The 230,686-nt window shown below is 25.0% G+C and carries 312 protein-coding genes, 7 tRNA genes and 9 pseudogenes (2 of these 328 running past the window's edge); 220 read left to right on the top strand and 108 right to left on the bottom strand.

The genetic code is table 4. The features are described 5' to 3' along the window. The 25 genes from ACZ91P_RS14145 to ACZ91P_RS14025 form a co-directional block, all read left to right on the top strand. Nucleotides 1-239, top strand: the 3' portion of a protein-coding gene (locus tag ACZ91P_RS14145) for a hypothetical protein (RefSeq protein ID WP_465156989.1). It extends 46 nt beyond the left edge of the window; 239 of the gene's 285 nt are visible here — the last part of the coding sequence; the start codon falls outside the window, past its left edge; it ends in the stop codon at nt 237-239. A 115-nt stretch (nt 240-354) separates the two neighbouring features. Continuing rightward, nucleotides 355-558 (top strand): hypothetical protein, encoded by a 204-nt coding sequence (locus tag ACZ91P_RS14140; protein ID WP_465156988.1) that lies wholly within the window; start codon nt 355-357, stop codon nt 556-558. Nucleotides 559-685: 127 nt separating this feature from the next. Then, nucleotides 686-865, top strand: a complete 180-nt coding sequence (locus tag ACZ91P_RS14135) for a hypothetical protein (RefSeq protein ID WP_465156987.1) — start codon at nt 686-688, stop codon at nt 863-865. A 139-nt stretch (nt 866-1,004) separates the two neighbouring features. Continuing rightward, nucleotides 1,005-1,349: a hypothetical protein gene (locus tag ACZ91P_RS14130; RefSeq protein ID WP_465156986.1), complete on the top strand. Its 345-nt coding sequence runs from the start codon at nt 1,005-1,007 to the stop codon at nt 1,347-1,349. A 198-nt stretch (nt 1,350-1,547) separates the two neighbouring features. After that, nucleotides 1,548-2,210, top strand: coding sequence for a hypothetical protein (locus ACZ91P_RS14125; RefSeq protein ID WP_465156985.1), 663 nt, complete (start codon nt 1,548-1,550; stop codon nt 2,208-2,210). A gap of 45 nt (nt 2,211-2,255) precedes the next feature. Beyond that, nucleotides 2,256-2,591: a hypothetical protein gene (locus tag ACZ91P_RS14120; protein ID WP_465156984.1), complete on the top strand. Its 336-nt coding sequence runs from the start codon at nt 2,256-2,258 to the stop codon at nt 2,589-2,591. Further along, on the top strand, nt 2,585-2,821 hold the full coding sequence (locus tag ACZ91P_RS14115; protein WP_465156983.1) for a hypothetical protein: 237 nt from the start codon (nt 2,585-2,587) through the stop codon (nt 2,819-2,821). Before ACZ91P_RS14120 ends, ACZ91P_RS14115 begins: the two co-directional genes overlap by 7 nt. An 851-nt stretch (nt 2,822-3,672) precedes the next feature. Continuing rightward, nucleotides 3,673-3,957, top strand: a complete 285-nt coding sequence (locus ACZ91P_RS14110) for a hypothetical protein (RefSeq protein WP_465156982.1) — start codon at nt 3,673-3,675, stop codon at nt 3,955-3,957. After that, nucleotides 3,912-4,331, top strand: a complete 420-nt coding sequence (locus tag ACZ91P_RS14105) for a hypothetical protein (protein WP_465156981.1) — start codon at nt 3,912-3,914, stop codon at nt 4,329-4,331. The genes ACZ91P_RS14110 and ACZ91P_RS14105 overlap by 46 nt, the downstream gene beginning before the upstream one ends. Nucleotides 4,332-4,379: 48 nt before the next feature. Further along, complete coding sequence (locus tag ACZ91P_RS14100) at nt 4,380-4,640, top strand: hypothetical protein (RefSeq protein ID WP_465156980.1); 261 nt, start codon at nt 4,380-4,382, stop codon at nt 4,638-4,640. Beyond that, complete coding sequence (locus tag ACZ91P_RS14095) at nt 4,640-4,900, top strand: hypothetical protein (RefSeq protein WP_465156979.1); 261 nt, start codon at nt 4,640-4,642, stop codon at nt 4,898-4,900. The genes ACZ91P_RS14100 and ACZ91P_RS14095 overlap by 1 nt, the downstream gene beginning before the upstream one ends. A 142-nt stretch (nt 4,901-5,042) precedes the next feature. After that, a complete protein-coding gene (locus tag ACZ91P_RS14090) occupies nt 5,043-5,453 on the top strand; it encodes a hypothetical protein (protein ID WP_465156978.1) in 411 nt (136 codons plus the stop codon). Between the two features lie 262 nt (nt 5,454-5,715). Beyond that, nucleotides 5,716-6,747 carry a hypothetical protein gene (locus ACZ91P_RS14085; RefSeq protein ID WP_465156977.1) on the top strand — a complete coding sequence of 344 codons (1,032 nt, stop codon included), beginning with the start codon at nt 5,716-5,718 and terminating at the stop codon, nt 6,745-6,747. A gap of 39 nt (nt 6,748-6,786) precedes the next feature. Next, on the top strand, nt 6,787-7,014 hold the full coding sequence (locus ACZ91P_RS14080) for a hypothetical protein (protein ID WP_465156976.1): 228 nt from the start codon (nt 6,787-6,789) through the stop codon (nt 7,012-7,014). Beyond that, entirely contained in the window at nt 7,002-7,493 is a 492-nt protein-coding gene (locus tag ACZ91P_RS14075; RefSeq protein ID WP_465156975.1) for a hypothetical protein, read from the top strand. Before ACZ91P_RS14080 ends, ACZ91P_RS14075 begins: the two co-directional genes overlap by 13 nt. 30 nt (nt 7,494-7,523) lie before the next feature. Beyond that, nucleotides 7,524-7,751, top strand: a complete 228-nt coding sequence (locus tag ACZ91P_RS14070; RefSeq protein WP_465156974.1) for a hypothetical protein — start codon at nt 7,524-7,526, stop codon at nt 7,749-7,751. A 215-nt stretch (nt 7,752-7,966) separates the two neighbouring features. Further along, nucleotides 7,967-8,383, top strand: coding sequence for a hypothetical protein (locus tag ACZ91P_RS14065; protein ID WP_465156973.1), 417 nt, complete (start codon nt 7,967-7,969; stop codon nt 8,381-8,383). Between the two features lie 12 nt (nt 8,384-8,395). Further along, nucleotides 8,396-9,037: a hypothetical protein gene (locus ACZ91P_RS14060; protein ID WP_465156972.1), complete on the top strand. Its 642-nt coding sequence runs from the start codon at nt 8,396-8,398 to the stop codon at nt 9,035-9,037. Between the two features lie 54 nt (nt 9,038-9,091). Then, entirely contained in the window at nt 9,092-9,646 is a 555-nt protein-coding gene (locus tag ACZ91P_RS14055) for a hypothetical protein (protein ID WP_465156971.1), read from the top strand. Nucleotides 9,647-9,661: 15 nt separating this feature from the next. Next, nucleotides 9,662-9,931, top strand: coding sequence for a hypothetical protein (locus tag ACZ91P_RS14050; protein ID WP_465156970.1), 270 nt, complete (start codon nt 9,662-9,664; stop codon nt 9,929-9,931). A gap of 13 nt (nt 9,932-9,944) precedes the next feature. Further along, nucleotides 9,945-10,331, top strand: coding sequence for a hypothetical protein (locus ACZ91P_RS14045; protein WP_465156969.1), 387 nt, complete (start codon nt 9,945-9,947; stop codon nt 10,329-10,331). A 209-nt stretch (nt 10,332-10,540) separates the two neighbouring features. Continuing rightward, nucleotides 10,541-10,843, top strand: coding sequence for a hypothetical protein (locus ACZ91P_RS14040; protein WP_465156968.1), 303 nt, complete (start codon nt 10,541-10,543; stop codon nt 10,841-10,843). A gap of 141 nt (nt 10,844-10,984) precedes the next feature. Then, nucleotides 10,985-11,197, top strand: coding sequence for a hypothetical protein (locus tag ACZ91P_RS14035; RefSeq protein ID WP_465156967.1), 213 nt, complete (start codon nt 10,985-10,987; stop codon nt 11,195-11,197). After that, nucleotides 11,197-11,406, top strand: coding sequence for a hypothetical protein (locus tag ACZ91P_RS14030; protein WP_465156966.1), 210 nt, complete (start codon nt 11,197-11,199; stop codon nt 11,404-11,406). The genes ACZ91P_RS14035 and ACZ91P_RS14030 overlap by 1 nt, the downstream gene beginning before the upstream one ends. A gap of 143 nt (nt 11,407-11,549) precedes the next feature. Continuing rightward, nucleotides 11,550-12,626, top strand: coding sequence for a hypothetical protein (locus tag ACZ91P_RS14025; RefSeq protein WP_465156965.1), 1,077 nt, complete (start codon nt 11,550-11,552; stop codon nt 12,624-12,626). Between the two features lie 785 nt (nt 12,627-13,411). On the opposite strand, the gene ACZ91P_RS14020 is transcribed toward ACZ91P_RS14025, so the two are convergent. The 4 genes from ACZ91P_RS14020 to ACZ91P_RS14005 form a co-directional block, all read right to left on the bottom strand. Beyond that, nucleotides 13,412-13,714: a hypothetical protein gene (locus ACZ91P_RS14020; RefSeq protein WP_465156964.1), complete on the bottom strand. Its 303-nt coding sequence runs from the start codon at nt 13,712-13,714 to the stop codon at nt 13,412-13,414. After that, nucleotides 13,690-13,926: a lipoprotein gene (locus ACZ91P_RS14015; protein WP_465156962.1), complete on the bottom strand. Its 237-nt coding sequence runs from the start codon at nt 13,924-13,926 to the stop codon at nt 13,690-13,692. The genes ACZ91P_RS14020 and ACZ91P_RS14015 overlap by 25 nt, the downstream gene beginning before the upstream one ends. 76 nt (nt 13,927-14,002) lie before the next feature. Further along, on the bottom strand, nt 14,003-15,115 hold the full coding sequence (locus ACZ91P_RS14010) for an ETX/MTX2 family pore-forming toxin (protein ID WP_465156961.1): 1,113 nt from the start codon (nt 15,113-15,115) through the stop codon (nt 14,003-14,005). Nucleotides 15,116-15,212: 97 nt separating this feature from the next. After that, a complete protein-coding gene (locus tag ACZ91P_RS14005) occupies nt 15,213-15,341 on the bottom strand; it encodes a hypothetical protein (RefSeq protein ID WP_465156960.1) in 129 nt (42 codons plus the stop codon). A 423-nt stretch (nt 15,342-15,764) separates the two neighbouring features. On the opposite strand from ACZ91P_RS14005, the pseudogene ACZ91P_RS14000 reads away from it, so the two are divergent. The 27 genes and pseudogenes from ACZ91P_RS14000 to ACZ91P_RS13870 all read left to right on the top strand — a co-directional run. After that, nucleotides 15,765-16,689, top strand: a pseudogene (locus ACZ91P_RS14000) (IS30 family transposase); the annotation flags it as partial. A gap of 438 nt (nt 16,690-17,127) precedes the next feature. Continuing rightward, nucleotides 17,128-17,820, top strand: a complete 693-nt coding sequence (locus ACZ91P_RS13995; protein ID WP_465159010.1) for a BMP family ABC transporter substrate-binding protein — start codon at nt 17,128-17,130, stop codon at nt 17,818-17,820. Between the two features lie 22 nt (nt 17,821-17,842). Then, nucleotides 17,843-18,151 (top strand): hypothetical protein, encoded by a 309-nt coding sequence (locus ACZ91P_RS13990; protein WP_465156959.1) that lies wholly within the window; start codon nt 17,843-17,845, stop codon nt 18,149-18,151. Between the two features lie 168 nt (nt 18,152-18,319). Continuing rightward, nucleotides 18,320-18,784 carry an ATP-binding cassette domain-containing protein gene (locus ACZ91P_RS13985; RefSeq protein WP_465156958.1) on the top strand — a complete coding sequence of 155 codons (465 nt, stop codon included), beginning with the start codon at nt 18,320-18,322 and terminating at the stop codon, nt 18,782-18,784. A gap of 218 nt (nt 18,785-19,002) precedes the next feature. Beyond that, nucleotides 19,003-19,212, top strand: coding sequence for a hypothetical protein (locus ACZ91P_RS13980; protein WP_465156957.1), 210 nt, complete (start codon nt 19,003-19,005; stop codon nt 19,210-19,212). 200 nt (nt 19,213-19,412) lie between these two features. Next, nucleotides 19,413-21,146, top strand: a complete 1,734-nt coding sequence (locus tag ACZ91P_RS13975; RefSeq protein ID WP_465159009.1) for an ABC transporter permease — start codon at nt 19,413-19,415, stop codon at nt 21,144-21,146. Nucleotides 21,147-21,220: 74 nt separating this feature from the next. Further along, nucleotides 21,221-21,358 carry a hypothetical protein gene (locus ACZ91P_RS13970; protein WP_465156956.1) on the top strand — a complete coding sequence of 46 codons (138 nt, stop codon included), beginning with the start codon at nt 21,221-21,223 and terminating at the stop codon, nt 21,356-21,358. Further along, nucleotides 21,358-22,353: an ABC transporter permease gene (locus tag ACZ91P_RS13965; protein ID WP_465156955.1), complete on the top strand. Its 996-nt coding sequence runs from the start codon at nt 21,358-21,360 to the stop codon at nt 22,351-22,353. Before ACZ91P_RS13970 ends, ACZ91P_RS13965 begins: the two co-directional genes overlap by 1 nt. 22 nt (nt 22,354-22,375) lie before the next feature. Beyond that, a complete protein-coding gene (locus ACZ91P_RS13960) occupies nt 22,376-24,046 on the top strand; it encodes a hypothetical protein (protein ID WP_465156954.1) in 1,671 nt (556 codons plus the stop codon). A gap of 64 nt (nt 24,047-24,110) precedes the next feature. Continuing rightward, complete coding sequence (locus ACZ91P_RS13955) at nt 24,111-24,260, top strand: hypothetical protein (RefSeq protein ID WP_465156953.1); 150 nt, start codon at nt 24,111-24,113, stop codon at nt 24,258-24,260. Between the two features lie 127 nt (nt 24,261-24,387). Beyond that, nucleotides 24,388-28,308, top strand: a complete 3,921-nt coding sequence (rpoB, locus tag ACZ91P_RS13950) for a DNA-directed RNA polymerase subunit beta (protein ID WP_465156952.1) — start codon at nt 24,388-24,390, stop codon at nt 28,306-28,308. 13 nt (nt 28,309-28,321) lie between these two features. Continuing rightward, on the top strand, nt 28,322-32,074 hold the full coding sequence (gene rpoC, locus ACZ91P_RS13945) for a DNA-directed RNA polymerase subunit beta' (protein ID WP_465156951.1): 3,753 nt from the start codon (nt 28,322-28,324) through the stop codon (nt 32,072-32,074). A gap of 130 nt (nt 32,075-32,204) precedes the next feature. After that, nucleotides 32,205-32,627 (top strand): 30S ribosomal protein S12, encoded by a 423-nt coding sequence (rpsL, locus tag ACZ91P_RS13940; RefSeq protein WP_126820749.1) that lies wholly within the window; start codon nt 32,205-32,207, stop codon nt 32,625-32,627. A 25-nt stretch (nt 32,628-32,652) separates the two neighbouring features. After that, nucleotides 32,653-33,120 carry a 30S ribosomal protein S7 gene (rpsG, locus tag ACZ91P_RS13935; RefSeq protein ID WP_465156950.1) on the top strand — a complete coding sequence of 156 codons (468 nt, stop codon included), beginning with the start codon at nt 32,653-32,655 and terminating at the stop codon, nt 33,118-33,120. Nucleotides 33,121-33,141: 21 nt separating this feature from the next. After that, on the top strand, nt 33,142-35,220 hold the full coding sequence (gene fusA / locus ACZ91P_RS13930; protein WP_465156949.1) for an elongation factor G: 2,079 nt from the start codon (nt 33,142-33,144) through the stop codon (nt 35,218-35,220). A 118-nt stretch (nt 35,221-35,338) separates the two neighbouring features. Next, nucleotides 35,339-36,529: an elongation factor Tu gene (gene tuf, locus ACZ91P_RS13925; protein ID WP_465156948.1), complete on the top strand. Its 1,191-nt coding sequence runs from the start codon at nt 35,339-35,341 to the stop codon at nt 36,527-36,529. A gap of 150 nt (nt 36,530-36,679) precedes the next feature. Further along, nucleotides 36,680-36,862, top strand: coding sequence for a LemA family protein (locus tag ACZ91P_RS13920; protein ID WP_465156947.1), 183 nt, complete (start codon nt 36,680-36,682; stop codon nt 36,860-36,862). Nucleotides 36,863-37,046: 184 nt separating this feature from the next. Then, nucleotides 37,047-37,550 (top strand): hypothetical protein, encoded by a 504-nt coding sequence (locus ACZ91P_RS13915; protein ID WP_465156946.1) that lies wholly within the window; start codon nt 37,047-37,049, stop codon nt 37,548-37,550. Nucleotides 37,551-37,565: 15 nt separating this feature from the next. Then, nucleotides 37,566-37,880: pseudogene (locus ACZ91P_RS13910) on the top strand (DUF3137 domain-containing protein); the annotation flags it as partial. A gap of 17 nt (nt 37,881-37,897) precedes the next feature. After that, nucleotides 37,898-38,032, top strand: a complete 135-nt coding sequence (locus tag ACZ91P_RS13905) for a hypothetical protein (protein WP_465156945.1) — start codon at nt 37,898-37,900, stop codon at nt 38,030-38,032. Nucleotides 38,033-38,496: 464 nt separating this feature from the next. Continuing rightward, nucleotides 38,497-39,405 carry a type I phosphomannose isomerase catalytic subunit gene (locus ACZ91P_RS13900; RefSeq protein WP_465156944.1) on the top strand — a complete coding sequence of 303 codons (909 nt, stop codon included), beginning with the start codon at nt 38,497-38,499 and terminating at the stop codon, nt 39,403-39,405. 181 nt (nt 39,406-39,586) lie between these two features. After that, entirely contained in the window at nt 39,587-40,246 is a 660-nt protein-coding gene (locus ACZ91P_RS13895; protein WP_465156943.1) for a fructose PTS transporter subunit IIA, read from the top strand. A 68-nt stretch (nt 40,247-40,314) separates the two neighbouring features. After that, nucleotides 40,315-40,821, top strand: coding sequence for a hypothetical protein (locus ACZ91P_RS13890; protein WP_465156942.1), 507 nt, complete (start codon nt 40,315-40,317; stop codon nt 40,819-40,821). A gap of 249 nt (nt 40,822-41,070) precedes the next feature. Beyond that, the gene (locus ACZ91P_RS13885; protein WP_465156941.1) at nt 41,071-41,544 is read left to right on the top strand and encodes a hypothetical protein; all 474 of its coding nucleotides are present in this window, start codon (nt 41,071-41,073) and stop codon (nt 41,542-41,544) included. 554 nt (nt 41,545-42,098) lie between these two features. Further along, the gene (locus ACZ91P_RS13880) at nt 42,099-43,007 is read left to right on the top strand and encodes an MATE family efflux transporter (protein ID WP_465156940.1); all 909 of its coding nucleotides are present in this window, start codon (nt 42,099-42,101) and stop codon (nt 43,005-43,007) included. 72 nt (nt 43,008-43,079) lie between these two features. Next, entirely contained in the window at nt 43,080-43,451 is a 372-nt protein-coding gene (locus ACZ91P_RS13875) for a hypothetical protein (protein WP_465156939.1), read from the top strand. A gap of 248 nt (nt 43,452-43,699) precedes the next feature. After that, on the top strand, nt 43,700-46,660 hold the full coding sequence (locus ACZ91P_RS13870) for a 2-oxo acid dehydrogenase subunit E2 (RefSeq protein WP_465156938.1): 2,961 nt from the start codon (nt 43,700-43,702) through the stop codon (nt 46,658-46,660). A 17-nt stretch (nt 46,661-46,677) separates the two neighbouring features. On the opposite strand, the gene ACZ91P_RS13865 is transcribed toward ACZ91P_RS13870, so the two are convergent. Beyond that, nucleotides 46,678-47,292: a YigZ family protein gene (locus ACZ91P_RS13865; protein ID WP_465156937.1), complete on the bottom strand. Its 615-nt coding sequence runs from the start codon at nt 47,290-47,292 to the stop codon at nt 46,678-46,680. A gap of 231 nt (nt 47,293-47,523) precedes the next feature. On the opposite strand from ACZ91P_RS13865, the gene ACZ91P_RS13860 reads away from it, so the two are divergent. The 11 genes and pseudogenes from ACZ91P_RS13860 (at nt 47,524) to ACZ91P_RS13810 (ending at nt 54,176) form a co-directional block, all read left to right on the top strand. Further along, nucleotides 47,524-47,599 (top strand) — tRNA-His (locus ACZ91P_RS13860). A gap of 403 nt (nt 47,600-48,002) precedes the next feature. Beyond that, the gene (locus ACZ91P_RS13855; RefSeq protein WP_465156936.1) at nt 48,003-48,545 is read left to right on the top strand and encodes a DUF402 domain-containing protein; all 543 of its coding nucleotides are present in this window, start codon (nt 48,003-48,005) and stop codon (nt 48,543-48,545) included. Between the two features lie 93 nt (nt 48,546-48,638). Next, complete coding sequence (locus ACZ91P_RS13850) at nt 48,639-50,015, top strand: glycoside hydrolase family 1 protein (protein WP_465159007.1); 1,377 nt, start codon at nt 48,639-48,641, stop codon at nt 50,013-50,015. 9 nt (nt 50,016-50,024) lie between these two features. After that, nucleotides 50,025-50,426 (top strand): hypothetical protein, encoded by a 402-nt coding sequence (locus ACZ91P_RS13845; protein WP_465156935.1) that lies wholly within the window; start codon nt 50,025-50,027, stop codon nt 50,424-50,426. Between the two features lie 47 nt (nt 50,427-50,473). Continuing rightward, nucleotides 50,474-50,638, top strand: coding sequence for a hypothetical protein (locus ACZ91P_RS13840; protein ID WP_465156934.1), 165 nt, complete (start codon nt 50,474-50,476; stop codon nt 50,636-50,638). A gap of 201 nt (nt 50,639-50,839) precedes the next feature. After that, nucleotides 50,840-51,049, top strand: a complete 210-nt coding sequence (locus ACZ91P_RS13835) for a hypothetical protein (protein WP_465156933.1) — start codon at nt 50,840-50,842, stop codon at nt 51,047-51,049. 89 nt (nt 51,050-51,138) lie between these two features. Further along, a complete protein-coding gene (locus tag ACZ91P_RS13830; RefSeq protein ID WP_465156932.1) occupies nt 51,139-51,408 on the top strand; it encodes a hypothetical protein in 270 nt (89 codons plus the stop codon). A gap of 272 nt (nt 51,409-51,680) precedes the next feature. Further along, nucleotides 51,681-51,978, top strand: a pseudogene (locus tag ACZ91P_RS13825) (PTS sugar transporter subunit IIB). Nucleotides 51,979-52,023: 45 nt separating this feature from the next. Then, the gene (locus tag ACZ91P_RS13820; protein ID WP_465156931.1) at nt 52,024-52,569 is read left to right on the top strand and encodes a hypothetical protein; all 546 of its coding nucleotides are present in this window, start codon (nt 52,024-52,026) and stop codon (nt 52,567-52,569) included. Continuing rightward, nucleotides 52,539-53,171, top strand: coding sequence for a hypothetical protein (locus ACZ91P_RS13815; protein WP_465156930.1), 633 nt, complete (start codon nt 52,539-52,541; stop codon nt 53,169-53,171). Before ACZ91P_RS13820 ends, ACZ91P_RS13815 begins: the two co-directional genes overlap by 31 nt. A gap of 6 nt (nt 53,172-53,177) precedes the next feature. Beyond that, nucleotides 53,178-54,176, top strand: coding sequence for a PTS transporter subunit EIIC (locus tag ACZ91P_RS13810; RefSeq protein WP_465156929.1), 999 nt, complete (start codon nt 53,178-53,180; stop codon nt 54,174-54,176). Nucleotides 54,177-54,579: 403 nt separating this feature from the next. On the opposite strand, the gene ACZ91P_RS13805 is transcribed toward ACZ91P_RS13810, so the two are convergent. The 4 genes from ACZ91P_RS13805 to ACZ91P_RS13790 all read right to left on the bottom strand — a co-directional run bounded on the left by ACZ91P_RS13805 (nt 54,580) and on the right by ACZ91P_RS13790 (nt 56,156). Beyond that, the gene (locus tag ACZ91P_RS13805; protein WP_465156928.1) at nt 54,580-55,038 is read right to left on the bottom strand and encodes a hypothetical protein; all 459 of its coding nucleotides are present in this window, start codon (nt 55,036-55,038) and stop codon (nt 54,580-54,582) included. Between the two features lie 11 nt (nt 55,039-55,049). After that, nucleotides 55,050-55,448: a hypothetical protein gene (locus ACZ91P_RS13800; RefSeq protein WP_465156927.1), complete on the bottom strand. Its 399-nt coding sequence runs from the start codon at nt 55,446-55,448 to the stop codon at nt 55,050-55,052. Next, nucleotides 55,429-55,809, bottom strand: coding sequence for a hypothetical protein (locus tag ACZ91P_RS13795; protein WP_465156926.1), 381 nt, complete (start codon nt 55,807-55,809; stop codon nt 55,429-55,431). Before ACZ91P_RS13795 ends, ACZ91P_RS13800 begins: the two co-directional genes overlap by 20 nt. Before the next feature lie 62 nt (nt 55,810-55,871). Continuing rightward, nucleotides 55,872-56,156: a hypothetical protein gene (locus tag ACZ91P_RS13790; RefSeq protein ID WP_465156925.1), complete on the bottom strand. Its 285-nt coding sequence runs from the start codon at nt 56,154-56,156 to the stop codon at nt 55,872-55,874. Between the two features lie 1,013 nt (nt 56,157-57,169). Here ACZ91P_RS13790 and ACZ91P_RS13785 point away from each other — a divergent pair. Further along, a complete protein-coding gene (locus ACZ91P_RS13785; protein WP_465156924.1) occupies nt 57,170-58,723 on the top strand; it encodes a hypothetical protein in 1,554 nt (517 codons plus the stop codon). Between the two features lie 521 nt (nt 58,724-59,244). Here the strand turns inward: ACZ91P_RS13785 and ACZ91P_RS13780 are convergent. Continuing rightward, complete coding sequence (locus ACZ91P_RS13780; protein ID WP_465156923.1) at nt 59,245-60,246, bottom strand: Mbov_0401 family ICE element transposase-like protein; 1,002 nt, start codon at nt 60,244-60,246, stop codon at nt 59,245-59,247. A gap of 4 nt (nt 60,247-60,250) precedes the next feature. Continuing rightward, nucleotides 60,251-60,568: a hypothetical protein gene (locus tag ACZ91P_RS13775; RefSeq protein ID WP_465156922.1), complete on the bottom strand. Its 318-nt coding sequence runs from the start codon at nt 60,566-60,568 to the stop codon at nt 60,251-60,253. Between the two features lie 110 nt (nt 60,569-60,678). Here ACZ91P_RS13775 and ACZ91P_RS13770 point away from each other — a divergent pair, with 110 nt between their 5' ends. Together ACZ91P_RS13770 and ACZ91P_RS13765 are read left to right on the top strand one after the other, a co-directional pair. Next, nucleotides 60,679-61,200 (top strand): hypothetical protein, encoded by a 522-nt coding sequence (locus tag ACZ91P_RS13770; RefSeq protein ID WP_465156921.1) that lies wholly within the window; start codon nt 60,679-60,681, stop codon nt 61,198-61,200. Between the two features lie 9 nt (nt 61,201-61,209). Next, on the top strand, nt 61,210-62,415 hold the full coding sequence (locus ACZ91P_RS13765; RefSeq protein ID WP_465156920.1) for a hypothetical protein: 1,206 nt from the start codon (nt 61,210-61,212) through the stop codon (nt 62,413-62,415). Nucleotides 62,416-62,453: 38 nt separating this feature from the next. Here the strand turns inward: ACZ91P_RS13765 and ACZ91P_RS13760 are convergent, their stop codons facing one another. After that, complete coding sequence (locus ACZ91P_RS13760; protein ID WP_465156919.1) at nt 62,454-62,780, bottom strand: S1 RNA-binding domain-containing protein; 327 nt, start codon at nt 62,778-62,780, stop codon at nt 62,454-62,456. A gap of 330 nt (nt 62,781-63,110) precedes the next feature. Between ACZ91P_RS13760 and ACZ91P_RS13755 the strand changes: the two genes are divergently transcribed. Continuing rightward, nucleotides 63,111-63,443 (top strand): hypothetical protein, encoded by a 333-nt coding sequence (locus ACZ91P_RS13755; protein WP_465156918.1) that lies wholly within the window; start codon nt 63,111-63,113, stop codon nt 63,441-63,443. 36 nt (nt 63,444-63,479) lie between these two features. On the opposite strand, the gene ACZ91P_RS13750 is transcribed toward ACZ91P_RS13755, so the two are convergent. The 12 genes from ACZ91P_RS13750 to ACZ91P_RS13695 all read right to left on the bottom strand — a co-directional run bounded on the left by ACZ91P_RS13750 (nt 63,480) and on the right by ACZ91P_RS13695 (nt 73,879). Continuing rightward, complete coding sequence (locus tag ACZ91P_RS13750; protein ID WP_465156917.1) at nt 63,480-64,385, bottom strand: hypothetical protein; 906 nt, start codon at nt 64,383-64,385, stop codon at nt 63,480-63,482. Nucleotides 64,386-64,505: 120 nt separating this feature from the next. Continuing rightward, a complete protein-coding gene (locus ACZ91P_RS13745) occupies nt 64,506-65,522 on the bottom strand; it encodes a hypothetical protein (RefSeq protein WP_465156916.1) in 1,017 nt (338 codons plus the stop codon). A gap of 8 nt (nt 65,523-65,530) precedes the next feature. Then, nucleotides 65,531-66,745 (bottom strand): hypothetical protein, encoded by a 1,215-nt coding sequence (locus ACZ91P_RS13740; protein WP_465156915.1) that lies wholly within the window; start codon nt 66,743-66,745, stop codon nt 65,531-65,533. A gap of 168 nt (nt 66,746-66,913) precedes the next feature. After that, nucleotides 66,914-67,036, bottom strand: a complete 123-nt coding sequence (locus ACZ91P_RS13735) for a hypothetical protein (protein ID WP_465156914.1) — start codon at nt 67,034-67,036, stop codon at nt 66,914-66,916. Between the two features lie 121 nt (nt 67,037-67,157). Further along, nucleotides 67,158-68,339: a hypothetical protein gene (locus ACZ91P_RS13730; protein ID WP_465156913.1), complete on the bottom strand. Its 1,182-nt coding sequence runs from the start codon at nt 68,337-68,339 to the stop codon at nt 67,158-67,160. Nucleotides 68,340-68,351: 12 nt separating this feature from the next. Further along, a complete protein-coding gene (locus ACZ91P_RS13725) occupies nt 68,352-68,828 on the bottom strand; it encodes a hypothetical protein (protein WP_465156912.1) in 477 nt (158 codons plus the stop codon). Next, nucleotides 68,797-69,948: a hypothetical protein gene (locus ACZ91P_RS13720; protein WP_465156911.1), complete on the bottom strand. Its 1,152-nt coding sequence runs from the start codon at nt 69,946-69,948 to the stop codon at nt 68,797-68,799. The genes ACZ91P_RS13725 and ACZ91P_RS13720 overlap by 32 nt, the downstream gene beginning before the upstream one ends. Before the next feature lie 36 nt (nt 69,949-69,984). Beyond that, a complete protein-coding gene (locus tag ACZ91P_RS13715; RefSeq protein ID WP_465156910.1) occupies nt 69,985-71,211 on the bottom strand; it encodes a hypothetical protein in 1,227 nt (408 codons plus the stop codon). A gap of 17 nt (nt 71,212-71,228) precedes the next feature. After that, entirely contained in the window at nt 71,229-71,753 is a 525-nt protein-coding gene (locus tag ACZ91P_RS13710) for a hypothetical protein (protein ID WP_465156909.1), read from the bottom strand. After that, nucleotides 71,734-72,225: a hypothetical protein gene (locus tag ACZ91P_RS13705; RefSeq protein WP_465156908.1), complete on the bottom strand. Its 492-nt coding sequence runs from the start codon at nt 72,223-72,225 to the stop codon at nt 71,734-71,736. The genes ACZ91P_RS13710 and ACZ91P_RS13705 overlap by 20 nt, the downstream gene beginning before the upstream one ends. Then, a complete protein-coding gene (locus ACZ91P_RS13700) occupies nt 72,180-72,464 on the bottom strand; it encodes a hypothetical protein (RefSeq protein WP_465156907.1) in 285 nt (94 codons plus the stop codon). Before ACZ91P_RS13700 ends, ACZ91P_RS13705 begins: the two co-directional genes overlap by 46 nt. A gap of 1,139 nt (nt 72,465-73,603) precedes the next feature. Further along, nucleotides 73,604-73,879 carry a hypothetical protein gene (locus ACZ91P_RS13695; protein ID WP_465156906.1) on the bottom strand — a complete coding sequence of 92 codons (276 nt, stop codon included), beginning with the start codon at nt 73,877-73,879 and terminating at the stop codon, nt 73,604-73,606. 370 nt (nt 73,880-74,249) lie between these two features. Between ACZ91P_RS13695 and ACZ91P_RS13690 the strand changes: the two genes are divergently transcribed. The 11 genes and pseudogenes from ACZ91P_RS13690 (at nt 74,250) to trxA (ending at nt 77,506) form a co-directional block, all read left to right on the top strand. Beyond that, nucleotides 74,250-74,325: transfer RNA gene (locus ACZ91P_RS13690), tRNA-Asn, on the top strand. 33 nt (nt 74,326-74,358) lie between these two features. After that, nucleotides 74,359-74,434, top strand: a tRNA-Glu gene (locus ACZ91P_RS13685). Between the two features lie 4 nt (nt 74,435-74,438). Beyond that, nucleotides 74,439-74,514, top strand: a tRNA-Val gene (locus ACZ91P_RS13680). Between the two features lie 16 nt (nt 74,515-74,530). Further along, a tRNA-Thr gene (locus tag ACZ91P_RS13675) sits at nt 74,531-74,606 on the top strand. An 8-nt stretch (nt 74,607-74,614) separates the two neighbouring features. After that, nucleotides 74,615-74,690 (top strand) — tRNA-Lys (locus ACZ91P_RS13670). A 17-nt stretch (nt 74,691-74,707) separates the two neighbouring features. Next, nucleotides 74,708-74,792 (top strand) — tRNA-Leu (locus tag ACZ91P_RS13665). A 184-nt stretch (nt 74,793-74,976) separates the two neighbouring features. Continuing rightward, nucleotides 74,977-75,180, top strand: coding sequence for a hypothetical protein (locus ACZ91P_RS13660; RefSeq protein WP_465156905.1), 204 nt, complete (start codon nt 74,977-74,979; stop codon nt 75,178-75,180). A 261-nt stretch (nt 75,181-75,441) separates the two neighbouring features. Then, nucleotides 75,442-76,164, top strand: a complete 723-nt coding sequence (locus tag ACZ91P_RS13655) for a hypothetical protein (RefSeq protein ID WP_465156904.1) — start codon at nt 75,442-75,444, stop codon at nt 76,162-76,164. Between the two features lie 32 nt (nt 76,165-76,196). After that, nucleotides 76,197-76,382 carry a hypothetical protein gene (locus tag ACZ91P_RS13650; protein WP_465156903.1) on the top strand — a complete coding sequence of 62 codons (186 nt, stop codon included), beginning with the start codon at nt 76,197-76,199 and terminating at the stop codon, nt 76,380-76,382. A 53-nt stretch (nt 76,383-76,435) separates the two neighbouring features. Next, nucleotides 76,436-77,140, top strand: a pseudogene (locus ACZ91P_RS13645) (HAD-IIB family hydrolase). 54 nt (nt 77,141-77,194) lie between these two features. After that, nucleotides 77,195-77,506, top strand: coding sequence for a thioredoxin (gene trxA, locus ACZ91P_RS13640; protein WP_465156902.1), 312 nt, complete (start codon nt 77,195-77,197; stop codon nt 77,504-77,506). A gap of 421 nt (nt 77,507-77,927) precedes the next feature. Here the strand turns inward: trxA and ACZ91P_RS13635 are convergent, their stop codons facing one another. Continuing rightward, on the bottom strand, nt 77,928-78,266 hold the full coding sequence (locus tag ACZ91P_RS13635; RefSeq protein WP_338991463.1) for a hypothetical protein: 339 nt from the start codon (nt 78,264-78,266) through the stop codon (nt 77,928-77,930). Nucleotides 78,267-78,384: 118 nt separating this feature from the next. Next, nucleotides 78,385-79,023 (bottom strand): nitroreductase family protein, encoded by a 639-nt coding sequence (locus tag ACZ91P_RS13630; protein ID WP_465156901.1) that lies wholly within the window; start codon nt 79,021-79,023, stop codon nt 78,385-78,387. A 137-nt stretch (nt 79,024-79,160) separates the two neighbouring features. Between ACZ91P_RS13630 and leuS the strand changes: the two genes are divergently transcribed. The 27 genes from leuS (at nt 79,161) to ACZ91P_RS13495 (ending at nt 95,824) form a co-directional block, all read left to right on the top strand. Next, entirely contained in the window at nt 79,161-81,578 is a 2,418-nt protein-coding gene (gene leuS, locus ACZ91P_RS13625) for a leucine--tRNA ligase (RefSeq protein ID WP_465156900.1), read from the top strand. A 69-nt stretch (nt 81,579-81,647) separates the two neighbouring features. Continuing rightward, complete coding sequence (locus ACZ91P_RS13620) at nt 81,648-82,502, top strand: TMEM164 family acyltransferase (protein WP_465156899.1); 855 nt, start codon at nt 81,648-81,650, stop codon at nt 82,500-82,502. Between the two features lie 913 nt (nt 82,503-83,415). Then, nucleotides 83,416-83,700 carry a hypothetical protein gene (locus ACZ91P_RS13615; RefSeq protein WP_465156897.1) on the top strand — a complete coding sequence of 95 codons (285 nt, stop codon included), beginning with the start codon at nt 83,416-83,418 and terminating at the stop codon, nt 83,698-83,700. Next, complete coding sequence (locus ACZ91P_RS13610; RefSeq protein ID WP_465156895.1) at nt 83,655-84,149, top strand: hypothetical protein; 495 nt, start codon at nt 83,655-83,657, stop codon at nt 84,147-84,149. The genes ACZ91P_RS13615 and ACZ91P_RS13610 overlap by 46 nt, the downstream gene beginning before the upstream one ends. Beyond that, nucleotides 84,127-84,300 (top strand): hypothetical protein, encoded by a 174-nt coding sequence (locus ACZ91P_RS13605; protein ID WP_465156893.1) that lies wholly within the window; start codon nt 84,127-84,129, stop codon nt 84,298-84,300. Before ACZ91P_RS13610 ends, ACZ91P_RS13605 begins: the two co-directional genes overlap by 23 nt. 107 nt (nt 84,301-84,407) lie before the next feature. Beyond that, complete coding sequence (locus ACZ91P_RS13600; RefSeq protein WP_465156891.1) at nt 84,408-84,560, top strand: hypothetical protein; 153 nt, start codon at nt 84,408-84,410, stop codon at nt 84,558-84,560. 87 nt (nt 84,561-84,647) lie between these two features. Then, nucleotides 84,648-84,806, top strand: a complete 159-nt coding sequence (locus ACZ91P_RS13595; RefSeq protein WP_465156889.1) for a hypothetical protein — start codon at nt 84,648-84,650, stop codon at nt 84,804-84,806. A gap of 15 nt (nt 84,807-84,821) precedes the next feature. Next, on the top strand, nt 84,822-85,280 hold the full coding sequence (locus tag ACZ91P_RS13590; protein WP_338990294.1) for a hypothetical protein: 459 nt from the start codon (nt 84,822-84,824) through the stop codon (nt 85,278-85,280). A 17-nt stretch (nt 85,281-85,297) separates the two neighbouring features. Further along, nucleotides 85,298-86,524 carry a hypothetical protein gene (locus ACZ91P_RS13585; protein WP_465156887.1) on the top strand — a complete coding sequence of 409 codons (1,227 nt, stop codon included), beginning with the start codon at nt 85,298-85,300 and terminating at the stop codon, nt 86,522-86,524. Nucleotides 86,525-86,560: 36 nt separating this feature from the next. Then, on the top strand, nt 86,561-87,502 hold the full coding sequence (locus ACZ91P_RS13580; RefSeq protein ID WP_465156885.1) for a hypothetical protein: 942 nt from the start codon (nt 86,561-86,563) through the stop codon (nt 87,500-87,502). Nucleotides 87,503-87,844: 342 nt separating this feature from the next. After that, complete coding sequence (locus tag ACZ91P_RS13575) at nt 87,845-88,174, top strand: hypothetical protein (protein ID WP_465156883.1); 330 nt, start codon at nt 87,845-87,847, stop codon at nt 88,172-88,174. Next, on the top strand, nt 88,168-88,563 hold the full coding sequence (locus ACZ91P_RS13570) for a hypothetical protein (RefSeq protein WP_465156880.1): 396 nt from the start codon (nt 88,168-88,170) through the stop codon (nt 88,561-88,563). Before ACZ91P_RS13575 ends, ACZ91P_RS13570 begins: the two co-directional genes overlap by 7 nt. After that, nucleotides 88,564-88,863 (top strand): hypothetical protein, encoded by a 300-nt coding sequence (locus ACZ91P_RS13565; RefSeq protein ID WP_465156878.1) that lies wholly within the window; start codon nt 88,564-88,566, stop codon nt 88,861-88,863. Continuing rightward, nucleotides 88,863-89,417 (top strand): hypothetical protein, encoded by a 555-nt coding sequence (locus tag ACZ91P_RS13560; protein WP_465156876.1) that lies wholly within the window; start codon nt 88,863-88,865, stop codon nt 89,415-89,417. The genes ACZ91P_RS13565 and ACZ91P_RS13560 overlap by 1 nt, the downstream gene beginning before the upstream one ends. Before the next feature lie 15 nt (nt 89,418-89,432). Then, entirely contained in the window at nt 89,433-89,702 is a 270-nt protein-coding gene (locus tag ACZ91P_RS13555) for a hypothetical protein (protein WP_465156874.1), read from the top strand. A 13-nt stretch (nt 89,703-89,715) separates the two neighbouring features. After that, nucleotides 89,716-90,972 (top strand): hypothetical protein, encoded by a 1,257-nt coding sequence (locus ACZ91P_RS13550; protein ID WP_465156872.1) that lies wholly within the window; start codon nt 89,716-89,718, stop codon nt 90,970-90,972. Next, complete coding sequence (locus tag ACZ91P_RS13545; RefSeq protein ID WP_465156870.1) at nt 90,972-91,487, top strand: hypothetical protein; 516 nt, start codon at nt 90,972-90,974, stop codon at nt 91,485-91,487. Before ACZ91P_RS13550 ends, ACZ91P_RS13545 begins: the two co-directional genes overlap by 1 nt. Nucleotides 91,488-91,797: 310 nt before the next feature. Then, nucleotides 91,798-92,037, top strand: coding sequence for a hypothetical protein (locus ACZ91P_RS13540; protein ID WP_338988931.1), 240 nt, complete (start codon nt 91,798-91,800; stop codon nt 92,035-92,037). Between the two features lie 519 nt (nt 92,038-92,556). Beyond that, nucleotides 92,557-92,841, top strand: a complete 285-nt coding sequence (locus ACZ91P_RS13535) for a hypothetical protein (RefSeq protein ID WP_338991147.1) — start codon at nt 92,557-92,559, stop codon at nt 92,839-92,841. Between the two features lie 9 nt (nt 92,842-92,850). Continuing rightward, nucleotides 92,851-93,009 (top strand): hypothetical protein, encoded by a 159-nt coding sequence (locus ACZ91P_RS13530; protein ID WP_465155746.1) that lies wholly within the window; start codon nt 92,851-92,853, stop codon nt 93,007-93,009. A 13-nt stretch (nt 93,010-93,022) separates the two neighbouring features. Next, the gene (locus tag ACZ91P_RS13525; RefSeq protein WP_465155631.1) at nt 93,023-93,277 is read left to right on the top strand and encodes a hypothetical protein; all 255 of its coding nucleotides are present in this window, start codon (nt 93,023-93,025) and stop codon (nt 93,275-93,277) included. Continuing rightward, nucleotides 93,270-93,434: a hypothetical protein gene (locus tag ACZ91P_RS13520; RefSeq protein ID WP_465155633.1), complete on the top strand. Its 165-nt coding sequence runs from the start codon at nt 93,270-93,272 to the stop codon at nt 93,432-93,434. The genes ACZ91P_RS13525 and ACZ91P_RS13520 overlap by 8 nt, the downstream gene beginning before the upstream one ends. A 2-nt stretch (nt 93,435-93,436) precedes the next feature. Then, nucleotides 93,437-93,574 (top strand): hypothetical protein, encoded by a 138-nt coding sequence (locus tag ACZ91P_RS13515; RefSeq protein ID WP_465156867.1) that lies wholly within the window; start codon nt 93,437-93,439, stop codon nt 93,572-93,574. Between the two features lie 2 nt (nt 93,575-93,576). Further along, the gene (locus ACZ91P_RS13510; protein WP_465155637.1) at nt 93,577-94,278 is read left to right on the top strand and encodes a hypothetical protein; all 702 of its coding nucleotides are present in this window, start codon (nt 93,577-93,579) and stop codon (nt 94,276-94,278) included. Nucleotide 94,279: 1 nt separating this feature from the next. Continuing rightward, nucleotides 94,280-95,188, top strand: coding sequence for a recombinase RecT (locus ACZ91P_RS13505; RefSeq protein WP_465155639.1), 909 nt, complete (start codon nt 94,280-94,282; stop codon nt 95,186-95,188). Then, entirely contained in the window at nt 95,173-95,643 is a 471-nt protein-coding gene (locus ACZ91P_RS13500; protein WP_465155641.1) for a hypothetical protein, read from the top strand. The genes ACZ91P_RS13505 and ACZ91P_RS13500 overlap by 16 nt, the downstream gene beginning before the upstream one ends. A gap of 4 nt (nt 95,644-95,647) precedes the next feature. Beyond that, nucleotides 95,648-95,824: a hypothetical protein gene (locus ACZ91P_RS13495; protein ID WP_465155643.1), complete on the top strand. Its 177-nt coding sequence runs from the start codon at nt 95,648-95,650 to the stop codon at nt 95,822-95,824. A gap of 24 nt (nt 95,825-95,848) precedes the next feature. Here ACZ91P_RS13495 and ACZ91P_RS13490 read toward each other — a convergent pair whose 3' ends face one another. From ACZ91P_RS13490 to ACZ91P_RS13465, 6 genes are read right to left on the bottom strand one after another with little or no spacing between them, the layout of a single operon-like run. Further along, a complete protein-coding gene (locus tag ACZ91P_RS13490; RefSeq protein ID WP_465155645.1) occupies nt 95,849-96,247 on the bottom strand; it encodes a hypothetical protein in 399 nt (132 codons plus the stop codon). A 44-nt stretch (nt 96,248-96,291) separates the two neighbouring features. Next, nucleotides 96,292-96,843 (bottom strand): hypothetical protein, encoded by a 552-nt coding sequence (locus ACZ91P_RS13485; protein WP_465155647.1) that lies wholly within the window; start codon nt 96,841-96,843, stop codon nt 96,292-96,294. Between the two features lie 23 nt (nt 96,844-96,866). After that, nucleotides 96,867-98,318, bottom strand: coding sequence for a hypothetical protein (locus ACZ91P_RS13480; RefSeq protein ID WP_465155649.1), 1,452 nt, complete (start codon nt 98,316-98,318; stop codon nt 96,867-96,869). Next, a complete protein-coding gene (locus ACZ91P_RS13475) occupies nt 98,308-99,246 on the bottom strand; it encodes a hypothetical protein (protein ID WP_465155651.1) in 939 nt (312 codons plus the stop codon). The genes ACZ91P_RS13480 and ACZ91P_RS13475 overlap by 11 nt, the downstream gene beginning before the upstream one ends. A 6-nt stretch (nt 99,247-99,252) precedes the next feature. Further along, a complete protein-coding gene (locus ACZ91P_RS13470) occupies nt 99,253-100,353 on the bottom strand; it encodes a hypothetical protein (protein WP_465156865.1) in 1,101 nt (366 codons plus the stop codon). 17 nt (nt 100,354-100,370) lie between these two features. After that, nucleotides 100,371-100,832 (bottom strand): hypothetical protein, encoded by a 462-nt coding sequence (locus tag ACZ91P_RS13465; RefSeq protein WP_465155655.1) that lies wholly within the window; start codon nt 100,830-100,832, stop codon nt 100,371-100,373. 345 nt (nt 100,833-101,177) lie between these two features. On the opposite strand from ACZ91P_RS13465, the gene ACZ91P_RS13460 reads away from it, so the two are divergent. Further along, complete coding sequence (locus ACZ91P_RS13460; RefSeq protein WP_465155657.1) at nt 101,178-101,345, top strand: hypothetical protein; 168 nt, start codon at nt 101,178-101,180, stop codon at nt 101,343-101,345. Between the two features lie 89 nt (nt 101,346-101,434). Here ACZ91P_RS13460 and ACZ91P_RS13455 read toward each other — a convergent pair whose 3' ends face one another. Continuing rightward, a complete protein-coding gene (locus ACZ91P_RS13455; protein ID WP_465156863.1) occupies nt 101,435-101,575 on the bottom strand; it encodes a lipoprotein in 141 nt (46 codons plus the stop codon). A gap of 12 nt (nt 101,576-101,587) precedes the next feature. Continuing rightward, complete coding sequence (locus tag ACZ91P_RS13450; RefSeq protein WP_465156861.1) at nt 101,588-102,289, bottom strand: hypothetical protein; 702 nt, start codon at nt 102,287-102,289, stop codon at nt 101,588-101,590. 96 nt (nt 102,290-102,385) lie between these two features. On the opposite strand from ACZ91P_RS13450, the pseudogene ACZ91P_RS13445 reads away from it, so the two are divergent. From ACZ91P_RS13445 to ACZ91P_RS13435, 3 genes and pseudogenes are all read left to right on the top strand, one after another. Further along, nucleotides 102,386-103,321, top strand: a pseudogene (locus ACZ91P_RS13445) (IS30 family transposase). A 460-nt stretch (nt 103,322-103,781) separates the two neighbouring features. Then, complete coding sequence (locus ACZ91P_RS13440) at nt 103,782-104,588, top strand: NAD(+)/NADH kinase (RefSeq protein ID WP_465156859.1); 807 nt, start codon at nt 103,782-103,784, stop codon at nt 104,586-104,588. A gap of 2 nt (nt 104,589-104,590) precedes the next feature. Further along, complete coding sequence (locus tag ACZ91P_RS13435) at nt 104,591-104,956, top strand: PTS sugar transporter subunit IIB (RefSeq protein ID WP_338991474.1); 366 nt, start codon at nt 104,591-104,593, stop codon at nt 104,954-104,956. Nucleotides 104,957-105,266: 310 nt separating this feature from the next. Here the strand turns inward: ACZ91P_RS13435 and ACZ91P_RS13430 are convergent, their stop codons facing one another. After that, nucleotides 105,267-106,607 (bottom strand): Mbov_0401 family ICE element transposase-like protein, encoded by a 1,341-nt coding sequence (locus tag ACZ91P_RS13430; protein WP_465156857.1) that lies wholly within the window; start codon nt 106,605-106,607, stop codon nt 105,267-105,269. A 252-nt stretch (nt 106,608-106,859) separates the two neighbouring features. Between ACZ91P_RS13430 and ACZ91P_RS13425 the strand changes: the two genes are divergently transcribed. The 5 genes from ACZ91P_RS13425 to ACZ91P_RS13405 are packed head-to-tail and all read left to right on the top strand — an operon-like array spanning nt 106,860 to nt 113,622. After that, nucleotides 106,860-107,258 (top strand): hypothetical protein, encoded by a 399-nt coding sequence (locus tag ACZ91P_RS13425; RefSeq protein ID WP_465156855.1) that lies wholly within the window; start codon nt 106,860-106,862, stop codon nt 107,256-107,258. Next, a complete protein-coding gene (locus tag ACZ91P_RS13420; protein WP_465155762.1) occupies nt 107,251-108,711 on the top strand; it encodes a PBSX family phage terminase large subunit in 1,461 nt (486 codons plus the stop codon). Before ACZ91P_RS13425 ends, ACZ91P_RS13420 begins: the two co-directional genes overlap by 8 nt. Next, nucleotides 108,684-108,989, top strand: coding sequence for a hypothetical protein (locus tag ACZ91P_RS13415; RefSeq protein ID WP_465155665.1), 306 nt, complete (start codon nt 108,684-108,686; stop codon nt 108,987-108,989). The genes ACZ91P_RS13420 and ACZ91P_RS13415 overlap by 28 nt, the downstream gene beginning before the upstream one ends. Continuing rightward, nucleotides 108,982-110,373, top strand: a complete 1,392-nt coding sequence (locus ACZ91P_RS13410; protein ID WP_465156852.1) for a hypothetical protein — start codon at nt 108,982-108,984, stop codon at nt 110,371-110,373. The genes ACZ91P_RS13415 and ACZ91P_RS13410 overlap by 8 nt, the downstream gene beginning before the upstream one ends. A 3-nt stretch (nt 110,374-110,376) precedes the next feature. Beyond that, entirely contained in the window at nt 110,377-113,622 is a 3,246-nt protein-coding gene (locus ACZ91P_RS13405; RefSeq protein ID WP_465156849.1) for a hypothetical protein, read from the top strand. A gap of 29 nt (nt 113,623-113,651) precedes the next feature. Here the strand turns inward: ACZ91P_RS13405 and ACZ91P_RS13400 are convergent, their stop codons facing one another. Beyond that, nucleotides 113,652-114,161 (bottom strand): lipoprotein, encoded by a 510-nt coding sequence (locus tag ACZ91P_RS13400; RefSeq protein WP_465155756.1) that lies wholly within the window; start codon nt 114,159-114,161, stop codon nt 113,652-113,654. A gap of 118 nt (nt 114,162-114,279) precedes the next feature. Continuing rightward, complete coding sequence (locus tag ACZ91P_RS13395) at nt 114,280-114,960, bottom strand: hypothetical protein (protein WP_465155754.1); 681 nt, start codon at nt 114,958-114,960, stop codon at nt 114,280-114,282. 486 nt (nt 114,961-115,446) lie between these two features. On the opposite strand from ACZ91P_RS13395, the gene ACZ91P_RS13390 reads away from it, so the two are divergent. The 7 genes from ACZ91P_RS13390 to ACZ91P_RS13360 are packed head-to-tail and all read left to right on the top strand — an operon-like array spanning nt 115,447 to nt 120,597. Next, the gene (locus ACZ91P_RS13390; RefSeq protein ID WP_465155752.1) at nt 115,447-115,908 is read left to right on the top strand and encodes a hypothetical protein; all 462 of its coding nucleotides are present in this window, start codon (nt 115,447-115,449) and stop codon (nt 115,906-115,908) included. A 17-nt stretch (nt 115,909-115,925) separates the two neighbouring features. Next, the gene (locus tag ACZ91P_RS13385; RefSeq protein WP_465155750.1) at nt 115,926-117,026 is read left to right on the top strand and encodes a hypothetical protein; all 1,101 of its coding nucleotides are present in this window, start codon (nt 115,926-115,928) and stop codon (nt 117,024-117,026) included. 6 nt (nt 117,027-117,032) lie between these two features. Further along, nucleotides 117,033-117,971 carry a hypothetical protein gene (locus ACZ91P_RS13380; protein ID WP_465155651.1) on the top strand — a complete coding sequence of 313 codons (939 nt, stop codon included), beginning with the start codon at nt 117,033-117,035 and terminating at the stop codon, nt 117,969-117,971. Further along, entirely contained in the window at nt 117,961-119,328 is a 1,368-nt protein-coding gene (locus ACZ91P_RS13375) for a hypothetical protein (RefSeq protein ID WP_465156847.1), read from the top strand. The genes ACZ91P_RS13380 and ACZ91P_RS13375 overlap by 11 nt, the downstream gene beginning before the upstream one ends. Before the next feature lie 23 nt (nt 119,329-119,351). Next, entirely contained in the window at nt 119,352-119,579 is a 228-nt protein-coding gene (locus ACZ91P_RS13370; protein ID WP_465156845.1) for a hypothetical protein, read from the top strand. Between the two features lie 23 nt (nt 119,580-119,602). Continuing rightward, nucleotides 119,603-120,154 (top strand): hypothetical protein, encoded by a 552-nt coding sequence (locus ACZ91P_RS13365; protein WP_465156843.1) that lies wholly within the window; start codon nt 119,603-119,605, stop codon nt 120,152-120,154. A 44-nt stretch (nt 120,155-120,198) separates the two neighbouring features. Then, nucleotides 120,199-120,597 (top strand): hypothetical protein, encoded by a 399-nt coding sequence (locus tag ACZ91P_RS13360; protein ID WP_465155645.1) that lies wholly within the window; start codon nt 120,199-120,201, stop codon nt 120,595-120,597. 24 nt (nt 120,598-120,621) lie between these two features. On the opposite strand, the gene ACZ91P_RS13355 is transcribed toward ACZ91P_RS13360, so the two are convergent. The 11 genes from ACZ91P_RS13355 to ACZ91P_RS13305 form a co-directional block, all read right to left on the bottom strand. Further along, a complete protein-coding gene (locus tag ACZ91P_RS13355) occupies nt 120,622-120,798 on the bottom strand; it encodes a hypothetical protein (RefSeq protein ID WP_465155643.1) in 177 nt (58 codons plus the stop codon). A 4-nt stretch (nt 120,799-120,802) separates the two neighbouring features. Further along, on the bottom strand, nt 120,803-121,273 hold the full coding sequence (locus tag ACZ91P_RS13350; protein WP_465155641.1) for a hypothetical protein: 471 nt from the start codon (nt 121,271-121,273) through the stop codon (nt 120,803-120,805). After that, nucleotides 121,258-122,166 (bottom strand): recombinase RecT, encoded by a 909-nt coding sequence (locus tag ACZ91P_RS13345; protein ID WP_465155639.1) that lies wholly within the window; start codon nt 122,164-122,166, stop codon nt 121,258-121,260. Before ACZ91P_RS13345 ends, ACZ91P_RS13350 begins: the two co-directional genes overlap by 16 nt. 1 nt (nt 122,167) lies before the next feature. Continuing rightward, nucleotides 122,168-122,869, bottom strand: coding sequence for a hypothetical protein (locus ACZ91P_RS13340; protein ID WP_465155637.1), 702 nt, complete (start codon nt 122,867-122,869; stop codon nt 122,168-122,170). A gap of 2 nt (nt 122,870-122,871) precedes the next feature. After that, entirely contained in the window at nt 122,872-123,009 is a 138-nt protein-coding gene (locus ACZ91P_RS13335) for a hypothetical protein (RefSeq protein ID WP_465155635.1), read from the bottom strand. A 2-nt stretch (nt 123,010-123,011) separates the two neighbouring features. Further along, nucleotides 123,012-123,176 (bottom strand): hypothetical protein, encoded by a 165-nt coding sequence (locus ACZ91P_RS13330; RefSeq protein ID WP_465155633.1) that lies wholly within the window; start codon nt 123,174-123,176, stop codon nt 123,012-123,014. Further along, entirely contained in the window at nt 123,169-123,423 is a 255-nt protein-coding gene (locus ACZ91P_RS13325; RefSeq protein ID WP_465155631.1) for a hypothetical protein, read from the bottom strand. The genes ACZ91P_RS13330 and ACZ91P_RS13325 overlap by 8 nt, the downstream gene beginning before the upstream one ends. Nucleotides 123,424-123,436: 13 nt before the next feature. Then, a complete protein-coding gene (locus ACZ91P_RS13320) occupies nt 123,437-123,595 on the bottom strand; it encodes a hypothetical protein (protein ID WP_465155746.1) in 159 nt (52 codons plus the stop codon). A 9-nt stretch (nt 123,596-123,604) separates the two neighbouring features. Continuing rightward, nucleotides 123,605-123,889, bottom strand: coding sequence for a hypothetical protein (locus ACZ91P_RS13315; RefSeq protein WP_338991147.1), 285 nt, complete (start codon nt 123,887-123,889; stop codon nt 123,605-123,607). 519 nt (nt 123,890-124,408) lie between these two features. Next, nucleotides 124,409-124,648 (bottom strand): hypothetical protein, encoded by a 240-nt coding sequence (locus ACZ91P_RS13310; protein ID WP_338988931.1) that lies wholly within the window; start codon nt 124,646-124,648, stop codon nt 124,409-124,411. Nucleotides 124,649-125,156: 508 nt separating this feature from the next. After that, entirely contained in the window at nt 125,157-126,497 is a 1,341-nt protein-coding gene (locus ACZ91P_RS13305) for an Mbov_0401 family ICE element transposase-like protein (protein WP_465156857.1), read from the bottom strand. Nucleotides 126,498-126,749: 252 nt separating this feature from the next. On the opposite strand from ACZ91P_RS13305, the gene ACZ91P_RS13300 reads away from it, so the two are divergent. From ACZ91P_RS13300 to ACZ91P_RS13280, 5 genes are read left to right on the top strand one after another with little or no spacing between them, the layout of a single operon-like run. After that, nucleotides 126,750-127,148: a hypothetical protein gene (locus ACZ91P_RS13300; RefSeq protein ID WP_465156855.1), complete on the top strand. Its 399-nt coding sequence runs from the start codon at nt 126,750-126,752 to the stop codon at nt 127,146-127,148. Continuing rightward, nucleotides 127,141-128,601: a PBSX family phage terminase large subunit gene (locus ACZ91P_RS13295; protein ID WP_465155762.1), complete on the top strand. Its 1,461-nt coding sequence runs from the start codon at nt 127,141-127,143 to the stop codon at nt 128,599-128,601. Before ACZ91P_RS13300 ends, ACZ91P_RS13295 begins: the two co-directional genes overlap by 8 nt. Further along, complete coding sequence (locus ACZ91P_RS13290; RefSeq protein WP_465155665.1) at nt 128,574-128,879, top strand: hypothetical protein; 306 nt, start codon at nt 128,574-128,576, stop codon at nt 128,877-128,879. Before ACZ91P_RS13295 ends, ACZ91P_RS13290 begins: the two co-directional genes overlap by 28 nt. After that, complete coding sequence (locus tag ACZ91P_RS13285; RefSeq protein ID WP_465156852.1) at nt 128,872-130,263, top strand: hypothetical protein; 1,392 nt, start codon at nt 128,872-128,874, stop codon at nt 130,261-130,263. The genes ACZ91P_RS13290 and ACZ91P_RS13285 overlap by 8 nt, the downstream gene beginning before the upstream one ends. Nucleotides 130,264-130,266: 3 nt before the next feature. Next, nucleotides 130,267-133,512, top strand: a complete 3,246-nt coding sequence (locus tag ACZ91P_RS13280; RefSeq protein WP_465156849.1) for a hypothetical protein — start codon at nt 130,267-130,269, stop codon at nt 133,510-133,512. Nucleotides 133,513-133,541: 29 nt separating this feature from the next. On the opposite strand, the gene ACZ91P_RS13275 is transcribed toward ACZ91P_RS13280, so the two are convergent. Next, nucleotides 133,542-134,051, bottom strand: coding sequence for a lipoprotein (locus ACZ91P_RS13275; RefSeq protein WP_465155756.1), 510 nt, complete (start codon nt 134,049-134,051; stop codon nt 133,542-133,544). Between the two features lie 118 nt (nt 134,052-134,169). Further along, the gene (locus ACZ91P_RS13270; protein WP_465155754.1) at nt 134,170-134,850 is read right to left on the bottom strand and encodes a hypothetical protein; all 681 of its coding nucleotides are present in this window, start codon (nt 134,848-134,850) and stop codon (nt 134,170-134,172) included. Nucleotides 134,851-135,336: 486 nt separating this feature from the next. Between ACZ91P_RS13270 and ACZ91P_RS13265 the strand changes: the two genes are divergently transcribed. The 7 genes from ACZ91P_RS13265 to ACZ91P_RS13235 are packed head-to-tail and all read left to right on the top strand — an operon-like array spanning nt 135,337 to nt 140,487. Then, entirely contained in the window at nt 135,337-135,798 is a 462-nt protein-coding gene (locus ACZ91P_RS13265) for a hypothetical protein (RefSeq protein WP_465155752.1), read from the top strand. A gap of 17 nt (nt 135,799-135,815) precedes the next feature. Continuing rightward, nucleotides 135,816-136,916, top strand: a complete 1,101-nt coding sequence (locus tag ACZ91P_RS13260; RefSeq protein ID WP_465155750.1) for a hypothetical protein — start codon at nt 135,816-135,818, stop codon at nt 136,914-136,916. Between the two features lie 6 nt (nt 136,917-136,922). Further along, nucleotides 136,923-137,861: a hypothetical protein gene (locus tag ACZ91P_RS13255; protein WP_465155651.1), complete on the top strand. Its 939-nt coding sequence runs from the start codon at nt 136,923-136,925 to the stop codon at nt 137,859-137,861. Then, entirely contained in the window at nt 137,851-139,218 is a 1,368-nt protein-coding gene (locus tag ACZ91P_RS13250; RefSeq protein WP_465156847.1) for a hypothetical protein, read from the top strand. Before ACZ91P_RS13255 ends, ACZ91P_RS13250 begins: the two co-directional genes overlap by 11 nt. Before the next feature lie 23 nt (nt 139,219-139,241). Then, complete coding sequence (locus ACZ91P_RS13245; protein WP_465156845.1) at nt 139,242-139,469, top strand: hypothetical protein; 228 nt, start codon at nt 139,242-139,244, stop codon at nt 139,467-139,469. A 23-nt stretch (nt 139,470-139,492) separates the two neighbouring features. Next, nucleotides 139,493-140,044: a hypothetical protein gene (locus ACZ91P_RS13240; RefSeq protein WP_465156843.1), complete on the top strand. Its 552-nt coding sequence runs from the start codon at nt 139,493-139,495 to the stop codon at nt 140,042-140,044. Nucleotides 140,045-140,088: 44 nt separating this feature from the next. Next, nucleotides 140,089-140,487 (top strand): hypothetical protein, encoded by a 399-nt coding sequence (locus ACZ91P_RS13235; RefSeq protein ID WP_465155645.1) that lies wholly within the window; start codon nt 140,089-140,091, stop codon nt 140,485-140,487. A gap of 24 nt (nt 140,488-140,511) precedes the next feature. On the opposite strand, the gene ACZ91P_RS13230 is transcribed toward ACZ91P_RS13235, so the two are convergent. From ACZ91P_RS13230 to ACZ91P_RS13185, 10 genes are all read right to left on the bottom strand, one after another. Next, nucleotides 140,512-140,688 (bottom strand): hypothetical protein, encoded by a 177-nt coding sequence (locus tag ACZ91P_RS13230; RefSeq protein ID WP_465155643.1) that lies wholly within the window; start codon nt 140,686-140,688, stop codon nt 140,512-140,514. 4 nt (nt 140,689-140,692) lie between these two features. After that, the gene (locus ACZ91P_RS13225; RefSeq protein WP_465155641.1) at nt 140,693-141,163 is read right to left on the bottom strand and encodes a hypothetical protein; all 471 of its coding nucleotides are present in this window, start codon (nt 141,161-141,163) and stop codon (nt 140,693-140,695) included. After that, nucleotides 141,148-142,056 carry a recombinase RecT gene (locus ACZ91P_RS13220; protein ID WP_465155639.1) on the bottom strand — a complete coding sequence of 303 codons (909 nt, stop codon included), beginning with the start codon at nt 142,054-142,056 and terminating at the stop codon, nt 141,148-141,150. Before ACZ91P_RS13220 ends, ACZ91P_RS13225 begins: the two co-directional genes overlap by 16 nt. Nucleotide 142,057: 1 nt before the next feature. Further along, nucleotides 142,058-142,759, bottom strand: coding sequence for a hypothetical protein (locus tag ACZ91P_RS13215; RefSeq protein ID WP_465155637.1), 702 nt, complete (start codon nt 142,757-142,759; stop codon nt 142,058-142,060). A 2-nt stretch (nt 142,760-142,761) separates the two neighbouring features. Continuing rightward, on the bottom strand, nt 142,762-142,899 hold the full coding sequence (locus ACZ91P_RS13210; protein ID WP_465155635.1) for a hypothetical protein: 138 nt from the start codon (nt 142,897-142,899) through the stop codon (nt 142,762-142,764). Between the two features lie 2 nt (nt 142,900-142,901). Beyond that, on the bottom strand, nt 142,902-143,066 hold the full coding sequence (locus ACZ91P_RS13205; RefSeq protein ID WP_465155633.1) for a hypothetical protein: 165 nt from the start codon (nt 143,064-143,066) through the stop codon (nt 142,902-142,904). After that, entirely contained in the window at nt 143,059-143,313 is a 255-nt protein-coding gene (locus tag ACZ91P_RS13200; RefSeq protein ID WP_465155631.1) for a hypothetical protein, read from the bottom strand. Before ACZ91P_RS13200 ends, ACZ91P_RS13205 begins: the two co-directional genes overlap by 8 nt. Before the next feature lie 13 nt (nt 143,314-143,326). Beyond that, nucleotides 143,327-143,485, bottom strand: a complete 159-nt coding sequence (locus tag ACZ91P_RS13195; protein ID WP_465155746.1) for a hypothetical protein — start codon at nt 143,483-143,485, stop codon at nt 143,327-143,329. 9 nt (nt 143,486-143,494) lie between these two features. Further along, nucleotides 143,495-143,779 carry a hypothetical protein gene (locus ACZ91P_RS13190; protein ID WP_338991147.1) on the bottom strand — a complete coding sequence of 95 codons (285 nt, stop codon included), beginning with the start codon at nt 143,777-143,779 and terminating at the stop codon, nt 143,495-143,497. A 519-nt stretch (nt 143,780-144,298) separates the two neighbouring features. Continuing rightward, on the bottom strand, nt 144,299-144,538 hold the full coding sequence (locus tag ACZ91P_RS13185) for a hypothetical protein (protein ID WP_338988931.1): 240 nt from the start codon (nt 144,536-144,538) through the stop codon (nt 144,299-144,301). 423 nt (nt 144,539-144,961) lie between these two features. On the opposite strand from ACZ91P_RS13185, the gene ACZ91P_RS13180 reads away from it, so the two are divergent. From ACZ91P_RS13180 to ACZ91P_RS13080, 21 genes are all read left to right on the top strand, one after another. Beyond that, nucleotides 144,962-145,534 (top strand): ADP-ribosyltransferase, encoded by a 573-nt coding sequence (locus ACZ91P_RS13180; protein WP_465156841.1) that lies wholly within the window; start codon nt 144,962-144,964, stop codon nt 145,532-145,534. After that, nucleotides 145,528-145,647 carry a hypothetical protein gene (locus ACZ91P_RS13175; protein ID WP_465156839.1) on the top strand — a complete coding sequence of 40 codons (120 nt, stop codon included), beginning with the start codon at nt 145,528-145,530 and terminating at the stop codon, nt 145,645-145,647. The genes ACZ91P_RS13180 and ACZ91P_RS13175 overlap by 7 nt, the downstream gene beginning before the upstream one ends. Before the next feature lie 37 nt (nt 145,648-145,684). Then, nucleotides 145,685-146,191 carry a binary toxin-like calcium binding domain-containing protein gene (locus ACZ91P_RS13170; protein WP_465156837.1) on the top strand — a complete coding sequence of 169 codons (507 nt, stop codon included), beginning with the start codon at nt 145,685-145,687 and terminating at the stop codon, nt 146,189-146,191. Next, a complete protein-coding gene (locus ACZ91P_RS13165; RefSeq protein ID WP_465156835.1) occupies nt 146,139-146,498 on the top strand; it encodes a hypothetical protein in 360 nt (119 codons plus the stop codon). The genes ACZ91P_RS13170 and ACZ91P_RS13165 overlap by 53 nt, the downstream gene beginning before the upstream one ends. A 51-nt stretch (nt 146,499-146,549) precedes the next feature. After that, nucleotides 146,550-147,320, top strand: a complete 771-nt coding sequence (locus tag ACZ91P_RS13160) for a hypothetical protein (protein ID WP_465156833.1) — start codon at nt 146,550-146,552, stop codon at nt 147,318-147,320. Nucleotides 147,321-147,724: 404 nt separating this feature from the next. Next, the gene (locus tag ACZ91P_RS13155) at nt 147,725-147,865 is read left to right on the top strand and encodes a hypothetical protein (protein ID WP_465156831.1); all 141 of its coding nucleotides are present in this window, start codon (nt 147,725-147,727) and stop codon (nt 147,863-147,865) included. Nucleotides 147,866-147,871: 6 nt separating this feature from the next. After that, nucleotides 147,872-148,120, top strand: coding sequence for a hypothetical protein (locus ACZ91P_RS13150; protein ID WP_465156829.1), 249 nt, complete (start codon nt 147,872-147,874; stop codon nt 148,118-148,120). Between the two features lie 219 nt (nt 148,121-148,339). Beyond that, on the top strand, nt 148,340-148,675 hold the full coding sequence (locus ACZ91P_RS13145; RefSeq protein ID WP_465156827.1) for a DNA adenine methylase: 336 nt from the start codon (nt 148,340-148,342) through the stop codon (nt 148,673-148,675). Between the two features lie 698 nt (nt 148,676-149,373). After that, nucleotides 149,374-149,595, top strand: coding sequence for a hypothetical protein (locus tag ACZ91P_RS13140; RefSeq protein WP_465156825.1), 222 nt, complete (start codon nt 149,374-149,376; stop codon nt 149,593-149,595). A gap of 43 nt (nt 149,596-149,638) precedes the next feature. Beyond that, complete coding sequence (locus ACZ91P_RS13135; RefSeq protein WP_465156823.1) at nt 149,639-150,859, top strand: hypothetical protein; 1,221 nt, start codon at nt 149,639-149,641, stop codon at nt 150,857-150,859. 98 nt (nt 150,860-150,957) lie between these two features. After that, complete coding sequence (locus ACZ91P_RS13130; RefSeq protein WP_465156821.1) at nt 150,958-151,548, top strand: hypothetical protein; 591 nt, start codon at nt 150,958-150,960, stop codon at nt 151,546-151,548. A gap of 12 nt (nt 151,549-151,560) precedes the next feature. After that, nucleotides 151,561-152,493: a hypothetical protein gene (locus tag ACZ91P_RS13125; RefSeq protein WP_465156819.1), complete on the top strand. Its 933-nt coding sequence runs from the start codon at nt 151,561-151,563 to the stop codon at nt 152,491-152,493. A gap of 383 nt (nt 152,494-152,876) precedes the next feature. Then, on the top strand, nt 152,877-153,026 hold the full coding sequence (locus ACZ91P_RS13120) for a hypothetical protein (protein ID WP_465156817.1): 150 nt from the start codon (nt 152,877-152,879) through the stop codon (nt 153,024-153,026). After that, nucleotides 153,026-153,253 (top strand): hypothetical protein, encoded by a 228-nt coding sequence (locus ACZ91P_RS13115; RefSeq protein ID WP_465156815.1) that lies wholly within the window; start codon nt 153,026-153,028, stop codon nt 153,251-153,253. Before ACZ91P_RS13120 ends, ACZ91P_RS13115 begins: the two co-directional genes overlap by 1 nt. A gap of 255 nt (nt 153,254-153,508) precedes the next feature. Further along, complete coding sequence (locus ACZ91P_RS13110) at nt 153,509-153,946, top strand: DUF3627 domain-containing protein (RefSeq protein WP_465156813.1); 438 nt, start codon at nt 153,509-153,511, stop codon at nt 153,944-153,946. A gap of 152 nt (nt 153,947-154,098) precedes the next feature. Then, entirely contained in the window at nt 154,099-154,302 is a 204-nt protein-coding gene (locus ACZ91P_RS13105; protein WP_465159005.1) for a DUF2649 family protein, read from the top strand. After that, a complete protein-coding gene (locus tag ACZ91P_RS13100; RefSeq protein WP_465156811.1) occupies nt 154,302-155,315 on the top strand; it encodes a hypothetical protein in 1,014 nt (337 codons plus the stop codon). The genes ACZ91P_RS13105 and ACZ91P_RS13100 overlap by 1 nt, the downstream gene beginning before the upstream one ends. Further along, nucleotides 155,308-155,742, top strand: a complete 435-nt coding sequence (locus tag ACZ91P_RS13095) for a hypothetical protein (RefSeq protein ID WP_465155607.1) — start codon at nt 155,308-155,310, stop codon at nt 155,740-155,742. The genes ACZ91P_RS13100 and ACZ91P_RS13095 overlap by 8 nt, the downstream gene beginning before the upstream one ends. A gap of 18 nt (nt 155,743-155,760) precedes the next feature. Beyond that, the gene (locus ACZ91P_RS13090) at nt 155,761-155,997 is read left to right on the top strand and encodes a hypothetical protein (RefSeq protein ID WP_465155605.1); all 237 of its coding nucleotides are present in this window, start codon (nt 155,761-155,763) and stop codon (nt 155,995-155,997) included. Between the two features lie 11 nt (nt 155,998-156,008). Continuing rightward, the gene (locus tag ACZ91P_RS13085) at nt 156,009-156,317 is read left to right on the top strand and encodes a hypothetical protein (protein ID WP_465156743.1); all 309 of its coding nucleotides are present in this window, start codon (nt 156,009-156,011) and stop codon (nt 156,315-156,317) included. Further along, nucleotides 156,310-158,529, top strand: coding sequence for a spiroplasma phage ORF1-like family protein (locus ACZ91P_RS13080; protein WP_465156809.1), 2,220 nt, complete (start codon nt 156,310-156,312; stop codon nt 158,527-158,529). The genes ACZ91P_RS13085 and ACZ91P_RS13080 overlap by 8 nt, the downstream gene beginning before the upstream one ends. Before the next feature lie 46 nt (nt 158,530-158,575). On the opposite strand, the gene ACZ91P_RS13075 is transcribed toward ACZ91P_RS13080, so the two are convergent. The 3 genes from ACZ91P_RS13075 to ACZ91P_RS13065 form a co-directional block, all read right to left on the bottom strand. Then, nucleotides 158,576-158,995, bottom strand: coding sequence for a spiroplasma phage ORF1-like family protein (locus ACZ91P_RS13075; protein WP_465156807.1), 420 nt, complete (start codon nt 158,993-158,995; stop codon nt 158,576-158,578). Nucleotides 158,996-159,015: 20 nt separating this feature from the next. Then, nucleotides 159,016-160,110, bottom strand: a complete 1,095-nt coding sequence (locus ACZ91P_RS13070) for a hypothetical protein (RefSeq protein ID WP_465156805.1) — start codon at nt 160,108-160,110, stop codon at nt 159,016-159,018. A gap of 261 nt (nt 160,111-160,371) precedes the next feature. Continuing rightward, nucleotides 160,372-161,295: a ribosome-inactivating family protein gene (locus tag ACZ91P_RS13065; protein WP_465156803.1), complete on the bottom strand. Its 924-nt coding sequence runs from the start codon at nt 161,293-161,295 to the stop codon at nt 160,372-160,374. A 199-nt stretch (nt 161,296-161,494) separates the two neighbouring features. Between ACZ91P_RS13065 and ACZ91P_RS13060 the strand changes: the two genes are divergently transcribed. The 23 genes and pseudogenes from ACZ91P_RS13060 to ACZ91P_RS12950 all read left to right on the top strand — a co-directional run bounded on the left by ACZ91P_RS13060 (nt 161,495) and on the right by ACZ91P_RS12950 (nt 178,272). Continuing rightward, on the top strand, nt 161,495-161,920 hold the full coding sequence (locus ACZ91P_RS13060) for a hypothetical protein (protein WP_465156801.1): 426 nt from the start codon (nt 161,495-161,497) through the stop codon (nt 161,918-161,920). A gap of 140 nt (nt 161,921-162,060) precedes the next feature. Next, nucleotides 162,061-162,579: a DDE-type integrase/transposase/recombinase gene (locus ACZ91P_RS13055; protein ID WP_465156757.1), complete on the top strand. Its 519-nt coding sequence runs from the start codon at nt 162,061-162,063 to the stop codon at nt 162,577-162,579. A 148-nt stretch (nt 162,580-162,727) separates the two neighbouring features. Further along, nucleotides 162,728-163,480, top strand: coding sequence for a hypothetical protein (locus tag ACZ91P_RS13050; RefSeq protein WP_465156799.1), 753 nt, complete (start codon nt 162,728-162,730; stop codon nt 163,478-163,480). A 189-nt stretch (nt 163,481-163,669) separates the two neighbouring features. Then, the gene (locus ACZ91P_RS13045; protein WP_465156797.1) at nt 163,670-163,939 is read left to right on the top strand and encodes a hypothetical protein; all 270 of its coding nucleotides are present in this window, start codon (nt 163,670-163,672) and stop codon (nt 163,937-163,939) included. A gap of 13 nt (nt 163,940-163,952) precedes the next feature. Next, nucleotides 163,953-164,129, top strand: a complete 177-nt coding sequence (locus ACZ91P_RS13040) for a hypothetical protein (protein ID WP_465156795.1) — start codon at nt 163,953-163,955, stop codon at nt 164,127-164,129. A gap of 52 nt (nt 164,130-164,181) precedes the next feature. Continuing rightward, nucleotides 164,182-164,376 (top strand): hypothetical protein, encoded by a 195-nt coding sequence (locus ACZ91P_RS13035; protein WP_465156793.1) that lies wholly within the window; start codon nt 164,182-164,184, stop codon nt 164,374-164,376. 270 nt (nt 164,377-164,646) lie between these two features. Then, a complete protein-coding gene (locus ACZ91P_RS13030; protein WP_465156791.1) occupies nt 164,647-165,189 on the top strand; it encodes a hypothetical protein in 543 nt (180 codons plus the stop codon). After that, the gene (locus tag ACZ91P_RS13025) at nt 165,189-165,377 is read left to right on the top strand and encodes a hypothetical protein (protein ID WP_465156789.1); all 189 of its coding nucleotides are present in this window, start codon (nt 165,189-165,191) and stop codon (nt 165,375-165,377) included. The genes ACZ91P_RS13030 and ACZ91P_RS13025 overlap by 1 nt, the downstream gene beginning before the upstream one ends. Continuing rightward, nucleotides 165,334-165,990, top strand: coding sequence for a hypothetical protein (locus ACZ91P_RS13020; RefSeq protein WP_465156787.1), 657 nt, complete (start codon nt 165,334-165,336; stop codon nt 165,988-165,990). The genes ACZ91P_RS13025 and ACZ91P_RS13020 overlap by 44 nt, the downstream gene beginning before the upstream one ends. Nucleotides 165,991-166,267: 277 nt before the next feature. Then, a pseudogene (locus tag ACZ91P_RS13015) lies at nt 166,268-167,245 on the top strand (IS30 family transposase). A gap of 789 nt (nt 167,246-168,034) precedes the next feature. Beyond that, the gene (locus ACZ91P_RS13010) at nt 168,035-169,693 is read left to right on the top strand and encodes a hypothetical protein (protein ID WP_465156785.1); all 1,659 of its coding nucleotides are present in this window, start codon (nt 168,035-168,037) and stop codon (nt 169,691-169,693) included. 904 nt (nt 169,694-170,597) lie between these two features. Continuing rightward, nucleotides 170,598-170,882 (top strand): hypothetical protein, encoded by a 285-nt coding sequence (locus ACZ91P_RS13005; protein ID WP_465156783.1) that lies wholly within the window; start codon nt 170,598-170,600, stop codon nt 170,880-170,882. Next, complete coding sequence (locus ACZ91P_RS13000) at nt 170,837-171,670, top strand: hypothetical protein (protein WP_465156781.1); 834 nt, start codon at nt 170,837-170,839, stop codon at nt 171,668-171,670. The genes ACZ91P_RS13005 and ACZ91P_RS13000 overlap by 46 nt, the downstream gene beginning before the upstream one ends. A gap of 95 nt (nt 171,671-171,765) precedes the next feature. Beyond that, on the top strand, nt 171,766-171,969 hold the full coding sequence (locus ACZ91P_RS12995) for a hypothetical protein (RefSeq protein ID WP_465156779.1): 204 nt from the start codon (nt 171,766-171,768) through the stop codon (nt 171,967-171,969). A 45-nt stretch (nt 171,970-172,014) separates the two neighbouring features. Then, complete coding sequence (locus ACZ91P_RS12990) at nt 172,015-172,500, top strand: hypothetical protein (RefSeq protein ID WP_465156777.1); 486 nt, start codon at nt 172,015-172,017, stop codon at nt 172,498-172,500. A 17-nt stretch (nt 172,501-172,517) separates the two neighbouring features. Then, the gene (locus tag ACZ91P_RS12985; RefSeq protein ID WP_465156775.1) at nt 172,518-173,030 is read left to right on the top strand and encodes a hypothetical protein; all 513 of its coding nucleotides are present in this window, start codon (nt 172,518-172,520) and stop codon (nt 173,028-173,030) included. 90 nt (nt 173,031-173,120) lie between these two features. Further along, entirely contained in the window at nt 173,121-173,318 is a 198-nt protein-coding gene (locus ACZ91P_RS12980) for a hypothetical protein (RefSeq protein WP_465156773.1), read from the top strand. A 148-nt stretch (nt 173,319-173,466) separates the two neighbouring features. Next, complete coding sequence (locus tag ACZ91P_RS12975) at nt 173,467-173,751, top strand: hypothetical protein (RefSeq protein ID WP_465156771.1); 285 nt, start codon at nt 173,467-173,469, stop codon at nt 173,749-173,751. 254 nt (nt 173,752-174,005) lie between these two features. Then, the gene (locus ACZ91P_RS12970; RefSeq protein WP_465156769.1) at nt 174,006-174,488 is read left to right on the top strand and encodes a hypothetical protein; all 483 of its coding nucleotides are present in this window, start codon (nt 174,006-174,008) and stop codon (nt 174,486-174,488) included. Nucleotides 174,489-174,575: 87 nt separating this feature from the next. Then, nucleotides 174,576-174,845: a hypothetical protein gene (locus ACZ91P_RS12965; RefSeq protein WP_126821249.1), complete on the top strand. Its 270-nt coding sequence runs from the start codon at nt 174,576-174,578 to the stop codon at nt 174,843-174,845. 13 nt (nt 174,846-174,858) lie between these two features. Then, nucleotides 174,859-176,106 carry a hypothetical protein gene (locus ACZ91P_RS12960; RefSeq protein WP_465156767.1) on the top strand — a complete coding sequence of 416 codons (1,248 nt, stop codon included), beginning with the start codon at nt 174,859-174,861 and terminating at the stop codon, nt 176,104-176,106. A 26-nt stretch (nt 176,107-176,132) separates the two neighbouring features. Then, entirely contained in the window at nt 176,133-176,300 is a 168-nt protein-coding gene (locus ACZ91P_RS12955) for a hypothetical protein (protein ID WP_465156765.1), read from the top strand. Then, nucleotides 176,293-178,272 carry a hypothetical protein gene (locus ACZ91P_RS12950; protein WP_465156763.1) on the top strand — a complete coding sequence of 660 codons (1,980 nt, stop codon included), beginning with the start codon at nt 176,293-176,295 and terminating at the stop codon, nt 178,270-178,272. The genes ACZ91P_RS12955 and ACZ91P_RS12950 overlap by 8 nt, the downstream gene beginning before the upstream one ends. Here ACZ91P_RS12950 and ACZ91P_RS12945 read toward each other — a convergent pair. The 3 genes from ACZ91P_RS12945 to ACZ91P_RS12935 form a co-directional block, all read right to left on the bottom strand. Beyond that, nucleotides 178,261-178,542 carry a hypothetical protein gene (locus ACZ91P_RS12945; RefSeq protein WP_465156761.1) on the bottom strand — a complete coding sequence of 94 codons (282 nt, stop codon included), beginning with the start codon at nt 178,540-178,542 and terminating at the stop codon, nt 178,261-178,263. The two genes, ACZ91P_RS12950 and ACZ91P_RS12945, sit on opposite strands and share 12 nt — an antisense overlap. 148 nt (nt 178,543-178,690) lie before the next feature. Then, nucleotides 178,691-179,209: a DDE-type integrase/transposase/recombinase gene (locus ACZ91P_RS12940; RefSeq protein WP_465156757.1), complete on the bottom strand. Its 519-nt coding sequence runs from the start codon at nt 179,207-179,209 to the stop codon at nt 178,691-178,693. Between the two features lie 140 nt (nt 179,210-179,349). Next, complete coding sequence (locus ACZ91P_RS12935) at nt 179,350-179,775, bottom strand: hypothetical protein (RefSeq protein WP_465156755.1); 426 nt, start codon at nt 179,773-179,775, stop codon at nt 179,350-179,352. Nucleotides 179,776-179,976: 201 nt separating this feature from the next. On the opposite strand from ACZ91P_RS12935, the gene ACZ91P_RS12930 reads away from it, so the two are divergent. From ACZ91P_RS12930 to ACZ91P_RS12915, 4 genes are all read left to right on the top strand, one after another. Further along, the gene (locus ACZ91P_RS12930) at nt 179,977-180,900 is read left to right on the top strand and encodes a ribosome-inactivating family protein (RefSeq protein ID WP_465156753.1); all 924 of its coding nucleotides are present in this window, start codon (nt 179,977-179,979) and stop codon (nt 180,898-180,900) included. A gap of 261 nt (nt 180,901-181,161) precedes the next feature. Then, the gene (locus tag ACZ91P_RS12925) at nt 181,162-181,686 is read left to right on the top strand and encodes a hypothetical protein (protein WP_465156751.1); all 525 of its coding nucleotides are present in this window, start codon (nt 181,162-181,164) and stop codon (nt 181,684-181,686) included. Nucleotides 181,687-182,040: 354 nt separating this feature from the next. Further along, a complete protein-coding gene (locus ACZ91P_RS12920) occupies nt 182,041-182,256 on the top strand; it encodes a hypothetical protein (RefSeq protein WP_465156749.1) in 216 nt (71 codons plus the stop codon). Between the two features lie 20 nt (nt 182,257-182,276). Further along, a complete protein-coding gene (locus ACZ91P_RS12915; RefSeq protein WP_465156747.1) occupies nt 182,277-182,696 on the top strand; it encodes a spiroplasma phage ORF1-like family protein in 420 nt (139 codons plus the stop codon). Nucleotides 182,697-182,742: 46 nt separating this feature from the next. On the opposite strand, the gene ACZ91P_RS12910 is transcribed toward ACZ91P_RS12915, so the two are convergent. From ACZ91P_RS12910 to ACZ91P_RS12860, 11 genes are all read right to left on the bottom strand, one after another. Beyond that, on the bottom strand, nt 182,743-184,962 hold the full coding sequence (locus ACZ91P_RS12910) for a spiroplasma phage ORF1-like family protein (RefSeq protein ID WP_465156745.1): 2,220 nt from the start codon (nt 184,960-184,962) through the stop codon (nt 182,743-182,745). Beyond that, nucleotides 184,955-185,263, bottom strand: coding sequence for a hypothetical protein (locus ACZ91P_RS12905; protein WP_465156743.1), 309 nt, complete (start codon nt 185,261-185,263; stop codon nt 184,955-184,957). Before ACZ91P_RS12905 ends, ACZ91P_RS12910 begins: the two co-directional genes overlap by 8 nt. Nucleotides 185,264-185,274: 11 nt before the next feature. Beyond that, complete coding sequence (locus ACZ91P_RS12900; RefSeq protein ID WP_465159004.1) at nt 185,275-185,502, bottom strand: hypothetical protein; 228 nt, start codon at nt 185,500-185,502, stop codon at nt 185,275-185,277. A gap of 27 nt (nt 185,503-185,529) precedes the next feature. Beyond that, nucleotides 185,530-185,964, bottom strand: a complete 435-nt coding sequence (locus ACZ91P_RS12895) for a hypothetical protein (RefSeq protein WP_465156741.1) — start codon at nt 185,962-185,964, stop codon at nt 185,530-185,532. Further along, entirely contained in the window at nt 185,957-186,970 is a 1,014-nt protein-coding gene (locus ACZ91P_RS12890) for a hypothetical protein (RefSeq protein ID WP_465156739.1), read from the bottom strand. The genes ACZ91P_RS12895 and ACZ91P_RS12890 overlap by 8 nt, the downstream gene beginning before the upstream one ends. Beyond that, complete coding sequence (locus ACZ91P_RS12885; protein WP_465159003.1) at nt 186,970-187,173, bottom strand: DUF2649 family protein; 204 nt, start codon at nt 187,171-187,173, stop codon at nt 186,970-186,972. The genes ACZ91P_RS12890 and ACZ91P_RS12885 overlap by 1 nt, the downstream gene beginning before the upstream one ends. A gap of 152 nt (nt 187,174-187,325) precedes the next feature. Then, nucleotides 187,326-187,763 (bottom strand): DUF3627 domain-containing protein, encoded by a 438-nt coding sequence (locus tag ACZ91P_RS12880; protein WP_465156737.1) that lies wholly within the window; start codon nt 187,761-187,763, stop codon nt 187,326-187,328. Between the two features lie 255 nt (nt 187,764-188,018). Next, complete coding sequence (locus ACZ91P_RS12875; protein WP_004028563.1) at nt 188,019-188,246, bottom strand: hypothetical protein; 228 nt, start codon at nt 188,244-188,246, stop codon at nt 188,019-188,021. Continuing rightward, nucleotides 188,246-188,395, bottom strand: a complete 150-nt coding sequence (locus ACZ91P_RS12870; RefSeq protein ID WP_465156735.1) for a hypothetical protein — start codon at nt 188,393-188,395, stop codon at nt 188,246-188,248. Before ACZ91P_RS12870 ends, ACZ91P_RS12875 begins: the two co-directional genes overlap by 1 nt. Nucleotides 188,396-188,783: 388 nt before the next feature. Next, on the bottom strand, nt 188,784-189,035 hold the full coding sequence (locus ACZ91P_RS12865) for a hypothetical protein (RefSeq protein WP_465156733.1): 252 nt from the start codon (nt 189,033-189,035) through the stop codon (nt 188,784-188,786). A 38-nt stretch (nt 189,036-189,073) separates the two neighbouring features. Further along, nucleotides 189,074-189,274 carry a hypothetical protein gene (locus ACZ91P_RS12860; protein ID WP_465156731.1) on the bottom strand — a complete coding sequence of 67 codons (201 nt, stop codon included), beginning with the start codon at nt 189,272-189,274 and terminating at the stop codon, nt 189,074-189,076. Nucleotides 189,275-189,731: 457 nt separating this feature from the next. Here ACZ91P_RS12860 and ACZ91P_RS12855 point away from each other — a divergent pair. The 12 genes and pseudogenes from ACZ91P_RS12855 (at nt 189,732) to ACZ91P_RS12800 (ending at nt 196,883) form a co-directional block, all read left to right on the top strand. Then, nucleotides 189,732-190,710 (top strand): annotated as a pseudogene (locus ACZ91P_RS12855) (IS30 family transposase). Between the two features lie 228 nt (nt 190,711-190,938). After that, nucleotides 190,939-192,486 (top strand): sodium-dependent transporter, encoded by a 1,548-nt coding sequence (locus ACZ91P_RS12850; RefSeq protein WP_465156729.1) that lies wholly within the window; start codon nt 190,939-190,941, stop codon nt 192,484-192,486. After that, on the top strand, nt 192,480-192,701 hold the full coding sequence (locus ACZ91P_RS12845) for a hypothetical protein (RefSeq protein WP_465156727.1): 222 nt from the start codon (nt 192,480-192,482) through the stop codon (nt 192,699-192,701). The genes ACZ91P_RS12850 and ACZ91P_RS12845 overlap by 7 nt, the downstream gene beginning before the upstream one ends. Nucleotides 192,702-192,996: 295 nt before the next feature. After that, nucleotides 192,997-193,236: a hypothetical protein gene (locus tag ACZ91P_RS12840; RefSeq protein WP_465156725.1), complete on the top strand. Its 240-nt coding sequence runs from the start codon at nt 192,997-192,999 to the stop codon at nt 193,234-193,236. A gap of 519 nt (nt 193,237-193,755) precedes the next feature. After that, entirely contained in the window at nt 193,756-194,040 is a 285-nt protein-coding gene (locus tag ACZ91P_RS12835; protein ID WP_338989655.1) for a hypothetical protein, read from the top strand. A 190-nt stretch (nt 194,041-194,230) separates the two neighbouring features. Further along, nucleotides 194,231-194,404, top strand: coding sequence for a hypothetical protein (locus ACZ91P_RS12830; protein WP_465156723.1), 174 nt, complete (start codon nt 194,231-194,233; stop codon nt 194,402-194,404). Nucleotide 194,405: 1 nt separating this feature from the next. Beyond that, a complete protein-coding gene (locus ACZ91P_RS12825) occupies nt 194,406-194,543 on the top strand; it encodes a hypothetical protein (RefSeq protein ID WP_465156721.1) in 138 nt (45 codons plus the stop codon). A 2-nt stretch (nt 194,544-194,545) separates the two neighbouring features. Further along, nucleotides 194,546-194,962 carry a single-stranded DNA-binding protein gene (locus ACZ91P_RS12820; protein WP_465156719.1) on the top strand — a complete coding sequence of 139 codons (417 nt, stop codon included), beginning with the start codon at nt 194,546-194,548 and terminating at the stop codon, nt 194,960-194,962. Continuing rightward, on the top strand, nt 194,953-195,606 hold the full coding sequence (locus ACZ91P_RS12815; RefSeq protein ID WP_465156717.1) for a hypothetical protein: 654 nt from the start codon (nt 194,953-194,955) through the stop codon (nt 195,604-195,606). Before ACZ91P_RS12820 ends, ACZ91P_RS12815 begins: the two co-directional genes overlap by 10 nt. Further along, a complete protein-coding gene (locus ACZ91P_RS12810; RefSeq protein ID WP_465156715.1) occupies nt 195,590-196,252 on the top strand; it encodes an ERF family protein in 663 nt (220 codons plus the stop codon). The genes ACZ91P_RS12815 and ACZ91P_RS12810 overlap by 17 nt, the downstream gene beginning before the upstream one ends. A gap of 4 nt (nt 196,253-196,256) precedes the next feature. After that, nucleotides 196,257-196,655 (top strand): hypothetical protein, encoded by a 399-nt coding sequence (locus ACZ91P_RS12805; RefSeq protein ID WP_465156713.1) that lies wholly within the window; start codon nt 196,257-196,259, stop codon nt 196,653-196,655. A 51-nt stretch (nt 196,656-196,706) separates the two neighbouring features. After that, the gene (locus ACZ91P_RS12800) at nt 196,707-196,883 is read left to right on the top strand and encodes a hypothetical protein (RefSeq protein ID WP_465156711.1); all 177 of its coding nucleotides are present in this window, start codon (nt 196,707-196,709) and stop codon (nt 196,881-196,883) included. Nucleotides 196,884-196,908: 25 nt separating this feature from the next. On the opposite strand, the gene ACZ91P_RS12795 is transcribed toward ACZ91P_RS12800, so the two are convergent. The 9 genes from ACZ91P_RS12795 to ACZ91P_RS12755 form a co-directional block, all read right to left on the bottom strand. After that, nucleotides 196,909-197,043, bottom strand: coding sequence for a hypothetical protein (locus ACZ91P_RS12795; protein WP_465156709.1), 135 nt, complete (start codon nt 197,041-197,043; stop codon nt 196,909-196,911). Between the two features lie 28 nt (nt 197,044-197,071). Next, nucleotides 197,072-197,194, bottom strand: coding sequence for a hypothetical protein (locus tag ACZ91P_RS12790; protein ID WP_465156707.1), 123 nt, complete (start codon nt 197,192-197,194; stop codon nt 197,072-197,074). Between the two features lie 134 nt (nt 197,195-197,328). Further along, nucleotides 197,329-197,637 (bottom strand): hypothetical protein, encoded by a 309-nt coding sequence (locus tag ACZ91P_RS12785; RefSeq protein ID WP_465156705.1) that lies wholly within the window; start codon nt 197,635-197,637, stop codon nt 197,329-197,331. A gap of 460 nt (nt 197,638-198,097) precedes the next feature. Beyond that, nucleotides 198,098-198,220, bottom strand: coding sequence for a hypothetical protein (locus ACZ91P_RS12780; RefSeq protein ID WP_465156703.1), 123 nt, complete (start codon nt 198,218-198,220; stop codon nt 198,098-198,100). Nucleotides 198,221-198,283: 63 nt separating this feature from the next. Then, the gene (locus ACZ91P_RS12775; protein ID WP_465156701.1) at nt 198,284-199,483 is read right to left on the bottom strand and encodes a hypothetical protein; all 1,200 of its coding nucleotides are present in this window, start codon (nt 199,481-199,483) and stop codon (nt 198,284-198,286) included. A 385-nt stretch (nt 199,484-199,868) separates the two neighbouring features. After that, the gene (locus tag ACZ91P_RS12770) at nt 199,869-200,411 is read right to left on the bottom strand and encodes a hypothetical protein (RefSeq protein WP_465156699.1); all 543 of its coding nucleotides are present in this window, start codon (nt 200,409-200,411) and stop codon (nt 199,869-199,871) included. Between the two features lie 6 nt (nt 200,412-200,417). Beyond that, complete coding sequence (locus ACZ91P_RS12765) at nt 200,418-201,311, bottom strand: hypothetical protein (protein WP_465156697.1); 894 nt, start codon at nt 201,309-201,311, stop codon at nt 200,418-200,420. Between the two features lie 51 nt (nt 201,312-201,362). Continuing rightward, nucleotides 201,363-201,518, bottom strand: coding sequence for a hypothetical protein (locus tag ACZ91P_RS12760; protein WP_465156695.1), 156 nt, complete (start codon nt 201,516-201,518; stop codon nt 201,363-201,365). A 17-nt stretch (nt 201,519-201,535) separates the two neighbouring features. After that, nucleotides 201,536-201,892 carry a hypothetical protein gene (locus tag ACZ91P_RS12755; protein WP_465156693.1) on the bottom strand — a complete coding sequence of 119 codons (357 nt, stop codon included), beginning with the start codon at nt 201,890-201,892 and terminating at the stop codon, nt 201,536-201,538. A gap of 566 nt (nt 201,893-202,458) precedes the next feature. On the opposite strand from ACZ91P_RS12755, the gene ACZ91P_RS12750 reads away from it, so the two are divergent. From ACZ91P_RS12750 to ACZ91P_RS12735, 4 genes are all read left to right on the top strand, one after another. Then, a complete protein-coding gene (locus ACZ91P_RS12750) occupies nt 202,459-202,791 on the top strand; it encodes a hypothetical protein (RefSeq protein ID WP_465156691.1) in 333 nt (110 codons plus the stop codon). 68 nt (nt 202,792-202,859) lie between these two features. Beyond that, nucleotides 202,860-203,039, top strand: coding sequence for a hypothetical protein (locus ACZ91P_RS12745; RefSeq protein ID WP_465156689.1), 180 nt, complete (start codon nt 202,860-202,862; stop codon nt 203,037-203,039). Between the two features lie 82 nt (nt 203,040-203,121). Next, nucleotides 203,122-203,364, top strand: coding sequence for a hypothetical protein (locus tag ACZ91P_RS12740; protein ID WP_465156687.1), 243 nt, complete (start codon nt 203,122-203,124; stop codon nt 203,362-203,364). Between the two features lie 12 nt (nt 203,365-203,376). Continuing rightward, nucleotides 203,377-203,868, top strand: a complete 492-nt coding sequence (locus ACZ91P_RS12735) for a lipoprotein (protein ID WP_465156685.1) — start codon at nt 203,377-203,379, stop codon at nt 203,866-203,868. A gap of 29 nt (nt 203,869-203,897) precedes the next feature. On the opposite strand, the gene ACZ91P_RS12730 is transcribed toward ACZ91P_RS12735, so the two are convergent. From ACZ91P_RS12730 to ACZ91P_RS12685, 10 genes are all read right to left on the bottom strand, one after another. Next, nucleotides 203,898-204,842, bottom strand: a complete 945-nt coding sequence (locus tag ACZ91P_RS12730) for a hypothetical protein (RefSeq protein WP_465156683.1) — start codon at nt 204,840-204,842, stop codon at nt 203,898-203,900. Continuing rightward, the gene (locus ACZ91P_RS12725; RefSeq protein ID WP_465156681.1) at nt 204,814-205,230 is read right to left on the bottom strand and encodes a hypothetical protein; all 417 of its coding nucleotides are present in this window, start codon (nt 205,228-205,230) and stop codon (nt 204,814-204,816) included. The genes ACZ91P_RS12730 and ACZ91P_RS12725 overlap by 29 nt, the downstream gene beginning before the upstream one ends. Then, entirely contained in the window at nt 205,185-205,547 is a 363-nt protein-coding gene (locus ACZ91P_RS12720; protein WP_465156679.1) for a hypothetical protein, read from the bottom strand. The genes ACZ91P_RS12725 and ACZ91P_RS12720 overlap by 46 nt, the downstream gene beginning before the upstream one ends. 12 nt (nt 205,548-205,559) lie before the next feature. Then, nucleotides 205,560-206,105, bottom strand: a complete 546-nt coding sequence (locus ACZ91P_RS12715) for a hypothetical protein (protein ID WP_465156677.1) — start codon at nt 206,103-206,105, stop codon at nt 205,560-205,562. A 333-nt stretch (nt 206,106-206,438) separates the two neighbouring features. Beyond that, a complete protein-coding gene (locus tag ACZ91P_RS12710) occupies nt 206,439-207,065 on the bottom strand; it encodes a hypothetical protein (RefSeq protein WP_465156675.1) in 627 nt (208 codons plus the stop codon). Between the two features lie 3 nt (nt 207,066-207,068). Continuing rightward, nucleotides 207,069-207,407 (bottom strand): hypothetical protein, encoded by a 339-nt coding sequence (locus ACZ91P_RS12705; protein WP_465156673.1) that lies wholly within the window; start codon nt 207,405-207,407, stop codon nt 207,069-207,071. A 232-nt stretch (nt 207,408-207,639) separates the two neighbouring features. Continuing rightward, the gene (locus ACZ91P_RS12700; RefSeq protein ID WP_465156671.1) at nt 207,640-208,347 is read right to left on the bottom strand and encodes a hypothetical protein; all 708 of its coding nucleotides are present in this window, start codon (nt 208,345-208,347) and stop codon (nt 207,640-207,642) included. 23 nt (nt 208,348-208,370) lie between these two features. Continuing rightward, entirely contained in the window at nt 208,371-208,613 is a 243-nt protein-coding gene (locus tag ACZ91P_RS12695) for a hypothetical protein (protein WP_465156669.1), read from the bottom strand. After that, on the bottom strand, nt 208,586-208,714 hold the full coding sequence (locus tag ACZ91P_RS12690) for a hypothetical protein (RefSeq protein ID WP_465156667.1): 129 nt from the start codon (nt 208,712-208,714) through the stop codon (nt 208,586-208,588). The genes ACZ91P_RS12695 and ACZ91P_RS12690 overlap by 28 nt, the downstream gene beginning before the upstream one ends. Nucleotides 208,715-208,747: 33 nt before the next feature. Then, nucleotides 208,748-209,038 carry a hypothetical protein gene (locus ACZ91P_RS12685; RefSeq protein WP_465156665.1) on the bottom strand — a complete coding sequence of 97 codons (291 nt, stop codon included), beginning with the start codon at nt 209,036-209,038 and terminating at the stop codon, nt 208,748-208,750. Nucleotides 209,039-209,120: 82 nt separating this feature from the next. Here ACZ91P_RS12685 and ACZ91P_RS12680 point away from each other — a divergent pair, with 82 nt between their 5' ends. From ACZ91P_RS12680 to ACZ91P_RS12670, 3 genes are all read left to right on the top strand, one after another. Continuing rightward, nucleotides 209,121-209,609 carry a UPF0236 family transposase-like protein gene (locus tag ACZ91P_RS12680; protein WP_465159001.1) on the top strand — a complete coding sequence of 163 codons (489 nt, stop codon included), beginning with the start codon at nt 209,121-209,123 and terminating at the stop codon, nt 209,607-209,609. A gap of 188 nt (nt 209,610-209,797) precedes the next feature. Further along, nucleotides 209,798-210,376, top strand: a complete 579-nt coding sequence (locus ACZ91P_RS12675) for a UPF0236 family transposase-like protein (RefSeq protein ID WP_465156663.1) — start codon at nt 209,798-209,800, stop codon at nt 210,374-210,376. A gap of 96 nt (nt 210,377-210,472) precedes the next feature. Next, complete coding sequence (locus ACZ91P_RS12670) at nt 210,473-210,814, top strand: phosphoheptose isomerase family protein (RefSeq protein ID WP_465156661.1); 342 nt, start codon at nt 210,473-210,475, stop codon at nt 210,812-210,814. 529 nt (nt 210,815-211,343) lie between these two features. On the opposite strand, the gene ACZ91P_RS12665 is transcribed toward ACZ91P_RS12670, so the two are convergent. Next, complete coding sequence (locus ACZ91P_RS12665) at nt 211,344-211,757, bottom strand: SIS domain-containing protein (RefSeq protein WP_465156659.1); 414 nt, start codon at nt 211,755-211,757, stop codon at nt 211,344-211,346. Nucleotides 211,758-212,090: 333 nt separating this feature from the next. Here ACZ91P_RS12665 and ACZ91P_RS12660 point away from each other — a divergent pair, with 333 nt between their 5' ends. Then, nucleotides 212,091-212,537 (top strand): PTS sugar transporter subunit IIA, encoded by a 447-nt coding sequence (locus tag ACZ91P_RS12660; RefSeq protein WP_465156656.1) that lies wholly within the window; start codon nt 212,091-212,093, stop codon nt 212,535-212,537. Nucleotides 212,538-212,585: 48 nt separating this feature from the next. Here the strand turns inward: ACZ91P_RS12660 and ACZ91P_RS12655 are convergent, their stop codons facing one another. From ACZ91P_RS12655 to ACZ91P_RS12615, 9 genes and pseudogenes are all read right to left on the bottom strand, one after another. Next, nucleotides 212,586-212,744: a hypothetical protein gene (locus ACZ91P_RS12655; protein WP_465156654.1), complete on the bottom strand. Its 159-nt coding sequence runs from the start codon at nt 212,742-212,744 to the stop codon at nt 212,586-212,588. Beyond that, entirely contained in the window at nt 212,738-213,565 is an 828-nt protein-coding gene (locus ACZ91P_RS12650) for an SLC5/6 family protein (protein ID WP_465156652.1), read from the bottom strand. The genes ACZ91P_RS12655 and ACZ91P_RS12650 overlap by 7 nt, the downstream gene beginning before the upstream one ends. Then, nucleotides 213,534-214,265 carry an SLC5/6 family protein gene (locus tag ACZ91P_RS12645; protein WP_465156650.1) on the bottom strand — a complete coding sequence of 244 codons (732 nt, stop codon included), beginning with the start codon at nt 214,263-214,265 and terminating at the stop codon, nt 213,534-213,536. The genes ACZ91P_RS12650 and ACZ91P_RS12645 overlap by 32 nt, the downstream gene beginning before the upstream one ends. 55 nt (nt 214,266-214,320) lie before the next feature. Next, the gene (locus ACZ91P_RS12640) at nt 214,321-215,976 is read right to left on the bottom strand and encodes a hypothetical protein (RefSeq protein ID WP_465156648.1); all 1,656 of its coding nucleotides are present in this window, start codon (nt 215,974-215,976) and stop codon (nt 214,321-214,323) included. A gap of 124 nt (nt 215,977-216,100) precedes the next feature. Then, complete coding sequence (locus ACZ91P_RS12635) at nt 216,101-216,484, bottom strand: methylated-DNA--[protein]-cysteine S-methyltransferase (protein WP_465156646.1); 384 nt, start codon at nt 216,482-216,484, stop codon at nt 216,101-216,103. 397 nt (nt 216,485-216,881) lie between these two features. Next, nucleotides 216,882-217,022 (bottom strand): annotated as a pseudogene (locus tag ACZ91P_RS12630) (hypothetical protein); the annotation flags it as partial. A 15-nt stretch (nt 217,023-217,037) separates the two neighbouring features. Then, nucleotides 217,038-217,259, bottom strand: coding sequence for a hypothetical protein (locus ACZ91P_RS12625; protein ID WP_465156644.1), 222 nt, complete (start codon nt 217,257-217,259; stop codon nt 217,038-217,040). 170 nt (nt 217,260-217,429) lie between these two features. Further along, nucleotides 217,430-217,639, bottom strand: a complete 210-nt coding sequence (locus tag ACZ91P_RS12620) for a lipoprotein (RefSeq protein WP_465156642.1) — start codon at nt 217,637-217,639, stop codon at nt 217,430-217,432. 280 nt (nt 217,640-217,919) lie between these two features. Next, nucleotides 217,920-218,913: pseudogene (locus ACZ91P_RS12615) on the bottom strand (IS30 family transposase). Nucleotides 218,914-219,148: 235 nt separating this feature from the next. On the opposite strand from ACZ91P_RS12615, the gene ACZ91P_RS12610 reads away from it, so the two are divergent. From ACZ91P_RS12610 to ACZ91P_RS12565, 10 genes are all read left to right on the top strand, one after another. Further along, on the top strand, nt 219,149-219,376 hold the full coding sequence (locus ACZ91P_RS12610; protein WP_465156640.1) for a hypothetical protein: 228 nt from the start codon (nt 219,149-219,151) through the stop codon (nt 219,374-219,376). Between the two features lie 132 nt (nt 219,377-219,508). After that, nucleotides 219,509-219,679: a hypothetical protein gene (locus tag ACZ91P_RS12605; RefSeq protein ID WP_465156638.1), complete on the top strand. Its 171-nt coding sequence runs from the start codon at nt 219,509-219,511 to the stop codon at nt 219,677-219,679. A gap of 55 nt (nt 219,680-219,734) precedes the next feature. Beyond that, on the top strand, nt 219,735-220,040 hold the full coding sequence (locus ACZ91P_RS12600) for a hypothetical protein (RefSeq protein ID WP_465156636.1): 306 nt from the start codon (nt 219,735-219,737) through the stop codon (nt 220,038-220,040). Beyond that, nucleotides 219,950-220,354: a hypothetical protein gene (locus ACZ91P_RS12595; RefSeq protein ID WP_465159000.1), complete on the top strand. Its 405-nt coding sequence runs from the start codon at nt 219,950-219,952 to the stop codon at nt 220,352-220,354. The genes ACZ91P_RS12600 and ACZ91P_RS12595 overlap by 91 nt, the downstream gene beginning before the upstream one ends. Further along, a complete protein-coding gene (locus tag ACZ91P_RS12590; RefSeq protein WP_465156634.1) occupies nt 220,332-220,724 on the top strand; it encodes a hypothetical protein in 393 nt (130 codons plus the stop codon). The genes ACZ91P_RS12595 and ACZ91P_RS12590 overlap by 23 nt, the downstream gene beginning before the upstream one ends. Before the next feature lie 131 nt (nt 220,725-220,855). Further along, nucleotides 220,856-221,029 carry a hypothetical protein gene (locus ACZ91P_RS12585; RefSeq protein ID WP_465156632.1) on the top strand — a complete coding sequence of 58 codons (174 nt, stop codon included), beginning with the start codon at nt 220,856-220,858 and terminating at the stop codon, nt 221,027-221,029. A gap of 95 nt (nt 221,030-221,124) precedes the next feature. Then, nucleotides 221,125-221,604 (top strand): hypothetical protein, encoded by a 480-nt coding sequence (locus ACZ91P_RS12580; protein ID WP_465156631.1) that lies wholly within the window; start codon nt 221,125-221,127, stop codon nt 221,602-221,604. A gap of 167 nt (nt 221,605-221,771) precedes the next feature. Further along, nucleotides 221,772-221,906, top strand: a complete 135-nt coding sequence (locus tag ACZ91P_RS12575) for a hypothetical protein (RefSeq protein WP_465156629.1) — start codon at nt 221,772-221,774, stop codon at nt 221,904-221,906. A 320-nt stretch (nt 221,907-222,226) separates the two neighbouring features. Then, a complete protein-coding gene (locus ACZ91P_RS12570) occupies nt 222,227-222,445 on the top strand; it encodes a hypothetical protein (protein WP_465156627.1) in 219 nt (72 codons plus the stop codon). A gap of 3 nt (nt 222,446-222,448) precedes the next feature. Continuing rightward, nucleotides 222,449-223,450, top strand: a complete 1,002-nt coding sequence (locus ACZ91P_RS12565; RefSeq protein WP_465156625.1) for a hypothetical protein — start codon at nt 222,449-222,451, stop codon at nt 223,448-223,450. A 164-nt stretch (nt 223,451-223,614) separates the two neighbouring features. Here ACZ91P_RS12565 and ACZ91P_RS12560 read toward each other — a convergent pair whose 3' ends face one another. Together ACZ91P_RS12560 and ACZ91P_RS12555 are read right to left on the bottom strand one after the other, a co-directional pair. After that, on the bottom strand, nt 223,615-223,857 hold the full coding sequence (locus ACZ91P_RS12560; RefSeq protein ID WP_465156623.1) for a hypothetical protein: 243 nt from the start codon (nt 223,855-223,857) through the stop codon (nt 223,615-223,617). A 96-nt stretch (nt 223,858-223,953) separates the two neighbouring features. Continuing rightward, a complete protein-coding gene (locus ACZ91P_RS12555; protein ID WP_465156621.1) occupies nt 223,954-224,253 on the bottom strand; it encodes a UPF0236 family transposase-like protein in 300 nt (99 codons plus the stop codon). Between the two features lie 251 nt (nt 224,254-224,504). Here ACZ91P_RS12555 and ACZ91P_RS12550 point away from each other — a divergent pair, with 251 nt between their 5' ends. The 9 genes from ACZ91P_RS12550 to ACZ91P_RS12510 form a co-directional block, all read left to right on the top strand. Next, nucleotides 224,505-224,903, top strand: a complete 399-nt coding sequence (locus ACZ91P_RS12550; protein ID WP_465156619.1) for a hypothetical protein — start codon at nt 224,505-224,507, stop codon at nt 224,901-224,903. Further along, complete coding sequence (locus ACZ91P_RS12545) at nt 224,896-226,356, top strand: PBSX family phage terminase large subunit (RefSeq protein ID WP_465156617.1); 1,461 nt, start codon at nt 224,896-224,898, stop codon at nt 226,354-226,356. Before ACZ91P_RS12550 ends, ACZ91P_RS12545 begins: the two co-directional genes overlap by 8 nt. After that, entirely contained in the window at nt 226,329-226,583 is a 255-nt protein-coding gene (locus ACZ91P_RS12540) for a hypothetical protein (RefSeq protein WP_465156615.1), read from the top strand. Before ACZ91P_RS12545 ends, ACZ91P_RS12540 begins: the two co-directional genes overlap by 28 nt. 56 nt (nt 226,584-226,639) lie before the next feature. Continuing rightward, the gene (locus tag ACZ91P_RS12535) at nt 226,640-227,356 is read left to right on the top strand and encodes a hypothetical protein (RefSeq protein ID WP_465156613.1); all 717 of its coding nucleotides are present in this window, start codon (nt 226,640-226,642) and stop codon (nt 227,354-227,356) included. Nucleotides 227,357-227,581: 225 nt separating this feature from the next. Further along, nucleotides 227,582-227,920 carry a hypothetical protein gene (locus ACZ91P_RS12530; protein WP_465156611.1) on the top strand — a complete coding sequence of 113 codons (339 nt, stop codon included), beginning with the start codon at nt 227,582-227,584 and terminating at the stop codon, nt 227,918-227,920. A 3-nt stretch (nt 227,921-227,923) separates the two neighbouring features. Continuing rightward, complete coding sequence (locus ACZ91P_RS12525) at nt 227,924-228,499, top strand: hypothetical protein (protein WP_465156609.1); 576 nt, start codon at nt 227,924-227,926, stop codon at nt 228,497-228,499. Next, complete coding sequence (locus tag ACZ91P_RS12520) at nt 228,457-229,380, top strand: hypothetical protein (protein ID WP_465156607.1); 924 nt, start codon at nt 228,457-228,459, stop codon at nt 229,378-229,380. The genes ACZ91P_RS12525 and ACZ91P_RS12520 overlap by 43 nt, the downstream gene beginning before the upstream one ends. Further along, a complete protein-coding gene (locus ACZ91P_RS12515; protein ID WP_465156605.1) occupies nt 229,340-229,588 on the top strand; it encodes a hypothetical protein in 249 nt (82 codons plus the stop codon). The genes ACZ91P_RS12520 and ACZ91P_RS12515 overlap by 41 nt, the downstream gene beginning before the upstream one ends. 135 nt (nt 229,589-229,723) lie before the next feature. After that, nucleotides 229,724-230,686, top strand: the 5' portion of a protein-coding gene (locus ACZ91P_RS12510; RefSeq protein WP_465156603.1) for a hypothetical protein. The gene runs 93 nt beyond the window's last position; 963 of the gene's 1,056 nt are visible here — the first part of the coding sequence; its start codon is at nt 229,724-229,726; the stop codon falls past the right edge of the window.

The following is a 230,686-nucleotide window of genomic DNA, read 5'->3' as shown; positions in this document are numbered from 1 at the left end:
AATATACTATTGATTTCTTAATTACAATCTTATTTTTAGGTGTATGAGTTATTGGTTACTTTATGGGGAATTTCTTTTTTATGAATAAAGATAATCTTCAAATTGGGACAAGAAAAATAATGAGGGACTATCGTAAAAAAGATGATGATGGTAGCAATCCACCCTTAGGAAACAAGGAAGAAAGAATTAAACAATTAGAACAAGAACTTGCGGATTTAAAGAAAGAGCACAATGGTTAATTTTAGAAAAGAATAATATCATACCAAATTGCATTTCATAATGCAATTTTTTTATATTTTTTTTAGAAATATGATATAATTTAAATATAAATAAACGAAGCAGGAGGACTACGCGATGTATATCAATCCATTCGAAAGAATGAAAAATATGAAATTAAATACTGATGAAACAAATACAATAAATATGAAAAGTAATGGCCGAAATATAAATTTATTACAAGGTAACAATGAAGATGAGGAACTGACAGGAGACTTTTTAAAGAATAGTAATCATAATATTAAAACTGATGAACTTAAGATTGATGGAATTACATTATAAAGTTTTGAAATTATTCGTGATTTAATGAAAATTTTTAAAGAAAAAAATAACGAAATGCAATTTTTCTTAGCAGTTATGGATAAAGAAAATTGTGATTCAATGTCTGAAATTGCTACTTCTTTTTTCAATGCCGCTTGTTAATATTGATTTATTACGTATTGAATTATATGCTTCACCATTTTTATTTTTACTTAAAAAAAATATTAAGGGACTACCAAAAGTTAGTTTAGAGGATAAAAAAGTTTTATGAGATCGTGTTAAATTATTTGCACGAACTTTAACAAAGTGAATCATTAGAACAAGTTAATGATTCTAATTCAATTGTAATTCTTAATAAGTTAGAATTTGATGATCCATTAGAGTATATTAGAAGAGAATTTGAAGAAATTTTACGTGCTTATGACATCAAAGAAAATATTGTAGTAATTTTTAATAATATTGATTTAGTGGGATATGTTAAATTTAAACAAATATTTAGCTTAGTACAAGCTATTTTTAAAGGAATTTTACAGTTTAAATTTATTGCTGGATTAAATCCACTTTTAATTGAAACTTATGTTAAACAGATGTATGGCAATTATGCAACAGACCAATTGGTTGCGCATCAAGTTAGTGCTTATAACAAACGATATATTATTAAAAATGAAAATGATAATGTCGTTACTAAAGAACCAACAAAAGAAGCAGTTGATTCTTATCATCCAATGTCAGATTTTGCTTCTGTTTCAACAGAAGATGAGAATGATGAAAAAATTGGCTTTGATTATTGAGCTATGCGCGGTGGAAAGTAGATAGAGGAGGATAATTAAAATGTTTGTGTTTTTAGTAACATTAGGTGAAGTTTAATTATAATTGGAGCGATAGTTCAAATTTTTACTGCTATTTTAAACTTTTTGGTAATACAATCTGTTGCGCTTTCATCAATTTTAAATTCAATGAATCATATTTTTTAAACATCAATTTTAAAACAAGAACAAATTTTAAGTTATTTGACAGGAGATATTTGAGGATACACAATTATTGCTTTAACAATTTTTGTTGCATTATTAGTTATTACACTAGTATCAGTTCAACTGCATCGTGTTAAAAAAGGACAATTAATTGCAAAACCATATATTAAAATGATATTTGTTACATTAATTATTGCAGTATTAATTTATGAAAAAGTAGCAGTATTAATATTAGCAGCATTAATGTTTATTGGTTTATTATTTATTGAATCATCATTATTTGATGTTGAGTCTTTACAAAATTTTGTTGAAAAACGAAATATGATTGTTATTTACCACCAAGATAAAAAACTTGAAAGAGAGGTAAAAAAAGAGGGAAAGTATCATGGAAGCGCAACTTTGGGAGTTGACGCGACTATCGCAGGGATTGGAGAAACCGAAAGAGATTTCAAAAACAATGATTACGCAAAAGAGGATGATAGTAAAAAGTTATCTTATCAAAAATCAAATTCGATTTTTTCATCAAATGAATTAAATAATTTATTTAATTCTAATAAAAATGATGTTGATGAACATGAATTAACAAATTTAATTAATGATATGACACAAACTATGACAAATCCGCAAAAACCAGCGGTTTTTGAAACAAAATCAAATACAACGGAAACTGATTTAAAACAAAGTAAATCAAAAGAATTATAAAAACCACCAGTTGTTAATAAAGTCAAGCAACAAAAAAAATCAAACTTGGAATCAGACCAATTAGAAGATCAAAATTCAGCAAATGATGCTCCACAAAATGAATGAGTTGAGGAAATTCCTGCTCCATTCTTGGATGTAAAACCAAATGCTGATTATAAGTTTAATGCTGATATTAAAAGTTTTGCTGATAAAACAAGCGCTGTAAACGAAAATGATGTTTTTAATGCAGCAGAAGATGAAAAACCAAATTTTTCTTTTTTAGATGATGAATTCAAAAATTCATCATGAACATCAGAGAAACCAATGACAAGAAAACAAAAAAACTTTATAATAAATGAAGTGAAATGTATCAACAAGCACTTAATATTAAACAAATGGTAGAAGAAGTAGAAATAGCAGAAGTAAAAACTAAATTCATTAAAAAGAAAGCTAAAATTTATAATGTTCTTGCTAAACAAGCAAATGGATTAGTAAGAAAATTAAAGTTAGAACCAGAGCATGAATTAAAATTAATGCGTATTGCTGAAATATTTACTAATAATTCACAAGCCATGGTTGATTTTCTTAATGATCAAATTTTAGGTAGTCGGAAAAAAGTTGAGGTTTTATAAAAATTATAAATAAAGTAATTAAATACAAATTAAAGTAATCGCTTATTAGAGCGATTTTTTTATTTGCATTATTCATCAGATAGTATCTTTAAAATTAAAAATTAACCTATTTTTTCCCTACAAATTAGTTAATTTTTATAATTTCCTTTCTGTGATTTATTATATTTTTTCGGTTTAACAACTAATAATATCATTTTTAATAAAGATACTATCTGATGAATAATGCAATCTAAAACTTAATATTTTTTGATGCTTAAAGATGGATAACTCATCTATAGCACGAAGCATTAAAGAAAGTGTGAAAGCGATTGGATTTACTACTCCTATTTATTTCTTTAATTCTCGGCAAGATTAATCACTTGCGAAATGTCAGAGCATGTGTTTTTTGGCTTGTTTTCATAAAAAAAGTGCTGTTAAATCGAAAAAAACAATATCGGACACTAAAAAACAAGAGGGTTGGAACTCCAAAAGGTTATTTTCTTTATATAAAGTTGTGTAGGGATGGATGAAGCGTAATTAATAACTGGGTAAACTGTTTTGTTTATTTCCGTATGGGGGATAAACTCTATCAAAATATCCTATCCGCCCCCTCCCCCTCTCACTCCCCAAAGTGAAGCGGGCGGCGAAGTAATTAAATACTAAAATAAATTATTTACTAAATATCAAAATATTAACAAATAAAGGAATATTATGTTCTTCTTACAGAAGGAAAAATATTTGATGAAAAAATAAAATAAAAAAATTAAAAATAAATTACAAGAATTAATGATACGAGCTTATCCAGTAACGGTAAATGATATTAATGATGAAATTTGAGCAACAAATAAAAAGAATTAAGGAGTATAGATAAAATGACAGAATATAAAAGCAAATATATTAATAAAACTTGAAATGAAATAACAACATCATTTGATTGAGTTAATTGTCAACCTATTAATTGTCGTATTTTACATCATAAAAAGCATTATGATTTGCAATGTTTAGAATGAGCCAAAATGTACTTAAATTTATTTAAAAACAAGTGAGATGTTATTGTTTCATATATGCAATATTATAAAATTAACGATATTTTAGATTTAACATCTGATGGATGAAAAATATTACAAATTGACAAAAAAATAAAACAAATAAATTAAAATATATTATTGCAATTGACCCTGCTGGAGTTGGTCAAACTGGTATTATTATTTATAATGTTTTGCAAAAGAAAATAATTAATAATATTACTTTTAATTCCAAAAATGAAGAAGCAATAAATAATATATATTTAATATTAAATCAATTTAAAAATAAAATTTGTTCTTATTTAAATAAAGTTGTTGTAATAATTGAAGATTATCAACTTCATAAAGGTTTAAAAATAAAAAATCCATTATCTACTCCTAAATTCATTGGTGGTTTAAAAGTTTTATGTAAATATCTATTTAATTTAAATTATGTTTTACAATCGCCAGTTGTTAAAAAAATTATATTTATAAAGGAAATATTAAAATGTCAGAGCACGAATTAGATGCTTGAAAACATTTACAATATTTTTTAAAAAAGGAAGTGATAAATAATGACTATAACAGAATCAATTAAATTTAACAAAATTAAAGAAGAAAATGAAACACTTAAAAAAGAACTTGCTGAAAAAGATAAAGAAATATCTAAATTAAAACAAGATGTGGCAGATTTAGAATGTAATCAATATACTTTAGAAGCAAAACAATTATATAAAGAAGATTTTTACAAAAATCCATATTCAACAGGTTCTATCGATTGAATATTAGTTGACAGTTCAAAATATTACAAATTATCTAATAAGGATGTTAAATAATGTCTCAAACAAAAAGTAATTTACCTAAAAATTCTAATAACTGTAAACCTAAAATAAAAAAAGTTAATAAGTTAGAATTAACTGTTAGATTACATGAAAATTCTATTAAAACAAAAATTAAGACTCTTGTTGCTGGTGGTGTTGAAGTTGATGCTTGTTCGGCTAAATGTCAGTGAGAAGGATTAAATTACTCAACATTATCAATATATAACCCATCTGTTTTAACTGAGTTTTTGAAATTAAAAAAAATGATGAGATAAAAATTAAAGGCTCAGTATTTAATCAGTTAAATATAAAAACTAAGCGCTATTTTTTGTCTTTTAGAGTAGATAGTTTTGAAATTATACAAAAAGCGATTAGAAAAAGAATAAATACAAATATTAAAAAATAGGAGGAAAAACAATGGCATTAAAAAATGTAAAATATGTTCTTATTGATGAAAATAGTGAACCTATTAAAAATGAAGATGGTAGTTTAGATATTAAAACTGCTGAAATTATTTTAGAAAATACTGCTGAAGTTCAAGAATTTAATGCAAGTAATTTAGAAAATAATAATCAGCAAATCAACGAACTACAAACAAAAAATACTGAATTAACTTCACAAATTGAACAACAAACAATTCAATTAAAACAAATTGAAATAATTGACTTTATTAATTCTTTAACTGATAATGAAGAATTTAAAAATGTTTTATTAAAGTCTTATGATATTACTGATGATATTGAAATCATTAAAGCACAATTGCAAAGTGTTTATGATGAATTAATTAAGGTACAAACAGTTAATACTGGTGGGGCGTACCAAAAGTAGAAAACAAAGAAAACAATATTTTAGATACAGACAATGTATTTAATAAATAGAAAGAAGGAAGTAAATTATAACACAAAACCCACAAAAAATTTTCGGAGATATTGCTAATCAAGCAACAAAACGAGACCGAGAAACATTTGAACAATGATATTTACAAACTTATCAACAAAAATTTAGTTGAGAAGCTTTATTTGCGTGAAAAGAATCAAATAAATTTGGTTTAACATATAAAAGAAAGAAAAATATTAAATATAATGAAGGTTTGGGAGCAAACGGTCAAGTATTTAATACTGATGATAACCTACTAAAATATTCAACAGTGGAATTTGAAGATGGAATTGTTGAATTAGATACAATTTTAACTTTTGCTCGTAAATTAGATCCCATAAAAAGTGATTTTAATCCTAATCTTTGAGCAGATGATATTGAACAAGCAATGGATACTGAAGTTGCTTATAAACGTAATAAAATTTTAGAAATTATTAATAAAGGAACAGTTACAACTATTCAAGGCAAAAAAGCAGATGATACAAATGCTTTACAAATTCATGATGAAATTATGGATAAAATATATGAAAACGGCTTTACTCCATCAGAAACAATTGTTTTAGGTTCGGCTGATTTTATTCGTGGAATTCGTAATAAATTACAGTTACAACTTGGAGCAAACGACCAAATAAATAGTGTAATCACAACAAGTGGAGCAATGAAAACTGTTGAAGGAACAACATACTATATGGTTCCTAAAAAATTACCAATTATTAATAAAGATGGTTCAGAAGGAACAATTGAATTATTACCAAATGGAGTTAATGCAATTGCCTTTAAGTTTAGCAAAAAATATGACCCTCTTATTTTACGCAAAAAAGACCATACTCCGTTAAGAGTTGGTGCTGCTGCGTTAGGTACTGGTATGGGTAATACTTTGATTATGGAAAGAGTTTTATATTTAGGTGGAGCAGTAGTTGAACCTAAGGGAATTATTAAACATATTGTTGCAAAAATTGATATTAGTAAAATTAATAAAATAGATAAACCAACTATACATGTTACAGACCCAACAAAAGCAACAGCCGAACAGTTAAAACCACAATTTAAAGATGTTGTTTTAAAAGCAGTAAAAGCAGTAAATAGTTCTTTAACTGAAAGTGATTTTGATTACTTTATTGAAAGTAAAGGTGAAGACTGACCAATTAATATTACAAATGATAAAACAGTTGCAGTTCAAATTGAAGGTAAAAACAACGCTACTGGTCAAACAAATCCGATTGATGTTAAAATTAAAAATTCTTAATAGTACTAAAAAATAGTACTTTTTTGTTTGATAAATGATATGCCAATTGGAACATCTAAAACAACCCTTATTTATACTGTTAAAAAAAATCCAACTAGATTGTCAATCCAACAACAAGAAAAAAGTTTTGGTTTACAGTTATTAGAATTTTTAGGAATTCAAGTTTTAGCTCTTGGTTTATCAGTTTTAACTGGTGGTATTGCTTCGGCTGTTGGCTTGGTGCGGGATTATCTAATTTTGCCGCAGCATTTATCTTGTTTGGAGTAGAAACAGCAACCGATTTTGCCGTAAATCAAATATATGATAAATTAACATCAGAAGTAACAGCAAAAAGTACCGCCTTAAATTTGTTACCAGCAATTGGCGGAATTTGTAAATTAACGCCTGCTGTTAGAACAACTAGAATTTTAAAATTAGCAAAAGAAACTAAACTACTTGAAAAATTAGGTGTAATAACTGCTAATAATTTAGAAGATGTTGTAAGGCAAGTTACAGATAAAAAGATTTTATCTTCTAAATTAATATTTTATTTTACAAAGCAGGCTAATAATGAAACTTTATTATATACAATTGGAAAATTAGCCAGAAATGATTTTTATAAAGGTTTTAAAGTTTCTAATTTAGAAACAATTAATAATTTATTAAAAATTGAGAAAAATATTCAAAAAATAAGTCCTAAATTAGTTCAAAAAATACCACGCGTGAATAAAAAAATGCTAATAAATGATTGTCTGAATATGGATTAAATATTGATAAAATAAGTAAAATTAATACTAATGAGTGATATAACATTATGACTAAATCTTCATAAAAAAGGTGTTGGTAAAAATCTACTATTAAATGCTAATTTAATGCGGGGCAGTAAAATATATAATAATAAATTATTAAATATTTTTCATCAAACACCAATTAAATTAAATAAAATTTTAAATCATTTAAACCCAAATTTTTATATTCAAAAAGTAACTAAAAAATTATTAGCACCTATGGAAAAAAACAAATAATTACTATTAAACAAAAAATAATTAGTAAAATTACTGATAAAACTAAAAAAATATTATCTAAATTTGAAACTAAGGCTATTAAAAAAGGTCAATTATTACCTTTTGCTTATGGTTCTGATGTTTTTTTAGCAGTTAAAATTGTTCCTTTATCAGTTGCGGGTGAAGTTGCTTTAACAATATATTATAAAAATCCTAAATATGTCCCTATTGTCGTTATGACAACTTTAATCAAAGCAGAACAGTTTGTTTTGGCTCCTGAACCGTTTAAATTCTATATGAACAGTGAGTGGTTTATTGGTTGGGGATTTAAAAAAACAAGTTTGTTTAATTTAGTTTCTTTTGCCCCACTTGCTTATCAGCAAGTAGTAAAAGATAGTTTTAAAATATATAGGACAATTGCTAAGATATTAAAAATGCAAGAACAATTTAAAAATAACTTTAATAAAGATAAATTATTAAATACGCTAGAAGATAGTGCAATTACTAGTTTATTGGGTAATGGACTAGTATTTCAAGCATATAAACAACTCAGAACAAAACAAGATTTAAACAAAACAATTAAAACAAAAACACTATCAAGTAGTAAAAAGTTTATCTTAAATAAAATCAAATCAAAAAGAAATAAATGATAAGGAGATGATTAAATGTTAAATGAATTATGACAAAATGTTACTTTGGAAAATTATAATAATTTTATTCCAATGACAGGTAAAATTACAAAAGTTCCAGTTCGTTATAATAAGTTCTTTAAAGGTGATGTAGAATTATGATTTAAAATATTTGCTTTAAGAGCCAAAAATATGATTAATTCTTACTTAAACTATCCATTTTCAAAGCTAAAATTTGAAACATTTAAAGACCCATTATTAAAGAAAATTTGTATTAATATGGTGTTTATTACGATTGAACATTGAACATTTAATCGCATTCCAATTGAATTTTTTACTTCGGCAAATATGAGTGTTGGTGATATTAATTATTCTTCACAAAATGCCCCTATGGCAACATGACAAGGTCTATTGCCTAGCTATGCAAAATCATTGGCTAATTTAACAACTTTAAAGAAAATGTTTCTTACTTTTCAAGAAGAAGGTATTGATTTAACAATGATTGATTTAGAAGAATATTATACTCAATTAGAAGTAGATGCTTTAATAGAAAAAGAAAAAACTAAGATTGACAATAAAACTATTGTTAAAAATAACAATAATGAAATAAATGTTCCCTTTGATAATGATACTATTTATAAAAAATGGTGTATGAAAAGCAAAACAAAGTGGCGGTAGAGTGATATTAAAATTGATAATAAAACAATTATTAAAAATACTGTTGATGAATTAATGGTTTCAGATTTAAAGCAAAATAAAATAACTTTATTACCTAATAGTAGTGGTCGTGTTAATGTTGATTTTAATGCTGAAAACGGGGAATTAAGAATTTGAGACCCTAGTTTTGAAGGTGGTAAAAATACTGCTGATTATATGATTATTGATAATACAGTTGCGGGAATTGAAAGTACTGATGATACATTTAGTACTACTAAATATTTAGATAAATTTTATTTACAGAAAAAAGATTTACCTAAAATATCAAATGATTGAAAAGTTGTTGATACTAGTGATTTTGTTCAAGATTCTAAAGGATATAAAATTAAAAATTTTAATAAGTCAGAATATTATTATCGTTTATGGTGTTATACAACGCTTGAGATAGAACTATATATAATTACGCATATAAACTTTAAAGGTCAATTAGCAAGTGGAATATCATATGGAAATAATCCAAGTCGTTGAATTACCATTCAATTATTTTCCAACGGTAAGTTTAAATTATCATCAATATCAAATAGTGTTGAAATTAAAGGATTGTATATTGAAAGAAAAAAAGTAAGTTAGGAAGGAGATGGTATTATGTCAAAAGTAACTATTAAAGATATGATTATGTTTTTGAAAATCTTTGGAGTTTCATCATTGTTTTTTATTGCCGGAATTATTATTTGTTTTATCGGAGAAAAAACATTAGGTATTTCTTGACCAGCATATGTTATTGTTTCAGCAATGCTTATTGGAGCAGGAATTATAGTTTTAATTATTGAAACTATTAGATTTATCAAAACTCATAACAAACAACAAAAAGAAGATAGTATTGAAGATGTTATTAAAAAAGAAGATACGAAATAAAGAGGTGATATAAATGGGATTGTTACCAGCAAAAAAGAAATTAAAAAAAGAATATGATATTGATAGTTATTATCTTAATTTAGCATCAACGATTACTAATCGTAAAAATGTTATTGTTCAAAAACATAATGAGATTTTAGAAAAAAGAATTTGTGAAGATAATGCTAATTTTTTAAATCCACGAGATTTAGAAATTAGCATTTATAATCCTATTACTAATCAACAAATAAACTCTAAATTAATTAATATCTTTTTAAAAATGCAAGACTTTACTAATAAGAATTGATATAACGAATATAAAATTAATAAAAATGGTAGGGTGCATATTTTATTTTTGCTAATAATTCAAAACTTAATTTTATTACTATTGATTTTTACAATGACCAGTATGATGAATTAGGTAATTTAGTATCTTGCACTTTTGATTATGACCCTTATATTAAAAATGACCAGAGTATTTTTATTACTGAAAAATTAGAGATTGATTCTGTAACTAAATAAGTAAAAGTTATTAGAAAGTTAAAAACACGATTATATAGTACTATTACCGACTTATATATTGATGATGTTAAATCAAATAACTATACAACTTTACAAAGAGAAGAAATATTGCCACTTAATTTTATACCAATTGAAATTATTCCTAATAACCCTAATTTTGAGCCTTTTGCTCGTTATGGTAAACAATTTGCTAGTATTTTAGATATTATTGCTGAAAAGATAATGTTAGATCCATTATTAAATAGTGGTAAATTTACCATTAATACTAATGGAGTTACTGGTGTGGTTGACCAAGAAATTAGTAAAATGCTGGCATCATTTATTGAAAATGACTTGTTATTAGTTGAAGGAGACCCTGATAGTAATTTTCAACCAGTAGACTATATTGCTGGTAATTTTAAAGGTGAATAATTAACCAAAATATATGATTGATTATTAACTAATTACTATAAAATAAATCGCCATCATGTTCCCGCAATCACCAAGGGAGCCCAACAAACGCAAGCAGAAGTTGCTGGTGTAAATATTCAAACAAATGCATCATACGAACAAATGATATACATTAGAGAGATTAAATTAACTGAATTTATTATTAAGTTAATTAAATATGATAATGCTGTTTTAAATAGTAGAACATTCAATATTAAAAATATTGATGAGTTAATTGTTGATGTTCGCTTACCAGTAAATGCTACTTTAAACAGACAATTAAAAAACAACGAAACTATTATCAATATTCCTAATGAAGAAGGAGAACAAGAATAATGTTAAAACCATCTGAAAAAATGTTAGCAAAATTAACAGAAAATGATGAACCAATTGATTATTCAATTGATAGTATTCCGTTAGATTTTGCTATTCAATCACAGTATAGCGACCCCGATTTAGAACAATTATTTAGTGAAGACCGTGCTAGAACCCTTTATATTTATAAAATTAATAATCTTGTTAAGACAAACAAAAACCAATCTTAAACTACTCTCAAAATAGCGTTAAAATAGGTTTTATTGACAAAGATGAATATATTAAAATAACTGGTTATGAAATTAGTGATTTTAATTTTAAATTACAAATTCAACAAAATACCACAGTCCAAGATAATAGCACAAGTTATGTAATGATTGATGAAAAAGATATTTTAATTAATAATATTTCAAAACAAGACAAAGAATTTTTAGAAGCATTAGACTTAAAAATAGTATCTATTAATGAACCAATTAGTGAAGAAAATAAAAATGAATACTATATTATCGAAGAATATAAACGACCTTATACACCCGATGGTGTTAATATTATTAAATCTATGCATTTAGTTAAAATAACTGATTTTAAGTGAAAAAACCAAAATAGTATTCATTTAGTATTACAAAAATCATTACCCGAAGACACAGTATTTACTGGGATTGAAATTAAATACCCTAAATCAATGTTATTTGGAAATATTAAGTGTTGAGGCAATGTTAATGGTGTTTATTCTTATCCATCATCAATAGTTGAAAACGCTAGTTTAATAACTTTACTATCAATGCCCATTGAAAGAAACCCTAATGTAAGAATATTTCAGTATTGATTTACTGAAAGTTTTTTACCATGAAGTATAGCCAAAAACTATATTCAAGGAAAAGATATTTTAGATTTGATAAATAAAAATGGTTTAGAAAAAGTTTTATTAAATTATTTAACATATCGTTATAATTATGACCGTAAATTTCAAGGAGCAAAATACGATGAAAAAGGTAATCCTACCAATAAAGCGGCTGAACTGTGCCAAAAATTTGAAGGACAAAAACCAGAAGATGTAATTGATGGTTTATTTGAAAATTGAAAATTAGATAATCCGACATCTCTTAATGAAAATGTTGTCAAAAGATTTAAACAAATTATTTATATGTTATCAAATTATACATATAGTAAATATGCAATTAATAAAGGTTATAATGATAATATTAAATTATTTTCTTCGTATTATTTTGAATTAATTTCTTCACCTAAACCTAATTCAAAAGAAAATGGATACTGGGAATTTGAATATTGTAAAGTTCAATTAAATTCCTCATATTTTAATTTTGGCGGTGAACCGATTCTTCCAGAACCAATAAATTATTGAAAAGAAGTTTATCCAAATGAAAAACCATTTGATACAGCAGATAATAAATATTATTTTATAGTTTGAAAAAAGATGAATGAGAAATAATTAAGATTTTAAAAAATTATCCTGTTGAGGTAGGCAAAGAATATATTATATATAAAGATAGTAATTATGAATTAAAGTTTTTTAAAGGTATTATTTGTTTTTAGAAGATGAGGCGAAAAAAATTCTGATTATATAAATTATATTAAATCAGTTTATCGTTGAGAATCAATAAATATACCATAAAATATACCTAAAATTAATCAAAAAACAGGACAAATTACATGAAATTCAGAAAATCAAAGTAATAGAAATAAAAATGTTGATTTTAAAATAAATATTAAAAACAAAAATATTTCAGAAAACCCTGTTTATCAATTAGAAGTAAATTTTTTTAATTGATTATTAATAACAAATGAATTAGAAACAAATAATATTCCTTCTCTTATTCCTGCTGAAATTAGATTATCCGATGGCGAATATGGCAAATACTTAATTAATTTGATTATTTCTAACGATAAAATATAAAAATATTTTAAATATTTTTCGCAATAATATCGTTTAATTTATTCAAAAGCAGTTTGAATGAATATGACTAAAGATTTAGTTGAAGGTAGTATTAAAATAACTTATGACAAAAAACTATTTGCTTTAAATCAAATTGAAATATCTGGAATATGAGGATATGGAAAACTATGATATTACAATTTTTACAGAAAAAGAACAAATTAATATTAATAATTTACAATTATTTAATAAGAACAATGAAAAATTATCATTAATTAATTTAAAAATATAAAAAATTCATTTTAAATAAAATGAATTTTTTATATTTATTTATATTCTTCTTAAAGTTTTATTTCACCAGTTTTAGAATCAACAACTAAATTAGGAATATTTTTATCTAAATTTCAACGATAAACTGATTTAATATAATTTATATAATCAGAATTTTTTTCGCCTCATCTTCTAAAAACAAAAGGATTATTACTAGCATAAAATAAAGATGTATCTTTTATTTTATTTGTATTACTAATACCTTTAAAAAACTTTAATTTATAATTACTATCTTTATATATAATATATTCTTTGCCTACCTCAACAGGACAATTTTTTAAAATCTTAATTATTTCTCATTCATCTTTTTTCAAACTATAAAATAATATTTATTATCTGCTGTATCAAATGGTTTTTCTTGTGGTGCTATTCATTCTAAAACACCATCTTTTGTATTTATCTGATTTTTTTCTTTTAGTTTTTTTAAATCTTCTGGTGTATATGATACATTATCACAAGCAACTAAACTGGTTGTGTTTGTTCCAATTAAAGTGATTGTTCCTAAAAGACTTAATATATTTTTCATATTTTTATCTCTTTCTATTTTTGATAATTTAATTAAAAATGGAAATAAATTAATAATTTATTTCCATAAATATTTTTTAATTTTTAACTTCATTAAATTCAATATTACCATCAAATCCTTGTTTTAATGATCTATTTGCTTTTCCGTTAAAAGTTATACTACTATCATTAATAGTAATTTCTTGTGGTAAAAAATTATATTGTTGTAATTTTTGCATTAATTCTTTAATTGATACTGTAATATTTTCTTCATTATTTAATAAAGTTATTATTTTTGCATTAATAAATCCGTAAACATCTTGTTTTAAATTTAATGTTACTTGTGCTATAACTTCTTCTAATGAAGCTGTAACTTTAATTTTTTGATTTGGATTTACTGATATTTCTTGAGATGGCAATTCTACTTCTAAACTTTCTTTATATTCATTTGTTTTGCTATCTGAAAAATTAAATGTATTACTTAAAGTTTTTGTTTCTGAAGATCCATATTCTCCGCCAGCCCCAACCTTTGTATTAATATCTGTTGAAACTTTAGAAAATGGTCATACACCAGCTTCTCCATGTACATTAACACCTAATTCAAAACTTCAATTATTTTTTATATCTGTTGTTTGTGAATTTGTTTCTTCTTTACCTAAACCTTTTGTAATTTGATTACTTATAACTGTTTCTTTTGTATACTTACAGTTTGGAGTTTTCATATTTTGTTTTTCAGATAAATTATGAAATAATGTTGTTGTTCCTAAACAAATACTTTTGTTATTTTTATTATAAATTGGCTCAATGCTTTTTGTTGCTGTTACATTTGAATATATTAAATTACTTGTATTAACATTTTTTATTTCTTTAAAAATTAAACTAGGATTATCATCACGAAATTTAAAAAAGATTGCTTTTTTAATTAGTTCTTTTAAGTTGATAATTTTATTTTGTTGATTTTCTATTTTATAAAATTTCTTTTCACCAAAATATTTGATACTATTTTCTTTTGCTTTGATTGTAGCTGATGTGTTAGTTTTGTTAATTACATATAGTTGCGAAATATCTAAGCTAGGATTTAAATAATTTAATTCATTTAAAATAGAATTATCAGAAAAATTATTTATTTTTAAAATATTTTCTTTAAAAAAGTTACTTAAATTAGTTTTTGTAATTAAATAAATGTGATCTCCACCAGCGTCAAAAATCATTTTAATAACTGGTTCATTTATTCCTGAAATTTTAGTTGTATTTCACCCAACACGAGGAATATAATAAACCCCATTATTTGTTGCAATATAAGTTTCATTAATAAATCTTTTTTACACGATTTAATACTTTAGTTTCTTCTTTTTGATAAGGGCTGGCAGCAATTGTTGTTGGTACAACAGTTCCACTAATAGTTAATACACTTAATAAACTTAACAGTTTTTTCATTTTATTTAATTTCTCTTCTTTAATCTTGAAACTTTTTATCAAGATCTATTGACATTATATATATATATATATATATGCAAGTCAAGTATTTTTAAATCTATTTAGAAAGGAGATTATTTGATATGATTATTATTCTGATTATATTGTATTAATCTAATCTGGGCTCGCGGTGATTTTCATAAGTTTGTGAAAAATGCCTTACAAGTTAAAAAAGTTTTGCCGCGCTTTTCAAAATACTTGGGAAAAATTCTAAGCGTAAAGCGAAGAATTTTATAAAGGTTCCCAAATTTGTTTAAAAGAACCTCAAAACTTTTTTAACTTGTAAGGAATTTTATCACAAAAATTTAAGAAAATCAACCGCTCGCCCAAAACCTCAAAAAACTATATAATTAGCTTTCTATATAAAAGAAAGGATTTTTTAAAATGGATAAAACAAAGTATCATTTTACTTTTAAAGAAAGAGTAATGTTAAAAGATTTATTAGAACTTGATTCTTTAAAAAGAAAAAATGGTAAATCCAATATATCTAAAATAGCAAAAATATTGCATAAAAATCGCAATACAATTAGACGAGAAATAAAAAGGTTAAAAGATAATGAATATGACGCTAAATTAGCACACGAAGATTATTTACAAAAACGATAAAAATGTTTTAAAAAATAATTATTATTGCTAAATATTTTAGAATGACTAGATGAAAAATATAACAAATTTCATGATTCACCAGAACAAATCTGTAAAAAATATGAAAAAGAGTTTGGTATTAAATTTCCGGTATGTTTTAAAACTTTATATAAATATATTCATTTGGGATTTTTAAATTTCAAGAAAGATAATTTGTATTTTTATGGTAGAAAATATAAAACAAAAAGAAGAAGCAAAACATGATAAAAATGAATTTGGTTGATTTCAAATGGATACTATGGTTGGTAAAAATAATAGTGTTTGTTTAGTTTTAATCGAAGAATTAACCCAATTTAAAATTATTGAACCATTTAAAAAAAAAAAAAAAACAACAAAAGAAGTTACAAACGAATTAAAACGAATTTTTTCTAACAGATTTTTTAAAGATAGATGCAAAGGAATAATAACAGATCAAGGCAAAGAATTTGCTGATTGAGAAAAAAATGAAAAAATAACAACAAATGCTAAAGTATATTTTTGTGATGCTGGAACTCCAACTCAAAAACCCAAAGTTGAAAGAGCAATTCGTGATTTTAGACATTGATTTTCCAAAGGAATTGATTTAAGTATTTATTCAAGAAATTATTATCAAGAAGTTGCTAATATAATAAACTCTAAACTTAAAAAATTTTTACATTGACTATCTTCAAAAGAAGTTTTTTTATACAAATGTTTAATTTTTAATATAATTACCTATAAAAATTTTAATCATTTTATTTTTCAGTGTGCTAAAATTCATAAATTTAAAACAAAAATACTAAATTTTTTTAAAATAAATTATATTGAACATTTATTTTATTGATGTTATAATAATAAATAAACTGCTACACTTCATAGTACAATTTACAATTTAAAAAGTAGTTTTTTTCTTTTCATTTGTTTAAAAATATGTTAAAAATAAATTGGCAATGAAATATTACATTGTTAGGGCATTAAACATAGTAATTTAATTATGAAAGGAAATATTCAATTGCCGAATAATAATTAATTAAAAAATATAATTTATTAGTAATAAAAGGTAGGAAATAAACAATGAGAAAATTGCTCAGTGTTTTTGTAGCATCAACTTTGATAAATGGTTCGAGTCTTTTTCTTGTTGCATGTGTTAAAAATATTATATGGAAGTAGCCAAAATATTCATTTAGGAATGGATCCCCAAAAACCATTAGCAACAAATGTTGTTGGAATAAGTTATGAAGCTGAATTATCGGGATTTTTTGCAGGAATTGCAACAGCATTATGATTAAATGCTAATCAAAGCAAATATCCTTCAGGTTTAAAAATATCTACATATGGTGGAATGGATAATCCTGGTGCTGTTTCAAATTATATGTGAGGATTTTTAGTGGCTGCTGATATTTTTAATGCAATCATTAGCAACAGCAATTTGCCAAACTTATTTAACATTAGAACAGATCTTTTAGCACAAATTAAAAAAATGAATCCAGCAGTAACTGCTTTACAAAAAATTGAAAAAGTACAAAATGTTATAAAAAATAATGAATCATGATTTTCACAATCATTTGAAATTGGACATGGGAAAGATATTTCAGATGAATTACTTTCTCGTGGAGCAAGTATTATTTTCCCTGTTGCAGGTCCGCAAACCCAAGATACTATTGGCCGAATTAAATATAATAAATCACCAGCTAAAGTTATTGGTGTTGATACCGAACAATCTAAAATTTATGGAGAAGACATAATCGTAACAAGTGCCTTAAAAGAAATTGCAACTTCAACTCAAGAAGCTCTCAAGAATATTTATTCAGATAAATGTGGTTATTCATCTATATAGTAATACTTGAGACAATAATCATGTGACACCGGAATGTTGAATTAATACTGATCAATCATCAATTCAGCATCCAACTTGGACAGGGATTGAAACAACAAAGTCAATTAATGAAGATACTGTTAATTTTATTCATAATAAAACTGATGATTTAACAAAGGATACAGCATTTGATAAAATTATTAAAGTATTACAAGATGTTTATTCCCGAGGAATTGATGATGTCCCTCCTGTAGCAGCAAAGGTATTTACAACAACATTAGCAAATACTTATCAAAATAGTGATACATTGAAAACTTATATTTTAAATGCAATTGAAACCGCTTTGCAATAGAAGGAAAGGACATAATATGAAAAACAATAATGAATATGCAATAGAAATGAATAATATTACCAAGGTCTTTGGTGATTTAATTGCTATTTCCCATAAATTAGATGAAGTGAAAAAAATGCTGATCGGGCAACAGTTATTCGACGTGGAAAAGTTGTCGAAACTTTTAATGTGCAAGATAAAAATGAGAAAGAAATTGCTGAAGCAATGGTTGGCCGTAATTTAGTTGAAATTAAAAATTCATGGCAAGCACCACGAGAAGAAGTTTTATTAAGAATTGAAAACTTATCAGTAAAGAAAAGAGGCCTAACGCGTTTAATGGCTTTAGATGATTTTAATTTAACCGTTCATGCAGGAGAAATTGTTGCAATTGCTGGAGTAGAAGGAAATGGGCAGACTGAATTAGTAAATGTTCTAACCGGATTAGAAAAAGGAGCCTTTGGAGAAATAATTTTTAATAATATTAATGTGACCAAAAAAAGTATTTATAAACGCTATCAAAATGGAATGTCTCATATTCCTGAAGATCGTCATAAATATGGTTTAATCTTAGAATTCAATGCAATTGATAATGTTGTTTTACAAAATATTAATCAAAAACCATTTTCAAATTATGGTTTAATTATGGTTTATTAGATAAAGGAGCAATTCAATTATATGCTCAACAAATTGTTAATAAATATGATGTACGAGGTGCAAATTCTGGTTTTGCTGTTACACGCAGCTTATCAGGAGGTAATCAGCAAAAATTAGTTATTGGGCGAGAACTATCACGACAACATAATATTTTAGTTGTTGTTCAACCAACAAGGGGTTTAGATGTTGGAGCAATTAAATATATTCATAATAAAATTTTGGAAGAAAAAGCACAAGGGAAAGCAGTCTTATTAGTTTCATATGAATTAGAAGAAATTATGAGTTTAGCTGACCGTATTGTTGTTTTACATAATGAACGCATTACTGGTGAAGTTACTGGCAATAAAATTAAACGTGAAGAAATTGGTTTAATGATGGCAGGAAGATATCAAAAGAAAGGAATAAAAATTAATGCAAACACAAATTAAAAATTATGGATGATTATTAAAACAGAAAACAAGAATTTTCTTTCGTTCAAATGAATTTAAAACTAAAATGAACTATTTTAAGGCATCTATTTGTGCAATTATTGCAGGAGTTCTGCTTAGTTTTATTATTATCGGTGCAAATGCATCAGATCCATTATTATTTTTTAGTTATGTTTTTCGACTAGCTTTTCACCCATTATTTAAAAGATTCGACATTAACTTATTGAGCAATTTATATTGTTGCGGGATTAGCTGTTGCGGTTGGTTTTAAAGCTGGATTATTTAATATTGGTGTTCCTGGACAAATGTTATTAGCAGGTAGTATGACAATTGTTTTAGGTTTAAAGAATCCCACAATTAGTCAAGGAGCTGGCGTAATTGGAGCTTTATTTATTTCAATTCTTGTTGGTGCAATGTTAGCAGCAATTGCTGAAGCATTAAAAGCTTATTTTAATATTCATGAAGTTGTTTCAACAATTATGTTAAATTGAATTGTTTGGTATGTTATGAAATGAATGTTTATGAATCCAGCGCATGGGATGTGAAATTCAAATCAAAATTCAACAATTGATATTGTTACAACAGTCCCAAATTTTAATTTAGTATTGAATGGGCAATTATGAATTATTCCATTTATTATTGCAATCTTATTATTAGGAATAATTATTTTTATTATGAATTATACTGTTTTAGGTTTTCAAATTAAAGCGGTTGGAAAATCAAAAAATGCTTCTTTATACGCTGGAACAAATGTTAAAGCATATACTATTGTTTCAATGGCATTATCAGGTGCTTTAGCAGGCGTGTTAGGAATGTTATATTATATGACACAATCAACAGTATTACAATTTACAACTGATGCATTACCAGTTGTCGGTTTTGATGCAATTGCTGTTGCATTAGTTGCTTTTACAAATGTGTTTGCTATTTTACCAATTGCTTTATTATGAGGAATTATTAAAACAGCTGCTTTGCAAGCAACGCAATTACCTGATTTTCAAATGTCAAAACAAATGGGACAATTGATTTTCGGAATCATTATTTATATGTCTGCAATTTCTACATTATTTATTTACTTTAAACCGATCTTTTGATTGCGTCGTTGATGAAATATTCAACACAATGTAGAATGAAAGCAAGAATATAATAAATATCAAAAACAAATTAAGGACTATCAAAAACAAATTAAAAATACGAATAAAATATATCGAATTAAAATGCAAGAATTAAAAAAAGAAGGAACTAAAGAAGAAATTAAAGCATATCGGAATGAAATTAATGATCAATTAACGTTATATGCTGGGAAAATTACCACTTTAAAAACAGAAATTTGTTTTTTTGAAAATTTAAAATATAAGAAAGCAACAAAAATTGGGCAACGTGGTCTTAAAACAAAATATAAATTAGCAACATTTATTGCCCTTGGTTCCGCATTAGACCATTTTGTACAAGTAAAAAATGAATATTTATTAAAAAAACAAGAAATTAGTTTTTTAAAAAATAATTATTATCAAGTCGTATGAAAAGTAAAAGGGCAAGCAAAACAAGAATTATCACAGTTTTATAATAATTTGCCGAAAAAAGAATTATATGCTAAATTATCACATTTACAGTCGCAATATGGTGATTTAGTTTTAAAGCAAGAGGAAGCTATTAAAAAATTACGTGAAAGTTATTATCTTATTTTTAATCAAATTCAACAAAAATATGGAAATGATTTTAAAAGATTGCAAAAAGAAGAAGCACTGATTACTAAAAAATTAAATCAAGAAATTAAAGCATTAAAACGCCAACAAGGTCGTGAAATGTATCAATTTAAAATAGCAAATTATCAAAGCAAGAAAAAAATTAAACGGGAATTAAGAATAATTAATCGTCAAGTAAAAGCAGATGTTAAGATTCAACAAGAAGTGACTGTGTTAAAAAAAATTTAAAACTGCAATTAAAAGAGATGAAACAACAATTTAATCTTGAATATCAAGCTATGCGAAAAAAACATAAAAGAGAGATGCCACAGTGGAAAAAGGAATTAAATCAAAAATTAAAACATATTCAAAAAGTTGTTTCAGAAGATAATAAAATTTTAAAAGCAGAATATCATCGTCAAAATGCCACTTATCAAATGCAAAAAGGAGGAAAAAAATAATGGAAGCAGTTTCACAATTATTTGCTAATGGTTCAATTCTTTTTGCAGTATTGTTAATTGCGGCAATGGCTGGTTTGTATTCAGAACGCGCAGGAGTTGTTAATATTGCTATTGATGGAATGATGATCATTGGTGCGTTAGTTTATGCGTTACTTGGTAAAGTATTATCACAATATGGTAATGGAATGCAAATTATTGCTTTATTAATTTCCACAATTTGTGGTGGGACTTTTGCCTTATTACATGGTTTTGCTTCAATTACTTTAAAAGCACAACAAGTAATTTCTGGAACAGCGCTAAATTTATTAGCAACTGGAATCGGATTATTTTTTGTAAGCATTCCATCCTTAGCGGCTGGAAATATGATTCAAACAGGTTTTAGTACAATTGGGGTTGATTCATATCAAATTATTAATATTTTCTTAATTATTGCAATTGTTTTAGCAGGTTTTACCTTTATTTTCTTTAGATTTACAAAAACAGGACTACGCTATGTTGGGTGCGGTGAGAATCCTAATGCAGTTGATGCAGCTGGAATTAATGTAATTAAAACAAGATATAAGGCAGTTATTATTTCTGGATGCTTAGCAGGCCTAGCAGGGGCAATGTTCACTCATTATGTTTCTGGGCAATTTCGTGGTGACGTCCAAGGACAAGGATATATTGCATTGGCAATTATGATTTTTGGGCAATGACGAATTCAATATATTACATTGGGAGCAGTCTTATTCAGCTTTTTAATTGCTTTAGCAGGAACATTATGACGTTTTGCGGGTTGAAATATTGCTGATCCATCAAATCAGTTATTAAAAATTTTACCATTTGTCTTTGCATTAATAACAATGGTTATTTTCTCAAAAAATTCAAAAGTACCAAAAGCATCAGAATTCCATTTGATAAGTCATTATGATAAAAACAACCAATATCGGTTGTTTTTATTTACATTTTCTTATTTTTTTTCTATAATTAATGTATTCTGAGGATATATTCTGTAAAAAATAAGGGAAAAAACTATTTATGAAAAAACTATTCATTATTTTTAGTGTTGTCGGATTATTTACTACTGGCATAACTAGTAAAATTACAAGTTGTCGAATGATAAAATATCGTGATACTAATTATACTAATTCAAATTTACAAAATGAGATGTTAATTTGAATGAAAATTGCCAGTGATGTTAGTAATGAGATAACAAATTATGATAGCAATGGAAATATTAAAAATTCAAACGAATTTCCAGAATTAAATCAATTTTATGATTTAGTTAATCAACGTAACCAGTTGGTTGTTCTTGACCGTTCAAATACGCAGATTAATTTAGGATTAAAAAAATTTCAAAATGAATGTAAAGAAATATTTAAGAAATTAAATGTTAAAATTAGTGAAACATATCCAAATTATTTTAATACTTTAAAGAAAAAACCATTGTATCACCTTGAAGAAGCAGATAAATTTACTTTAACTTATGTTGATTTAGATAAAATTAATAAATTAACTAATACCACAACGACTGGTGTTCGGGCAGTTCAAATTCAGTATGAATTTATGTTAGATTTAAGTTTTAAATCCTTAAGACAAATGCGCCCATTTACAGTTACTTATGTTATTACAAATGAACCAGATGAAATTAAAAAAATTTTAGAAAAATCAATTGCAAAAATCAAAAAATATTTAATTAACTTTTTTAATAATTATGAAAATGTCATAATTGATCAAAACAATGAATTCAAATCAATTTATGATGATTTTGAAATTAATTATAATACTAATCTTAAACCATTAGATAAAATTTTTATTCAACAATTTAATGAAAAAATTAAGAAAAATAATGCAATTAACCAAGAAATTCGTGTGGGAATTGCTTTTGATAAAACTGGTAATAAATCTTTAATGCGCCTAATTTTAGGAACGGTAACAGCTGAAAATTCAGGACAATTACCTGAAACAGCTGACATTGGTAATTATCAACCAGCCTTATGGGCAGGAGAGGGAATAAATCCATCGGGCTTAACAGCTGAAAATTTTGTTACAGCTTATAAAAAAAGTTTACCTATTTTTAATGTCAATGATAATCATATGATGATAGCTAGATTATGTGTTAATTTAAATTTTATTTCACTATATGGTTTTCCATTAGCTGGAACATTAAAAATCGATGGTAAAAATTTTGAAAGTAATATTTTAATTAGTCGTCAAGGTTTAGATACTAAATTAATAAATTTTGGAAAAATAATTGTTGCGTTTCATAAATATTATCAAGTTGAAATTAAAAAACGAGTTTCAACTGATTTTAAAGATGAAAATAATTTTAAGCATACTAGTGTATTTCATGTTGGTGAAAAGTTATTTAATAAATTTAAAAGAAATACACATAGTGCTAATGCAATTTTTAAAGAATTATTAAGTAATTTTAAAAAAAGTTCAAATGTAGAGAATTTACCTGATCTTAAGTTATTTAATGCTTATAATTTGGTCAAAGATAAAGCCGTTTGAGTTGGAAATAATAATAATAATTATGAAACCATTCGAAATCGAATTGTATTCAATTATTGTTGAGGTTCATTTTGTTTAGCATTTACATTTGGTTTAAATCGAACAAATTCAATTTTCTATGCAGCCTACGGTTCAAATGGTGGCGATATTGATATTGCCCATGGATGATGAGCATGAATTTTAATTGATAAGTAATTTAGTTTTACAACTTTATTATTTTTTAGTAAAATTAAAATAATATATAAGGAGGTCTTAAGCAATGACGAATTTTAATTCAAAATGTTTTAAATGTATTGCCGAACAAGAAAAACAAGGTGTTGGTGGCGGAACTGCTGGAGTCTTATTTGAAAAAATGAAAAAAGCAATGGTTGGTAGTTGATGATGAAATTTTTATTTGTGATCGTCATAAGTAAGAATTAATATAAGGAAAAAAGCAGTTGATGCTTTTTTTAATTTTTAATAAAAAGAATTGACTTTTGTGTCAAACCAATATAAAATTTACAAGCGTATATTGTGAAAAGTGAGGTTAATAATTAATGGCATTAAAAGAAAAAGAATTTGGGCATTACGCTAAAAGAATTGATTACACAAAAGTAAGTGGGAATTTAGATTTACCAAACTTAATTGAAATTCAAACTGAAACATATGATTGATTCAAGAAAACAGGGATTAGCGAAGTGTTCGGGGAGGTATTTCCGATTGTTGGACATGAAGGGAATATCGTTTTAGAGATGTTAGATTGAGAATTTAGAGAGCCACGAAGAACAATTTCTCAAGCAAAAGATGAGTCAAAAATCTTTGAAGCACCAATTTATTCAAATTTAAAATTAACAATTAATTCAAAAGATTTAGAAGTTGAAAAAGCAATTGTTAAGGGAGAACCCGAATTAATTAAAGCGTGAATTGAAGAATGTGTTGGGCATATGATTACAATTTTAAAAAAATCAACTGATGTTATTTATTATGATATTCATTTTGGCGATGAAACAGCAACATGTACAGTAACAATTAAAGAAAGATTAGATGATAAACTAATTATTGATATTACAATTGAAAAAGAAGGCGAAGTCTTTTTTGGTGATTTTCCACTAATGACAGGAAAAGGAACTTTTATTGTTAATGGTTCAGAAAAAGTCGTTGTTTCACAATTAGTTCGTTCACCAGGAGCATATTATAAAATTGATTTAAATCGTAAAAATGGAGAAAATGTTTACTATGTTGATTTAATTCCATCACGAGGGACATGGTTAGAGTTTGAATCAGATCATAAAAAAATTAAAGTTGGAAAAGAAGAAAAATTTGAGAATGTTTTTTATGTAAAAATAGATAAATCTAGAAAAGTATCGGTTGCTAATTTCTTAACAGCGTTAGGAATTATTAAAGAAGATGCTCTAGAAATTTTTGGCGATAATAAATTAGTAAAAAGCACCTATGAATTAGATCCATACACAGATGATATTTCATATGACCAAAGTATTGCTGTTCAAGAAATTTATAAAAAAATTCGTTCAGGAGAAACAGCAACTCCAGATGGTGCGACAAAATATTTATATGGATTATTATTTGATAAACGTAAGTATGATTTAACCAAAGCAGGACGTTTTAAATTAATTCAAAAATTATCAGTTGAAAATCGAATTTATAACAAAATATTAGCTGAAGACATTAAAGATGTAAATGGTAAAGTTGTTTTTACCGAGGGAACGTTAATGAATAAAGAAGCTATTAACAAGTTAAAAGGAATTTTAAAAGCAGGAGCTTGTTTACAAGAAGTTAAATTTAGTGATGAAATTATTTGTTATAATAAAATCCAAAAAATTAAAGTGTATGTTGATAATGAAGTTCTTTCACGTGTAGCGAATATTATTGGAATTGATCCTAATGCAACTGATGAATATATAACAGTGCCTGATGTTTTGGCGACATTTTCATATTTATTAAATTTAACAGATGGAATTGGGGAAGTTGATGATATTGACCACTTAGGAAATCGTCGTGTTCGAACAATTGGGGAATTATTGCAAAATCAATTTCGAATTGGTTTACTAAGAATTGAAAAAAATGTTAAAGAAAAAATGTCAACTTCAAATTTATTTAAAATAAAACCTTCAAATATTATTAATAATAAGCCATTATCAGCAATTATTGGTGAATTTTTCAATTTATCACAATTATCACAATTTATGGATCAGACAAATCCTTTAGCTGAATTAACAAATAAACGTCGATTAACAGCCCTAGGACCAGGAGGATTATCAAGAGAACGTGCTGGGTTAGAGGTCCGAGATGTTCACTACTCACATTATGGTCGTATTTGTCCAATTGAGACCCCAGAAGGGCCTAATATTGGGTTAATTAATAACTTAGCAACATATGCCAAAATTAATTCATATGGTTTTATTGAAACACCATATCGTCGTGTTATTGGTTGCAAAGTTACAATGGAAAATGATTATTTAACAGCTGATGAAGAAAAAAATTATGTTGTTGCACAAGCTAATATTCGTTTAAGTGATAAGGGTGAAATTTTAGATGAACAAGTGGTTGCACGTTTCCAAGGAGAAAATATTATTGCTGGACGAAACGATGTTGACTATGTTGATGTTTCACCAAAACAAATTGTTTCAATTGCAACAAGTTGTATTCCATTTTTAGAAAATGATGATGCCAATCGTGCTTTAATGGGTGCTAATATGCAACGACAAGCAATTCCTTTAATTGCGCCAAATTCACCATATGTAGGAACAGGAGTTGAATATGCTGCTGCTCGTGACTCGGGATTAGCAATTGTTTCACAATATGATGGAACTGTTGATTTTGTTGATGCAACAAGAATTGTTTTAAAAACAAAAGAAGGATTAAAAAATTATAATTTAGACACTTTTGTTCGTAGTAACCAAGGAACATCATTAACTCATGTCCCATTAGTACGTCAAGGACAAAAAATTGAAAAAGGACAAGTTTTAGCTGATGGACCATCAATTGATAAAGGAGAACTAGCATTAGGACAAAATGTAATAGTTGCTTTTACAACATGAAATGGTTACAACTATGAAGATGCAATTATTGTTTCAGAACGGTTAGTATCCGAAGATGTTTTTACATCAATTCATATTGAAGAATATACAATTGAACGTCGTCAAACAAAACAGGGTCCAGAAGAGATTACTCGTGAGATTCCGAATATTTCTGAAAATGCACGAAAATTTTTAGATGATGATGGATTAGTTATTATTGGGACAGAAGTTAAACCCGGTGATATTTTAGTTGGAAAAGTAACACCAAAAGGACAAACCCAATTATCACCAGAAGATAAATTATTACAAGCAATTTTTGGTGAAAAATCAAAAAATGTTAAAGATAATTCATTACGAGTTCCAAATGGTGGTGAAGGAATTATCCAAGCAATTAAACGCTTTTCACGAGAAAAATATGAATTATCAGCTGATGTTTTAGAAGTTATTAAAGTTTATATTGTTCAAAAACGAAAAATCCAAGAAGGAGATAAAATGGCTGGTCGTCACGGTAACAAAGGGGTTATTTCGAAAATTTTACCGTTGGAAGATATGCCACATATGGAAGATGGAACACCAATTGATATTATGTTAAATCCATTAGGGGTACCATCACGGATGAATATTGGACAAGTGTTAGAAATTCATTTGGGAATGGCAGCGAAAAAGTTGGGACAAAAAATTTCAACTCCTGTTTTTGATGGAATGACAAATGAAGAATTAATTGAAATTATGGATAAAGCAGGAATGAAAAACTTTGGGAAAGAAATTTTAATTGACGGTCGAACAGGTGAAAAATTTGATAATCCAGTTTCGGTAGGAGTAATGTATATGTTGAAATTATCACACATGGTTGATGATAAATTACATGCAAGAAATGTTGGACCATATTCATTAATTACACAACAACCATTAGGAGGAAAAGCCCAAAATGGGGGACAACGTTTTGGAGAAATGGAAGTATGAGCGTTAGAAGCTTATGGTGCAGCTCATACATTACGTGAAATTTTAACAATTAAGTCTGATGATATTAAAGGAAGAACACGTGCTTATGAATCAATTGTGAAAGATAAAAAGATTCCAGAACCAGGAATTCCAGAATCATTTAATGTGCTAACTCGTGAAATTCAAGGGTTAGGATTTAATATTCATATGATTGACGAAAAAGGAAACATTAAGAATATTAAGAGTTATGATGAGACAGATTATGTTGATGAAGACTTATTAACAGATAGTGATGAATTTGAAAATGAATTTGATATTGATAACTTTATTTTAAGTACTAATCGTGAGCCACAAAAAAATGATAATTTAGATGAATTTGTTAAAGTTGAAGATAGTTTTGACTTGGTAGATAATTTAGACGATGATGAGTTAGATGACATTGATGATGAACTTGATGATGAACTTGATGAAATTAATGATCAAGATGAATTAGATTAAGGGGAAAGAAAAAATGATTGAAAATAATGAAAAAAATAATCGTATGATTAAAATCGGCTTAGCAAACCCTGATGATATTCGTAGTTGATCATATGGGGAAGTAAAAAAACCAGAAACAATTAATTATAAAACATTAAAACCAGAACGCGATGGATTATTTGATGAAAAGATTTTTGGTCCAACCAAAAATTTTGAATGTGCTTGTGGGAAGTACAAAAAATCAAAAAATAAGGGAAAAATTTGTGAACGTTGTGGAGTAGAAATTACTGAAGCGATTGTTCGTCGTGAACGAATGGGACATATTGAATTAGAAGAACCAGTAACACATATTTGAATGTTAAAAGCAGCACCTAGTCGAATTGCTTTAATTTTAGATATGAAAACAAAAGAACTTGAAGAAGTTGTTTACTTTGTTTCATATATTGTATTAGATGCTGGTGATGCAAAATCATTGAAACAAAAAATGGTATTAGATTTAGGAAATTCTAAAACATCAGCACAAACACGTCAACGATTAACAAAGACATTGTGTGAAATTTTAGATACACTAGAACCTAACACAATTGCTTATGAAGTGGGAGAAACAATGATTGAAGATTTAAAAAATACTTCATTGCCATTTTCAATGGATGAATGTGCTCAGTTCATTAATCGTCATACTAATGCACGATTTGGAATTGGAGCAGAAGCTGTTGAAGTATTATTAAAAAATCTAAACATTGATGATGAAATTGAAAAAATTAAGCAAGATTTAAAAGAAAAAAAAACACAATTAGATCAAAATAAATTAATGAAACGTTTAGAAGTTTTAGATTCATTAAAAAAATCAGGTTCACGACCAGAATGAATGATTTTACGAGCAGTGCCAGTCATTCCACCAGATATTCGTCCAATTATTCAATTAGATGGTGGTCGTTTTACAACATCAGAAATTAATGATTTATATCGTCGAATTATTATTCGAAATGAACGATTAAAAAAAGTTAAAGCAATGGGAGCACCAAGTGTTATTGTTAATAATGAAAAAAGGATGCTACAAGAAGCTGTTGATGCTTTATTAGATAATGAACGTAAGGCACGACCAGTAACGGGAAAAGATAAGCGACCATTAAAATCATTAACAAGTATTTTAAAAGGAAAACAAGGTCGTTTCCGTCAAAACTTATTAGGAAAACGAGTTGACTATTCAGGACGGTCAGTTATTGCAATTGGACCCGACTTAAAAATGTATCAATGTGGGTTGCCACGTGATATGGCCATTACATTATTTAAACCGTTTGTTATTAGCAAATTAGTTAAAGATGGTTTAGCAGCAAATATTAAAGTTGCGGAAAAATTAATTTTAAATCAAGATGATAAAGTATGAGAAGTTTTAGAAGAAGTTATTAAGACTCGTCCAGTGTTATTAAACCGTGCGCCAACGTTACATCGATTAGGAATTCAAGCATTTGAACCAAAATTAGTCAAAGGAAAAGCAATTAGATTACATCCATTAGTAACAACTGCTTTTAATGCTGACTTTGATGGTGACCAAATGGCGGTTCATGTCCCAATTACAGAAGAATCAGTTGCTGAAGCACGAAGTTTAATGTTAGGAAGTCGAAATATTTTAGGACCAAAAGATGGTAAACCAATTGTTACACCAACCCAAGATATGGTGTTAGGGAATTATTATTTAACATATGAAGAAAAAGGACAATTAGGGGAAGGAACAATATTTAAAGATTTAAATGAAGCTGTTATTGCATATGAAACTGGAGCTGTTGCTTTACATGCTTTAGTTGCTATTCCTGTTGTTGGTTTTGTAAATAAAAAATTCAAGCCAGAACAAATGAAAGATTATATTATTACAACCCCAGGAAAAATTATTTTTAATCAGATTTTTAAAGAAGAGTTTCCATACTTAAATGAACCGAATGTTGAAAATTTAACAGCATTACCTGCTCCCTCATTAATTAAAGACAATGTTAATTTAGTCGAATATTTAGCGAGTTGAAAAGTTAATCCACCATTTAAGAAAAAAGATTTATCAAATATTATTGACCGCTACTTTAAACAATATGGAGCTAATAAGACTGCTGAAATGTTAGATAACATGAAAAATCTTGGTTTCAAATATTCAGGGAAATCAGGAGTAACAGTATCAGCAGGCGATGTTAAAGTTTACGATAAAAAACAAGAAGAATTTAAAGCGGCAGATCAAAAGGTAAAAGAAATTAATGATTACTTTAAAATGGGAATGTTGACCAGCCGTGAAAAACAACACCGCATTATTAGTGTATGATCAAAAGTTAAAGATAATATTCAAACTAAATTAGAACATGTTTTACGTGAAGACCCAAAAAATCCAATCTTTATGATGGCGGATTCAGGAGCACGGGGAAATGTTTCAAACTTTACCCAATTAGTTGGGATGCGGGGGTTAATGAATAATCCAAAAGGAGACATTATTGAATTACCAATTAAGTCTTCGTTCCGTGAAGGTTTAACAGTGTCAGAATTCTTTATTTCAACCCATGGGGCACGAAAAGGGATGGCTGATGTTGCTTTAAAAACAGCTGACTCGGGATATTTAACAAGACGATTAGTTGATGTTTCACAAGAAATTATTATTACAATGAAAGATTGTAATGCTCGTCGTGGTTTTGTTGTATCAGATATTATTGAGCAAAAACATGCTAACATTATTGTGCCATTATTTGACCGTTTAGTTGGTCGCTATAATTTAAAAGATATTAAATTAAAAAATGGTGAAGTTATTGCTGCTAATACATTATTGACTGAAGAAGATAGTCGAAAAATTGTTGATAATGATATTAAGGAAGTTATTATCCGTTCTGTTTTAACTTGTGAAGCAGAAAAAGGTGTTTGCCAACGTTGTTATGGGAAAAACCTTGCTACAGGAATGGAAGTTGAAATTGGTGAGGCAGTTGGAACAATTGCTGCGCAATCAATTGGAGAACCAGGAACACAGTTAACAATGCGAACATTCCATACTGGTGGTGTTGCTGGGGGAGCTGATATTACCCAAGGGCTACCACGGATTAAAGAATTATTAGATGTAACCACACCAAAAGGATCAATTGCTGTTATTTCTGAAATTGATGGAAAAATTAGTGATATTCGTGATGAAGGTGGAATTCATACCATTTATGTTAAATCAGATAGTGATGAACGAAAATATAAAACGCAATATAATGCTGTTTTAAGAGTTAAAATTGGTGACAAAGTTGCTCGTGGTCAAAAATTGACGGAAGGTTCAATTAATATTAAAGAATTATTAGAAGTTGCCAAAATTGAAGATGTTCATAATTATATTTTAAAAGAAGTACAACGAGTTTATCGTTTACAAGGAATTGAAATTTCTGATAAATATATTGAAATTATTATTAAACAAATGTTAAATAAAGTTAAAATTATTGATGCTGGTGATACTGAATTATTACCAGGAGAAATTGTAACAATTAAACGCTATCGTAATGAAACAATTAACGCTGTTCGTTCAATGAAAAAACCGCCGACAGCAAAACATGTTATTTTTGGAATTAAAAAAGCACCATTAGAATCTGAGTCATTCTTATCATCAGCGTCATTCCAAGATACAACACGAGTATTGGTTAAAGCGATTATTAAAGGTAAAGTTGATTGTTTAGAAGGTTTAAAAGAAAACATTATGTTAGGACATTTAATTCCGGCGGGAACAGGATTAAAAAATACCAAAGATATTATTACGGCTGGAATTACAGCAAAAGCTGAAGAATACTAAAAAGACCATTAGGTCTTTTTTGGGAATATTTAGAATAAATCTTGACTTAATTTTTTGTTTTATGTAATATTACATATGGATTGTATTCTTTGATACACTCGGATATGTGAAACAGAAAGGAGAAAGCTTAATGCCAACAATTAATCAATTAGTGCGTAAACCACGTAAAGATAAAGTGTGAAAAACAAAAGCTCCTGCTTTAAACAGAGGGCTAAACTCTTTACAAAAAAAACCTACTAATGTTACAGCACCACAAAAAAGAGGTGTTTGTACAAGGGTTGCAACAATGACACCAAAAAAACCGAACTCAGCGTTACGAAAATATGCTCGTGTTCGTTTAACAAACGGAATGGAAGTAACAGCATATATTCCTGGTGAAGGACATAACTTACAAGAACATAGTGTTGTATTAATCCGTGGTGGAAGGGTTAAAGACTTACCAGGGGTTCGTTACCATATTATTCGTGGTACTTTAGATACTGCTGGAGTTAATAACCGCCAACAAGGAAGATCACTATATGGAACAAAAAGACCAAAAGCTGCAAAAGCTTAATTAAACAGAAAGGAGGATTATTACGATGCGTAAACGCCAAGCAGAGAAAAGAGATGTTTTATCAGATCCAATTTATAGTTCAAAATTAGTAACACGTGCAATTAATAAAATTATGATTGATGGGAAAAGAGGAGTTGCTCAAACAATTTTATATGGAGCATTTGAGATTGTTAAAGAAAAAACAAAGACTGAACCGTTAGAAATTTTTAATAAAGCAATTGAAAATATTACGCCACATTTAGAATTAAAAGTTCGCCGAATTGGGGGAGCTAATTACCAAGTTCCAATTGAAGTAAATGAAGATCGTAAAGTTACGTTAGGATTAAGATGATTAATTAATTATGCAAGATTACGTAATGAAAAAAGTATGATTGATCGTTTAGCAAATGAAATTATTGATGCTTCAAATGGAATTGGGGGAGCAGTTAAGAAAAAAGATGATACTCATAAAATGGCGGAAGCTAATAAGGCTTTTGCTCATTATCGTTGATAAAAAATAGAAAGGAAAAGAAAAATGGCAAGAGAATATTCTCTAGAAAATACGAGAAATATTGGAATTATGGCACATATTGATGCTGGAAAAACTACAACAACAGAACGCATTTTGTTCCATACTGGGAAAATTCATAAAATTGGTGAAACCCATGATGGAGCTAGCCAAATGGATTGAATGGCTCAAGAACAAGAACGTGGAATTACAATTACTTCTGCGGCAACAACGGCGTTTTGGGAAAATATGCGCTTAAATATTATTGATACTCCAGGACACGTTGATTTTACTGTTGAAGTAGAAAGATCATTACGTGTCTTAGATGGAGCAGTAGCTGTTCTTGATGGACAATCAGGAGTTGAACCCCAAACAGAAACGGTTTGACGTCAAGCAACCACATATGGTGTACCACGTATTGTCTTTGTTAATAAAATGGATAAAATTGGAGCTGACTTTTTATACTCAGTAAAAACAATTCATGACCGTTTACAAGCAAATGCTCATCCAGTTCAAATTCCAATTGGAGCTGAAGACCAGTTTACAGGAATTATTGATATCGTTGAACGAAAAGCTTATCATTATGATGGAGCAGCAAACGAAGAAGCAAAAGAAATTCCAATCCCAGATGATTTAAAAGACTTAGTTGAAGAATACCGAATGAAATTAATTGAAGCAGCGGTTAACTTTGATGAAGAGTTAATGATGAAATACTTGGATGGTAATGATATTTCAATTTCAGAAATTAAAAGTGCAATTCGTACTGCAACATTAACTGATGATTTTTTCCCAGTTTTTTGTGGAAGTGCTTTTAAAAACAAAGGAGTTAAATTAATGTTGGATGGGGTAATTGATTATTTACCTTCACCACTTGATATTCCATCAATTAAAGGTGTTCTAGAAGATGGGACTGAAGTTGAACGTCATGCTGCTGATAGTGAACCATTTTCAGCATTAGCATTTAAAATTATGACAGACCCATTTGTTGGGAAATTAACATTCTTCCGGGTTTACTCTGGAGTGTTAAAAAAAGGAAGTTCTGTATTAAACTCAACAAAAGATAAAACAGAACGTATTGGTCGTTTGTTAAAAATGCATGCTAATAATCGTGAAGAAATTGAAGCAGTGTATGCTGGTGATATTGCAGCAGCAGTTGGTTTGAAATTAACAACAACAGGAGATACGCTTTGTGATGAAAAAAATGAAGTAATCTTAGAATCAATGGTTTTCCCAGAACCAGTTATTAACTTAGCTTTAGAACCAAAAACAAAAGCTGACCAAGAAAAAATGAGTTTAGCATTACAAAAATTAGCAGAAGAAGATCCAACTTTCCGAACATGAACAGATGAAGAAACAGGACAAACAATTATTGCTGGAATGGGAGAACTCCACTTGGATATTTTAGTTGATCGAATGAAACGTGAATTTAAAGTGGAAACTAATGTTGGAGCACCACAAGTTTCATATCGTGAAACATTTAAAGATAGTGCTGAAGTAGAAGGAAAATACATTAAACAATCAGGAGGACGTGGACAATATGGACACGTATGAATTAAGTTTGAACCAAATCATGATAAAGGATTTGAGTTTGTTGACGCAATTGTTGGTGGAAAAATTCCAAAAGAATTCATTGGTTCAGTTAAAAAAGGTTTAGAAGAGTCAATGCAAACAGGAAAATTAGCAGGATATCCAATGATTGATATTAAAGCAACATTATATGATGGGTCATACCATGATGTCGATTCATCACAAATGGCTTATGAGTTTGCCGCTAGTTTAGCTTTAAAAGAAGCCGCTAAAAAATGTAAACCAGTTATTTTAGAACCAATTATGGCTGTTGAAGTTACTGTTCCAGAAGAATACTATGGGGATGTAATGGGAAACTTATCTTCACGTCGTGGTCAAATTGAAGGAAATGATCAACGTGGGAATGCCCAAGTTGTAAAGGTAAAAGTTCCATTATCAGAAATGTTTGGATATGCAACTGACTTACGAAGCTTTACCCAAGGACGGGGAACTTATACAATGTTGTTTTCACATTACCAAGAAGCACCAAAATCAATTACCGAAGAAATTATTAAAAAAGCAGGAAAATCAACAGATTAATTATTACACAATGGTTTAATCTACCATTACTAAAAAAAGATTGCAAAGTAAAAAGAATTAATTTATAATAGTTATGACATTTGTCTATTAATTAAAAATATAGGAGGAAAAGATTAAAATGGCAAAACAAAAATTTGATAGAAGTTTACCACACGTAAATGTTGGAACAATTGGCCACGTTGACCATGGTAAAACTACTTTAACAGCAGCTATTACAACTGTATTAGCTAAAAAAGGATTTGCAGAAGCCCAAAAATATGACAATATTGATAAAGCTCCTGAAGAAAAAGAACGTGGGATTACAATTAATACTTCACATGTTGAATATCGTACTGATAAAAGACACTATGCGCACGTAGACTGTCCTGGACATGCCGATTATGTTAAAAACATGATTACAGGTGCTGCACAAATGGATGGTGCGATTTTAGTTGTTGCAGCAACAGATGGGCCAATGCCTCAAACAAGAGAACATATCTTATTATCAAGACAAGTTGGTGTACCAAAAATGGTTGTTTTCTTAAACAAATGTGATATGATGGATGGAGATACTGAAATGATGGATTTAATCGAAATGGAAGTTAGAGATCTATTAAGCGAATATGGTTTTGATGGTGAAAAAACACCAGTTATTAGAGGATCAGCTTTAAAAGCTCTTGAAGGTGATACTCAATGAGAAGAAAAAATTATGGAATTAATGAACGCAATTGATGAATGAATTCCAGAACCAGAAAGAGATACTGCTAAACCATTTATGATGCCAGTTGAAGATGTTTTCACAATTACAGGTCGTGGAACAGTGGCAACAGGTCGTGTTGAACGTGGAATTATTAAAGTTAATGAAGAAGTTGAAATCGTTGGATTAAAAAATGAAACTAAAAAAGTTGTTGCAACAGGTTTAGAAATGTTTAGAAAATTATTAGATGATGCTAAAGCTGGAGATAATGTTGGGGTTTTATTACGTGGAGTTGATCGTAGTGATGTTGAACGTGGGCAAGTTATTGCTAAACCAGGTTCAGTTAAACCACATAAAGAATTTAAAGCACAAGTTTATGTTTTAACAAAAGAAGAAGGTGGACGTCATACACCATTCTTCGGAAACTACCGTCCACAATTTTACTTCCGTACAACGGATGTTACAGGTTCAATTAAATTACCAAGCGGTGTTGAAATGGTTATGCCAGGGGATAATATTGAAATGACAGTTGAATTAATTGCCCCAGTTGCGATTGAAGAAGGAACAAAATTCTCAATTCGTGAAGGTGGACGTACAATTGGTGCCGGAACAGTTGTTTCAATTAGTAAATAATAACATTAAAAAATAATTCAAAGAGAGTTATTTTTTAATTAATTATAATTAATCTTGTTTTTATATTTTTTTCTTATATAATATTAGATAAGTTTTGAAAGGAGTAGTAACAATTAACAGTGTAATTGAATTACAAGCAGGAATTAGAGATTGTGAAGAGATAATATTGCCGCTGCACGACGTTTTTATAATTCAACAGTTTGTGACTTTAATGCGAGTTTAAAAACATGGCGATCAAATGTTGCAGCAAGTTCATTAAAATTGAGTACATTCTTATATTTTGAAGTTAATGCTGCTGATCGTCAAGATGTTAAGATAGATTTAGGCCAATAATTATTTTGGTTTAATTCTATTTTTTAATTAATTAAAAAAATATAATTTTCAAATGTTAATGCAAAAACATAAACTAAAAAATCTTAATTTTAAATATTTTTAAAAACGGTATATCTTTTTGAATTTTATCTTAGTTGTTATTACTTTTTTCTTGTGGTTTTTATTATTAGCAATAATTATGGGAATGCCACTTAGTTTTTTAAAAGGATTATTAGAATTAGGTATTGCTGGCAAAATTATTTTAGTTTTTAGTAGTTTAGTTACTTTAAGTTTAGGGATTTGATTATTTACAAAGTATTATCAAGCAGCAAAATTACAAAAAATTATTATGCAAGAACTACCGTTTGAGAAATTTTATCAAATTGGTCTTAATGCTTTGGCAAAAAAACAATATCAAATTGCTACTATTACTCAAAAATTTAATCTTTTTTCACACATGGGAGTACATAATACGAAAGATCTTAAAGAAGACTATGTTATTAATTTTTATGAAAATGATATTAATTACTCATTTGTAACATTGACACGACGCGAAGTGAATGGTTGAGGTAAAGATGAAGAAGTTACTTATACGCGATATCCATATTTGACGTTTGATGTTAAGCAAATGCCAGAATTAGTTGCTACAATTAAAGCATTGTATACATTCTTAAAAATTTTTAAAACAAGGGATAATACAACATTATAATCAACAGAATTTGAAAAAATGTTTGCTGTTAATGCAAATGACCAAATTTTAATACGAAAATTATTAACACCAAAAGTAATAGTCAATTTAATTGAGTTAGCAAAAGAAGAAACAAAAATCCCAATAATGCACTTTGATGATGGGAGCTTGACAATTGTTTTTGATAATTATTTTGTTAATAGTTTTGATAACCCAAAAGGACGACTACTCGGATTCTATTTTATTGGAACTTATCAAGATATTTTGACAAATATTATTGATGTTATTCATCAAGACATTAAATGATTATTGACTGTTTTGCAATGAGTTTTAGTGTATGATTTTAGGTAGTAGATTTTTGTGGTGGAATGGGTTTATTTAAAATAATTAAATTAATGGTATTAAATCCACCAATAATACTACAACTTCATAAAGCATATACTAAGCCAACATATCATAATCGCTTAATTACAAAACTAAAAATTGTTTTTAAAATTAGTTAGATGGAAATTAAAGTTAAAAAGAAGAAAACAATTCTAATGATTAAAACAAAAAAATAAAAATATAAACTTAAACGTAATCGATTTTTGTTGTTGTCATAATAATAAATTTTTGAAAAAATAAAGGGGTTTTTAATAATTAAATAATTAATAAATAATATAATTAAATTAATCACAAGAAAAATTGAACAATAAATTAATTTATCTTGTCATGGCATGTTTTTTAATGCTAGGAAAATAATTATAAAAATAATTGTTACAATACCTAATGCAGCAAAAAGTCATAATAAATGCCATTTAATTTTTTTAAAATAACTTCGAATACGAATAATTTCCATTGTTGACTCAAATCATTTTATTAGTTAAATATATCTTACTATAAATTTTAATGATAATATTATTTAATGATAATATTATTTTTTCAGTTTTTGTGGTTTAATATAATAGAAAAACTGAGGAGGACATTTATGTATAAAGTAATTAAAGTGACACCATATTTTTCAGAACGTTTATGAGGGGGGCAAAAATTAGCGGATTTTGGTTTTCAATTGCCAACAGATGACTTATATGGTAAAGCATGAGTGATTAGTGCATTAGATAATGGAATGAGTTATATTGCGAATGGTTCTGAGACGGGAGTATCATTAAAAACATTTTTTGCAAATCATCCAGAATATTTTGGAACTACTGATAAAGAATTTCCTTTATTATCCAAAATTATTACAGCAAATGATTATTTATCAGTTCAAGTTCATCCTGATGATGAATATAGCTTAAAACATAACAAAATGTTAGGTAAACCCGAATGTTGATATATCCTTGATTGCCCTATTGATGCTAAAATGATTTATGGACATTATGCTCAAACAAAAGCAGAATTAATTCAATTGGTTGAAAAAAAGGCATGAGCACAATTATTTACAGAAGTAAAAATACAAAAAGGGGATTTTTTATATGTTCCTCCAGGTAAAGTTCATGCCATTACCCCAGGTGTAACAGTTTTTGAATTACAACGTTCATCAGATATAACATATCGTTTTTTTGACTTTGATCGTGCTGATAAAGAAGGAAACTTTCATCCGCTTCATTTACAAGAATGTTTTGATGTAACAACAGTTCCTGATTCAACTAATCAAATTGTTTATCGTAATGAAGGAATTTTAATTGATAATGAATATTTTACATTATATTTGTTAACAAAAACACGAGAACTTGATTTAAATACTATAAAATGAGCACAAGTAACAGTTGTTGAAGGAAAAATAACCATCGGAACAACAGAACTTTTAGCAGGTGAATCAGCAATAATTGTGGAATTAGCACAAAAATTAACAATAAATGTTAAGGGTAAAGTATTATTAAGTTATAAAAGATAAATTTAAAAAGAGCAAAAATTCAAATTTTTGCTCTTTTTTTAACTAAAAAAAATGACACCTATTAAATTTTAATTTTATAGAAAAAAATTCCATTTTATATTTAAAAATAGATTTTTTTAAATAAAATTATTGAGTTTTAATTTTAAAATAGTAAACTATAAATGGAAGGATGAAAAACTATATGTATAATAACATTTTTAATGAAAAACATATTATTTTAGATTCAACAGCTAAAACTAAAGAAGAAGCTTTTTTAGAACTTGCTCAATTAGCTGAAAATCTTGGATATGTTTCTGATCGCAATGAACTTGTTAAAGGTTTTGAGACTCGAGAAAAAGAATCTTCAACAGGTTTTGAAGATGGCTTTGCAATTCCTCATGCATCAATTAGTGCTGTTACAAATGCAGCGGTTTTATTTATTCGTTTCAAAAATGATGTTGATTGAAATGCAATGGATGGAAAACCAACGAAAGTTGCCATTGCTTTAATTATTCCTGAAGCTAAATTAGGAGAAATTCATTTAGGAATTTTAAGTGAAGTAGCACAAAAATTAATGGATGAAGATTTTAAAAAAGCAATGAAAGTTGAAACAGACAAAGCAAAAATTTCAACAGCATTATTAACTGGGATTGGAAAAGAAGAGGTTCCAACCAAAACGACTCCAACTGGTCAAAAGCCGTTGCTTTTAGCAATGACAGCTTGTGCAACAGGAGTAGCGCATACTTTTTTAGCTGCGGATAAGTTAAACCAAACTGCTCCTAAAATGGGATACGACATTAAAGTTGAAACACATGGAGCTGGCTGAAGGTGTTCGCAATGATTTTACAGAGAGAGAAATTAAAGAAGCCGAAGTAATCATTGCTGCAACGGATATTGGACTTGATATGGAAAGATTTAAAAGAAGGAAAAGTGCAACCAACTGGAGAATTTATTACTAAGGGTGCTAATGGTAGCAACCAAAAAGTTGGAGTAATGAAACACTTAATGGCTTGGGTTTCATATATGGTTCCAATTGTTATTTTAGGAGGAATTTTTATTGCTATTTCATTAGGATTAGCAAAAGCAATTTATGGTCCCAACTATGAGAATTTTCATGGTTCATTAAAAGGAATGGGTTGAATTCCTAATGCTAGCGGAACAACAGCACATTGAGGAGAAATATTTTATACTGACCCATTAACTGACCCAAAAAACTTTTTCTATTATCTTAATGTTATAGGGGTATTAGCCTTTACATTAATGATTCCAATTTTGGGAGCATTTATTGCTAATTCAATTGCTGGTCGTTCAGCAATTGCTCCAGCTTTAGTTGTTTCATTTATTGGAAATAATTCTGCTAACTTTTATCCTTTACCAGGAAATGAAGCAGTTAATACTCCAACTTTGGATTCGTTGGAGCAATTGCAGCCGGATTAGCGGTTGGATATACTGTTAAATGAATTAATACTTAAAATGTTCCAAAAGGATTAAAACCAGTAATGCCAATCTTCTTTATTTCAATTGTTGTCGGCTTTATCTATGGAATGATTATGATGTTTGTGATTGGTTCAACTGTTGGTTGAGTAATGGGTAAATTCTAAGATTGAATTTCACGAACATGAGGTAATACTTCCAATGCTGCTAATGTAGCAATTGGATTAGGCTTTGGACTATTGATTCGGAGCAATGGCTGGTTTTGATATGGGTGGACCAATTAATAAAGTTGCATTCTTAGCATGTACAGGTTTAATTGGTTCAAAAATTTATACACCAATGGGGGCAATGGCAGCTGCAATTCCAGTTGCACCAATAAGAATGGGAATTGCAACATGAATTTTTAAACCATTCTATAATAAAGAACAACGCACAATGGGTTCAACAGCATTCTTTATGGGATGTATTGGAATCTCAGAAGGAGCAATTCCATTTGCAGTTAATGATCCAAAACGTGTTATTCGAAGTAACATTGTTGGTTCAGCAATTACGGGTGCTTTAGCTGGTGCTGTAGGAATTGCTGATTTGGCTGGTCATGGTGGACCAATTGTTGGATTCCTATCAGCGTTAGGTCGTGGTAATGGTGATGCTGGAGTTTATGGATGAGCTAGTGCTTGAGGATGGACATTACTAGAGCATTCTTATTTATGATTATTGGGGCTTTAATTACTGCCTTTATGTATGGTTTCTGACAAGTTGTAGATAAAAAATATACTGGTGAAACAATTTCAATGAAACAATTTGTGGTAAAAAAACATACTAATAAAAAAAGAACATAATCACCGCCATATAACAAAAAAGTAATCATCAAACCCAAATTAAAAAAAGATTAATAATAAGGATTATTAATCTTTTTATTTTTTGTGTATAATAGAAAATATTAATATAAAAGGAGGACAAGACAATGCATTTGTTAGTAAAATCATTATTCGATGTTCTTCCATGATGAGTTGCTTTATTAATTTCAATAATAATTTTGATGCTTATAATTGGATTAGTTATTTTTTCAAACGAAGAACTGATCAAGTTGCAAATCATAGTGAAAATAAAAAATTAGAAAGTTTATGGCAAAAAATTGGTAAGTCAAGAAAAAAACACAAAAAATAATTTTTTTGCAAGTTCAATTCAAAAAATGTCCATGGTTATCAAGAACTATTTAATGAGATTAAATATATTTTTGGAGCAGATAATGTTTATCATGTAAAAGCAGTTTGAGATAGTTGGGGTTTAGGAAATTATGTTGGATATCACATTATACAGCAGGACAATTAGCAATTAATGGAGTTGCTGCCTCTAACCAACTTTATTTTATTATGTTTGCAATTCTAAGCGGAGTTTGTTATGGTTTTGGAGTTTTTAATGCACAATATTATGGTGCTGAAAAGTATAAAGAATTACAACAAGTAACATTATTAAAAATTTATATTTGTTTAATCATTTGCCTTATTGTATTAATTTTATCGCAGGTTTGTGGTTATGAAATGATTAGTTTTACTACAACACCAAAATATGCTCCTCGCCCTGAGATAGTTTCACAATTAAAATCTGAGGATAAAGATTTAGCAATTCAGTGGTTTAAATATTTTGAATATAGAGCAGCGTCAATTTCAACATTAGAAGGAGCAGAGTATTTTAAAATAGTTGCTTTATCATATCCATTGTTAGCAATTAACATTGCTTTCATTACGACTTTACTTGAAACTGGTCGAGCAGGTTTGGCAGTATGAATTTCAGTTATTGCTTTAAGTACGAATTGTTTTATGAATCCATTTTTAATTGAACCAAATTTTATTGCAAATTTTAATGGAATTGGTGCACAAGTAGCCGCAATTGCTACGTCAGCTTCACGTATTTTGCAACTTGTTTTCATAATAGTTTTATTTTCATATAAACGGTATAAATTTATTATTCGAAATTGATGACACTTTGATGGTTATGTTACAAAACGAGCGTTTCAAAAAGCTTGACCAATTGTTTTAAATGAAATTTTTTGATCAGTCGGAATGGTAGTACAAGTTAAATTACGAGCATATTATAGTTTAGATGCTTTAACAGCAAATGCGATTTTTTCAACAATTATTGCTGCTTTATATACGCCGCTGTATCATGGATTTGCTGCGGGAACTTAAGTTTTAGTTGGCAGCCGGTTAGGGGATAATAATTTAGAAGAGGCAGAATATAATGGTAAACATTTAGTTATTTTGTCTTTTCTAGTTGGAATTATTGCGGGATTAATTTTAGTTGCCGGAGGATGATTTTTACCAGAATTATTGTTTGTAAATAATACGCCAGAAACATTTAGAATTGCACATTGGATGCTTTTTGCTTATGGATTATGATATCCTTGTTTAATGATTGCTGCAACAAGTTATGCCATTATTAGAACAGGTGGTGCTGTGATGAATGCCTTTGTTTTAGATGCTTTATTCACATGATTAGTGTCAGTACCATTATTCGCAATTTTAATTTTTACTTCAAATTTAGATATTATTTATATTGTATTAATTATGCAATCAGTTGACAGTTTAAAAGCAATTTGAGCATTGATGATTTTAAAACGAAAAAATGGGTAAAAAATTTAACAGAAACTAAGCATATTACAGAATTTGATAATAAAGTAAAAAGGATAAAAAGAAATGCGAAAGAAATGTAAAAATTTTTCATTTTTTTTTTTTTTTTGTGTATAATGTTATTTCTCATTTTAATACTAAAAAACAGTGAATGTATGATATAATTACTTTGTAATAAAATGGGTATAAAAGTGGCTAAACTAAATTTAATAAAACATATTAAGTTTTTTTGAATGGGGTAATCAGAAACAATGAAAAAAATTAGAGTATTAACGTTAGAAAAAAAAAGAATTTTAAAAAAATTCTTATATCAGAATGAAGAAGTTAAATTAGGTGATAAAATTGCTTTAATTGAAACTGAAAATGGTGAATCTATTATTACAGCCCCAATGGATGGAATTATTGTTAAGCCAATTAAAGAAGGCACTAAAATTAAACCCAATGCTGTTATTGCTAATTTGCTAACAACTGAAGATGAAATTGAAAAGTATTATTTTAAACGTCTTGAAGATAACGAATTTACTCGTTTAAATAAAAAAGGGGCAAAATTTTCGACAACAAAAAATGGTCAATTTGGAACAAAATGAAATGATATTGAAGAAGATGATTATTGAGGAATTAGTATTGGGAATGAAAATACTTTACATCCAACTTTTACGCCACCTTTATTGAATCAGCAACAAGTTTACAATAATGAAAACATTATTAATTCAAGAGCTGTATTAATTAATGAACAACATCCATATGATACTTCGATATTATCACAAAATTTTAACCAAAATGGTGGAACTCCCTTTTCTAAAGATAATACTATTAATAATAGTTCTTATTTTTCAACAAATATTGAACAAAATCAATCTATTAATTTTCAGCAACAAAACAATTCATCATCACAAAAACAACTTTTTGAACAACCCACTAAAATAACACAAGAAGAACAGAAACGATGGGATGAAACAGCATTATCTTTTGGTCCTAAGAAAACACGAAGATTATCATTTAAAAATTTAAAAATTAATGATAATGATATTATTAATAATCGAGAAAAAATTCCTTCAATTGATACAATTAAAAACCCAATGAATAAAGAAATAAAAAGTGAGGCGAAGACAACAATGGTTAATATTCCTGATTTGAATAGTAATATGTTTCAAGATGGTAACTTTGAATCACAAACAAATAGTTTGAATCAACCACCTTCTATTCCCAACCAAAATATTATAATGAATGCTATTCCAATTGGACAAAGAAAATTAACAGAAGAAAATCAAGCAAAAGAATATGCAAAATATTTAGTTAATAAAACAAAGCATCAAGATGAAGCACCAATTAATGCAGCAGCATTTTTTGGTGGTCAAAATGAAAATACTAGTTTTCGTAATCTTGTAAATCAACGTCGTGAGCAATTACATAATAATAATGATTTTCATGAGTTATCATTAGAAAGTGATAATTCCAAAAATTCAATAGATTTTTTAGATGAAGATGGACGTCCTAAAATTTTACGTAATATTGTCCAAGAAAGAATGAATGATTTAATTAAAAGAAATGTATCATCAGAAGTACAAACTGGGTATAGTAGTTCTGCTTCTAATTATAATGATAATGTTAATACTTTTAAAACAAATGACAAAAAATTATCTGATAAAGCTTATATTTCTGCTGATGGTTACACAATTGATCCAAATGAGTCAAATGAAGCGAAAGAAAAAAAACAAGGACATTTTTCTCCATTAAAATCTTATCGTGATCGTTTATATGAAAAATTAAATGATAATGGGCAACGAGAAAAAATTTTAAAAACAAGAAATCAACGAGAGTTAATTAAGAAAAGAATGGAACAAATTGCAAAAGGAAATGTTGAAGTTGATTCTGTTTTAGGAGGAATTAGTAATTATCAGCGTCCTTCTTTTGAGGAAGTTGAATCACAATATAAAATATTAGATAATGAATATTATGATAATAATTCGCAGCAGAAAAAAACAAATGATGATATAGTTAAACCATCTTTATCATATGAAAAACAACAATCATCTAAGCAACTAACTCAACTTGAAAACAGTGATGAAAGTAACTGTAGTTTAAAAGGTACAATTGATAATAATGTAATGATTGAATTGGCAATTTTAAAAGAACGCTTAGCTAATCAAGAACAAAATAATCGTCAAAATGAATTATTACGAGAAATTCAAAGTTTACGTCAAGTAAATAATAATAATAATACAGATGGAACAAACATTGAAAAAATGATGCAATATATGTTAATGCAACAAATGTTAAAAACAATGAATGACTCAGATCCTGTTTTAAAAGAGATGTTAAAAGAATTTAAATTTAATAATAAACAAGAGCCTGAATTAAAAACTGAACATAATTGTGAAACACATAATTTACAAGTTAAAAAATTTAATTCCACAGAAACTACAATTCCTAATACTTATGGAAACTTGGTACAACCATTAAATAACAATTTAAATATTATTAATAGTAATAGTCAAGTTGAACCACAGGGATTAGAAACAAGAGAAGAAATTAAATCAATAAGATATCCTGCGATTCAATCAATGATTATGTCTCAAGCACATGTACCACCATTAACAATTAATACTGAAATTGATATGTCAGCAATTATTGATCAACAACGAAAATTAAAAAATGCTAATGCTGAGCATGGTGTTCGATTTTCGACAATGAGTTTTTTAGTAAAAGCAGTTTCGTTAGCTTTAAGTGAATATCCAAAATTAAATTCATATTATGATTCAAAAACAAATCAAATTGTAATTAAAAATTCACAACACATTGGGTTAGCAACAGAAACTAGTGAGGGATTAGTTATTCCAGTTATTAAATTTGCTGAACGAATGAGTTTAAAACAAATTGCAATTAACATTCAAGAAACAATTGAACGTTTACGTCAAGGTGAATTATATGATTATGAATTAAAAGGAAGTACTATTACTATTGCCAACTATGGAATGGTTGGAGCAGTTAATGCAACACCAACAATTTTTTATCCTAATTCAGCAGTAATTGGTGTTGGGCGTATTGTTCGTAAACCAATTGTCATAAAAGGGGATAAACTAGTAATTCGTTCAATAATGAATCTTGCTTTAACAATTGATCAACGAATTATTGATGCTGCAGAAGCAGGAATTTTCTTAACACGGTTAAAAGAAATTTTAGAATCACCAGAATTAATTACGTTGTCATAAAAAAATCTTATTAATTTTTAATTAATAAGATTTTTTAAAATTTTATAACTATAGATTTTTCCTTTAATAATTAAATTATCTAATTCAATTAGTACACTGTTGTTACGATCAATAATTATAGTAAAAATTAAGTCACCACGATAAATTAACCTAGATATAATATTAATTTTATTTTTGTCTAAAAGTTCTCGTAAAAATACTTCATTTAATGGGAGTAATAAAATTCCAATTTTAATTTGTTCATTAATTTTTTCTAACTGAGCAGAATTTAAAATAATACACGTAATTGTTGCATATCCATTTTTAATTCAATCTTCGAGTAAACTGTAAATTGGATTAAAATACCGAAGAACTAGAACAATAATATTTGCTATATTTTTTTCAAGAATATTTTCTAAGATAGTTTTTCCTGCAATATGTCGTGTTTCACCATTATCGGTTTTGTAAATATTTTCACGACGATTCCCAATGAGATATGCATATACATTATGGTTTGCTTTTTTATCTTTATACTTTTTTAAAAAGTTAATAACATCTGTTTCAGTTTGAACGTAACTAGCAAAACAAAGAAATTTAACATTACGAATTATTAATTCTTTAGTTAAAATTTTATTTTTCTTAATTATATACATTTTGTTATTCTTTTTCTATTTTTACTCCCTTGGGTACTACATAGCTGTACCTAATATATTATATAATATAAAATTAATGATAAGATTTATTAACATAATAATCCTTTTTAAAGTAATATCTTATTTATTTTAATGTTATAAAAAATATGTTTTTAAGATGTAGGAATAATTCTATTTACATTTTTTTGTTTTAAGTTATAATAAATAGGGTTATTTATATAATCAGATATGGCGGTTGTGGCGAAGAGGTTAACGCTCCGGATTGTGGCTCCGGCATTCGTGGGTTCAAGTCCCATCAGCCGCCCCATTTTTAACTACAAAAGTAGTTTTTTTATTTTTAAAAAGAAAAAATATCAAATCTAACATAATATCTCCCCTATTAAAATTATCAAACAAATAGGGGACATTTTTACTTAACTATAAGGTCTTGTAAAAAGCAATATATAAATTTATAATTTCCAAAATAATTTATTTCCAATAAAAAAATTTCTAATTAGTTAAAGCCTGTCTATTTACTTAATAAATACAACTGATATAATGAAAATGTTGACGTATTTAAAATAGCATTTTATTTTAAAGTAATTAATATCAAAATAAAATTAAATATTATGGCAATTTAAATTTAATAATTTTACATAATTTTTAATTGTATTATTTTTAGTTGTTTTTTTGCTGTAATTTTAAAAAAGTAAATTATGGGAGGTAACATTATGGACTCGTTACAAGTTGGAGATAGTGTCTTAGTACATGCTTATAAACATAATGGTTCAGTTTACCGTAGTTGAGAATTAGCAGTTATTTTATTACTAGAAGAAGAATATATTGTTTTAGTAAATGAAAATGTTACTGTTACAGAATTGAATGGTAGAAAATGAAAAACAAATGAACCAGCAATCTGGATTTTTAATCGGAAAAATTGAAGTAATATTATTTGTATGCTTAAAGATACCGGGATAAATTATTATTGTAATATTGCATCACCATTTATTATGGAGCAAAAAACAATTAAGTATATTGATTATGATTTAGACATTAAAGTTTTTGCCGATGGTAGTTATAAAATTTTAGATTTAAAAGAGTTTAATCGAAATCGCATTGCTTGAAAATATAGTCGTGATATTGTTAATGCAATTTGAACAGAAATTGATAATTTAAAGCATTTAATTAAAAATAAACTTTTTATTTTTGAACATAGTCGTGTAGAAACATTATGGAAACAATATTTAGTATTAAAATCCAAATTACTTAAATAATGTTTTATTGTTTATTCTCTAAATAATAGATATAATAAAAGTGTTTTAGAGAGAATATTTCTAATGGGGCAGTATAATTTTTAAAAAAATTTTTTATGAGGTAGTGCTTTTTCTGGTCCGCAAACAGAAGGGGCATCTTTGAAAGATGGGAAATCTGCATCAAATTGAGATCATTGATTTAAGTTAGAAAAATACCGTTTTTTTAATCAACAACCTTGTTTGAATGATTTTTACCATCGTTATCAAGAAGATATTAAAATTGCAAGGGAGTTAAATTTTAATTCATTACTAACATCAATTCAATGAACTAGATTAATTCCTGATGGAAAAACAGTTAATCCAAAAGGAATTGAATTTTACAATAATGTAATTAATGAAATGTTAAAAAATAATATTAAACCAATTATTAATTTATTTCATTTTGATATGCCATATTGAGCACAACAAAAAGGTGGTTGACTTTGACGAGAAGTCGTTGATGCTTTTGTTTTTTATGCAAAAACTTGTTTTGAATTATTTGGTGATCGAGTTGAAATGTTTATTACTTTTAATGAACCAATTGTTGTAATTGAAGGTAGTTATTGATATGATTGACATTTTCCAAATGAAGTTAATATGCAACATGGTATGCAAGCTCAATGGAATACTTTAATTGCTGATTTAAAAGCAATTAAAGTATTTCGACAATTAAAATTAAAAGGAAAAATTGGGTGCATTTTAAGCATTTTACCATCAATTCCTCGTAGTAAAAATAAAGCTGATTTAGAAGCAGCAAAATGACATGATTTGTTTACAATTAATTGTTTTTTAGATCCAATGGTTAAAAATGTTTATCTACAAGAATTAAAAGAAGTTGCTAAAAAATATAACTTTATGTGACAAATTGTTGATGGAGATGAAGAATTAATTCAAGATGAGAACTTAAAAATTGATTTCTTAGGAGTTAATTTTTATCAACCAGCTCGAGTAAAAGGCGTTGATTTTATTCCAGATTTTATTAATGGAGCAATTACACCACACTATTTTTACCAACCTTATGAAATACCGGGGCGTCGTATTAATCCATACCGAGGATGAGAAATTTTTCCTAAGGCAATTTATATCACATTAATGAATTTAAAAGAACATTATAATAACATTCCAGTTTATATTTCAAAAAACGGAATGGGAGTTGAGAATGAAGAGCGTTTTTTAGAACATGGTATTATTAATGATCAATATCGCATTGATTTTACTAAAGAACATTTAGTTTGAGTTCATCAAGCAATTAAAGAAAGTTCTAATTGTTTTGGTTATCATTCTTGAGCTTATATTGACAATTGATCATGAATGAATGCGTATAAAAATTGTTATGGATTTGTTCAATTAGATTTAACTAATAACGGTAAAAGGGTTTTAAAAAAATCAGCTAATTTTATTGCTGAAACTGCTAAAACAGGTATATTTGAATATGAAACAGAAGTAATTTAAGGATTTAAAATGAAAATTATAGATTCAGAGCGTCTAATTGTTTTACAAAAAGAATATGATGATAATCATAGCAAATTTAATCAACAAGTGTATGTTTCACGGTATAGTGAAGCATCACGAATTTTAAAGTTAATTCAGGTAATTAAAGTTAAAAAACCATTGGGTCAAACTTTTCATATGTTATTAACAATGTTGGCGCATGATATGAATGCTAACCTAACATATGATGATTTAGAAAATGATGCTTTTTACCGAGCAGGAACAAAGGATAAGAAACGAGAAATGCATTTAGCTTGTTTAAATGAAAATGAGGAAGTAACACTAGAATGATTCACATCCGAAGCTTGGATTAGTAAAAATTTTCGTTTTCTTAGTAAAAAAATGGACAAGAAACAAAGATTATTTATTTAGAAATTGTTAAAAGTTTAAAAGCAAAAACAGGTTATTTAGAACAAATTATGCGGAATAATTATCTTAAAGCTGAGGTTATTCTCTTTGATATGCAAATGTATGAGTTAAAACGAAATTTAGACTTATTATCACCAAAACAATTAGCTAATTATGAGATTAAAATGAGTAAATATAAAAAAGGATTGGCAACAATTCGGTTATTTTCTAAATAAAAGATTAAAAGAAGATATATTGTAATATATCTTCTTTTTTAATAAAATTCTATTACTAAATCATATTGTTGTGGTTTAGGTTTTTATTAATTAAAGAACTATTAATTTTAAAATATGGAACATTTAATCAGTATTAACCATTCCGCTTTTACTTACAAAAATATTATTATTTTTAAATAATCAAAAGAAAGGAAAATAATGATGAAAAAAATTTTATATTTATTAACAATGCTAACATTTACAATCGAAATTGTGCAGGGAACTACTGCTATTACAAGTTTTGAAAAACAAAAGGCTCGGAAATTATTTAATATTATTGATAATAATGAGTTAACTGTTATTTTATATGAAAATGAAGAATTAACATTACAAAAAATTAAAAATAGTCTTCAATTTTTTTTTTTTTTTTAGATATTAGTAAAATTAATGTTGAAGAATGTGAAAATAAAAATATTAAAATTATTACTAATGATACAAGTGTTTATACTGGTGAAGCAATTATGAGAGTTAATGTTTTTAGACCAACTAAGTTGAATAAGATAGTACCAAATAATGTTGATTTAGGAGTATTAAACTTTAACAATAGGGTTTCTAGTACAAAAGATTATATTATTATGATAAAAAATGTTTTGGCAATTCAATATCCGCAATTAAATCTTGATAAAATAGGAATTGCTTTATCACCTAATTTTAGTTCTGGATCACTTTTTTTATTATCAGAGATAGTTTATACTGGGATAGTAAATTTTACTTTCAGTGTTAATAATTAAACAATGATAAAAAATAATATTAGACAATAAAAGCAACAATAATAAATATAAATAACGATGAAAACTTTTCTCAATAATACGAATTCTCATTCAAAATAATAAAGAATATTGTAGCTGGAATAAAAGCAAAATAAATTATAAAAGATGGTACCATATTATTTTTACCTTTCTCTTGGAAAATTATATCAGAAAAATAAAATAATTTTTTTATTTTTTAAAGGACATAATATATAATTGAGGCAAAGGTAATTTGATTAGAAAGGTGGCATGTTATGAAAAAAATTTTACTAGTATGTTCAGCTGGAATGAGTACTTCAATTTTAGTTAAAAAAAATGGAAGAAGCAGCTAAAATAATGAATGTTGATGTTCATGTTGAAGCAAAAGCAATGGCTGAGGCACAATCTGTATTAGAAAATTATGATGTAATTTTACTTGGTCCACAAGTAAAATATATTGAAAATAATATTAAAAGTATGACAGAAAATCCTATTTCAGTTATTCCAGCGAATCTTTATGCGCTAGGAAAGGGAAAAGAAGTTCTTGAATTAGTTTTACAATTAATTGGGTAATTTTAGGAAGATAAGTATTATTTTTAGAAAGGAATTTTCAAGATAATGGAAAAGAGTAATGATAAATTTAATCCAGAAAAGGGTAAAAAAAGCAAGAGTATGGATTTTAAAAGTTGATGAAATAATAAGTCATTGCCAACAATGTCTAAATTAGGAAATCAACGTCATTTATCAGCAATTCGTGATGCATTTGGAACAATGATTCCATTAATTATTGCAGGAGGAATTGGTTTATTAATTGATGCAATTATCTTGGGAGGAGCTGGTTCAGGAAAAGTATCATTATTAGGACTTTTTGCCAGGGCAGCCGGATATAGTTGGGATTTAATAGGAGGTTTATTTGCTGATACATCAACTAGTTGAGGAAAAGCCTCATCAATTGGAGCATTAGCTTTTGGGCAAATTCAAATTGCAACAATTGGAGCAATGTCATTGTATTTTGCATTTTTATTAGGTTATTTCTTAGTCTTATCAAGAAATTATAAATCACCGGTTATTGCTGGTTTATCATCATTTGCCGGATTCATTATTGCAAGTATGGGACAAGAGTTTCCTTCTTTATGGATTCGAAGGGGTTATTTACCGCTTTAATTATTGGGATAGCAACAACTGAACTATTTGTTTGGTTTGGAAATATGAAAAAATTAGAAATTCAATTACCTGCTGGTGGTACACCAGCGGTGGAAAAATCATTTGCAGTATTTTTACCAATGGTTTTCACATTAAGTATTATTGGTGTTTTTAATATTTTATTTTTAGCACCAGCAATTGCATTACCAAATATTGGTTTTGAAGTTGAAGAATGAAATACTCTTGTTTCATCAGGAAACTTATGAGATCCAACATTAGGTGCAAATGTAACACTTAATAGTTTTGCAGATTTCTTATCTTCTACTTATGGTATTGAAATTTTTGCTAAACTTCCTAATGGTAGTTGAGACTTAGCAACAAAAGGAGCTGGATGGGCTTTGATTTTTGGTCAAGCTGATTTAAAAGCAGTTGAAACTGCAATTAGTAATTTTGGACTTGGAGATCAAAGCGCAATGGAAGCGTGATTTGCAAGTTTTGATCCAAGAAATGCTGATGGTTTAATGACCCAAACAGGCTGAAATTCGTTAGGTCAATTTATTTTGGCCAAAGGTGGCAATTTTGGTGGAACTATTTTAGGAAATAAAGGAATTGAATATTTATAAGCAAATATGTTTTTTTCAACTAATGCTGCTGGTGAAGCATTTTTAACAGTTTCTTTACGTTATGTAACAGTTCCAATTGCATCTAATGCATTTGGATTTGGGGCAGCCATTTACCGATTCTTTACTTCATCATTTATTGGTTTTGCCAGAGGGAATGGTGGTATAGAATTAGCAGTTCTTTATGTATTCTTTATTTCATTCTTCTGATTCTTTGGAGTTCATGGTTCAAACATTATGGCGGCTATTTTTGAACCAATTTGATGAATGATTATTGGAGTTAATACAGCATTAATTTCGGCGGGATTATCAGCAAGAACAAATTTAAATGATCAAGTTGGAATCTTTGGAAAACCATTCTTTGATATTTATATGAATATTGGAGGATCAGGAGCTACATTAGGATTATTAATTATGGTCTTAATTTTATCTCGTCGTCGTGAATTAAAAGAAGTTTTAAAATATGCACTACCGGCAGGATGTTTTAATATTAATGAACCAGTTATTTTTGGATTTCCATTAGTATTAAATCCAACTTATCTTGTGCCATTTATTTTATCACCAATGACTGCAATAATAATTGGTTGAGTGGCAACAGGACTTTTACATATTGTTAATGTTGTCTATGTAACGGTTCCTTGAACAACACCTTGATTTTTAAGAGCACTTTTAGCAACTGTTGACCCAATGGCGATTCTGATTGCACTAATTTGTTTTGCTGTTTCAACAACAATTTGGATTCCATTTATTTTATTAGATAATTATACTTATTATCGTAAATTGAAAAAAACAGATCCTGTTGCATATGAAGAAGAAATGAAATATTTGCATGATAAAGAATATCGTAATCAGGTTAAAGCAGAAGCAAAAGCTGAAAAACAAAAAGCAAAAGAAGAATTAAAAAAAGCTCGGGAAGCAAAAAAAGCATTAGTATCATCTGCTTTTTGGCCTTGAATGGTTGTAACTACTCCTTTATTAATAATTTCTAAAATTTTATTACGTTTATAAGCAACCTCAGTATTCATTGCTTGTTCAATATCAGCAGCCCAAAGATTAGGGTTAAAATCACTTTCTACAGGGTCTAATTTACGAGCAAAAGTTAAAATTGTATTTAATTGAACAATTCCATCATCAAATTCTACTTCTGAATAATTTAATAATTTATCATCAGTATTAAATACTTTCCCATCTTTACCAGAACCTTCATTATATTTAATATTTTTCTTTCTTTTATATGCTAAACTAAATTTACTTGCATCTTTTCATGCAAATAATGCTTCTCAACTAAATTTTTGTTGATAAGTTTGTAAATATCATTGTTCAAATGTTTCTCGATCTCGTTTTCTTGCTTGATTAGTAATATCTCCGAAAATTCTTTGTGGGTTTTGTGCCATAATTTACTTCCTTCTTTCTATTTATTAAATACATTGTCTGTATCTAAAATATTGTTTTCTTTGTTTTCTACTTTTGGTACGCCCCCAGTATTAACTGTTTGTACCTTAATTAATTCATCATAAACACTTTGCAATTGTGTTTTAATGATTTCAATATCATCAGTAATATCATAAGACTTTAATAAAACATTTTTAAATTCTTCATTATCAGTTAAAGAATTAATAAAGTCAATTACTTCAATTTGTTTTAATTGAATTGTTTGTTCTTCAATTTGTGAAGTTAATTCAGTATTTTTTGTTTGTAGTTCGTTGATTTGCTGATTATTATTTTCTAAATTACTTGCATTAAATTCTTCAACTTCAGCAGTATTTTCTAAAATAATTTCAGCAGTTTTAATATCTAAACTACCATCTTCATTTTTAATAGGTTCACTATTTTCATTAATAAGAACATATTTTACATTTTTTAATGCCATTGTTTTTCCTCCTATTTTTTAATATTTGTATTTGTTCTTTTTCTAATCAATTTTTGTATAATTTCAAAACTGTTTGCTCTAAAAGACAAAAAATAGCGTTTAGTTTTTATATTTAACTGATTAAATACTGAGCCTTTAATTTTTATCTCATCATCTTTTTTTAATTTCAAAAACTCAGTTAAAATAGATGGGTTATATATTGATGATGTTGAGTAATTTAATCCTTCTCACTGACATTTAGCCGAACAAGCATCAACTTCAACACCACCAGCAACCAGTGCCTTAATCTTAGTTTTAATCGGATTTTCATGTAATATAACAGTTAATTCTAACTTATTAACTTTTTTATTTTTTATTTTAGGTTTATTAGTTATTGATTTTTTAGGTAAATTACTTTTTGTTTGTGCCATTTTTATCAACTCCTTTTGCTAAAAAATACTGTAAATGTTTTCAAGCATCGTGTTCGTGCTCTGACATTTTAATATTTCCTTTATAAATATAATTTTTCTTAATTACTGGTGATTGTAAAATATATTTTAAATTAAATAGATATTTGCATAAAACTTTTAAACCACCAATAAATTTAGGAGTAGATAATGGATTTTTTATTTTTAAACCCTTATGAAGTTGATAATCTTCAATTATTACAATAACTTTATTTAAATAAGAACAAATTTTATTTTTAAACTCATTTAATATTAAATACATATTATTTATTGCTTCTTCATTTTTGAAATTAAAAGTAATATTATTAATTATTTTCTTTTGCAAAACATTATAAATAATAATACCAGTTTGTCCAATTCCAGCAGGGTCAATTGCAATAATATATTTTAATTTATTTGTTTTATTTTTTTATCAATTTGTAATATTTTTCATCCATCGGATGCTAAATCTAAAATATCGTTAATTTTATAATATTGCATATATGAAACAATAATATCTCACTTGTCTTTAAATAAATTTAAGTACATTTTGGCTCATTCTAAACATTGCAAATCATAATTCTTTTTATAATCTGAAATACGACAATTAATAGGTTGACAATTAACTCAATCAAATCATGTTGTTATTTCATTTCAAGTTTTATTAATATATTTACTTTTATATTCTGTCATTTATCTATACTCCTTAATTCTTTTTATTTGTTGCTCAAATTTCATAATTAAATATCATTTACTGTTACCAGATAAGCTTCTATCATTAATTCTTGTAATTTATTTTTAATTTTTTTATTTCATTTTTTCATCAAATATTTTCCTTTCTGTAAAAAAACATAATATTCCTTTATTGGTTAATATTTTGATATTTAGTAAATAATTTATTTTAATATTTAATTACTTCGCCGTCCGCTCCACTTTGAAGGTAAGCGGGGGCGGATAGGATATTTTGATAGAGTTTACCCCCATACGGAAATAAACAAAAAACAGTTTACCCAGTTATTAATTACGCTTCATCCATCCCTACACAACTTTATATAAAGAAAATAACCTTTTGGAGTTCCAATCTTCTTGTTTTTTTAGTGTCCGATATTGTTTTTTCGGTTTAACAACACTCTTTTTATGAAAACAAGCCAAAAAACACATGCTCTGACATTTCGCAAGTGATTAATCTTGCCGAAAATTAAAGAAATAAATAGGAGTAGTAAATCCAATCGCTTTCACACTTTCTTTAAGGTTTCGTGCCATAGATGAGTTATCCATCTTTAAGCATCAAAAAATATTAAGTTTTAAAGATTGAATTTTGGATTAATCGTTAGATAGTATCTTTATTTTTTTTATCTCATTATCTTTTTTAATTCTTTGTTTATTAAATATATTTTTTAGTAATTATATTTAACAATTAACTAACAACTAAATAAAACAATTATTCAAAATTTTTTAAGAAAAGAAAGGATGGATTTTTCTGAAAAACATATTTTATTAAGTGTAAAAGATACTATCTAACGATTAATCCAATAAATATAAGTATTTTTTACAAAATAAAAAGCACTTTATTCTTTTTCAATAAAGTGCTACATTTGCATTTACAATTTACAAATAAGCGCTGTAAACGAAAATGCTGATTTTAATACAGCAGAAGATGAAAAACTAAATTTTTCTTTTTTAGATGATGAATTTTTGAATTCATCATGAACATCAGAGAAACCAATGACAAGAAAACAAAAAAACTTTATAATAAATGAAGTGAAATGCATCAACAAGCACTTAATATTAAACAAATGGTAGAAGAAGAAGTAGAAATAGCAGAAGTAAAACCTAAATTCATTAAAAAGAAAGAAAAAATTTATAATGTTCTTGCTAAACAAGCAAATGGATTAGTAAGAAAATTAAAGTTAGAACCAGAGCATGAATTAAAATTAATGCGTATTGATGAAATATTTAGTAATAATTCACAAGCCACAGTTGATTTTCTTAATGATCAAATTTTAGCAACAGATAATAATGTAATTGATAATGTCTTGAATGACAACATTAATGAATCATCAGAAAATATTAGTTTAGAAATTAATACTTTTAATAATGTTGTAGATAATGGTAAAACAAAAAAAGAGATAGAAATTATGAATAACAATATTAAGCTAGCAAACCAAGAATCACAAGGGACAGTAATTATATTTATTCCATCTGATCATAATATTGATAAATTAAAAGGAGAATTATTACCTGATATTAAAACATCAGATGATGAAGAAACAAAAACAGATAATGTATCAGATAATTATGATTACCCTTTTGCTGAACTAGCCGGGTTAGATGATTCACAAGTTGGGCATCTTGATAAAATTGATTCAGTTGCAAATGAAGATAATTATGATGATGAAATACAATCTTCTGAAAACAATGAGCTTTCAGACCTATCAGTTGAACAACAAACAGTAGAACAAATAGAAAATAATATGGCAACGCTAGTTGAAGATGAAATCTTAAGAACTAATGAAGTAAAACCCGAGCATGAGATAAAAAATGATGCAATTAATTTAGAATTAACTCCTGAACCACTAGATACAACAGAACCAAACAATGTGGAAGCAGATATGTTTAATATCTCAATGAATGAAAAACAAAATACTATTTTAACAGAAACAGAAGATAGTGTACCTGCAGAAATATTTACAACAGATGTTAAAAGAACAAATCAATTAGAAGTTAACGCAGATGAATTAAATAAGAATAAAATAGAAGATCATCAAAGTCATTTATTACATGATGTTGTTACAAATGAAACAAATAAATCGTTGCAACCAGAAATTCGACCAATTTTAAAAGACGAAGTATCGTATAGTTTAGATGAATTAGATGATAAAATTATGAATGGTGATTTTTCAAATTTAGATGATGAAGTAATTGAATACTTTAATCAGGAAAAGCCAGAACCAATTAAGGAAACACCATTTGTAGAAGAACCACCATTACAACAAGTTATTTCAAATGATTTTGAATATCGTTTTGAAAAAATTGAAGAATTAATTAAGGATTCAATTAACTTATATACAACATACACAAAAACATTAGGAGAAGTGCAAAATCACTTAAAAAATTTAACTTTAAAAGTTGAATCGTTAGAGGCAAAATCAGCAGATTTTGCAAAAAAATTAACGATGTTGAAACTAAAAAATATATTAAGCATCACGGTGTTGTACCAATTGATCAGTTTTATCCTCAAATTAGTGATATTAACTTAGTATCAACACGTTATAATTTATATAATAAAAAAGGTTATTCTAACACATATGGTGTTGCTAACTCAAGTGAAAGTTCATATGGTTTAGGCAATTATTATCGAACTAAAAATAGTAATTTATCTCAAGAAGAAATAAGGGAAAATAATAATCAATTTGCTGATTATAATCATCTTAATTTACATAATATTTCTAAATATACTAAACAAGATATTCCATTTGAAACAAATTGTTCATTTTGTAAAAAGAATAACAAATAAAAATTATTATTTTATTGGTTAATATTATAAATAAATTTATTAAAAAAGGGTAGTATTCATTATTCTTAGGTTTTTAATAAAATTAAGTAATTAGAAACAAATTAAGTTTCGCTTATGAGTAAATGATAACAAAATTTATAAAAAATTCAACTTTTTTTAAAAATATAATTTTTAGTTGAAAAAATAATTTATAAAATTATGAATTTTGACATACTAAAAAATACTTTTTAAAGTTATTGCTAATTTTAAAAGGTTTTTTATTTTTTATAAAGATAAAAATTGATTTTGAGATTGATTTAAATTAAATATATTAAATTCAATCTTTTCTTTATTTTTATTAGTTTTATCAACTTTCTCATCATTAATTTGATTATTAAGTCTTAACATAGAAGCAATTAACATATTGATAAATGTTTCTTTACAATATATTTTTGCGCCTCGCCCTTTAACAGCCTTAATATAATGCGATACATCACCTTCAACATGACAACCAATATTATATTCTAATGCTTGATTTTCAATTCCTTCTTTATTATTTTTAATTAGTTCAATAGTTTCTAATAAAAATTTCTTTTTATTATCAATAACATAAGGTAAGTGACACATTAAAAAATCTAATAATACTTTATAATTTCCAGTAAAAAAATATATTTTTGATAATTTATATTTTAATCTATGAATTCGGTTTTTCTTACGATTTGGGAATAATTCTTTAAATCTTTTTACTAAATGAAATCTATCTAAACTATATGATACAGTGTTATTTTTATATTTTGCTTTTATTGCTTTATAAATTTTTTTAATTTGTTTTTCACCATCACTTAATATTAATATTTTAGTATCTTCATTAATATCATAAGTATCCATTGATTTAAAAATTTTATCAATAAAATTATCAATATTAGATTTATTATTTTTATTCTTATGATTTTTATTCATCATTTGGAAAACGCCTTTTTTCTTTTTCATTTTTATTTTGGTTTTTGTTGACTTTTCTTCATCAACACCAACATGCATAGTTGAAAAAAACATTTTATTTTCAACTCTTTTTTTATTTTCTCGCATTGGTTCAAAAGCACCGTCAATTTGAATATATAAAACATTATTTGGAATTTTAATTTTATTGTTATTTTTATTACTAATGTAATCGGTTTCTTCTAAATCGGCATTTTTAAAAATATTATATATTGTTCTTTCACTAATATTTGCATTCTCTGTTGTATGTAAAATATCTTTATATCTTTTTCCATCACCCAAAAAAGACATATATTTATTTTTTAAATTTTTTTCAATTCTTTCGTATTTTTTTTAAACCTAATTCTTCGTCTAAAGGATAACGATTTATATTTTCTTTTTTTTCTTCATCATATTTAACATATAATCTTCTTTTTAAAGGGATATCCCCATCTTCTGTTTTAATTGTTTTTGGTAATTTTGATACAACTTTATATCTTTGTAATATTTTTCCTTGTTGATATAATTTAAATATCTCATTATCTCTTTCAATCAAGAAATTTTTAGTTTCATTGTTTGTTTCTATTATTTTATCCTTTTTATAATCTTCTAATAAATTTTGTTTTAATTCCATTTTATAATTTCCTTTCTTCATTAAATAAATTATTTTAAATTATGCTAGTTAATAAATTATGATATTTAATACTTAATATTATTTTATCAAAAATGGGGGGTGCATTAAAAATGCAGGATTTTACCAAAATTAATAACAAAAAACGAATTACTAGTTATGAACATTTAAATAAAAAATATGATTTAAATTTTAGTGACTATAATTTTGGTTTTGATTGAGAAATATTTAAAGATTTTGTTGGTGATAGTTATGCAAGATATTTTACTTCGCCAAGTTTTTTTAAATTTGTTTCAGCTGGTTGGGGCACTAATAAAACATGAAATCATTTAGCCGAAAAATTATTTTTTGCCTGTAATTTTACCGATTCTTCATCTAACATTTTACGAAGATATGCCAACACACACGAAGATACTACATTTGGCGATACAATTAATGTATGTAATTATCTATACGATAAATATGGCATCAATATAGGACCTGAAAATGAAAATGGCATTGTTTGACCTAAAAATGTTAAAGAAGGTGGAGAGATTGTTTTTCCTAGTGGTGTTCGCATTGCTTTTGCGGGTTATGCTAATGGTAATAAAATTATGGGAAAAGTTGGTAAAGGTAGTGGTATTATATCGGCGTAAACAGATGAAATGATACATGCTGAAGAAAAAGAAATTTTAACTGATAAAGAACTAGATAAAAGATATAATAATTTAAGAATTTCAATGTTTCGTTCTAAAAGTTTAAAAGTATCTTATGAAAAATACACGGATGAAAATGATAATGAACAATATAATTTAGATAATCCTATTCCAGTAAAAGAATTATCTTGGACATTTCAAGAATGAGACAACATAGCAAAACAATACATAACAGTAACAACATATTTTCATAAAACATATTCTAATCAATTTACTTTTAATCCTTTTGATAAATACCATGTCTTTTATGAAAAATTTGTAACTCCACATTTACCCTTAAATGAAAGAATTAAAAATATTTTAAAAGAACACAATCAAGTATATTTAGAAAACAAACAAGCATTTAATGGTTTGGGTATTTTTAATTTACGATTAACAATGGGTGCTGTTTGAAATAAAATACCTAATATTACTAAAAAACTTGTTTTAACAAACAAAGAAGAACGACCTGATTTATTTGAACTTGAATACTACGGATTTGAATATAACGATAATGACCCCAGTATTTATGTTTTACGAAATTATCGTAAATATATTAAAGAGTATAATTTACAAGATTTTTATAATTCCAATACAAAACAGTATCAATTTGATAGTTATTCAATTGGTGTTGATTATGCTAACGGTAGTGAAGACCATACGGTATTTTTATTTAGTGGTTATAAAATTAATAAAAATAATGAATATGATAAGTATTTAATTGAAGAAAATGTTGTTACACCAAAAAACGCAATGAATTTAAATGAAATAGTTGAACATTACGGACAATGAATAATTAATACATTTGATAAATTTGATGGTTTTGAATATGCAACATTTCATTATGATATTAATGCCCACGACTTTATGCAAAAATTACAAGAAGATATTTTCCCTTATTTAGGCTATAAAATTAAAATGTTTAAAGCCAAAAAACATCAGACATCTCTTAATAAAGAAGCAGGTATAATCAATCGCGTAACATGAATAAGAAAAATGTTTGTTCAAGGCAAAATATATGGTATGTTAGATAACTTCCCATTTTTAGATAAGTGCATTAGTGAACTAAGATTTAGTGATACCAAAACAAACACACCCGATAGTAAAATGTACCATGACCCATATGATGCTTTGTTTTATGGTTCTTATCCATATCGTTTTAAAATGGGAATATAAAAAGGTTTTAAAAACCTTCTAAAATTTATAAATTTTATTTACTTTTTATTTATTAAATAATTGGTATTTAATGTTTTTTCTAAATTAGGTGATTTTTCTTGTTTTTCATTAATATCATCATTTTTTAATAGTTCAGAATGACAATTTTTATAACTTAATTTAAGATGTTTTCTAACTGTATTAAAATCAAGTATCTCAACTTCTATTTCATTACCAACAGTGAAAAAATCTCTAATATCTCTAACAAAGAAATCTGAAATCTCACTAATATGAATTAAACCATCAGCCTTTTCTGCTCTACAAAAAGCACCATAAGGTGTAATGTTAGTTATTTTAACATTAACTTTATTTCCTTTTTTATACATAAAATTAAATATACTTCTTTTCTTTAAATGCATTAATTATATCATTAAGACTATAAAAATCATTTGCAGGAATTGGGCGAGCGGTTGATTTTCTTAAATTTTTGTGATAAAATGACTTACAAGTTAAAAAAGTTTTGAGATTTTTTCAAACAAATTTGGGAACCTTTATAAAATTCTTCGCTTAACGCTTAGAATTTTTCCCAAGTATTTTGAAAAGCGCGGCAAAAGTTTTTTTAAACTTTAAGTAATTTTTCGCAAAACTTATGGAAATCACCGCGAGCCCAGATTATATCAATATCAAATAATAAATTTGAGTAAAGGAATGATGGTATGAGATATTTAATTTTATCAATAAGGTGTTTTCCCCTAAAAATAGGTCAAGCAATAATTGATTATAAAACAGAAAGTGATGAAAATAATTCCAATGATATATTTAAAAATAATAATAAATACACTATATTTTTATGGTGTACAGACGAAACTAATTTAAATTTTGATAAAGTATATAATGTTGTTTACTCATTATTTTATTTGAAATATAAAAATATGATGAATTTAAAAAAATTTTCAATCAAAAGAATTGAATGAGAAATTTATTCAAAAGAATGAGATAAAAAATATATTTTAGATAATAAAAAATATGATAGTTATTTTATAAATTAAAAAGTTATTTTTAGAATGTAGTCTAAAAATAACTTTTTATATTTCTAATGTAATTAATGATAATTTTCCATTGTTTTTATTAAATAATTCTAAATTATTAATAGTAATTTGTTTATTTTGTGTAAAAATTATAATATCATAATTTCCATATCCTCATATTCCCGATATTTCAATTTTATTTAAAACATTAATATTTTGTGAAAAAAGTATTTTCATATTATTTTCAACAAAATTATTAATTAAATTTAATCATTCTGATTTTGAATATACTGTTCCTTTTTTATGATAGGCATATAATTCATTTAAAACTTGTTGTACTTTATCATTAGAAATTATTAAATTAGTTAAATATTTACCATATTCGCCATCTGATAATTTAATTTTAGCAGGAATAAGAGAAGGAATGTTATTTGTTTCTAGTTCATTTGTTACGGATAATCAATTAAAATAATTTGCTTCTAATTGATAAATAGGATTTTCTGAAATATCATTATTTATAACTTTTATATTACTTGTTTCCATTTCATAATAATTCTTATTTTTTAAATCAGAAAAATCAAAATATGATGATTTTAACTGTACTATACAATCTTTAAACTCGTAGTATGCTTCTTTTCCTTTGCCTTCTTTAATTTTTGGCTCAGAAAGTAACTCAAAATAATAAGGAGAAACTAATTTAATATCATCATTATAACCTTTCATATTACTATATACATAATTTGACAACATATATACAACTTGCTTAAATCTTTTTACTGCAATATCAGATAAATAAGTTGGATTATTAAACTTTCAGTTTTCAAATAAACCATCAATAACATTTTCGGGTTTTTGTCCTTCGAATAATTGTTTTACTATTGCACTTTCATTTGTGGGATTACCTTTTTCATCATATTTTGCACCGCGAAATTTTCTATCATAATTATAACGATATGTTAACATATCTCTTAATACTTCTTCTAAATCTCCGTTTAGAGGAGAAGATTGTATTTCGATTAATAAATCACCATATTGAGGAAAATTATTTTGTCATATTGGTGGAAGTAATGAAATAGATGGTGTTTATGGCATTTTATCAGGTATTTTAACATCATATGAATATTTGCCAGGAGGATTATAATATGCAACAATATTACCTTCTAAAATTCTTGCATTTTTAATCACTTGTTTTCTTGGTTCTTCATCATGGTCACCAATACTAACTAAAATTAAACAATCATTTGGAGTAGAAAAATGTCTTGCTATTTCAAATGGTAAAAAACTATATCCTAATCAATATTGAAATATTCGTACATTAGGATTTGTTTCAATTGGCATTGATAATAATGGTACTAAACTAGCATTTTGAATAATAGATTGTGGATAAGAATAAACATCATTGATATTACCTCAACACTTAATATTTCCAAACAACATTGATTTAGGGTATTTAATTTCAATCCCAGTAAATACTGTATCTTTGGGTAATGATTTTTGTAATACTAAATGAATACTATTTTGGTTTTTTCATTTAAAATCAGTCACCTTAACTAAATGAGTAGATTTAATAATATCAACACCATCAGGTGAATAAGGGCGTTTGTATTCTTCAATGATATAGCATTCATTTTTGTTATCTTCACTAATTGGTTCATTAATAGATACTATTTTTAAGTCTAATGTTTCTAAAAATTCTTTGTCTTGTTTTGAAATATTATTAATTAAAATATCTTTTTCATCAATCATTACATAACTAGTGCTATTATCTTGAACTGTAGTATTTTGTTGAATTTGTAATTTAAAATTAAAGTCGCTAATTTCATAACCCGTTATTTTAATATATTCATCTTTGTCAATAAAACCTATTTTAACGCTATTTTGAGAATAGTTTAAGGTTGGTTTTTGTTTTGTCTTAACAAGATTATTAATTTTATAAATATATAAGGTTTTTGCACGGGCTTCTGTAAATAATTGTTCTAAATCAGGGTCGCTGTACTGCGATTGACTAGCAAAATCTAACGGAATACTATCAATTGAATAGTCAATTGGTTCATCATTTTCTGCTAATTGTGCTAACATTTTTTCAGATGGTTTTAACATTATTCTTGTTATCCTTCTTCATTAGGCATATTGATAATAGTTTCGTTGTTTTTTAATTGTCTGTTTAAAGTAGCATTTACTGGTAAGCGAACATCAACAATTAACTCGTCAATATTTTTAATAGTGAATGTTCTACTATTTAAAATAGCATTATCATATTTAATTAACTTAATAATAAATTCAGTTAATTTAATTTCTCTAATATATATCATTTGTTCGTATAATGCGTTTGTTTGAATATTTACACCAGCAACTTCTGCCTGAGTTTGTTGTGCTCCCTTAGCAATGGCGGGAACATGATGTCGATTTATTTTATAGTAATTTGTTAATAATCAATCATATATTTTAGTTAATTGCTCACCTTTAAAATTACCAGCAATATAGTCTACTGGTTGAAAATTACTATCAGGGTCTCCTTCAACTAATAACAAGTCATTTTCAATAAATGAAGCCAACATTTTACTAATTTCTTGGTCAACTACACCAGTCACGCCGTTAGTATTAATGGTAAATTTACCACTATTTAATAATGGGTCTAACATAATCTTTTCCGTAATAATATCTAAAATACTAGCAAATTGTTTACCATAACGAGCAGAAGGTTCAAAATTAGGATTATTAGGAATAATTTCAATTGGAATAAAATTAAGTGGTAATATTTCTTCTCTTTGTAATGTTGTATAGTTATTTCATTTAGCATCATCAATATATAAGTCGGTAATAGTACTGTATAATCGTGTTTTTAACTTTCTAATAACTTTTATTTGTTTAGTTACATAATCAATTTCTAATTTTTCAGTAATAAAAACACTCTGGTCATTTTTAATATAAGGGTCATAATCAAAAGTACAAGATACTAAATTACCTAATTCATCATACTGGTCATTATAAAAATCAATAGTAATAAAATTAAGTTTTGAATTATTAGCAAAAATAAAATATGCACCTTTACCATTCTTATTAGTAAAGTCTTGCATTTTTAAAAAGTTATTAATTAATTTAGTATCTATCTGTTTATTATTAATTGGATTATAAATGCTAATTTCTAAATCACGTGGATTTAAAAAATTAGCATTATCTTCACAAATTCTTTTTTCTAAAATCTCATTATGTTTTTGAACAGTAACATTTTTACGATTAGTAATCGTTGATGCTAAATTAAAATAATAACTATCAATATCATATCGTTTTTTTAATTTCTTTTTTGCTGGTAACATTCCCATTTATAACACCTTTTTATTTTGTGTCTTCTTTTTTAATAACATCTTCAATACTATCTTGTTTTTTATCTTTTTTAAAAAATTCAAAAATTTTATCAATTAAATATACTAAAACACCGCTAATAAGTAATGATAAGCCAATATAAAAATATTTTGGTCATGAAATTTCAATTACTTTAAATGCTTTACAAAAAATAACACAATTGCACTTATTATTAAAATTGCTCCTAATCCCCAAATAAATATTTTGCGAATTAATAATAAAATTTCTGATTTATACTCTTTTAAATTCATTTATAACACTCCACTTTCTTTCTAAATTATTTTTTTCTTTTAATAAATTAGCATTCATTTGTAATTAATTATTATTTTTAATTGTAATATTTTTATTAACCATAATTTTATCTTCGTTAATTTATTGTAACTCTTCTAATTTTAGAATTGTTGGTGAATATTCATCACCTGTCATTGAAATTATTACTCTATGATTATTAGGAGAATTATCTGCACTTAAAAAACCAATTCTTGTTGCCCCACCTTTTCCCAAGGCCAAACTAGTTGAAATAGTTTGCAAACCACCACCATTATTTTTACATTCAAAACAAGTTGTTATAACAAAATCTGCGGTTGGTCGTTCTCAAATAAAATGAACTTTATATTTTTTCCCTAAAATAAATTTATATTTAATTACTTTTTCGTTTACTCTTTCTCCAACTTCTTTTCACTGCTCAATATTTTCTTTTAAAGCATAATGTTCATTAATATATTTAGTAGTTGGTAATGTGTCATCTGTTGCTTCTAGTCCGGTCGTTTTGTTTGTTTTAATAACACTAAAATCTGCAACTTGGTTATTATTTTGAAAGCTTGGGTTTCATATTCTTAATTCACCAGTTTCAGTATTAAAATCAGCATTATTACGCTTACTAGCATTTGACATTAAAGTAATTTTATTTTGTTTTAAATCTGAAACCACAATTTCTCCATCATTATTTTTAATAATACTTTTATTATCAAATGGAACACTTATTTCATTTTTGTTATTTTTAATAATACTTTTATTATCAATCTTAGTTTTTTCTTTTTCTAATAAAGCATCAACTTCTAATTGAGTATAATATGCTTTTAAATCTATCATCGTTAAATCAATACTTTCTTCTTGAAAAGTACGAAACACTTTCTTTAAAGTTGTTAAATTAGCCAATGATTTTGCATAGCTAGGCAATAGACCTTGTCATGTTGCCATAGGGTCATTTTGTGAAGAATAATTAATATCACCAACACTCATATTTGCCGAAGTAAAAAACTCAATCGGAATCCGGTTAAATGTTCAATGCTCAATCGTAATAAACACCATATTAATACAAATTTTCTTTAATAATGGGTCTTTAAATGTTTCAAATTTTAATTTTGAAAATGGATAGTTTAAGTAAGAATTAATCATATTTTGGGCTCTTAAAGCAAATGTTTTAAATCATAATTCTACATCACCTTTAAAGAACTTATTATAACGAACTGGAACTTGTGTAATTTTACCTGTCATTGGATTAAAATTATTATAATTTTCCAAAGTAACATTTTGTCATAATTCATTTAACATTTAATCATCTCTTTATCATTTACTTTTTTTAGAATATATTTTATTTAAAATAAACTTTTTACTATTTAATAGTGTTTTTGTTTTAATTGTTTTGTTTAAATATTGTTTTGTTCTGAGTTGTTTATATGCTTGAAATACTAGTCCATTACCCAATAAACTAGTAACCGCACTATCTTCTAGCGTATTTAACAATTTATCTTTATTAAAGTTATTTTTAAATTGTTCTTGCATTTTTAATATCTTAGCAATTGTCCGATATATTTTAAAACTATCTTTTACTACTTGCTGATAAGCAAGTGGGGCAAAAGAAACTAAATTAAACAAACTTGTTTTTTTAAATCCCCAACCAATAAACCACTCACTGTTCATATAGAATTTAAACGGTTCGGGAGCCAAAACAAACTGTTCTGCTTTGATTAAAGTTGTCATAACAACAATAGGGCCATATTTAGGGTTTTTATAATATATTGTTAAAGCAACTTCGCCCACAACTGATAATGGAACAATTTTTACTGCTAAAAAAAACATCAGAACCATAAGCAAAAGGTAATAATTGACCTTTTTGAATGGCCTTTGTTTCAAATTTAGACAATATTTTTTTAGTTTTATCAGTAATTTTATTAATTACTTTTTGTTTAATAGTAATTATTTGTTTTTCAATTGGGGCTAATAATTTTTTAGTTACTTTTTGAATATAAAAATTTGGGTTTAAATGATTTAAAATTTTATTTAATTTAATTGGTGTTTGATGCAAAATATTTAATAATTTATTATTATATATTTTACTGCCGCGCATTAAATTAGCATTTAATAGTAGATTTTTACCAACACCTTTTTTATGAAGATTAGTCATAATGTTATATCATTCATTAGTACTAATTTTGCTTATTTTATCAATATTTAATCCATATTCTGATAATCATTTATTGGCATTTTTTTCATTTACGCGTGGTATTTTTTGAACCAATGTAGGGCTTATTTTTTGTATATTTTTTTCAATTTTTAATAAATTATTAATTGTTTCTAAATCAGAAACTTTAAAACCTTTATAAAAATCATTTCGTGCTAATTTTCTAATTGTATATAACAAAGTCTCATTATTAGCTTGTTTTGTAAAATCAAATATTAATTTATCAGATAAAATCTTTTTACCTGTAACTTGTCTGACAGCATCCTCTAAGTTATTAGCATTTATTATACCTAATTTTTCAAGTAGTTTAGTTTCTTTTGCTAATTTTAAAATTCTAGTTGTTCGAGCAGCACGCGTTAATTTACCAACACCGCCAATTGCTGGTAACAAATTTAAGACAGTACTTTTTGCAGTTACTTCTGATGTTAAACTATCATATATTTGATTTACGGCAAAATCGGTTGCTGTTTCTACTCCAAATGAGATAAAGGCTGCGGCAAAATTAGATAATCCCGCACCAAGACCAACAGCCGAAGCAATACCACCAGTTAAAACTGATAAACCAAGGGCTAAAACTTGAATTCCTAAAAATTCTAATAACTGTAAACCAAAAATTTTTTCTTGTTGTTGGATTGACAATCTAGTTGGATTTTTTTTAACAACATAAATAAAGGCTGTTTTAGATGTTCCAATTGGCATATCTATCAAACGAAAAAGTACTATTTTTTAGTACTATTAAGAATTTTTAATTTTAACATCAATTGGTTTTGTTTGACCAGTAGCGTTATTTTTACCTTCAATTTGAACAGAAACGGTTTTATCATTTGTAATATCAATAGGTCAATCTTCACCTTTGCTTTCAATAAAGTAATCAAAATCACTTTCATTTAAAGAACTATTTATGACTTTTACTGCTTTTAAAACAACATTTTTAAATTGTGGTTTTAACTGTTCTGCTGTTGTTTGTGTTGGATTTGCAACATGAATAGTTGGTTTATCTAATTTATTAATTTTACTAATATCAGTTTTTGTAACAATGTGTTTAATAATTCCTTTGGGTTCAACTACTGCTTCACCTAAATATAAAACTCTTTCCATAATCAAAGTATTACCCATACCAGTACCTAACGCAGCAGCACCAACTCTTAACGGAGTATGATCTTTTTTACGTAAAATAAGCGGGTCATATTTTTTGCTAAATTTAAAGGCAATTGCATTAACACCTTCTGGTAATAGTTTAATTGTTCCTTCTGAACCATCTTTATTAATAATTGGTAATTTTTTAGGAACCATATAGTATGTTGTTCCTTCAACAGTTTTCATTGCTCCGCTTGTTTCAATTACATTGTTTATTTGGTCGTTTGCTCCAAGTTGTAACTGTAATTTATTACGAATTCCACGAATAAAATCAGCCGAACCTAATACAACTGTTTCTGATGGAGTAAAGCCATTTTCATATATTTTATCCATAATTTCATCATGAATTTGTAAAGCATTTGTATCATCTGCTTTTTGGCCTTGAATAGTTGTAACTGTTTCTTTATTAATAATTTCTAAAATTTTATTGCGTTTATAAGCAACCTCAGTATCCATTGCTTGCTCAATATCAGCAGCCCAAAGATTAGGATTAAAATCACTTTCTACAGGGTCTAATTTACGAGCAAAAGTTAAAATTGTATCTAATTCAACAACTCCATCTTCAAATTCCACTGTTGAATATTTTAGTAGATTATCATCAGTATTAAATACTTGACCGTTTGCTCCCAAACCTTCATTATATTTAATATTTTTCTTTCTTTTATATGTTAAACCAAACTTTTTGGCTTCTTTTCACGCAAATAATGCTTCTCAGCCTAATTTTTGTTGATAAGTTTGTAAATATCATTGATCAAATGTTTCTCGGTCTCGTTTTGTTGCTTGATTAGCAATATCTCCGAAAATTCTTTGTGGGTTTTGTGCCATAATTTACTTCCTTCTTTCTATTTATTAAATACATTGTCTATATCTAAAATATTGTTTTCTTTGTTTTCTACTTTTGGTACGCCCCCAGTATTAACTGTTTGTACCTTAATTAATTCATCATAAACACTTTGCAATTGTGCTTTAATGATTTCAATATCATCGCTAATATCATAAGACTTTAATAAAACATTTTTAAATTCTTCATTATCAGTTAAAGAATTAATAAAGTCAATTACATCAATTTGTTTTAATTGAATTGTTTGTTGTTCAACTTGTGAAGTTAATTCAGTATTTTTTGTTTGTAGTTCGTTGATTTGTTGATTACTATTTTCTAAATTACTTGCATTAAATTCTTCAACTTCAGCAGTATTTTCTAAAATAATTTCAGCAGTTTTAATATCTAAACTACCATCTTCATTTTTAATAGGTTCACTATTTTCATTAATAAGAACATATAATTCTAATTTATTAACTTTTTTATTTTTTATTTTAGGTTTATTGGTTATTGATTTTTTAGGTAAATTACTTTTTGTTTGTGCCATTTTTATCAACTTCTTTTGCTAAAAAATACTGTAAATGTTTTCAAGCATCGTGTTCGTGCTCTGACATTTTAATATTTCCTTTATAAATATAATTTTTCTTAACAACTGGCGATTGTAAAACATAATTTAAATTAAATAGATATTTGCATAAAACTTTTAAACCACCAATAAATTTAGGAGTAGATAATGGATTTTTTATTTTTAAACCCTTATGAAGTTGATAATCTTCAATTATTACAATAATTTTATTTAAATAAGAACAAATTTTATTTTTAAACTCATTTAATATTAAATACATATTATTTATTGCTTCTTCTTCATTTTTGGAATTAAAAGTAATATTATTAATTATTTTCTTTTGCAAAACATTATAAATAATATTACCAGTTTGTCCAATTCCAGCAGGGTCAATTGCAATAATATATTTTAATTTATTTGTTTTATTTTTTTGTCAATTTGTAATATTTTTCATCCATCTGATGCTAAATCTAAAATATCGTTAATTTTATAATATTGCATATAAGAAGCAATAACATCTCACTTGTCTTTAAATAAATTTAAGTACATTTTGGCTCATTCTAAACATTGCAAATCATAATGCTTTTTATGATGTGAAATACGACAATTAACAGGCTGACAATTAGCTCATTCAAAAGATGTTGTTATTTCATTTCAAGTTTTATTAATATACAAACTTTTATATTCTGTCATTATTCAATACTCCTTAATTCTTTTTATTTGTTGCTCAAATTTCATCATTAATATCATTTACCGTTACTGGATAAGCTCGTATCATTAATTCTTGTAATTTATTTTTAATTTTTTTATTTCATTTTTTCATCAAATATTTTCCTTTCTGTAAAAAAACATAATATTCCTTTATTGGTTAATATTTTGATATTTAGTAAATAATTTATTTTAGTATTTAATTACTTCGCCGCCCCCTTCACTTTGAAGGTGAGCGGGGGCGGATAGGATATTTTGATAGAGTTTACCCCCATACGGAAATAAACAAAAAACAGTTTACCGAGTTATTAATTACGCTTCATCCATCCCTAGACAACTTTATATAAAGAAAATAACCTTTTGGAGTTCCAACTCTCTTGTTTTTTTAGTGTCCGATATTGTTTTTTTCGGTTTAACAGCACTTTTTTTATGAAAACAAGCCAAAAAACACATGCTCTGACATTTCGCAAGTGATTAATCTTGCCGAGAATTAAAGAAATAAATAGGAATAGTAAATCCAATCGCTTTCACACTTTCTTTAAAACTTCGTGCCATAGATGAGTTATCCATCTTTAAGCATCAAAATATTAAGTTTTAGATTGCATTGCATTATTCATCAGATAGTACCTTTATTTAAAAATGATATTATTAGTTGTTAAACCGAAAAAATATAATAAATCACAGAAAGGAAATTATAAAAATTAACTAATTTGTAGGGTAAAATAGGTTAATTTTTAATTTTAAAGATACTATCTGATGAATAATGCAAATAAAAAAATCGCTCTAATAAGCGATTAATTTAATTTGTATTTAATTACTTTATTTATAATTTTTATAAAACCTAAGATTTTTTCCGACTACCAAAACATTAAAATTGAAGCAATAATTGCGATGCTATTGATTGTACTGTCAAAAATATGAGCAATAGGTTGGTTTAAATAAACATAATCTGTTTTTACTAATGCATAATGAAAAACTGGAATTTCATAATATCAAGCAATCGCAAGAATAGCACAAATACCTAAAGAAATTGGTAAAATTATTCCTCATTTTGAGTTTCAAATGTTTAATGAGGAATCTTGTTCAAAAATAAAAGTTTTTTGTCATGTATATCAACCAATAAATTAAAATGGTAAATAAAAAAAATTTAATTGAGCATAACCAGTATAACCAAAACCAAATGAAAAAAGACCAAATGTAGTCACACTAATTAATCCTCAAAAATAATTGCTCATTTTACCAAAACTAATTAAAACAACATTTAAAATACTTGTAAAACTGACTAAACCACTTAATGAATAAAGTGTAGCGTCAATTCATTTAGGAATATTTCCTAAATAAGGTTTGGGAGTATTTAAGATATTAACAATACTAAAAAAAAGAAGGATTGTGGTTAGCATCAATAAAATGATTAAAATCAAAAAAAGATAAAAAAGTAACAATAATCCCAATGCAAATTAAAAGAATTTTAAAAGTTTTTGGTAACTCTTTGATATATTTACCAATTGTTTTGATTCCTAAAAAGTTAATTGGTTTTGTAATAATAAATTATTTTTGCTGTTCATTTTTCATTTTTTGTATAAGTATCTTGTTTCTTTCTTTCATTATTTATCAAGTCTATAACTATATCTTAACAAAAAATAATATGTTTTATTCTTTTAAATAATATCTTTTTGAAGATATAACTCATAAAAAATAAAAAATCCTAAAAATAGTTGCTTGTTTTTTTATTTTTAGTATATAATGAGTAAGGCTAAAAAGATATGCCATGCCTAGTTAGCTCAGTAGGTAGAGCACTCGGCTGTTAACCGATCGGTCGCAGGTTCGAGTCCTGCACTAGGCGCCATTATTTTTTTGAAAATTTTTATTGATATTTACCGGCCTGTTGGTGAAGCGGTTAACACACATGCCTTTCACGCATGCATTCACGGGTTCAAACCCCGTACAGGTCACCATTTTCGGGTGTTAGCTCAGTTGGGAGAGCGCCTGCCTTACAAGCAGGTGGTCAGCGGTTCAAGTCCGTTACACCCGACCATTTTTTATATTAATAAGCTGGCTTAGCTCAATAGGAAGAGCAACTGACTTGTAATCAGTAGGTTGGGAGTTCAATTCTTCTAGCCAGCACCATTGCCTGTCTCCTGTTAGCTCAGTAGGTAGAGCAACTGGCTTTTAACCAGTGGGTCAAAGGTTCAAGTCCTTTACAGGAGACCATTTTTAAAACAGAGTAACCGGGTGTGGCGGAATTGGCAGACGCACCAGACTTAGGATCTGGCGGGGTAACTCGTGGGGGTTCAAGTCCCTTCACCCGGACCATAATTAAAAAACAAATTAGCACTTTCAGAGTGTTTTTTATTTGTAAAATTATGAATATAAATATAATACTTAAAAAATAATTTAGATCATTATTTTAATTTAAATACATATAACAATTATAGCCTTTTGAACAATTAATATTTTATTAAATAATAATAATTTTAACGAAAGGGAATATCTAAAAATGAAAAAAATAGTGAATTTATTAATCGGTATTAGTTTAATAGGAAGTAGTTGACCAATGGCCAATGCTAATAGTAGTTATAATCCACAAGTACAAATATTAAACCGAAGTAAACGACAAGGAAATTTTAAAGCATTAAATGAAGAAATTAAAAATTGAATCTTAGGTGAGTTAGTTGATAATTTGCCAGAAACAATTTTTTAAAAAATATATAAATTAAATAAAAAAATTTAAAAAAATAGTTTAAGAATAATTAATGTTAGGGAAAACGTAGCTAGAATAATTTGAGATGAAGATGTTGATAGCACAACAAATTTTACTGATGTTTATTTTACAGTTTATGATTCAAGTAATTCAGTATTTTATAATGATAATCCAAGTTTAGAAACTTGTCAGTCTTTAGCGTCTACTTCACATGAAGAAACTAACAAAAATCAAATTGGAGAACCAATTTATGCAACAGTTTTGCCAAAAAGTCAAAGAAATAAGCAAGATAATGTTGCGTCACTGGTTCCACCTCGAAAATTAAATAATCTTTTATTAAATACAGAATTAGGTGATTTACCGGATAATTTACCAGAAACAATTTTTGAAAGAGTAATACTTTTAAATACGGATATTGATTTATATGAGGTTGTTATTCATGACATTACACATGATTTAACAATAATTAGTAGTAATTCAAATAGCACTAGATATTATGGCAGAGTTATTGTTCATTTTACTTTAAATAATAAGGAAGTAAAAACAATTAAAGAAAATAAAAATAAACAAGATCCAAATTCGGATGCTAATGATAGTGTTAATAAATTAATTAGTAAATTTAATAAATTATGTTCAAATAATGAAATTAATAATTTAAATTCTAAAAAAGTTCTAACGGGAAATACTAGTGGTGGTCGTTTACATGCAGGAGATACATATCTTGGGACAAACAATGGTATTTATTTAAAACATGGTCATAATAAAATTGACAAGTTTGATGACTTAGAGTTTCCTATAATTGCAATTGAATTAGATAATAAAAGAAGCGCTTATGTTTTAAACAATACTGGTAAAATTTATCATTTGGATTTATATGGTTGAGGACATTACCAAGTGTCAAAAATAATCACAAACAATATAAACTTAAATTGAAAAATAATGGGGCCAATAACAGATGATACAAAGTATGAGAAAAAACAATAAATTTAATTAAATGGCCAGACTATGCTAATAGTTTGCAAGAATTTAAAGAAAAATATAAGTATATTGAAATTAATAATGTTAATTCTTCTGCAGGTGGTCAGGGGACAACAATTTCTAATATTAAAACAAATATTAAGTTTAATACAGAAAATATTAAGGAAAATTGAAATTCTAATCAAAATCATGTTTCTCTTTTAAAGTACAATATTAAATGATAATCATCGGTTTAGTCGGTTAACAAAAAAACAGTTAATTCAATTCAAAAAAAGGAATCCCTTTTGTTGTTACAACAGGGCACCTAGCTAATGATGCAATTCGTCAAGCGCGAAAACTAAAAGTTCATAAGTATGATGGTTATTTTTTGGCAAATAATGGAGCAAGTGCTTATTTTTTAAAAACTAATAGTTTTTTATGAATGATGATTTTTACAACAGCAGAAATTAAAACCATTTTTGATTTTACTTATCGCAAATATAAAGTTCATTTTTTTAGTAATAATAGTACTTATGTTTACGAATATGGTGAGAATTCTTATTATTGATCAAAAATAATGCGAACAAAATATAAAATTATCACCAAGGTCGCTTATATTACAGAGGATATTACACATTCTAGTGTTATTGCCCATCAGTCCTTAGATGATAAGGGTGCTAGTGAATTAATGACAAAGTTACGACAATTATTACCGCAATTAGATATTACTCAATATAATAATCGTGTTTTTGAAATTGCTTGCAAGGGGATTTCAAAAGGTAGTGCCTTGCAATTTTTATCCCATCATATTGGAATTAATATTAGTTAAACTTATTCATTTGGTGATTCTTATAATGATCTTGAATTAATTCGCCAAGCTGGAGTTGGGATTGCGGTTAGCAATACGATTGATGAGTTAAAAACAATGGCAAATGAAGTAACATTATCAAATCGCGAAAATGGGACAGCAAAATATTTGCAACAGTTTTTCTTAAAAAAATAGTACTTTTATGATATGATAAAAAAGCAAGAGAATTCAGTAAAGGAGAGAATTAAAATGGCTGTAAATGAAGTAAAAAATATTGATGAATTCGAAAAAACAATTAGTGATGCAAAGTTAACTTTAGTTGATTTTTATGCTGATTGATGTGGACCATGTAAAATGATTGCTCCAATTATTAATGAATTAGCAAAAACGCGTAGTGATGTTAATTTTATTAAAGTTAATGTTGATGTTTTACAAGATCTTGCTCAGCATTATGGAATTTTATCAATCCCAGCATTAATTACCTTTCAAAATGGAAATGAATTAAAACGTAAAACAGGATTTGTAACTGCTAACGAAATTGAACAAGATTTATTAAGTTAACAAAGTTTTTACTAATAATTTAAAAAAGAGAAGGTGAATAAAAAATGGCAATGTCAATGAAGAAACGTCGTCGTTTAATGGCAGAAAAAAAGCGGCGAAAATCTTGACTCGTAAAGAAGCTGCAAAAAAACAAAAAGAAGAAACAAAAGTTTCAAAGTAGGATATTTAATCTTTAATGGATAATGTTTAATTTAATGAAGATATAGTAATGAACTTTTTAAATCAAAAATTTATTAAATCATTAATTGTAACCCTAATTTATCTAAGGATTTTTATAAAATTAAAAAATATTTTACAATAAAAAACACTTAATTATGTTAAATTTTTTAAATATAATTAAGTGTTTTTTTATTTAAAAACAGTTTATAAAATAGTAATAATTTAAAATAATAAATTTAGAAATAAAAAAGTAGTTTTTATTTTATCCTAAAATAGAAAACACAACAGCAGAAATTAAAGCAAAACCAAAGTTAATTCCAAGCGTAGCAAGCAGAATAAAACCTTTTTTCTTTAAATATCAGACATAACCATTATATTCCGTTTTCAAATGTGAATATTTTGTAATAATATGAAAACCAAGGTCTGCTTGTCAGGGTGCTAATTCTTTTGTTGTATTTAGTTTTCGGAGTGGATTTTTAACTAAAATTCAGTTAGTAATAAACATTACTAAAATAATAATAATTAGAATACCAAAGAAAATTTGCGATAAGTCACTATTACTTAACTGTAATTGTTTTTTACATAATATTAGTGGCGTCATGATGCTAACTTGGATTAATAAAAAAATAATATTAGTAATTAAACTAATAATTCAAAAATTTTTAAGAGATTTTTTCATTAGTTAATTAAATTTTTTAGGAAAATTTTTATTAAGTAAGTTAAAAAATGCTAACAAATTCATCCTCAGCAATTCGTAAGCGAGGGAAACTTGTTCCTTTGACATTATCATCATAATATCCAAATAACATTCCTAACGATAAATGTCATTTTGTTGGGTCTACAATATTATGTTCTGTAAAAAATGAGGTTGCTTGCAGTGGCGTAATTCCGCCCATAATACTTGATCCAATTTTTAATTCAGCAGCTTGTAATGCCATAAAACTAGCGACAAGATGTGTTTGTTCATCCGAAAACATATCTGGACTTGGATAACTTTTTAAGTAATTATTCATTCCTCGCACATTTGTTTTTAATGTTTCACCACTAAAAATTCGTTCTAAGCGATTGGTTAAAAATTCTTCAGATGTTAAATAATCATCATTTGCTCCTAATAGTAATGCTAAAATTGGGGCATCCTTTACTTTTTGCTGATTGCCAGACATAAAACAGTTTAATGCTGCTTGTTCTTTTAATTTCTGATCTTTGATAATAATAACTTTTACTGGTTCTAAGCCATTAGAACTAGGTGCTAAGGCTCCAGTTGTTAAAATTGTTTTTAAATCACTTTCACTAACTGCTTTTGTTTTATCATAGATTTTAATTGCTTTTCGAAACTTTGCTGCTTCTTGTACGCTCATAATTTTCTCCCATTCTGTAATTTATTTATAAATTTATTATACGCTAATAAAAATGTAATTAAAAGTGCTTAAATTACTAACAAATTTTGGAACAATGTTATAATTAAAAAGATAAAAATTTAGAAAGGGTAATAAAGATGGAATTTTCGCATAAAGCAATTGAACAAAAATGACAACAATATTGAGAAGAACATCAAACTTTTAAAACAACAAATAATTCAGAGCAGAAAGCTTATATTTTAGATATGTTTCCATACCCATCAGGAGCAGGTTTACATGTTGGACATCCAAAAGGATATGTTGCAACTGATGTAATTAGTCGTATGCGAAAATTGCAAGGTTATGATGTTTTGCATCCAATTGGTTGAGATGCATTTGGTTTACCAGCTGAACAATATGCTTTACAAACAGGGAATGATCCAGCAGAATTTACTTTGCAAAACATTGCTAATTTTCATAACCAATTAAAAGCACTTGGCTTTAGTTATGACTATGAAAAAGAAGTTAATACTTCTTCACCAGAGTTTTTTAAAACAACACAATTAATTTTTGAATTATTATATCAAAATGGATTAGCTGAGATGCGTGATATTGATGTTAATTGATGTCCTGAATTAGGCACAGTCTTAGCTAATGAAGAAGTCTTAAATATTAATGGAAAAATGGTTTCTGAACGTGGACATTTTCCAGTTTTTAAAAAACCAATGCGACAATGGGTTTTAAAAATTACTGCCTATGCAGAAAAATTATTAGCAGGATTAGATGAAGTTGATTGGCCAGAATCAGTTAAAGAGTTACAACGAAATTGAATTGGAAAATCAGTTGGTGCTGAAATTAAGTTTGCGGTTCAAAATAATCCAGAAATTATTAATGTTTTTACAACCCGTGCTGATACAATTTTTGGTGTTGAGTATCTTGTTTTAGCACCTGAGCATCCATTAGTCTCAAAATTAACAACATTTGAATATGAAGCTGCTGTTACAAAATTTTTAGCAGCAACAAAAGCAAAAACTGACTTAGATCGGCAAGATATTAGTAAAGAAAAAAATGGAATGTTTATTGGTAGTTATGCTATTAACCCAATTAATGAAAAACTTATTCCAATTTGAATTGCTGATTATGTGTTACCATTTTATGCAACTGGTGCTGTGATGGCTGTGCCAGGTCATAATGAACGGGATTATTTATTTGCTTTAAAATATCATTTACCAATTAGTTATGTTATTGAAGGAGAACATCATAATAAATTACATAATAAAGATGGTAAACATATTAATTCTGATTTTTTGAATGGTTTAATGACAGAAGAAGCAACAAAAAAAGCAATTGATATTTTAACAGCAGCTGGAAAAGCAAAAGTTAAAACTACTTATAAACTTCGTGATTGGTTATTTTCTCGTCAACGATATTGAGGAGAACCTTTTCCAATTATTCATTGAGAAGACGGTTCAATTAGTTTAGTTCATGAAACAGAATTACCGTTAGAATTACCAAAAATGACAAATATTAAACCATCACAAACGGGAGAATCACCATTAGCTAATGCCACAGAATGATTAACTGTTATTGAAAGTACTGGAAAAAAAGGACGCCGAGAAACTAATACGATGCCGCAATGAGCGGGTAGTTGTTGATATTATTTAGCTTATATTTTAATGGAAGATAAGCAACTGTTAGACTTACGTAGTGCTAAAGCACAAGCTTTGTTTAAAAAATGATTACCAGTTGATTTATATGTTGGTGGCCAAGAACATGCTGTTTTGCATTTATTATATTCACGTTTTTGACATAAATTTTTATATGACCAAAAATTAGTTCCAACTTCTGAACCATTTTATAAATTAGTTAATCAAGGGATGATTTTAGGGACAGATGGTTCAAAAATGAGTAAATCAAAAGGAAATGTGATTAATCCTGATGATATTATTAAATCACATGGGGCTGATACATTACGTTTATATGAAATGTTTATGGGACCAATTGAAGCATCATTGCCTTGAAATCCAAATGGGTTAGATTCAGCACGAAAATGATTAGATCGCGTTTATCGTCTTATTAAAAATAATAATTTTTCGCATGATAATAATCATGAGTTAGATTTTGTTTATCATAGAATGGTTAAAAACAGCACAGAAATGTTAGAAAAATTAAGTTTTAATACAGCAATTTCACAACTAATGGTCTTTATTAATGCTTGTTATAAAATAAAAGGTCCAATTTATCAACCGTATTTTGAAGGGTTTACTAAAATGTTAAGTTTGTTTGCTCCACATTTAGCAGAAGAAATTTGAACAAAATTAAATCAACCATCATCAGTTGCATTGTCAACATGACCAACATATGATGAAAAATATTTACAAAAAAATGAGGTTATAATTGCAGTTCAAGTTAATGGTAAATTACGTGCTAAATTAGAAGTACCACTTGATACATCAGAAGAAGAATTATCAGCTTTGGCTAAAGCTAATAGCAATGTTCAAATCTTTTTAGATAAGCATGAGATTATTAAAGAAATTATTATTAAAAATAAAATTGTTAATTTTGTTATAAAATAAATAGAAAAGATATTAATTATTTAATCAAAGGAGAAAAGTAATGCAATTTGTTCGTTCTAGCAATGGACCATGAGGTTTTTTGATCCAGCAGGTTCATATTATCTGCCAGGGGCTGATTGAACTGACCAGTGATTTTTTAAAGGTGATAATTATGTTTTTCAATTAGTTGGCATTAGTATTTTTGTTTTAATTATTGGTTCATTTTTTGTTTGCAGAAAGTATTATGCAAAAACTGTTAATTGACAATGGTTTCGGATTTCAATCGGGATTTATCAAATTATAACTTATTTCTTAACATATGCGATTTGAGTAACTTATTTAGCAGTTGTTTTAAAAACAGAGTGAATTTGAGGACCGGTGGGACCTTCGCAAATTCGTGGTTTAAGTGAAGTTATGCCATTACACTTATGTAGTTTACACCAGTTATTATCGGGCTTTATTTTAATTTTTCCTAGTCGAAAATTTTTTGAAGTTGTTGCTCCTTCAGCAATTGTTTTACCAATTTTACCAATTATAACGTCGGTTAATGGTTATTGAAGTTTAGATAATTTCTTTTACTATAATTACTTTATTCTTCATACATTAATTATTTTTGCTTATTTATATGTTTATAAATATGGTTTAGTGGGAAAGCCTTATAGTGGTTTATTATTTAAATGACAGTTATTATGATTAACATTATTTTCTGTTATTGCAGTAATTTGAGACTGAATTTTTAAAACAAACCAATTATTTGTGGAGCCAAGTAGCGGTGAACCATGGAACAATGGTGGTTTTAATGTTGGTGGTTGAAATACAAACTTTATTGGTGCAAAATATATGTGGCCATTTGCTTGATTACCAATGTTTTTCTTAGGGATTGTAATTGTTTCATTAACCCATATTTTATTATTTTATCTACCACAAAGTTTTTTATATGTGTAAATTGTAAATGCAAATGTAGCACTTTATTGAAAAAGAATAAAGTGCTTTTTATTTTGTAAAAAATACTTATATTTATTGGATTAATCGTTAGATAGTATCTTTTACACTTAATAAAATATGTTTTTTCAGAAAAATCCATCCTTTCTTTTCTTAAAAAATTTTGAATAATTGTTTTATTTAGTTGTTAGTTAATTGTTAAATATAATTACTAAAAAAATATATTTAATAAACAAAGAATTAAAAAAGATAATGAGATAAAAAAATAAAGATACTATCTAACGATTAATCCAAAATTCAATCTTTAAAACTTAATATTTTTTGATGCTTAAAGATGGATAACTCATATGGCACGAAGCCTTAAAGAAAGTGTGAAAGCGATTGGATTTACTACTCCTATTTATTTCTTTAATTCTCGGCAAGATTAATCACTTGCGAAATGTCAGAGCATGTGTTTTTTGGTTTGTTTTCATAAAAAGAGTGCTGTTAAACCGAAAAAAACAATATCGGACACTAAAAAAACAAGAGGGTTGGAACTCCAAAAGGTTATTTTCTTTATATAAAGTTGTGTAGGGATGGATGAAGCGTAATTAATAACTGGGTAAACTGTTTTTTTTATTTCCGTATGGGGGTAAACTCTATCAAAATATCCTATCCGCCCCCGCTCACCTTCAAAGTGGAGCGGGCGGCGAAGTAATTAAATATTAAAATAAATTATTTACTAAATATCAAAATATTAACCAATAAAGGAATGTTATGTTTTTTGCAGAAAGGAAAATATTTGATGAAAAAATGAAATAAAAAAATTAAAAATAAATTACAAGAATTAAAATGATACAAGCTTATCTGGTAACAGTAAATGATATTAATGATGAAATTTGAGCAACAAATAAAAAGAATTAAGGAGTATAGATAAATGACAGAATATAAAAGTAAATATATTAATAAAACTTGAAATGAAATAACAACATCATTTGATTGAGTTAATTGTCAACCTATTAATTGTCGTATTTCACATCATAAAAATCATTATGATTTACAATGTTTAGAATGAGCCAAAATGTACTTAAATTTATTTAAAGACAAGTGAGATGTTATTGTTTCATATATGCAATATTATAAAATTAACGATATTTTAGATTTAGCATCCGATGGATGAAAAATATTACAAATTGACAAAAAAATAAAACAAATAAATTAAAATATATTATTGCAATTGATCCTGCTGGAATTGGACAAACTGGTATTATTATTTATAATGTTTTGCAAAAGAAAATAATTAATAATATTACTTTTAATTCCAAAAATGAAGAAGAAGCAATAAATAATATGTATTTAATATTAAATGAGTTTAAAAATAAAATTTGTTCTTATTTAAATAAAGTTATTGTAATAATTGAAGATTATCAACCTCATAAGGGTTTAAAAATAAAAAATCCATTATCTACTCCTAAATTTATTGGTGGTTTAAAAGTTTTATGCAAATATTTATTTAATTTAAATTATGTTTTACAATCACCAGTTGTTAAGAAAAATTATATTTATAAAGGAAATATTAAAATGACAGAGCACGAATTAGATGCTTGAAAACATTTACAATATTTTTTAAAAAAGAAAGTGATAAATAATGACAATAACAGAATCAATTAAATTTAACAAACTTAAAGAAGAAAATGAAACACTTAAAAAAGAACTTGCTGAAAAAGAGCAAGAAATAAATAGTTTTAAACAACAAATAGATATGGCACATAATTTTAATCAAAATTTAGGTAGTGAAATTGAAGAATTAAAACAACAATAATTATATAAAGAAGATTTTTACAAAAATCCATATTCAACAGGTTCTATCGATTGAATATTAGTTGACAGTTCAAAATATGACAAATTATCTAATAAGGATGTTAAATAATGTCTCAAACAAAAAGTAATTTACCTAAAAAATCAATAACTAATAAACCTAAAATAAAAAATAAAAAAGTTAATAAGTTAGAATTAACTGTTAGATTACATGAAAATCCTATTAAAACAAAAATTAAGGCTCTTGTTGCTGGTGGGGTTTAGGTTGATGCTTGTTCGGCTAAATGTCAGTGAGAAGGATTAAATTACTCAACATTATCAATATATAACCCATCTGTTTTAACTGAGTTTTTGAAATTAAAAAAAGATGATGAGATAAAAATTAAAGGCTCAGTATTTAATCAGTTAAATATAAAAACTAAACGCTATTTTTTGTCTTTTAGAGTAGAAAGTTTTGAAATTATACAAAAAGCGATTAGAAAAAGAACAAATACAAATATTAAAAAATAGGAGGAAAAGATTAAAATGGCATTAAAAAATGTAAAATATGTTCTTATTAATGAAAATAGTGAACCTATTAAAAATGAAGATGGTAGTTTAGATATTAAAACTGCTGAAATTATTTTAGAAAATACTGCTGAAGTTGAAGAATTTAATGCAATTAATTTAGAAAATAGTAATCAGCAAATCAACGAACTACAAACAAAAAATACTGAATTAACTTCACAAATTGAACAACAAACAATTCAATTAAAACAAATTGAAGTAATTGACTTTATTAATTCTTTAACTGATAATGAAGAATTTAAAAATGTTTTATTAAAGTCTTATGATATTACTGATGATATTGAAATCATTAAAACACAATTGCAAAGTGTTTATGATGAATTAATTAAGGTACAAACAGTTAATACTGGGGGCGTACCAAAAGTAGAAAACAAAGAAAACAATATTTTAGATACAGACAATGTATTTAATAAATAGAAAGAAGGAAGTAAATTATGGCACAAGACCCACAAAAAATTTTCGGAGATATTGCTAATCAAGCAACAAAACGAGATCGAGAAACATTTGAACAATGATATTTACAAACTTATCAACAAAAATTTAGTTGAGAAGCATTATTTGCATTAAAAGATGCAAGTAAATTTAGTTTAGCATATAAAAGAAAGAAAAATATTAAATATAATGAAGGTTCTGGTAAAGATGGGAAAGTATTTAATGCTGATGATAAATTATTAAATTATTCAGAAGTAGAATTTGATGATAAAATTGTTGAATTAGATACAATTTTAACTTTTGCTCGTAAATTAGACCCTGTAGAAAATGATTTTAATCCTAATCTTTGGGCTGCCGATATTGAGCAAGCAATGGATACTGAGGTTGCTTATAAACGTAATAAAATTTTAGAAATTATTAATAAAAGAGTAGTTACAACCATTCAAGACCAAAAAGCAGATAATACTAATGCTTTACAAATTCACGATAAAATTATGGATAAAATATATGAAAATGGATTTACCCCATCAGAAACAGTTGTCTTGGGTTCGGCTGATTTTATTCGTGGAATTCGTAATAAATTACAGTTACAACTTGGAGCAAATGACCAAATAAACAATGTAATTGAAACAAGCGGAGCAATGAAAACTGTTGAAGGAACAACATATTATATGGTTCCTAAAAAATTACCAATTATTAATAAAGATGGTTCAGAAGGAACAATTACTCTATTACCAGATGGTGTTAATGCAATTGCCTTTAAATTTAGTAAAAAATATGACCCTCTTATCTTACGCAAAAAAGACCATACTCCATTAAGAGTTGGTGCAGCTGCATTGGGTACTGGAATGGGTAATACTTTGATTATGGAAAGAGTTTTATATTTAGGTGGGGCAGTAGTTGAACCTAAGGGAATTATTAAACATATTGTTTCAAAAATTGATATTAGTAAAATTAATAAAATAGATAAACCAAATATTCATGTTACAGACCCAACAAAAGCAACAGCCGAACAGTTAAAATCACAATTTAAAGATGTTGTTTTAAAAGCAGTAAAAGCAGTAAATAGTTCTTTAACTGAAAGTGATTTTGATTACTTTATTGAAAGTAAAGGTGAAGACTGACCAATTAATATTACAAATGATAAAACTGTTGAAGTTCAAATTGAAGGTAAAAACAACGCTACTGGTCAAACAAATCCGATTGATGTTAAAATTAAAAATTCTTAATAGTACTAAAAAATAGTACTTTTTCGTTTGATATATATGCCAATTGGAACATCTAAAACAGCCCTTATTTATGCTGTTAAAAAAAATACAACTAGATTGTCAATCCAACAACAAGAAAAAAATTTTGGTTTACAGTTATTAGAATTTTTAGGAATTCAAGTTTTAGCACTTGGTTTATCAGTTTTAACTGGTGGTATTGCTTCGGCTGTTGGTTTTGGTGCGGGATTATCTAATTTTGCCGCAGCATTTATCTCATTTGGAGTAGAAACAGCAACCGATTTTGCCGTAAATCAAATATACGATAAATTAACATCAGAAGTGACAGTAAAAAGTACTGCCTTAAATTTGCTACCTGCAATTGGTGGTATTGGAAAATTAACGCGTGCTGCTCGAACAACTAAAATTTTAAAATTAGCGAAAGAAACTAAACTACTTGAAAAATTAGGTGTAATAACTGATAATAATTTAGAAGATGTTGTAAGACAAGTTAGAGGTAAAAAGATTTTATCTGATAAATTAATATTTGATTTTACAAAACAAGCTAATAATGAAACTTTATTATATACAATTGGAAAATTAGCCCGAAATAATTTTTATAAGGGTTTTAAAGTTTCTAAATTAGAAACAATTAATAATTTATTAAAAATTGAAAAAAATATTCAAAAAATAAGTCCTACATTAGTTCAAAAAATACCACGCATAAATGAAATAAATGCTAATAAATGATTGTCTGAATATGGATTAAATATTGATAAAATAAGCAAAATTAATACTAATGAGTGATATAACATAATGACTAATCTTCATAAAAAAGGTGTTGGTAAAAACCTGATATTAAATGCTAATTTAATGCGGGGCAGTAAAATATATAATAATAAATTATTAAATATTTTTCATCAAACACCAATTAAATTAAATAAAATTTTAAATCATTTAAACCCAAATTTTTATATTCAAAAAGTAACTAAAAATTATTAGCCCCAATTGAAAAACAAATAATTACTATTAAACAAAAAGTAATTAGTAAAATTACTGATAAAACTAAAAAAATATTATCTAAATTTGAAACTAAGGCTATTAAAAAAGGTCAATTATTACCTCTTGCTTATGGTTCTGATGTTTTTTTAGCAGTTAAAATTGTTCCTTTATCAGTTGCGGGTGAAGTTGCTTTAACAATATATTATAAAAATCCTAAATATGCCCCTATTGTCGTTATGACAACTTTAATCAAAGCAGAACAGTTTGCTTTGGCTCCTGAACCGTTTAAATTCTATATGAACAGTGAGTGGTTTATTGGTTGGGGATTTTAAAAAAACAAGTTTGTTTAATTTAGTTTCTTTTGCCCCACTTGTTTATCAGCAAGTAGTAAAAGATAGTTTTAAAATATATCGGACAATTGCTAAGATATTAAAAATGCAAGAACAATTTAAAAATAACTTTAATAAATATAAATTGTTAAATACGCTAGAAGATAGTGCGGTTACTAGTTTGTTAGGTAATGGACTAGTATTTCAAGCATATAAACAACTCAGAACAAAACAAGATTTAAACAAAACAATTAAAACAAAAACATTACTAAATAGTAAAAAATTTATATTAAAGAAAATATATTCTAAAAAAGTAAATGATAAGGAGATGATTAAATGTTAAATGAATTATGACAAAATGTTACTTTGGAAAATTATAATAATTTTATTCCAATGACAGGTAAAATTACACAAGTTCCAGTTCGTTATAATAAGTTTTTTAAAGATGATGTAGAATTATGATTTAAAACATTTGCTTTAAGAGCCCAAAATATGATTAATTCTTACTTAAACTATCCATTTTCAAAACTAAAGTTTGAAACATTTAAAGATCCATTATTAAAGAAAATTTGTATTAATATGGTGTTTATTACGATTGAGCATTGAACATTTAATCGCATTCCAATTGAATTTTTTACTTCGGCAAATATGAGTGTTGGTGATATTAATTATTCATCGCAAAATGACCCTATGATTACTTGACAAGGTATATTGCCTACCTATGCAAAATAATTGGCTAATTTAACAACTTTAAAGAAAATGTTTCGTACTTTTCAAGAAGAAGGTATTGATTTAACAATGATTGATTTAGAAGCATATTATACTCAATTAGAAGTTGATGCTTTAATAGAAAAAGAAAAAACTAAGATTGACAATAAAACTATTGTTAAAAATAACAATAATGAAATAAATGTTCCCTTTGATAATGATACTATTTATGAAAAAATGGTGTCTGAAAAGCAAAACAAAGTGGCGGTAGTGATATTAAAATTGATAATAAAACAATTATTAAAAATACTGCTGATGAATTAATGGTTTCAGATTTAAAACAAAATAAAATAACTTTATTACCTAATAGTAGTGGTCGTGTTAATGCTGATTTTAATGTTGAAAACGGGGAATTAAGAATTTGAGACCCTAGTTTTGAAGGTGGTAAAAATACTGCTGATTATATGATTATTGATAGTACAGTTGCGGGAATTGAAAGTACTGATGATACATTTGGTACTACTAAATATTTAGATAAATTTTATTTACAGAAAAAAGATTTACCTAAAATATCAAATGATTGAAAAGTTGTTGATACTAGTGATTTTGTTCAAGATTCTAAAGGATATAAAATTAAAAATTTTAATAAGTCAGAATATTATTATCGTTTATGGTGTTATACAACGCTTGAGATAGAACTATATATAATTACGAATATAAACTTTAAAGGTCAATTAGCAAGTGGAATATCATATGGAAATAATCCAAGTCGTTGAATTACCATTCAATTATTTTCCAACGGTGAGTTTAAATTATCATCAATATCAAATAGTGTTGAAATTAAAGGATTGTATATTGAAAGAAAAAAAGTAAGTTAGGAAGGAGATGGTATTATGCCAAAAGTAACTATTAAAGATATGATTATGTTTTTGAAAATCTTTGGAGTTTCATCATTGTTTTTTATTGCCGGAATTATTATTTGTTTTATCGGAGAAAAAACATTAGGTATTTCTTGACCAGCATATGTTATTGTTTCAGCAATGCTTATTGGAGCAGGAATTATAGTTTTAATTATTGAAACTATTAGATTTATCAAAACTCAAAACAAACAACAAAAACAAGATAGTATTGAAGATGTTATTAAAAAAGAAGATACGAAATAAAGAGGTGATATAAATGGGATTGTTACCAGTAAAAAAGAAATTAAAAAAAGAATATGATATTGATAGTTATTATCTTAATTTAGCATCAACGATTACTAATCGTAAAAATGTTACTGTTCAAAAACATAATGAAATTTTAGAAAAAAGAATTTGTGAAGATAATGCTAATTTTTTAAATCCACGTGATTTAGAAATTAGCATTTATAATCCAATTAATAATAAACAGATAGATACTAAATTAATTAATAACTTTTTAAAAATACAAGACTTTACTAATAAGAATTGATATAACGAATATAAAATTAATAAGAATGGTAAAGGTGCATATTTTATTTTTGCTAATAATTCAAAACTTAATTTTATTACGATTGATTTTTACAATGACCAATATGACGAATTAGGTAATTTAGTTTCGTGTACTTTTGATTATGACCCTTATATTAAAAATGACCAGAGTGTTTTTATTACTGAAAAATTAGAAATTAATTATGTAACTAAACAAGTAAAAGTTATTAGAAAGTTAAAAACACGATTATACAGTACTATTACCGACTTATATATTGATGATACTAAATGAAATAACTATACAACATTACAAAGAGAGGAAATATTGCCACTTAATTTTATTCCGATTGAAATTATTCCTAATAACCCTAATTTTGAACCTTCTGCTCGTTATGGTAAACAATTTGCTAGTATTTTAGATATTATTGCGGAAAAGATTATGTTAGACCCATTATTAAATAGTGGTAAATTTACCATTAATACTAATGGAGTTACTGGTGTTGTTGACCAAGAAATTAGTAAAATGTTAGCTTCGTTTATTGAAAATGACTTGTTATTAGTTGAAGGAGACCCCGATAGTAATTTTCAACCAGTAGACTATATTGCTGGTAATTTTAAAGGTGAACAATTAACCAAAATATATGATTGATTATTAACTAATTACTATAAAATAAATCGCCACCATGTTCCCGCAATCGCTAAGGGGGCTCAACAAACACAAGCGGAAGTTGCTGGTGTTAATATTCAAACAAACGCTTCGTATGAACAAATGATATATATCAGAGAAATTAAATTAACTGAATTCATTATTAAGTTAATTAAATATGATAATGCTATTTTAAATAGTAGAACATTTAATATTAAAAATATTGATGATTTAATTGTTGATGTTCGCTTACCAGTAAATGCAACTTTAAACAGACAATTAAATAACAATGAAACTATTATAAATATACCTAATGAAGAACAAGGAGAACAAAAATAATGTTAAAACCATCAGAAAAAATGTTAGCACAATTAGCGGAAAATGATGAACCAATTGACTATTCAATCGATAGTATTTCGTTAGATTTTGCTGCTCAATCGCAGTACAGCAACCCTGACTTAGAACAATTATTTACTGAAGACCGTGCAAGAACCTTATATATTTATAAAATTAATAATCTTGTTAAGACAAAGCAAAAACCAATCTTAAATTACTCTCAAAATAGCGTTAAAATAGGTTTTATTGACAAAGATGAATATATTAAAATAACTGGTTATGAAATTAGTGATTTTAACTTTAAATTACAAATTCAACAAAATACCACAGTCCAAGATAATAGCACAAGTTATGTAATGATTGATGAAAAAGATATTTTAATTAATGATATTTCAAAACAAGACAAAGAATTTTTAGAAACATTAGACTTAAAAATAGTATTTATTAATGAACAAATTACAGAAGACAACAAAAATGAATGTTACATCATTGAAGAATACAAACGTGGTCGCATGTAAAAAAGAAGGGTTTTAACAAATACATAGAAATTGAATAAAAATAATAAACCATTTACTAAAATGGTTTTTTTATTTGTAAAACCAAAATTATTAATTGATTCAGAGAAAGGACAGCATCTTAAATTCTTAAAATAGAAACTTTTTATTACAACTTTTTGATACCCTCTTTAAGTTGTTTACACATTTATTAAATATCTTAGAAATCTTTATAAAGTGTACCTGTTTTTTCTCCAATTTTAAGGTGTTGTCCTTTCTCTGTTTCAGTTAATTAATTTGCTAATAAAAAACTTAATAAAGGAAGGAGTAGGTAATGAAAATTAATAAGCAACAAACAATATGTGATGTTGATAATTGCTATAAAGCAATATCATTCATTACCGAAGAATTTTTATCAAATAAAGTTTTATGAACTTGTGAAAAACATAAAGATTTATTGAATAAAGTAAAAGATAAAACACAAAAGCGGTTTTATAAACGCCTAGAAAATTCAAAAATTATCTTTGATTATGAAACTGGTTTATTAAAACTTAAATTTTATAAAACAACTTAATGCAGAGCGAAACGGTTATTTTAAATAACTAAGTGTTTTTATTCCACAGCCGGCCGAGGCAAGTACTGAAATAGTGTATGAGGAAAAATGTAAATCGGCGCTGGTTCATTAGAACTAAGCGATAGTCGTGATAAGTCCAAGGTTAATATCAAACGACAATAAAAATAGAGATAGTGACTTTACAATTAAATTTGCGAAAAGTGTGGTTGGTTGGAGTTTTATAGCATTTGGTCCTTTAAAATGCGAGTGAATTTTTAATTTAAAAACTGAACGTCAAATCCCAGAGCAAAAGCACAAATGGGCACGGATAAAGGAAGACATATATATGTCTGGCGTCAATATTAAAAAAACAACTGTGGATTATTAAACATTCAAACAATTAACATATCGCCACCGCTCACCCCCAGTGAGGCGGATGGCGTAGTAAGTAAATAGATAAATACTTATATAACTAATTCTCGCTTGGCACTTTCACTTGGGAGTGAGTGCCAGCGAGTTAAAACTAGGAGGAAAAAATAAATGACAGAATATAAAAGTAAATATATTAATAAAACTTGAAATGAAATAACAACATCATTTTATTGAGTTAATTGTCAACCTATTAATTGTCGTATTTCACATCATAAAAAACATTATGATTTGCAATGTTTAGAATGAGCCAAAATGTACTTAAATTTATTTAAAGATAAATGAGATGTTATTGCTTCTTATATGCAATATTACAAAATTAACGATATTTTAGATTTAGCTTCTGATGGTTGAAAAATATTACAAATTGACCAAAAAATCAAAGGAATAATTTAGGAGGTTTATATGAAAAAGTTAAATAAAATTTGTCTTAAAAAAAGATATTGAGGTTATTGCTTTAAATGTAATCAAGAAAATAAATTAAATGAATTAATGCTTAAAAGTTATTCAGTATCATTTGAAGATATGACTGATGAACATTGAGCATTAGGAAAACAAAATTAGGAGGAAATAAAAAATGATATGTAATAAAGCATTAAAAATTACCAATAAAGATATTATTTATGCACAAATTGATAGTGATTATTCAGATAATTTAGAGTTAAATTTATATCTTAAATTTGGTGATGAGGAACGACATGTGGGTAATATTTCATTGCCAACAAATTTTGACTTAAATTGCAAATGATATGAAATTGATGAAGTTAAAAGTTTAATTAGTGATTATTTAGCAGATGAAGAAGCAGATTATGAGGTGATAAATTATGAATAAAAGATACTTATTAGTAACAAAAGATAAATATAGCTTAAATACTACATATTTTTATACATTTGATGAGGCAAGAATTTATTCTGAAAATTTAAATTATTGTAAAACTACAATTATTGATTTAGAAAACAAAAATATTAAATGACAAGGATGTGAGTAAATATGTGAAAAGATGAAGATGGTAAGGTTTATACCGAAGAAGACTTATTTAATATAGCATTAGAAAAATGTCACTCAGAAGACGGTGCTTATGAGTATATTGATAATTTAATTATGAATATGAATTTGGAGGAAATTTAATTATGGAAGACTTAAAATTAAATAATGAAGTTAAAAATATTACTTATCCATTTTATTTAAAAGGAAATGATTTTAAAGAATTAAGTTTAAAAGCATTAACAATTAAAAAATGAATTGATGAAAATGGGCAAGAATTAGCAGAATTTATATATCGACAACAAGCTTGATTAATAAATGGAGAATATAAATCACAATCACTAAAAGATTTAAAACTAGTAGTTTCAAAAATTGATTATATTTTTAGAGAACCATTAGAATTAATAAAAAATTTTAAAGATGAATTAAATTTTATTAGAAAAGATATTTTGAATTTAGAAAATAATATTAAAAGTAATCATGATTCTTTTAAAAATAGTGTTATTAATATTCAATTTCAAAAACAAAATGAAATTATTGAAAATCACAAAAAAGAACAATTTTTAGAAATTAAAAGTGTAGCAAAACAAATGCAAGAATTAAAAATTATTACTAGTAATTTTCGTAAAGAAAAATTATTAGTTAAAGATATTGAAGTTATAGGTATTAATGATGATTTTTTACAAAAAGCTGATAAATTAGAACTTATTAATCTTATTAAAAACTATTTAATTGTTGATGAACAAATTGTTAAAAATGAAATTAAAGAACAATGAGATAGTAATAAAGATATTAATTTAATTGGTATTAAAGGTATTAATTTTAAAATAAATAAAGGAGAAAAATAATATGGCAAATATTGTTGAATTTTTAAGAACAGATAAAGCAACAGAATGAATAAAAAGTAAATTTTCAAATGAAAATGAAATTGCAAGATTTAAGAGTAATATAGTTTCAATATCAAACAGTAATGAATTATTACAAAAAGCAGACCCAAAAACAATTATGACCGCTTGTTATCAAGGTGTTTTATTAAATTTACCTATGGAAAAGCAATTCGGATATGCTTATGTCGTTCCATATAATACTAAAATAACAAGAATTATTAATGGTCGTGAAATCCAAGAATGAATTAATCAAGCACAATTTCAAATGGGTTATAAAGGTTATATTCAATTAGCTCAAAGAAGCGGTCAATATTTAGATATGTCAGTATCAGACGTCAGAGAAAATGAATTAGTAAATTATGATAGATTAAAAGGAACTAGTTTTAATTGAATACAAAATGAAGATGAAAGAGAAAAATTACCAATTATAGGTTATGTAGCATATTTTAAAATGGTTAATGGTTTTGAAAAAACATTATATATGACAAAAGAACAAATGGAAAATCATTTTATGAAATATTCTAAAACTTATGCTAAAAATAAATCATTTTATATTGCTAGTTTTGATGAAATGGCACTTAAAACAGTATTAACTAGTTTATTGCGAAAATGAGGTATTATGTCAGTCGAATTACAACAAGCTTATAAATCAGACCAAGCAGTTATTACAACTAATGATGAAAAGATTTATATTGATAATGATAATAATATAAACATAAATAAGAGTCAAATTAGCAACGAAAATATATCAAATAATAATTTATTACATGAATCAAATGAAAGATTGACAGATAATAATGTAGTAAAAGAAGAAGATATATCAAATGTATTACCAACAGTTAACAACGATGAGGAATGAGCGACTTGATAAAAATAGGTATTGACCCATCAGGAACTGGCACTACGGCCGTTGCTATTTTTGAAGATAATAAATTAATTGATAAATCTGAATATACAAATCATTATTGAATTACACAAACCGATATTATTTTAGATAAGTTAAAACAAGATGCAATTATTAATATTGAAGATTGTTTATATACAAATGCTAATGGTTCAAAAGACCGTGATGATTTATTAAAAATAATTGGAGTAATTAAATATGATACACACGAATTAAATAATGTTAATTGAGTATCACCAAAACATACTAAATCAGTTGTTAAAAATATGGAAAATTTAAGTAAATATAATGATAGTTGTATATGAAAATATGATAAAGATAATAATTTAACTTATCAATATGGTAAAGGTTGATTCTATAATAATGAGAAAATAAGTAATCATTTACGAGATGCCATTATTATTGCTAATTATGAAGGTTAATATTATGAAAAATTCATATAATCAAAAAACAGAAAAATATTATTCTAAATTAATTCGTAATGTTAATATTTACTTAAATGAAAATGAAGAAAAAGTTTGAAATGAATTTAATGGCCTTACTTATTCACAACGAATAGAACATCTTATTAATTTTTATATAAAACACAATAAAGAAAAATAAAAAATAACCTTAATTGGTTATTTTTTAAATGCTATTTGTTAGTTGTCTAATAGCATCTTTTTGTTGTTGTTTTTTGTCATTTACTTTAACTTGTTTTTTAACATTTTTAATTTGACCTGTTTTTAATGCTAATTCTGTTGCATAATCAGGCCCTCGTAAATGTTTTTCGTGGGCAATAACAGCAGTTCTTAATTCTCTAATTTCTGCTTTATATTTTTTAATTTTTTTAGCAGATAATCCAAGAATACCAAGACTACCCATTCCGCCTGCACCTGCTAATACAAGTAAAGCAATTACTATTTCATTACTAATTTCCATTTTAATATTTCCTTTCTTATCCTTACTCAAACAGTGGCCATCTATTTTTTCAAAACAAAATAATTTATAAATTAAACTATATAACCACCCAAAAATATCAACCACCCCTAATATATAGTCTATTTTAAATTTAATTCTTTGTTATTTTCTTATGTTATACCATCTAAATTATTTCATTGTTTTGCTATTCTTGGTTGAATAACACGCGGATTAATTCGACATTCTAAACAATGTCTTAAATGGTCTTTTTTTCATTTTGATTTATCAATTCAAATAATAATTAAAGAAATTATTAAAGTAATTAAAGGTAATATTGTAAATACTAATCCCATTTTAGATATTTTTAATCGTGGTATATCAATTTTCATATCTACTTTTGGTTTACTACTAGCAACAAATATACCCTGAATTCCGTGTGTAAATAAAGGGGTTAATAATATGGCAATTCCATTACCTCAATATTGACCATAATTATATCAATTAATATTATCTTTTATTGCATTAATCATGCCATATTCTAATCAACAATTTAATGCTAAAAATATCAATGTATAAAAACTAACTACTCAACTACGAATTTTATATTTCCTTTCTCATTCTCTAATATCTTTATGAGTTCAATTATAAGTCGGAATAGGGTCTTTTTTAAATCAATTTCAAGGTAAGACACCCTTTAATCAAGTCATTTTATCTTGTTTCATAATTATTTACCTCATTTAATTTTTTATTCATTTTTATTTAATTCTAATCATTTTTTGTTAAATAATTCTTTAATATCATTTCTATTATTTGAAATAATTCTTCATACTGGGTGTTTTTCAAGTAAGTTTAATTCATTAATAGTTGTTGCACTATTTATTTTTCTTATCAATATATCATAAGAATCCGATGTTTCTTTTGAAAAATCAGTATCCATATCACGCTTATAAATAGAATGTGGTTCATCTGCCCTTAATTCGCTATTATTTATTAATTTTCTTTTAATTGTTAAATCTTTAATAACAATATTATTTGTGTAATTTGAAATTGAGCCGTCTTGCTTAATTGTTATTCTTTCATATGAATTATCTGCTAAAAATGTAAAAATTGATTTTTGTGATATTGTTTCAAAATAATATGTTACAAATTTATTAGCAGATGCATAATCTGTTATTGAAATTGATATTTTATAGTAATATTTTGTTAAATCATAATTTGGAATTTTAAATGTTAATTTTTCGTTTGCTTCTGGATAATTAATTAATTCTCAATCATTGCCACCACTAATAGATATATCACCACTGCCTAATAATGAAGAACCATTAATAGTTTTAATATTTGTACCGCTTACTAATTTATCTTGTTTAAGATTAATATCTTGTGATGTTTTTACAATATATTTACCATCAACTTTTTCAATATAATTTTTATTTAAATCACTATCTTTAATAATATCTGTTGGAATATCGCCACTTTGTTTTGCTTTTCAGACATTATTTTCATAATAAATACTATCATTATCAAATGGAACAATAAGTTTAATATATTCGTTATAATCAATTTTAGAAAAATCATTAACAGTTGGATAAAAAATATTTATTGAATTATCTGTTTGCAATCGTTCTTTTAATCAAAATAATAATGTTGGATAAAAAGTTTTTTTACTAATATGTTTATATTCTTCTTCTCATGAATGAGCATAATTATCTAAACTATAATTATATGGTCTAGATACTGTTTTACTAGATATAATATCAATTATTTCACCTGCTAATTTTAAAGCATTTTTAACATCTCTGGTAATATTTTCATTTGCTTCAGGGTCATTAGTTTGTGAATAAGCAACTCCACCTTGTGAAAATGATGCACTACCAGTTAAATCATTTACTCCTTTTGGTAAATATCAATTAATAACTGCTAATAAACAAGCAGATTGAATATAACTTAATCATTTATCATATTCAATTAAACCAGTATTATCTTTTTTTACTCATGGAAATAATTCTTTTTTATTAATCTTATCGGAAATTGTTCCACCTGATAATCTATCCATTCATAAACTAGTTTTTAAAATAGCATTATAAATTAAATTATCATTATAAGCAGATTGTTTTCTTTCATTAATAGGTTGTCAAAGTTTACTTTCTTTAACATCTTCAACTGTTATAAATAATAAATTATTTAAATTATTTTTCATATAATACACCTCTTAATTTATTACGATATTTATTTTTTAAATTACTTGGCTTATAACTATTAACTCTTGCTTTTGCTTTCTTAATTTTTTTAATAGTTTGATTAGTTTTGTAAAAAATATTTTTAACTGGTGTTTTATATAAATTCTTAATATTTTTAACATCACTTCGGCGTTCACGATATCATTTTTTATTATTAATTTCACCAGCAAAATTAAAATTAAAATGTCCAATTTTTAAATTATTAATAAACTTTTTAATTTGTTGTAATTTTTGAACTGTTGGTAATGTTAATTTAGTAGTTCCTTTGGGATATTTTTCTTTTAATGCTTGTGGTAATCGTTTTTTAATATAATATCTTAAATGATTAGGTAATCATTTTCTTAATCAATAACGCCAAAATAAAGATCCTGCATTAGATACAGCATTACTTAATAATTTTCATATTTCAACTGGAACACTAGGATAAACATAAGGTCCATAAAATTTCGGATGTTTTGCTGTTTTTGTATATATTAAAATAGTTAAATTACCTGTTAAAGTTAATTTATTTGTAATATTAAACATACCACTATCAAGTCAACTACTATTTAAAGGTTGTCAATTAGTATTTAAATAATTTTCATTTTTAAATTGTTTTCTATTTTTAATATTATTATCTTTTTCTAATTGACTTAATATTTGTTGAATTTCTTTTTTATGACCTTTTTTAATTAAATCTAAATAAGTAAATGGATTTAATCACTGATAAATATCTTCAACTTTATTTGTAATTTTATTATATTTATCACTAATATAATTAATTGGCTTTAATATTTTATTTTTAACTTGATTAACTCTATTAATTAAATTTACAAATTTACTTATTAAAGGTTTATTTTCTAAATTAGATACTAATAAAGTTAAAACGCGTAATATTAGTAAATTCATTTTATATTAACCTTGATTATTTGGTTTTGATTCTGGTTTTGATGCTGAAATTAGATAATCAACTGGAACTCTAAAAGTTTTATTTAGATTACTTTTAGCGGCAGTAATTTCATCTTGGCTTGGTTGTTTTTCCAAAATAATTTTACATGTTTTAGGATATAAAATAGTTGGTGTTGCATATTGAACTTTACCAATTCATTTAGGATTAGCAGTATCATTATCTAAAACTTGTTGAATAGTATCCATATTAATTGGATAAGCTCATACTTGTTTATTAATAATTAAACCATTTACATTAGTAAAATTATAACCTTTATCACGGTTAACTTGTCCTTTTGTATATGTTTTTTCTAAATGAAAGCTTTTTGATACTGGAATACCCATTGCTGTATTTTCATATAATTCACCATTAACCATCGATTTTAGTTGTGCTTGTGAACCAATTACTTTTAAAAAAGCAGGTGTTAATCCTAAATATGATCTTCGACCTAAAACCATAAACATTTTATCTGTTGGTAAACCAAAATATAAATTACTAATTTGATTTGTTAATTCAATCAAAGTTTCATTTAATGTAAAGAATGCTTTATTTGCATCATCTGCATTTTCTGCTGTATAACTACGAAATGGAATTACTTCATATTGACCATCTGCTAAACAATAATCATAAATAGCCTGAATTAATTCACATTCTAAATTAACAAATTTATTCTGTACAACACTAGAAATAGCATCAGCAATAACACCATTTTTAATATTTTGTTCTATTAATGCTAAGTCAAAAGCTTCATTCATTAATTTTAAATTAAATCTTTTATCAATAGGAACTGGAATTCTTGTTAATCCCATTGTTTGAGTTGTCCCACCATTTGGTAATGAATAATCATCTTGTCATACCACACGATGAGTTAAATTATATAGTGCTTGTCCTGCATTTGGTAATCAAGCAACTTGTTCTGCGGTTGCAGTAGCATACTGCATAATACTTGCATATTCATTATATAAAGGTCCACGCAATAAAGCATTAACCATATCAACATACGCTTTTTGGTCTGTTGTATTACCTTGTAATATAAAAGGTACTTGTGGCAAGTTAATTGTTGCCATAATATTTCACTCCCTTATTATCTAAGGTTTTTAAGTGTATAATCAGTTATTTTTTTAATTTCATCAGGAGTATATGCTCCTTTTTCTTTAATAGTTTCAATTTCTTCATTTTTATTTTCACTAGATTTTTCAATCATATCTTTAATAAAATTAGTTGGTGAAACTGATGGTTGTTCTTCAACAAACAAATCAGGTTTTAATTCTTTTAAAGTTTGCATTTTTTCAGATAAAGAATTACCACTAACTTTATCTAAATTAGTTTTAATATCTTCAATTTTAGTAGATGGAACATCTTTAAATGCTTTTAATTCATCTAATTCATTAGATAATTTAATAAAGTCTTCTTTTGATATAACATCTTCGCGTTTTTGCACACTTTCTCTAATTTGCTTTGCTTCATTATTAAACTGATTTAAGATATTTTCCGCAATCTCTTCACTTAAACCTTGTTCTATTAATTGTTCTTTTGTAAGTGCCATTTTATAAACTCCTCTTTTTTTATCCTTGTTCGATTAACAAGTCAGCATAACTCTTTTTACGGAAAAAGATTAAACCTATGCTTTTATTATATATTAATATTTTACTAATACAATACTTTTTATATAACCCCTAAACTTAATATCTTTGCTTGCATATATATATATATATATAATGCAGGTAGATCTTGATAAAAAGTTTCAAGATTAAGAAAAGGAGAAAAACAAGTATGAAAAAATTACTTAGGAAGTGTTTTTCTTAAAACAAATAACTTAAAATATCATTTAAATTTACACGGATGAGACTTTAAAAAAGTTTGTGAAACAAACGAAAAAGCTAATATACTTTTGAAAGATTCTTCTATCGGAAGTGTTGGTGGGCTTTTGACGGGTGCAGTAGTTGGTAGTTTTGTTCCAGTTATTGGTACTTTAGTTGGTGGATTTATTGGTGTTGTATTAGGCACTGGAGTTGGCACATCTTATTCTGTTGTAGATTTAATTAATGAATGTTATTAAAATATAATCAATTATATTTTAGTTTAAATACTATAAATTAGTTATATTAAATATATGTAGTTTATATATATTATTAATGTAAAAATATTTTAAGAAGGGGTGGGTACTAAAATTAAAAAAATATTAGGTATTTTAGTAACAGTCACTTTAACAGCAACAAGTACAACTAAACTAGTTGTACTTGTTCCAATTAAAGTAATTGCTCCTATGATACTTAATATTTTTTTCATATTTTAATTCCACTATACTATAGCTGCTATTAATTCTGGTTCTGTCATTTCTCAAATTGATGAAAAAATACTAATAGCTTTTTCACAAAATAATTGAAAAACATCTTCATGTATTAGTACGATACCGTTTTCTATTTGATTAAATAAAATATTAAAAATTTGTTCCCCCGTCATTGAAATTTCTGTAGTTTGATCTGGAATAAATTCACCTTCACTGTCTCTTCATGGGTCTCTAACATAATAAGTATCTTCAAGTATATTTTCTTTATTTGGTTTGATTCCAACAATTAATGCAGCATGAAAACTGCTACCATATCTTTCGCCAAAATCAAATAAACCATCAAACATAACAGGAACTTGTCTAGAAAGAGTTTCCCATATTAAATGTCTTATCCACATTCTTTTTTCTATATCATTTAATCTATTTCAAAATCATTGATTTAAATCAATATTCTTTAAATTAAATCCCAAATTTTTCTCAATTATCGGGTTTAATTTTAATAGTTCAATTACTTCTGAAAATTTAACACCATTATTTACATTTATTTCTGAAAAAAAACTTGCAATTTCTTCTTGTTCTATTTCTTTAAGATCTTTATTATTAAGAATATTATTATCAAATATATTTTTTAAAACTGCAATAACACATCATGAATTAGTTATTTGAAATTGCATTGGTTTTTTCATGCTAGTTTTTCTTAAATCAATTAACACATCTTCTAATATTGGATATGTTATTTCTTGTCTTTTAACTCTATTTAAATTTTTTAAATTATTTGTTTGTAAAATTTTACTTTTAAAGAAAGAATAATGTTAAAAGATTTATTAGAACTTGATTTTTTAAAAAGAAAAAATGGTAAATCCAATATATCTAAAATAGCAAAAATATTGCATAAAAATCGCAATACAATTAGACGAGAAATAAAAAGGTTAAAAGATAATGAATATGACGCTAAATTAGCACACGAAGATTATTTACAAAAACGACAAAAATGTTTTAAAAAATAATCATTATTGCTAAATATTTTAGAATGACTAAATGAAAAATATAACAAATTTCATGATTCACCAGAACAAATTTGTAAAAAATATGAAAAAGAATTTGGTATTAAATTTCCAGTATGTTTTAAAACTTTATATAAATATATTCATTTGGGATTTTTAAATTTCAAGAAATATAATTTGTATTTTCATGGTAGAAAATATAAAACAAAAAATAGGATTGATAATCGCGGTAAAATAAGAAATTTTAGAACTATTGAAGAAGCAAAACATGATAAATATGAATTTGGTTGATTTCAAATGGACACTATGGTTGGTAAAAATAATAGTGTTTGTTTAGTTTTAATCGAAGAATTAACCCAATTTAAAATCATTGAACCATTAAAAGAAAAAACAACAAAAGAAGTTACAAATGCAGTAGAACGAATTTTTTCTAACAGATTTTTTAAAGATAGATGTAAAGGAATAATAACAGATTAAGGCAAAGAATTTGCTGATTGAGAAAAAATTGAAAAAATAACAAATTCTAAAGTTTATTTTTGTGATGCTGGAACTCCAACACAAAAATCCAAAGTTGAAAGAGCAATCCGCGATTTTAGATATTGATTTTTCAAAGGAATTGATTTAAGTATTTATTCAAAAAATTATTATCAAGAAGTTGCTAATATAATAAACTCTAAACTTAAAAAATCTTTACATTGACTATCTTCAAAAGAAGTTTTTATACAAATGTTTAATTTTTAATATAATTACTTATAAAATTTTAATCATTTTATTTTTTGGTGTGTCAAAATTCATAAATTTAAGACAAAACTACTAAATTTTTTTTAAAATAAATTATATTGGACATTTATTTTATTGGTGTTATAATGATAATAAATAAACTGCTACACTTCATAGTACAATTTACAATGATAAAAAAACAAAAAAATTAGAATCTGTTCCTTGCGGCGTATGTAATAAATTTCATACTAAAGAAGGATTAACTTACATTACTTTTACTTTTAAATATATTTTTTGATCAGATAATAAAACTCATTATCATCTTAATCAAACTAATTTATTAAAATTTACTGATATTGAATTATTAACAATTCGCAATAAGAATCATAGTTAGCAAAGCTAACTATTTTTTATTTAATTAAGTTTTCAATTTAAAATAAAGGTATAATATAATTAAATGAAAGAAAAGGTGGCGAGAACAATGGTTAAATATGCAATTATTGCAAATGATTATCAAGAATCAACAAAGTTAGTTAATAAAATTAATAAACTTTTACAAGAAAATGAATTAAAAGAAGTTCTTAGTAACCCACAGTATGTTTTTATCATTGGCGGGGATGGAACTTTATTAAGAGCAGTTAATAAATTTCAAGATATTATTGATAAAGTTTTTTTTATTGTAATTAAATCTGGTTCATTAGGATTTTATGCCAACTATGATGAAAATACTTATCCTAAAGCAATTAAAGCAATTATTAATAATAAAGTTCATATTCGCCAAATGCCATTATTAGAAATTAAATATAATGGTAATCTTATTCGCTATGCATTAAATGAAGCAAAAGTTGTTGACCATGTTAAAACAATTCGTACTGGCATTTATGTTAATAATGATTTATTGGAGCATTTCCGGGGAAGTGGGCTTGTTTTTGCAACTAAAACTGGTTCAACAGGTTATATGCGAGCAATTAATGGTTCCATTATTGCATCTAATATTTCCACTCTATGGCAATTAAAAGAAATTGCTCCGGTGGCAAATTCAACTTTTTCCACAATTAACGCTTCAATTATTTTAGATCAAGATCAAATAATAAGGTTAAATGGTGAGTTGAAAGGAAAAAGTTTAGTGATTGATACTTATGAATCAGAAATTTTAAGTTCCGATGTAGAGTTAAAAATTAGTCAAAAAACATTGAACTTATGCTATGATAAAGAAAATGATTTGAGTCTAATTGCGAAGATCAAGTTATTATTTGCTCATTGCAATGATAACAGAGGAGATGATTAATAATGCAAACTGAATATATTATTATCATTGTTGTGGCAATGATTTTAATGCTGTTGTTTATTTTAATGATGATTTTTCGGAAAAAGATTTTTAATTTTCAAAAAATTCTTGTTCCAAAACAAACGATTTCTTTTTCTATTAATGATTTAATTAGTATTTTAGGAACAAAAACAAATATTACAATGGTTAAAGCAACCTTAACTCGGTTGCGAGTAACAGTAAAAGATTTAGACGAAGTTGATTTGGTTTTGTTAAAAACTAAATTTAAATTAAAAAATATTGATATTGTTGCCCAAACTGTTATTTTGCCATTTGGCAATATCAGTTTAGCAATAAAAGATGAAATGAATAAAATTATTGGAACATAATTATTACAATTTTTTATTATTGTTTATTTTTATCTGCAAATAATTTGTTAAAAGCACTTTCGTGCTTTTTTTGTTACTTTTAAGAGATAATTTAATTATAAAGTGGAGGAAGAATTGCAATGATATTTGAGGCTGTATGTATTATTTAAGGGTTTTAATTAATATCTTAGAAATTGTGGAATAAAAATACCACTTACTTATTTAAATTATATTACTTTTAATTTTATTGTCAACAACATTTTAACATTTTTTAAATTTTTCCACAACAAAAATACATGTTTATTAAAGTTATTTAATTTATTAGATAAAATTAATAAAAATATAAGTTTGGTTGTAAATTATTATTTACAAAATTATTAACTAAATAATTAATTCTATTTTCTTCTAATGGTTCATTAGTATTAAATAAATTAATTTTATTTTTAAAATTCATCATACTAGTATTTAATTTATTTTTAAGAGTTTTTTCATGATAAGTTGCTTTTTTAACCAAAACACCTTTACAGTAATGTGATATATCACCCTCAATATGACAACCAATATTATTTCATAATGTTTGATTTCTGACACCTTCTTCATTATTTTTAATTAATTTAATTGTTTCTTTTAAGAATTTCATTTTTGATTCTTTTATAAAAGAAGCACTGTTTTCTAAACATTCTAATAATTCTTCATATTTAGCATTAAAAAAATAATCGACTGCTTTATGGTATGTTTCTCTGTTTTCTTTGTTTTTACTTTGATAAGGATATAATTTTTTAAATCTATTTGTAAGGTGGAATTTATCTATCGTGTAATGTACTTTATTTTTAGGAAAATATTCTTGAATAAATTTTACAATATTTTTAATTCAAAGTGCGCCATCTCCTAATACCATAAATTCAATATTGTCATTAACATCATAATAACTTGTAATTAATGTAAGTAATTTATTAACAAAATTAGTTAATTTACTATTTTTTTTAATATATTCTGGAATATTATCTAGCTCTATAACACCTAATTTATCTTGAATTACAGGTCTTTTTTTCGTTGATTTTACCTTATCAAAACCAGTATGAACAGTTGAAAATATACTATGTTTTTTTATTTTTTCTTTTCCTTTTTTCTTTTCATTTCACATTTTTAAATAAGTCCCATCAATTTGAATATATAAAGTATGAGGTATCTTTATTTTTTTATCAGTTTTATTAAGGTAATATTCTTTATCAGTTTTTGCATTTTTCATAATATTTGAAATTGTTTTTATACAAATTTTTACATGTTCCATAGTATCTAAAATATCTTGATATGTTTTTTTCTTGCCAATAAATGATAATATTTTTTCTTTAACAGAATTATTTATTCTTTGTCATTTTTCAATTCCTAAAAGTTTATCCAAAGGAAAAATATATTCTTCTTTACCTGTTTCTGGATTAATTTTATAATATTTTCTTCTTTTAAAAGTTATTTTCCCATTTAAAATAGTTAATGTTCTTGGTTTTATTTCTTTTACTTTATAATCTTTAAATTTTTTTAAAGTTTCATCAATTTTATAATTTTTAAAAATTCATTCATCACAATCTTCTAAATTTTGTTGAATAATTTCAATACTTTGTATATATAACAAATTATTAAAATTCTTAAAAAAATTGTTATCAATATTTATCATTTTTTTACCCTCTTTCCTTAGTTCTACACATTAACACAAAAATAATAAAAATGCAAAAAAAGATATTATTTTTTATTTATTGTGTTATAATTTAATTGTTAATTATTAGCAAATTAATTTAACTGAAAAAAGTAAATTACTTTACTTTTTTTTATTTTGATGTAAAATTATAAATAATAAAAAAAGAACCGTGTCAAGTTCTTCAGTACATGTTTTTCTCTACTTATATTTAACCATATAAAGGAGTAAAAAATGAAAGAATTTAATCCAAAAACAGCAAGTTTACGAACATTTTATCGTAAAATAGATGAATTTTGGCAAAATAAATCACCTAATAAACCATATACTTTGAACGATTTAACCAATGAATTCAATCTTTCTCGCAAGTGAAGATATGATACTTATGCGAGCGAAAAGATAGTTCCTTTGCTTGAAAAACAAGTTGATAGAATAGAAAGTGAAATAATTAACTTTATGATGAAATCACCTGATGGTGCTAAATTATATTGACAACGAGCATTTAATTATAAATATTCACTGCAAGAAAAACAGTTGGAACAAGAATTAAACTTAAATATTCAAGAACCAATAATAGTTAATTTACAAACGGATATTAGAGATATTAAAAAAGAAAGTGATAATAATGCTTAATCATTTTACTTATTTGTTAGAAACGCCTTATTGGTTGTTACAAAATAGTAGTATTGGTAATAAATATCCATTTGCTAAGAAATATGAATTAGTTAATGAAATTAATCAAATTGGGACGCGATATAGTGGTAAAACTATATCAAATATTAAAATGTTTGGTGAATTATTAAAAATTAGTTTATTAATTAAAGAACCAATTTGTATCATTGCTAGTATGTATTGGAGTAAAGATTTAAAAGATAGTGTATTTCAAAATATCTGAAATATGTTAGATGAAAATAATATACCTTATACTATTAATTTATCAAATTTTACTTTTACTTTATCAAATGGGAGCAAAATATATTGTAAAGGATTGCATTCACCAAGTCGGAAAGAAAAATTAAAAGCCTTTGCTGATTTGAATAAATATAAATTAGTTATTGATTGACGAGAAGAATGTGACCAATTTCAACAAAAAGATTTAAGTGATTTAGAATTTGCTATTCGTGGTTATCAAAATAAAATAACAATTAATACATGTAATCCTGAAAGTTTAAAAAGATATATTGTTGGTTATTGTAATGAATTATTACCTTTTAATGAAGAAATAATGCGTAGTAAATATGAGCAAATTAAATATATTGAAAAATGAAATATGAAAATTATTATTCATTATTCTAGTTGAAGATTAAATTATGAATTACCACAAGATAAAGTTAATGAACAATTAAGATTAGAACAATTAGATATTGAAAGAGCAAGAGTATGGAGTTGAGGACTTCCTGGCAATACTAGTGGATCAATCTTTGCAAGATATATTGATATTATGAAAGCAACAGATATTATTCAACCAACTAAATTATTAGGTGGTGTTGATATTGCTAATGCTACTAGTCCTAAAGGACATACAACAGCGGCTAGTTTTTGAATATATAACTCATTTGATAAAAAAGCCTATAAAGTTGCTGAATATACTCATTCAAATGCTACACAACAATTTAAAACTGAATTAGAACAAGTTAAAGATATTTTAGATTTTTATAACAATCAATTAAATCAATACTTTAATTTAATACAACAAGGAATATCAATTAATGTTGATGATAGTGCTTATTCAACATTGCAAAGTTTAAACCGAGAAAAATATAATTATTCTTTTGGTCAATATATGACATTTAAACCAGCACAAAAACAAAAATTTAAAGTAAGACATCGTGTAGAGGCATTCACAATGTTAATAAATACTAATCAATTAAAATGATTATGAGAAAAATGTCCTGTAAGTAAAACCCAATATGAATTAATACAATGAGAAGATAAGCCTGAAGCAAGAGAAGAAAAAGTATTAGACTTATATGATGATACATTTGATAGTGATTTTTATGCTTTACATTTTAAATTAATACCAATGGTTAAGCATAATAGTTCAGCAGATTATAAATTATGACAACAAAGGGAGTGAATAAATTAATGAAAAAAGATATTTATGTAATACATGATGAGCGTGTAATAAATGCAAAAAGACCTTATATGTCTGTTTGTGGACAAGTTAAAAAAAGACTTTGTCAAGAATTAAAAAAAGATAATATCGCAATATGTAAATTAAATTTATATAATGAATATATTAAAAAATATCGAAAAGTTAAAGTATGTGTTCAAGTTTTGGCAAATGAACCAAATTTATTAACAGTAAATATTATTAATTATGCACTTATCTTAAAATTAAAGGAGCAAAATAACAATGCATAATACTTTCCCTAGTTTACCAAACTTAAATGATATTAATAGTGTTTTAAAATTTTATAATTATGATTGAACAATTAATTTGGCCAATATTATTGCTCGCCATCAAATGCGATTAGTAAATGGTAAAGATATTTTATTTAAATCTCATCGTAAAGATATTTTAAAAAAATTAAATTGATGATATGAAACTTATAAAATAAAAGAAAAATTAGATAAAAATGAATTAACAGCAAGTTTAATGGGTAAAACTATCTTTGGTTTATTAGAAACTAGTGATGGCAATATTGATTTATGAATTAACCCTTTTAACTTTACATCTCGTGTAAGTAAAATAAATGAAATTGAACAAGGTGCTGATATTTGATTAAATTATCATCAATCAGATAGTGGTTTTATTTTAAATTTAATTTGTACCAAAGATAAAATAGTTATTAAAGGTTGACCTAAAAATAATGAAGTAGTTGTTGGTCAAAGTAAAACACAAATTAAAGATGATGTTAGACCTGTTTTAGTACAAGAATTTAAAAATAAATTAGGTATTGTACCTTTTTGAGAAATGATTAATGAATCTAATCCTTTATTTTTATCAACATCAACAACTTTAAATCCATGACCTACAATGGCAAATTGTTATAAATTACAATTTGATTTAGAAGATAGTTTTAATATTAAATCAAAAGAAAGATATGCAAATCGTACGCATTGATATGGGATACTAAGTGATGATTTAATGACTGCTTATAACAAAGGCAATAAAAAAGTACTACAAGATGTATTTGATGATATTTTTGTTCAATCAAGTTCATCAACAGTAGATGGTCAATTATCCCAATCTTTACAAGTAGTACAAGGTACACCAACATTAGAAACATATACCGAAGACCAAAAATCAATTATTGAACAAGTATACTTAGCATGTCATTTTTCTAGTCCATTTGGTGATAAATCAGATAATGATCAAAATAAAACACAGTCATTATTAACTAAAACAAAAGATTTAGAAAAACAAGCATATTTACAAGCATATCGTAAACAATATTATACTAAAATGTTTGATACAGTTTTAAAATATTATGATTTATGAGATGGAAATGGTGAACGCCCTTATGGATTTGATTTTGTTAGTGCTAGTTTAGTAGATCAAATTCGACAAAATGAATTAATTACTGCTAGATTAGATAATGGTACAATGGAACCAATAAGAGCAATTACTGAATATGATAATATTGATGAATTAGAAGCAACCAAATATTTTGAAAAAGTAGAAGCATGACAAGATAAAATGCAAGCCAAAGAAATAGAACATAATAATAAATTACTAGAATATGATGAAACTGGTAATAATCAAAATGCCTTACAAGGTAGAACAGAAATTAAGGAGAATTAATAAATGAGTAGAATTAACCCAGGTGTTATGGAAGAATTAAGAAGACAAGCCCATGATACTTTAATAGATATCAGAGAAAATATAAGAGATAACAGACATTGAATGGTATTTCCTTTTAATGTTTATAGTTCATATATCCCTGATACTGAAACAGGTTGAAAACCTAATAATGCAAAACCAAGTGACTATGGTAGTTATTCACGAATATTTGATAATATGGAAAGTACTATTGCACAATGACAAGGTAGTTTAAAAATAGTCCAAAAATATAAAGGTGAAGAAATTACTATCTTAACGATTGATGATTTTAATAAACAACCTATTAATTCAACAATATGAGCAAATATTGAAACACCTTTTGCTATAAAATTAAAAGATGAAAATAATAATGTTTATTGAAAATTGATTGATGGTGAAAATATTTATGATATTAATAGAATGTTGGAATACTTAAACCAATATAAATTAAGTTATTTTATTAATAATGATAATAAAGCTGATAACTTTTATACAAAAGAGGTTAAAGTTGGTAAATATTGAGATGCTTATATGATTGATGATAGAAGTTCAATCCAATTCGGTGAAGCTAAATTCGAACAAGTATTTACTCAACAATCAACTGAAAGACAATATACTTTATTAATTTTAGATGAAGATGTCGATAAATTAAATATTAATGATTATTATAATTTTTATACAGTCTTTAATGACCGTGGATTAAATATTGGTGGTGGTGATATTAATTCTGCACCCCAAGATAGACAATGATTATATCCATCAAATGTTATTAATTATTATTCACCTTATGATGGTAGTTTTTTATGACAAGAAATTACCTTTTCAAGTATTAATGACAAAATTAGTAATAGTGGTTTATCAGTACGACAATTTATACAAACAAGTGCCCCAGGGGAAGGTTATTGTTTTCCTAAAATAACTTATGATGAAAAACTAAATAAAGGAATTGTTGAATTAGATGAGATTTTATTAAAAGACCCCGGTGTTAGAGCAATGGCAGTTAAAATTTATGGTAATCCAATCTTTTTTGATATGCCAGTTATTGGTCGACCAATTATTAAAGGTCAATTTAATAAAAAAGTAATGAATTCAAGAGACTTATTAATGTATAACATGTTTCCTGCACCACCTGATAAAATAAATACTTATGCATCACCCGAAGTAAGTTGATATAACATTCAAGGGATACAACCAACTATGATAACTGGTTATGAAGACTGAAAAAAAGATATGGAAAGTAGATATGACTTTTGAAAACAGAAAAATAGTGAAGGTATTGTTATAACTGACCCTACCACTACATCAGCAACTAACTCTACTGTTGGTCGAAATATTCATAAAGAAGATAAGGATTCTAAGTTTTATTGGTCTAAAGATTGAAAAATAACACCACCAAGCAAAATAAAAACAAACGGTGGTACAGTTGATAATATCATTAGTACCCAAGCATCATCATATTTTAGAAGAAAAGATGAATTTGGTAATACTGTCGGACAAGTTCAAATTGAATATAATAAAATGGGTAAATGTAATGTTTGAGATATTTTAAATATGAATAATTTTATTAATCGCCAAATTACTGTATTACCTTTAAACTATACACAAAAATTAGTATTTAATCCTTTTACGATACCAGGTGGAGTTGGTAAATTCTTAAACTTTATTTCATTTGGTATTCCATGAGGATGAGTAATTAATCAAAATGAAAAAACCTGACCTAATTTTCAATGACTTAATGGCTTTATGAGTGCTAATATTTATAGTTTTTATAATGATGCATTTTGGTCTGAAAAATCAAAAGGTAAAGGTTATTTACCATTTGAAATATTTAGAGAACAAGGAAATGATAAAGTTGGTGCTATTTTTGGAGCTAATGCTACTAGTTTTAGTTTTACAACTTTATTAACAGATAAATTAAAAGGTACTGTTTTAAATAAAGATGGTAAACCAACAGAAGAATTAGTTTATTCAACTTACAATTTAAAACAATTAAATGAAAAAACTAACAGAGTTTACTTAATTAATGAGCAAACCAAAACAGTAGATGCTCAAACACCAGTTAGCGACAGTGAAAAAGATAATGATTTAAAATTCTTACAAACACCCGATGGGACAAATTGTAGTTATATAATTGATATGTTTTCAATTCAAGCTTTATATAAAGGTAATTTTGAAATTATCTTTTATGCTGATAACCCATATACCAATAATGAAGAAGATTATTTGCGCTTATCAGTATGGAGTTTTCGTGGTAAAACAAAAAGTGTATTAAATAATTATTTGCGCGATATGACAACTAATTATAAAACTAGTTTCTTATTGCCTCATGACTATGAAATACCAATATTTAATTACCCACAATATGTATTACCGCCAGTTCCGTATAACTATCCAGAGTATACCAAAGATATTATTCCTGCTAATGCAAAATTACCTATATTATTTAATGCAATTCAATCAGGACAATGTAAAAAAACAACACCACCGTATAATATTGCACATAATAATTTTTTTGATGAAAATACAGAATATTTTGGATATTCTGAAATAGAACTTGACTTAAAAAAAATTGACCCAACAATTCAAAGTATTGATAAATTTATTAGTTCTTATAAAACAATAGAAATAAGTAATTTAGGTAATTTGCAAGTAGAATGTGGACCACCTAATATAGAAAATTTTATTCCTAATAGAAATGTTGAAATTTTAGTTGGTAGAACAGGATGTTCAGATTATTTAGGTAATTTGGATGGTGTAAAAATAGATACACAAGGAATGGAACAAATTGATAAAGTTAATTTTGAAAATACAATTATTTTATATACTGATAATATAATAATAAATGATATTCAAACAGTTGCTACTGTTTATACTAATGGATTAATAAATAAAGAATATAGAACTAAATATAAAACTAAGTTAGGTGAAGCGTTTATTTATTTATTGTTGCAAATAACAAAATTATATAATAATGATAACGAAAAAATTAAAGAAACTAAACTTCAAGTATATTATACTAATAATATGAAATTAAAAATTAGAATATCAAAAAGTATGATTCCTAAATTATTGGGGGTTGAGGGATATGGAGATATTTTATATTGAGGTACAACTGAATATGAAACCCCCATTTCAGATGGAAGTATAAAATTTAATATAAATAATCCAAATGTTTTGGGAATTAGAAATAGTAGCAATAACCCTGTTAAAATAACAATTAAACCAAGGTAAAATAAAAAAGAGATTTAATTATCTCTTTTTTATACATCAACTTTTATTATATTTCCTTTATGATCAATAATTAAATCAGGTTCCTTAGTATCTAAATTTCAACGATAAACTGATTTAAAATAATCATCATTTTTATTTTTTCAATAATGAAACTTAGTTTCTTTTCCTTGATAAGTTTCATATATATATAACAAATTCAAATCAACGTCTAATCTTAAATAAAAGTGGTTAGTACCGTCATTAATTATTGGTTCATCTTTGTGCATAATATTTTTAAATTTGTTTAAATGATATTTATTTTCACCTTTTCATACTACATAATATCATTTATTATCCACTTGATTAAATGGTTTTTCTTGTGGTTCTATTCATTCTAAATTTTCTCTGATTTCTTGGTTAACAGTATTTATTTTATTCTTTTCTTTTAGTTCTTTTAATTCTTTGGTTGTATATTCTTGTAGTGTATTACAAGCCACTAAACTTGTTGTACTTGTTCCAACTAAAGTGATTGTGCTTAAAAGACTTAATATTTTTTTCATTTTTTTATCTTTTTGTTTTTTAATAGTTTAATTAAAAATGGAAATAAAATTAATTACTTCTATAATTTTTTTTATTTCTGTAAATTGTACTATGAAGTGTAGCATTTTTTATAAAAAATTAACTTATATAATAGCAAGAAATTGCTGTAATTGTTGCACCAGCAACTCCTCCAAATGTACCAACAGCAGCACAGCCAGCAGTAATTATAATTTTTTTAAGTTTATTATAAAAACTAGAATCATCAATACTGTCAGGAAGACGTGATGATAAAATAACAAAATTATCAGAATTACTTAAAGTAGACAAAGAAAACCAATTATAATTATTGTTTATTTGAATAAATTCATCTATTTTTGTATAATTTTGAAAAATAACATTAATTAATGAATTAACTTCTCGAACATATCCATTAGCCTGAAAAAAACCAGTAACACTTGAATCTAAAGTAGTAATATTTGTTTTTTCAAAAATATTTTCTTTAATATAATTTGAAAAAACTTCCCAACTATTGTCAATGCCATGACTATCAAAATGATGTTCATTATGTATTTTTTGAGCTTGAAATTTTATATCATTCCATGTGTTTTTATTAAAAGTATAATAAATAACATCATTTTTAGATTTTAAAATATCAAGAGATCTTTTGTTTCTAATTAAATTTTCTAAATTATTTGTTTGTGAAGAATTAATTTCACTATTTAACGCTTCTTCATTTTGATAAGGACTAACGGCAATTGTTGTTGGTACAGTAGTTCCACTAATTGTTAATACACTTAATAAACTAAGTAATTTTTTCATACTTGTTTTTCTCCTTTTCTTAATCTTGAAACTTTTTATTTTTTATTTATCAAGATTTACCCTCATTATATATATATATATATATATATACAAGGAAAATTAGGAATTATTTTAATAATTTTATCTTGTTAAATACCCATTATTACGCGTTTTAAGGGGTAAATTAGGAATTAAATATATTAAGTTTAGATTTTTTTGTATATATAAAAAGTATTGTATTGGTAAAATAGTATGATATTATTACTTTAGTTAAATAAAAAAGATAATGACCCGACATCATTCTTGCTTTATATTATATATCAATAAATAATTATTTCAATTTCATTATAACACTTTTATCTTATTTGTTTAGTATTTGTATACAAAATATATTGCATTTGTGAACTATTGGTATATAATTAGAAACATAGGTTTAATCTTTTTCCGTAAAAAAGAGTTATGCTGACTTGTTAATCGGACAAGGATAAAAAAAGAGGAGTTTATAAAATGGCACTTACAAAAGAACAATTAATCGAACAAGGTTTAAGTGAAGAAATTGCTGAAAATATTTTAAATCAGTTTAATAATGAAGCAAAGCAAATTAGAGAAAGTGTGCAAAAACGCGAAGATGTTATATCAAAAGAAGACTTTATTAAATTATCTAATGAATTAAATGAATTAAAAGCATTTAAAGATGTTCCATCTACTAAAATTGAAGATATTAAAACTAATTTAGATAAAGTTAATGGTAATTCTTTATCTGAAAAAATGCAAACTTTAAAAGAATTAAAACCTGATTTGTTTGTTGAAGAGCAACCATCAGTTTCACCAACTAATTTTATTAAAGATATGATTGAAAAATCGGTTGAAAATAAAAATGATGAAATTGAAACTATTAAAGAAAAAGGAGCATATACTCCTGATGAAATTAAAAAAATAACTGATTATACACTTAAAAACCTTAGATAATAAGGGAGTGAAATATTATGGCAACAATTAATTTGCCACAAGTACCTTTTACATTACAAGGTAATACAACAGGCCAAAAAGCGTATGTTGATATGGTTAATGCTTTATTGCGTGGACCTTTATATAATGAATATGCAAGTATTATGCAGTATGCAACAGCAACCGCAGAACAAGTTGCTTGATTACCTAATGCTGGTCAAGCACTATATAATTTAACTCATCGTGTGGTATGACAAGATGATTATTCATTGCCAAATGGTGGGACAACTCAAACAATGGGATTAACAAGAATTCCAGTTCCTATTGATAAAAGATTTAATTTAAAATTAATGAATGAGGCTTTTGACTTAGCATTAATAGAACAAAATATTAAAAATGGCGTTATTGCTGATGCTATTTCTAGTGTTGTACAGAATAAATTTGTTAATTTAGAATGTGAATTAATTCAGGCTATTTATGATTATTGTTTAGCAGATGGTCAATATGAAGTAATTCCATTTCGTAGTTATACAGCAGAAAATGCAGATGATGCAAATAAAGCATTCTTTACATTAAATGAAACTTTGATTGAATTAACAAATCAAATTAGTAATTTATATTTTGGTTTACCAACAGATAAAATGTTTATGGTTTTAGGTCGAAGATCATATTTAGGATTAACACCTGCTTTTTTAAAAGTAATTGGTTCACAAGCACAACTAAAATCGATGGTTAATGGTGAATTATATGAAAATACAGCAATGGGTATTCCAGTATCAAAAAGCTTTCATTTAGAAAAAACATATACAAAAGGACAAGTTAACCGTGATAAAGGTTATAATTTTACTAATGTAAATGGTTTAATTATTAATAAACAAGTATGAGCTTATCCAATTAATATGGATACTATTCAACAAGTTTTAGATAATGATACTGCTAATCCTAAATGAATTGGTAAAGTTCAATATGCAACACCAACTATTTTATATCCTAAAACATGTAAAATTATTTTGGAAAAACAACCAAGCCAAGATGAAATTACTGCCGCTAAAAGTAATCTAAATAAAACTTTTAGAGTTCCAGTTGATTATCTAATTTCAGCATCAAAACCAGAATCAAAACCAAATAATCAAGGTTAATATAAAATGAATTTACTAATATTACGCGTTTTAACTTTATTAGTATCTAATTTAGAAAATAAACCTTTAATAAGTAAATTTGTAAATTTAATTAATAGAGTTAATCAAGTTAAAAATAAAATATTAAAGCCAATTAATTATATTAGTGATAAATATAATAAAATTACAAATAAAGTTGAAGATATTTATCAGTGATTAAATCCATTTACTTATTTAGATTTAATTAAAAAAGGTCATAAAAAAGAAATTCAACAAATATTAAGTCAATTAGAAAAAGATAATAATATTAAAAATAGAAAACAATTTAAAAATGAAAATTATTTAAATACTAATTGACAACCTTTAAATAGTAGTTGACTTGATAGTGGTATGTTTAATATTACAAATAAATTAACTTTAACAGGTAATTTAACTATTTTAATATATACAAAAACAGCAAAACATCCGAAATTTTATGGACCTTATGTTTATCCTAGTGTTCCAGTTGAAATATGAAAATTATTAAGTAATGCTGTATCTAATGCAGGATCTTTATTTTGGCGTTATTGATTAAGAAAATGATTACCTAATCATTTAAGATATTATATTAAAAAACGATTACCACAAGCATTAAAAGAAAAATATCCCAAAGGAACTACTAAATTAACATTACCAACAGTTCAAAAATTACAACAAATTAAAAAGTTTATTAATAATTTAAAAATTGGACATTTTAATTTTAATTTTGCTGGTGAAATTAATAATAAAAAATGATATCGTGAACGCCGAAGTGATGTTAAAAATATTAAGAATTTATATAAAACACCAGTTAAAAATATTTTTTACAAAACTAATCAAACTATTAAAAAAATTAAGAAAGCAAAAGCAAGAGTTAATAGTTATAAGCCAAGTAATTTAAAAAATAAATATCGTAATAAATTAAGAGGTGTATTATATGAAAAATAATTTAAATAATTTATTATTTATAACAGTTGAAGATGTTAAAGAAAGTAAACTTTGACAACCTATTAATGAAAGAAAACAATCTGCTTATAATGATAATTTAATTTATAATGCTATTTTAAAAACTAGTTTATGAATGGATAGATTATCAGGTGGAACAATTTCCGATAAGATTAATAAAAAAGAATTATTTCCATGAGTAAAAAAAGATAATACTGGTTTAATTGAATATGATAAATGATTAAGTTATATTCAATCTGCTTGTTTATTAGCAGTTATTAATTGATATTTACCAAAAGGAGTAAATGATTTAACTGGTAGTGCATCATTTTCACAAGGTGGAGTTGCTTATTCACAAACTAATGACCCTGAAGCAAATGAAAATATTACCAGAGATGTTAAAAATGCTTTAAAATTAGCAGGTGAAATAATTGATATTATATCTAGTAAAACAGTATCTAGACCATATAATTATAGTTTAGATAATTATGCTCATTCATGAGAAGAAGAATATAAACATATTAGTAAAAAAACTTTTTATCCAACATTATTATTTTGATTAAAAGAACGATTGCAAACAGATAATTCAATAAATATTTTTTATCCAACTGTTAATGATTTTTCTAAAATTGATTATAACGAATATATTAAACTTATTGTTCCATTTGATAATGATAGTATTTATTATGAAAATAATGTCTGAAAAGCAAAACAAAGTGGCGATATTCCAACAGATATTATTAAAGATAGTGATTTAAATAAAAATTATATTGAAAAAGTTGATGGTAAATATATTGTAAAAACATCACAAGATATTAATCTTAAACAAGATAAATTAGTAAGCGGTACAAATATTAAAACTATTAATGGTTCTTCATTATTAGGCAGTGGTGATATTCCAACAGATATTATTAAAGATAGTGATTTAAATAAAAATTATATTGAAAAAGTTGATGGTAAATATATTGTAAAAACATCACAAGATATTAATCTTAAACAAGATAAATTAGTAAGCGGTACAAATATTAAAACTATTAATGGTTCTTCATTATTAGGCAGTGGTGATATATCTATTAGTGGTGGCAATGATTGAGAAGTTGTTAATACTAGTGATTTTGTATCTTTTTCTGACAAAAAATATCAAATTAGAAATTATGATTCTACAAAATATATATATAAACTATGAATTGGTGTTAATCAAAATGACGGAGATATTATTAATATTATGTTTGAAACATATAAAAATCATTATGAATTTAATTTATTTGCTGCCTTTAATAGTATAAAACTTAAAAAAAATGGCGAAATAATTTCTGAAAATAATAAATTAATGGCATTACATGTTGAAAGAAAAAAATAAATTATTCAAATAATACAGAATTAATGACTGATGAACCGCATTCTATTTATAAGCGTGATATGGATACTGATTTTTCAAAAGAAACATCGGATTCTTATGATATAGTGATAAGAAAAATAAAGAGTGCAACAACTATTAATGAATTAAATTTATTTGAAAAACATCCAATATGAAGAATTATTTCAAATAATAGAAATGATATTAAAGAATTATTCAATAAAAAATGATTAGAATTAAATAAAAATGAATAAAAAATTAAATGAGGTAAATAATTATGAAACAAGATAAAACAACTTGATTAAAGGGTGCCTTACCTTGAAATTGATTTAAAAAAGACCCTATTCCGACTTATAATTGAACTCATAAAGATATTAGAGAATGAGAAAGGAAATATAAAATTCGTAGTTGAGTAGTTAGTTTTTATACATTGATATTTTTAGCATTAAATTGTTGATTAGAATATGGCATGATTAATGCAATAAAAGATAATATTAATTGATATAATTATGGTCAATATTGAGGTAATGGAATTGCCATATTATTAACCCCTTTATTTACACACGGAATTCAGGGTATATTTGTTGCTAGTAGTAAACCAAAAGTAGATATGAAAATTGATATACCACGATTAAAAATATCTAAAATGGGATTAGTATTTACAATATTACCTTTAATTACTTTAATAATTTCTTTAATTATTATTTGAATTGATAAATCAAAATGAAAAAAAGACCATTTAAGACATTGTTTAGAATGTCGAATTAATCCGCGTGTTATTCAACCAAGAATAGCAAAACAATGAAATAATTTAGATGGTATAACATAAGAAAATAACAAAGAATTAAATTTAAAATAGACTATATATTAGGGGTGGTTGATATTTTTGGGTGGTTATATAGTTTAATTTATAAATTATTTTGTTTTGAAAAAATAGATGGCCACTGTTTGAGTAAGGATAAGAAAGGAAATATTAAAATGGAAATTAGTAATGAAATAGTAATTGCTTTACTTGTATTAGCAGGTGCAGGCGGAATGGGTAGTCTTGGTATTCTTGGATTATCTGCTAAAAAAATTAAAAAATATAAAGCAGAAATTAGAGAATTAAGAACTGCTGTTATTGCCCACGAAAAACATTTACGAGGGCCTGATTATGCAACAGAATTAGCATTAAAAACAGGTCAAATTAAAAATGTTAAAAAACAAGTTAAAGTAAATGACAAAAAACAACAACAAAAAGATGCTATTAGACAACTAACAAATAGCATTTAAAAAATAACCAATTAAGGTTATTTTTTATTTTTCTTTATTGTGTTTTATATAAAAATTAATAAGATGTTCTATTCGTTGTGAATAAGTAAGGCCATTAAATTCATTTCAAACTTTTTCTTCATTTTCATTTAAGTAAATATTAACATTACGAATTAATTTAGAATAATATTTTTCTGTTTTTTGATTATATGAATTTTTCATAATATTAACCTTCATAATTAGCAATAATAATGGCATCTCGTAAATGATTACTTATTTTCTCATTATTATAGAATCAACCTTTACCATATTGATAAGTTAAATTATTATCTTTATCATATTTTCATATACAACTATCATTATATTTACTTAAATTTTCCATATTTTTAACAACTGATTTAGTATGTTTTGGTGATACTCAATTAACATTATTTAATTCGTGTGTATCATATTTAATTACTCCAATTATTTTTAATAAATCATCACGGTCTTTTGAACCATTAGCATTTGTATATAAACAATCTTCAATATTAATAATTGCATCTTGTTTTAACTTATCTAAAATAATATCGGTTTGTGTAATTCAATAATGATTTGTATATTCAGATTTATCAATTAATTTATTATCTTCAAAAATAGCAACGGCCGTAGTGCCAGTTCCTGATGGGTCAATACCTATTTTTATCAAGTCGCTCATTCCTCATCGTTGTTAACTGTTGGTAATACATTTGATATATCTTCTTCTTTTACTACATTATTATCTGTCAATCTTTCATTTGATTCATGTAATAAATTATTATTTGATATATTTTCGTTGCTAATTTGACTCTTATTTATGTTTATATTATTATCATTATCAATATAAATCTTTTCATCATTAGTTGTAATAACTGCTTGGTCTGATTTATAAGCTTGTTGTAATTCGACTGACATAATACCTCATTTTCGCAATAAACTAGTTAATACTGTTTTAAGTGCCATTTCATCAAAACTAGCAATATAAAATGATTTATTTTTAGCATAAGTTTTAGAATATTTCATAAAATGATTTTCCATTTGTTCTTTTGTCATATATAATGTTTTTTCAAAACCATTAACCATTTTAAAATATGCTACATAACCTATAATTGGTAATTTTTCTCTTTCATCTTCATTTTGTATTCAATTAAAACTAGTTCCTTTTAATCTATCATAATTTACTAATTCATTTTCTCTGACGTCTGATACTGACATATCTAAATATTGACCGCTTCTTTGAGCTAATTGAATATAACCTTTATAACCCATTTGAAATTGTGCTTGATTAATTCATTCTTGGATTTCACGACCATTAATAATTCTTGTTATTTTAGTATTATATGGAACGACATAAGCATATCCGAATTGCTTTTCCATAGGTAAATTTAATAAAACACCTTGATAACAAGCGGTCATAATTGTTTTTGGGTCTGCTTTTTGTAATAATTCATTACTGTTTGATATTGAAACTATATTACTCTTAAATCTTGCAATTTCATTTTCATTTGAAAATTTACTTTTTATTCATTCTGTTGCTTTATCTGTTCTTAAAAATTCAACAATATTTGCCATATTATTTTTCTCCTTTATTTATTTTAAAATTAATACCTTTAATACCAATTAAATTAATATCTTTATTACTATCTCATTGTTCTTTAATTTCATTTTTAACAATTTGTTCATCAACAATTAAATAGTTTTTAATAAGATTAATAAGTTCTAATTTATCAGCTTTTTGTAAAAAATCATCATTAATACCTATAACTTCAATATCTTTAACTAATAATTTTTCTTTACGAAAATTACTAGTAATAATTTTTAATTCTTGCATTTGTTTTGCTACACTTTTAATTTCTAAAAATTGTTCTTTTTTGTGATTTTCAATAATTTCATTTTGTTTTTGAAATTGAATATTAATAACACTATTTTTAAAAGAATCATGATTACTTTTAATATTATTTTCTAAATTCAAAATATCTTTTCTAATAAAATTTAATTCATCTTTAAAATTTTTTATTAATTCTAATGGTTCTCTAAAAATATAATCAATTTTTGAAACTACTAGTTTTAAATCTTTTAGTGATTGTGATTTATATTCTCCATTTATTAATCAAGCTTGTTGTCGATATATAAATTCTGCTAATTCTTGCCCATTTTCATCAATTCATTTTTTAATTGTTAATGCTTTTAAACTTAATTCTTTAAAATCATTTCCTTTTAAATAAAATGGATAAGTAATATTTTTAACTTCATTATTTAATTTTAAGTCTTCCATAATTAAATTTCCTCCAAATTCATATTCATAATTAAATTATCAATATACTCATAAGCACCGTCTTCTGAGTGACATTCTTCTAATGCTATATTAAATAAGTCTTCTTCGGTATAAACCTTACCATCTTCATCTTTTCACATATTTACTCACATCCTTGTCATTTAATATTTTTGTTTTCTAAATCAATAATTGTAGTTTTACAATAATTTAAATTTTCAGAATAAATTCTTGCCTCATCAAATGTATAAAAATATGTAGTATTTAAGCTATATTTATCTTTTGTTACTAATAAGTATCTTTTATTCATAATTTATCACCTCATAATCTGCTTCTTCATCTGCTAAATAATCACTAATTAAACTTTTAACTTCATCAATTTCATATCATTTGCAATTTAAGTCAAAATTTGTTGGCAATGAAATATTACCCACATGTCGTTCCTCATCACCAAATTTAAGATATAAATTTAACTCTAAATTATCTGAATAATCACTATCAATTTGTGCATAAATAATATCTTTATTGGTAATTTTTAATGCTTTATTACATATCATTTTTTATTTCCTCCTAATTTTGTTTTCCTAATGCTCAATGTTCATCAGTCATATCTTCAAATGATACTGAATAACTTTTAAGCATTAATTCATTTAATTTATTTTCTTGATTACATTTAAAGCAATAACCTCAATATCTTTTTTTAAGACAAATTTTATTTAACTTTTTCATATAAACCTCCTAAATTATTCCTTTGATTTTTTGGTCAATTTGTAATATTTTTCAACCATCAGAAGCTAAATCTAAAATATCGTTAATTTTGTAATATTGCATATAAGAAGCAATAACATCTCATTTATCTTTAAATAAATTTAAGTACATTTTGGCTCATTCTAAACATTGCAAATCATAATGTTTTTTATGATGTGAAATACGACAATTAATAGGTTGACAATTAACTCAATAAAATGATGTTGTTATTTCATTTCAAGTTTTATTAATATATTTACTTTTATATTCTGTCATTTATTTTTTCCTCCTAGTTTTAACTCGCTGGCACTCACTCCCAAGTGAAAGTGCCAAGCGAGAATTAGTTATATAAGTATTTATCTATTTACTTACTACGCCATCCGCCTCACTGGGGGTGAGCGGTGGCGATATGTTAATTGTTTGAATGTTTAATAATCCACAGTTGTTTTTTTAATATTGACGCCAGACATATATATGTCTTCCTTTATCCGTGCCCATTTGTGCTTTTGCTCTGGGATTTGACGTTCAGTTTTTAAATTAAAAATTCACTCGCATTTTAAAGGACCAAATGCTATAAAACTCCAACCAACCACACTTTTCGCAAATTTAATTGTAAAGTCACTATCTCTATTTTTATTGTCGTTTGATATTAACCTTGGACTTATCACGACTATCGCTTAGTTCTAATGAACCAGCGCCGATTTACATTTTTCCTCATACACTATTTCAGTACTTGCCTCGGCCGGCTGTGGAATAAAAACACTTAGTTATTTAAAATAACCGTTTCGCTCTGCATTAAGTTGTTTTATAAAATTTAAGTTTTAATAAACCAGTTTCATAATCAAAGATAATTTTTGAATTTTCTAGGCGTTTATAAAACCGCTTTTGTGTTTTATCTTTTACTTTATTCAATAAATCTTTATGTTTTTCACAAGTTCATAAAACTTTATTTGATAAAAATTCTTCGGTAATGAATGATATTGCTTTATAGCAATTATCAACATCACATATTGTTTGTTGCTTATTAATTTTCATTACCTACTCCTTCCTTTATTAAGTTTTTTTATTAGCAAATTAATTAACTGAAACAGAGAAAGGACAACACCTTAAAATTGGAGAAAAAACAGGTACACTTTATAAAGATTTCTAAGATATTTAATAAATGTGTAAACAACTTAAAGAGGGTATCAAAAAGTTGTAATAAAAAGTTTCTATTTTAAGAATTTAAGATGCTGTCCTTTCTCTGAATCAATTAATAATTTTGGTTTTACAAATAAAAAAACCATTTTAGTAAATGGTTTATTATTTTTATTCAATTTCTATGTATTTGTTAAAACCCTTCTTTTTTACATGCGACCATATTGGCTGTATGTATTATTTAAGGGTTTTAATTAATATCTTAGAAATTGTGGAATAAAAATACCACTTACTTATTTAAATTATATTACTTTTAATTTTATTGTCAACAACATTTTAACATTTTTTAAATTTTTCCACAACAAAAATACATGTTTATTAAAGTTATTTAATTTATTAGATAAAATTAATAAAAATATAAGTTTGGTTGTAAATTATTATTTACAAAATTATTAACTAAATAATTAATTCTATTTTCTTCTAATGGTTCATTAGTATTAAATAAATTAATTTTATTTTTAAAATTCATCATACTAGTATTTAATTTATTTTTAAGAGTTTTTTCATGATAAGTTGCTTTTTTAACCAAAACACCTTTACAGTAATGTGATATATCACCCTCAATATGACAACCAATATTATTTCATAATGTTTGATTTCTGACACCTTCTTCATTATTTTTAATTAATTTAATTGTTTCTTTTAAGAATTTCATTTTTGATTCTTTTATAAAAGAAGCACTGTTTTCTAAACATTCTAATAATTCTTCATATTTAGCATTAAAAAAATAATCGACTGCTTTATGGTATGTTTCTCTGTTTTCTTTGTTTTTACTTTGATAAGGATATAATTTTTTAAATCTATTTGTAAGGTGGAATTTATCTATCGTGTAATGTACTTTATTTTTAGGAAAATATTCTTGAATAAATTTTACAATATTTTTAATTCAAAGTGCGCCATCTCCTAATACCATAAATTCAATATTGTCATTAACATCATAATAACTTGTAATTAATGTAAGTAATTTATTAACAAAATTAGTTAATTTACTATTTTTTTTAATATATTCTGGAATATTATCTAGCTCTATAACACCTAATTTATCTTGAATTACAGGTCTTTTTTTCGTTGATTTTACCTTATCAAAACCAGTATGAACAGTTGAAAATATACTATGTTTTTTTATTTTTTCTTTTCCTTTTTTCTTTTCATTTCACATTTTTAAATAAGTCCCATCAATTTGAATATATAAAGTATGAGGTATCTTTATTTTTTTATCAGTTTTATTAAGGTAATATTCTTTATCAGTTTTTGCATTTTTCATAATATTTGAAATTGTTTTTATACAAATTTTTACATGTTCCATAGTATCTAAAATATCTTGATATGTTTTTTTCTTGCCAATAAATGATAATATTTTTTCTTTAACAGAATTATTTATTCTTTGTCATTTTTCAATTCCTAAAAGTTTATCCAAAGGAAAAATATATTCTTCTTTACCTGTTTCTGGATTAATTTTATAATATTTTCTTCTTTTAAAAGTTATTTTCCCATTTAAAATAGTTAATGTTCTTGGTTTTATTTCTTTTACTTTATAATCTTTAAATTTTTTTAAAGTTTCATCAATTTTATAATTTTTAAAAATTCATTCATCACAATCTTCTAAATTTTGTTGAATAATTTCAATACTTTGTATATATAACAAATTATTAAAATTCTTAAAAAAATTGTTATCAATATTTATCATTTTTTTACCCTCTTTCCTTAGTTCTACACATTAACACAAAAATAATAAAAATGCAAAAAAAGATATTATTTTTTATTTATTGTGTTATAATTTAATTGTTAATTATTAGCAAATTAATTTAACTGAAAAAAGTAAATTACTTTACTTTTTTTTATTTTGATGTAAAATTATAAATAATAAAAAAAGAACCGTGTCAAGTTCTTCAGTACATGTTTTTCTCTACTTATATTTAACCATATAAAGGAGTAAAAAATGAAAGAATTTAATCCAAAAACAGCAAGTTTACGAACATTTTATCGTAAAATAGATGAATTTTGGCAAAATAAATCACCTAATAAACCATATACTTTGAACGATTTAACCAATGAATTCAATCTTTCTCGCAAGTGAAGATATGATACTTATGCGAGCGAAAAGATAGTTCCTTTGCTTGAAAAACAAGTTGATAGAATAGAAAGTGAAATAATTAACTTTATGATGAAATCACCTGATGGTGCTAAATTATATTGACAACGAGCATTTAATTATAAATATTCACTGCAAGAAAAACAGTTGGAACAAGAATTAAACTTAAATATTCAAGAACCAATAATAGTTAATTTACAAACGGATATTAGAGATATTAAAAAAGAAAGTGATAATAATGCTTAATCATTTTACTTATTTGTTAGAAACGCCTTATTGGTTGTTACAAAATAGTAGTATTGGTAATAAATATCCATTTGCTAAGAAATATGAATTAGTTAATGAAATTAATCAAATTGGGACGCGATATAGTGGTAAAACTATATCAAATATTAAAATGTTTGGTGAATTATTAAAAATTAGTTTATTAATTAAAGAACCAATTTGTATCATTGCTAGTATGTATTGGAGTAAAGATTTAAAAGATAGTGTATTTCAAAATATCTGAAATATGTTAGATGAAAATAATATACCTTATACTATTAATTTATCAAATTTTACTTTTACTTTATCAAATGGGAGCAAAATATATTGTAAAGGATTGCATTCACCAAGTCGGAAAGAAAAATTAAAAGCCTTTGCTGATTTGAATAAATATAAATTAGTTATTGATTGACGAGAAGAATGTGACCAATTTCAACAAAAAGATTTAAGTGATTTAGAATTTGCTATTCGTGGTTATCAAAATAAAATAACAATTAATACATGTAATCCTGAAAGTTTAAAAAGATATATTGTTGGTTATTGTAATGAATTATTACCTTTTAATGAAGAAATAATGCGTAGTAAATATGAGCAAATTAAATATATTGAAAAATGAAATATGAAAATTATTATTCATTATTCTAGTTGAAGATTAAATTATGAATTACCACAAGATAAAGTTAATGAACAATTAAGATTAGAACAATTAGATATTGAAAGAGCAAGAGTATGGAGTTGAGGACTTCCTGGCAATACTAGTGGATCAATCTTTGCAAGATATATTGATATTATGAAAGCAACAGATATTATTCAACCAACTAAATTATTAGGTGGTGTTGATATTGCTAATGCTACTAGTCCTAAAGGACATACAACAGCGGCTAGTTTTTGAATATATAACTCATTTGATAAAAAAGCCTATAAAGTTGCTGAATATACTCATTCAAATGCTACACAACAATTTAAAACTGAATTAGAACAAGTTAAAGATATTTTAGATTTTTATAACAATCAATTAAATCAATACTTTAATTTAATACAACAAGGAATATCAATTAATGTTGATGATAGTGCTTATTCAACATTGCAAAGTTTAAACCGAGAAAAATATAATTATTCTTTTGGTCAATATATGACATTTAAACCAGCACAAAAACAAAAATTTAAAGTAAGACATCGTGTAGAGGCATTCACAATGTTAATAAATACTAATCAATTAAAATGATTATGAGAAAAATGTCCTGTAAGTAAAACCCAATATGAATTAATACAATGAGAAGATAAGCCTGAAGCAAGAGAAGAAAAAGTATTAGACTTATATGATGATACATTTGATAGTGATTTTTATGCTTTACATTTTAAATTAATACCAATGGTTAAGCATAATAGTTCAGCAGATTATAAATTATGACAACAAAGGGAGTGAATAAATTAATGAAAAAAGATATTTATGTAATACATGATGAGCGTGTAATAAATGCAAAAAGACCTTATATGTCTGTTTGTGGACAAGTTAAAAAAAGACTTTGTCAAGAATTAAAAAAAGATAATATCGCAATATGTAAATTAAATTTATATAATGAATATATTAAAAAATATCGAAAAGTTAAAGTATGTGTTCAAGTTTTGGCAAATGAACCAAATTTATTAACAGTAAATATTATTAATTATGCACTTATCTTAAAATTAAAGGAGCAAAATAACAATGCATAATACTTTCCCTAGTTTACCAAACTTAAATGATATTAATAGTGTTTTAAAATTTTATAATTATGATTGAACAATTAATTTGGCCAATATTATTGCTCGCCATCAAATGCGATTAGTAAATGGTAAAGATATTTTATTTAAATCTCATCGTAAAGATATTTTAAAAAAATTAAATTGATGATATGAAACTTATAAAATAAAAGAAAAATTAGATAAAAATGAATTAACAGCAAGTTTAATGGGTAAAACTATCTTTGGTTTATTAGAAACTAGTGATGGCAATATTGATTTATGAATTAACCCTTTTAACTTTACATCTCGTGTAAGTAAAATAAATGAAATTGAACAAGGTGCTGATATTTGATTAAATTATCATCAATCAGATAGTGGTTTTATTTTAAATTTAATTTGTACCAAAGATAAAATAGTTATTAAAGGTTGACCTAAAAATAATGAAGTAGTTGTTGGTCAAAGTAAAACACAAATTAAAGATGATGTTAGACCTGTTTTAGTACAAGAATTTAAAAATAAATTAGGTATTGTACCTTTTTGAGAAATGATTAATGAATCTAATCCTTTATTTTTATCAACATCAACAACTTTAAATCCATGACCTACAATGGCAAATTGTTATAAATTACAATTTGATTTAGAAGATAGTTTTAATATTAAATCAAAAGAAAGATATGCAAATCGTACGCATTGATATGGGATACTAAGTGATGATTTAATGACTGCTTATAACAAAGGCAATAAAAAAGTACTACAAGATGTATTTGATGATATTTTTGTTCAATCAAGTTCATCAACAGTAGATGGTCAATTATCCCAATCTTTACAAGTAGTACAAGGTACACCAACATTAGAAACATATACCGAAGACCAAAAATCAATTATTGAACAAGTATACTTAGCATGTCATTTTTCTAGTCCATTTGGTGATAAATCAGATAATGATCAAAATAAAACACAGTCATTATTAACTAAAACAAAAGATTTAGAAAAACAAGCATATTTACAAGCATATCGTAAACAATATTATACTAAAATGTTTGATACAGTTTTAAAATATTATGATTTATGAGATGGAAATGGTGAACGCCCTTATGGATTTGATTTTGTTAGTGCTAGTTTAGTAGATCAAATTCGACAAAATGAATTAATTACTGCTAGATTAGATAATGGTACAATGGAACCAATAAGAGCAATTACTGAATATGATAATATTGATGAATTAGAAGCAACCAAATATTTTGAAAAAGTAGAAGCATGACAAGATAAAATGCAAGCCAAAGAAATAGAACATAATAATAAATTACTAGAATATGATGAAACTGGTAATAATCAAAATGCCTTACAAGGTAGAACAGAAATTAAGGAGAATTAATAAATGAGTAGAATTAACCCAGGTGTTATGGAAGAATTAAGAAGACAAGCCCATGATACTTTAATAGATATCAGAGAAAATATAAGAGATAACAGACATTGAATGGTATTTCCTTTTAATGTTTATAGTTCATATATCCCTGATACTGAAACAGGTTGAAAACCTAATAATGCAAAACCAAGTGACTATGGTAGTTATTCACGAATATTTGATAATATGGAAAGTACTATTGCACAATGACAAGGTAGTTTAAAAATAGTCCAAAAATATAAAGGTGAAGAAATTACTATCTTAACGATTGATGATTTTAATAAACAACCTATTAATTCAACAATATGAGCAAATATTGAAACACCTTTTGCTATAAAATTAAAAGATGAAAATAATAATGTTTATTGAAAATTGATTGATGGTGAAAATATTTATGATATTAATAGAATGTTGGAATACTTAAACCAATATAAATTAAGTTATTTTATTAATAATGATAATAAAGCTGATAACTTTTATACAAAAGAGGTTAAAGTTGGTAAATATTGAGATGCTTATATGATTGATGATAGAAGTTCAATCCAATTCGGTGAAGCTAAATTCGAACAAGTATTTACTCAACAATCAACTGAAAGACAATATACTTTATTAATTTTAGATGAAGATGTCGATAAATTAAATATTAATGATTATTATAATTTTTATACAGTCTTTAATGACCGTGGATTAAATATTGGTGGTGGTGATATTAATTCTGCACCCCAAGATAGACAATGATTATATCCATCAAATGTTATTAATTATTATTCACCTTATGATGGTAGTTTTTTATGACAAGAAATTACCTTTTCAAGTATTAATGACAAAATTAGTAATAGTGGTTTATCAGTACGACAATTTATACAAACAAGTGCCCCAGGGGAAGGTTATTGTTTTCCTAAAATAACTTATGATGAAAAACTAAATAAAGGAATTGTTGAATTAGATGAGATTTTATTAAAAGACCCCGGTGTTAGAGCAATGGCAGTTAAAATTTATGGTAATCCAATCTTTTTTGATATGCCAGTTATTGGTCGACCAATTATTAAAGGTCAATTTAATAAAAAAGTAATGAATTCAAGAGACTTATTAATGTATAACATGTTTCCTGCACCACCTGATAAAATAAATACTTATGCATCACCCGAAGTAAGTTGATATAACATTCAAGGGATACAACCAACTATGATAACTGGTTATGAAGACTGAAAAAAAGATATGGAAAGTAGATATGACTTTTGAAAACAGAAAAATAGTGAAGGTATTGTTATAACTGACCCTACCACTACATCAGCAACTAACTCTACTGTTGGTCGAAATATTCATAAAGAAGATAAGGATTCTAAGTTTTATTGGTCTAAAGATTGAAAAATAACACCACCAAGCAAAATAAAAACAAACGGTGGTACAGTTGATAATATCATTAGTACCCAAGCATCATCATATTTTAGAAGAAAAGATGAATTTGGTAATACTGTCGGACAAGTTCAAATTGAATATAATAAAATGGGTAAATGTAATGTTTGAGATATTTTAAATATGAATAATTTTATTAATCGCCAAATTACTGTATTACCTTTAAACTATACACAAAAATTAGTATTTAATCCTTTTACGATACCAGGTGGAGTTGGTAAATTCTTAAACTTTATTTCATTTGGTATTCCATGAGGATGAGTAATTAATCAAAATGAAAAAACCTGACCTAATTTTCAATGACTTAATGGCTTTATGAGTGCTAATATTTATAGTTTTTATAATGATGCATTTTGGTCTGAAAAATCAAAAGGTAAAGGTTATTTACCATTTGAAATATTTAGAGAACAAGGAAATGATAAAGTTGGTGCTATTTTTGGAGCTAATGCTACTAGTTTTAGTTTTACAACTTTATTAACAGATAAATTAAAAGGTACTGTTTTAAATAAAGATGGTAAACCAACAGAAGAATTAGTTTATTCAACTTACAATTTAAAACAATTAAATGAAAAAACTAACAGAGTTTACTTAATTAATGAGCAAACCAAAACAGTAGATGCTCAAACACCAGTTAGCGACAGTGAAAAAGATAATGATTTAAAATTCTTACAAACACCCGATGGGACAAATTGTAGTTATATAATTGATATGTTTTCAATTCAAGCTTTATATAAAGGTAATTTTGAAATTATCTTTTATGCTGATAACCCATATACCAATAATGAAGAAGATTATTTGCGCTTATCAGTATGGAGTTTTCGTGGTAAAACAAAAAGTGTATTAAATAATTATTTGCGCGATATGACAACTAATTATAAAACTAGTTTCTTATTGCCTCATGACTATGAAATACCAATATTTAATTACCCACAATATGTATTACCGCCAGTTCCGTATAACTATCCAGAGTATACCAAAGATATTATTCCTGCTAATGCAAAATTACCTATATTATTTAATGCAATTCAATCAGGACAATGTAAAAAAACAACACCACCGTATAATATTGCACATAATAATTTTTTTGATGAAAATACAGAATATTTTGGATATTCTGAAATAGAACTTGACTTAAAAAAAATTGACCCAACAATTCAAAGTATTGATAAATTTATTAGTTCTTATAAAACAATAGAAATAAGTAATTTAGGTAATTTGCAAGTAGAATGTGGACCACCTAATATAGAAAATTTTATTCCTAATAGAAATGTTGAAATTTTAGTTGGTAGAACAGGATGTTCAGATTATTTAGGTAATTTGGATGGTGTAAAAATAGATACACAAGGAATGGAACAAATTGATAAAGTTAATTTTGAAAATACAATTATTTTATATACTGATAATATAATAATAAATGATATTCAAACAGTTGCTACTGTTTATACTAATGGATTAATAAATAAAGAATATAGAACTAAATATAAAACTAAGTTAGGTGAAGCGTTTATTTATTTATTGTTGCAAATAACAAAATTATATAATAATGATAACGAAAAAATTAAAGAAACTAAACTTCAAGTATATTATACTAATAATATGAAATTAAAAATTAGAATATCAAAAAGTATGATTCCTAAATTATTGGGGGTTGAGGGATATGGAGATATTTTATATTGAGGTACAACTGAATATGAAACCCCCATTTCAGATGGAAGTATAAAATTTAATATAAATAATCCAAATGTTTTGGGAATTAGAAATAGTAGCAATAACCCTGTTAAAATAACAATTAAACCAAGGTAAAATAAAAAAGAGATTTAATTATCTCTTTTTTATACATCAACTTTTATTATATTTCCTTTATGATCAATAATTAAATCAGGTTCCTTAGTATCTAAATTTCAACGATAAACTGATTTAAAATAATCATCATTTTTATTTTTTCAATAATGAAACTTAGTTTCTTTTCCTTGATAAGTTTCATATATATATAACAAATTCAAATCAACGTCTAATCTTAAATAAAAGTGGTTAGTACCGTCATTAATTATTGGTTCATCTTTGTGCATAATATTTTTAAATTTGTTTAAATGATATTTATTTTCACCTTTTCATACTACATAATATCATTTATTATCCACTTGATTAAATGGTTTTTCTTGTGGTTCTATTCATTCTAAATTTTCTCTGATTTCTTGGTTAACAGTATTTATTTTATTCTTTTCTTTTAGTTCTTTTAATTCTTTGGTTGTATATTCTTGTAGTGTATTACAAGCCACTAAACTTGTTGTACTTGTTCCAACTAAAGTGATTGTGCTTAAAAGACTTAATATTTTTTTCATTTTTTTATCTTTTTGTTTTTTAATAGTTTAATTAAAAATGGAAATAAAATTAATTACTTCTATAATTTTTTTTATTTCTGTAAATTGTACTATGAAGTGTAGCATTTTTTATAAAAAATTAACTTATATAATAGCAAGAAATTGCTGTAATTGTTGCACCAGCAACTCCTCCAAATGTACCAACAGCAGCACAGCCAGCAGTAATTATAATTTTTTTAAGTTTATTATAAAAACTAGAATCATCAATACTGTCAGGAAGACGTGATGATAAAATAACAAAATTATCAGAATTACTTAAAGTAGACAAAGAAAACCAATTATAATTATTGTTTATTTGAATAAATTCATCTATTTTTGTATAATTTTGAAAAATAACATTAATTAATGAATTAACTTCTCGAACATATCCATTAGCCTGAAAAAAACCAGTAACACTTGAATCTAAAGTAGTAATATTTGTTTTTTCAAAAATATTTTCTTTAATATAATTTGAAAAAACTTCCCAACTATTGTCAATGCCATGACTATCAAAATGATGTTCATTATGTATTTTTTGAGCTTGAAATTTTATATCATTCCATGTGTTTTTATTAAAAGTATAATAAATAACATCATTTTTAGATTTTAAAATATCAAGAGATCTTTTGTTTCTAATTAAATTTTCTAAATTATTTGTTTGTGAAGAATTAATTTCACTATTTAACGCTTCTTCATTTTGATAAGGACTAACGGCAATTGTTGTTGGTACAGTAGTTCCACTAATTGTTAATACACTTAATAAACTAAGTAATTTTTTCATACTTGTTTTTCTCCTTTTCTTAATCTTGAAACTTTTTATTTTTTATTTATCAAGATTTACCCTCATTATATATATATATATATATATATACAAGGAAAATTAGGAATTATTTTAATAATTTTATCTTGTTAAATACCCATTATTACGCGTTTTAAGGGGTAAATTAGGAATTAAATATATTAAGTTTAGATTTTTTTGTATATATAAAAAGTATTGTATTGGTAAAATAGTATGATATTATTACTTTAGTTAAATAAAAAAGATAATGACCCGACATCATTCTTGCTTTATATTATATATCAATAAATAATTATTTCAATTTCATTATAACACTTTTATCTTATTTGTTTAGTATTTGTATACAAAATATATTGCATTTGTGAACTATTGGTATATAATTAGAAACATAGGTTTAATCTTTTTCCGTAAAAAAGAGTTATGCTGACTTGTTAATCGGACAAGGATAAAAAAAGAGGAGTTTATAAAATGGCACTTACAAAAGAACAATTAATCGAACAAGGTTTAAGTGAAGAAATTGCTGAAAATATTTTAAATCAGTTTAATAATGAAGCAAAGCAAATTAGAGAAAGTGTGCAAAAACGCGAAGATGTTATATCAAAAGAAGACTTTATTAAATTATCTAATGAATTAAATGAATTAAAAGCATTTAAAGATGTTCCATCTACTAAAATTGAAGATATTAAAACTAATTTAGATAAAGTTAATGGTAATTCTTTATCTGAAAAAATGCAAACTTTAAAAGAATTAAAACCTGATTTGTTTGTTGAAGAGCAACCATCAGTTTCACCAACTAATTTTATTAAAGATATGATTGAAAAATCGGTTGAAAATAAAAATGATGAAATTGAAACTATTAAAGAAAAAGGAGCATATACTCCTGATGAAATTAAAAAAATAACTGATTATACACTTAAAAACCTTAGATAATAAGGGAGTGAAATATTATGGCAACAATTAATTTGCCACAAGTACCTTTTACATTACAAGGTAATACAACAGGCCAAAAAGCGTATGTTGATATGGTTAATGCTTTATTGCGTGGACCTTTATATAATGAATATGCAAGTATTATGCAGTATGCAACAGCAACCGCAGAACAAGTTGCTTGATTACCTAATGCTGGTCAAGCACTATATAATTTAACTCATCGTGTGGTATGACAAGATGATTATTCATTGCCAAATGGTGGGACAACTCAAACAATGGGATTAACAAGAATTCCAGTTCCTATTGATAAAAGATTTAATTTAAAATTAATGAATGAGGCTTTTGACTTAGCATTAATAGAACAAAATATTAAAAATGGCGTTATTGCTGATGCTATTTCTAGTGTTGTACAGAATAAATTTGTTAATTTAGAATGTGAATTAATTCAGGCTATTTATGATTATTGTTTAGCAGATGGTCAATATGAAGTAATTCCATTTCGTAGTTATACAGCAGAAAATGCAGATGATGCAAATAAAGCATTCTTTACATTAAATGAAACTTTGATTGAATTAACAAATCAAATTAGTAATTTATATTTTGGTTTACCAACAGATAAAATGTTTATGGTTTTAGGTCGAAGATCATATTTAGGATTAACACCTGCTTTTTTAAAAGTAATTGGTTCACAAGCACAACTAAAATCGATGGTTAATGGTGAATTATATGAAAATACAGCAATGGGTATTCCAGTATCAAAAAGCTTTCATTTAGAAAAAACATATACAAAAGGACAAGTTAACCGTGATAAAGGTTATAATTTTACTAATGTAAATGGTTTAATTATTAATAAACAAGTATGAGCTTATCCAATTAATATGGATACTATTCAACAAGTTTTAGATAATGATACTGCTAATCCTAAATGAATTGGTAAAGTTCAATATGCAACACCAACTATTTTATATCCTAAAACATGTAAAATTATTTTGGAAAAACAACCAAGCCAAGATGAAATTACTGCCGCTAAAAGTAATCTAAATAAAACTTTTAGAGTTCCAGTTGATTATCTAATTTCAGCATCAAAACCAGAATCAAAACCAAATAATCAAGGTTAATATAAAATGAATTTACTAATATTACGCGTTTTAACTTTATTAGTATCTAATTTAGAAAATAAACCTTTAATAAGTAAATTTGTAAATTTAATTAATAGAGTTAATCAAGTTAAAAATAAAATATTAAAGCCAATTAATTATATTAGTGATAAATATAATAAAATTACAAATAAAGTTGAAGATATTTATCAGTGATTAAATCCATTTACTTATTTAGATTTAATTAAAAAAGGTCATAAAAAAGAAATTCAACAAATATTAAGTCAATTAGAAAAAGATAATAATATTAAAAATAGAAAACAATTTAAAAATGAAAATTATTTAAATACTAATTGACAACCTTTAAATAGTAGTTGACTTGATAGTGGTATGTTTAATATTACAAATAAATTAACTTTAACAGGTAATTTAACTATTTTAATATATACAAAAACAGCAAAACATCCGAAATTTTATGGACCTTATGTTTATCCTAGTGTTCCAGTTGAAATATGAAAATTATTAAGTAATGCTGTATCTAATGCAGGATCTTTATTTTGGCGTTATTGATTAAGAAAATGATTACCTAATCATTTAAGATATTATATTAAAAAACGATTACCACAAGCATTAAAAGAAAAATATCCCAAAGGAACTACTAAATTAACATTACCAACAGTTCAAAAATTACAACAAATTAAAAAGTTTATTAATAATTTAAAAATTGGACATTTTAATTTTAATTTTGCTGGTGAAATTAATAATAAAAAATGATATCGTGAACGCCGAAGTGATGTTAAAAATATTAAGAATTTATATAAAACACCAGTTAAAAATATTTTTTACAAAACTAATCAAACTATTAAAAAAATTAAGAAAGCAAAAGCAAGAGTTAATAGTTATAAGCCAAGTAATTTAAAAAATAAATATCGTAATAAATTAAGAGGTGTATTATATGAAAAATAATTTAAATAATTTATTATTTATAACAGTTGAAGATGTTAAAGAAAGTAAACTTTGACAACCTATTAATGAAAGAAAACAATCTGCTTATAATGATAATTTAATTTATAATGCTATTTTAAAAACTAGTTTATGAATGGATAGATTATCAGGTGGAACAATTTCCGATAAGATTAATAAAAAAGAATTATTTCCATGAGTAAAAAAAGATAATACTGGTTTAATTGAATATGATAAATGATTAAGTTATATTCAATCTGCTTGTTTATTAGCAGTTATTAATTGATATTTACCAAAAGGAGTAAATGATTTAACTGGTAGTGCATCATTTTCACAAGGTGGAGTTGCTTATTCACAAACTAATGACCCTGAAGCAAATGAAAATATTACCAGAGATGTTAAAAATGCTTTAAAATTAGCAGGTGAAATAATTGATATTATATCTAGTAAAACAGTATCTAGACCATATAATTATAGTTTAGATAATTATGCTCATTCATGAGAAGAAGAATATAAACATATTAGTAAAAAAACTTTTTATCCAACATTATTATTTTGATTAAAAGAACGATTGCAAACAGATAATTCAATAAATATTTTTTATCCAACTGTTAATGATTTTTCTAAAATTGATTATAACGAATATATTAAACTTATTGTTCCATTTGATAATGATAGTATTTATTATGAAAATAATGTCTGAAAAGCAAAACAAAGTGGCGATATTCCAACAGATATTATTAAAGATAGTGATTTAAATAAAAATTATATTGAAAAAGTTGATGGTAAATATATTGTAAAAACATCACAAGATATTAATCTTAAACAAGATAAATTAGTAAGCGGTACAAATATTAAAACTATTAATGGTTCTTCATTATTAGGCAGTGGTGATATTCCAACAGATATTATTAAAGATAGTGATTTAAATAAAAATTATATTGAAAAAGTTGATGGTAAATATATTGTAAAAACATCACAAGATATTAATCTTAAACAAGATAAATTAGTAAGCGGTACAAATATTAAAACTATTAATGGTTCTTCATTATTAGGCAGTGGTGATATATCTATTAGTGGTGGCAATGATTGAGAAGTTGTTAATACTAGTGATTTTGTATCTTTTTCTGACAAAAAATATCAAATTAGAAATTATGATTCTACAAAATATATATATAAACTATGAATTGGTGTTAATCAAAATGACGGAGATATTATTAATATTATGTTTGAAACATATAAAAATCATTATGAATTTAATTTATTTGCTGCCTTTAATAGTATAAAACTTAAAAAAAATGGCGAAATAATTTCTGAAAATAATAAATTAATGGCATTACATGTTGAAAGAAAAAAATAAATTATTCAAATAATACAGAATTAATGACTGATGAACCGCATTCTATTTATAAGCGTGATATGGATACTGATTTTTCAAAAGAAACATCGGATTCTTATGATATAGTGATAAGAAAAATAAAGAGTGCAACAACTATTAATGAATTAAATTTATTTGAAAAACATCCAATATGAAGAATTATTTCAAATAATAGAAATGATATTAAAGAATTATTCAATAAAAAATGATTAGAATTAAATAAAAATGAATAAAAAATTAAATGAGGTAAATAATTATGAAACAAGATAAAACAACTTGATTAAAGGGTGCCTTACCTTGAAATTGATTTAAAAAAGACCCTATTCCGACTTATAATTGAACTCATAAAGATATTAGAGAATGAGAAAGGAAATATAAAATTCGTAGTTGAGTAGTTAGTTTTTATACATTGATATTTTTAGCATTAAATTGTTGATTAGAATATGGCATGATTAATGCAATAAAAGATAATATTAATTGATATAATTATGGTCAATATTGAGGTAATGGAATTGCCATATTATTAACCCCTTTATTTACACACGGAATTCAGGGTATATTTGTTGCTAGTAGTAAACCAAAAGTAGATATGAAAATTGATATACCACGATTAAAAATATCTAAAATGGGATTAGTATTTACAATATTACCTTTAATTACTTTAATAATTTCTTTAATTATTATTTGAATTGATAAATCAAAATGAAAAAAAGACCATTTAAGACATTGTTTAGAATGTCGAATTAATCCGCGTGTTATTCAACCAAGAATAGCAAAACAATGAAATAATTTAGATGGTATAACATAAGAAAATAACAAAGAATTAAATTTAAAATAGACTATATATTAGGGGTGGTTGATATTTTTGGGTGGTTATATAGTTTAATTTATAAATTATTTTGTTTTGAAAAAATAGATGGCCACTGTTTGAGTAAGGATAAGAAAGGAAATATTAAAATGGAAATTAGTAATGAAATAGTAATTGCTTTACTTGTATTAGCAGGTGCAGGCGGAATGGGTAGTCTTGGTATTCTTGGATTATCTGCTAAAAAAATTAAAAAATATAAAGCAGAAATTAGAGAATTAAGAACTGCTGTTATTGCCCACGAAAAACATTTACGAGGGCCTGATTATGCAACAGAATTAGCATTAAAAACAGGTCAAATTAAAAATGTTAAAAAACAAGTTAAAGTAAATGACAAAAAACAACAACAAAAAGATGCTATTAGACAACTAACAAATAGCATTTAAAAAATAACCAATTAAGGTTATTTTTTATTTTTCTTTATTGTGTTTTATATAAAAATTAATAAGATGTTCTATTCGTTGTGAATAAGTAAGGCCATTAAATTCATTTCAAACTTTTTCTTCATTTTCATTTAAGTAAATATTAACATTACGAATTAATTTAGAATAATATTTTTCTGTTTTTTGATTATATGAATTTTTCATAATATTAACCTTCATAATTAGCAATAATAATGGCATCTCGTAAATGATTACTTATTTTCTCATTATTATAGAATCAACCTTTACCATATTGATAAGTTAAATTATTATCTTTATCATATTTTCATATACAACTATCATTATATTTACTTAAATTTTCCATATTTTTAACAACTGATTTAGTATGTTTTGGTGATACTCAATTAACATTATTTAATTCGTGTGTATCATATTTAATTACTCCAATTATTTTTAATAAATCATCACGGTCTTTTGAACCATTAGCATTTGTATATAAACAATCTTCAATATTAATAATTGCATCTTGTTTTAACTTATCTAAAATAATATCGGTTTGTGTAATTCAATAATGATTTGTATATTCAGATTTATCAATTAATTTATTATCTTCAAAAATAGCAACGGCCGTAGTGCCAGTTCCTGATGGGTCAATACCTATTTTTATCAAGTCGCTCATTCCTCATCGTTGTTAACTGTTGGTAATACATTTGATATATCTTCTTCTTTTACTACATTATTATCTGTCAATCTTTCATTTGATTCATGTAATAAATTATTATTTGATATATTTTCGTTGCTAATTTGACTCTTATTTATGTTTATATTATTATCATTATCAATATAAATCTTTTCATCATTAGTTGTAATAACTGCTTGGTCTGATTTATAAGCTTGTTGTAATTCGACTGACATAATACCTCATTTTCGCAATAAACTAGTTAATACTGTTTTAAGTGCCATTTCATCAAAACTAGCAATATAAAATGATTTATTTTTAGCATAAGTTTTAGAATATTTCATAAAATGATTTTCCATTTGTTCTTTTGTCATATATAATGTTTTTTCAAAACCATTAACCATTTTAAAATATGCTACATAACCTATAATTGGTAATTTTTCTCTTTCATCTTCATTTTGTATTCAATTAAAACTAGTTCCTTTTAATCTATCATAATTTACTAATTCATTTTCTCTGACGTCTGATACTGACATATCTAAATATTGACCGCTTCTTTGAGCTAATTGAATATAACCTTTATAACCCATTTGAAATTGTGCTTGATTAATTCATTCTTGGATTTCACGACCATTAATAATTCTTGTTATTTTAGTATTATATGGAACGACATAAGCATATCCGAATTGCTTTTCCATAGGTAAATTTAATAAAACACCTTGATAACAAGCGGTCATAATTGTTTTTGGGTCTGCTTTTTGTAATAATTCATTACTGTTTGATATTGAAACTATATTACTCTTAAATCTTGCAATTTCATTTTCATTTGAAAATTTACTTTTTATTCATTCTGTTGCTTTATCTGTTCTTAAAAATTCAACAATATTTGCCATATTATTTTTCTCCTTTATTTATTTTAAAATTAATACCTTTAATACCAATTAAATTAATATCTTTATTACTATCTCATTGTTCTTTAATTTCATTTTTAACAATTTGTTCATCAACAATTAAATAGTTTTTAATAAGATTAATAAGTTCTAATTTATCAGCTTTTTGTAAAAAATCATCATTAATACCTATAACTTCAATATCTTTAACTAATAATTTTTCTTTACGAAAATTACTAGTAATAATTTTTAATTCTTGCATTTGTTTTGCTACACTTTTAATTTCTAAAAATTGTTCTTTTTTGTGATTTTCAATAATTTCATTTTGTTTTTGAAATTGAATATTAATAACACTATTTTTAAAAGAATCATGATTACTTTTAATATTATTTTCTAAATTCAAAATATCTTTTCTAATAAAATTTAATTCATCTTTAAAATTTTTTATTAATTCTAATGGTTCTCTAAAAATATAATCAATTTTTGAAACTACTAGTTTTAAATCTTTTAGTGATTGTGATTTATATTCTCCATTTATTAATCAAGCTTGTTGTCGATATATAAATTCTGCTAATTCTTGCCCATTTTCATCAATTCATTTTTTAATTGTTAATGCTTTTAAACTTAATTCTTTAAAATCATTTCCTTTTAAATAAAATGGATAAGTAATATTTTTAACTTCATTATTTAATTTTAAGTCTTCCATAATTAAATTTCCTCCAAATTCATATTCATAATTAAATTATCAATATACTCATAAGCACCGTCTTCTGAGTGACATTCTTCTAATGCTATATTAAATAAGTCTTCTTCGGTATAAACCTTACCATCTTCATCTTTTCACATATTTACTCACATCCTTGTCATTTAATATTTTTGTTTTCTAAATCAATAATTGTAGTTTTACAATAATTTAAATTTTCAGAATAAATTCTTGCCTCATCAAATGTATAAAAATATGTAGTATTTAAGCTATATTTATCTTTTGTTACTAATAAGTATCTTTTATTCATAATTTATCACCTCATAATCTGCTTCTTCATCTGCTAAATAATCACTAATTAAACTTTTAACTTCATCAATTTCATATCATTTGCAATTTAAGTCAAAATTTGTTGGCAATGAAATATTACCCACATGTCGTTCCTCATCACCAAATTTAAGATATAAATTTAACTCTAAATTATCTGAATAATCACTATCAATTTGTGCATAAATAATATCTTTATTGGTAATTTTTAATGCTTTATTACATATCATTTTTTATTTCCTCCTAATTTTGTTTTCCTAATGCTCAATGTTCATCAGTCATATCTTCAAATGATACTGAATAACTTTTAAGCATTAATTCATTTAATTTATTTTCTTGATTACATTTAAAGCAATAACCTCAATATCTTTTTTTAAGACAAATTTTATTTAACTTTTTCATATAAACCTCCTAAATTATTCCTTTGATTTTTTGGTCAATTTGTAATATTTTTCAACCATCAGAAGCTAAATCTAAAATATCGTTAATTTTGTAATATTGCATATAAGAAGCAATAACATCTCATTTATCTTTAAATAAATTTAAGTACATTTTGGCTCATTCTAAACATTGCAAATCATAATGTTTTTTATGATGTGAAATACGACAATTAATAGGTTGACAATTAACTCAATAAAATGATGTTGTTATTTCATTTCAAGTTTTATTAATATATTTACTTTTATATTCTGTCATTTATTTTTTCCTCCTAGTTTTAACTCGCTGGCACTCACTCCCAAGTGAAAGTGCCAAGCGAGAATTAGTTATATAAGTATTTATCTATTTACTTACTACGCCATCCGCCTCACTGGGGGTGAGCGGTGGCGATATGTTAATTGTTTGAATGTTTAATAATCCACAGTTGTTTTTTTAATATTGACGCCAGACATATATATGTCTTCCTTTATCCGTGCCCATTTGTGCTTTTGCTCTGGGATTTGACGTTCAGTTTTTAAATTAAAAATTCACTCGCATTTTAAAGGACCAAATGCTATAAAACTCCAACCAACCACACTTTTCGCAAATTTAATTGTAAAGTCACTATCTCTATTTTTATTGTCGTTTGATATTAACCTTGGACTTATCACGACTATCGCTTAGTTCTAATGAACCAGCGCCGATTTACATTTTTCCTCATACACTATTTCAGTACTTGCCTCGGCCGGCTGTGGAATAAAAACACTTAGTTATTTAAAATAACCGTTTCGCTCTGCATTAAGTTGTTTTATAAAATTTAAGTTTTAATAAACCAGTTTCATAATCAAAGATAATTTTTGAATTTTCTAGGCGTTTATAAAACCGCTTTTGTGTTTTATCTTTTACTTTATTCAATAAATCTTTATGTTTTTCACAAGTTCATAAAACTTTATTTGATAAAAATTCTTCGGTAATGAATGATATTGCTTTATAGCAATTATCAACATCACATATTGTTTGTTGCTTATTAATTTTCATTACCTACTCCTTCCTTTATTAAGTTTTTTTATTAGCAAATTAATTAACTGAAACAGAGAAAGGACAACACCTTAAAATTGGAGAAAAAACAGGTACACTTTATAAAGATTTCTAAGATATTTAATAAATGTGTAAACAACTTAAAGAGGGTATCAAAAAGTTGTAATAAAAAGTTTCTATTTTAAGAATTTAAGATGCTGTCCTTTCTCTGAATCAATTAATAATTTTGGTTTTACAAATAAAAAAACCATTTTAGTAAATGGTTTATTATTTTTATTCAATTTCTATGTATTTGTTAAAACCCTTCTTTTTTACATGCGACCATATTTGAAGAGTTTATTTTTTATGTACCAGCGTGAGGACGATTAAAGCAACCTTTCAATAAAAAATTTAATAAAAATCGACGCCACTATAAAGACATACATGAAGAAGCAAGGAAATGGCGGAAGACAATTATATAATGATTGAGAAAATAAATTAACAAAAAATGAGAAAAAGGAATTCAAGGAGTATTTGGAACAATATACCGGAAGTCATTATGAACCAATTAATGAATATTTACGAAAGACAAATGGAAAAATATATCATGATATTGAAGCTATTCCAACTGAACTTAAATTTACAAAAAATGATTTAAAGAAAGTTAATGATAAAATTTTAAAATTAGATAAATCATTTCAAAAAGCAAAAACAAATGAAAAATTAGTTGTTTTTCATGGGGTTAGTGGCTATCAATTTTCAGACCATGACCTTAATTTACGTGATGCAAATAATAAAATTAATCGTGATTTATTTACGCAAATTCGGCAAGACTATACCGGTGAAAAATTTACGCAACATAGTTTTTTAAGTACGTCTTTATCAAAAGACCCTCATAAATCATATTCTGGGGAGCGTTATCCAATTTTGTTAAGAATTTTAGTTTACCAAAAGGAACAAAAGCAATTTATGTTGATGAAATTAGTAAGTATTATGGTCAAAATGAATTATTGTTAAATCGTGGTTATACCTTTCGTTATCATAACTTCCTTATTGTTAAAGATAAAACCACAGGTAAAAAAAGTATTAAAGTTGAGGTTTCTTTAGCACGAGAAGATAAAAAATTTTAAATAATAAAGCAAAGAATGAAAAGAAGAAGTAAATATTATGGAAAAAAATACAGATATTGATAATATTAAACAACAAAGTTTTTACCTTAACAGTGATTGTGAGCATGCGTTAGATAGTGATGATGATGGCATTCCTGATTGTTGAGAAATCAATGGTTATACAGTTGAAGGGGGATTAATTGTTCCTTGAAATGATAAAAAACACAAACCAGGTAAATTTATAAAATATAAATCAGACCCGTATAATAGTCATACCACGGGAGATCCTTATTCGGATGCTGAAAAAGTATTAGGAAAAATTGACCAAGGAGTTTTACCAGAAGCACGTCATCCGCTTGTTGCTGCTTATCCTAAAATTGGAGTAATGATGAATAAAATGATTTTATCTAACAATTTTAATGTTACAAATGAGCAAGAAAGATCAGTTGACCAACAAAAAAGTAATACTATTAGTGTTTCAACTTCTAGTAGTAATACTGAAGCAACAACTGTTGGAGCATCGGTTTCAGCAGGAAATTTCTTTTTTTCCGAGTCTTTCTGTTAGTACTAATATTTCACATGAATGATCTAGTACGGTATCTTCTGAACATTCTAGTTCTAATACATCATCGCAAGAACAAGGACAAACATGAACACATTCATTAGGAATTAATACTTCTGAAGTTGCATTTTTAAATGGGAATGTTAAGTATTTAAATGTTGGAACAGCGCCAATTTATGAAGTTCGTCCAACGCTTAATTTTGTATTAGGAATTGGTGAATTATCAAATACAATTGCTACAATTATTGCAAAAAGTAATACTACAGCAAATGTCATTTTACCAGGAGCAATTTTCCCTGATAAAGTTTAAAATTCAATTGCTTGAAATACCATTGATGATTTTAATTCACAGCCAATTAAATTGAATTATAAACAAGTTGAAGCATTACAAACTGGTGTCCCGTTACAGATTCAAACAATTCAAACATCAGGATTGTATAAAACATATACTGCTGATATGTTACTAATGGTGAATGAATATCAAAAATGAGACCATATTATGGTGGATATTTATAATCGTACTGCTTGTTTAACCTTAATTTTTGAAAATGGTGATATTCAAGAAAGACGGGTTTCTGCTCGCAAAGAAGATAACTATGATGACCAATCCCAACCAGAATTGACTTTAGGTGAAGCATTTGAAATTGCTTTTAATAATGCCAAAGTTAATAATGATGTTTTAGTTTATAACAATACTAAGTTTATCTTGCAAGGTAATATTAATATTATTTTAGATGAAAGAACTTTAGCTTTATTAAAAAAACAAATTAAAAAATATGATTTGAAAAATCTTTTTAATATTAGATTAATACAAGGAATGAAAATTATTTTTAAAGAAAATAATGACAAAGACACTATGGTTAATAGATATTTTGCTGAAATTCGTTCAATAATTGAGGAAAAAGTTCATGTTTTAGCACTTATGAATCTTGTCAGCAAAGAAGGTCCAAAACTGCGAGGATTAATGTATATTAAAAAAATAATTCAAGAAAATAGTGGTGATATTACTCAACATTTCCTTGATGAATTAAAAATTAATATTCAATCTGACTTTAAGGTAGGTTTACAATATAAAGATAAACATAGTGAAACTTTTTCATTAAAAAATGAACTTGATGATTTGTTTAGTTAATTACGTAATTGAAGCATTATTTTAATATAATTAACTTTTTACTGGAATTTAATGTAAGTTAAATTCCAGTTTTATTTTTTTATTAGGGACCGTTGCAAAGATACGGGTTGTTAGTTAAAAACAAGATATAATCTTGTTTTTTCTTTTGTGTATAGAAAATTTAATTTAAGGAGTTGAAATTATGCAAACAAAACATTATTTTCTTTTGCGGTCCTTAATAATTAAGTATGGAAAAGATAATGTTATTAATACTGTTAATAAGATAGTAACTAATAATGTAAAAGAAAATGAATAAATTATCCACGTAATTTATTAGCAGTAATTTATTCAATATTATTTATTTTTGAGCGTAGCGAACACGCGGAGCGTGCCGCGCAAGCTAAATTTTTAGGAGGAATTAAATTATGCCAGTATGGTTAACATGAATATTTAGTATTGTTATTGTTTTAGGAATTCTTGCTTGAATTGGTTTATCGATTTATCAAAAAATTCGTCAAATTCGAGGTAAGAAAAAAGATAAAAAAAATTGAAAACAAGGAGGATAAAGAATAATGTTAGGTATGTATTTAACAACAGCTGTTAATTTTCTAGCTACAGATACTCCTATTATTTCAGGTGGAATGGATTTTATTTGAAGTGATTTGGGACAAGCAATGATGAAAGTTAAAGATGCTGTTTATGCTGTGTTACCACAATTAATGACCTTTTTGGGTGATGCTTGAATTATTTTAATTCCATTTGGAATTTGAGTAATTATTAAAATATTAAACTTTTTCCGTGTCATGGTTAAAGGCTTTTAATATTTATTATAACTGATCCATTCATATATTTTAGCTATGGCACACTAGCTTTTATGTGAGTTGATTAATTATAAACGTATAATTTTATATTTTAATAGCTATTAGTTAAAACTAAGTAGTTATTTTCAGTGTGCCTTAATTTTTAATTTTATATATTTAACAATGTTTATTACAATACATATACATTATTTAAACATTTTATAGTAAAGGAGGATTAGAATGAAATTTATTAGTCCGTTGTCTTGGCCAGGTGGAAAAGCTAAACACTTTGAAAAAATTAAAGCATTATTACCGGCTAAATTTGATAAATTTATAGATTTATTTTGTGGTGGTGCTTCAGTTGGCTTAAATGTGTTAGACCAGCAGTTATGTAACAAAGTAGTTTTTAATGATTTGCATACTAGTTTAATTGAATTTTGACAATATGGTATTCATTTAATTGAATTGAATTATTTGAAAAAATTAGCATATCCTAATTCAAAAATTATTAATAAATTGAAAGAAAAAATGTTTGATGATTATTGTTTAAATTTTGGTAGTCGGAAAAAAGCTTAGGTTTTATAAAAATTATAAATAAAGTAATTAAATACAAATTAAAGTAATCGCTTATTAGAACCATTTTTTTATTTGCATTATTCATCAGATAGTATCTTTAAAATTAAAAATTAACCTATTTTGCACTACAAACTAGTTAATTTTTATAATTTCCTTTCTGTGATTTATTATATTTTTTCGGTTTAACAACTAATAATATCATTTTTAATAAAGGTACTATCTGATGAATAATGCAATACTAAAACTTAATATTTTGATGCTTAAAGATGGATAACTCATCTATGGGACGAAGTCTTAAAAAAGTGTGAAAGCGATTGGATTTACTCTCCTATTTATTTCTTTAATTCTCGACAAGATTAATCACTTTTGAAATGTCAGAGCATGTGTTTTTTGGCTTGTTTTCATAAAAAGTGCTGTTAAACCGAAAAAAAGAATATCGGACACTAAAAAAACAAGAGGGTTGGAACTCCAAAAGGTTATTTTCTTTATATAAAGTTGTGTAGGGATGGATGAAGCGTAATTAATAACTAGGTAAACTGTTTTTTGTTTATTTCCGTATGGGGGATAAACTCTATCAAAATATCCTATCCGCCCCGGCTTCACTCCCCAAAGTGAAGCGGGCAGCGAAGTAATTAAATACTAAAATAAATTACAAGAATTAATGATATGTGCTTATCCAGTAACTGCAAATAATATTAATGATGAAATTTGTTCAACAAATAAAAAAATTAAGGAGTATATATAATGACAGAATATATAATGAAGATTTTAAAAATATTTTATTAAAATCTTATGATATTATTGATGATATTGAAATCATTAAAACACAATTGCAAAGTGTTTATGATGAATTAATTAAGGTACAAACAGTTAATACTGGGGGCGTACCAAAAGTAGTAAACAAAAAAATAATATTTTAGATACAGACAATGTATTTAATAAATAGAAAGAAGGAATAAAAATATGGATCAAAAAACAATTTTTGGCGATATTGCTAATCAAGCAACACAAAGAGACTGAGAAACATTTGAACAATGATATTTACAAACTTATCAACAAAAATTTAGTTGAGAAGCTTTATTTGCGTGAAAAGAAGAAAATAAATTTGGTTTAACATATAAAAGAAAGAAAAATATTAAATATAATGAAGATTTCGGAAAAGATGGACAAGTATTTAATACCGATGATAATCTTCTAAAATATTCAACAGTAGAATTTGAAGATGGAACAGTTGAATTAGATACAATTTTAACTTTTGCTCGTAAATTAGACCCTGTAGAAAATGATTTTAATCCTAATCTTTGAGCTGCCGATATTGAGCAAGCAATGGATACTGAGGTTGCTTATAAACGCAATAAAATTTTAGAAATTATTAATAAAGGAACAGTTACAACTATTCAAGGCAAAAAAGCAGATGATACAAATGCTTTACAAATTCATGATGAAATTATGGATAAAATATATGAAAGCGGCTTTACTCCATCAGAAACAATTGTTTTAGGTTCGGCTGATTTTATTCGTGGAATTCGTAATAAATTAGAGTTACAACTTGGAGCAAACAACCAAATAAATAGTGTAATCACAACAAGTAGAGTAATAAAAACTGTTAAAGGAACAACATACTATATGGTTCCTAAAAAATTACCAATTATTAATAAAGATGGTTCAGAAGGAACAATTGAATTATTGCCAGATGGTGTTAATGCAATTGCCTTTAAGTTTAGCAAAAAATATGACCCTCTTATTTTACGCAAAAAAGATCATACTCCGTTAAGAGTTGGTGCTGCTGCGTTAGGTATTGGAATGGGTAATACTTTGATTATGGAAAGAGTTTTATATTTAGGTGGAGCAGTGGTTGAACCAAAAGGAATTATTAAACATATTGTTTCAAAAATTGATATTAGTAAAATTAATAAATTAGATAAACCAACTATTTATGTTGCAGGCCCAACAAAAGCAACAGCCGAACAGTTAAAACCACAATTTAAAGATGTTGTTTTAAAACCAGTAAAAGCAGTAAATAGTTCTTTAACTGAAAGTGATTTTGATTACTTTATTGAAAGTGATGGTGTTGATTGACCAATAAATATTACAAATGATACCAAGGTTTTTGTCCAAATTGAAGGTAAAAACAACGATACTGGTCAAACAAATCCGATTGATGTTAAAATTAAAAATTCTTAATAGTACTAAAAAATAGTACTTTTTCGTTTGATAAATGATATTCCAATTGGAACATCTAAAACAGTCCTTATTTATGCTGTTAAAAAAATCCAACTAGATTGTCAATCCAACAACAAGAAAAAAGTTTTGGTTTACAGTTATTAGAATTTTTAGGAATTCAAGTTTTAGCTCTTGGTTTATCAGTTTTAACTGGTGGTATTGCTTCGGCTGTTGGTCTTGGTGCGGGATTATCTAATTTTGCCGCAGCATTTATCTTGTTTGGAGTAGAAACAGCAACCGATTTTGCCGTAAATCAAATATATGATAAATTAACATCAGAAGTAACAGCAAAAAGTGCCGCCTTAAATTTGTTACCAGCAATTGGTGGAATTGGTAAATTAACGCGTGCTGTTTGAACAACTAGAATTTTAAAATTAGCAAAAGAAACTAAACTACTTGAAAAATTAGGTGTAATAACTGCTAATAATTTAGAAGATGTTGTAAGGCAAGTTACAGGTAAAAAGATTTTATCTTCTAAATTAATATTTGATTTTACAAAGCAGGCTAATAATGAAATTTTATTATATACAATTAAAAAATTAGCCCAAAATGATTTTTATAAAGGTTTTAAAATTTCTAATTTAGAAACAATTAATAATTTATTAAAAATTGAGAAAAATATTCAAAAAATAAGTCCTAAATTAGTTTAAAAAATACCACGCGTGAATGAAAAAAATGCTAATAAATGATTGTCTGAATATAGATTAAATATTGATAAAATAAGTAAAATTAATACTAATGAGTGATATAACATTATAACTAATCTTCATAAAAAAGGTGTTGGTAAAAACCTAATATTAAATGCTAATTTAATGCGGGGCAGTAAAATATATAATAATAAATTATTAAATATTTTTCATCAAACACCAATTAAATTAAATAAAATTTTAAATCATTTAAACCCAAATTTTTATATTCAAAAAGTAACTAAAAAATTATTAGCCCCAATTGAAAAACAAATAATTACTATTAAACAAAAAGTAATTAGTAAAATTACTGATAAAACTAAAAAAATATTGTCTAAATTTGAAACAAAGGCCATTCAAAAAGGTCAATTATTACCTTTTGCTTATGGTTCTGATGTTTTTTTAGCAGTTAAGATTGTTCCTTTATCAGTTGCGGGTGAAGTTGCTTTAACAATATATTATAAAAATCCTAAATATGTCCCTATTGTCGTTATGACAACTTTAATCAAAGCAGAACAGTTTGTTTTGGCTCCTGAACCGTTTAAATTCTATATGAACAGTGAGTGGTTTATTGGTTGGGGATTTAAAAAAACAAGTTTGTTTAATTTAGTTTCTTTTGCCCCACTTGCTTATCAGCAAGTAGTAAAAGATAGTTTTAAAATATATTGGACAATTGCTAAGATATTAAAAATACAAGAACAATTTAAAAATAACTTTAATAAAGATAAATTGTTAAATACGCTAGAAGATAGTGCAATTACTAGTTTATTGGGTAATGGACTAGTATTTCAAGCATATAAACAACTCAGAACAAAACAAGATTTAAACAAAAAAATTAAAACAAAAACATTACTAAATAGTAAAAAAATTATATTAAAGAAAATATATTCTAAAAAAAGTAAATGATAAGGAGATGATTAAATGTTAAATGAATTATGACAAAATGTTACTTTGGAAAATTATGTAGAAACCACATACATTTTGTATTTTTGTGGTATTTACATTTTTACAAAATAAATTTTATTAATATTTTAAATAAGGAGTTAAAATTATGCAAACAAAGCAATATTTAATTTTGCGGTCATTAGTGAAAAAGTATGGTAAAGATATTGTTATTAATACTGTTAATAAGATTGTAAAAGATATTGAAATTAAAAAGTAAAAGAATAAATTATTCCGCGTAATTTATTAGCGGATAATTTATTCAATAATGTTTTTAAGTGGAGCGAAGCGACAACGAGCAGAGCGAGTTTGCAAATTTCAATTTTTTAATTTATGAAAGGAGTTATATCATGTCAGTATGATTAACATGAATATTTAGTATTTTGATTTTGTTAGGTATTTTTGCGTGAATTGGTTTATCAATTTATCAAAAAGTTAGACAAATTCAAGATAAGAAAAAAGAAAAAAAAGAATTTGAAAAAAAGGAGGATAGAAAATAATGAATTTATTAACTGAAACAGTTACAAAAATCGGTTTTGGTGATGGAATGAATTCCATTTGAACTGGTTTAGGTAATGCAATGGATAAAGTAAAAGATGCTGTATATGGTATTTTACCGCAATTAATGACCTTTTTAGGTGATGCGTGAATTATTTTAATTCCATTTGGATTATTTATTATTATTAAGATATTAAACTTTTTCCGTCATATGGTTAAAGGATTTTAATAGAGTATATTACTCTAATATTCAAAGTATTTTAACAAAAACTAAGGTACACTAGTTTATTTATTTTTTATTAATTTATTTTATATAACTATTACTTTAAAACTTAATAGTATTTTTCAGTGTGCCAATTTTTATTATTTTATATATTATGTATAACATTGTTAATAATCAGTGTTTTTATCAAAAATAAGCAATATATAAACATTAAATATAACATTGTTTATTAAACAAATAATTAGTTAGGAGTTGATAAAATTGAATAATTTTTATAAGAAAAATCAGAATATAGCAAATTATTTTATTTCTAAGAAACTTATTGCTTTTGAAATAGATAAAGCAAGTTTTATAAATTTACCTAATCATAATCGTCATATTGGTTTTTGATTGAGTAATAAATTTATTTATTCGAGTGAAAAATACTCAGAACAAGTAGCAATTGGTTTGATTTATGATAATTCTTATCGTATTGTAAAATATGATGAAAATTTAAAACAACACGATTGAAAATATTTAACTGGAACAGAAATAATTGATTTGTATAATCAATATAAACAAAACTATTTTACGCGTATGCATAAAGCATTATTTCAAAATGAACCTAAAAAAGTAAAAACAAATAACAATAATAATTTAACAAATTGAAGTGATGAAAAAGTACAACAATTAATTAATGACTTAGAAAGTTTAAATTAAATGAGTTTATATAATTATTGAGTTCAATTTGTTAGTTATATTATTGGTTCAAATGCCTCTGAATTTTTATATGTCATATCGTTTGTATTATTTATAGTTTTATTTTTTGGAATTTTTTTCAAACTTATTCAAAAAATGTGAAGTTTTTAAAACTGCAAAATGATTGAGAAAAATTAAAAGAGTTTTTTATTCATATATTTTTATTTATAAATAAATCTAATGTTGAAACTATTACAACTTGAAATTTAACACAAAATGAATATTTAACTTTAATGATTGGTGTTTGAATTGTAATTTTGTTTTTAACTTGGTTCTTATTGTGAATGATTTTTAAAATAGTTGGGTATTTTAAGTAATGAAAAAGTTTGTATTTTTTCTAATAAATTTTTGTTTTATTAATAGTTCAATGGTTTTGTTTAGTTTAATTGATTTATTACTTTGAATAATTTCATTAAATTATACTGGTTTAGTATTTTGACTTTTATTTGCTTTGCAGTGTGTTTATTTTGTTTGGTGAATTTGAAAAAATGTTTTTTATCAGTTAAATGTTTTTCGTTTAGTTTACTTTATTTGAGATAATCCGTTATCAGTAATTATTGGTAAATTAGGAACTGGTAAAACATTACTTTTAACTTTTTTATCACAAGTTATGAAACTTTTAACAAAGAAAATTTATAGTAATTATCCAATTGAAGATGATGCAATAAAACTTTTAACTTTTAATAATTTAGATTTTACTGATAGAACTAAATTAGTACCGCCTGACGATAGTTTAATTTTGTTTGATGAAAGTTTTTTATATATTGATAGAACTAGTCCCCACGAAGTTAAAAAAGTTCATGGTGGTAAAAGTGTGTGGATTGTTTTAGCAAGACATTTTAAAAATAGAGCGATTTTTACCGTACAGCGTGAGGGAATGATGTGAAATAATATTCGTCATTTAGCAAGTGGTATTATTATTCCGATTTCATTGAAAAAACCCGTTAAATCTAAATTAGGTAATATTTTTAATCGTAGTTTTGTTATGCGAATTGGTATTTTTCAAGATATTACAGATTATGAAATTTGAAAAACAAAATCAGTAGAACGAATAGCAGAAGGTAAAAGAGCAAAACATAAGTCGGATGTTGGATTAGGAATTCGATTTTTTAAAATAATTATTCCGCTTGAATTTGCAAATAAATACGATAGTCATTGATTAAGTTTTGTCCGTGATTTAAAAAATGATGAAGTTGTTAATAAAAAAGAATATTTTTGAAAAGATATATCAAAATTAAATAATAAACAACGCTTAGAATTGTTTGATATTGATATTTTGAAAGAAAATTTAAAAGCAAAAAAAGGGAAAGGAAAGATAAAAAATGAGTAATTTATTAAGTGAAAGCGTTAATAACGATAATTGAAATAAGATTTTTAGTTTTATTTTTGATACTTTTTTATTTGTTTTTGATGTAATTTGAAATACTAAATTGCCAATGACAAATATAACGATTGCTTATTTTTTAATCTTTTTTATGGTTATTAAGTTATCAATTTATGCTATTCATGGAACATCAACTAATTATAACGATTTAGGTTCAACAGTTAAAAGTGGTGTTATTAATAGTTCTAAACTATATGGTGCTACTGTTCGGAGTGTTTCTAGTACTAAACAAGGTTTACAAAAACATATTAAAGAATGAAAACAATTTAAAGTTAGTCGCAATAAACAACAGTTATCAAGTTTAGCAAGACAAGCAAAAACAAGAGAACAAGGATTTAAAAGAATTCATAGCACTAAAAGAATAAAAAAATAAGTAAGGAGTTGATTTTATATGATTAAGTTAGTTTTATTGGTAGTGGCAATCGCTATATTCGGTACAGGTTTTATAACAATTATTATAAATCAATTAACATCAGCAAAAAATATTATTATGGATTTATATAATTCTGATACTTGATTATTATCTATTTTTGGTAAAATGGCCATTTTATTTAGTCATCCGTTAATGTTAACAATATCAAGTTTATATATTATTGGTTTTATTATTTCAAAAACATTATATAGTTAGGAGTTGAATTTATGAAAAGTAATGTAGAAAATAAAAAAGAAAAGAAACAAAATGGTTTGTTTATTTCTTGGGTTGATTTGATTTTGTATCTTATTATAAGTTTTTTGTTAACGCTTGTATGTATTTTAGATACAGTTTCAACGATTGAAGAATTAAAAGAAAAATATGCTGGTATAAATTTTTATATAATTTATGGTTTATGATTTGATATATTGTGATATATCTTAATAATTCATTATTTTTATGGTTATTTATTTAATGAAATTATTAAATTAATAAAAGAAAATTGTAAAAATAAATTGGTAAAAAATAATGCGTAAGTTTTTAGTATTATTTTCGTTTATACCAATTTTATTGATTTCTTTTTTCTCATTAGGGGCGATGACATTACAACAAAACCATCAATCACAACAAACAGAAGAAAAAGCAAGAACAAAGCGAAGTGTAGAAACTGGTATAAATGAAACTGATTTTATTAATACAATGTTTTTACGCAGTATTTTTTTCGAAAATTGAAGTGATACCAATTATTTTATTAATCCTACTTTAAAAACATCAAAATCATTAATTTATAACGATAAATGATATTTAGATTTTTTAAAGGATAGTTATTCAACTGGTGTTTCTTACAATAAAACTAGTGATAAGTTTATGGATTTATATAAAAATTGAGATACTTATGTTAAACAATATAACATTAATAAATTTTATGATGTTGATAAAAAACAATTTTTAAGAGAATTAACAAATTTTATTTGTTCTTTTACAACTAAATATAATTTAACGCAAATGTTAAATAAATTAAAAACAAATATAAATGATTTACAATCAGTTAATTTAATAGAAGATAATTGAAAATTAATTACTAATTATAATTCATTTGTTTTTAATAAAGAAAATAAATTTTATTTTTTTGTTTTTCAACCTTTTAATGGTAAACAATGAAAAATATTAAAATTTAAACATGATACAGATTTTGCTAAAGAAATAGATGGTATTCCTTTTATTCCTAGTGATATAAAAGTTTATGCTGAAGCAAGTAAATTAAAAGGTCTTTATCGTTGAGATGATAATGGTGAACCACAAATACCAGCAATTAATAAAACCATTGGTGAAATTACAGATTGAAATATTAATAGTCAAAATAAGATTAAAGATTTTTTAAATAATTACTTAGATGTTATTATTCAAGAAAATATTAGAGTACAGCAAGGCGGTAATCCTGATTATGAGATTCCCATTGTTGGAACACAACGAATAATCTTTGATTTTGAAATTATTAATAATTTGGACAAGTCTAGTATTGATACTATTTTAACTAAAAAATCAATTTATCGGATGGTTTTAACAATTGATAAAGATAATAATATTATTGCTGGTAGTTTAGAATTAATACATCTTAAACAATATTGGAATGGATATGATTATAATAGTTATCGATATACTGATGATTTAGGTTTTTTATTTTCTTTTATGAAAGATAAAGAAAATACATTTAATTTTAGTGCTGAAACATATAATTATTATCAGGGTAATACTCCTAATACTGGTAAAGAAGTTTTTGAACAGATGAAAGGTCAAATTGATATTAATAAATTTTTAAAAGCCTTTTTTGCATATGCTTTGGTACCTGTGTTTCAAAATCGTAGTAATTTTATTGAAAGTGGTTATATTGATAATTTACAATATGATACTGTTTTAATTAATTTTTTTGGTTTAAAATTAGTTAATTTTAGAGATGTTTTAATTGATGAAAATAATATTAATAAAAATCGATTTGAAAAATTATTAAATAGTATGTTTACAGTTTCACAAAACTTTTATAAAGATTATTTACGAACAATTTTTGATTTAGAAAATAATACTTATACACAAGGATATAATAAAAAATATGGTTTATTAGCAAATAATGGTTTTAAAATTTATCCTCGTTACTTTTATTTTTCTGATAAATATAAATCATTAGATTTTAAGATGTATTCTGCTTATAAAAATCGATTTTATAACACTAATTATGGAGATGTATTTAATTATGATTTTTCTGTTGCAAATGATTATAATATTAATCAAAATGAGGATTATGTTTTTGAAGGAACTTTAAAAAACAAGTATGGTTTAAAATATAAGAAAATGGAAGAACAAAAAATCGGTTATAATGTTTTTGAATTACAAGCACAAAAAGATAATGATATGTATTATTATTATGATTTTAATTTTGGTATTTATAACTGACAAGAAATTAATAACGGTGGATTATTTCCTGATAGTCAATGATGACAAGCACAATATGAAAGTTGTAGTTGATATAATTTAGCGTGTCATATCAGAAATGTGGCAATTTGAATAGTTAATAATATCCCTGGTATTAAACAAGTAAACGAACTAGCGAGTGGTGTTGGTAAGATTTTTCAAACAATTTATAGTTTTTTTAGTCAAACATTTGAAGTATGAAAATTTAGTCCTGCATTGTATAGTGCAATAACTAATTTATTTTTATTAATTATATTTATGAAATTTGTGCGATTAATTTAAAAAGGAACTTAAAAATAGTTCCTTTTTAACCTTTTCAATCTGTAATTTAACCAATGGTTTTATTAATTGCTGGTATTTGTGGTTCACCATTATCATCTCAACGATAAAGACCTTTTAATTTACTTGCTTCAGCATAAACTTTTATATCACTAGGAATAAAAGGAATACCATCTATTTCTTTAGCAAAATCTCTATCATGTTTAAATTTTAATATTTTTCATTGTTTACCATTGAAAGGTTGAAAAACAAAAAAATAAAATTTATTTTCTTTATTAAAAACAAATGAATTATAATCATTAACTAATTTTCAATTACTATTTTTTGGTGGTTGTTGTGGATTATATGATGGTTCTGGTTTATTGCCCTCCCCGTTTTCACTATTATTTGGTTTTTCACAACTAATTAATGATGTTGTGCTTGTTCCAGTTAAAATGATTGTTCCTAAAAGACTTAATATTTTTTTCATATTTTTAATTCTATAAAATATTAACCAAAATGATAAGAGTCTGTTGTATCTGCGTAAATGGCTTTTTGTCTTTCATCAGAACTTAAATTTGATCAACCATAAGTATTTCGTGTTACAACAAAAATTGATTTATTGTCAGGATTACCACTTTTAACTAGGTTAATCACCTCGTTATGAAATTCAAAAAATCCTGAGTAAATAATATCTACAATATAATTTATATACCCCGTCTCCATATTTTCGGCTGAAAATCTTATTGGTAATTTTGAAATTAATTTAAATAAATATGATTTAAAATCAGACGTACTTCTTTCAAAGAAAATTTTTTCAATAACGCGAGAAGTATTTAATGATAATTTAACTACGAGTCCATTATGACCATAATTTCAAATTATTTTAAAAAAATCATTTTTAGAATCATAATATGGATTTTCATCACTAATTGGTAAACAAGTTAAACTACCATTATCATTAAAACCACTATCTCTTAGTTTTTTATTTTTAAAAATTTCGGTAAGAACTCAGGCAGAACCATCATTATCAACAGTGATTGATTGAATTGGTTCATTTAGGCCAGATACTTTTTTTACTTCATCACTACCATTGCCTTTTCTATAATAAACACCATTTGTTGTTCCAAAATAAGCTGCGTTTGTTTTTAATTCACCAGCACTATCCTTATGTAATAAAGCCATTGAAGTAACATTGTCTGGAATACTTGGTAGCAAATAAGCATCTCTATCTAAAAGATTATAACCAACCAAATATACTTTACCACTTTGTGTGACCCCACTTGATTCTCTTATACTTCTAATATTTTCATTTGAACAATAATTTTGTAATGGAAATGTAATACTACTCATTAATCTATAATCACAATCCATTAATTTTTCTAATTTTAAAACATTCCCATTTTTATTACGGATTAAATACAAGTCCTCAGTGGTTCTGATATAAGCATCTCTAACCTCTCTATCTACAGCCTTAGTATTTTTATCTAAAATTTGGACTGAAATTATATCTCCCTTAATTTTTGCAATATCTGATTCTAAATCACAAAATTTTTGATTTAAATTATCATTTATATCTCTTTTTGGTTTGATCCATGATGGCATGAGGTAGTTATATAATTAACAGCTATTAAAAATAAAATTCTTAAAGTATGGGAATTATAAATTTCATCTGAAAATACATTTATTGGTGTATAAGATAGTACTTGTTCATAAAATCAATTTCTTCATGTGTTTCTATATATTTCTATTAATAACTCCTATTGGCTGATGATTTTCGTCAAAATAATTACTGTACGGGTGGCTTTGAATACCATAATTTCAACGTTCTCAAGCTAATCTCAAAATACTGCTACCTTGTTGATTTTAGTCCATTGCAATTTTATAAAGATTTTCTTCTGTTTGCTCACCTTTCCCAAAAACAATAGATTGTTTATTTTCAATAACTTTATTGTTAATTTCATTATTTATTTTTCTAAATCGTCAATTCTCTGCAACAACTACAGCAATTATCCCTAAAGAATTTCTAATATCTCTATTAATTTCTCCTTGGTAGTTAGATAATGTTTTAAAGGAATTAACAATTGTGCTTCAATTAATATTTAAATTAATTCCATTTCCGTTTCCATCAACGAAAAGATCTCTATAATCAGCTTTAAATTTCAAAGGAGTGGAACTACTAATATTAATATTATCTATAGAATCTATATGTCTTATATCAGCTTCTGAAAAATAATAATATTTATTTTTTACAGTAAACCCCTCCAAATAAAGATCCTTAGTTCTAAAAACTAAATCAATTCTTTGAGATTGTGAATTTTCCTCAATAATAACAGGAACAGTAAAACCGTTGTAGGGTGTGCCTACAAACTTATATGTTGGTTTACCTCTTACTGAACCTTTAAATCTATCTCCCATTTTGGGTGTAGTATTATCTTCAACTTTAAATCTATTTAAGACAACAATCTCACTATTATCATTTATAACAGTACTTGTACTAGGCTGATCATTCTCTATATTAAATATAACACGTAGTATGTCAGCTTGTATTAAAGCACGAAAAACTTTATTATGTCAATTTTTAAAAGAATTAGGATTATTTATGTTAATTCTTATATCTTCTAAATTAACATTAAATAAATTATTGTTTTCTCTTTTATTTCTGATTAAATTTTCTAAATTATTTTCTTGCTTTTCATATGTACTTGTAGCTGTACTTGTAGCAATTGTTGTTTGTATTACAGTTCCATTAATTGTTAATATACTTAATAAATTTAAAAGTTTTTTCATTATTTGTATTTTCCCTTTTTTATCTTGAAACTTTTTATCAAGATCTATTGACATTATATATATAAGCATTTTTAAATATATTTTAGAAACGATACTTACTTATGATTATGATTGTTTAAAAAAGTTTGAAGTTTTATAAAAATTATTTTAAATGATATAACTATACTATATTATTTTTTAAAAAAAATGAGGTGAATTAATGAAATATATTATTAATGATTCTAATTTAAGTGATTTACAAGCAAAATTGCAAGATTTTTTAAGTAAAAATTGTCAAAATAAATATTATAAAAGAATAAAAAAGAAAATATTTGCATATATTAATTTATGTAAGGAGTTTTTTCTTGAAACTAAGTTGTTATTAAAAGATTTAATTAAAAAATATTTTAAAAATAAATTTTCAACTTTTTATTATTGAGCAAATAAAATTTTACTTGCATATGCAAATAATAATTTTAAAGATTTATTATTAAAATCAACAGTTCCTAATAATATTAATTATCAATATGGTGAAGATACTCGAAAAAATATATGTGATTTATATTTTGAGTATTGTAATAAACACGGTGGCGGTGTTTTATCTTTGTTTTATAATTTAAAAAAGGAATTCACGGCGAAGAATTAAAAAGTGAAGCACCAAAAAATTTAAAAACATTTTTTCGTTGACTTAAAAAAGATAAACGTTGATTAAAAATAAAAAATAAAATTAAAGAAATTAAAAGACAACACCCAAGATATGAAGTTAAAGAATTAGGATTATTACAAATGGATGCTAAATATTTTATGCCAAGTAAATTTCCAGTTGATAAAAAGTATTATGTTTATGATTTTATTGATGAAAGAATCAGAGGAGTATTCGGTTATATTTATGATAAATTATGCACTGAGAATGCTATTGATGCTGTTAAAAGAGCAATCCGTGATTTTAAAAAAATATTTGGTATTAAAATAACACGAATTAGAACTGATAACGGTTCTGAATTTATTAATAGTCATCGGAATAATCAAAAAAGTACTGTTAAAGAAAATAATTTTACTCAATTTTTAACAGATAAAAATATTTTACATCAAACAACACCCGTTCGTTCTCCGCAGTCAAACGGTAAAATTGAAAGATTTCATCAAAATTATACTAAGTTATTTGTATTTGATAAAAAAATATTGGATGCAGCTGGTTTACAAAATAAACTAAATGATTATTATTACTTTTATAATTTTGAAAGAGTGCATAAATCTTTGAATTTTCAGACACCATTTGAATTTTTAAATAATTTAACTAAATAATTTTAAATTTATAAAGTTTTATTTAAACTATTTTTTAGTGTGTCAATTTTAAAATTTTTATTTAAATATGTATCATTTTTAATGATGTTTTTATATTTTAAATTATATATTTTATTATTTTTTCTTGTTTTCTTGCAATCTCCAAAATGTGTGTGGTATACTACATACTTTGGAAAATTATAATAATTTTATTCCAATGACAGGTAAAATTACAAAAGTTCCAGTTCGTTATAATAAGTTCTTTAAAGGTGATATAGAATTATGATTTAAAACATTTGCTTTAAAAACCCAAAATATGATTAATTCTTACTTAAACTATCCATTTTCAAAGCTAAAGTTTGAAACATTTAAAGATCCATTATTAAAGAAAATTTGTATTAATATGGTGTTTATTACGATTGAACATTGAACATTTAACCGTATTTCAATTGAGTTTTTTGCTTCGGCAAATATGAGTGTTGGTGATATTAATTATTCTTCACAAAATGACCCTATGGCAACATGACAAGGTCTATTGTCTACCTATGCAAAATCATTGGCTAATTTAACAACTTTAAAGAAAATGTTTCGTACTTTTCAAGAAGAAGGTATTGATTTAACAATGATTGATTTAGAAGCATATTATACTCAATTAGAAGTTGATGCTTTATTAGATAAACTTGTTATAGAAAAAATTAAAGATGAAAAACTTGCAAAAATAAAAGAAGAAATTTTAGATGAATTAAAAAAATCAATTGTTATACCAAAAGTTCCAGATTGAGAAATTGTTGATACTAGTGATTTTATAGTTGGCCAAACTGGATATAATATTCCTAATTTTGATAAAGAAAATTATATTTATAGAATTTGAGCCTCAGGAAAAAATAACAAAGGAGATTTAAAAAGTCAAGAGATGTTGTAAACAAGGCATAGTTTTAGACAAACAATAAGTGTTATATATAATCAAATAGGTGTTAATAGTGCATGTTTAGCATTATCTATTAATCCTGATGGATTGATTAATATTGGAGTTAATGGTCCAGCAACATTTAAACCTTTGGGATTTGTGTTTATTGAAAGAAAAAAGGTAAATTAGAAAGGAGATGTTATTATGCCAAAAGTAGAAGTTAAAGATGTAATTATGTTTTTGAAAATATTTGGAGTTTCATCATTGTTTTTTATTGCAGGAATTATTATTTGTTTTATAGGAGAAAAAACATTAGGTATTTCTTGACGAGCATATGTTATTGTTTCAGCAATGCTTATCGGAGCTGGAATTATAGTTTTGATTATTGAAACAATTAGATTTATCAAAACACATAACAAAGAACAAAAACAAGATAGTATTGAAGATGTTATTAAAAAAGAAGATACAAAATAAAGAGGTGTTATAAATGGGATTATTATCAGCAAAAAAGAAATTAAAAAAATATGATATTGATAGTTATTATCTTAATTTAGCATCAACGATTACTAATTGCAAAAATGTTACTGTTCAAAAACATAATGAGATTTTAGAAAAAAGAATTTGTGAAGATAATGCTAATTTTTTAAATCCGCGAGATTTATAATCCACTTACTAATCAAAAAATAGATACTAAATTAATTAATAGCTTTTTAAAAATGCAGGACTTTACCAATAAGAATTGATATAACGAATATAAAATTAATAAGAATCGTAAAGGTGCATATTTTATTTTTGCTAATAATTCAAAAATTAATTTTATTACTATTAATTTTTACAATGACCAGTATTATGAATTAGGTAATTTAGTATCTTGCACTTTTGATTATGACCCTTATATTAAAAATGATTAGAGTATTTTTATTACTGAAAAATTAGAGATTGATGCTGTAACTAAACAAGTTAAAGTTATTAGAAAGTTAAAAACACGATTATATAGTACTATTACCGACTTATATATTGATGATGCTAAATGAAATAACTATACAACTTTACAAAGAGAAGAAATATTATTACTTAATTTTATTCCAATTCAAATTATTCCTAATAACCCTAATTTTGATCCTTCTGCTCCTTATGGCAAACAATTTGCTAGTATTTTAGATATTATTGCTGAAAAGATAATGTTAGATCCATTATTAAATAGTGGTAAATTTACTATTAATACTAATGGAGTTACTGGTGTGGTTGACCAAGAAATTAGTAAAATGCTGGCATCATTTATTGAAAATGACTTGTTATTAGTTGAAGGAGACCCTGATAGTAATTTTCAACCAGTAGACTATATTGCTGGTAATTTTAAAGGTGAGCAATTAACTAAAATATATGATTGATTATTAACAAATTACTATAAAATAAATCGACATCATGTTCCCGCCATTGCTAAGGGCGCACAACAAACTCAGGCAGAAGTTGCTGGTGTAAATATTCAAACAAATGCATCATACGAACAAATGATATATATTAGAGAAATTAAATTAACTGAATTTATTATTAAGTTAATTAAATATGATAATGCTATTTTAAACAGTAGAACATTCAATATTAAAAATATTGACGAGTTTATTGTTGATGTTCGCTTACCAGTAAATGCTACATTAAACAGACAATTAAAAAACAACGAAACTATTATCAATATGCCTAATGAAAAAGGAGAACAAGAATAATGTTAAAACCATCTGAAAAAATGTTAGCACAATTAGCAGAAAATAATGAACCAATTGACTATTCAATTGATAGTATTCCGTTAGATTTTGCTAGTCAATCGCAGTACAGCGACCATGATTTAGAACAATTATTTACAGAAGCCCGTGCAAGAACCTTATATATTTATAAAATTAATAAATCTTGTTAAAACAAAAAAACCAACCTTAAACTATTCTCAAAATAGCGTTAAAATAGGTTTTATTGACAAAGATGAATATATTAAAATAACTGGTTATGAAATTAGTGATTTTAATTTTAAATTACAAATTCAACAAAACACCACAGTCCAAGATAATAGCACAAGTTATGTAATGATTGATGAAAAAGATATTTTAATCAATGATATTTCAAAACAAGATAAAGAATTTTTAGAATCCTATGACTTAAAAATAGTTTCTATTAATGAACCAATTACCGAAAACAATAAAAATGAATGTTATATTATTGAAGAATATAAGCGTCCTTATTCACCTGATGGCATTGATATTATTAAATCTACCCACTTAGTTAAAATAACTGATTTTAAGTGAAAAAAACAGAATAGTATTCATTTAGTTTTACAAAAATCATTGCCAGAAGATACAGTATTTACTGGCATTGAAATTAAATACCCTAAATCAATGTTATTTGGAAATATTAAGTGTTGAGGCAATATCAATGGTGTTTATTCTTATCCAACATCAAATATTGAAAATGCTAGTTTAGTACCTTTGTTATCAATGCCAATTGAAACAAACCCTAATTTAAGAGTATTTCAATAAAAAACTATATTCAAGGTAAAGATATTTTAGATTTAATAAATAAAAATGCTTTAGATAAAGTTTTATTTAATTATTTAACATATCGTTATAATTATGACCGTAAATTTCAAGGAGCAAAATACAACGAAATCAAATGTATTAATTATTCATTGCCCGTAATGTTCAACTATTTAATTTAAATTCATTATTATCTTATCATCATTAAATTTAATGTCAATAATTTACTTTTATTTTTTTTATTGTATTATGTAAATATTTTAAAAAAGGGTAGCAAAAAATGAAAAAGTTTAAACATTTAAGTTTTATTGAAAGATGTAATTTAAAAGAATCGTTAGAATCTGATATTTTTAAGAAAAAAATGGCACTCTTAATATATCAAAAATAGCAAGATATATGGGTCGTAATAAAAGTACTATTAAATATCACTTAAAACATTATAAACATATTAAACGATATTATCCTATGCAAGAACATAAACGATATTTAGAAAATCGTAAAAATTGTATAAAGAAAACTACTTTAACTTTTAAACAATTATTATGATTAGATGAAAAATTTAATAAATTTCATTATACACCTAAACAAATATGTAAATTATATGAAATTGAATTTAATGATAAATTCCCTATGTGTTTTAAAACACTTTATAAATATATTTATTTAGGTTTATTTGGTTTAAATAAACGTAATTTGTATTTTCATAGTAAAAAAAGATACATAAAGGGAAAAAATATAAACGTGGTAATTTAAGCAATGATTTTAAAATTATTAAACAAGCAAAACATGAAAAAGGTACTTTTGGTTGATTTCAAATGGATACTATTGTTGGTAAAGATAAGAAATCAACATGTTTAACATTAACAGAAGAATTTACTAAATTTACCTTTTTTAAAAATTAAAAGAAAAAAATTCAACAGAAGTATTAAAAACTTTAAAACAAATTTTTAAAAATAAACTTTTAAAAAAACATTTAAAGGGAATTATAACTGATCAAGGAAAAGAATTTTGAAATTGAAAAGATATTGAAAAACATCTTAAAACAAATGTATATTTTTGTGATAAAGGTAGTCCTACACAAAAACCAATTGTAGAAAGAATGAATAGAGATATAAGGCGAGAATTACCCAAAAGTACTGATTTTAGAATTATTAAACAAGATAAAATAGATTGAATAATTAATACAATTAATGATAAGATAAGACCTTGTTTAAATTGAGAAACACCAACACAGTTATTTAATAAATATATTAAATAAATTTATTAATTGGCAATACCGGATATATTAAAGTAACTTTACCACAACTTACAAAAATAGAAAAAGTTGATATTTCTTCTCGCGAGGGTACTATTCCATATAGTGCTTTAGAAATTAAAGCAGCGAATCCAAATGCGACAACTATTAATGAATTAGAAAAAATTAATATTGAAGCAACGCTTGTTGCTAAAGTGCTAAAAATTGTGAAAGATATAGTATAAGCAGTAACTGCTGAGAATTATACAATTACAAATAATGCTTAGCCAGATGATTATTCAAAGCAAAAAGAAGTCATAATTTTAGTTAAAGCAAAAGACACTTCAAAATATATTTCTGGAAAATTTGCTTTTAAGGGTTATGTAAAAGCTATCAAATAATATTTTCACTTTATTTAAAAAGATTAACACGATAAAAAGTTAATCTTTTTTATTTCATATGATAATTTATAATAAAAATTATTTTGATTTTAAATTTTAATTTGTTGCAGTTTATATTAGAGTTTACATACTAATAAAAAATAAAAAAATTTGCTAATTATAAATAGTTTTTCATAAATTAATAGTATAATTTAAATACCTTAAAGCACAAAATAATTTATTTTAATCAAAAACAGCAATCATTAGGAGGTTATAAGATATGGCCAAATATTAGAAAATATTTGATAATTAGTATTTGTTATTTTAAATTTATGCTTTATTAAAAGTAGTTTTTATTACAATTAATTTTATTTTTAATTAGTATGTTGGTTATCAACAATAAATTTTTAATATATTAAAAGGAGAAAAAATTATGGGAAAGTTTCATACAATAGCAAGTAGTTTATTAGTGTTTGGAACTATTAATATGACATTTGTACCTACTTCTAGTTTTATTAATCAAAAGGGATATATTACAGAACTATCACCAACAGCAGTTTCATCACTTGACAAAGATAATTTTATTTATTCAGGCTATTTATTACAGTATTTTATTTATAAGTCTTCCAATATTGTCCAAAACAAAACAGTAAAAATGATAGAAAACAATATTGTTGCTAATAAAGATATAATTTATAATACTAAAACTAATATTAATAATGTGAGAATCGATACGAAAGAATTATTTGAAATGTCATTAATGGCCTCGATTATTAATACTAGTATTTATGGAATGAAAACTTGGAAAGAATTTTTTGCCGAAGCATATTCAAAATGAATGACAATGCCAAACGAAATGAAAAATAAAAGCTGAGAGATTTTAAATAATTTTTTTATTGATATTTATACTCCGCTTCAAAAAGAGAATTTTGGTTCCCGAATTACTTCTTTACAAAAACAACGTGCTAAAATTGATCAGTATGTTGCAAAGTCAAATATTAGTTATAATACTAATTTAACAACTAAACCAATTTATGCAGTTGATTTAAAATATTTTTTGCCATCTTTTGAACTTGGTTTACAACAATTAATTCCCCAAAATAGGAAATTATGAGCACGGAATTATACTTTTAATGCTCTTAAAACAAGTTTAATTATGTGGCAGTCAAGTGGAATGCAAGATATTGAAACTGATAATGTTAGTTTTGACGGAAATATTCTACGAAATAGCATTATTAATAATGGTAATCAGGATTTAACAGCGGAATTAGGAAATATGATGAATGATTCATATACGCAAGCATCACAATCAGCGATTATAAAATTTGAAAATTTTATGAATACTAGTAAACAGCAATATTATTTATCATTTGATAAGTTAGATGAAGATTTAAAAAAGATAACAGAATATGAAAATAATTATTATCATGAAAAAGGGAGCACTATTTTCTTAAAAGATAGCGTGCAAGCAATGCAAAAATATTATCAATGAACTGATGAACTGACGGAGTTTCTTAAAGAACAAATTTTAAATTTATTTAATATGACTTATGCAATAACTGGTGACAATTTTAAATATTTTTTAACGGGATTTTTATTTTCTCCTGATGCTCCATTGTTAGAAAAAGGTAGACAAACAGCAGCTTATACAAATTATTCTTTTCAATTATTACCAGGGTCAAATCGTTTTATTTCAACTAGACGGGCTTATATCGTTATTTCTGCAAAAGAATTTGATAATGTTTTGCAGGGAAAAACTATTTTTGAATATTTAATTGGATGATGAAGCTCACCAAATGTTTTTTGTACTTTGAACCATGAGATGGGGCATGCTGTTGATGCCTACTATGGAATGATTAAAGAAGCACGAAATGTTGCATCAAAATATTTTAAGAATCTTGTAAATAGTTTAGGAATTAAAGGGCAATATATGGGTAACATTTTTGGCTATGATGATATTGCAAGTTATAATCAAAAGGTTAACATTATTAAAATTCTTTTTATTATTATGTTTGGTGCTTTTTGCACAAGTATTATTATTGCCGTTGTTTGATGTACTAGTCGTAAGATTAGACCTCAAAAGAAATTGTAAATTGTAAATGTAAATGTAGCACTTTATTGAAAAAAAGTGCTTTTTATTTTGTAAAAAATACTTATATTTATTGAATTAATCGTTAGATAGTATCTTTTACACTTAATAAAATATGTTTTTTCAGAAAAATCCATCCTTTCTTTTCTTAAAAAATTTTGAATAATTGTTTTATTTAGTTGTTAGTTAATTGTTAAATATAATTACTAAAAAATATATTTAATAAACAAAGAATTAAAAAAGATAATGAGATAAAAAAAGATACTATCTAACGATTAATCCAAAATTCAATCTTTAAAACTTAATATTTTTTGATGCTTAAAGATGGATAACTCATCTATGGCACGAAGCCTTAAAGAAAGTGTAAAAGCGATTGGATTTACTACTCCTATTTATTTCTTTAATTCTCGGCAAGATTAATCACTTGCGAAATGTCAGAGCATGTGTTTTTTGGCTTGTTTTCATAAAAAGAGTCTTGTTAAATCGAAAAAAACAATATCGGACACTAAAAAAACAAGAGGGTTGGAACTCCAAAAGGTTATTTTCTTTATATAAGTTGTGTAGGGATGGATAAGGCGTAATTAATAACTGGGTAAACTGTTTTTTGTTTATTTCCGTATGGGGGTAAACTCTATCAAAATATCCTATCCGCCCCCGCCCACCTTCAAAGTGGAGCGGGCGGCGAAGTAATTAAATATTAAAATAAATTATTTACTAAATATCAAAATATTAACCAATAAAGGAATATTATTTTTTTTACAGAAAGGAAAATATTTGATGAAAAAATGAAATAAAAAAATTAAAAATAAATTACAAGAATTAATGATACAAGCTTATCTGGTAACAGTAAATGATATTAATGGTGAAATTTAAACAACAAATAAAAAGAATTAAGGAGTATAGATAAATGACAGAATATAAAAGTAAATATATTAATAAAACTTGAAATGAAATAACAACATCATTTGATTGAGTTAATTGTCAACCTATTAATTGTCGTATTTCATATCATAAAAAGCATTATGATTTGCAATGTTTAGAATGAGCCAAAATGTACTTAAATTTATTTAAAGACAAGTGAGATATTATTGCTTCTTATATGCAACATTACAAAATTAACGATATTTTAGATTTAGTATCAGATGGATGAAAAATATTACAAATTGACAAAAAAATAAACCAGATAAATTAAAATATATTATTGCAATTGACCCTGCTGGAATTGGAAAAACTGGTATTATTATTTATAATGTTTTGCAAAAGAAAATAATTAATAATATTACTTTTAATTTCAAAAATGAAGAAGAAGCAATAAATAATATGTATTTAATATTAAATGAGTTTAAAAATAAAATTTGTTCTTATTTAAAAAAAGTTATTGTAATAATTGAAGATTATCAACTTCATAAGGGTTTAAAAATAAAAAATCCATTATCTACTCCTAAATTTATTGGTGGTTTAAAAGTTTTATGCAAATATCTATTACCAGATGGTGTTAATGCAATTGCCTTTAAATTTAGTAAAAAATATGACCCTCTTATCTTACGTAAAAAAGACCATACTCCATTAAGAGTTGGTACAGCTGCATTGGGTACTGGAATGGGTAATACTTTGATTATGGAAAGAGTTTTATATTTAGGTGGGGCAGTAGTTGAACCTAAGGGAATTATTAAACATATTGTTTCAAAAATTGATATTAGTAAAATTAATAAAATAGATAAACCAAATATTCATGTTACAGACCCAACAAAAGCAACAGCCGAACAGTTAAAATCACAATTTAAAGATGTTGTTTTAAAAGCAGTAAAAGCAGTAAATAGTTCTTTAACTGAAAGTGATTTTGATTACTTTATTGAAAGTAAATGTGAAGACTGACCAATTAATATTACAAATTATAAAACTGTTGAAGTTCAAATTGATGGTAAAAACAACGCTACTGGTCAAACAAATCCGATTGATGTTAAAATTAAAAATTCTTAATAGTACTAAAAAATAGTACTTTTTTGTTTGATAGATATGCCAATTGGAACATCTAAAACAGCCCTTATTTATGCTGTTAAAAAAATCCAACTAGATTGTCAATCCAACAACAAGAAAAAAATTTTTGTTTACAGTTATTAGAATTTTTAGGAATTCAAGTTTTAGCACTTGGTTTATTAGTTTTAACTGGTGGTATTGCTTCGACTGTTGGTCTTGGTGCGGGATTATCTAATTTTGCCGCAGCATTTATCTCATTTGGAGTAAAAACAGCAACCGATTTTGCCGTAAATCAAATATAGGATAAATTAACATCAGAAGTAACAGTAAAAAGTACTGCCTTAAATTTGCTACCAGCAATTGGTGGTATTGGAAAATTAACGCGTGCTGCTCGAACAACTAAAATTTTAAAATTAGCGAAAGAAACTAAACTACTTGAAAAATTAGGTATAATAACTGCTAATAATTTAGAAGATGTTGTAAGACAAGTTAGAGGTAAAAAGATTTTATCTGATAAATTAATATTTTATTTTACAAAGCAGGCTAATAATGAAACTTTATTATATACAATTGGAAAATTAGCCCGAAATGATTTTTATAAGGGTTTTAAAGTTTCTAAATTAGAAACAATTAATAATTTATTAAAAATTGAAAAAAATATTCAAAAAATAAGTCCTACATTAGTTCAAAAAATACCACGCATAAATGAAATAAATGCTAATAAATGATTGTCTGAATATGAATTAAATATTGATAAAATAAGCAAAATTAATACTAATGAGTGATATAACAAAATGACTAATCTTCATAAAAAGGTGTTGGTAAAAACCTAATATTAAATACTAATTTAATGCGGGGCAGTAAAATATATAATAATAAATTATTAAATATTTTTCATCAAACACAAATTAAATTAAATAAAATTTTAAATCATTTAAACCCAAATTTTTATATTCAAAAAGTAACTAAAAAATTATTAGCACCAATTGAAAAACAAATAATTACTATTAAACAAAAAGTAATTAGTAAAATTACTGATAAAACTAAAAAAATATTATCTAAATTTGAAACTAAGGCTATTAAAAAAGGTCAATTATTACCTTTTGCTTATGGTTCTGATGTTTTTTTAGCAGTTAAAATTGTTCCATTATCAGTTGCGGGTGAAGTTGCTTTAACAATATATTATAAAAATCCTAAATATGCCCCTATTGTCGTTATGACAACTTTAATCAAAGCAGAACAGTTTGTTTTGGCTCCTGAACCGTTTAAATTCTATATGAACAGTGAGTGGTTTATTGGTTGGGGATTTAAAAAAACAAGTTTGTTTAATTTAGTTTCTTTTGCCCCACTTCTTTATCAGTAAGTAGTAAAAGATAGTTTTAAAATATATCGGACAATTGCTAAGATATTAAAAATGCAAGAATAATTTAAAAATAACTTTAATAAAGATAAATTGTTAAATACGCTAGAAGATAGTGCGGTTACTAGTTTGTTAGGTAATGGACTAGTATTTCAAGCATATAAACAACTCAGAACAAAACAAGATTTAAACAAAACAATTAAAACAAAAACATTACTAAATAGTAAAAAATTTATATTAAAGAAAATATATTCTAAAAAAGTAAATGATAAGGAGATGATTAAATGTTAAATGAATTATGATAAAATATTACTTTGGAAAATTATAATAATTTTATTCCAATGACAGGTAAAATTACACAAGTTCCAGTTCGTTATAATAAGTTTTTAAAGGTGATGTAGAATTATGATTTAAAACATTTGCTTTAAGAGCCCAAAATATGATTAATTCTTACTTAAACTATCCATTTTCAAAACTAAAGTTTGAAACATTTAAAGATCCATTATTAAAGAAAATTTGTATTAATATGGTGTTTATTACGATTGAGCATTGAACATTTAACCGCATTCCAATTGAATTTTTTACTTCGGCAAATATGAGTGTTGGTGATATTAATTATTCATCGCAAAATGACCCTATGATTACTTGACAAGGTCTATTGCCTACCTATGCAAAATCATTGGCTAATTTAACAACTTTAAAGAAAATGTTTCGTACTTTTTAAGAAGAAGGTATTGATTTAACAATGATTGATTTAGAATCATATTATACTCAATTAGAAGTTGATGTTTTAATAGAAAAAGAAAAAACTAAGATTGACAATAAAACTATTGTTTAAAATAACAATAATGAAATAAATCTTCCCTTTGATAATGATACTATTTATGAAAAAATGGTGTCTGAAAAGCAAAACAAAGTGGCGGTAGTGATATTAAAATTGATAATAAAACAATTATTAAAAATACTGCTGATGAATTAATGATTTTAGATTTAAAACAAAATAAAATAACTTTATTACCTAATAGTAGTGGTCGTGTTAATGCTGATTTTAATGCTGAAAATGGGGAATTAAGAATTTGAGACCCTAGTTTTGAAGGTGGTAAAAATACTGCTGATTATATGATTATTGATAGTACAGTTGCGGAAATTGAAAGTACTGATGATACATTTGGTACTACTAAATATTTAGATAAATTTTATTTACAGAAAAAAGATTTACCTAAAATATCAAATGATTGAAAAGTTGTTGATACTAGTGATTTTGTTCAAGATTCTAAAGGATATAAAATTAAAAATTTTAATAAGTCAGAATATTATTATCGTTTATGGTGTTATACAACGCTTGAGATAGAACTATATATAATTACGTATATAAACTTTAAAGGTCAATTAGCAAGTGGAATATCATATGGAAATAATCCAAGTCGTTGAATTACCATTCAATTATTTTCCAACGGTTAGTTTAAATTATCATCAATATCAAATAGTGTTGAAATTAAAGGATTGTATATTGAAAGAAAAAAAGTAAGTTAGGAAGGAGATGGTATTATGCCAAAAGTAACTATTAAAGATATGATTATGTTTTTGAAAATCTTTGGAGTTTCATCATTGTTTTTTATTGCCGGAATTATTATTTGTTTTATCGGAGAAAAAACATTGGGTATTTCTTGACCAGCATATGTTATTGTTTCAGCAATGCTTATTGGAGCAGGAATTATAGTTTTAATTATTGAAACTATTAGATTTATTAAAACTCATAACAAACAACAAAAACAAGATAGTATTGAAGATGTTATTAAAAAAGAAGATACGAAATAAAGAGGTGATATAAATGGGATTGTTATTAGCAAAAAAGAAATTAAAAAAAGAATATGATATTGATAGTTATTATCTTAATTTAGCATCAACGATTACTAATCGTAAAAATGTTACTGTTCAAAAACAAAAGGAGATTTTAGAAAAAAGAATTTGTGAAGATAATGCTAATTTTTTAAATCCACAAGATTTAGAAATTAGCATTTATAATCCAATTAATAATAAACAGATAGATACTAAATTAATTAATAACTTTTTAAAAATGCAAGACTTTACTAATAAGAATTGATATAACGAATATAAAATTAATAAGAATGGTAAAGGTGCATATTTTATTTTTGCTAATAATTTAAAACTTAATTTTATTACTATTGATTTTTATAATAACCAATATGACGAATTAGGTAATTTAGTATCTTGTACTTTTGATTATGACCCTTATATTAAAAATGACCAGAGTGTTTTTATTACTGAAAAATTAGAAATTGATTATGTAACTAAACAAGTAAAAGTTATTAGAAAGTTAAAAACACGATTATACAGCACTATTACCGACTTATATATTGATGATGCTAAATGAAATAACTATACAACTTTACAAAGAGAAGAAATATTGCCACTTAATTTTATACCAATTGAAATTATTCCTAATAACCCTAATTTTGAGCCTTTTGCTCGTTATGGTAAACAATTTGCTAGTATTTTAGATATTATTGCTGAAAAGATAATGTTAGATCCATTATTAAATAGTGGTAAATTTACCATTAATACTAATGGTGTTACTGGTGTGGTTGACCAAGAAATTAGTAAAATGTTGGCTTCATTTATTGAAAATGACTTGTTATTAGTTGAAGGAGACTCTGATAGTAATTTTCAACCAGTAGACTATATTGCTGGTAATTTTAAAGGTGAACAATTAACTAAAATATATGATTGATTATTAACTAATTACTATAAAATAAATCGTCATCATGTTCCCGCAATCACCAAGGGAGCCCAACAAACACAAGCAGAAGTTGCTGGTGTAAATATTCAAACAAACGCATCATACGAACAAATTATATATATTAGAGAAATTAAATTAACTGAATTCATTATTAAATTAATTAAATATGATAATGCTATTTTAAACAGTAGAACATTTAATATTAAAAATATTGATGATTTAATTATTGATGTTCGCTTACCAGTAAATGCTACTTTAAACAGACAATTAAATAACAATGAAACTATTATAAATATGACTAATGAAGAAGGAGAATAAGAATAATCTTAAAACCATCTGAAAAAATGTTAGCACAATTAGCAGAAAATAATGAACCAATTGACTATTCAATTAATAGTATTCCATTAGATTTTGCTAGTCAATGGCAGTACAGTGACCCTGATTTAGAACAATTATTTACTGAAGACCGTGCTAGAACCTTATATATTTATAAAATTAATAATCTTGTTTAAGACAAAGCAAAAACCAATCTTAAACTACTCTCAAAATAGCGTTAAAATAGGTTTTGTTGACAAAGATGAATATATTAAAATAACTGGTTATGAAATTAGTGATTTTAATTTTAAATTACAAATTCAACAAAATACCACAGTCCAAGATAATAGCACAAGTTATGTAATGATTGAAGAAAAAGATATTTTAATTAATGATATTTCAAAAAAAGACAAAGAATTTTTAGAATCCTATGACTTAAAAATAGTATCTATTAATGAACCCCAATTACCGAAGACAATAAAAATGAATGTTATATTATCGAAGAATATAAAAGACCTTATTCACCTGATGGTGTTGATATTATATTGATTTACCGAAAGTTTTTTACCGTGGTTTATTGCAAAAATATATATTCAACCAGATGATATTTTAAGTTTAATAAAAAATAATGGTTTAGAAAAAGTTTTATTAAATTATTTAACTTATCGCTATAATTATGATCGAAAATTTCAAGGTGCAAAATATGAAGAAAAAGGAAATCCCACTAATAAAGCGGCTGAATTACGTCAAAAATTTGAAGGACAAAAACCAGAAGATGTTATTGATGGTTTATTTGAAAATTGAAAATTAGACAATCCAAGTGAATTACATAAAAGATATATAAAAAGAATTAAACAAGTTATATACATGTTATCAAATTATACATATAGTAAATATGCAATTAATAAAGGCTATAATGATGATGTTAAATTATTTGCCCCTTATTATTTTGAATTAATATCTAATCCAAGAGAGGTAGAAACTGGATATTGAGAGTTTGAACATTGCAAAGTTAAATTAAATTCATCATATTTTAATTTTACTGGTGATTCTATTCCAACAACACCAATAAATTATTGAGAAGAGGTTTATTCAAATGACAAACCATTTAATGAGAAAGATGATAAATGATATTTTGCTGTGTGGCGTGGTGAAAAAAATGCTGATTGGCGTATTATTAAGTTTAAAAATAATGAAATGACTATTAAAATTGATAATTCTAATAATCGGCAATTACAGAAAACTGATTTAGGTATGGGAAGAGATTTATATATTACAAATGATTCAGGGTTTGTTAAATATGTGACACATTGAACAGATGATAATGGTTCTTACTTTAAATCAGTTTATTGTTGAAATAATGATAGCGAACCAAATACACGGTTTATTTTACCTAAAACAGGACAAATTACAGATTGAAATTTAAAAAATCAAAATAATATTAATAAAAATGATGAAATTAAAGTAACTGTTAAAAACAAAGATATTTCAGAAAACTATATTTATCAATTAGAAGCAAATTACTTTAATTGATTATTTATAACAAGTGAATTAGAAACAAATAATATACCTTCTCTTATTCCTGCTGAAATTAAACTATCTGATGGTCAATATGGCAAATATTTAACTAATTTAATTGTTTCTAATGACAAAATAAAAGATTATTTAAACTATTTTTCTCAATGAAATAAATTACTTTATTCTAAATCAAATTGAGTGAGTATAACTAAAAATTTAGTTGAGGACAGTATTAAAATAACATTTTTAAAACACGAAAAACTATTTAATTTAAATCAAATCGAAATATCTGGCATATGATGTTATGGGAATTATGATATAAATATTTTTATTGAAAAAATAAATGAAAAAATTACTGAAGGAAAAGATATTAACTTAGAATTAATCAAAAATTGTCCTATCGGAACTAAAGTCAGTGGAAAAGACAGAAATACATATTTACAATTAATCGAAGATAATGAATGATATTTGTATAAAAATGGCATTGAAGATGAAAACTCATATTCAAATATCGCAGTTGTTAATTTTTTAAAACAATCAAATAGTTTAATATTTTCCTATCCATCCACAAAAGAACAAATTAATATTAATAATTTACAATTATTTAATAAAAATAATGAAAAATTATCATTAATTACATTAGAAATATAAAAAGTTATTTTCAACATATATATTTGGTTCGCTATCATTATTTCAACGATAAACTGATTTAAAGTAAGAACCATTATCATCTGTTCAATGTGTCACATATTTAACAAACCCTGAATCATTTGTAATATATAAATCTCTTCCCATACCTAAATCAGTTTTCTGTAATTGCCGATTATTAGAATTATCAATTTTAATAGTCATTTCATTATTTTTAAACTTAATAATACGCCAATCAGCACTTTCATCAACACCCTGTAGTATACCACACACATTTTGGAGATTGCAAGAAAACAAGAAAAAATAATAAAATATATAATTTAAAATATAAAAACATCATTAAAAATGATACATATTTAAATAAAAATTCTAAAATTGACACACTAAAAAATAGTTTAAATAAAACTTTATAAATTTAAAATTATTTAGTTAAATTATTTAAAAATTCAAATGGTGTCTGAAAATTCAAAGATTTATGCACTCTTTCAAAATTATAAAAGTAATAATAATCATTTAGTTTATTTTGTAAACCAGCTGCATCCAATATTTTTTTATCAAATACAAATAACTTAGTATAATTTTGATGAAATCTTTCAATTTTACCGTTTGACTGCGGAGAACGAACGGGTGTTGTTTGATGTAAAATATTTTTATCTGTTAAAAATTGAGTAAAATTATTTTCTTTAACAGTACTTTTTTGATTATTCCGATGACTATTAATAAATTCAGAACCGTTATCAGTTCTAATTCGTGTTATTTTAATACCAAATATTTTTTTAAAATCACGGATTGCTCTTTTAACAGCATCAATAGCATTCTCAGTGCATAATTTATCATAAATATAACCGAATACTCCTCTGATTCTTTCATCAATAAAATCATAAACATAATACTTTTTATCAACTGGAAATTTACTTGGCATAAAATATTTAGCATCCATTTGTAATAATCCTAATTCTTTAACTTCATATCTTGAGTGTTGTCTTTTAATTTCTTTAATTTTATTTTTTATTTTTAATCAACGTTTATCTTTTTTAAGTCAACGAAAAAATGTTTTTAAATTTTTTGGTGCTTCACTTTTTAATTCTTCGCCGTGAATTCCTTTTTTAAATTATAAAACAAAGATAAAACACCGCCACCGTGTTTATTACAATACTCAAAATATAAATCACATATATTTTTTCGAGTATCTTCACCATATTGATAATTAATATTATTAGGAACTGTTGATTTTAATAATAAATCTTCAAAATTATTATTTGCATATGCAAGTAAAATTTTATTTGCTCAATAATAAAAAGTTGAAAATTTATTTTTAAAATATTTTTTAATTAAATCTTTTAATAACAACTTAGTTTCAAGAAAAAACTCCTTACATAAATTAATATATGCAAATATTTTCTTTTTTATTCTTTTATAATATTTATTTTGACAATTTTTACTTAAAAAATCTTGCAATTTTGCTTGTAAATCACTTAAATTAGAATCATTAATAATATATTTCATTAATTCACCTCATTTTTTTTAAAAAATAATATAGTATAGTTATATCATTTAAAATAATTTTTATAAAACTTCAAACTTTTTTAAACAATCATAATCATAAGTAAGTATCGTTTCTAAAATATATTTAAAAATGCTTATATATATATAATGTCAATAGATCTTGATAAAAAGTTTCAAGATAAAAAAGGGAAAATACAAATAATGAAAAAACTTTTAAATTTATTAAGTATATTAACAATTAATGGAACTGTAATACAAACAACAATTGCTACAAGTACAGCTACAAGTACATATGAAAAGCAAGAAAATAATTTAGAAAATTTAATCAGAAATAAAAGAGAAAACAATAATTTATTTAATGTTAATTTAGAAGATATAAGAATTAACATAAATAATCCTAATTCTTTTAAAAATTGACATAATAAAGTTTTTCGTGCTTTAATACAAGCTGACATACTACGTGTTATATTTAATATAGAGAATGATCAGCCTAGTACAAGTACTGTTATAAATGATAATAGTGAGATTGTTGTCTTAAATAGATTTAAAGTTGAAGATAATACTACACCCAAAATGGGAGATAGATTTAAAGGTTCAGTAAGAGGTAAACCAACATATAAGTTTGTAGGCACACCCTACAACGGTTTTACTGTTCCTGTTATTATTGAGGAAAATTCACAATCTCAAAGAATTGATTTAGTTTTTAGAACTAGGGATCTTTATTTGGAGGGGTTTACTGTAAAAAATAAATATTATTATTTTTCAGAAGCTGATATAAGACATATAGATTCTATAGATAATATTAATATTAGTAGTTCCACTCCTTTGAAATTTAAAGCTGATTATAGAGATCTTTTCGTTGATGGAAACGGAAATGGAATTAATTTAAATATTAATTGAAGCACAATTGTTAATTCCTTTAAAACATTATCTAACTACCAAGGAGAAATTAATAGAGATATTAGAAATTCTTTAGGGATAATTGCTGTAGTTGTTGCAGAGAATTGACGATTTAGAAAAATAAATAATGAAATTAACAATAAAGTTATTGAAAATAAACAATCTATTGTTTTTGGGAAAGGTGAGCAAACAGAAGAAAATCTTTATAAAATTGCAATGGACTAAAATCAACAAGGTAGCAGTATTTTGAGATTAGCTTGAGAACGTTGAAATTATGGTATTCAAAGCCACCCGTACAGTAATTATTTTGACGAAAATCATCAGCCAATAGGAGTTATTAATAGAAATATATAGAAACACATGAAGAAATTGATTTTATGAACAAGTACTATCTTATACACCAATAAATGTATTTTCAGATGAAATTTATAATTCCCATACTTTAAGAATTTTATTTTTAATAGCTGTTAATTATATAACTACCTCATGCCATCATGGATCAAACCCAAAAGAGATATAAATGATAATTTAAATCAAAAATTTTGTGATTTAGAATCAGATATTGCAAAAATTAAGGGAGATATAATTTCAGTCCAAATTTTAGATAAAAATACTAAGGCTGTAGATAGAGAGGTTAGAGATGCTTATATCAGAACCACTGAGGACTTGTATTTAATCCGTAATAAAAATGGGAATGTTTTAAAATTAGAAAAATTAATGGATTGTGATTATAGATTAATGAGTAGTATTACATTTCCATTACAAAATTATTGTTCAAATGAAAATATTAGAAGTATAAGAGAATCAAGTGGGGTCACACAAAGTGGTAAAGTATATTTGGTTGGTTATAATCTTTTAGATAGAGATGCTTATTTGCTACCAAGTATTCCAGACAATGTTACTTCAATGGCTTTATTACATAAGGATAGTGCTGGTGAATTAAAAACAAACGCAGCTTATTTTGGAACAACAAATGGTGTTTATTATAGAAAAGGCAATGGTAGTGATTAAGTAAAAAAAGTATCTGGCCTAAATGAACCAATTCAATCAATCACTGTTGATAATGATGGTTCTGCCTGAGTTCTTACCGAAATTTTTAAAAATAAAAAACTAAGAGATAGTGGTTTTAATGATAATGGTAGTTTAACTTGTTTACCAATTAGTGATGAAAATCCATATTATGATTCTAAAAATGATTTTTTTAAAATAATTTGAAATTATGGTCATAATGGACTCGTAGTTAAATTATCATTAAATACTTCTCGCGTTATTGAAAAAATTTTCTTTGAAAGAAGTACGTCTGATTTTAAATCATATTTATTTAAATTAATTTCAAAATTACCAATAAGATTTTCAGCCGAAAATATGGAGACGGGGTATATAAATTATATTGTAGATATTATTTACTCAGGATTTTTTGAATTTCATAACGAGGTGATTAACCTAGTTAAAAGTGGTAATCCTGACAATAAATCAATTTTTGTTGTAACACGAAATACTTATGGTTGATCAAATTTAAGTTCTGATGAAAGACAAAAAGCCATTTACGCAGATACAACAGACTCTTATCATTTTGGTTAATATTTTATAGAATTAAAAATATGAAAAAAATATTAAGTCTTTTAGGAACAATCATTTTAACTGGAACAAGCACAACATCATTAATTAGTTGTGAAAAACCAAATAATAGTGAAAACGGGGAGGGCAATAAACCAGAACCATCATATAATCCACAACAACCACCAAAAAATAGTAATTGAAAATTAGTTAATGATTATAATTTATTTGTTTTTAATAAAGAAAATAAATTTTATTTTTTTGTTTTTCAACCTTTCAATGGTAAACAATGAAAAATATTAAAATTTAAACATGATAGAGATTTTGCTAAAGAAATAGATGGTATTCCTTTTATTCCTAGTGATATAAAAGTTTATGCTGAAGCAAGTAAATTAAAAGGTCTTTATTGTTGAGATGGTAATGGTGAACCACAAATACCAGCAATTAATAAAACCATTGGTTAAATTACAGATTGAAAAGGTTAAAAAGGAACTATTTTTAAGTTCCTTTTTAAATTAATCGCACAAATTTCATAAATATAATTAATAAAAATAAATTAGTTATTGCACTATACAATGCAGGACTAAATTTTCATACTTCAAATGTTTGACTAAAAAAACTATAAATTGTTTGAAAAATCTTACCAACACCACTCGCTAGTTCGTTTACTTGTTTAATACCAGGGATATTATTAACTATTCAAATTGCCACATTTCTGATATGACACGCTAAATTATATCAACTACAACTTTCATATTGTGCTTGTCATCATTGACTATCAGGAAATAATCCACCGTTATTAATTTCTTGTCAGTTATAAATACCAAAATTAAAATCATAATAATAATACATATCATTATCTTTTTGTGCTTGTAATTCAAAAACATTATAACCGATTTTTTGTTCTTCCATTTTCTTATATTTTAAACCATACTTGTTTTTTAAAGTTCCTTCAAAAACATAATCCTCATTTTGATTAATATTATAATCATTTGCAACAGAAAAATCATAATTAAATACATCTCCATAATTAGTGTTATAAAATCGATTTTTATAAGCAGAATACATCTTAAAATCTAATGATTTATATTTATCAGAAAAATAAAAGTAACGAGGATAAATTTTAAAACCATTATTTGCTAATAAACCATATTTTTTATTATATCCTTGTGTATAAGTATTATTTTCTAAATCAAAAATTGTTCGTAAATAATCTTTATAAAAGTTTTGTGAAACTGTAAACATACTATTTAATAATTTTTCAAATCGATTTTTATTAATATTATTTTCATCAATTAAAACATCTCTAAAATTAACTAATTTTAAACCAAAAAAATTAATTAAAACAGTATCATATTGTAAATTATCAATATAACCACTTTCAATAAAATTACTACGATTTTGAAACACAGGTACCAAAGCATATGCAAAAAAGGCTTTTAAAAATTTATTAATATCAATTTGACCTTTCATCTGTTCAAAAACTTCTTTACCAGTATTAGGAGTATTACCCTGATAATAATTATATGTTTCAGCACTAAAATTAAATGTATTTTCTTTATCTTTCATAAAAGAAAATAAAAAACCTAAATCATCAGTATATCGATAACTATTATAATCATATCCATTCCAATATTGTTTAAGATGTATTAATTCTAAACTACCAGCAATAATATTATTATCTTTATCAATTGTTAAAACCATCCGATAAATTGATTTTTTAGTTAAAATAGTATCAATACTAGACTTGTCCAAATTATTAATAATTTCAAAATCAAAGATTATTCGTTGTGTTCCAACAATGGGAATCTCATAATCAGGATTACCGCCTTGCTGTACTCTAATATTTTCTTGAATAATAACATCTAAGTAATTATTTAAAAAATCTTTAATCTTATTTTGACTATTAATATTTCAATCTGTAATTTCACCAATGGTTTTATTAATTGCTGGTATTTGTGGTTCACCATTATCATCTCAACGATAAAGACCTTTTAATTTACTTGCTTCAGCATAAACTTTTATATCACTAGGAATAAAAGGAATACCATCTATTTCTTTAGCAAAATCTGTATCATGTTTAAATTTTAATATTTTTCATTGTTTACCATTAAAAGGTTGAAAAACAAAAAAATAAAATTTATTTTCTTTATTAAAAACAAATGAATTATAATTAGTAATTAATTTTCAATTATCTTCTATTAAATTAACTGATTGTAAATCATTTATATTTGTTTTTAATTTATTTAACATTTGCGTTAAATTATATTTAGTTGTAAAAGAACAAATAAAATTTGTTAATTCTCTTAAAAATTGTTTTTTATCAACATCATAAAATTTATTAATGTTATATTGTTTAACATAAGTATCTCAATTTTTATATAAATCCATAAACTTATCACTAGTTTTATTGTAAGAAACACCAGTTGAATAACTATCCTTTAAAAAATCTAAATATCATTTATCGTTATAAATTAATGATTTTGATGTTTTTAAAGTAGGATTAATAAAATAATTGGTATCACTTCAATTTTCGAAAAAAATACTGCGTAAAAACATTGTATTAATAAAATCAGTTTCATTTATACCAGTTTTTACACTTCGCTTTGTTCTTGCTTTTTCTTCTGTTTGTTGTGATTGATGGTTTTGTTGTAATGTCATCGCCCCTAATGAGAAAAAAGAAATCAATAAAATTGGTATAAACGAAAATAATACTAAAAACTTACGCATTATTTTTTACCAATTTATTTTTACAATTTTCTTTTATTAATTTAATAATTTCATTAAATAAATAACCATAAAAATAATGAATTATTAAGATATATCACAATATATCAAATCATAAACCATAAATTATATAAAAATTTATACCAGCATATTTTTCTTTTAATTCTTCAATCGTTGAAACTGTATCTAAAATACATACAAGCGTTAACAAAAAACTTATAATAAGATACAAAATCAAATCAACCCAAGAAATAAACAAACCATTTTGTTTCTTTTCTTTTTTATTTTCTACATTACTTTTCATAAATTCAACTCCTAACTATATAATGTTTTTGAAATAATAAAACCAATAATATATAAACTTGATATTGTTAACATTAACGGATGACTAAATAAAATGGCCATTTTACCAAAAATAGATAATAATCAAGTATCAGAATTATATAAATCCATAATAATATTTTTTACTGATGTTAATTGATTTATAATAATTGTTATAAAACCTGTACCGAATATAGCGATTGCCACTACCAATAAAACTAACTTAATTATATAAAATCAACTCCTTACTTATTTTTTTATTCTTTTAGTGCTATGAATTCTTTTAAATCCTTGTTCTCTTGTTTTTGCTTGTCTTGCTAAACTTGATAACTGTTGTTTATTGCGACTAACTTTAAATTGTTTTCATTCTTTAATATGTTTTTGTAAACCTTGTTTAGTACTAGAAACACTCCGAACAGTAGCACCGTATAGTTTAGAACTATTAATAACACCATTTTTAACTGTTGAACCTAAATCGTTATAATTAGTTGATGTTCCATGAATAGCATAAATTGATAACTTAATAACCATAAAAAAGATTAAAAAATAAGCAATCGTTATATTTGTCATTGGCAATTTAGTATTTCAAATTACATCAAAAACAAATAAAAAAGTATCAAAAATAAAACTAAAAATCTTATTTCAATTATCGTTATTAACGCTTTCACTTAATAAATTACTCATTTTTTATCTTTCCTTTCCCTTTTTTTGCTTTTAAATTTTCTTTCAAAATATCAATATTAAACAATTCTAAGCGTTGTTTATTATTTAATTTTGATATATCTTTTCAAAAATATTCTTTTTTATTAACAACTTCATCATTTTTTAAATCACGGACAAAACTTAATCAATGACTATCGTATTTATTTGCAAATTCAAGCGGAATAATTATTTTAAAAAATCGAATTCCTAATCCAACATCCGACTTATGTTTTGCTCTTTTACCTTCTGCTATTCGTTCTACTGATTTTGTTTTTCAAATTTCATAATCTGTAATATCTTGAAAAATACCAATTCGCATAACAAAACTACGATTAAAAATATTACCTAATTTAGATTTAACGGGTTTTTTCAATGAAATCGGAATAATAATACCACTTGCTAAATGACGAATATTATTTCACATCATTCCCTCACGCTGTACGGTAAAAATCGCTCTATTTTTAAAATGTCTTGCTAAAACAATCCACACACTTTTACCACCATGAACTTTTTTAACTTCGTGGGGACTAGTTCTATCAATATATAAAAAACTTTCATCAAACAAAATTAAACTATCGTCAGGCGGTACTAATTTAGTTCTATCAGTAAAATCTAAATTATTAAAAGTTAAAAGTTTTATTGCATCATCTTCAATTGGATAATTACTATAAATTTTCTTTGTTAAAAGTTTCATAACTTGTGATAAAAAAGTTAAAAGTAATGTTTTACCAGTTCCTAATTTACCAATAATTACTGATAACGGATTATCTCAAATAAAGTAAACTAAACGAAAAACATTTAACTGATAAAAAACATTTTTTCAAATTCACCAAACAAAATAAACACACTGCAAAGCAAATAAAAGTCAAAATACTAAACCAGTATAATTTAATGAAATTATTCAAAGTAATAAATCAATTAAACTAAACAAAACCATTGAACTATTAATAAAACAAAAATTTATTAGAAAAAATACAAACTTTTTCATTACTTAAAATACCCAACTATTTTAAAAATCATTCACAATAAGAACCAAGTTAAAAACAAAATTACAATTCAAACACCAATCATTAAAGTTAAATATTCATTTTGTGTTAAATTTCAAGTTGTAATAGTTTCAACATTAGATTTATTTATAAATAAAAATATATGAATAAAAAACTCTTTTAATTTTTCTCAATCATTTTCCAGTTTTAAAAACTTCACATTTTTTGAATAAGTTTGAAAAAAATTCCAAAAAATAAAACTATAAATAATACAAACGATATGACATATAAAAATTCAGGGGCATTTGAAACAATAATATAACTAACAAATTGAACTCAATAATTATATAAACTCATTTAATTTAAACTTTCTAAGTCATTAATTAATTGTTGTACTTTTTCATCACTTCAATTTGTTAAATTATTATTGTTATTTGTTTTTACTTTTTTAGGTTCATTTTGAAATAATGCTTTATGCATACGCGTAAAATAGTTTTGTTTATATTGATTATACAAATCAATTATTTCTGTTCCAGTTAAATATTTTCAATCGTGTTGTTTTAAATTTTCATCATATTTTACAATACGATAAGAATTATCATAAATCAAACCAATTGCTACTTGTTCTGAGTATTTTTCACTCGGATAAATAAATTTATTACTCAATCAAAAACCAATATGACGATTATGATTAGGTAAATTTATAAAACTTGCTTTATCTATTTCAAAAGCAATAAGTTTCTTAGAAATAAAATAATTTGCTATATTCTGATTTTTCTTATAAAAATTATTCAATTTTATCAACTCCTAACTAATTATTTGTTTAATAAACAATGTTATATTTAATGTTTATATATTGCTTATTTTTGATAAAAACACTGATTATTAACAATGTTATACATAATATATAAAATAATAAAAATTGGCACACTGAAAAATACTATTAAGTTTTAAAGTAATAGTTATATAAAATAAATTAATAAAAAATAAATAAACTAGTGTACCTTAGTTTTTGTTAAAATACTTTGAATATTAGAGTAATATACTCTATTAAAATCCTTTAACCATATGACGGAAAAAGTTTAATATCTTAATAATAATAAATAATCCAAATGGAATTAAAATAATTCACGCATCACCTAAAAAGGTCATTAATTGCGGTAAAATACCATATACAGCATCTTTTACTTTACCCATTGCATTACCTAAACCAGTTCAAATGGAATTCATTCCATCACCAAAACCGATTTTTGTAACTGTTTCAGTTAATAAATTCATTATTTTCTATCCTCCTTTTTTTCAAATTCTTTTTTTTCTTTTTTCTTATCTTGAATTTGTCTAACTTTTTGATAAATTGATAAACCAATTCACGCAAAAATACCTAACAAAATCAAAATACTAAATATTCATGTTAATCATACTGGCATGATATAACTCCTTTCATAAATTAAAAAATTGAAATTTGCAAACTCGCTCTGCTCGTTGTCGCTTCGCTCCACTTAAAAACATTATTGAATAAATTATCCGCTAATAAATTACGCGGAATAATTTATTCTTTTACTTTTTAATTTCAATATCTTTTACAATCTTATTAACAGTATTAATAGCAATATCTTTACCATACTTTTTCACTAATGACCGCAAAATTAAATATTGCTTTGTTTGCATAATTTTAACTCCTTATTTAAAATATTAATAAAATTTATTTTGTAAAAATGTAAATACCACAAAAATACAAAATGTATGTGGTTTCTACACTTTCATCAACACGCCACACAACAAAATTTCATTTATTATCAATTTGATTAAATGGTTTTAAGTATCTTCAAGTATATTTTCTTTATTTGGTTTGATTCCAACAATTAATGCAGCATGATAAGAGCTATCACATCCTTCATCATCATATTCGTCGTCATCAAATAAAACACCAAACATACCAAACATAATAGGAGATTGTCTAGAAAGAGATTCCCATATTAAATGTCTTATCCACATTCTTTTTTCTATATTATTTAATCTATTTCAAAATAATCGAGTTAAATCAATTTTCTTTAAATTAAATCCCAAATTTTCCTGAATTATCGGGTTTGTGTTTAATATTTCAATTACCTTTGATAATAAAGCGCCATCATTTGCATTGTTTGGAAAAAACTTGCAATTTCTTCTTGTTCCATTTCTTTAAGATCTTTATTATTAATAATATTATTACTAAATATATTTTTTAAAATTGCAATAACACATCATCAATCATGTATTTGAAATTGCATTGGTTTTTTCATGCTAGTTTTTCTTAAATCAATTAACACATCTTCTAATTTTGAAAAGGACTAGCTGCAATTTTTGTTGGTACAGCAGTTCCACTAATTGTTAATACACTTAATAAACTAAGTAATTTTTTCATTTTTTATAATTTCCTATTTTTTATCTTGAAACTTTTTTCAAGATCTATTGACATTATATATATAAGCACTTTTAAATATATTTTAGAAAGGAAATTATACAAATGATTATTATTGTGATTATATTGTACTAAATCTGGGCTCGCGGAATTTTCATAAGTTTGTGAAAAATGCCTTAAAGTTTAAAAAAACTTTTGCCGCGCTTTTCAAAATACTTGGGAAAAATTCTAAGCGTTAAGCGAAGAATTTTATAAAGGTTCCCAAATTTGTTTGAAAGAACCTCAAAATCTTTTTAACTTGTAAGTTATTTTATCACAAAAATTTAAATAATTAGCTTTGTATATAAAAGAAAGGATTTTTTAAAATGGATAAAACAAAGCATCATTTTACTTTTAAAGAAAGAGTAATGTTAAAAGATTTATTAGAACTTAATTCTTTAAAAAGAAAAAATGGTAAATCCAATATATCTAAAATAGCAAAAATATTGCATAAAAATCGCAATACAATTAGACAAGAAATAAAAAGGTTAAAAGATAATGAATATGACGCTAAATTAGCACAGGAAGATTATTTACAAAAGCGACAAAAATGTTTTAAAAAATCATCATTATTGCTAAATATTTTAGAATGACTAGATGAAAAATATAAAAAATTTCATGATTCACCAGAACAAATCTGTAAAAAATATGAAAAAGAGTTTGGTATTAAATTTCCGGTATGTTTTAAAACTTTATATAAATATATTCATTTGGGATTTTTAAATTTCAAGAAAGATAATTTGTATTTTCATGGTAGAAAATATAAAACAAAAAATAGAATTGATAACCGTGGAAAAATAAGAAATTTTAGAACTATTGAAGAAGCAAAACATGATAAAAATGAATTTGGTTGATTTCAAATGGATACTATGGTTGGCAAAAATAATAGTGTTTGTTTAGTTTTAATCGAAGAATTAACCCAATTTAAAATTATTGAACCATTAAAAGAAAAAAACAACAAAAGAAGTTACAAACGCATTAAAACGAATTTTTTCTAACAGATTTTTTAAAGATAGATGCAAAGGAATAATAACAGATCAAGGCAAAGAATTTGCTGATTGAGAAAAAATTTAAAAAATAACAAATGCTAAAGTATATTTTTGTGATGCTGGAACTCCAACTCAAAAACCCAAAGTTGAAAGAGCAATTCGTGATTTTAGACATTGATTTTCCAAAGGAATTGATTTAAGTATTTATTCAAGAAATTATTATCAAGAAGTTGCTAATATAATAAACTCTAAACTTAAAAAATCTTTACATTGACTATCTTCAAAAGAAGTTTTTATACAAATGTTTAATTTTTAATATAATTACCTATAAAAATTTTAATCATTTTATTTTTCAGTGTGCCAAAATTCATAAATTTAAAACAAAAATACTAAATTTTTTTAAAATAAATTATATTGAACATTTATTTTATTGGTGTTATAATAAAATTAAGTAGGGTGCTACACTTCATAGTACAATTTACAAATAGAAATGGTAAAAATACAACAATATTGCATTTTTTATTTAAAAATAAAGGAGGAAAAAATGAGTAGTAAAAAACAAATGACAAAATTTGGATTTATTGTTTCATCATTAGGTGCAGCAATTGGATTAGGGGTAATTTGAGGATTACCTGGTTATATTAATAAATATGGTGGATTTTATTTTTTCTTAATATATATTTTTGCATTATTAATTGTGGGAGTTCCATTATTAATTTTTGAATTTAACTTAGGAAATCTTCGACGTAAAAGTGTAATTAACATTTTTGATAAAGAAAGTGTTCGCTTTAGTCGCTTTATGGGTTGGTTTCAATCAACTTTAATGATTATTATTCCGATTTATTATGCTGTTTTGGTTGGTTATACTATTATTTCGATTGGAATTGAATTTAGTCCTACCTTGATTAGTAATGTTGATGGAAATATTTTTAACCATCAGATTTTACAGCGTGGTGGTTTTAGCGTAACTAACAATGGTGGTTTTCAATGAATTGTATTTTTAGCTTTTTTATTTGTTGTTTTGTTAGTTGGTCTTGTCTTATTATTTGGAATTAAGGGAATTGAAAAAGTTAATAAGTTTTTTATGCCCTTATTATTTTTAATTATTTTAATTTTAGCAATTTATATTTTAACAGTCCCAGGGAGCCATAAAGGATTAGCAACGTTGTTTTTAACAAATAATTTAGAGAAATTAAAGCAAAGTCAAACATGATCTAGTGTTTTTTCCTTAGCTTTTTTTACAACATCATTAGGAATGGGAATGATGATGCGCTTTGCTGGTGTAGGTCCACATAATCAAGATAATGCTTCAAAAGCTTACTTATTAGTAATTGGAATTTTATTTTTATCCATTACTAACTTAATCTTTATTTTTGGTGCATCAGGGGCTATTGTTAATAATTTGGTTACTGATAAAAATGATATTTTATTATTTCAACAACAAATTGCTACTAAGTTTGGTAATGATTCAATGGTTTTTGTTTTTAATGTTTTGCCAGAAACTTTCCATATTATTAATCAAAATACTGTTGTGGGAGTTGGAAATTTCTTAGGAGTTTTATTCTTTTTAGCTTTATTTATTGCCGGATTAAGTACAACGGTTGGTAATGTTGAAGTTATTGTGGATGCTATTGAAACACAATATGAAATTAGTAATCAAAAAGTAATTTGTGGGATTTGTTTTACAATTATTGTTGTTGGTTTATCACTAGTTTTTGAGAGCACATATCAGGTAATTAATTCCTTTCAATTATTAGCAGCAGGATTAGATTTAATTTTAGTATCTTTAGCACAAGTTATTTTCTTTGTTTGATATGCAAAAAAACTACATATTGTAATTAATTACAATAACCAAGTATCATGAATTAAATTAAATAAGTTATATAAAATTATGATGTATTATTTAATTCCACTTATATTAGTTGTTATTGTTGGTTTTTCAGTTTATAATTTTATTATTAGTTGTACAAAAAATGCTTGATATATCTCAGTATTAGCTTTTGTGTTAGGTATTTTTGTACCAGTCCTAGTTGCAAGTCTGAATAGTTATTATGGCATAAAACGAGAAAAAGGAGGACAGAAACCATGTTAGTTACCATCGTCATTGTTGTTTTATTAGTTTTAGCAATTTTATTAGCAGTTGCTTTTGGCTTTTTTATCTATAAAGATTGACAACGTAGCCAGCATACATTAGAAGTTGATCAGAAATTAGCATTAGAACATGAGTTAGAAGAAGATTTAGAACCAAGTTTAGATCATAAAACTAATGAAAGAAAGTGGTCGCATGGAAAAAAAGAAGGGTTTTAACAAATACATAGAAATTGAATAAAAATAATAAACCATTTACTAAAATGGTTTTTTTATTTGTAAAACCAAAATTATTAATTGATTCAGAGAAAGGACAGCATCTTAAATTCTTAAAATAGAAACTTTTTATTACAACTTTTTGATACCCTCTTTAAGTTGTTTACACATTTATTAAATATCTTAGAAATCTTTATAAAGTGTACCTGTTTTTTCTCCAATTTTAAGGTGTTGTCTTTTCTTTGTTTCAGTTAATTAATTTGCTAATAAAAAAACTTAATAAAGGAAGGAGTAGGTAATGAAAATTAATAAGCAACAAACAATATGTGATGTTGATAATTGCTATAAAGCAATATCATTCATTACCGAAGAATTTTTATCAAATAAAGTTTTATGAACTTGTGAAAAACATAAAGATTTATTGAATAAAGTAAAATATAAAACACAAAAGCGGTTTTATAAACGCTTAGAAAATTCAAAAATTATCTTTGATTATGAAACTGGTTTATTAAAACTTAAATTTTATAAAACAACTTAATGCAGAGCGGAACGGTTATTTTAAATAACTAAGTGTTTTTATTCCACAGCCGGACGAGGCAAGTACTGAAATAGTGTATGAGGAAAAATGTAAATCGGCGCTGGTTCATTAGAACTAAGCGATAGTCGTGATAAGTCCAAGGTTAATATCAAACGACAATAAAAATAGAGATAGTGACTTTACAATTAAATTTGCGAAAAGTGTGGTTGGTTGGAGTTTTATAGCATTTGGTCTTTTAAAATGCGAGTGAATTTTTAATTTAAAAACTGAACGTCAAATCACAGAGCAAAAGCACAAATGGGCACGGATAAAGGAAGACATATATATGTCTGGCGTCAATATTAAAAAAACAACTGTGGATTATTAAACATTCAAACAATTAACATATCGCCACCGCTCACCCCCAGTGAGGCGGATGGCGTAGTAAGTAAATAGATAAATACTTATATAACTAATTCTCGCTTGGAACTTTCACTTGGGAGTGAGTGCCAGCGAGTTAAAACTAGGAGGAAAAAATAAATGACAGAATATAAAAGTAAATATATTAATAAAACTTGAAATGAAATAACAACATCATTTTATTGAGTTAATTGTCAACCTATTAATTGTCGTATTTCACATCATAAAAAACATTATGATTTGCAATGTTTAGAATGAGCCAAAATGTACTTAAATTTATTTAAAGATAAATGAGATGTTATTGCTTCTTATATGCAATATTACAAAATTAACGATATTTTAGATTTAGCTTCTGATGGTTGAAAAATATTGCAATTTGAGAAAAAAATCAAAGGAATAATTTAGGAGGTATATATCAAAAAGTTAAATAAAACTTGTATTAAAAAAAGATATTGAGGTTATTGTTTTCATAAAGAATGCAATCAAGAAAATAAATTAAGTGAATTAATGCTTAAAAGTTATTCAGTATCATTTGAAGATATTACAGATGAACATTGAGCATTAAATACTAAAAAGAATTAGGAGGAATTAAATTATGAATAAAAGATACTTATTGGTAATGAAAAGTAAATATAGTGATTTTAAAACGAGCTGTTTTTATACATTAGAAGAATCAAAAACTACTGCTAATGTTGAAAATAAACAAGAATGATTAACAACTATTATTGATTTAGAAAATGAAAATATTAAATGACAAGGATGTGAATAATATGTGAAAAGATGAAAATGGCAAAGTTTATACCGAAGAAGATTTATTTAATGAAGCATTAGAAGAATGTTATTCAGAAGAAAGTGCTTATGAATATATTAATACTTTAATTGAAGAAAAGAATTTGGAGGAAATTTAATAATGAATAAATTTATTGGAATTGGTATAACAAGAAAAGATATTGAAATTAAGAAAACAAGTAATGGAAAAGAATATATTATTTTTAATTTAGTAATTACTCGCCCATATTCAAAACAAAAAGAAACTGATTTTATTCCTTGTCAAGTTTGAAATAAACAAGCAATTACTTTACAAAAATATTGTCAAAAAGGTAGTCAAATAGCAATTACTGGTGTTTTACAATCTTTTAAAAATAAAGATAATAAAACTGAATGAATAGTTCAAGTATCTAATTATGAATTTTTACATACAAATAATGATTTAAAAAAATCTGATAAACCACAAGAAAAAATAGAATTTAATTCATCTGAGACAAAAGAATTATTTAATAATGATAATCAAAATATTGGTAATGATGAAACAATTTTATGAGATTAGATTTAAAACCTTTATATATTTTTAATGATGAATTACATAAGTATAGTATTTTAATACCTAGTGTAAGTAAAATTGTTAATATTTTAGTGTCAAAAGATTTTTCACAAATTGATGAGAATATTTTAAAATTAGCACAAAATCGTGGAATATGTTTACATAATATGATTGATGTTTGAATAAAAAATAATTTTGATTATGAATTAATTGAATTTATTGATTGTGAAATAAAATCACATCGTGAATTATTTAAAAATTTTACAAAACTATATCAAGAAACTTTTAAAGATATTAAATTTAAATATTATGAAACTGAAAAAACACTTTATAGTCCTTTAATGTGCGGGACAACTGATTTTATTGGAATAACAACTGATAATGAATATATAATATGTGATTGAAAAATTACTAGTTCTAATAAGAAAACAGATATTGAACGCTATATTAGGCAATTAAAACTTTATTATTTATTAGAAAAAGACTTTTGTATAGATAATAAAAAAATATTAATGATAATTATAAATCCAAAATTAAAAATAGTAATTAAAGAAAAAGTTGATATTACTAAACAAAATTTAGAACAAATTAAAGAAGCAATTTTAATATGACAAGAAAGAGAGGAATGAGAAAATGCCAGAAGAAACTAAAAAAACATTAATAGCAAGTATTGGTGAAATACAACACGATTTATCATTATATTTAGAAAAAAACCAAACAATGCAAATGAATGGTAGAACAATTTATAACTATTTTGGTAAAGCACAAGTATTAGAATTAGTTAAAAAAGAATTTAAAAAGCATCATATTACATATATTTGGAGTTATGTGAAAGATACTTTAAAAGTAATTAATGATATACCATATTTTGAAATGGAATTAACTTTATGTAAAGAAACAGAAGAAATTAAAACTTATTGACCTTTTACAGGGAAAAATACTGACCCCGCTAAAAGTATTGGGTCAGCATTAACTTATGGAGTTAAATATGTTTTAAGCAAACTATTAGGTTTACCAACCGAAGAATTAGACCCCAATAATAGTGAAGTAAGTAAAATTAATTTTAAACAAGAAAAAGAACAAACAGAAATTATTAACAATTCAAATCTAAATTGAATGAGTGAACAGCATTTCAATAATATTAAAAATTTTATTACAAATACAAAAATAGAACAAGATATTATTTCAAAAGGTAAAAATTGATTAAAAGAAGAATTAAATGTTGAAAATTATCACCAGTTCTGATTAGAAAACAAAGCGAATATTTTTATTATCAATTTAAAGAAAGATTTTTAAGATAATGATAAAAATAGGTATTGACCTATCAGGAACTGGTACTACGGGTATTATTGTTTACGAAGATAATAAATTAATTGAAAAACAAGAATTTACAAATAAAGATTGAATTTATCAATCTAATTTTATTTTATGTATATTAAATGAAAATGAAATTATTAATATTGAAGATTGTTTATATAGAAATGCTAATGGTTCAAAAGACCGTGATGATTTATTAAAAATAATTGGAGTAATTAAATATGATACACACGAATTAAATAATGTTAATTGAATATCACCCCGTTATACTAAATCAGTGGTTAAAAATATGGAAAATTTAAGTAAGCATAATGATGGTTGTATTCAAGAATTTAGTAAAGATGAAAATTTAACTTATAAATATGGTAAAGGTTGATTTTAAAATAATGAAAAAATAAGTAATCATTTACGCGATGCAATAAGGGTTAATATTATGAAACATTCATTTAATCAAAAAACAGGAAAATATTATTCTAAATTAATTCGTAATGTTAATATTTACTTAAATGAAAATGAAGAAAAAGTTTGAAATAAATTTAATGACTTTACTTATTCACAACGAATTGAACATCTTATTAATTTTTATATAAAACACAAAAAAGAAAAATAAAAAATAACCAATTAAGGTTATTTTTTTAAATACTATTTGTTAGTTGTTTAATAGCATCTTTTTGTTCTTGTTTTTTGTTGTTTACTTTAACTTGTTTTTTAACATTTTTAATTTGACCTGTTTTAAGTGCTAATTCTGTTGCATAATCAGATCCTCGCAAATGTTTTTATGGGCAATAACAGCAGTTCTTAATTCTCTAATTTCTGCTTTATATTTTTTAATTTTTTAGCAGATAAGCCTAGAATACCAAGACTACCCATTCCACCTGCATTTGCTAACACAAGTAAAGCAATCATTAATGTTTCATTCATTTTATTTAATTCCTTTCTTATCCTTACTCAAACAGTGGCCATCTATCCTTTCAGAACAAAATAATTTATAAATTAAACTATATAACCACCCAAAAATATCAACCGCCCCTATATATAGTCTATTTTAATAAAATTTAATTATTATTGTTTATATTTAATTCTTGTTTATTTTCTTCTTGTTTTTGTTTTTTAATATTTTCATTTTGTATATTTTTTAATTTTTCTTTTGTTATACCATCTAAATTATTTCATTGTTTTGCTATTCGTGGTTGAACGACACGCGGATTAATACGGCAGTTCAAACAATGTCGTAAATGGTCTTTTTTTCATTTTGATTTATTAATTCAAATGATAATTAAAGAAATTATTAAAGTAATTAAAGGTAATATTATAAATATTAATCCCATTTTAGATATTTTTAATCTTGGTATATCAATTTTCATGTCTACTTTGGGTTTACTACTAGCAACAAATATACCTTGAATTCCGTGTGTAAATAAAGGTGTTAGTAAAATAGCAATTCCATTACCTCAATATTGACCATAATTATATTAATTAATATTATTTTTTATTGCATTAATCATTCCATATTCTAATCAACAATTTAATACTAAAAATATTAATGTATAAAAACTAACTATTCAACTACGAATTTTATATTTTCTTTCTCATTCTCTAATATCTTTATGAGTTCAATTATAAGTCGGAATAGGGTCTTTTTTAAATCAATTTCAAGGTAAGGCACCCTTTAATCAAGTTGTTTTATCTTGTTTTATAAATATTTACCTCATTTAATTTTTTATTCATTTTTATTTAATTCTAATCATTTTTTATTAAATAATTATTTAATATCATTTCTATTATTTGAAATAATTCTTCATATTGGATGTTTTTCAATTAAATTTAATTCATTAATAGTTGTTGCATTATTTTTTTTCTTATCACTATATCATAAGAATCCGATGTTTCTTTTGGTAAATCAATATCCATATCACGATTATAAATAGAATGTGATTCATCTGACATTAATTCGCTATTATTTATTAATTTTCTTTTAATTGTTAAATCTTTAATAACAATATTATTTGTTTAATTTTTAATTGATCCATCTTGCTTAATTGTTATGCTTTCATAAGAATTAGCTGCTAAAAATGAAAAAATTGATTTTTGTGATATTGTTTCAAAATAATGTGTTACAAATTTATTAGCAGATGAATAGTCTGTTATTGAAATTGATATTTTATAGTAATATTTTGTTAAATCATAATCTGGAATTTTAAATGTTAATTTTTCGTTTGCTTTTGGATAATTAATTAATTCTCAATCATTGCCACTACTAATAGATATATCACCACTACCTAATAATGAATTACCATTAATAGTTTTAATATTTGTTCCACTTATTAATTTATCTTGTTTATTTCCTAAAAAATTATCAACTGCATTTTTATTATAATAATTACTTTTTAAATCTTGTGATGTTTTTACAATATATTTACCATCAACTTTTTCAATATAATCTTTATTTAAATCACTATCTTTAATAACATCTGATGGAATTTCACCACTTTGTTTTGCTTTTCAAACATTATTTTCATAATAAATAGTGTCATTATCAAACGGAACAGTAATTTTAATATATTCGTTATAATCAATTTTAGAAAAATCATTAACAGTTGGATAAAAAATATTTATTGAATTATCTGTTTGTAATCGTTCTTTTAATCAAAATAATAATGTTGGATAAAAAGTTTTTTTACTAATATGCTTATATTCTTCTCATGGATGAGAATAATTATCTAAACTATAATTATAAGGTCTAGATACTGTTTTACTAGATATAATATCAATAATTTCACCTGCTAATTTTAAAGCATTTTTAACATCACGAGTAATATTTTCATTTGCCTCAGGGTCATTAGTTTGTGAATATGCAACTCCACCTTGTGAAAATGATGCACTACCAGTTAAATCATTTACTCCTTTTGGTAAATATCAATTAATAACTGCTAATAAACAAGCAGATTGAATATAACTTAATCATTTATCATATTCAATTAAACCAGTATTATCTTTTTTTACTCATGGAAATAAATCTTTTTTATTAATTTTATCGGAAATTGTCCCACCTCATAATCTATCCATTCATAAACTAGTTTTTAAAATAGCATTATAAATTAAATTATCATTATAAGCAGATTGTTTTCTATCATTAATAGGTTGTCAAAGTTTACTTTCTTTAACATCTTCAACTGTTATAAATAACAAATTACTTAAATTATTTTCCATATAAAACACCTCTTAATTGATTACGATATTTATTTTTTAAATTACTTGACTTATAACTATTAATTCTTGTTCTTCTTTTCTTAATTGTTTTAATAGTTTGATTAGTTTTCTAAAACATATTTTTAACTGGTGTTTTATATAAATTCTTAATATTTTTAACATCACTTCGACGTTCACGATACCATTTTTTATTATTAATTTCACCAGCAAAATTAAAATTAAAATGTCCAATCTTTAAATTATTAATAAAGTTTTTAATTTGTTGTAATTTTTGAACTGTTGGTAATGTTAATTTAGTAGTTCCTTTTGGGTATTTTTCTTTTAATGCTTGCGGTAATCGTTTTTTAATATAATTTCTTAAATGACTAGGTAATCATTTTCTTAATTAATAACGCCAAAATAAAGTTCCTGCATTAGATACAGCATTACTTAATAATTTTCAAATTTCAACTGGAACACTAGGATAAACATATGGACCATAAAATTTCGGATGTTTTGCTGTTTTTGTATATATTAAAATAGTTAAATTACCTGTTAAAGTTAACTTATTTATAATATTAAATATACCACTATCAAGTCAACTACTATTTAAAGGTTGTCAATTAGTATTTAAATAATTTTCATTTTTAAATTGTTCTCTATTTTTAATATTATTATCTTTTTCTAATTGACTTAATATTTGTTGTATTTCTTTTTTATGACCTTTTTTAATTAAATCTAAATAAGTAAATAGATTTAATCACTGATAAATATCTTCAACTTTATTTGTAATTTTATTATATTTATCACTAATATAATTAATTGGCTTTAATATTTTATTTTTAACTTGATTAACTCTATTAATTAAATTTACAAATTTACTTATTAAAGGTTTATTTTCTAAATTAGATACTAATAAAGTTAAAACGCGTAATATTAGTAAATTCATTTTATATTAACCTTGATTATTTGGTTTTGATTCTGGTTTTGATTCTGAAATTAGATAATCAACTGGAACTCTAAAAGTTTTATTTAGATTACTTTTAGCGGCAGTAATTTCATCTTGGCTTGGTTGTTTTTCCAAAATAATTTTACATGTTTTTGGATATAAAATTGTTGGTGTTGCATATTGTACTTTACCAATTCATTTAGGGTTAGCAGTATTATTATCTAAAACTTGTTGAATAGTATCCATATTAATTGGATATGCTCATACTTGTTTATTAATAATTAAACCATTTACATTGGTAAAATTATAACCTTTATCTCAGTTAACTTGTCCTTTTGTATATGTTTTTTCTAAATGAAAGCTTTTTGATACTGGAATACTCATTGCTGTATTTTCATATAATTCACCATTAACCATCGATTTTAATTGTGCTTGTGAACCAATTACTTTTAAATAGGCAGGTGTTAATCCTAAATATGCTCTTCGTCCTAAAACCATAAACATTTTATCGGTTGGCAAACCAAAATATAAATTACTAATTTGATTTGTTAATTCAATCAAAGTTTCATTTAATGTAAAGAATGCTTTATTTGCATCATCAGCATTTTCAGCTGTATAACTACGAAATGGAATTACTTCATATTGACCATCTGCTAAACAATAATCATAAATAGCCTGAATTAATTCACATTCTAAATTAACAAATTTATTCTGTACAACACTAGAAATAGCATCAGCAATAACACCATTTTTAATATTTTGTTCTATTAATGCTAAATCAAAAGCTTCATTCATTAATTTTAAATTAAATCTTTTATCAATAGGTACTGGAATTCTTGTTAATCTCATTGTTTGAGTTGTCCCACCATTTGGCAATGAATAATCATCTTGTCATACCACACGATGAGTTAAATTATATAATGCTTGACAAGCATTAGGTAATCAAGCAACTTATTCTGCTGTTGCTGTTGCATATTGCATAATACTTGCATATTCATTATAAAAAGGTCCACGCAATAAAGCATTAACCATATCAACATAAGCCTTTTTACCTGTTGTATTACCTTCTAATGTAAAAGGTACTTGTGGCAAATTAATTGTTGCCATAATATTTCACTCCCTTATTATCTAAGGTTTTTAAGTGTATAATCAGTTAATTTTTTAATTTCATCAGGAGTATATGCTCCTTTTTCTTTAATAATTTCAATTTCATCATTCTTATTTTCAGTTGATTTTTCAATCATATCTTTAATAAAATTAGTTGGTGAAACTGATGATTGTTCTTCAACAAACAAATCAGGTTTTAATTCTTTTAAAGTTTGCATTTTTTCAATTAAAGAACTACCATTAACTTTTTCTAAATTAGTTTTAATATCTTCAATTTTAGTAAATGGAACATCTTTAAATGCTTTTAATTCATCTAATTCATTAGATAATTTAATAAAGTCTTCTTTTGTTATAACATCTTCGCGTTTTTGCACACTTTCTCTAATTTGCTTTGCTTCATTATTAAACTGATTTAAGATATTTTCTGCAATCTCTTCACTTAAGCCTTGTTCTATTAATTGTTCTTTTGTAAGTGCCTTTTTATAAACCTCTCTTTTTTTATTCTTGTCCGATTAACAAGTCAGCATAAACTCTTTTTTACGGAAAAAAGATTAAACCTATGCTTTTAATTATATACCAATAGTTCACAATTACAATATATTTTGTATACAAATACTAAACAAATAATATAAAAGTATTATAATGAAATTGAAATAATTATTTATTAGTATATAACATAAGGCAAGAATAATGTAGAATCATTTTATTTTTTATTTAACTAAAATAATAATATCATACTATTTTACCAATACAATACTTTAATACAAAAAAAAAAAAAATAAACTTAATATATTTTATTGCTAATTTAGCCCTTAAAACGCGTAATAAGGGTTATTTAACAAGATAAATTTATTAAAATAAGCGCTAATTTTGCTTGTATATATAATACTGGTAAATATTGATAAAAGGTTTCAAGATAAAGAAAAGGAGAAAAACAAGTATGAAAAAATTACTTAGTTTATTAAGTGTATTAACAATTAGTGGAACTGCTGTACCAACAACAATTGCCGCTAGTCCTTATCAAAAAGAAGAAACTAAATTAGAAAATAATGAAATTAGTTATTTACAAACAAATAATTTAAAAAATTTAAATAGAGTTAAAAGACAAGAAATAACATATTCAATATTAGAAGATGTGTTAATTGATTTAAGAAAAACTAGCATGAAAAAACCAATGCAATTTCAAATAACTGATTCATGGTGTGTTATGGCAATTTTAAAAAATATATTTGATAATAATATTCTTAATAATAAAGATCTTAAAGAAACGTAACAAGAAGAAATTGCAAGTTTTTTTCAAAAAATGAAAATTATGGTATTTCATTATCAAATGTAATTAAAATGTTAAAAATAAACCCGATAATTGAGAAAAGTTTGGGATTTAATTTAAATAAAATTGATTTAAAACAATTATTTTGAAATAGATTAAATGATATAGAAAAAAGAATGTGGATAAGACATTTAATATGGGAATCTCTTTCTAAACAAACTCCTGTTATATTTGGTGGTTTATTTGATTAAGAATATGATGAAGAAAAAGCATATAATGGCAACCCTCATGCTGCATTAATTGTTGGAATCAAACCAAATAAAGAAAATATACTTGAAGATACTTAATTATGTTAAAGATCCATGAAGAGACAGTGAAACTAAATTTATTATAGATCAAACTACAGAAATTTCAATGAGAGGGGAACAAATTTTTAATATTTTATTTAATCAAATAGAAAACGGTAGCGTATTAATACATGAAGATGTTTTTCAATTATTTTGTGAAAAAGCTATTAGTATTTTTTCATCAATTTGAGAAAAGGCAGAACCAGAATTAATAGCAGCTATAGTATAGTGGAATTAAAATATGAAAAAATTATTAAGTATCATTAGTACAATATCATTAGTAGCAACAAGTACCACAAGTTTAGTTGCTTGTAATACACAACAAGAATATACACCCGAAGAATTAGCAAAAGAAAAAGAAAAGAGTAAAATAACTACAAAAGATGGTATTTTAGAATGAATAGTGCCCAAAGAAAAACCATTTAAAGAAATTGGCAATAATAAATATTATTTTATTATATGAAAAGGCCTAAAATTAGATAAATGAACATTAAAAAAATATAAAGATGTTGGTTTAGACAGAACCAATAGTTTAATAGATAAATCATATAGTAATGCAGAATTATACAGAGTAAGTAATGATTTACATACAATTGCAAATAAAGAATATAGTAGTTGAAATAAAGACGATGGAACTTACTTAAAATCAATCTATCGTTGAAATGATGAAGAACAAAAATTACCCGACTTAATAATTGATAATGATGGTAATGCAAAAGTTAACGGAGAATAGAAAAAGAGATTTTATATCTCTTTTTATTTTTATCTTGGTTTAATTGTAATTTTAACTGGACTATCGCCTTTATTTCTAATTCCCAAAACATTTGGATTAGAAACATCTATTGTTATATCTTTATTATTACCCCAATAATCTCAATGGGTTTTTGAAGTACCTGCTAATTTGGCAAGTATGGTTTTTGATATTCTAATTTTTAATTTTAAATCATTAGTATAATATGCTTGTAGTTTTGTTTTTTTAATTTCATCTTTATCAGTATTAGATAATTTTGTTATTTGAAGTAAAAAATTAAAGAATATATTTTCTCCCAAAGGCTTGTTTGTTGAATATATATTTTGATAATTTTCACTTGGTAAACCATTAGTATATGCAATAGGTTCAAATGTTTGAATTTCATTAGTTATATTTTTTGTATATAAAGTTCTTATATTATCAAAATTAACTTTATCAGTTTGTGAACGACCACTTTCTTGTAAAGTTATATTGGATAATGACCCCAAATCATCACTACAAATACCTATACCACCTAAAATATTAATATTTCTATCAGGAATAAAATTTTCTATATTAGGTGGTCCACATTCTACTTGTAAATTATTAAGATTACTTATTTCAATAGTTTTATAAGCATCTTGAAATTTACTAATACTTTGAATTCTTGGGTCAATTTCTTTTAAATCAATTTCAATTTCATAATAAGCATTCTTAAATTCATCAGAAAATAAATTATTAAATGAATCTTGTTTACATTGTGCAGGTGCAATAATTTTAGTTTTTAATGATAGTACTACATCGGAAGGCATAACATCTTTGGTATAAGGTTTATAGTTATATGGAACTGGTGGAAGAACATATTGTGGGTAATTAAATGTTGGTATTTCATAATCATGTGGTAATAAGAAACTAGTTTTATAATTCGTTGTCATATCTTGTAAATAATTATTTAATACGCTTTTTTGTTTTACCACGAAAACTTCATACTGATAATTTTAAATAATCTTCTTCATTGTTAGTATATGGGTTATCAGCATAAAATATAATTTCAAAATTACCTTTATATAATGCTTGTATTGAAAACATATCAATAATATAACTACAATTTGTCCCATCAGGTGTTTGTAATAATTCGCAATCATTATCTTTTTCACTATCACTAACTGGTGTTTGAGCATCTACTGATCTTACTAATTCATTAATTAAATATATGCGATTAGTTTTAGGGTTTAATTGTTTTAAATTGTAAGTTAAATAAGTTATTCGTTCTGTTGGTTTACCATCTTTTTCAAAAACATTGCCTTGTATTTTATCAGTTAATAAAGTAGTAAAACTAAAACTAGTCGCATTAGCACCAATCATAGCACCAATTTTATCATATTTGCTTGTTCTCTAAATATTTCAAATGGTAAATAACCTTTAACAGCAGCCTTATCACCTCAAAAGGCATCATTATAAAAACTATAAACATTAGAACTCATAAAACCATTAAGTCACGGGAAATTAGGTCATTTATCATCTTGTGTAATTGTTAAATTACCAATTCAGTCCCAAGGAATACCAAACGAAACAAAGTTTAAAAACTTTTCAATAGAAGGTATCGTAAAAGGATTAAATACTAATTTTTGCGTATAGTTTAAAGGTAATACTGTAATTTGACGATTAATAAAATTATTCATATTTAAGATATCTTAAACATTACATGCACCCATTTTATTATATTCAATTTGAACTTGACCAACAGTATTACCAAATTCATCTTTTCTTCTAAAATATGATGATGCTTGGGTACTAATAATGTTATTAATAGTTCCACTATTTACTTTTACTTTATCTGGTGCAGTAATCATTCAATTTTTAGACCAATAAGGCTTAGAATTTGAATTTTCTTCCTTAATAGTTGTTCCAACAGTTGGATTAGTTGCTGTTGAACTTGCTTTATCTGTTATTATCATACCCTCATTATTTTTTTCAATTCAAAAATCAGACATTGATTGAATATGTTCTTTTCAATCTTTATATCCAGTAATAATAGTTGGTTGTATTCCTTGAATGTTATATCAACTTACTTCGGGTGAAGCATAAGTATTTATTTTATCAGGTGGTGCAGGAAACATGTTATACATTAATAAATCTCTTGAATTCATTACTTTTTTATTAAATTCACCTTTAATAATTGGTCTTACTATAACTGGCATATCAAAAAAGATTGGATTACCATAAAATTTAACTGCCACTGCTCTAACCCCTGGGTCTTTTAATAAAATCTCATCTAATTCAACAATACCTTTATTTAATTTTTCATCATAAGTTATTTTTGGAAAACAATAACCTTCACCTGGGGCACTTGTTTGAATAAATTGTCTTACTGATAAACCACTATTACTAATTTTGTCATTAATACTTGAAAAGGTAATTTCTTGTCATAAGAAATCACCATCTTCTACGGAATAATAATTAATAACATTTGATGGATATAATTATTGTCTATCTTGGGGTGCAGAATTAATATCACTACCACCAATAATATTTAATTTAGTAATATCTTCATCTAAAATTAATAAAGTATATTATCGTTCTGTTGATTGTTGAGTAAATACTTGTTCAAATTTAGCATCACCAAATTTAATAGAACTTACATCATCAACCATATAAGCATCTCAATATTTACCAACTTTTACCTCTTTTGTATAAAAGTTATCGGCTTTATTATCATTATTCATAAAATAACTTAATTTATATTGATTTAAGTATTCTAACATTCTATTAATATCATAAATACTTTCACCATCAATTAATTTTCAATAAATATTATTATTTTCATCTTTTAATTTTATAGTAAAAGGTGTTTCATTATTGGCTCATATAGTTGAGTTAATTGATTTATTTTTAAAATCATCAATCGTTAAAATATTAATTTCTTCACCTTTATATTTTTGGACTATTTTTAAACTGCCTTGTCATTGTGCAATCGTACTTTCCATATTATCAAATATTCGTGAATAACTACCATAATCACTTGGTTTAGCATTATTAGGTTTTCAACCTGTTTCAGTTTCAGGAATATATGAACTATAAACATTAAAAGGAAATACCATTCAATGTCTATGTTCTTTTATACTTTCTCTTATATCTATTGTAGTAGCACCTGCTCCTGTTCTTAATCATTGCATAGCTGCCGGACTAATTTTTTGCATTTGTTAATTCTCCTTTATTTCTGTTCTACCTTGTACGGCATTTTGATTATTACCAGTTTCATTATATTCCATTAATTTATTATTATGTTTTATCTCTTGGGCATGCCTTTTATCTCAGTATTTTTCAATTTTTTCATAATATTTGATTGCTTCTAATTCATCAACATTATCATATTCAGTTACCGCTCTTATTGGCTCCATTGTTCAATTATCTAATCTAGTAGTAATTAATTCATTTTGTCGCATTTGTTCTACTAAACTAGCACTAACAAAATCAAAACCATAAGGGCGTTTACCTTTTCCATCTCATAAACCATAATATTTTAAGACAGTATCAAACATTTTAGTATAATATTATTTACGATATGCTTGTAAATATGCTTGTTTTTCTAAGTCTTTTGTTTTTTTATTAATGATTGGGTTTTATTTTCTTCAGTATCTGAGGCATCACCAAAAGGACTAGAAAAATTACATGCTATATATACTTGTTCAATAATTGCTTTTTGGTCTTGTGTATATGTTTCTAAGGTTGGTGCCCCTTGTACTACTTGTAAAGATTGAGATAATTGACCATCTACGGCTGATTGACCTGATTGAATAAAAATATCATCAAAAGCATCTTGTAATACTTTTTATTGCCTTTGTTATAAGCAGTCATTAAATCATCATCTAATATCCCATATCAATACGTACGATTTGCTCATCTTTCTTTTGATTTAATATTAAAACTATCTTCTAAATCAAATTGTAATTTATAACAATTTACCATTGTAGGTCATGGATTTAAAGTGGTTGATGTTGATAAAAATAAAGGATTAGGTTCATTTATCATTTCTCAAAAGGGGACTATACCTAATTTATTTTTAAATTCTTGAACTAAAACAGGTCTAACATCATCTTTAATTTGTGTTTTACTTTGACCAAGAACTACTTCATTATTTTTAGGTCAACCTTTAATAACTATTTTATCTTTGGTACAAATTAAATTTAAAATAAAACCACTATCTGATTGATGATAATTTAATCAAATATCAGCACCTTGTTCAATTTCGTTTATTTTACTTACGCTTGATGTAAAGTTAAAAGGGTTAATTCATAAATCAATATTTCCATCACTAGTTTCTAATAAACCAAAAATAGTTTTACCCATTAAACTTGCTGTTAATTCATTTTTATCTAATTTTTCTTTTATTTTATAAGTTTCATATCATCAATTTAATTTTTCTAAAATATCTTTACGATGCGACTTAAATAAAATATCTTTACCATTTATTAATCGCATTTGATGACGAGCGATAATATTTGCTAAATTATTGGTTCATTTGATAAAACTTGTACACATACTTTAACTTTTTGATATTTCTTAATATATTCGTTATATAAATTTAAATTACATATTGCGATATTATCTTTTTTTAATTCTTGATAAAGTCTTTTTTTAACTTGTCCACAAACAGACATATAAGGTCTTTTTGCATTTATTACAGGCTCATCATGTATTACATAAATATCTTTTTTCATTAAGTTAATCACTCCCTTTGTTGTCATAATTTATAATCTGCTGAACTATTATGTTCAACCATTGGTACTAATTCAAAGTGTAAAGCATAAAAATCACTATCAAATGTATCATCGTATAAGTCCAACATTCGTTCTTCTCTGGCATCTGGTTTATCTTCTCATTAAATTAATTCATATTGAGTTTTACTTACAGGACATTTTTCTCATAATCATTTTAATTGATTAGTATTTATTAATATTGTGAATGCTTCAATACGATGCTTTATTTTAAATTTCTGCTTTTGTGCTGGTTTAAAATGCATATATTGACCAAAAGAATAATTATATTTTTCTCGGTTTAAACTTTCTAATGTTGCATAAGCACTATCATCAACATTGATTGATATACCTTGCTGTATTAAATTAAAATATTGAAGAAAAGAGGGTATAAAAATGATAAATGTTGATAACAATTTTTAAAAGAATTTTATTAATTTATTAAATATACAAAGTATTGAAATTATTCAACAAAGTTTATAAGATTGTGATGAATGAATTTTTAAAAATTATAAAATTGATGAAACTTTAAAAGAATTTAAAAATTATAAAGTAAAAGAAATAAAACCAAGAAAATTAACTATTTTAAATGGGAAAATAACTTTTAAAAGAAGAAAATATTATAAAATTAATCAAGAAACAGGTAAAGAAGAATATATTTTTCCTTTGAATAAACTTTTAGGAATTAAAAAATGACAAAGAATAGATAATTCTGTTAAAGAAAAAATATTATCATTTATTGACAATAAAAAAACATATCAAGATATTTTAGATACTATGGAACATGTAAAAATTTGTATAAAAACAATTTCAAATATTATGAAAAATGCAAAAATTGATAAAGAATATTATATTAATAAAACTGATAAAAAAATAAAGGTACCTCATACTTTATATATTCAAATTGATGGAACTTATTTAAAAATGTCAAATGAAAATAAAAAGGGGAAAGAAAAAAAAAAAAAAAAAAACATAGTATATTTTTAACTGTTCATATTGGTTTTGATAAAACAAAATCAACTAAAAAAAGACCTGTAATTGCAAATAAATTAGGAGTTATAGAACTAGATAATATTCCAGAATATATTAAAAAAAATAGTAAATTAATTAATTTTGTTAGTAAATTACTTACATTAATTACAAGTTATTATGATATTAATGACAATATTGAATTTATGGTATTAGGAGATGGTGCACCTTGAATTAAAAATATCACAAAATTTATTCAAGAATATTTTCCTAAAAATAAAGTACATTACACGATAGATAAATTTCACCTTACAAGTAGATTTAAAAAATTATATCCATATCAAAGTAAAAACAAAGAAAACAGAGAAACATACCATAAAGCAGTCGATTATTTTTTTAATGGTAAATATGAAGAATTATTAGAACGCTTAGAAAACAGTGCTTCTTTTATAAAAGAAGCAAAAATGAAATTCTTAAAAGAGACAATTAAATTAATTAAAAATAATGAAGAAGGTGTCAGAAATCAAACATTATGAAATAATATTGGTTTTCATATTGAGGGTGATATATCACATTACTGTAAAGGTGTTTTGGTTAAAAAAGTAACTTATCATGAAAAAACTCTTAAAAATAAATTAAATACTAGTATGATAAATTTTAAAAATAAAATTAATTTATTTAATACTAATGAACCATTAGAAGAAAATAGAATTAATTATTCAGTTAATAATTTAGAAAAATATGTGGCAATTGAAATCAAAAAAACCGGAATATTTTTTAAATAATTCAATCACAATTATTAGTAAAAAACTAGGAATAGCAACATCAACAATATCAAGATTATCGAAAAAATAGGATATAAAAATTTTAAAGAACTTAAAATGTTTATTTATGAAAAAATTAAACAAATTAAAAGTAGTTTTAATTTTCAATATAATGATAATTTACCTAATTTAATTCAAAAAATTAAAAATATTAATTTATATTCTATTTTTGAAACAATTAATAACTTAAATTTATTAGAACTAGAAAATATTATTAACTGTATTTTTACTTCTAAACGTATTTTTGTTTTTGGTGTTGGTTCATCTTCTGTTATTTGTTCTGAATTAAATGATAGTTTAATTAAATTAGGATTTAATTCTTATACATCACAAGATTTTCATGGTCAGTTATTGTTTTTAAATTCATTTAATGATAATGATTTATTGATTCTTTTTTAAAAATATGGTCGTACGCGTGAAATTATTGAATTACTTAAATTAAGTAGAAAAAACAATATAAAAACGGTTTTAGTTACAACTAAGCATAATAATAGTGATTTGATTCAACCAGATTATAGAATTTTATATCATTCTTATTTAGATTCAACTTATTTTTCAATTATTTCTAGCAATATTTCGCAACTAATTATAACTAATATTTTAATAACAATGTTAATAGATAAAAAACCATCAATATATGAAGAAATTCAAAAAGGTGTTATTTTAATTAATAATTGAAATAAAAAAGGAACTATAGTATAAAATTAAGAATTAATTTTGTTTCAATTTTTAATTATGTTAGTTCCATGTAAAATTAATTTTTTAAATTGTTTTTTTCTTTCCATAATTTGGTTAAAAATAATATCCACAAATAGCAATTGTGTAATTTTAGAAGATACAGCTGAATAGCGGAAAAGTTGCTCTAATGTTCGAAAAATAATTTTATTATATAAATATTTTTCATAGCCACAATTTAAATTTGAAATTACTAAAGTAATTGGAATTTTATATTTAATTCCATTTTTAATATTTCAAGAATTTCACGCGTACGACCAGATTTTGAAAAAAGAATCAATAAATCATTATCATTAAATGAATTTAAAAACAATAACTGACCATGAAAATCTTGCGATGTATAAGAATTAAATCCTAATTTAATTAAACTATCATTTAATTCAGAACAAATAACAGAAGATGAACCAACTCCAAAAACAAAAATACGTTTAGAAGTAAAAATACAGTTAATAATATTTTCTAGTTCTAATAAATTTAAGTTATTAATTGTTTCAAAAATAGAATATAAATTAATATTTTTAATTTTTTGAATTAAATTAGGTAAATTATCATTATATTGAAAATTAAAACTACTTTTAATTTGTTTAATTTTTTCATAAATAAACATTTTAAGTTCTTTAAAATTTTTATATCCTATTTTTTCGATAATCTTGATATTGTTGATGTTGCTATTCCTAGTTTTTTACTAATAATTGTGATTGAATTATTTAAAAAATATTCCGGTTTTTTTGATTTCAATTGCCACATATTTTTCTAAGGATGTTAAATTATATAAATCCAAAGCAATTATTGGAATCATTTATACCCTCCTTCACTAAAAATTATAATGTATTAAATTTTCAAAAAATTTGCATTTGAATAAAAAAATACAAAAACAAGTAATTTTCTTGTACTTTACTATCTTCTTTCTATAATAAAAAAATAGAAAGGTTTATAGAAAATGAAAATATTTAATGAAAAATTATTTCAATATATTGAAAAACCAATTAATAAATGAGAGCAAGCAATTGAATTAGCATCTGAATTATTAATTACAAATAATTATGTTAAAACTGATTTTCCCACTAAAATTATTGAAATAACAAATGATTTAGGTCCTTATTATGTTGTGGCACCAAAATTAGCATTATTGCATATTATGCCTGACTCAACAATTTTAAAAACTGGAATAAGTTTTACATATTTTAAAATTCCAGTTAAATTTCAAAAAGAAGACAAATACCATATTAAATATTGCTTAGCTCTTGCTGCAGAAAATAATTTTTCACATATAGAATTACTTCAATCGATTGCTAAACTATTTGCAAAAAAAGAATTTTTAACTAGTATAAAAAACTGCTCATCATCAATAGAATTAATTGAAATTATCAAACAGCATGATAATTAAAAAATATTAAATTTACTTTCTTTCATTAGTTTTATGATTTAAACTTGGTTATAAATCTTCTTCTAACTCATGTTCTAATGCTAATTTCTGATCAAATTCTAATGTATGCTGGCTACGTTGTCAATCTTTATAGATAAAAAAGCCAAAAGCAACTGCTAATAAAATTGCTAAAACTAATAAAACAACAATGGCGATGGTAACTAACATGGTTTCTGTCCTCCTTTTTCTCGTTTTATGCCATAATAACTATTCAGACTTACAACTAGGACTGGTACAAAAATACCTAACACAAAAGCTAATACTGAGATATATCAAGCGTTTTTTGTACAACTAATAATAAAATCATAAACTGAAAAACAAACAATAACAACTAATATAAGTGGAATTAAATAATACATCATAATTTTATATAACTTATTTAATTTAATTCATGATACTTGGTTATTGTAATTAATTATAATATGTAGTTTTTTTGCATATCAAACAAAGAAAATAACTTGTGCTAAAGATACTAAAATTAAATCTAATCCTGCTGCTAATAATTGAAAGGAATTAATTACCTGATATGTGCTCTCAAAAACTAGTGATAAACCAACAACAATAATTGTTAAACAAATCCCACAAATTACTTTTTGATTACTAATTTCATATTGTGTTTCAATAGCATCCACAATAACTTCAACATTACCAACCGTTGTACTTAATCCGGCAATAAATAAAGCTAAAAAGAATAAAACTCCTAAGAAATTCCCAACTCCCACAACAGTATTTTGATTAATAATATGGAAAGCTTCTGGCAAAACATTAAAAACAAAAACCATTGAATCATTACCAAACTTAGTAGCAATTTGTTGTTGAAATAATAAAATATCATTTTTATCAGTAACCAAATTATTAACAATAGCCCCTGATGCACCAAAAATAAAGATTAAGTTAGTAATGGATAAAAATAAAATCCCAATTACTAATAAGTAAGCTTTTGAAGCATTATCTTGATTATGTGGACCTACACCAGCAAAGCGCATCATCATTCCCATTCCTAATGATGTTGTAAAAAAAAACTAAGGAAAAAACACTACATCATGTTTGACTTTGCTTTAATTTCTCTAAATTATTTGTTAAAAACAACGTTGCTAATCTTTGATGGCTCCCTGGGACTGTTAAAATATAAATTGCTAAAATTAAAATAATTAAAAATAATAAGGGCATAAAAAACTTATTAACTTTTTTAATTCCCTTAATTCCAAATAATAAGACAAGACCAACTAACAAAACAACAAATAAAAAAGCTAAAAATACAATTCATTGAAAACCACCATTGTTAGTTAGGCCAAAACCACCACGATGTAAAATCTGATGGTTAAAAATATTTCCATCAAGATTACTAATCAAGGTAGGACTAAATTCAATTCCAATCGAAATAATAGTATAACCAACCAAAACAGCATAATAAATCGGAATAATAATCATTAAAGTTGATTGAAACCAACCCATAAAGCGACTAAAGCGAACACTTTCTTTATCAAAAATGTTAATTACACTTTTACGTCGAAGATTTCCTAAGTTAAATTCAAAAATTAATAATGCAAAAATATATATTAAGAAAAAATAAAATCCACCATATTTATTAATAAAACCAGGTAATCCTCAAATTACCCCTAATCCAATTGCTGCACCTAATGATGAAACAATAAATCCAAATTTTGTCATTTGTTTTTTACTACTCATTTTTTCTCCTTTATTTTTAAATAAAAAATGTAATATTGTTGCATTTTTACCATTTTTATTTCTTTTGAGGTCTAATCTTACGACTAGTACCTCAAACAACGGCAATAATAATACTTGTGCAAAAAGCACCAAACATAATAATTAAAATAATTTTAATAATGTTAACCTTTTGATTATAACTTGCAATATCATCATAGCCAAAAATGTTACCCATATATTGCCCTTTAATTCCTAAACTATTTACAAGATTCTTAAAATATTTTGATGCAACATTTCGTGCTTCTTTAATCATTCCATAGTAAGCATCAACAGCATGCCCCATCTCATGGTTCAAAGTACAAAAAACATTTGGTGAGCTTCATCATCCAATTAAATATTCAGAAATAGTTTTTCCCTGCAAAACATTATCAAATTCTTTTGCAGAAATAACGATATAAGCCCATCTAGTTGAAATAAAACGATTTGACCCTGGTAATAATTGAAAAGAATAATTTGTATAAGCTGCTGTTTGTCTACCTTCTTCTAACAATGGAGCATCAGGAGAAAATAAAAATCCAGTTAAAAAATATTTAAAATTGTCACCAGTTATTGCATAAGTCATATTAAATAAATTTAAAATTTGTTCTTTAAGAAACTCCGTCAGTTCATCAGTTAATTGATAATATTTTTGCATTGCTTGCACGCTATCTTTTAAGAAAATAGTGCTCCCTTTTTCATGATAATAATTATTTTCATATTCTGTTATCTTTTTTAAATCTTCATCTAACTTATCAAATGATGAATAATATTGCTGTTTACTAGTATTCATAAAATTTTCAAATTTTATAATCGCTGATTGTGATGCTCGCGTATATGAATCATTCATCATATTTCCTAATTCCGCTGTTAAATCGTGCTTACCATTATTAATAATGCTATTTCGTAGAATATTTCCGTCAAAACTAACATTATCAGTTTCAATATCTTGCATTCTACTTGACTGCCACATAATTAAACTTGTTTTAAGAGCATTAAAAGTATAATTTCGTGCTCATAATTTCCTATTTTGGGGAATTAATTGTTGTAAACCAAGTTCAAAAGATGGCAAAAAATATTTTAAATCAACTGCATTAATTGGTTTAGTTGTTAAATTAGTATTATAACTAATATTTGACTTTGCAACATACTGATCAATTTTAGCACGTTGTTTTTGTAAAGAAGTAATTCGGGAACCAAAATTCTCTTTTTGAAGCGGAGTATAAATATCAATAAAAAAATTATTTAAAATCTCTCAGCTTTTATTTTTCATTTGGTTTGGCATTGTCATTCATTTTGAATATGCTTCGGAAAAAAATTCTTTCCAAGTTTTCATTCCATAAATACTAGTATTAATAATCGAGGCCATTAATGACATTTCAAATAATTCTTTCGTATCGATTCTCACATTATTAATATTAGTTTTAGTATTATAAATTATATTTTTATTAGCAACAATATTGTTTTCTATCATTTTTACTGTTTTGTTTTGGTCAATATTGGAAGACTTATAAATAAAATACTGTAATAAATAGCCTGAATAAATAAAATCATCTTCGTCAAGTGATGAAACTGCTGTTGGTGATAGTTCTGTAATATATCCCTTTTGATTAATAAAACTAGAAGTAGGTACAAATGTCATATTAATAGTTCCAAACACTAATAAACTACTTGCTATTGTATGAAACTTTCCCATAATTTTTTCTCCTTTTAATATATTAAAAATTTATTGTTGATAACCAACATACTAATTAAAAATAAAATTAATTGTAATAAAAACTACTTTTAATAAAGCATAAATTTAAAATAACAAATACTAATTATCAAATATTTTCTAATTGTAATAACGATGCTTTCATTTCTAACCCACCACGATAGCGACGTAAAGCATTATTTTTGCCTAAAACACGATGACAGGGAACAAGAATTGTGATGGCATTATTGCCAATTGCTGTCTCCACAGCTCGCATTGCTTGCCGATGTCCAATTTTTTGTGCAATATCAGCATAACAAGTTGTTGTTCCATATGGTATTTTAGCAACTTCTGCTCAAACCTTTTTTTGAAACAAAGTACCAGTGAAATCAAACGCTATAGTAAAAAATGTTCGTTTTCCGATTAAATATTCCGTTAATTGCTCCATAACAAGGTTCGTTTTTCCTTCTTGATCAGCAATTAATAAAATATTTGGTCCCTTTTTCTTCAACCAAGATTCTAATTCATTAAACCCTTTGTTATTAGAACCAATAAAAGTTACACCTTGTTCAGAAACAGCAACATATAAATTTCAATTATTAACCTTTAAATTGTTATAATACTATTTAGTTAACTTTTGTTTGGCCATATCTTATAACCTCCTAATGATTGCTGTTTTTGATTAAAATAAATTATTTTGTGCTTTAAGGTATTTAAATTATACTATTAATTTATGAAAAACTATTTATAATTAGCAAATTTTTTTTATTTTTTATTAGTATGTAAACTGTAATATAAACTGCAACAAATTAAAATTTAAAATCAAAATAATTTTTATTATAAATTATCATATGAAATAAAAAAGATTAACTTTTTATCGTGTTAATCTTTTTAATAAAATGAAAATATTATTTGATAGCTTTTACATAAGCCTTAAAAGCAAATTTTCCAGAAATATATTTTGAAGTGTCTTTTGCTTTAACTAAAATTATGACTTCTTGTTGCTTTGAATAATCACCTGGCTGAGCATTATTTGTAATTGTATAATCCTCAGCAGTTACTGCTTATACTATATCTTTCACAATTTTTAGCACTTTAGCAACAAGCGTTGCTTCAATATTAATTTTTTCTAATTCATTAATAGCTGTCGCATTTGGATTCGCTGCTTTAATTTCTAAAGCACTATATGGAATAGTACCCTCGCGAGAAGAAATATCGACTTTTTCTATTTTTGTAAGTTGTGGTAAAGTTACTTTAATATATCCGGTATTGCCAATAATAACCATACTATCCTGCGCTGCAACAATTTGAACATAAACATCAACTTTACTATCTTGTAAATTAACAGTTTCTAATTCACTGCCATCTTTATCTTTAAAAACATCATAAGTAAAATCAGCTGTTGTGGCCGTTTTATTAATTCATTGTACCGTTGATAAAACAATTGGATCTAATACTATTTTAATCTCAGCTTTTGTAACTCTATTGGGTCCATAACAGTCATTTCTTTTTGTGCTTCAATTATTTTAATTTTTGCTAAATCATTGTTACTTTCAGAGTTGTTACTCTCATCTTTGCTATCACCAACTTTGGTACATGCAACTAATGTTGTTGCGCCAGTTGTTGTTAAACTAAAAATTGATACGATTGATAAAAATTTTTTCATAGTTTATATTTTCTTTTTTATTAAGTAGTGATTTTATAAAAACAAACATAATTAAAAAATACATGAATAAGAGAAAAAACATTAACAATTATTTTAATTACTTTTAACCCTACTTTGTATAGTGTAAATGCAATTAGTTATTTCCTACTCTTATTAATTAAAATAATAGCACTTAAAAATAAGTTTGTAAGTATTTTAAAATTATTTTTTTAATTTATTTAAAATTAGTATATTTGGGCACACTAAAAAATAATTTATTAAGTTTTTTTATTTAATAAATTTATTTAATATATTTATTAAATAACTGTGTTGGTGTTTCTCAATTTAAACAAGGTCTTATCTTATCATTAATTGTATTAATTATTCAATCTATTTTATCTTGTTTAATAATTCTAAAATCAGTACTTTTGGGTAATTCTCGCCTTATATCTCTATTCATTCTTTCAACTTTGGGTTTTTGTGTTGGAGTTCCAGCATCACAAAAGTATACATTTGTATTAGTAATCTTTTCAATTTTTTTCATTTACTAAATTCTTTACCTTGATTAGTTATTATTCCTTTTATATTTTCCTTATTAAAGTTTATTTTTAAAAATACTTTTAATGGCTTTATTAACCTCTTCTGAATTATGGTGGTCTAATTTAAAACAAATCGTATATAAACTTTTTTCTTCTGTAAAAGTTAAACAAGCAGATTGATGGTCTTTACCTACTATACAGTTCATTTGAAATCAACCAAAAGTACCTTTTTCATGTTCTGCTTCTTCAATAAATCTAATATTAGTTAATTGACTACGATCATCTTTTCTCTTTTTTGTTTTAAACTTTTTACCTTTAAATGGCAGTTTTTTCTTAATTTCAGTATTTTCATCATCAAAAACTCCATATTCAATATATTTGTAAAGTGTCACATGTGAAAATGGAAACTTTTCATTATACTTTTTTTCATATTCAAAAATAATTAACATTGGTGAATAGCGTCTTTTACTTAAAATTTTTCTTATATGATTTACAACTTTTTTCTAATTGTAGTATATTTTATAGATTTTTTCTTTTATTTTTATAATCATCATTCGCTTTTTTAGGATCGTATTCTTCTTTAAGTCTTTTAGCCTCTAATCTAATTGTATTAGGACTTTTATTCATTACTTTTCCTATTTTAGAATAATTAGGTGTGCTATCTTTCTTTTTAAATTTTTCGTATATTAAATATTCTTTTAAGTCATTTCTTTCTGCTAAATTAAAATGTTTAAATTTTTTCTTTTCTTTTTTCATAAGACAACCTAGCCCTTTCTATTAAAATATTTATACACTAAAAATTAAAATTTTGTTGACAATACTTTAAATGATGATAGGATGGTGATGTAATTTAATACAAGTAGGATTTACTAGCCCTTAATCGCTTATTTTAAAATTACTAAAAAATAGAGACTTGAAAAAGTCTTTTTTTAATTTATTTTACTTTTTGATATTTTTTTGTAGAATGGTGATGACAAAAAGAGGTAAAAAAATGGCAAAAGTAGATAAAAAGTGATGAATAATGGCAAATTTAACAAAAATAAAGCAAAAATTAACAAAATTTGATGAATATTGTAAAGAAAATAATATCAAACTTGCCACAAAAGAAACCTTATTAATCTTTTGTAATTTAGAAGAAGATGAATATAATGACTTAAAAGACACTAATTTATTAGCATTTAATAAACTTAAAATGAAAATAAGAATATTAGGAAAATAATATAAAATTACATCTCTTAAACGAAACTAAGGGGGGTGTATCGGTATATGCACAGTATTATGGTCGTGAAAATGAAACTGAAATAAATTATGCTCCACCAGTAATTAACATAACAGATAGGAGAAAAATATAATGGCAATGTTATATGAATATAGTTATCTTAATGAAATAGTAGTTAGTTTATTAAATAATACAGAGTATATTGCAGATGAGATTAATTTAGCAGGTAGTCGTAAAGCAGGTAAAACATATTCTATTGATGAATTAATAGCATTATTTAAGTTGTATTGTATTAGCAAATAAAGATAAAAAAATAGCAATATATGGTTTTAGATTAAATAGTGCAGATACTGCTGAAATGCAACAAGATATTCAAGATGCCTTAGATAAAGTTGGTTTAATACTTAATCCTACTAAAAAATGAAAAGGTGATCATTATCAATATAATGCTAGATTTAATAAACCTACTTGAACATTTCCTAATGGTAGTTTTATTAAATTACAAGGGGCTAGAAAAAGCAATTCATCGCAAGTATTAGGGAAAAAGGAACAGCACGAGCAAATGGTGCTGATTTATGTATTATTTGGCTTGAAGAAGCTAATGAATTTAGTAAATCAGAAAAAGAAGCAATTATGCAAGCAGTTCGTGATTATAAAAAATTAATATTAATTACAAGTACTAACCCTGATAGTATTTATCAAGATCATATAGATTATTTAAATAAATTATTACCTTTTAATCGTAAAGAATTGGAAAGTAAAGGAGAACAAATATCTAAATTAATAGTTCCAGTATTAGATCATAAAACAGGACAAAAAGCATATGATAAAAAAGTAATTAATCATTATACTAATTATTTAATTAATAAAGATAATTTAAACTATGATGAATTAATGAAATTATATAAATTAAAAGCAGAATGACCTAAAAAAATATGATGTATGAGAAATTGGAATGCCTGGAGCATTAGATGGTAGTATTTTTGCTAATTATTTATTTAGTAAATTATACGATTTTGAACCAGTTAATTTTAAAGCAGGTTTAAATTTAGGTTATGCAGATAGTTCATTGGGACATGCAACTCATGCTATTTTAATGGGATTAGATAGAGAATATAAAAAAATGACACCATTAATGGAATATAAACATAGTAATGCTAAAATGATACATAAAGATACAACTAAGATTTTATTTGAAATAGTACACTTTTTTATAACTGCTTCTATAAAATGAGATTATTTACAAGATGGTTTAGATGTAAATGTTGACTATGGAAATGGTGGTTTAGTTTCTATTGATACATTAAACAATATTCGGCGACAATATTATCCTGAGCTAATTGATTAAGATTTAAACCAGTAGTAAAAGATGTTTGATATAGAACTGATAGAATTCATGCTATAATCATCCTGCTAAATAAGAATTATTTACAAATTAGTCAACGATTAACACCAAAGTTATTTAAGGATATGTTAAAAATGGAATGAAGAAAACCACCTACAAATAAATCTACTTATAAATTAGAAAATAATAAATTATTTGATGATGGTTTTGATGCTATGACTTATGCTGTTATGGATATAATGGAATATTTTATTAAAACATTAGATAATCCATTTTTAATAAGTAAACAATTCGGAAAGCGAGATTAAAATTATGGCATTTTGAAATAAAAATAACTATGTAATTGATTTAGAAAAAAAGAATTATAAAGAATATATATTATTTAAGTGAGATAGATTTATGAGTGAATTTACTTATTTATGATGGGCATTACTTTATAATACATTTTTTGCAATTAGATTGAACCTGAGCAGTTAAAAGTGGTGAATTTGATGGTTTTAGTTGAGATAGTATTATGTCATCAAGTAATATTATTGGTTTAGGATTTGGCCATATTACTTTATTAGGTATTCAAGGTATTTTAATGTGAATTGGTCGTAAACCTAAAATAGATAAAAATATTAAATCACAAGGTAATCATTTAATTAGAAAAAGAAAATTAGGTATTGTATTTATTATTTTAGGGTTAATGCCTTTAATTATTTGATCTATTGGAAGATTAATTATTATCTTTATGTGTAAAGCATATTTAAAAGCAAATAATAGTTATGAAAGAATTGAAAATAAATTTATTAAAGATTTAGAAATTAAAAAAGTAGATAAAGATACAGCAATAGAAACTGTTTCACAATTTGCAGAGAAAATATTGAAAGGAAAAGATTAATTATGGCAAAGAAACAAATTAAAAAAAATATTGAAAAAATGCGAATAAATAAAAATATTTGTTGAATGATAATTGATGGTAAAGAGTGTTTTTAAAAAGTAAGTAAAAATTGAAATGGTATTTATGTTCCTACGTGTGAAGAACATATTAAAATATTCCAAGAATTAATGAAAGAAACTTATGATTATGGTGTTAATAATCAAAAAGAATATTTAGATCAATATGAAAAAGGTTTTAAAAAAGGTATTGAAGAAACTAGAACTGAAATTAAGAAAAAATATACACAAGTTTACAAAAATTAAAATGATGGTAAGATGGTGACGATAGTTTTTAAAATTTTCTATAAAAAAATAATGGAGGGATTAAAGTTATGTCAAACTTTAAATATGAATATAAAGAAAATATGACATAAGATGAAATTAATGCTTTATTAGAACAAAAAGAAAAACAAGTATTATCTAGTGTCTTACCAAGTGCAGAAACTCGTATAAAATCAAAAACTGAAAAAGAATATTTAAAAGAAATTAATAATTATCAGTCAAAAATAAAAGAATATGAGTTATCACAAGTACCACAAGAAAATCGTAAATTAGTTGAAGAACTATTAAATAGTGGTAAAGATATGGAATATATTAAAACTAATTTTAAAGATTTAGTTGAGAAAAAACCTACATTAGATATGAAAAATCTAATGAATGGTGAAATTCAAATTAAAGATGAAAATATGTTTATTGAAGAATTATCACAAAAAATAAAAGAAAATTTACAAGATAATCATAATATTTCTATTAATGAAAGAATTAAAAACTTAGTTCAAAAAGAATATCAGAAAGGAAAATAAAATATGGCATCAATTATAGGATTACATGAGGGATTTGTTATTGGTAATGGTGTAGCAAATTTAACAAAAGAAGGACATTTATTATTATCAGCACAAGAAATGCGAGTAAAAGATATTTTATCAAATCCTGATTATTATACTTTTCATCGTTTAACAGCAACAGCACAATCAAGTCCTAATATGGAAAGTGCAGATTATGCAGTTGCAATTTATACAATACCTGAACGATTATTTTATGGTGATTCAGAATGAAACCACGAAAAAGGAAACCCAAAACAAAATCAAAATGCTAAGCGTGGTCGTTTAGTAATTGATCATACTATTGGTTTAAAAACACAATGAAGAAGATTTGATTTATCTCGTTTAAAAAATACTGGCCCATCATTACGCGGTGAATTAGTAGCAAAATGAACTGGTTCAATTACAGAAAATATGATGTTTAATTTAGAATTATACTTTTTAAAAGGTGTAATTGATAATTATATTGCTAGATCTAAATTTAATAAAGATTATGCTTTTGTTTATAATATAACTAAAATTAAAACTCAACAAGATGCATTAGATTTAATGTATAAATTAGGACATCGTATGACAGATGAAACAAGAAAAATTAATGCATCTCAAATCGGTACAAATACTAGTGATTGAGAAATGATATGAGAACCACATTCATATCTAGATTTAACACGAGCATATACTCAATTAATCGGTGAAAATATTTCAGCAAATACAATGGTAACAGGTACTTTATTCCAAGATAAAGTTTTAGGTTATATGGTTTCTAAATCATTATGACTTGGTCAAAATATTAAACTTTTACATGGTAAAACATCAGATAGGCAATTAGAGATTAATTTACAAGGAATGAATAGAACTCGTGGCTTTGATTTATCTATTAATAATAAAATAGAAGCATTAGTTATTCATAGAGATTTAGTTATGTTGATAATGATACACAAGAACCTGCATTTACTAGTCGTGTATTATTTTCATTACCTGCTTTAACAAGACCTGAATTATGTTTCTTAATTATTAAAGAAATGTTTACAGAACAAGAACAAATGGATGCTATTGCTTGCTTATGAGATAATACAAATCCAACTGGTAATTCATGACAAAAATATAATTAATTTACAGCTGAATGAGAAAATGAATTAACTTATTAATTATTAGATTATGATCCAAATTTTAGTATTAAATAAATTAATTTTATTTTTAAAATTCATCATACTAGTATTTAATTTATTTTTAAGAGTTTTTTCATGATAAGTTGCTTTTTTAACTAAAACACCTTTACAGTAATGTGATATATCACCCTCAATATGACAACCAATATTATTTCATAATGTTTGATTTCTGACACCTTCTTCATTATTTTTAATTAATTTAATTGTCTCTTTTAAGAATTTCATTTTTGATTCTTTTATAAAAGAAGCACTGTTTTCTAAACATTCTAATAATTCTTCAAATGATAATATTTTTTCTTTAACAGAATTATCTATTCTTTGTTATTTTTCAATTCCTAAAAGTTTATCCAAAGGAAAAATATATTCTTCTTTACCTGTTTCTGGATTAATTTTATAATATTTTCTTCTTTTAAAAGTTATTTTCCCATTTAAAATAGTTAATGTTCTTGGTTTTATTTCTTTTACTTTATAATCTTTAAATTTTTTTAAAGTTTCATCAATTTTATAATTTTTTAAAATTCATTCATCACAATCTTCTAAATTTTGTTGAATAATTTCAATACTTTGTATATATAACAAATTATTAAAATTCTTAAAAAAATTGTTATCAATATTTATCATTTTTTTACCCTCTTTCCTTAGTTCTACACATTAACACAAAAATAATAAAAATGCAAAAAAAGATATTATTTTTTATTTATTGTGTTATAATTTAATTTTTAATTATTAGCAAATTAATTTAACTGAAAAAAGTAAATTACTTTACTTTTTTTATTTTGATGTAAAATTATAAATAATAAAAAAAGAACCGTATCAAGTTCTTCAGTACATGTTTTTCTCTACTTATATTTAACCATATAAAGGAGTAAAAAATGAAAGAATTTAATCCAAAAACAGCAAGTTTACGAACATTTTATCGTAAAATAGATGAATTTTGGCAAAATAAATCACCTAATAAACCATATACTTTGAACAATTTAACCAATGAATTCAATCTTTCTCGCAAGTGAAGATATGATACTTATGCGAGCGAAAAGATAGTTCCTTTGCTTGAAAAACAAGTTGATAGAATAGAAAGTGAAATAATTAACTTTATGATGAAAACACCTGATGGTGCTAAATTATATTGACAACGAGCATTTAATTATAAATATTCACTGCAAGAAAAACAGTTGGAACAAGAATTAAACTTAAATAATCAACAACCAATAATAGTTAATTTACAAACGGATATTAGAGATATTAAAAAAGAAAGTGATAATAATGCTTAATCATTTTACTTATTTGTTAGAAACGCCTTATTGGTTGTTACAAAATAGTAGTATTGGTAATAAATATCCATTTACTAAGAAATATGAATTAGTTAATGAAATTAATCAAATTGGGACGTGATATAGTGGTAAAACTATATCAAATATTAAAATGTTTGGTGAATTATTAAAAATTAGTTTATTAATTAAAGAACCAATTTGTATCATTGCTAGTATGTATTGGAGTAAAGATTTAAAAGATAGTGTATTTCAAAATATATGAAATATGTTAGATGAAAATCATATTCCTTATAATATAAATTTATCAAATTTTACTTTTACTTTATCAAATGGGAGCAAAATATATTGTAAAGGATTGCATTCACCAAGTCGGAAAGAAAAATTAAAAGCCTTTGCTGATTTGAATAAATATAAATTAGTTATTGATTGACGAGAAGAATGTGACCAATTTCAACAAAAAGATTTAAGTGATTTAGAATTTGCTATTCGTGGTTATCAAAATAAAATAACAATTAATACATGTAATCCTGAAAGTTTAAAAAGATATATTGTTGGTTATTGTAATGAATTATTACCTTTTAATGAAGAAATAATGCGTAGTAAATATGAGCAAATTAAATATATTGAAAAATGAAATATGAAAATTATTATTCATTATTCTAGTTGAAGATTAAATTATGAATTACCACAAGATAAAGTTAATGAACAATTAAGATTAGAACAGTTAGATATTGAAAGAGCAAGAGTATGGAGTTGAGGATTGCCTGGCAATACAAGTGGGTCAATTTTTGTTAGATATATTGATATTATGCAAGCAACAGATATTATTCAACCAACTAAATTATTAGGTGGTGTTGATATTGCTAATGCTACTAGTTCTAAAGGACATACAACAGCAGCTAGTTTTTCAATATATAACTCATTTGATAAAAAAGCCTATAAAGTTGCTGAATATACTCATTCAAATGCTACACAACAATTTAAAACTGAATTAGAACAAGTTAAAGATATTTTAGATTTTTATAACAATCAATTAAATCAATACTTTAATTTAATACAACAAGGAATATCAATTAATGTTGTTGATAGTGCTTATTCAACATTGCAAAGTTTAAACCGAGAAAAATATAATTATTCTTTTGGTCAATATATGACATTTAAACCAGCACAAAAACAAAAATTTAAAGTAAGACATAGTGTAGAGGCATTCACAATGTTAATAAATACTAATCAATTAAAATGATTATGAGAAAAATGTCCTGTAAGTAAAACCCAATATGAATTAATACAATGAGAAGATAAGCCTGAAGCAAGAGAAGAAAAAGTATTAGACTTATATGATGATACATTTGATAGTGATTTTTATGCTTTACATTTTGAATTAATACCAATGGTTAAGCATAATAGTTCAGCAGATTATAAATTATGACAACAAAGGGAGTGAATAAATTAATGAAAAAAGATATTTATGTAATACATGATGAGCGTGTAATAAATGCAAAAAGACCTTATATGTCTGTTTGTGGACAAGTTAAAAAAAGACTTTGTCAAGAATTAAAAAAAGATAATATAGCAATGTGTAAATTAAATTTATATAATGAATATATTAAAAAATATCAAAAAGTTAAAGTATTTGTACAAGTTTTAGCAAATGAACCTAGTTTATTAATAGTGTTTTAAAATTCTATAATTATGATTGAACTATTAATTTAGCAAATATTATTGCTCGCCATCAAATGCGATTAATAAATGGTAAAGATATTTTATTTAAGTCGCATCGTAAAGACATTTTAGAAAAATTAAATTGATGATATGAAACTTATAAAATAAAAGAAAAATTAGATAAGAATGAATTAACAGCAAGTTTAATGGGTAAAACTATCTTTGGTTTATTAGAAACTAGTGATGGCAATATTGATTTATGAATTAACCCTTTTAACTTTACATCTCGTGTAAGTAAAATAAATGAAATTGAACAGGGTGCTGATATTTGATTAAATTATCATCAATCAGATAGTGGTTTTATTTTAAATTTAATTTGTACCAAAGATAAAATAGTCATTAAAGGTTGACCTAAAAATAATGAAGTAGTTCTTGGTCAAAGTAAAACACAAATTAAGGATGATGTTAGACCTGTTTTAGTACAAGAATTTAAAAATAAATTAGGTATAGTCCCCTTTTGAGAAATTATAAATGAACCTAATCCTTTATTTTTATCAACATCAACCACTTTAAATCCATGACCAACTATGGCAAATTGTTATAAATTACAATTTGATTTAGAAGATAGTTTTAATATTAAATCAAAAGAAAGATATGCAAATCGTACGCATTGATATGGGATACTAAGTGATGATTTAATGACTGCTTATAACAAAGGCAATAAAAAAGTGCTACAAGATGTATTTGATGATATTTTTGTTCAATCAAGTTCATCAACAGTAGATGGTTAATTATCCCAATCTTTATAAGTAGTACAAGGTACACCAACCTTAGAAACATATACCGAAGACCAAAAATCTATTATTGAACAAGTATACTTAGCATGTCATTTTTCTAGTCCTTTTGGTGATAAATCAGATAATGACCAAAATAAAACACAATCATTATTAACTAAAACCAAAGATTTAAAAAAACAAGCATATTTACAATCATATCGTAAACAATATTATACTAAAATGTTTGATACTGTTTTAAAATATTATGGTTTATGAGATGGAAATGGTGAACGCCCTTATGGATTTGATTTTGTTAGTGCTAGTTTAATAGACCAAATGCGACAAAATGAATTAATTACTGCTAGATTAGAAAATGGCACAATGGAGCCAATAAGAGCAATAACTGAATATGATAATATTGATGAATTAGAAGCAACCAAATATTTTGAAAAAGTAGAAAAATGACAAGATAAAATGCAAGCCAAAGAAATTGAACATAATAATAAATTACTAGAATATGATGAAACTGGTAATAATCAAAATGCCGTACAAGGTAGAACAGAAATTAAGGAGAATTAATAAATGCAAAAAATTAGTCCAGCAGCTATGCAATGATTAAGAACAGGAGCAGGTGCTACTGCAATAGATATAAGAGAAAGTATAAAAGAACATAGACATTGAATGGTATTTCCTTTTAATGTTTATAGTTCATATATTCCTGATACTGAAACAGGTTGAAAACCTAATAATGCTAAACCAAGTGATTATGGTAGTTATTCAAGAATATTTGATAATATGGAAAGTACGATTGCTCAATGACAAGGTAGTTTAAAAATAGTCCAAAAATATAAAGGTGAAGAAATTACTATCTTAACGATTGATGATTTTAATAAAGAACCTATTAATTCAACAATATGAGCAAATAATGAAACACCTTTTGCTATAAAATTAAAAGATGAAAATAATAATGTTTATTGAAAATTAATTGATGGTGAAAATATTTATGATATTAATAGAATGTTAGAATACTTAAATCAATATAAATTAAGTTATTTTATGAATAATGATAATAAAGCCAATAACTTTTATACAAAAGAGGTAAAAGTTGGTAAATATTGAGATGCTTATCAGGTGAAGGTTATTGTTTTTCAAAAATAACTTATGATGAAAAACTAAATAAAGGTATTGTTGAATTAGATGAGATTTTATTAAAAGACCCAGGGGTTATAGCAGTGGCAGTTAAATTTTATGGTAATCCTATCTTTTTTGATATGCTTGTTATTGGGAGACCAATTATTAAAGGTGAATTTAATAAAAAAGTAATGAATTCTCGTGATTTATTAATGTATAACATATTTCCTGCACCACCTGATAAAATAAATACTTATGCTTCACCCGAAGTAAGTTGATATAACATTCAAGGTATTCAACCAACTATTATTACTGGATATAAAGATTGAAAAGAACATATTCAATCAATGTCTGATTTTTGAATTGAAAAAAATAATGAGGGTATGATAATAACAGATAAAGCAAGTTCAACAGCAACCAATCCGACTGTTGGAACAACTATTAAGGAAGAAGACAAAAATTTTAAGCCTTATTGGTCTAAAAATTGAATGATTACTCCACCAGATAAAGTAAAAGTAAATAGTGGAACTATTAATAATATTATTAGTACCCAAGCTTCATCATATTTTAGAAGAAAAGATGAATTCGGTAATACAGTTGGTAATGTTCAAATTGAATATAATAAAATGGGTAAATGTAATGTTTGAGATATTTTAAATATGAATAATTTTATTAATCGCCAAATTACAGTATTACCTTTAAACTATACGCAAAAATTAGTATTTAATCCTTTTACGATACCTGCTATTGGAAAGTTTTTAAACTTTGTTTCGTTTGGTATTCCTTGGGACTGAATTGGTAATTTAACAATTACCCAAGATGATAAATGACCTAATTTCCCATGACTTAATGGCTTTATGAGTGCTAATGTTTATAGTTTTTATAATGATGCCCTTTTGAGGTGATAAGTCTGCTGGTAAAGGTTATTTACCATTTGAAATATTTAGAGAACAAGGAAATGATAAAATTGGTGCTATGATTGGTGCTAATGCTACTAGTTTTAGTTTTACTACTTTATTAACTGATAAAATACAAGGCAATGTTTTTGAAAAAGATGGTAAACCAACAGAACGAATAATTTATTCAACTTATAATTTAAAACAATTAAACCCTTAAACTAATCGTATTTATTTAATTAATGAATTAGTAAGAGCAGTAGATGCTCAAACACCAGTTAGTGATAGTGAAAAAGATAATGATTGCGAATTCTTACAAACACCTGATGGTACAAATTGTAGTTATATTATTCATATGTTTTCAATACAAGCATTATATAAAGGTAATTTTGAAATTATCTTTTATGCTGATAACCCATATACTAACAATGAAGAAGATTATTTAAAATTATCAGTATGAAGTTTTTGTGGTAAAACAAAAAGCGTATTAAATAATTATTTACGAGATATGAGAACGAATTATAAAACTAGTTTCTTATTACCACATGATTATGAAATACCAACATTTAATTACCCACAATATGTTCTTCCACCAGTTCCATATAACTATAAACCTTATACCAAAGATATTATGCCTTCCGATGTAGTACTATCATTAAAAACTAAAATTATTGCATCTGCACAATGTAAACAAGATTCATTTAATAATTTATTTTCTGATGAATTTAAGAATGCTTATTATGAAATTGAAATTGATTTAAAACAAATTGACCCAACAATTCAAAGTATTAGTAAATTTCAAGATGCTTATAAAACTATTGAAATAAGTAATCTTAATAATTTACAAGTAGAATGTAAACCACCTAATATAGAAAATTTTATTCCTGATAGAAATATTAATATTTTAGGTGGTATAGGTATTTGTAGTGATGATTTGGGGTCATTAGCAAATATAACTTTACAAGAAAGTGGTCGTTCAGAAACAGATAAAGTTAATTTTGATAATATAAGAACTTTATATACAAAAAATATAACTAATGAAATTCAAACATTTGAACCTATTGCATATACTAATAGTTTACCAAGTGGAAATTATCAAAATATATATTCAACAAACAAGCCTTTGGGAGAAAATATATTCTTTAATTTTTTACTTCAAATAACAAAATTATCTAATACTGATAAAGATGAAATTAAAAAAACAAAACTACAAGCATATTATACTAATGATTTAAAATTAAAAATTAGAATATCAAAAAGCATACTTGCCAAATTAGCAGGTACTTCAAAAACCCATTGAGATTATTGGGGTAATAAT

Source organism: Spiroplasma endosymbiont of Halictus nicosiae (assembly GCF_978018445.1).
This window is presented reverse-complemented; position numbering and strand designations above follow the sequence as displayed.